Raw genomic sequence first — 230,686 nt, 5'->3', positions numbered from 1 at the left:
AAGGAAGTTGTTTTAATCATCCGAGTGACAAGGTTGATGGCTTGCGGAAGTAATCTTCTCAAGACTTGTGGGATAATGATATGGTAGTAGAGTTGCACTTTAGTTAAACCAAGCGCTTGTCCGCTCTCAAACTGATGTTTTGGGAGAGAAGTAATAGCTCCACGAACCAAGTCACCCATCTCAGCTGTTCCCCAGAGGGTGAAAACGATAATAGCAGAAGTCTCACCTGAGATATTGATATTAAAGTTTCGAGCTAAGCCAAAGTAAACGATGAAAAGGAGTACTAGCTGCGGCATAATCCGGATAAATTCTAGATATAAGCGTGTCAAAAAGCGAATCACTCTAGAATGAGAGGTCATGATAATTCCCATCACTGTTCCGAAAATCATGGATAAGAGGACAGACAGGATAGAAATCCCAATCGTGACGCCCAATCCCTGTAAGATTCTCAGGAGATTATTTCCCTGAAAGAGTACTTGCATTCCCGAATCCTGCATGACGGAGCCTCCTTTCTATCCAACTAAAGACTAGTGAAATAGGTAGAAGCATGATAAGGTAAGCAACCACCAACATAGCTAACGCAATATCTGTCTCATAGTAGAGTCCTATCAAATCCTTAGCAACATACATAAGGTCTGCAAGGGCAACTGCTGAGAAGACAGAAGTTTCCTTGATCAGGAAAATAACATTGGCACTAAAGGATGGTAGAGCAACCGCTGTCGCTTGTGGCAGAACCACGTAGCGAAAAATCTGAAATGGAGTAAGCCCAATGGCTAAACCAATTTCATGCTGGGTTTGACTGACTGCTTCAAGCCCGCTTCGGAAGGATTCTGCCATGTAGGAACCACCTAAAAAGATGAGCCCGACTGTTGCACAGACTTCTGAAGAAAGAACAATCCCTATTCGAGGTAGACCGAAATAGAGAAAGAAAAGTTGTATCAAAAGGGGTGTATTTCGTGAAAGTTCGATATAGGCTGTTGCCAACTGGGAGAAAACAGGAAGGCGGTAATGCCGGATGACGCTGACGATGAGCCCCAGCAAAAAAGAACCTAGAATTCCCCAAACTGCAATATGCAAGGTCAGAAAGAATGCCTTTTGATAGAGTGGTAGATATTGTTCAACAATGGACCAATCCAAAAGTAGAACCTCCTATCTAGGAAAATGATATAGTTATTGTAGCATTAAAAGAGAGCTTTGGATAATATGTATTTTCTATCACAATGATAGACAAAATCTATTGGAAAGATAAATTTTAAAATTTTTAGGAAATTTAGTTGACAAATGTAGATTTTAATAGTATACTGATAATTGTAATTGACAAATGTAGATTTAGGAGGAATAACCATGCAGATTTCGGATGCAGAATGGCAGGTCATGAAGATTATCTGGATGCAGGGAGAACAGACAAGCACTGATCTTATAAAAGTATTAGAAAAAAGATTCAGTTGGTCCAAATCCACGATCCAGACACTCTTGGCTCGTTTGGTGGAGAAAGAATGTTTGACTCGGGAAAAACAGGGCAAGTCCTTTGTCTATTCGGCCATTTTAACGCTAGATGATAGTAGGGGCTTAATGGTTCAGGATATCAAAGACAAGCTTTGTTCTAAAAGAATAAAGCTCTTGCTAGCTGATTTGATTGAAGAATGTGACTTTACCCTAGCTGACTTGGAAGGTTTGGAAGAAGTGATTGCTAAGAAAAAAGCAAGTGCTGTAACAGAAGTAAGATGTAATTGTATGTAAAGGAGACGCTATGTTAAATCTATTTGTATCTATTGTTGTTTTAGGAATGATTGCTTTTATCCTCTTTTGGTTTTTCAAAAAACCGCAAGAAGATGGAAAGAGAGCCCAACAAAAGAATGGCTATCAGGAAATTCGAGTGGAAGTCATGGGGGGCTACACTCCAGGAACCATTATCCTCAAAAAATCGCAACCAGCTCGCATTATTTTTGATCGAAAAGATCCTTCACCTTGCTTGGATCAAATCGTATTTCCAGACTTTGGTGTGCATGCAGACCTACCTATGGGAGACCAATATGTGGTTGAAATCACTCCTGAAGAAGCGGGAGAATATAGTTTCTCTTGTGGCATGAATATGATGCACGGTAAGATGATTGTAGAATAGGAGAATATTATGACTGAAATTGTAAAAGCAAGCCTTGAAAATGGTGTGCAAAAAATTCGTATCACGGCAGACAAAGGCTACCATCCAGCCCACATTCAACTGCAAAAAGGGATTCCTGCTGAGATTACCTTTCACCGTGTGACACCATCAAACTGCTATAAGGAAATTCTCTTCGAAGAAGAAGGGATTCTAGAACCAATCGCTCAAGATGAGGAAAAAGTCATTCGTTTTACTCCTCAAGACTTGGGTGAGCATGAATTTTCATGTGGTATGAAGATGCAAAAGGGAACTTACACTGTTGTTGAAAAAACCAAAAAGTCTCTCAGTCTTTTACAACGTTTTTGGATTACTAGTATCTTTACTGTGCCTCTTGTGATTCTCATGATTGGGATGTCTACAGGAGGAATTAGTCACCAAGTCATGCGTTGGGGCACCTTTTTAGCCACAACCCCCATTATGCTGGTAGCTGGAGTTCCATATATCAGAAGCGCCTGGGCTAGTTTTAAAAAGCACAATTCCAACATGGATACCTTGGTTGCTCTGGGAACCCTAGTGGCCTATTTCTATAGTTTAGTTGCCCTCTTCACTGGTCTGCCCGTTTACTTTGAAAGTGCTGCATTTATCCTCTTCTTCATTCTTTTGGGAGCAGTTTTTGAGGAAAAAATGCGAAAAAATACTTCGCAGGCAGTCGAAAAATTATTAGACCTACAAGCAAAAACAGCTGAAGTTTTACGCGATGATGCTTATGTTCAAATCCCGTTAGAACAAGTCAAAGTTGGGGATCTCATTCGCGTTCGACCAGGTGAAAAAATTGCCGTTGATGGGACTGTAATAGAAGGAGAAACTAGTATTGATGAATCAATGGTAACTGGGGAAAGTATTCCAGTCGATAAATCAGTTGGAGATGCTGTCATTGGTTCAACCATCAATAATAGTGGTACAATCATTTTTAGAGCTGAAAAAGTAGGTTCTGAAACCATGTTGGCTCAGATTGTAGACTTTGTGAAGAAAGCTCAAACCAGTCGTGCTCCTATTCAAGATTTGACAGACAAGATTTCTGGAATTTTCGTACCAGCAGTTGTCATTTTAGGACTCCTTACTTTTTGGATCTGGTTTGTTTTTCTTGGTGAAAGTTTTGTAACGTCGCTTCTCTATGGTGTTGCAGTCTTGATTATTGCCTGCCCTTGTGCTCTTGGACTTGCGACACCAACAGCACTCATGGTTGGAACAGGACGAAGTGCCAAGATGGGGATTCTTCTCAAAAATGGTACAGTTCTACAAGAAATCCAAAAAGTTCAAACGGTTGTTTTTGATAAGACAGGAACCTTGACCGAAGGGAAGCCAGTAGTGACAGATGTTATCGGAGATGAAGGAGAAGTGCTAAGTTTGGCTGCTTCACTGGAAGATGTATCTCAACACCCGCTAGCTCAAGCTATTGTTAATCGTGCAACTGAATTAGGAATCAGTCTTTATCCCGTGGAAAACTTCCAAGCCTTGCATGGAAAAGGTGTGACTGGGATTATTAATGGTAAGCAAGTCTTGCTGGGGAATGCCAAGCTCTTAGCTGACCTTGCTATTCCACATGATTATCAAGAACGATTTGATTTGCTTGAGAAAGAAGCAAAAACAGTTGTCTTCCTATCCGTGGATGGTCAGTTAAAAGGCTTAATTGCCTTGCAGGATGTCCCTAAGGAAAATGCCAAAGAAGCTATTGCCAAATTGAAAAAACGTGGTCTTAAAACGGTCATGCTTACCGGAGATAATGCTGGAGTAGCGCATGCGATTGCAGAGCAAATTGGAATCGAAGAAGTGATCGCAAATGTCTTGCCAGAGGAAAAGGCACATGAAATTCACAAGCTTCAAAAGAATGGCAAATTGGCCTTTGTTGGAGATGGTATCAATGATGCGCCAGCCCTCAGTGTAGCTGATGTCGGAATTGCCATGGGTTCTGGAACAGATATTGCCATCGAATCAGCAGATCTTGTCCTCACAACCAACAATTTACTAGGATTGGCACGTGCTTTTGATATGAGTAAGAAGACCTTTAATCGTATTCTACTCAATCTTTTCTGGGCTTCTATCTATAACCTCATTGGTATTCCGATTGCAGCAGGAGTCTTTTCAAGTCTTGGTTTGGTGCTCAATCCAGAACTTGCAGGATTGGCCATGGCCTTTAGTTCAGTCTCTGTTTTAATCAGTTCTCTCATGCTTAATTTTACTAAAGTCGATTAAAAAGGCGGTTTTAACCGCTTTTTTGCTATTCTAAAACAGATTTTCAAAACGTTTTCAATCTGTACTGTAATAGAGAATGAAGTTTTCTGAGCACATTCTTATGAAACTATAAGTAAATGTGATAAATTAGGAGTGTAAATTTACTGAATCGTTTTCAAAAAACATATAAAAGCGCTTTTATTATTCATCAAATTAACTTTTAAGGAGAGTTATCATTATGACTCAAGGGAAAATTACTGCATCTGCAGCAATGCTTAACGTATTGAAAACATGGGGCGTAGACACTATCTACGGTATCCCATCAGGAACACTTAGCTCACTTATGGACGCTTTGGCTGAAGACAAAGATATCCGTTTCTTGCAAGTTCGCCACGAAGAAACAGGTGCTCTTGCAGCGGTTATGCAGGCTAAATTTGGCGGATCTATTGGTGTTGCAGTTGGTTCAGGTGGTCCAGGTGCGACTCACTTGATCAACGGTGTTTACGATGCAGCTATGGATAACACTCCATTCCTTGCTATCCTTGGATCACGTCCAGTTAACGAATTAAACATGGATGCCTTCCAAGAATTAAACCAAAACCCAATGTACAACGGTATCGCTGTTTACAACAAACGTGTAGCTTACGCAGAGCAATTACCAAAAGTAATCGACGAAGCTTGCCGTGCTGCCGTTTCTAAAAAAGGTCCAGCCGTTGTTGAAATTCCAGTAAACTTTGGTTTCCAAGAAATCGACGAAAACTCATATTACGGTTCAGGTTCATACGAACGTTCATTCATCGCTCCTGCTTTGAACGAAGTTGAAATCGACAAAGCTGTTGAAATCTTGAACAATGCTGAACGTCCAGTTATCTATGCTGGTTACGGTGGTGTTAAAGCAGGTGAAGTGATTACTGAATTGTCACGTAAAATTAAAGCACCAATCATCACAACTGGTAAAAACTTTGAAGCTTTCGAATGGAACTATGAAGGTTTGACAGGTTCTGCTTACCGTGTTGGTTGGAAACCAGCTAACGAAGTGGTCTTTGAAGCAGACACAGTTCTTTTCCTTGGTTCAAACTTCCCATTTGCTGAAGTTTACGAAGCATTCAAGAATACTGAAAAATTCATCCAAGTCGATATCGACCCTTACAAACTTGGTAAACGTCATGCTCTAGACGCTTCAATCCTTGGTGATGCAGGTCAAGCAGCGAAAGCAATCCTTGACAAAGTGAATCCAGTTGAGTCTACTCCATGGTGGCGTGCAAACGTGAAGAACAACCAAAACTGGCGCGGTTACATGAATAAACTCGAAGGTAAAACTGAGGGTGAATTGCAATTGTATCAAGTTTACAATGCAATCAACAAACATGCTGATCAAGACGCTATCTATTCAATCGACGTAGGTGACACTACTCAAACATCTACTCGTCACCTTCACATGACACCTAAGAACATGTGGCGTACATCTCCACTCTTCGCGACAATGGGTATTGCCCTTCCTGGTGGTATCGCTGCTAAGAAAGACAATCCAGATCGCCAAGTATGGAACATCATGGGTGATGGAGCCTTCAACATGTGCTACCCAGACGTTATCACAAACGTTCAATACGACCTTCCAGTTATCAACGTTGTCTTCTCAAATGGTAAATATGCCTTCATCAAGGACAAATACGAAGACACAAACAAACACTTGTTTGGTTGTGACTTCCCTAATGCTGACTATGCGAAAATCGCTGAAGCTCAAGGAGCTATTGGATTTACAGTTGACCGTATCGAAGACATCGACGCAGTTGTAGCAGAAGCTGTTAAATTGAACAAAGAAGGTAAAACTGTTGTCATCGATGCTCATATCACTCCACATCGTCCACTTCCAGTAGAAGTACTTGAGTTGGATCCAAAACAACACTCAGAAGAAGCGATCAAAGCCTTCAAGGAAAAATACGAAGCAGAAGAACTCGTACCATTCCGCCTCTTCTTGGAAGAAGAAGGGTTGCAATCACGCGCAATCAAATAATTCTGCTCGTCGAAAATCAAAAGTAAATATTGTAGATTTTATGCTTTGATTTTCTTAGAGAGTAACTTAAAAGATCGGAGAAATCCGGTCTTTTTATGGAGGATAGTAATGAATCTAAATCAATTAGATATTATCGTTTCAAATGTTCCCCAAGTCTGTGCTGACTTAGAGCATATTTTGGATAAGAAGGCAGACTATGTTGATGATGGTTTTGCTCAGTTCACGATTGGTAACCACTGCCTCATGTTATCACAAAACCATTTGATACCTTTGGAAAATTTTCGGTCAGGAATCATTCTACACATTGAAGTTGAAGATTTGGAACAGAATCAAAAACGTGTGAAAGAATTAGGAATTGAGATTTTACATGGGCCAGTTGTAACTGATTGGGGAACCGAATCCCTGCTAGTAAGTGGCCCTGCTGGTCTAGTGATTGATTTTTATCGTATGAAATAGGACGCTTAGTCATTTGAAGTTAACCATAATGATTCTTAAAAAAGAATGTGCGAATATGAACTATTGAAAGATCGGAGCAATCCGGTCTTTTTCTTTCATTTCTGTTAAAATAAATTCATTAGGATATTTTAAGGAGAAAAATGATGCCAACTACTTTCTTTCTATTATTTGGCTTAATGAGTTTAGGCTTTGCTGCTTTTACCTATTTTATGTTTGATTTTTTTATCTTGAGTAATTATAGAAATGCCAAGAGATGTACGGAAAAAACCGAAGGAGTTATTATTAGATACTCTTATGCTCTTTATAATGGGATTAGTCTCCCAGTTGTTGAATACATTGTTGATGGAAACCAATACAAGGTCGTAGGGCCTAAATTTCTATCTGCTATTTCAAATACAATCAGTACTCCCTTGGGTTCGATCGTATCTGATGTAAAAATGGATAATCTCGAAGATGGTGAGATTCCACAAGTTTTAAGATACAAAGTTAAGGGGAATAGTTTTTTGTCTTTTACAAAATCTCCTCTTAAGGAACGCTTTCCAATTGGTGGAAAAGTTGCTGTTTATTATGATCCTAAAAAACCAAAACATTCCTATGTAGAAAGACCACTAAGACCTGGGCGATATGCATGGTTGGCAAAATATTTTATCTATCTTAATGTTTTTATTATGGTTGCTCTAGCTTTCTTTATCATGTTCATTCTTCCAAATCTTATGAAATAAAGCAGTTTTGTATACATACTTCAACTACCCTATTTGGCTTCTATGTTCATCGTAGAAGCTTTTTTATAAGATAAAGAAAATACTTTTCTTAAAAAAATTTTGGGGGATATTTCAGAATTTTTTAAATGTTTGATAGTATAATAGAACTATCAAATCAAGCGAGGTAAAGTGATGACAGATAAATTGCAATTTCCAGAAGGGTTCCTATGGGGTGGTGCAACCGCAGCTAATCAATGTGAGGGTGCTTATAATTTAGACGGTCGTGGGTTGGCGAATGTTGATGTTGTTCCAATCGGAAAGGACCGTGAAGCCATAATCACAGGTCAGAAAAAGATGTTCTCGTTTGAGGAGGGCTATTTTTACCCAGCAAAAGAAGCCATTGATATGTACCATCATTACAAGGAAGATATTGCGCTTTTTGCAGAAATGGGCTTTAAAACATATCGGCTTTCCATTGCTTGGACTCGGATTTTTCCTAAGGGCGACGAAAGCGTGCCAAATGAAGCTGGTTTAGCTTTTTATGAGGATTTGTTTAAGGAATGTCACAAGTATGGAATCCAACCTCTGGTGACTATCACGCATTTTGACTGCCCCATGCACTTAATTACTGAGTATGGTGGTTGGCGCAATCGTCGTATGTTGGACTTCTATGAGAATCTCTGTCGTACACTCTTTACTCGTTACAAGGGTTTGGTCAAATACTGGCTAACATTTAATGAAATTAATATGATTCTTCATGCACCCTTTATGGGAGCTGGTCTCTGTTTCGAAGAAGGTGAAAATCAAGAACGAGTCAAATACCAAGCAGCTCACCATGAGTTGGTAGCTTCAGCTCTGGCGACTAAGCTTGCCCACGAAATTGACCCAGAAAACAAGGTTGGATGTATGTTGGCAGCAGGGCAATACTATCCCAATACAGCTCATCCGAGAGACTACTGGACAGCCATGGAGGAAGACCGTAAGAGTTACTTCTTCATTGATGTCCAAGCGCGTGGGGAATACCCGAATTACGCCAAGAAGCAGTGGGAACGTGAGGGAATTGAGATTGAAATGACAGCAGAGGATTTGGTCTTGTTGAAGAATCACACTGTTGACTTTGTTTCCTTCTCTTACTATGCAAGTCGAGTGGCCTCAGGTGATCCAGAAGTTAAAGAATTAACAGCTGGAAATGTTTTTGCCTCTCTCAAAAATCCTTATCTTGAATCTTCAGAATGGGGATGGCAGATTGACCCACTTGGGCTTCGAATCACCCTCAATGCCATCTGGGATCGTTACCAAAAGCCCATGTTCATCGTAGAGAATGGCCTCGGTGCTATTGATACACCGGATGAGAATGGTTATGTAGCAGATGACTATAGGATTGCTTATCTAGAGGCCCACATCAAGGCTATGCGAGATGCCATATGCCAAGATGGAGTAGACTTGCTTGGTTATACAACTTGGGGTTGTATCGATCTAGTTTCAGCTGGAACAGGCGAAATGAACAAACGCTATGGTTTTATCTATGTGGATCGTGATAATGAAGGTCATGGAAGTCTCAAACGTAGCAAGAAGAAGTCCTTCTACTGGTACAAGGATGTCATTGCCAGTAATGGTGCAAGCATTGAGTAGAACACATTTATTCACTATTTTTACAAAATCTTCTCCCTACTTTATAAGATATGAAAAAGAGTTCAACTAGAACTCTTTTTTTGCTATAATGAAGGGAGAAAAATCAGACAGGAGATCAACATGTCAGAACCGTTATTTTTAAATTCTGTAATGCAAGAAAAAATCTGGGGTGGGACTAAACTACGTGATGAGTTTGGCTACGACATTCCAAATGAAAAGATTGGTGAGTATTGGGCCATCTCAGCTCATCCAAATGGAGTGTCTAAGGTAGCTAATGGCTGCAATCAAGGAACAGACCTCGCTACTTTGTATGCAGAACACCGTGAGTTGTTTGGCAACCGTCCAGAACCTGTATTTCCGCTCTTGACCAAAATCCTTGATGCCAATGACTGGCTCAGTGTTCAAGTTCACCCAGATGATGCTTATGGCCTAGAGCATGAGGGCGAACTCGGAAAAACAGAATGTTGGTACATTATTGCTGCAGATGAGGGTTCAGAAATTATTTACGGCCACAATGCCAAATCAAAAGAAGAACTCCGTCAGCAAATCGAAGATAAAAACTGGGATGCCTTGTTAACAAAAGTTCCTGTAAAAGCTGGGGATTTCTTCTATGTTCCAAGTGGAACCATGCATGCTATCGGAGCAGGTATCTTGATCCTTGAAACGCAACAGTCTAGTGATACAACCTACCGTGTCTATGACTTTGACCGCAAGGATGATAATGGTAACTTGCGCGAGCTTCATCTTGAAAAATCCATCGATGTTCTAAATATTGGTGAGCCTGCTAACAGCCGTCCTGTAACCGTTAAAGCAGACGATTTGCGTTCAACTCTCCTTGTATCCAATGAATTCTTCGCAGTTTACAAGTGGGAAATCACTGGAAAAGTTGACTTTGAAAAAACAGCTGACTATAGCTTGTTGAGTGTCTTAGCTGGTCAAGGGAAACTAACTGTAGACAGTAAGGAATATCCAATTCAAAAAGGTAGCCACTTTATCCTTCCAAGCGATGTTGAATCTTGGACACTTCAAGGACAAGATTTGGAATTGATTGTTAGTCATCCGTAAAAAGAAAGGACCTGAGTTCATTACTCAAGTCCTTTTTTATAGTTACATAAACTGGGCGATAAAGACCACGATGATAATAATTGGGATGATAAAACGAAGGAGGAAGAGCCAGACTTGGAAAAGTCCTTGTTTCCACGGTGTTTCATCAAGATGGAGTTCCTCCATAGCCAATGCTTTTTTGAAAATATATCCTGTAAAGAGGGACAAGCAGAGGGCACCAAATGGCATGAGAAGATTAGAAACCAAGAAGTCCATGGCATCAAAGAAGGTCTTCCCAAAGATTTGAACGTCTGCCATGACACCGTAGGATAGGGCCGAAGGGATACCAAAGATAAAGGTCAAGATACCTAAAATAAGACTCCACTTAGCACGTTTACGATTGTCCTGATTGGTGATGTTGCCTACATTGATTTCCAGCATCACGACAGAAGAAGTGACTGTCGCAAAGAGGAAAAGCAGGAGGAAGAGGATGTAGAAAATACTTCCAAGAGGCATCTTGTCAAAGAGTTGGGGCAAGACGATAAAGAGGAGACTCGGACCACCTTCAGACTGGATATTAAATGCTGACATAGCTGGGAAAATAGCTAGTCCTGCCATGATCGATACAGAAATGTTCATGGCAACGATAGACACACCTGATTGGACCAGATTGGTTTTCTTATCTAGGTAAGAAGCATAGGTCAACATGGCCGTAACCCCGAGGGACAAAGCAAAGAATGACTGTCCTAGAGCATAGAGGAGTCCGGCGCTTGTCAGTTTTGAAAAGTCAGGTTTGAGGAAGTATACGACACCTTCCATAGCATTTGGCAAGCTGAGAGAACGCCCGATAATAATGACAAAGATGATAAAGAGCAGGGGCATCATGACCTTAGATGCTCTTTCAATCCCTTTTTGAACTCCCTTAGATACAATAAAGATGTTGAGGAAGATAAAAAGAGCTTGAGACCCAAGGGCAATCCAAGGATTTGAAATGATGTTTGTAAAGAGTTGGGCATAATCACTGCTAATCCCAACTTGGAAGGCTTTAACAATAGCGATACCTAGATACACTAAAACCCATCCCCCAATAACACTGTAAAAGGATAAGAGGATGAAAAGTGCAAAGGCACCGATCCAACCGATAAAATTGTAGTTCTTGTTATCACCCAATTTTCCAAAGGTTTTGATTGCTGACACGCCAGCGCACCGACCGAGGGCAAATTCAGCCAAGAGAAGTGGAAATCCAATCAATAGTGTCGAGATGAGAAAGACCAGTAAGAAACCTCCCCCACCATTGGCAGCGGTCATATAAGGGAACTTCCAAACAGCTCCAAGACCAATAGCAGAACCAGCAGATGCAAGGATAAAGCCCAGTTTTGAGCCCCATTGCGATTTTTCAGACATTGTTAAACTCCAATCTAGTTTTATAAATAAGAAAAGGCTACTTGAGTTGTCAAATAGCCTTCTCTCAATGGCTCTTTATGAGCTTTTTATTTGATTGATAGACTTGATTATCCTATCATGATTTTTCAAGTCTGTCAAGAAAGCGATTTTCATGTTTTTATAAAAAAATGATAAAATACTTGACTCTCCTCAAAGGGGAGGGTATATACTATTTATGTGAGGAGGAAATCATGTACCATATCAAAGAAGCTGCGCAACTTTCAGGTGTCTCCGTCAAGACCCTCTACCATTATGACAAGATTGGACTTTTGGTTCCATTAAAGTCAGAAAACGGCTATCGAACCTACAGTCAAGAGGATTTAGAACGACTACAGATTATCCTCTTTTACAAGTATCTAGGTTTTTCTTTAGAAAAAATAGCAGAGCTATTGAAGGAAGAAAAGACGGACTTGTTACCACATTTGACGAGACAGTTGGATTACCTGACTCGAGAAAGACAACATCTGGATACCTTGATTTCAACCTTACAAAAAACCATTCAAGAACAAAAAGGAGAAATAAAAATGACCATTCAAGAAAAATTCACTGGATTTAGCTATCAAGACAATCAAAAATACCACCAAGAGGCGGTAGAAAAATATGGCCAGGAAGTCATGGACCAGGCTCTCGAGCGTCAAAAAGGACGAGAGGATGAAGCTACAACAGCCTTTAATCAAGTCTTTCAAGCCTTGGCACAAAATCTACAATCTGGTCTGCCGATAACAGCATCTGAAAACCAAGAGGAAGCAGCCAAGCTCTTGCAAGCTATTCGTACTTATGGATTTGACTGTTCTATGGAAGTCTTCGGTCATATCGGAAAAGGCTATGTCTATAATCCAGAGTTTAAGGAAAACATTGACAAATTTGGATCTGGAACAGCTCAGTACACATCAGATGTTATTGCCCACTATGTTCGAGCTCAGACAAAATAAAAATCGGCGGAGTGACCTCTGCCGATTTACTGTTATTTGAGTTGGTAAGCCCAGTCTTCTCCATCCTTGTAGTAAAAGAATTCACTGAGGTCCTCTTCGAGAAAAACACGCAACATATCATGCATATCTTCAGTAGCTAATTTTAGATGAGATAGATTTTCAAAATCCTCCCACCAGACTTTTCCTTCGTCTGAAGATTGGAGCTCACCAGTAAAGTGTTCTGTTTTGTAAAAGAGGACAACATAGCGATAATCTGCATCATCATACCAGTCTTTGATACCACAGAGTTGGGGTTTAGAAATGGTCAGACCAGTTTCTTCTTTCACTTCGCGAATGACAGCATCGACAAAGGATTCGCCACGTTCAACATGGCCACCAGGAAAAGTAATGCCAGGCCAGTTAGGACTAACTCGGTCTTGAACTAGGACCTTGTCCCCATTTTTAATCAAGCACATGTTGACAAATTCGACTGATTCTCTTCTGCTCATATTATTTTTCCTATTTTGTTAGTAATTTTTCTACCACGTTTAACTTTCGCATGGTCAGATCAACGCCGAACAGCTTTTCAAGATAGTTGGTATTGAGCTTTTTTCGTTTTGCAGTTCTTGGGAGATAGAGGTAAAGACAATGGTTGCCGATACAAATTTCTTCTTCACCATAGTCACTATCCAATTTTTCTAATGGTAGACTTTGGATATCATTTTGAAAAAGGATCACATGTATTCGGTCAAAAAGATAGTGTTTTCCAAATGGGTTTTCTTGGACAATTTTTGCAAAATCATTTTTGTTCTTGATTACCATTTTTAAATCAGCACCAATTTTTTCCTTTATTAGAGTGTGAACCTGTTCTCGTATTTCTTCCAGAGATAAGTCACTTTCAAGAATGATATTCCCGCTTTGAATATAGGTTCGAACGTGTTGAAAATCAGCCTCTATCAAGATATCTACTAGATAAGACATTTTAGGGATAGCATTTTTTCCATTAGGAGTAACTCCCCTTAGTAAGATAATATGTTCCAAAGTAGTTCCTTTCTTATCTAACATCCTTAGATACTAAATCATTTATAGATTAAGTTTGAGCCTGCCACCCAGCCAGTACAGAGGGCAGAAGTGATGTTAAAGCCACCTGTGTGGGCGTTGATATCTAGGACCTCTCCTGCAAAGTGAAGGCCAGGAACCAGTTTGCTTTCCAGCGTTTTAGGATTGATTTCCTTGAGACTAACACCTCCTTTGGTAACAAAGGATTTAGCCAAGGACATTTTTCCTGTCACAGGGATTTTGAGTGCCTTGATAGACTGGACAAGTTGATCGCGTTCTCTTTCAGTTAGTTGTTTGACTTTTTCAGGATAACCTTGGACAAAAAATTCTGCCAAGCGTTCAGGGAGTATAGCTTTTAAGGCATTTTTCAAGGATTTTTCACGGTTCTCTTCTAAAAAGTCAACTAAGTCACTTTCTGAAAGTTGTGGCAAGACATCTAGAGAGAGAATTTCCCCACCCTTGACAAAGCTAGACATGCGTAGCGCAGCAGGTCCTGACAAACCAAAGTGGGTAAAGAGCAGGTCATGAGTGATGACATGCTTGCCATAGCTTAGGGTTACATCGTCTAGGGAAATCCCCTGCAAGGCCTTATGCGGGAAATCAGTCAACAATGGACTTTCAGCAGCCTCAAGCTCGGTAATGGTGTGTTTGAAATGGCGAGCAATCTCATGACCAAAACCAGTAGAGCCAGTAGAAGGATAGGATTTTCCACCTGTTGTAACAATGAGTTTATCACAAGTGAAGGTTTGATCTGTAGACTTAAGGACAAACTGGTCGTCAATCTTTTTAACCGAAACAATCTCTGTTTGAGTGGCAACTTGCCCACCAAGTTCAATAATTTTCTTTTCCAAAGCTTCAATTATGGTCCGAGATTTGTCACTGGCTGGAAAGACGCGGCCATGGTCTTCGACCTTGAGTTTTACGCCATTTTCAGTAAAAAAGTTGATGATATCATGGTTATCAAACTGGGAAAAGACACTGTATAGAAAGCGGCCATTTCCAGGGATGCCAGCCAATAGGTCGTCTAGAGTTCCATTATTGGTCACGTTGCAGCGCCCACCACCAGTACCAGCTAATTTTTTTCCAAGTTTTCGATTTTTTTCGATGAGAAGTGTTTTCTGCCCATAAAAGCTACTTGAAATCGTAGCCATCATACCAGCTGGGCCTCCCCCGATTACAATAGTGTCAAAATATTTCATAAAAGTATTGTACCATAAAAAAGACGGAGGGACAGAAATCGGTAGATCAAGTTTTGCATGATAGTACCTAGTCCCGTGAATCTTTATCAAACCGGTGGCTTCTTCAAACTTATGTATTGACAAGATGAAATTGTCAGTACAAAAGTCTACTCAGCTACAGTAGAAAAGATAATTGCTGATAAAAATTGAGGTCGGGACATTGAATCCCGACCTCTGTCTTATATAAATTAGTCAATTTCATATCCCATGAGGAGTCCACCTTCTTCAGCATAAAAACTGCAGAGGCCAGAAGTTGGGAGAACCTTAATATCAGCTTGTGGGAATTTTTCACGCAAGAGTTCTGAGAGCTGTTGGCAGAATTTATCATTACTGCGGTGAGCCATGACGATACGTCCACCAGCATAGCCAGCTTTGATCAACTCTTCATAGGCAGCTTGAAGAGATTTTTTAGCACCACGAGCCTTTTGGAGGAGTTCCAAGGTGCCAGTTTCACTTGCTTCCCCAACCATACGAATATTGAGGAGCCCAACAACTGTACCAATCAGTTTACTCAAGCGACCATTCTTAACCAGATTATCAACCTTAGCGAGAACAAACAATAACTTAGTTTTTTCTTGGTAAGCAGTAATAGCATTAACCACTTCTTCAAAAGAAAGCCCTTGGTCAATCAAATCATTGATTTTTTTAACGATTAAGTCAACTTCCCCACCAGCAGATAAGCTGTCGATAACATGAATCTGAGTATCAGGATGTTCTTCAAGATAGAGATTCTTAGCTAATTGAGCACTGTTTTGGCTACCAGAAAGAGTTCCGGTAATGGTCACTACAAAAATATGTTTGGCACCTTCGAATGCTCGCAAGTAATCATCAGGGCTAGGACAAGCTGATTTTGAAGCTTCAGAAGTTGCATACATGGTTTCCATCATTTGATCGATATCAAGATTAGCATCGTCAATAAAGATCTGATCTGCTACTTGAATGGTTAAGGGAACACTGATAAATTCGGTATCAATTGCTGGATTTGCCAGTTGACGATAATCACAACCAGAGTCAGCTACAATCTTCCAAGTCATAGAAATTCTCCATCTTTATCACTTATACATTGACAAAGGTTCTGTCTTTTTTTACAATTATATCATGAAAAATCTTAAAACAAAAGTCTCATTGCTCTGTTGTCACAAGTAGAAAGGAAGTGTTATGGCTGAACGAAGAATTTCTGAAAATTCCCTAGAAAATCTCAGAAAATCAAATCAAGAATCCAATTTACTGACCAGAGAAGCTATCGAAACGGCTCTCTTGCAACTTTTGGAGAAAAAGGACTTGGCAAAGATTAGCATTTCTGAGTTAGTCAAGCGTGCTGGCGTTTCTCGTGCAGCCTTTTATCGAAACTATGACTCCAAAGAAGAGATTTTAGAAAGCGTCTTTAAACGCAGTGTCCATAATATCATGGAGCAACTGAGTCATTACGATGTCAAAACGGATCTTTATCTGGTTTGGGTTCACCTCTTTAGAGAAGCCAAGAAAGAAGCCAAGGTTATTCAGCTTGCCTTGGACTACCACTTGGAAAAAATCTTTGTGCAAGCCATGCAAGATTTTTTAGAAAAATACTATGGAAAATCAAAAGGAGTTAGCTCTTACCTGCATTCTTTTTGGAGTTCTGCCATCGTATCAGTTTTGCTTAAATGGATTAAGGATGGAATGAAGGTTCCTGCTGAAAAAATCGCAGATTTACGCCTGCCATTTTTCAAAAAATAGATCAGGAGGAGAGAAGTTATGACAGAAAAAAGACTGGCTTGGGATGAGTATTTTGCTGCTCAAGCCCTATTGATTGCCAATCGTTCAACCTGTAAACGCGCTAAGGTAGGAGCTGTTTTAGTCAAGGATAATAAGGTTATTTCAACAGGCTATAATGGCTCTGTATCTGGAACAGAACATTGTATTGACCATGACTGTTTGGTGATTGAAGGTCACTGTGTCCGTACCCTTCATGCAGAGGTGAATGCTATTTTACAAGGAGCCGAACGTGGCGTTCCAAAAGGATTTACAGCTTACGTTACTCATTTTCCTTGTCTCAACTGCACCAAGCAATTGCTTCAGGTAGGATGTGAGCGTGTCGTTTATATTAACCAGTACCGTATGGACGACTACGCCCAGTATCTCTATCGTGAAAAAGGGACCGAGTTGACCCATTTACCACTTGAGACAGTACAAGCAGCTCTTCAAGAAGCAGATTTGATTTAGAAATTATAAAAAAATAGATGGTTTAGAAGGATTTTTAAACCATTTTTTGATATAATAAGAAGAATAAATTGAAAGAAGGAATTCAGAAAATGGGAAAACTTGAAGTCATTAATCATCCGCTCATTCAACACAAATTGTCAATCTTGCGTCGCACAGACACTTCTACAAAAGCTTTTCGTGAGTTAGTAGATGAAATTGCTATGTTGATGGGATATGAAGTGCTTCGTGATCTTCCGCTTGAAGACGTTGAAATCGAAACACCTATCACAAAAACAGTCCAAAAACAATTGGCTGGTAAAAAATTGGCAATTGTTCCAATCTTGCGTGCGGGTATCGGGATGGTCGATGGGCTGTTGAGCTTGGTTCCAGCAGCCAAAGTTGGACATATTGGTATGTACCGTGACGAAGAAACTCTTCAACCAGTAGAATACTTGGTTAAATTACCTGAAGATATCGACCAACGTCAAATTTTTGTGGTTGACCCTATGCTTGCAACAGGTGGTTCTGCAATCTTGGCTGTTGATTCCCTCAAAAAACGTGGAGCATCAAACATCAAATTTGTCTGCCTTGTATCTGCTCCAGAAGGTGTAAAAGCTCTTCAAGAAGCTCACCCAGATGTAGAAATCTTTACAGCAGCTTTGGATGAACGCTTGAACGAACATGGCTATATCGTTCCAGGTCTTGGTGACGCTGGAGACCGTTTGTTCGGAACTAAGTAAAATTCTAAGCTTACCCTAAAACTGTTCATTAGTTTTAGTCTAGAAAGGAGGTTGAATTTTTGTGTCTGTTTTTAGGATAGAGCAAAAATTTGACCTTTTTTGACCAAAAAGATATAATAGTCCTGTATCAAGTCGCTTGACTAGGAAATTTAGAAATCAGAAGGAGAAATGAATGATTCCTGTAGTTATTGAACAAACAAGTCGTGGAGAACGTTCATACGACATTTACTCACGTCTTTTAAAAGATCGTATCATTATGTTGACTGGACCAGTCGAAGATAATATGGCAAACTCAGTTATCGCCCAATTGCTTTTCTTGGATGCCCAAGATAGTACAAAAGATATCTACCTTTATGTGAATACTCCAGGTGGTTCTGTATCAGCTGGTTTAGCAATCGTTGATACTATGAACTTTATCAAGGCAGATGTCCAAACCATTGTTATGGGGATGGCTGCTTCAATGGGAACAATCATCGCTTCAAGTGGAGCAAAGGGCAAACGTTTCATGCTTCCAAATGCCGAATACATGATTCACCAACCGATGGGTGGTACAGGCGGTGGTACACAGCAAACAGATATGGCGATTGCTGCTGAACACTTGCTTAAAACTCGTAAGACTTTGGAGCAAATTCTTGCAGATAATTCTGGTAAATCAGTTGAGCAAATCCATGCAGATGCTGAACGTGATTACTGGATGAGCGCTCAAGAAACTCTTGACTACGGTTTTATTGACGAAATTATGGCTAATAATTCTTTGAATTAAACTACTAAAGCAAGCTCGACTGAGCTTGCTTTTTTTGATATAATAGTAAGAAGATTGTTAGAAGGAAGTTGTAATATGTTTCAAAAAGAGAATCGGTCTGGTCTGATTATCTACCTATACTATAATCGTGATGCAAAAAAAATCGATAATTATGGTGATATTTGTTACCACTCAAAAAAACACCGTTATCTGCAACTTTATGTCCCAACAGAAGAAGTGGAAGAACTGGTTAGCCGTTTAGGAAAAGAGAAATTTGTCAAAAAAGTGAGACGATGTCATATCCAAGAATTGGAAACTCCCTTTGTTGGTAGTCTCTACAGAAATAACGAAAACGTTATCATGTAAAAATTCAGATAAATGTGTTGACAATTTTCTGATAATTCGGTATATTCTTAACATGTAATTTAAATTAAGAAATTAAAAGGAGATAAACATGAAGAAAAAATTTGCCTTGTCACTTGTAGCTCTTGCAAGTGTGGCTGTTTTAGCAGCTTGTGGAGAAGTGAAGTCAGGAGCTTCAAACTCAACTGGTAACCCAGTGGATGAGAAAGTCGTTAAAATTGGTTTCAACTTTGAAGAAACTGGTGCTGTAGCATCTTACGGTACATCTGAACAAAAAGGTGCCCAACTTGCAGTTGATGAAATTAACGCAGCAGGTGGTATCGATGGAAAACAAATCGAAGTAGTAGACAAAGATAACAAATCTGAAACTGCTGAAGCTGCTTCAGTTTCAACAAACCTTGTTACTCAATCTAAAGTAGCAGCTATCGTAGGACCTGCAACTTCAGGTGCAACTGCAGCAGCAGTAGCAAATGCTACACAAGCTGGAGTTCCATTGATTTCTCCAAGTGCTACTCAAGATGGTTTGACAAAAGGTCAAGATTTCCTTTTCATCGGAACATTCCAAGATAGCTTCCAAGGGAAAATCATTTCTAACTATGTTACAAACAAGTTGAACGCTAAGAAAGTAGTCTTATATACAGATAACTCAAGTGACTACGCTAAAGGAATTGCAAAATCATTCCGTGATTCATTCTCAGGCGAAATCGTAGCAGATGAAACATTTGTATCAGGTGACACTGACTTCCAAGCAGCTTTGACAAAAATCAAAGATAAAGACTTTGATGCAATCGTATTGCCAGGTTACTATACAGAAGCTGGTAAGATTGTAAACCAAGCTCGTGGTATGGGAATTGATAAACCAATCATCGGTGGTGATGGATTCAACGGTGCAGAATTTGTTCAACAAGCAACTGCTGAACGAGCATCAAATATCTACTTCATCTCAGGTTTCTCAACTACTGTAGAGGTTTCAGATAAGGCAAAAGCCTTCCTTGAAGCTTACCGTGCAAAATACAACGAAGATCCTTCAACATTTGCAGCTCTTGCTTATGACTCAGTTTACCTTGTAGCTAATGCAGCAAAAGGGGCTAAAACTTCAGTTGATATCAAGAACAATCTTGCTAAAACACAAAACTTCGAAGGTGTTACAGGTCAAACAAGCTTTGATGCAGATCACAACACTGTGAAAACAGCCTTCATGATGACCATGAATAATGGTAAAGTAGAAGCGGCAGAAGTCGTAAAACCATAATTATAGATATTGTAAATGGGGAATGAGCTTTTACTCACTCCCTGTTTCGGTGTTTATGAAAGGATTATTTTTTTATAAAAATCCTAAAAATAATAATTAGAAAGAGTGAACCATATGCTTCAACAACTTGTCAATGGTCTAATCTTGGGTAGTGTCTATGCGCTACTAGCCCTAGGTTATACTATGGTTTATGGAATTATCAAGCTCATTAACTTTGCCCATGGTGATATTTACATGATGGGGGCTTTTATGGGTTATTTTTTGATTAATTCCTTGCAATTAAATTTCTTTGTTGCCTTGATCTTATCGATGATCGGTACAGCGATTCTCGGTGTTATCATTGAGTTCCTAGCTTATCGTCCATTACGTCATTCAACTCGAATCTCTGTATTGATTACAGCTATCGGGGTATCCTTCTTACTGGAGTATGGAATGGTCTATCTGGTAGGTGCCAATACACGTGCCTTTCCTCAAGCAATCCAAACAGTGCGTTATGACTTGGGACCAATCAGTCTAACAAATATTCAATTGTTGATTTTGACTGTCTCACTTGTTTTGATGGTTCTTCTACAACTCATCGTACAAAAAACCAAGATGGGGAAAGCCATGCGTGCCGTTTCTGTAGATAGTGATGCTGCTCAGCTGATGGGGATTAACGTGAACCGTACAATCAGTTTCACCTTTGCATTGGGTTCAGCTCTAGCTGGTGCAGCGGGTGTCTTGATTGCGCTTTACTATAACTCTCTTGAACCATTGATGGGAATGACTCCAGGTATAAAATCATTCGTGGCTGCCGTTCTTGGTGGTATCGGAATTATCCCTGGTGCAGCTCTGGGTGGCTTTGTTATTGGTCTTTTGGAGACATTTGCTACCGCCTTCGGAATGTCAGATTTCCGTGATGCCATCGTGTATGGAATCTTGCTCTTAATCTTGATTGTTCGCCCAGCTGGTATCCTCGGTAAGAATGTGAAAGAGAAGGTGTAAACAATGAAAGAAAATTTAAAAGTTAATATTCTATGGTTATTCCTTTTGTTGCTTGGATATGGTTTGATTAGCCTATTGGTTTCTGTAGGAGTCTTGAACCTTTTCCATATTCAGATTATTGAACAAATCGGTATCAACATTATTCTAGCAGTAGGTCTTAACCTTATCGTTGGGTTCTCTGGTCAGTTTTCACTTGGACATGCTGGATTTATGGCTATTGGTGCCTATGCAGCAGCCATTATCGGATCAAAATCTCCAACTTATGGTGCATTCTTTGGAGCTATGTTGCTCGGTGCAATCATTGCTGGTCTGGTTGCCTTGGTCGTTGGAATTCCTACCCTACGCTTGAAAGGGGATTATCTTGCGGTTGCGACACTTGGTGTTGCTGAAATTATTCGTATCTTCATTATTAATGGTGGAAGCCTTACAAACGGTGCTGCTGGTATTTTGGGGATTCCTAACTTTACAACTTGGCAAATGGTATATTTCTTTGCTGTGATTACAACGATTGCTACTCTCAATTTCCTTCGTAGTCCTATCGGTCGTTTAACTTTATCTGTTCGTGAAGATGAGATTGCTGCTGAGTCAGTAGGGGTAAATACTACAAAAATTAAAATCATCGCTTTTGTTTTTGGTGCTGTTACTGCAAGTATCGCTGGTACTCTTCAGTCAGGATTTATCGGATCAGTCGTACCAAAAGATTATACGTTCATCAACTCTATCAATGTATTGATTATCGTTGTATTTGGTGGTTTAGGATCCATTACAGGGGCAATTGTTGCTGCAATCGTGCTTGGAATCTTGAACATGCTCCTTCAAGATGTGGCCAGCGTTCGTATGATTATCTATGCTTTGGCCTTAGTACTCGTTATGATCTTCAGACCAGGTGGTCTTCTTGGGACTTGGGAATTGAGCCTATCACGTCTCTTTAAAAAAGGTAAGAAGGAGGGACAAAACTAATGGCATTGCTTGAAGTAAAAAATTTAACCAAACATTTTGGTGGTCTGACAGCTGTTGGAGATGTAACTCTCGAATTGAACGAAGGTGAACTTGTTGGTTTGATTGGACCGAATGGTGCTGGGAAAACAACCCTCTTCAACTTGTTGACAGGTGTTTATGAACCAAGCGAAGGAACAGTAACCTTGGATGGTCACTTGTTAAATAGCAAGCAACCCTATAAAATCGCATCTCTTGGTTTAGGGCGTACCTTCCAAAATATCCGCCTTTTTAAAGACTTGACAGTTTTGGATAACGTTCTGATTGCATTTAGCAATCATCATAAACAACATGTTTTTGCAAGTTTCTTGCGCTTACCAGCTTTTTATAAGAATGAAAAAGAATTGAAAGCTAAAGCCGTAGAATTACTAAAAATCTTTGATTTGGATGGAGATGCTGAAACTCTAGCTAAAAATTTAGCCTATGGTCAACAACGTCGTTTAGAGATTGTTCGTGCTCTTGCTACAGAACCTAAAATCCTCTTCTTGGATGAGCCTGCAGCGGGTATGAATCCACAAGAAACTGCAGAATTGACTGAGTTGATTCGTCGTATTAAGGATGAATTCAACATTACTATCATGCTGATTGAACATGATATGAACTTGGTTATGGAAGTTACGGAGCGTATCTATGTTCTTGAGTACGGTCGTTTGATTGCTCACGGAACACCAGATGAAATCAAGAGTAATAAACGTGTTATCGAAGCTTATCTTGGAGGTGAAGCCTAATGTCTATGTTAAAAGTTGAAAACCTCTCAGTACACTATGGTATGATTCAAGCTGTACGTGATGTGAGCTTTGAAGTAAATGAAGGAGAAGTTGTTTCCCTTATCGGTGCAAACGGTGCTGGTAAAACAACCATCCTTCGTACCTTATCAGGCCTTGTTCGTCCAAGTTCTGGTCGGATTGAATTTTTAGGACAAGAAATCCAAAAGATGCCTGCACAAAAAATTGTGGCATCAGGACTTTCTCAAGTACCAGAAGGACGTCACGTCTTCCCTGGTTTGACAGTTATGGAAAACTTGGAAATGGGAGCCTTCCTTAAGAAGAATCGTGAAGAAAATCAAGCAAATCTGAAAAAAGTATTTTCACGTTTCCCGCGTTTAGAAGAACGTAAAAACCAAGATGCAGCTACCCTATCAGGTGGTGAACAGCAGATGCTTGCTATGGGACGTGCGCTTATGTCAACGCCTAAACTTCTTCTCTTAGATGAACCATCAATGGGGCTTGCTCCAATTTTTATCCAAGAAATTTTTGATATCATCCAAGATATTCAAAAACAAGGTACGACCGTTCTTTTGATTGAGCAAAATGCCAATAAGGCACTTGCCATCGCAGATCGAGGCTATGTTCTTGAAACAGGAAAGATTGTCCTATCAGGAACAGGAAAAGAACTCGCAGCATCAGATGAAGTCAGAAAAGCATATCTAGGTGGCTAAAACAATCCAGTGGATTGTTTTAGTCGGCGGATAAAAATTGCGGCAGCAATTAACATCTAGTCCGGGGGACCTTTTTAGTCGGCGGATAGAGATTGTTTGACAATTATCAAATCCAGTGGATTGTTTTAGTCGGCAGATAAAGATTGTCTTAGTCTGCGGGAAAGATTGCCAAACAAATTACATAATCATAAGATTGAGGGCCCTAATATAGGGCTCTTTTTATAGTATTTCAGAGTTTTCAGAATCTTGAAAAAGAGATGAAAGCGTTTGATTGATTTTCGTAAAAAGTGTATAATAAAGCTATAAACATAAAGGAGAGTTCCTATGGCAGTTAAAGATTTTATGACACGAAAGATCGTATATATTAGCCCAGATACGACTGTAGCACATGCAGCAGACTTGATGCGCGAACAAGGTTTGCATCGTCTTCCTGTTATTGAAAATGATAAATTAGTTGGTCTAGTAACAGAAGGAACAATTGCTGAAGCCAGTCCATCAAAAGCAACGAGTCTTTCAATCTTTGAGATGAATTACTTGCTTAATAAAACAAAAGTAAAAGACGTCATGATTCGTAATGTTGTAACTGTCTCCGGTTATGCAAGTTTGGAAGATGCAACCTATCTTATGCTGAAAAATAAGATTGGAATCTTACCAGTTATTGATAATGAACAAGTCTATGGTGTCATTACTGACCGTGATGTATTCAGAGCCTTTCTTGAAATTTCTGGTTATGGCGAAGAGGGAATCCGTGTTCGTTTTATCACAGAAAATGAAGTTGGGGTACTTGGTAAGATTGTTTCTTTAATCGTTGAGGAAAATCTTAATATCTCTCATACTGTTAATATTCCACGTAAAGATGGTAAGATTGTTATCGAAGTTCAAATTGAGGGAATGGTTGATCTAGCTACCTTTAAACAGAAATTTGAATCTGAGAATATTCAGGTTGAAGAAATTACACAAACTTCTGCAAAAAAACTGTAAAAAATAAAATAGAAGCAGTTTTTACTTGCGAAAAAAATTTTTTTCTAGTATAATAATTTATTGTGAGCAAACCTCACTTACCCCTTGCAAAGTCTTGGGGTCATTAGACCAAAAGGAGGAACATATCAATGGCTAAATACGAAATTCTTTATATCATTCGTCCAAACATTGAAGAAGAAGCGAAAAACGCTTTGGTAGCACGTTTTGACTCTATCTTGACTGACAACGGTGCAACTGTTGTTGAATCAAAAACATGGGAAAAACGTCGTCTTGCATACGAAATCCAAGATTTCCGCGAAGGACTTTACCACATCGTTAACGTTGAAGCAAATGATGATGCAGCTCTTAAAGAGTTTGACCGTCTTTCAAAAATCAACGCTGACATTCTTCGTCACATGATCGTCAAAACTGACGCGTAAGAAGGTAGATTATGATTAACAATGTTGTACTTGTAGGGCGTATGACTCGTGATGCTGAGTTGCGTTATACCCCATCAAATGTAGCAGTTGCGACTTTTACTCTTGCAGTAAACCGTACATTTAAGAGTCAAAATGGCGAACGTGAGGCTGATTTTATCAATGTCGTTATGTGGCGCCAACAGGCTGAAAATCTTGCTAATTGGGCTAAAAAAGGCTCACTTATCGGGGTGACAGGCCGTATTCAGACTCGTAGTTACGATAACCAGCAAGGACAACGTGTCTACGTGACGGAAGTTGTGGCTGAGAATTTCCAAATGTTGGAAAGTCGTAGTGTGCGTGAAGGACATACTGGTGGAGCTTATTCTGCACCAAGTTCAAACTATTCAGCACCTACTCAATCAGTACCTGACTTTTCACGTGATGAAAATCCATTCGGAACAACAAATCCTTTGGATATTTCAGATGATGATTTACCATTCTAATGGACAATTAATACTATAAAGGAGAAAAAAACATGGCTCAACAACGTCGTGGCGGATTCAAACGCCGTAAAAAAGTTGATTACATCGCAGCAAACAAAATTGAATATGTTGATTACAAAGATACTGAGCTTCTTAGCCGTTTCGTTTCAGAACGTGGGAAAATCCTTCCTCGTCGTGTAACAGGAACTTCAGCTAAAAACCAACGTAAAGTAACAACAGCTATCAAACGCGCTCGCGTAATGGCTTTGATGCCTTTCGTAAACGAAGATTAAAGAAAAGACCCCGACGGGTCTTTTTTTCACGAGCTTGAAAACAAGAGAGCGAGTAAGACCCCGACGGGTCCTTTTTTCACGAGCTTTGAAATGAGAGAGCGAGTTTGGGTCCGAGTGGCCCTCTTTTTCATTAGCTTGAAAACAAGAAAGCGAATTAAAACCCGGGTGGGTCTTTTTTCAAGAGATAGTTTTTTTCTGACCTTGGCGTGCTATAATGTTAGGAGAAAGCTATAAAGGAGAAGCTTATGAAGACGACAAGTTCAATTAGAAAAATGCAAGAATCTGACATAAAAAATCTATCTCGAGGATTTATCAGCCAAGGTTGGCCAAGTAGAGAGGAGATTTTAACTTGATACTTTAAGGAGCAAGAAAGTGGGGAGAGAGAAGTCTTAGTTGCAGAGGTTGAGGGTGCTGTAGCGGGCTACATTACCATTTTGCCCTCTGCTAAACATGGTCCTTTTGCAGAAGTCTATCCAGAATTATCAGATTTTAATGTGTTTGAGCCTTTTCGAAATCAAGGGATTGGGAATCAACTGCTAGAAGAAGCAGAAAAACGAGTCAAGTTTGTTTCGAGTAAGGTCACTCTTGGTGTAGGTTTGCACTTAGGCTATGGCCCTGCCCAGAGATTGTATATCAGACGGAGCTACATTCCAGATGGGACAGGTGTCTGGTATCGAAATCAACCCTTGGAAATGAATGCAACTAGCCAAAATAATGATGATTTGGTTTTGTATCTAGTAAAGGAATTTGGATAAGAGACAAGGATTTTATTGGGGATGTGGGATTTCTCTACTTTATGGTATAATGGAAAGAGTTAGATTGAAAGAGGTAGTGAGATGGATGCGAAATTAAAATACAAGGCAAAGAAGATTAAAATCGTCTTTTTTGATATTGATGATACTTTGCGAAACTCAAAGACTGGTTTTATCCCAACCTCAATTCCAACAGTATTTCAACAATTACGTGAAAAAGATATTTTGACTGGGATTGCGACTGGTCGTGGGATTTTCGGTGTCGTGTCAGAGATTAGCGAACTTAAACCTGACTTTTTTGTTACTCTGAATGGTGCCTATATTGAGGATAAAAAAGGCAATGTTGTTTATAGCAACAAAATCGCTAAAGATAAGGTTGAGGAATATATTGCTTGGACTAAGGAAGTGGGGATTGACTATGGTTTAGTTGGTAGTCATACAGCTAAATTATCCACTCGAACAGATTTGATTAGCCAGGCAATAGATCCCATTTATCCTGACCTAGATGTCGATCCAGATTTCCATGAAAAAGAAGATATCTATCAGATGTGGACTTTTGAGGATCAGGGAGATGTCCTGACTTTGCCTGAAAGTTCAGCCTCTACTTTGCGTATGGTACGATGGCATGAACATTCGTCAGATGTGGTACCAATTTCAGGTTCAAAAGCAGCTGGTGTAGCAAAAGTTGTAGAACATTTAGGTCTTAAGCCTGAGAATGTCATGGTCTTTGGGGACGGACTCAATGATTTGGAGCTTTTTGATTATGCAGGTATCAGCATTGCCATGGGAAATTCTCATGAAAAAATCAAAGAAAAAGCAGATTATATTACAAAAACATTAGAAGAAGATGGCATTTTTGATGCCTTAGAAAGATTTGGTATGGTAGAAAAAGAATTACATTTGCCACAAGTAGACATTGAAACAACAGAAGGTCCGATTGCGACTATTAAAACAAATCATGGAGACTTGCGTATCAAGCTTTTCCCTGAACAGGCTCCCAAAACAGTAGCCAACTTTGTTGCTCTTTCAAAAGACGGTTACTATGATGGTGTGATTTTCCACCGCATTATTAAAGACTTTATGATTCAAGGTGGAGATCCAACTGGTACTGGTATGGGTGGCGAATCAATCTATGGTGAGTCATTTGAAGACGAATTTTCAGAGGAACTTTACAATATCCGCGGAGCCCTTTCTATGGCCAATGCTGGACCAAATACCAACGGTAGCCAGTTCTTTATCGTGCAGAACCAACACTTGCCATACTCTAAGAAAGAAATTGCTCGTGGTGGTTGGCCAGAACCAATTGCTGAGATTTATGCAGAACAAGGTGGAACTCCTCACCTAGATGGTCGTCACACAGTATTCGGTCAAATTGCAGATGAAGAGTCTTACGCTGTATTGGATACTATTGCAGGAGTTGAGACAGGTGCTATGGATAGACCGGTTGAAGATGTCGTCATCGAAACGATTGAAATCGAGGACTAAGATGAAAATAGGTGATAAGCTAACTGGGCGAATTACAGGAATTCAATCCTATGGTGCTTTTGTAGAATTAGAGAATGGTACTACAGGGTTAATTCATATATCTGAAATTCGTACAGGATTTATTGAGAATATCTATGATGTACTGAAAATCGGTGAAGAAGTTCAAGTTCAGGTTGTCGATTTGGACGAATATACAGGGAAGGCTAGTCTTTCCATTCGGACTTTGGAAGAAGAGAAACATCAGTTGCCAAGACGGAGACGTTTTTCAAGTGACCGTGTCAAATATGGCTTTGCTCCTTTGGCTCGCATGATGCCTATCTGGACCAAAGAAGCTATTTCTAATCTAAATAAGAAAAAGTCTTAATTGATTTTTTCTCTCTTGAAATGTTAATATAGTTTGTTATAATAGAAGTATGGTAGAAGAATTATTAAAATCAGGAGAGAGAATCAATCAACTCTTTTCTACAGATATCAAGATTATTCAAAATAGAGAGGTTTTCAGCTATTCGGTGGATAGTGTACTTTTATCACGCTTTCCTCGTTTTCCTAAAAATGGCTTGATAGTGGATTTTTGTGCTGGGAATGGGGCTGTTGGACTTTTTGCTAGTAGTCGTACTAAGGCGAAAATTCTGTCTGTTGAAATCCAGGAACGCCTGGCAGATATGGCTGAACGATCAGTCCGTTTAAATAGCTTGGAAGAGCAGATGCAGGTTATCTGTGATGATTTGAAAAATATGCCTGCTTACATTCAGGGGAGTAAGGTTGATTTGATTTTGTGCAATCCTCCCTATTTTAAGGTGGACCCAAATTCTAATCTGAACGAGAGTGAGCACTACTTGTTGGCTCGGCATGAAATTACGACCAATCTCAAGGAAATCTGCCGTAGTGCCCAAAGTATTCTCAAATCCAATGGGCGTTTAGCCATGGTCCATCGTCCTGATCGATTGTTAGATATTTTAGACACGCTTCAACAACACAATTTGGCTCCAAAGCGTCTGCAATTTGTCTACCCTAAACGGGAGAAGGAAGCCAATATGCTTTTGATCGAGGCTATTAAGGACGGCTCCACTAGTGGTTTTAAGGTTCTGCCACCACTCATTGTTCATAATGATGATGGTTCCTATACTCCAGAGATTCAAGAAATCTATTATGGATCATAAAGCTTATATGTATGTAGTTGAGTGTCGGGATGGTTCCTACTATACTGGTTATACAACGGATGTCAAAAAAAGAATAGCTGTTCACAATAGTGGTAAGGGAGCCAAGTACACACGAGCTCGGTTGCCAGTAAAACTCATCTATGTTCAAGGTTTCGATAGTAAGGAAGAAGCCATGTCTGCTGAAGCCCTTCTCAAACGTAAGAAGAGAGTGCAAAAGGAAAGATTTTTATCTGAAAACCAAGAGGAAAATTTACTCGGTCATTTTGAAGAGTAGAGGGGAGTTCTTTGGCTCCTCTTACTTTTGTCAAAAATTGAAAAAAATGCTACAATAAAGAGAATAAAGAAACGAGGTATTATCATGTCTAAGATTCTAGTATTTGGTCACCAAAATCCAGATTCAGATGCTATCGGTTCATCAGTAGCCTTTGCTTATCTTGCAAAAGAAGCTTATGGTTTGGATACAGAAGCGGTGGCTCTTGGAACTCCAAATGAAGAAACAGCTTTCGTATTGAACTATTTTGGTGTTGAAGCACCACGCGTTATCACATCTGCTAAAGCAGAAGGTGCAGAACAAGTTATCTTGACTGACCACAATGAATTCCAACAATCAGTTTCAGATATCGCTGAAGTAGAAGTTTACGGTGTTGTGGATCACCACCGTGTAGCTAACTTTGAAACTGCAAGTCCACTTTACATGCGCTTGGAGCCAGTTGGATCAGCATCTTCTATCGTATACCGTATGTTCAAAGAACACGGTGTAGCTGTTCCAAAAGAAATTGCAGGTTTGATGCTTTCAGGTTTGATTTCAGATACCCTTCTTTTGAAATCTCCAACAACTCACCCATCTGATAAGGTGATTGCGCCTGAATTGGCAGAATTGGCTGGTGTGAACTTGGAAGAATACGGTCTTGCAATGCTCAAAGCTGGTACTAACTTGGCAAGCAAATCAGCAGAAGAATTGATTGACATTGATGCTAAGACTTTTGAATTGAACGGAAACAACGTTCGTGTGGCTCAAGTCAATACAGTTGATATCGCTGAAGTCTTGGAACGCCAAGCTGAAATTGAAGCAGCTATCCAAGCAGCAAATGCAGCTAACGGATACTCTGACTTTGTTTTGATGATTACAGATATCGTCAACTCAAACTCAGAAATTTTGGCTCTTGGTGCTAATATGGACAAGGTAGAAGCAGCTTTCAATTTCAAACTTGAAAACAACCATGCTTTCCTTCCAGGTGCCGTTTCACGTAAGAAACAAGTAGTACCACAATTGACTGAAAGCTTTAATGCTTAATGATTGATGGGGAAACCCATTGTTAAAAAGGAGTTTCGACTCCTTTTTTGCTAGGAGAGAAGTATGTTAGAAAATGGTGATTTAATCTTTGTGAAAGATGGTTCGGGTATAGGACAAGCCATCCAGGAATCTACTGGTAACTATAGCCATGTGGCCATTTTTTTAGACGGCTTCATCTATCATGCAACTACGGAAGGCGGAGTCATTGCCCAATCTCCTGAAGATTTCTTTGAAGCTGAGAAAGTCTATGACCTTTATAGCTATGCGGAGATTGATTGTACAGAGGTCAAAATGCGGGCAGAGAGCCTTTTGGGGTCACCCTACAATGCTTCCTTTTACCCGGATGGAGATGGTTATTACTGTTCCCAGTTTGTAGCAGAAATTCTCCCTATTTTTGAGACCATTCCCATGAAGTTTGGGGATGATACACAGGAAATCAGTGATTTCTGGAGTGAATATTATAGAGAACTAGGACTCCCTGTACCTCTGAATCAGCCTGGCACTAATCCGAGTCAATTAGCAACATCACCACTTTTAGTTTGTAAAGAAAGGAATCTTTATGATTCAGATTTTTAATCCATCTCGTTTGACACGACAACCATTCTTTAGAGATTTGGTTGATTATCTTGATAAGCATGATGATGTGATCCTCCGTGAAATCAAGGCTCAGTTTCCAGAGGTTGCAGTTGACAAGTACTTGGAGGAATATATTAAAGCTGGTTTCATCCTTCGAGAAAACAAACGCTATTATCTCAATCTTCCTTTTCTAGAATCTACAAATTCTCTTGAACTAGACCAGGAAGTCTTTGTGAGAGATGATAGTCCAATCTATCAAGAAATCATGGAGAAACATTTTCAGACGGAATTGCACAATCAAACCAATGCAGCTATCCTAGAAGAGTATACAGATTTTGCTAGGGAGCAGATGACCTTGTCTAATTACTTTTATAAGGTTAAGCACCAGTATCCGCTGACCGATGATCAGCAGGCACTCTATGCTGTTTTAGGGGATGTCAACCCTGAGTATGCTCTCAAGTATATGACCACTTTTTTGCTTAAATTTCTCAAAAAAGACCAGCTTATGCAGAAGCGTCGAGATATCTTTGTTGATAGTTTAGTCTTATTGGGCTACATCCTTCAAAATGAAGATGGGAAATACGAGTTAGCTGTAGAATTTGATAAGGAACGCTTTATTTTTATAAAAAAATAAAGGCTAGGGATTTTCCTAGCCTTCTTTAAGTTCTTATAGATAACGTTCTGCAACAGCAGCATCACCTGGATAGTCTTCCTTCTTACCTTGGATAATTTGGTAGCAATCCGCTCCTTTACCAGCGATAATCACAGCGTCCAGTTCTTGACTTGTAACAGACATAGCAGCCTTGATAGCTTGCTCGCGATCGACAATCTTTTCAACAGGATAATGGATATATCTACTGATTTCATCTGCAATGGCCATCGGATCTTCATAGTTTGGATCATCAGCTGTTAGAAAGACTTGAATTTCAGGATGTTGATCGAGGAGAAGTCCAAAGTCCTTACGACGGCTTTCTCCTTTGTTTCCAGTTGAACCAAGTACTAAAGCAATTTTTCCAGTTTGATGAGTTTCAACGACAGAAATAAGTTTTTTAAGACTGTCACCATTGTGGGCGTAGTCAATGAAAACTTTAGCACCATTTTTCTGAGTGAGAACCTCCATGCGTCCAGGAACGCGAGTAGTCGCAATCCCTTTTTTGATGGCTTCAAGACTAGCACCTAAACGAAGGCAAGCAAGTCCAGCAGCAACAGCATTCTCTTGGTTGAAATGTCCAATTAGTTGGATGTCATAATCTCCTGCTAATTTACCAGTAGCTGAGAAGTTAAAGGCTTTGGAGTTTTCAATCTGGTTATTTGACTGGCTACCGTAGAAGTCATGCTCTTGGTTCACAACTTGTTCTTTCAGAATAGAGAAGTGGTCCATATCGCTATTAATGACAACTGCTCGGCTATTTTTCATTAAGAGGCGTTTATGATAGAAGTAATCTTCAAAAGTCGGATGTTCAATAGGACCAATATGGTCTGGTGTGATGTTGAGAAAAACTCCCACGTCGAAAGTTAAACCATACACTCGATTTACCAGATATGCTTGGCTGGAAACTTCCATTACCAGATGAGTTCTACCATTTTTAACCGCTTGAGCCATCATATCAAAGAGATCAATATTTTCAGGTGTTGAGAAGGAAGATTTGAAGAAAGTTTTGCCGTCTAAAGTTGTATTCATTGTCGATAAGAGGGCTGTTGGGTAGCGTTGGGACAAGATATGATAGGCAAAGTAAGCCGCTGTTGTTTTTCCTTTAGTGCCAGTGAAAGCAAGGATTTTCAGTTTCTCCTGAGGGTTGCCATAAAATTCCATGGCAATCAAACTCATGGCCTTTTTGATATTGTTAACAACAATAACAGGAATACCAACTTCATAATCCTGTTCAGCCACGTACCAATTAAGCCCTTGTGCGATAGCTGAAAATAGATATTCTTTTTTAAAGGCAGCTCCTTTTGCAAAAAATAGAGTATTTTCTTTGGTTGTTCGGCTATCGTAACTGATGCTGTCAAAAATAACATCGTTGTAGTTGTAGTGGTAATGTCCTTGGTCGATAATCTCACGGAAGAGACCATCTTTCTTTAAAATATCTAATATAGTTTCAATCTTTATCATACTTTCTATTGTAAACCGAAAGTCTGAATTTTACAAGTAACAAGGAAAAGTTTATAATGGAAGATAAGGAACATTTCCTAGTTATTAAAATTGAATGAGGAAGTTATGTCTAACGAAAATAATCATCAGCAGGCCCAGATGTTACGAGGAACTGCCTGGCTAACGGCTAGTAACTTTATCAGTCGCCTGCTCGGAGCTATTTACATCATTCCCTGGTATATCTGGATGGGGACTTATGCAGCTAAGGCCAATGGACTCTTCACTATGGGTTACAATATCTACGCTTGGTTCTTGTTGATTTCGACAGCAGGTATCCCTGTTGCAGTCGCAAAGCAAGTCGCTAAGTATAATACCATGAATGAGGAAGAGCATAGTTTTGCTCTGATTCGGAGTTTCCTGGGCTTTATGACTGGACTAGGTCTTGTCTTTGCTTTGATCTTATACCTCTTTGCGCCTTGGTTGGCAGATCTTTCTGGTGTCGGTAAGGACTTGATTCCCATTATGCAGAGTCTAGCTTGGGCTGTCTTGATTTTCCCGTCTATGAGTGTTATCCGTGGATTTTTCCAAGGGATGAATAATCTCAAGCCTTATGCCATGAGTCAAATCGCTGAGCAAGTTATCCGAGTTATTTGGATGCTCTTAGCAACCTTTATCATCATGAAGCTTGGTTCGGGAGACTATCTAGCAGCAGTCACCCAGTCTACCTTTGCGGCCTTTGTGGGAATGGTAGCTAGCTTTGCTGTCTTGCTTTATTTCCTCTATAAAGAAGGAATGCTTCAAAAAGTCTTTGAAACACGAGATAAGATTGATAGCAAACATCTGTTAATGGATACGATTAAGGAAGCTATTCCTTTTATCATAACAGGTTCAGCTATTCAGCTTTTCCAAATTTTGGACCAAATGACCTTTATCAATAGCATGAAGTGGTTTACCAACTACAATAATGAAGATTTAGTTGTCATGTTTTCTTATTTCTCTGCCAATCCTAATAAAATAACTATGATTTTGATTTCGGTAGGAGTTTCGATTGGTAGCGTTGGGCTACCTCTCTTGACAGAGAATTATGTCAAAGGAGATTTACCAGCAGCTTCTCGTCTCATTCAAGATAGTATCACCATGCTTTTCCTATTCCTCTTACCTGCAACGGTTGGAGTAGTCATGGTAGGTGAACCACTCTATACAGTCTTTTACGGTAAGCCAGATAGTTTGGCTATGGGCTTGTTTGTCTTTGCAGTCTTGCAGTCAACAATCCTAGGTTTGTACATGGTCTTGTCACCAATGCTTCAGGCTATGTTCCGTAATCGCAAGGCAATCCTTTACTTTTTCTATGGTTCCATTGCCAAGCTCGTCTTACAAATACCATCAATAGCGCTTTTTCATAGTTATGGTCCTCTCATTTCAACGACCATCGGTCTTATCATTCCTATTGTTTTAATGTATCGCGAGATCTGTCAGATTACAGGGGTTCATCGAAAGATCATCCTAAAACGAACAATCCTAGTGATCATTTTAACTCTTGTCATGTTTATCTTGGTAGGCTTCTTACAATGGATGATAGGATTTGTCTTCCAACCAACTGGACGTTTTTGGAGCTTCATCTATGTCGCCCTAATCGGAACAATCGGTGGTGGGCTCTACGGATTCATGAGTCTCTATACTCGTCTCTTAGATAAGGTTATTGGACAGGCAAAAGCTGACCAGTTACGAGCACGATTAAAATTATCATAATGCTTTATAAATAAAATGAACAATTTGAACTTTCAACTCTAAAAAGTTTAAAATGTTCATTTTTTATTTAAAAAAGAGAGAAAAAAATAAAAAATGTAGAAAAAAAATAAATTTTTAGAGAATTATTACTTGACTAAAAAAAACAATAGCTGTATAATGATACAAATATTTAAATTTGGAGGTTCTGTTTATGAAAAAGTCTAAGGCAAAATACCTGACGCTAGCAGGCGTCGTCTTAACTGCTGGTTTGCTCTTGGGAGCTTGTAGCAACTCAGCTAGTTCTACTAAAACATATAATTATGTATATTCTAGCGATCCGTCTAGTTTAAACTATCTTGCTGAAAACCGTGCAACTACTAATGATATCGTGACTAATCTAGTAGATGGTCTCATGGAAAATGACCAATACGGTAACTACGTTCCATCCTTAGCAGAGGACTGGAGTGTATCCAAGGACGGTTTGACCTATACTTACAAACTTCGTAAGGACGCTAAATGGTATACCTCTGAAGGTGAAGAATATGCTCCAGTAACTGCCCAAGATTTTGTAACTGGTTTGAAATATGCAGCTGATAAAAAATCCGAAGCTTTGTACCTCGTACAAGATTCTGTTGCTGGTTTGGGTGACTATATCAACGGAAAAACAACTGACTTTTCAACTGTCGGTGTTAAGGCGATTGACGACCAAACAGTTCAGTACACTTTGACACGACCAGAATCTTATTGGAATTCTAAAACAACATCAACCATTCTCTTCCCTGTCAATGCAGACTTCCTGAAATCAAAAGGGGACGACTTTGGTAAGGTAGACCCTTCTAGCATTTTGTACAATGGACCTTTCTTGATGAAATCCTTTGTTTCAAAATCTGTCATCGAGTTCAAGAAAAATCCCAACTACTGGGATGAAAAAAATGTCTTTGTAGATGATGTGAAATTGGCCTATTATGATGGTAGTGACCAAGATGCACTAGCACGTAACTTTGTAGAAGGAGTCTATAGCTACGCGCGTCTCTATCCAAATAGCTCAAGCTTTGAAGGAATTAAAGAGAAGAACAAGGATAACATCATCTATAGTATGCAAAATGCAACTTCTTATTACTTGAACTTCAACTTGGACAGAAAATCTTATAACTTCACGTCTAAGTCCTCAGATATCGAAAAGAAATCAACCCAAGAAGCAGTTCTGAATAAAAACTTCCGTCAAGCCTTCAACTATGCATACAACCGTACAGCCTATGGAGCACAATCTCAAGGGGAGGACGGAGCAACGAAGATTATTCGTAACCTAGTTGTACCTCCAACATTTGTAAGTATCAACGGAAAAGACTTTGGCGATGTTGTTTCAGAAAAGATGGTCAACTATGGCCAAGAATGGCAAGGAATCAACTTTGCAGATGCGCAAGACCCATACTACAATCCTGACAAGGCTAAGGCTAAATTTGCGGAAGCCAAGAAAGAATTGGAAGCTAAGGGTGTGCAATTCCCAATCCACTTGGATGTAACAGTTGACCAATCAGCTAAAAAAGGTGTACTTGAAGCAAGCTCTTTGAAACAATCCATCGAATCTGTTCTAGGAGCTGAGAATGTGGTGATCGATATCCAACAATTATCAACAGACGATTACGATAATTCTGGCTACCTAGCTCAAACTGCAGCTCAAAAAGACTTTGATATCTATAATGGCGGTTGGAGTGCGGACTACTTGGATCCATCAAGTTATCTTGATATCTTAAATGTCAATAACGGTGGTATGTTGCAAAACATTGGTCTAGAACCAGGTGAGGTCAATGACAAGGCTAAGGCAGTTGGTCTGGATACTTACACTCAAATGCTAGAAGAAGCGAACAAGGAGCAAGAACCAGCAAAACGTTATGAAAAATATGCTGAAGTTCAAGCTTGGCTCGTTGATAGCGCCCTTGCTATTCCAAACGTTTCTCAGGGTGGAACACCGACTTTGAGAAAGACAGTTCCATTCTCATCGCCATTCTCACAAGCTGGAAATAAGGGTGTCGAATCATACAAGTACCTCAAGTTGCAAGATAAGACTGTAACGGCTGATGAGTATGAAAAAGCTAGACAAAAATGGCTGAAAGAAAAAGAAGAATCTAATAAAAAAGCCCAAGAAGAATTAGCTAAACACATTAAATAATCAGTCTATTCAACAGGAAAAACGATAGTTTCTTAAGAAGCTATCGTTTTTATATAGTTTGAAACTATAACTAGCTCTTGAAAACAAGAAAACGAAGGATACAAAATAAGTGGTACAATAGTTACTATAGATTTGGAGGTATTGTATGAGTAAATCATTTCACATCAACACAATTTTAGCACAAGCAGGGATCAAGTCTGATGAGGCAACAGGTGCTTTGGTTACACCTATTCACTTTTCAACGACTTATCAGCACCCAGAATTTGGTCAATCAACTGGATTTGACTATACCCGCACAAAAAACCCAACTCGTAGCAAGGCAGAGGAAGTCTTAGCAGCTATTGAATCAGCCCACTATGCTCTAGCAACTAGTTCAGGTATGTCTGCGATTGTGTTGGCCTTTAGCATTTTTCCAGTAGGAAGCAAGGTTTTGGCTGTCCGTGACCTTTACGGTGGTTCTTTCCGTTGGTTCAATCAAGTGGAGCAGGAAGGACGTTTCCACTTTACCTATGCTAACACAGAAGAAGAGCTAATTGCAGAGCTAGAAAAGGATGTGGATGTACTTTATATCGAAACACCAACCAACCCTTTGATGTTGGAATTTGATATTGAAAAATTGTCAACATTAGCTCATGCAAAAGGTGCTAAAGTTGTCGTGGACAATACTTTCTACAGTCCTATCTATCAACGTCCAATTGAAGACGGAGCAGATATCGTCCTTCATTCAGCAACAAAATATCTTGCAGGTCATAATGATGTTCTAGCTGGTGTGGTTGTGACAGATAGTGCGGATTTATACGAAAAACTCTTTTACAATCTCAACACGACAGGGGCTGTTTTGTCACCATTTGATAGTTATCAATTGATTCGTGGTCTTAAAACCTTGTCACTTCGCATGGAGCGTTCAACAGCAAATGCTCAAGAAATCGTAGCCTTTTTGGAACAATCACCTGCTGTCAAAGAAGTCTTGTATACAGGTCGTGGGGGAATGATTTCCTTTAAAGTGGCGAATGAAAAACGAATCCCTCATATCTTGAATACTTTGAAAGTATTCTCTTTCGCTGAAAGTCTGGGTGGTGTTGAAAGTTTGATTACATACCCAACTACTCAAACCCATGCAGACATTCCTGCAGAGGTTCGTCATTCTTATGGACTGACTGATGATCTCTTGCGCTTGTCTATTGGTATTGAGGATGCCAGAGATTTGATTGAAGACTTGCGTCAGGCCTTGGAAGGATAAGACTATGGGAAAATATGATTTTACGACCTTGCCCAATCGTTTTGGACATCATACCTACAAATGGAAAGAAGCAGAGACTGACCGAGAAGTATTGCCGGCCTGGATCGCTGATATGGACTTTGAAGTGTTACCTGAGATTCGTCAGACTGTCCATGACTATGCAGAGCAATTAGTCTATGGTTATACCTATGCTAGTGATGGATTGATTGAAGCGGTTCAAAGCTGGGAGGAAAAACAGCACGGCTATCGCTTTGATAAGGATGCTCTAGTCTTTATCGAAGGGGTAGTACCAGCTATTTCAACAGCCATTCAAGCCTTTACCAAGGAAGGCCAAGCAGTGCTCATTAACACACCAGTATATCCTCCTTTTGCTCGCAGTATTAAGCTCAATAATCGTAGACTAATCACCAACTCTCTAGTAGAAAAAGACGGACTTTTTGAGATTGACTTTGATCAATTAGAGAAAGACTTTGTTGAAGAGGATGTGAAACTTTACGTTCTTTGCAATCCTCATAATCCTGGTGGACGTGTTTGGGAAAAAGAAGTCTTAGAGAAGATTGGACAACTTTGTCAAAAACATGGGGTCTTGCTGGTATCTGATGAAATCCACCAAGATTTGGCCCTGTTTGGAAACAAGCACCAGTCATTCAATACGGTAAATGAAGATTTTAAAGAATTTTCACTGATTTTAAGCAGCGCTACCAAAACATTTAATATTGCGGGAACAAAGAATTCCTACGCCATTATCGAGAATCCAAAGTTGAGACTTGCTTTCCAAAAACGCCAGCTTGCTAATAATCAACATGAAATCTCAGGGTTGGGATATTTGGCAACAGAAACTGCCTATCGATATGGTGAAGATTGGTTGACAGAACTCAAAGAACTGATTGAGAAACACATCAATTATGTAGTTGATTTGCTTGGTAAAGAAACTAAAATCAAGGTCATGAAACCTCAAGGGACCTATCTCATTTGGCTTGATTTTTCAGCCTATGATATTAGAGATGAAGAATTAAAAAGCCTCTTAAGAAATGAAGCCAAGGTTATCCTTAATAGAGGCTTAGACTTTGGTGAAGAAGGAGCTCTACATGCTCGCTTAAATGTAGCCATGCCGACATCTGTCTTGGAAGAAGTTTGTCAGCGAATCATTGCTACTTTCGCTAAATTTTAAGAAGCTAGCCTTTTAGGAGAAAAGTACTCCTAGAAGGCTATTTTCGTAAGAAGAAATGTGGTATAATTAAGAGATAAAGTAAAGGGGAAAATATGGCTAAATTGATTCCAGGGAAGCTTCGAATGGAGGGAGCTCAACTCTACGAAACTAGTCAGATTGAAATTATCAAAGAGAAAGACCATCGCCTCTATGCGCGTGTAGCAGATGAAGAAATTCGCTATAGCTTGGATGATGATTTGGTTTTTTGTGCTTGTGATTTTTTCCAAAAAAGAGGGTTTTGTGTGCATTTGGCAGCACTAGAGCATTACCTGAAAAATGATCACATTGGTCAGGAACTCTTGGGAAATCTGGAAAATGTGCACGAACAGAAAGAAGAAGTCGAAACTCAGGTTACTTTTGGAGGAAAGTTTTTAGAATCCATTCAAATTCCTAGTCTTTCTGAAATCTATCAGTTGTCTGCTCAGGGGCAGATTGAAGCAGGGACTAATCGCATTATTTGGACTTTGAGAGTCGGTCTTATCCAGACGCAGAAATTTTATGTAATCCGAGATATCCCCCTTTTTCTGAAGGTGTTAGAAACTAGTAAACCCTATATGATTGGAAAATTATATGAAACTTCCTTGAATATTCGTCAGTTTGATGAAAGTAGCCAGTTTGTTCTGAATTTCCTTCAAGGAATTGTAGAAGATGAGGTTGAAAATGCCCTCTTTTTCCAAAATCAAGGTCGTCATCTCTATTTCCCGCTGTCTTTTTTTGAGCAGGGTGTTAGTCTGCTGATGGGCTTAGATGCATTCCAATTTGACCATCAGATTTCAAGCTACCCTCATCTTGTATTTCAAGATTTTGATGGTCAAGCAGGCTTATTTACCTTTCAAATTGAAGAAAAATCCAACTATTATGAGATGGAAATTTTTCAACAGGTAGGGCTTAATTCGTTTTATAAGGGACAAGTCTTGTTTACTAAAGGTACATTTTATCTTCTGTCTAAAGAACAAGCTAGACTTATAGAAAAATTAAAAAAAGTATCTATCGATAAAAGTGGTAGAAAGATTTTACAATTTGATACTAGTGATCGAGATTTTCTAGCTTCGACCTTGTCGCAGTTTAAAGACATAGGAGAGGTAAAAGCCCCTGATGCGCTTCAAATTCAGCCTTTCCGTCCTTCTTTCTACATGGAAGGAGAAGAGGACGGTTCTATCCGTTTGGATATGCAGTTTCAGTATGAAACTTGCTTAGTAACGAATCGCAATGAACTAGAGAGTCTTCCTTTTGCTAGTGATATTCAACTGGAGAAGCAAATCTTTCAGTTAGCTCTATCTGCTGGATTTGAAGCAGATTTTCGTTCATGGCGTCAAAGTTTGAAAGCTGATGCAGTTCATGCCTTCTTTCAGGAAGTTTTGCCATCCTTTGAAGCGCTTGGAGAATTAAGGATTTCTGAGAGCTTGCAAGATCTCTATCAGGTTCAGAAGCCTCAAGTTCACATCTCATCCAAGGAAAGCCTATTAGAAATTCAATTTGATTTTCAAAATATAGATCAAGAAGAAATCGATCGAGCGATGAAAGCTCTAGTTGAGAAGCAGGATTATTACATCAGTTCTTCGAATCAGGTTTACTATTTCGATGATCAGACCAAGCGTATCCGTCAGGATTTAGAAGAATTAGGGATAGAGGACCTACAAGATGGAGCTTTTCGAGCTCGTAAATCCCTAGCTTATACCCTATCTCATCTCTTTAAGGATCAGAATCAAATTTCTTTCACCGAAGAATTTCGCAATCTGGCCCATGATTTGACGCATCCAGAAGATTTTCCGATGAAAGAGCTGAATATCCAAGCAGAACTTAGAGACTATCAGAAAAAGGGAATTCAGTGGCTTCAGATGCTTCACCATTATGGCTTTGGTGGGATTTTAGCAGATGATATGGGACTTGGGAAGACCTTGCAAACCATCGCCTTTTTAAGTAGTCAGATTCAAGCTGATACTAGTGTCCTAATCCTTGCTCCGTCTGGCTTAATCTATAACTGGGCTGATGAATTTCAAAAGTTTGCTCCAGATTTGGATGTCGCGGTCGTGCATGGCTTAAAATCTCATCGAGAGTCAATTTTGGCAGAAAATCATCAGATTTATGTGACAAGCTATGCTACTTTCCGTCAAGATAGTGAAATTTATCGAGACCTATCTTTTGATTTTCTTTTTCTAGATGAAGCTCAAGTGATGAAAAATGCACAAACGAAGATTGCTCAAAGTTTACGACGATTTGTGGTTCCATCTGTCTTTGCACTATCAGGAACACCGATTGAAAACCATCTGGGAGAACTCTGGTCGATTTTTCAGATTGTCTTACCAGGCCTCTTACCTGCTAAGAAGGAATTTATGAAACTATCAACCGAGAGAGTGGCTCAATTTATCAAACCCTTTGTCATGAGACGTAAGAAAGAAGAGGTTTTGACAGAGTTACCTGACTTGATTGAAGTTGTCTATAAGAATGAACTGGAGGATCAACAAAAAGCTATCTATCTTGCTCAACTGCAACAGATGCAGGAACGTTTGGGACAGGTAAGCGATTCGGAATTTCAACGAAATCGCGTCGAAATTTTGACTGGACTCATGCGTCTGCGTCAGATTTGTGATACGCCTGCGCTCTTTATGGAGGACTACCAAGGAGAGAGCGGAAAGCTGGATAGTTTACGAGATTTGCTGGTTCAGATTGCTGAAGGTGGACACCGTGTACTTATCTTCTCACAATTTAGAGGTATGTTGGATCGGATTGAGCAAGAGCTACCTGACTTAGGCTTGACTTCCTTTAAAATTACAGGCTCAACTCCTTCTCAAGAACGTCAGGAAATGACTAAGGCTTTTAACCAAGGAGAGCGCGATGTATTCTTGATTTCTCTAAAGGCTGGTGGGGTTGGACTCAATCTCACTGGTGCGGATACGGTCATTCTAGTAGACTTATGGTGGAATCCTGCAGTTGAATCTCAGGCTATCGGTCGAGCCCATCGTATGGGGCAAGAGCAGGCTGTTGAAGTTTATCGCCTTGTGACTCGAGGTACAATTGAAGAAAAGATTCAAGAATTACAAGAGAAAAAGAAAAATCTTGTTTCTGAAATCTTGGATGGAACAGAGTCTCGAGGAAGTCTGAGTCTAGCTGAAATACGAGAAATTTTAGGGATTTCATGAGCCTATACTTGAAAAATCAAGACATTACGCTATAATGGAGTATTGAAAGGAAATAAATATGACACAAAAACGATTTCCAATAGTGGCAGATGATGAAGTCATGTTGACAGAAATGCCAGTTATGAATCTCTACGATGAGTCTGATTTCATCAGTAATATCAAAGGTGATTATCAAGATAAAAACTACTTGGAATGGTCTCCAATCACTAAAGACAAAAAACAAGAGGAAGCAAAACCTCTTGTAAAACCGATTGAGAAAAAAGAAAAATCCTATGCTGAATTAGCGCGTGAAGAAGCTCGCGCGGATTTGAAAAAGAAGCGATCGGCTAGATATTTGACTCAGGATGTAAGTCATACGAGACGTCAACCGAAGACAAGCCATGTGCGTCCAGCAAATCAACCGACAGCACCTTTTCAAAAGGAAAATCCAGGAGAATTTGCGAAATATAGTCAGAAGTTAGGTCAGTCTCACTATATTTTGGCAGAAACAGTTTCTCAAGTGGATCATCCAATTTCAGATGGTGAAACAAGTCATTCCAAGAAAAACAATTATGACTTTTTAAAGAAAAGTCAAATTTATAACAAAAAAAGTAAACAAAAAGAACAAGAACGTCAAGTGGCCCAAGAGCTCAACTTGACTAGAATGAGCGAATAGAGGGGAAGAAAATGGCAAAAACCTATCATTTTATCGGAATCAAAGGATCAGGTATGAGTGCCTTGGCTTTGATGTTGCATCAAATGGGGCATAAAGTTCAAGGTTCTGATGTTGAAAAGTACTACTTTACACAACGTGGACTAGAGCAAGCAGGGATTACAATTTTACCGTTTGATGAAAAAAATCTTCAAGGAGATTTAGAAATTATCGCGGGTAATGCCTTCCGTCCAGATAACAATGTTGAAATTGCTTATGCGGACCAAAATGGTATCAGTTACAAACGTTATCATGAGTTTCTTGGTAGCTTTATGCGTGACTTTATCAGTATGGGAGTTGCTGGTGCACACGGTAAGACGTCAACAACTGGGATGCTTTCTCACGTCTTGTCACACATCACTGATACAAGCTACTTGATCGGAGATGGTACAGGTCGTGGTTCTGAAAATGCCAAGTATTTTGTCTTTGAATCAGACGAGTATGAGCGCCATTTCATGCCATATCACCCAGAGTACTCTATCATCACTAACATCGATTTTGACCACCCTGACTATTTTACAAGCTTAGAGGATGTCTTCAACGCCTTCAATGACTATGCCAAACAAATTACCAAAGGTTTGTTTGTCTATGGTGAAGATGCTGAGTTGCGTAAGATTACGGCTAATGCTCCGATTTACTACTATGGTTTTGAAGCAGAAGGTAATGACTTCGTAGCAAGTGACTTGCTTCGTTCTACTACAGGTTCAACCTTTACCGTTCACTTCCGTGGTCAAGAGTTGGGTCAATTCCACATTCCAACTTTCGGTCGCCACAATATCATGAATGCTACAGCAGTGATTGGTTTGCTTTATACTGCTGGCTTTGACTTGAATTTAGTACGTGAACACTTGAAGACTTTTGGTGGAGTGAAACGTCGCTTTACAGAAAAGGTTGTTAATAATACGGTTATCATCGATGACTTTGCTCACCATCCAACAGAGATCATTGCGACTCTTGATGCTGCACGTCAAAAATACCCAAGCAAGGAAATCGTGGCAATTTTCCAACCACATACCTTTACTCGTACAATTGCCTTGTTGGATGATTTTGCTCAGGCCTTGAATCAGGCTGATGCAGTTTACCTCGCACAAATCTATGGATCTGCTCGTGAGGTGGACCATGGTGATGTCAAGGTAGAAGACCTTGCCAATAAAATCAACAAGAAACATCAAGTTATCACAGTTGAAAATGTTTCTCCACTCCTAGACCATGACAATGCTGTCTATGTCTTCATGGGAGCTGGCGATATTCAAACTTATGAATATTCATTCGAGCGTCTCTTGTCTAATTTGACAAGTAATGTTCAGTAAGGAAAATTATGGAATTTCCAATTAAAATCAGGGAAGCACAGCAATCAGATATAAATCAGATTTGCTTGATACAAGAAAGTATTTCAAACTCCCTAGAAGTATTGAATAGAGAAATAATAGAAGAACGTATCCGCAACCATGCGGGTACGTTTCTCTTAGCTAGCCTGGATGATCAAGGGATTGCTTATATCACTGCGACGACACCTCCTATTCCCTCTTTAAGAAAATGGATGCTTGAGATCGGAGATGAGGAATTCATTAGTGAGAACTCAATCATCCTTGAAGATTTAGCTGTAGATCCCGATTTTCAGGGGCAAGGCTTTGGAACCTTGTTGCTAGCAGCTTTGAAGGAAGTTACCCGTCAGCAAAATAGACCAGGTATTTATCTGCTTTGTGAGGATGAGTTGCTGGCCTACTTTGAAATGAATGGATTTGTGGAACAAGGGATTGTAGATGGAGAAAGGAGCAGTGAATTTGCCTTTCTCATGCGTTGGCATAATCTTTATTATCAGGAGGAACTATGATTATTAGACAAGCTAGATTGACAGATTTAGATCGTATCTTTGAAATTGAACTAGAAAATTTTTCAATTGAAGAAGCCATTCCTCGTCCTGTTTTTGAAGCTCATCTGAAGGAAATTAAGACCAGTTTTTTAGTGGCTGAAAAAGAGGGGGAAATACTAGGCTATATTGAGGGACCAGTAGTCCCTCAGCGATATTTACAAGACCAGTCCTTTACAGAAGACATTAAAGATTATAGCCATCAAAAAGGTGGCTATATCTCTGTGACTTGTCTATCCATTGCTAAGAAAGCTCAAGCTTTAGGTGTCGGACGAAAATTATTGACCGTTTTAAAAGATCTCGCTCTTGAGCATGAGCGTGAGGGAATCAATCTAACCTGCCATGACTATCTCATTGGCTATTATGAGAAACATGGTTTTGTGAATGAAGGAAAATCAAAGTCGACTTTTGCTGGTGAAGAATGGTATGACATGGTCTGGGAAAACACGAATTAGGCATCAGAAAGGCATCTATGGTTGCTTTTCTTTAGTTTTTAAGATATAATATTATGGATTATCAACAAGGAGGTAACACCTTTGAGCGAAAATTCTCGAGAAGAAGAAAAGTTAAGTTTTAAAGAACAAATTTTAAGAGATTTAGAAAGATTAAAAAGAGAAGACGGCATCGCGAATACTAAAAGTAGCAACGATGATTTGTTTTCAAATTTAAGTAATAGTTCAGAAGCGGAAAAAGCAGCGGAAGAACCTTCTGTAGAAGACTTGATGGCCAATTCTGTTTCTTTAGTGGATGAATTGCTTGCTAATGCTCCAGCAGTTCCACCACGTCCAGTTTTACAAGATGATTCAGTTGAAACTTCTGTAGCTTCAGAACCAGTTGTATCTTCAGAGCCAGCTGTAGCTCCAGATCCTCTACCATCAACGGAAGCTGTTGAACCCGTCAAGCCTCTTGAACCTGCTCAACCAGCGGAAGAAGAGAAAGAGTTCAATGCTATTTCGACAAGGATTCCAGTTTCTTATCGTACGAATCAGGCTAAACCAAGTCCTGCTAGAAAGAATATTAAACCTCAACCGAAACCAACAGATCTTGCAAAAGAAACTCCAAGTCAAGAGCCAGTTGCTCCAGTTGAAACTAGAACTGAACTTCCTAGAAGAAGTCGTAAAGAATCAGTGAAACCAATCAAGAAAAAGAAAAAATCACGCTTGAAAGGATTTTTCGTAACAGTATTTGTTTTATTGATTTTACTAGGTGTGGGTGGATTCTTTGGTTACCGTTATGTCGAATCTGCACTCCAACCAGTTGATGCAAATTCAAAACAGTATGTCACGGTTCAGATTCCAGAAGGGGCTAATCTTCAGCAAATTGGTGATACCTTAGAAAAATCTGAATTGGTAAAACATGGTTTTATCTTTAGCCTTTATGCTAAGTATAAAGACTACAATGATTTGAAATCTGGTTACTACAATTTGCAAAAGAGCATGAGTACAGATGATATCATCAAAGAATTGCAAAAGGGTGGAACTCCTCAACCTCAAGAGGTTGCACTTGCAAATCTTACAATCCCTGAAGGTTATACCCTTGACCAAATCGCACAAACGGTTGGTCAGCTTCAAGGAGAGTTTAAAGAACCCTTGACTGCGGATGCCTTCCTGGCAAAAGTTCAAGATGAAACCTTCATCTCTCAATTAGTTGCTAAGTACCCAACCCTTCTCGAAAGTCTACCAACTAAAGAAAGTGGTGTTCGTTACCGTTTAGAAGGTTATCTTTTCCCAGCAACATATAGCATCAAAGAAAGCACAACTGTTGAAAGCTTGATTGATGAAATGGTGGCAGCTATGGACCAAAACTTGTCAGGGCATTATACTGCAATCAAAGAAAAGAATTTGACAGTGAATGAACTCCTCACCATTGCATCACTTGTGGAAAAAGAAGGGTTGAAAACTGATGATCGTAAGCTAATTGCTGGAGTTTTCTATAATCGTTTGAACCTTGGTATGCCACTTCAGAGTAATATTGCTATTCTCTATGCAGAAGGTAAGCTAGGACAAAATATTAGCTTGGCAGATGATGCAGCAATTGATACAACAATCAATTCACCATATAATGTTTATACAAACCTTGGCTTAATGCCTGGTCCAGTAGACAGTCCAAGTCTGGATGCAATTGAAGCAAGTATCAATCAAACTAAGAGTGACAATCTCTACTTTGTAGCCAACGTACAAGATGGCAAGGTTTACTTTGCAACGACACGAGAAGAACATGATCGAAACGTTGCAGAGCATGTCAACAGTAAACTGACACAATCAAGTAGTTCAAACTAACTCTTAGGACAAGATTTGCTATTAAATCCGTGAATGTAGAAGAGAATCTCTTCTTTATACAGGAATATCAAGTCACATCGGTCTTTCCACTATGATCAGAAACGCCTGAAATCTATAAGTTTTAGGCGTTCGGAAATTGCGAAAGTAAAAACTTACCTCTTATTTGAACCTGAGTCTAGAAGCGATAGAATCATTAGGTCTAGGCACAGATTTTAAAAGGTCGATACTGACCAAAATCATTTAAGGAAAGCTTTTAAAAGACTTTGTCTTCATTGTAAAATTATGTGGTTTACCACATAATTTTGCTTTACTACCTAAAGAAATTTAAATTTAATCAAAAGAAAGTTGAGAAAAATGGCAGAAAAAACATATCCAATGACCCTTGAAGAAAAGGAAAAACTCGAAAAAGAATTAGAAGAGTTGAAACTAGTTCGTCGTCCAGAAGTTGTAGAACGCATCAAGATTGCGCGTTCATACGGTGACTTGTCAGAAAATAGTGAGTATGAAGCAGCTAAGGACGAGCAAGCCTTCGTTGAAGGACAAATCTCTAGCTTAGAAACAAAAATCCGTTATGCTGAGATTGTCAATAGCGATGCAGTTGCTCAAGATGAAGTTGCTATCGGGAAAACAGTCACTATCCAAGAAATTGGTGAAGACGACGAAGAAGTATATATCATCGTGGGATCAGCGGGTGCAGATGCCTTTGCAGGTAAAGTATCAAATGAAAGCCCAATTGGGCAAGCCTTGATTGGTAAGAAAACAGGTGATACTGCTACGATTGAAACACCTGTAGGAAGCTATGATGTTAAAATCTTAAAAGTAGAAAAAACAGTTTAATAGGAATGAAAAGAAGGAGTAGATATAGGGAAAGCGCTTCCCGTTACTCCTTTTCTTAATTCTAAAAACTAGAGGAGACTATATGAATTCAGAAAATAAGCACAAAAAGAAAAATAAAATGGAACGTGGGTTAACCAATCGCCATGTTCAGGTTATGGCGATTGCAGGAACAATTGGAACAGGACTTTTTCTAGGAGCTGGACGTTCCATTAGTTTGACGGGTCCGTCAATCGTCTTAGTCTATATGATTACGGGTGGCTTTATGTATCTTATGATGCGCGCTATCGGGGAAATGTTGTACCAAGATCCAGAGCAACATACCTTTATCAACTTTATTACCCGTTATCTTGGTCAGGGCTGGGGTTACTTCTCAGTCTGGTCATACTGGCTCTCAGTAGTCTTTATCGGAATGGCCGAGATTACGGCTATTGCTCACTATGTTCAGTTTTGGTTTCCATCCTGGCCATCTTGGTTGATTCAGGTTGTATTTCTGACAATACTCGGTTTAGTGAACTTGATTGCCGTTAAAATTTTTGGTGAAGTAGAATTTTGGTTTGCTATGATCAAAATCGTGGCCATTCTTGCCATGATTGCGACAGGTGTCTTTCTAGTTTTGACTGGCTTTGAAACGCCTTATGGTTCAGCAAGTCTTGCTAATATCAGTGAACACTTCTCACTTTTCCCAAATGGTGCTATGAACTTTGTCATGGCCTTCCAGATGGTTTTCTTTGCATACTTGATGATTGAATTTATTGGTGTTACCACATCTGAAACCAAGGATCCAAGAAAAGTATTGCCTAAGGCTGTTAAGGAAATTCCTTTGCGAATTATCTTCTTCTACGGTGGAGCTCTCTTAGCTATTATGTCTATTATTCCTTGGCGTGAGCTTTCTGCATCGGATTCACCATTTGTAACGGTATTTGAACTTGTTGGTCTTAAGTGGGCGGCTGCTTTGATTAACTTTGTTGTCTTGACTTCAGCAGCGTCAGCTTTGAATTCAACCCTATACTCAACAGGTCGTCACTTGTACCAGATTGCCCATGATTCACCTAATCGTTTCTTGAAAGCTATTAAGGCAGACACGCTCTCACGTCACAACGTTCCTCAGAATGCAATCATTGCTTCTGCTGTATTGATTGGTTTTGCAGCCTTCATCAATGTACTTCCTGGCGTATCAGATGCCTTTGCTTTGATTACAGCTTCTTCATCAGGTGTTTATATCGCCATCTACATCTTGATCATGGTAGCCCATCTCAAGTATCGCAAGTCTAAAGACTTTATGGCAAATGGCTATCTCATGCCTCAATACCGCTTGCTAAATCCTCTGACCATGCTCTTCTTTATCTTTGTATTTGGAACACTCTTCTTACAAGAATCAACTGTAATGGGAGCTAGAGGTTCAGCTATCTGGATTGTCGCATTTGGTATTTATAGCCAATGGAAATTTAGAAAATAAGTTTTACTCTCATCAACTTAGGTTGGTGAGTTTTTTTAGTTTGACAGTTCTTCAAAATAGGAATATAATCAAGTTATAAGTATCTTCGAGGAGATTTGGATGCAGGTAAGATTGGAAAATACAGAGTCTCAGAAAGCACAGAAAATAGGGGATTTGATTCGCTCCTATAATCGTTCTAAGAGAGAAGCAGCTGAAAGTGAGCCACTTAACCTTTATGTCGAAGATGATAGCGGTCAACTCATGGCTGGTTTAGTAGCAGAGACCTTTGGAAATTGGCTAGAAATCGAGTATTTATTTGTGAAAGAGGACTTGCGAGGACAAGGAATCGGCTCCCAACTATTGCAGCAAGCAGAGAGTGAAGCTAAGAAGAGAAACTGTCGCTTTGCTTTTGTGAATACTTATCAATTTCAAGCGCCAGCCTTTTATCAAAAGCAGGGCTACAAGGAAGTCTTTACCTTAAAAGACTATCCGTATACTGGACAAAGGCACTATTATCACAAAGATTTGTAAACAGAAAATGAATGATCGAAGAAATCGACACATCATAATGGAGTTGGCTTAATGGATATCATACTAGATATGGGTAATGTTTTATTGGAATGGAACAAGGATAAGATTTTGAAAGCTGTAGCTAAAACAGAAAAAGATTATCTAATTTTAGACAAGGCTATTTTCCAGTCGGGGCTCTGGGAAAGATTGGACTTAGGGACTTTGACTCGGGAAGAACTGGTTGATAGAGTTCTTTCCTTATTAGGGGATATCTATGAGAAAAAGGTAGAAGAAGTTATTTGGAATTGGCCTGCTTACATTGATATTTACAAGGAAGTCTTTCCGCTGCTTACAGGGTTAAAGGAAAAAGGTCATCGTATTTTTGTTCTATCTAATACATCGCCAGTTTTTTATGAATTATTAAAAGATCAACTAGCACCTCTAGAAAAGATTTTAGATGGTTTCGTCCTTTCTTGTGATATTAAGGTCATCAAACCTGATCGAAAAATGTTTGAAAAAATTCTCCGTAAATATCAGTTGGATCCAGCAAATTGTGTCTTTCTTGATGATATAGCAGACAACACTAAGATGGCTGAGACATTAGGCATCAAAGCCTACCAAGTCAAACAGAGAAGTGACGTTGTAGATATTTTGAAAAAATTTGAATAAACAGAGAACTCTCTATCATGTAGTGGTAGAGAGGCTTTTTGTTAAAAAAATCTCACAAAATGACAGATATATATTGCATAACGTAAAATATATGATATAATAAAGTTGAAAAAAGAAGCGCGACTTTTAAAATTAAGGAGGAGGTAACAAGTGGCTAAGAATTTAAAATTAAAACTAGCTCGAGTAGAGCTTGATATGACGCAGGGTGATTTGGCAGAAGCTGTGGGTGTCACTAGGCAGACTATCGGTTTGATAGAAGCTGGAAAGTACAATCCTTCGCTTTCACTTTGCCAATCCATTTGCAGATGCCTAGGGAAAACTCTAGATCAATTATTTTGGGAGGAAGAAGATGAAAAATAGATTATTTTATTATCAATTACTGGATGAAAGAGAAGAACAACTGATGAATAAAGCAGGGGCTGAAAGTTTCTATATCTCTATAGCTTTCTTGCTTTTATCTTATATGATTGCAGTATTAGCGCCAAGTCTTTTTAATCCGAGTATGATGCTCATCATTATCATTATTGTGACTTTTTACTTTTTCAACCGTGCTCGAAGTCTAGGTGTGACCTATTATAGTCGTTTTCATTTTACGATTTTGGGTTGTTTTTTCCTGACCTTGGCTATTACGGCTCTTTTAATGTTACAGAATTATCAATTCAACATAGAAATTTACCAGCACAATCCTCTGAACGTTAAATACTTGTCTGCTTGGGTATTTACCTATATCTTTTATCTTCCTTGGGTCTTTATTGGAAACTTAGGTTTGAAAAGTTATGGTGAATGGGCTCAGAAAAAGTTTGAGCAGGATATGGATGAGCTCGAGAGCATAGAATAGCTTGTTAGCTTTTTATCAATATCGATAAAATGTGTTATAATAGTACTAATTTATGAGAAAAGAAGAAACATTTTCATCTTTTACAAATAAGGAAGAAGGACAGTATATGTACCCAGATGATAGTTTAACATTGCACACGGATTTGTATCAAATTAACATGATGCAGGTTTACTTTGACCAAGGCATTCATAACAAGAAAGCAGTTTTTGAAGTTTATTTCCGCCAACAACCTTTCAAAAACGGTTATGCTGTATTTGCAGGTTTGGAACGAATTGTGAACTACTTAGAAAAACTGCGCTTTTCTGAGAGCGATATTGCTTATTTGGAATCACTTGGTTATCATGGCGCCTTCTTGGAATATCTCCGTAATCTCAAGATGGAATTGACTGTACGTTCTGCTCAAGAAGGGGACTTGGTATTTGCTAATGAACCGATTGTTCAAGTGGAGGGACCTTTGGCTCAGTGTCAATTGGTGGAAACAGCCCTCTTGAACATCGTCAACTTTCAAACCTTGATTGCGACTAAGGCGGCTCGTATTCGTTCAGTCATTGATGATGAACCTTTGATGGAATTCGGTACACGTCGTGCGCAAGAAATGGATGCGGCTATCTGGGGGACTCGTGCCGCTGTTATTGGTGGTGCCAATGGAACTAGTAATGTGCGTGCTGGTAAACTTTTTGGTATTCCGGTTTTAGGGACTCATGCCCATGCTTTAGTTCAAGTTTATGGAAATGACTATCAGGCTTTCAAGGCTTATGCCTCAACGCACAAAAACTGTGTCTTTCTAGTAGATACTTATGATACTCTTCGCATCGGTGTTCCAGCAGCGATTCAGGTTGCGCGTGAACTTGGTGATAAGATTAATTTCCTTGGCGTTCGCATTGACTCTGGAGACATTGCCTATATTTCTAAAAAAGTTCGTCAACAACTGGATGAAGCAGGATTTACGGATGCTAAGATTTATGCATCAAATGATCTTGATGAAAATACCATCCTTAACCTCAAGATGCAAAAAGCTAAGATTGACGTCTGGGGTGTAGGTACTAAACTCATCACTGCTTATGACCAACCAGCACTTGGAGCAGTTTACAAGGTTGTTGCCATCGAAGATGAGAATGGTCATATGCGCAATACCATTAAACTTTCAAACAATGCAGAGAAAGTTTCAACACCAGGTAAGAAACAAGTTTGGCGCATCACCAGTCGTGAAAAAGGCAAGTCAGAAGGTGATTATATTACCTATGATGGTGTCGACGTTGCTAGCATGACTGAAATCAAGATGTTCCATCCAACCTATACTTACATCAAGAAAACTGTCCGTAATTTTGATGCTGTTCCTCTCTTGGTTGACATTTTCAAGGAAGGTAAGCTGGTCTATGATTTACCAAGTCTACCTGAAATTCAAGCCTATGCTCGTAAGGAATTTGATAAGCTCTGGGACGAATACAAACGCGTTCTTAACCCACAACATTACCCTGTCGACTTGGCTCGTGATGTATGGCAAGACAAGATGGACTTGATTGATAAAATGCGTAAGGAAGCTCTAGGTGAAGGAGAAGAAGAATGAGTTTGCAAGAGACTATTATCGAAGAACTGGGGGTTAAACCAGTGATTGATGCCCAGGAAGAAATCCGTCGTTCGATTGACTTTTTAAAACGATATTTAAAGAAGCATCCCTTCTTAAAAACGTTTGTGTTAGGCATTTCTGGAGGTCAAGACTCGACCTTAGCAGGACGCTTGGCTCAACTAGCCATGGAAGAAATGCGAGCAGAAACAGGTGATGATAGCTATAAATTTATAGCAGTTCGTTTGCCTTATGGAGTACAAGCTGATGAAGCAGATGCCCAAAAAGCCCTAGCTTTTATCCAGCCAGATGTCAGCTTAGTAGTGAATATCAAGGAATCTGCTGATGCTATGACAGTAGCAGTCGAAGCAACAGGAAGTGTAGTTTCCGATTTTAACAAAGGAAATATCAAGGCTCGTAGTCGTATGATTGCCCAATATGCCCTTGCAGGTGCTCATAGCGGAGCTGTTATCGGGACAGACCATGCTGCGGAAAATATCACAGGTTTCTTTACCAAGTTTGGTGACGGTGGTGCAGATATTCTCCCACTCTATCGCCTCAATAAACGCCAAGGAAAACAACTTTTGAAGGAGCTTGGAGCTGATCCAGCCCTCTATGAAAAAGTTCCAACAGCAGATTTGGAAGAAGAAAAACCAGGTATTGCAGACGAAGTAGCTTTAGGAGTTACTTACAATGAAATTGATGATTACCTCGAAGGAAAGCAAGTCAGCCCAGAAGCCCAAGCAACCATTGAAAAATGGTGGTACAAAGGCCAACACAAACGCCACCTACCAATCACCGTGTTTGATACGTTTTGGGAGTAAAAAAAGAAGGAAAAGTGTTGCTTTTCCTTCTTTTTTAAAAATATTAATTAAAATGTTTGAGATATGAAGTGTGGAAAGGTTACTCATCTTGCATAAAATATGATATTGTAACTAATGAATTACTATCAAAATAAGAATCTTTATCAAAATATTTGCAATTTCCTATTGTAATACTATGTATTTTGTAATTCTTAATAAAATAAGGTAATTTTTCATATTTTTTTTCAAGTAACGTTACATTATGAAATCCAATATTTTCAAAAAGCTCTTTTACTTCGGAAGGTTCTTTTGAAAGTAAAATATCATAATCATCAGGTGGAAGGATATACTGATTCTTTAAAATATCAGTAAGGCGCTCAGAAATCCGTAAACTAATATTTTCAGGGATACTTGAGTCAGTGTTTTCCCTTGAGATTCTAACTTTTCCTGTTAAAATTCCATAATCATTATAATTTAAAGTAAAACACCAAGTTGAAATTCGACTATTTGAATAAACTTCAAAATTAATTAAAGCTTGGTTAATTTCTACTTTTTTAAATCGATTAATTTTATCGGTTTCTTTGTGAATTATTCTATTGAACTCTTCTTGATTTAAGAATTCTGGAAATTGAATGGATAAAGACTGTCTAAGCTCCTCATCTTGTTTCCTTTCAAGACGCTCTTGACTATTCCATGAGTGTATTTCAGCAACAAAATTTACAACTTTACCTGGGATACTAATAACATTAGAAATTCCTGTTATAGTATTATTGGCTATGTTAACAGCTCCATCTACAGTATTACTAGTTATTTTTGAAGTTTCATCAACAACTACTTTTACGGCTTTTGAAGTCTCAGTAGCAATATCATTTACAACCTTTGAGGATTCATTGACGATACCATTTACAACCTTTGAGGATTCATTAGCGATACCATTTACAACTTTAGAAGTTTCATTAGTAACGTTATCTACAAATTTAAAGAAATCATTTAACATAAAAGAATACCATTAATCAAAGTAAAGCAAATCTTTGCTGGTACTTGTAAAGAGGTCAAAGCCATCTTTGGTCACAACACCACAGTCTTCGATGCGTACTCCGACTTTACCAGGGATATAGATACCAGGCTCAACTGAGAAGCACATACCTTCTTCGATAACCATGTCGTTTCCTTCCATGATTGAAGGGAATTCGTGGACATCCATACCGATACCATGACCGAGACGGTGGTTGAAGTATTCACCATAGCCAGCTTTTTCGATAACTTCACGGGCAGCACGGTCTACTTCATGTGCAGTGACACCAGGCTTGATAAAGTCAAGGGCAGCTTGTTGGGCTTCCAGAGTCAAGTTGTAAATGTCTTTCTTGAATTGGTCAGGTTTACCAACAGCGACTGTACGAGTCATATCTGATGCATAACCATTCACCATCACACCGAGGTCAAAGAGGAGAAGGGCATTGTTTTCAACCTTGTTAGCTCCAGGGATACCATGCGGATTTGCAGCATTATCACCTGTTAAAACCATAGTATCAAAACTCATTTCGTAGCCTTCACGTTTCATAGCAAAGTCGATTTGCGCAATGATATCAGTTTCCGTATTATCAAGAGAGATATTATCAAAACCAACTTTAACAGACTTGTCGGCGTAAACACCTGCAACCATCATCTTTTGCACTTCGTCTGCTGATTTGATCAAGCGCATGCGCTGGATTAGTGGAGTCAAGTTTTCAAATTCAGCAGCTTCAAAGACAGATCTTAAACCGTGGTATTTAGTCAAGATGAGATTATCAAACTCAACTGCTACACGTTTGAAATCAAGCTGTGGCAAGGCATTTTGGATTTTTTTCCAAGGATTTTCAGAGTCCACATAACCAACTACTGGGAATGAAACAGTGCTAGTTGCACGCTCAACCTCAAGTGCTGGAACGAAGAGAAGTGGTTCTTGGTTTCCAAGGACAAAGAGGAACATTTGGCGTTCGTGTGGATCACTGTAAAAACCAGTGAGGTAGTTGATAGTGACGGGGTCAGATACGACAGCGCCGTCTAACTTTTCAGATTCGAGATATGTTACAATTTGTTGTAATTTAGACATATGTTACCTTCTTTCTACCCCTCTATTTTTGCAAAAAATAGTAGAAAATGCAAGAGAGAAGGGGAAAAGACTACAAAAAAATTCCAACAGCTAATAGCATGTTGGAATCTAAATATTAATTGAAGTCTGCCTTGCTTTTCACATCGCTGTATTCTTCAGCGACTTCTTGGCTCAGAATATCCTCATAAGCTGGAAGGACGATGTCCTGACCATACTTTTTCTTAAGAGCAGTAGTGACCAAGCGATAGGCTAAGTTTGCATTACGGGATAAAATAGGTCCGTGGAAATAAGAACCAAAGACATTTTTATAGTGAACGCCTTCACCGATTTTCTCTTCATTATTTCCATTTCCGTATACGACCTGCCCGAGTGGTTTTTGGTCATCTGAGAGGAAGGTACGGCCTTGGTGGTTTTCAAAACCATAATAGGTTTCATCGAATTCTTCGTTATGAATTTTAATGTCACCGATAAAGCGGTTGTTAGTTTGATTGAGAGTGTAGTGTCCCATGACACCTAGACCTTCGATACGTCTTCCAGAAGCTTCGATATAGTATTGACCCAATAGTTGGAAACCTCCACAGATAGCAAGGACGACACCATTATTTTGGATGAAGTTGTCAATGCTTTCTTTTTTAGCAGGCAAATCACCAGCAATGATGCTTTGTTCAAAGTCTTGACCACCGCCGAAAAAGGCGATGTCGTAGTGATTTTCATCGAAATCATCGTGGAGAGAAACGATGTCAACTGTTACGTGGGCCCCAAGTTTTTCAGCTACGTACTTGAGCATGAGGATATTCCCATTATCTCCGTATGTGTTCATGAGATTGCCATAGAGGTGGGCGATATTTAGCTGGTAAGGATAGTTACCGTCTTTTGAGGAAAGTGAAGTATAAACCATTAGTTCATCTCCTTTCTAACAAGTTGACGATTGGCTAGTAGTTCTCGGAATTCCAGCATAGCAGTGTAGGTCGCAAGGATGTAAGCATGTTTACAATCTTGGGCTTCAATCGTTTTAAGAACTTGTTCCAGACTACTTGTTTCAGTGATTTTATCAGCTGGGTAGCCAGTCACTCGAAGACGACGAGCGATTTCAGAATGACGAACGCCACCGGCGTTGATTTCTGGGATATCCATGTCAGTTATCTGTTCAAAATCTGCATCCCAGATCCAGCTGGTATCAATACCGTCCGCATAGTTAGCATTGAGGAGGACAGATAGACTAAATGGGTAAGGAGCTAGTTTAATCATTTCAATAGCCTGTGTTGCACCGACAGGATTTTTGATGAGAACCAGTGTGCATTCCTTGTCACCGATATGGAAGGTTTCTTGACGTCCAAAAACTGCACGACTCTTGTCAAAACCTTGTTTGATCAGTTGCGAATCTGCACCGAGGAAACGGGCAATGGCAACCGCAGCCAGAGCATTGTAGATATTGTAGAGTCCGCCGATTTGAATACCGTATTCCTGACCATCGATAACGAAGCGAGAACGATTGTTAGTCAACTCAACCAATTCTGTTAGACGGTAGTCTAAGTCAGGACGTTTACATCCACAGTTTTCACAGATATAAGCTCCCAAGTTGGCATAAGTGTTGAGCTCATATTTCAAAATACTTTGACAGTCTGGACAGAGAATACCTTCAGTATTGTAGTGAGCAAGCTTTGCTGGACCTTTTTCCGTATCAAAGCCAAAATACTGAACAGGATTTGGAATTGTAGGTTTGTAGAAAAGAGGACTGTCACCATTCAGCAGAACAGTAGCAGTAGGAACTTTCCGAATAGCATCCAAAATCATGTTGTAAGTCGTATAGATCTCACCGTAGCGGTCCATTTGGTCACGGAAGATATTGGTGATAACGAAAAGGCTAGGATGGATGTAGTCACAGATACGTGAGAGACTAGCTTCGTCGATTTCAAGGACTGCAATATTTTTTCCAGTTTTTGAAGATTTTGCAGTCAAGAAGGTAGTTGTAATCCCTGTGATCATGTTGGCACCACTTGGATTGGTCAAAACTTGACCATAAATTTCCTTTAGGATACCAACAGTGAGAGCGGTCGTCAAGGTTTTTCCATTGGTACCAGTTACTACAACAATCTCATAGTTCTTTGCTAAATGTTGTAAAATATCTTTATCAAGTTGAAGGGCAAGTTTTCCAGGGAGAGTACTTCCACGTCCAAGATGACTCAAAATAAAATGAGAAGAACGCCCAGCAAGAAGGCCCAAAGTAGTTTTTAATTTCATGTTTCTATTATATCATAAATGCTGAAAAAGACAGATTTGAGATTTTAGAAAAAGAAAAACAGCCCAAGGAGGGCTGTTTGATGCGATGAAATTTCAACTTAAATCGCAAATAAGTCATTCAAGTTCTCAGCCAAGGTTGGGTGAGTGAAGATTTGTTTTGTGAAGTAAGTGTATGGGATTTTGTTGTCCATAGCAACAGTAATGATGTTGATGATTTCTTGTGAACCTTCTGAGAAGATAGTAGCACCGAGAATTTCTTTTGTTTCAGTATTGACAACAGCTTTGAAGGCACCACGAAGGTCACCATTTACATGTCCACGAGGCATAGCTGCAACAGGAATTTCCTTAACAGCATATGGAAGTTTCAAATCAGCTGCTTGACTTTCAGTCAAACCAACTTGTGAAAGTGCAGGTGTGATGAAAAGAGTATTTGGTACATTGAGACGATCTTCGAGTGTGTAGCTGCCATCACCAGCGAGGTAGCTATAAACAACACGGAAGTCATCGAGTGAAATGTAGGTAAACTGAAGGCCACCGTTGACATCTCCAACAGCAAAGACACCAGGAACGTTTGTTTGACAATGTTTGTCTACTTTAATAGCGCCGCGTTCAGTTAGTTCAATATCTGTGTTTTCGAGATGAAGAGGTTCAACATTTGGTTTACGTCCAGTTGCGTAGAGAAGGGCATCGAAACGATAAGTTTCGTTTTCAGTTACGACAAGGACTTGGTCGCCATCATTTTTGATTTCAGTAGTACGGATGTTTTGAAGCAATTCAATGCCATCTTCTTCCAAGTATTGTTTGGCAAGAGCTGCGATGGAAGGTTCTACACGAGGTAGGAATGTATCCAAGGCATCTAGGACTGTAACCTTGCTTCCAAGTTTGTTGTAGAGACCGGCAAATTCAAGGCCGATGTTTCCGCCACCAAGGACACCAAGTTTTTCAGGCAATTTGTCCAAGTTTTGGATACCTGTTGAGTCAAAGACATTCTTGCTTGTAGCAAGGCCTGGGATTGGCAATACGTTTGAAACAGCACCAGTGTTGATGACGATAGTTTCAGCAGTCAGTTCTTGTTTTTCGTCACCAGCTTGGATTTCGATGACTTTATTAGAAACAAAGTGAGCTTCAGCATCAAAGATATCTACGCCTGTACCTGCGACAGTAGCATAGTTTTTACCATTGAGGCGTGTAGTAACAGTATTCTTTGTTGCCATAACCTCATCAAATGACAAGTCTTTTTCAGCAGCAACTAACAAGGTTTTAGTTGGGATACAACCGATATTGATACAAGTACCGCCGTACATCGCCTTACTACGTTCGATAAGGGCAACCTTTTTACCAGCTGAAGCTAGTTTTCCAGCAAGTGTCTTACCTGCCTTACCAAATCCTATTACAATTAAATCGTATGTTAACATTTTTATTCCTCCTGTTCGAACTTCATTCTAGCATAAGAAAAAAACTTTTGCAAAAATCTGCTACGGAAAATCATTTCAGGAACCGAATGCTCTAACAAATACTTTTTGAGTGAAGCAAATCGATAGAAAAATCGTTTACATGACTTAATCAGGAGGTTAGACTATCTTTTGACCCTCTCTTATGTTATACTAGATAAGTTGCAAAAAAGCAGTACTTTTCTTTAGTGGAAAAGAAGCAACACGGTCTTTCATAAAAGATATGAAAGTACGTCATGACAAGAAAAGTATAAACTAAGCGCTATAGGATGGCTTCGCACCATCTTTAGAAAGAAGAATAACGTGAAATTTAATGAATTTAACCTTTCTGCTGATTTATTAGCAGAAATTGAAAAAGCAGGATTTGTAGAAGCAAGTCCTATCCAAGAGCAAACCATTCCTCTGGCTCTTGAAGGAAAAGATGTTATCGGACAAGCTCAAACAGGTACAGGAAAAACTGCTGCCTTTGGTTTGCCAACCCTTGAAAAGATTCGTACAGAAGAAGCAACCATTCAAGCTTTGGTCATTGCACCAACCCGAGAACTAGCTGTGCAAAGTCAGGAAGAACTCTTCCGCTTTGGTCGAAGCAAGGGTGTAAAAGTCCGTTCTGTTTATGGTGGTTCAAGTATCGAAAAACAAATCAAGGCTCTTAAATCAGGTGCTCATATCGTAGTTGGAACACCAGGTCGTCTCCTAGATTTGATCAAACGCAAGGCCTTGAAATTGCAAGATATTGAAACTCTTATTCTTGATGAAGCGGACGAAATGCTTAACATGGGCTTCCTTGAGGATATTGAAGCCATCATCTCTCGTGTCCCAGAAAATCGTCAAACCTTGCTCTTTTCAGCAACTATGCCTGAAGCTATCAAGCGTATCGGGGTTCAGTTTATGAAAGAACCTGAGCATGTGAAGATTGCTGCCAAGGAGTTGACAACTGAACTAGTTGATCAGTACTATATCCGTGTCAAGGAACAAGAAAAATTTGACACCATGACTCGTCTTATGGACGTTGAACAGCCTGAGTTGTCTATTGTCTTCGGTCGTACAAAACGTCGTGTAGATGAGTTGACTCGTGGTCTGAAAATCCGTGGCTTCCGTGCAGAAGGGATTCATGGAGATTTGGACCAAAACAAACGTCTTCGTGTCCTTCGCGATTTTAAAAATGGCAATCTGGATGTCCTCGTAGCAACGGACGTTGCGGCTCGTGGTTTGGATATCTCAGGTGTGACTCATGTCTATAACTACGACATTCCACAAGATCCAGAGAGCTATGTTCACCGTATCGGTCGTACAGGTCGTGCCGGGAAGTCAGGTCAATCGATTACTTTTGTAGCACCAAATGAGATGGGCTACCTCCAAATCATCGAAAACTTGACCAAGAAACGCATGAAGGGCTTGAAACCTGCGACAGCAGAAGAAGCCTTCCAAGCTAAAAAGCATGTTGCGTTGAAGAAAATTGAACGTGACTTTGCCGATGAGACTGTTCGTGGAAACTTTGACAAATTCGCAAAAGATGCCCGTAAACTTGCAGCTGAATTCAGCCCAGAAGAATTGGCAATGTACATCCTAAGTTTGACAGTTCAGGATCCAGATAGTCTTCCAGAAGTTGAAATTGCGCGCGAGAAACCATTGCCATTTAAACCATCAGGTAATGGCTTCGGTGGTAAAGGCAAGGGAGGACGTCGTGGTGAGGATCGTCGAGATCGTGATCGTCGTCGAGACAATCGTCGTGGTGAACGTCGAGATGATTTCAAAAAAGGCAGTCGCAAGAACGACCGCTTTGAGAAGGAAAAACGTTACCGTAAGGATAATAAAAAACCACGTAATACTTCAAGTGAGAAGAAAACTGGTTTTGTAATCCGTAACAAGGGTGATAAATAATAAAAAAAGCGGTTCACTGAGGTGGATCGCTTTTATATATAAGGAGACCGAGAGTTAATAAAAGTTTATACTCTTCGAAAATCAAATTCAAACCTCGTCAACGTCGCCTTGCCGTACTTAAGTACAGCCTGCGGCTAGTTTCCTAGTTTGCTCTTTGATTTTCATTGAGTATTAATACGAGAAAATAGATTTATATATTTGTTATCTTGTAATATTATATTATCAAAAATTTAGGGACCTGTCAATAAAAAAATTTAAAAAACTAGTAAAAATTTTCGAACAGTCATGAATTGCAATTCAATAAACAATTTTCAGATAATTATTGAAATAATGGTCATTTTATGATATAATGGAAGCGATTAAATACGAGGTGAAAAATGGCACATTTATTAGAAAAAACGAGAAAAATTACGTCTATCCTGAAGCGTGCAGAGGAGAAATTACAAGATGATCTTCCATATAATGCCATCACACGCCAATTAGCGGATATTATTGATTGCAACGCTTGTATCCTAAATAGTAAGGGACGTCTTTTAGGATATTTTATGCGCTACAAGACTAATAATGATCGTGTAGAGCAATTTTTCCAATCAAAAATTTTTCCTGAGGACTATATTCAAGGTGCAAATATGATTTACGATACAGAAGCAAATCTGACTGTAGATCACGAATTAAGCATCTTTCCAGTTGAGAGTCGTGCAGATTTCGCAGAAGGTTTGACAACCATTGCTCCAATCCATGTTTCTGGGATTCGTTTGGGATCTTTGATTATCTGGCGTAATGATAAGAAATTCGAAGATGAGGATTTGATTCTTGTTGAGATTGCTAGTACGGTGGTTGGTATTCAGCTTTTGAACTTCCAACGTGAAGAAGACGAGAAAAATATCCGTCGTCGTACAGCCGTAACGATGGCAGTCAACACCCTTTCTTACTCTGAGTTACGAGCAGTATCAGCTATTTTGGGTGAATTGAAAGGCAATGAAGGACAATTAACTGCTTCAGTCATTGCAGACCGTATCGGTATTACGCGTTCAGTGATTGTCAATGCTCTTCGGAAGCTCGAATCAGCAGGGATTATTGAAAGTCGTTCATTGGGTATGAAGGGAACTTATCTAAAAGTTTTAATCCCAGATATTTTTGAAGAAGTGAAAAAGAGGGACTATTAATGGCTAAGGCTTTAATTTCGATTGACTATACAGAAGATTTTGTAGCGGATCATGGAAAATTGACAGCAGGAGCTCCTGCTCAAGCAATATCAGAAGCAATCAATCAGGTAACTAGATTAGCATTTGACCGTGGAGATTATATTTTCTTTACCATTGATGCTCATGAGGAAAATGATGTCTTTCATCCAGAAAGTAAACTATTTCCCCCTCATAATCTGATTGGGACTAGCGGGCGTAATCTATATGGTAAGTTAGCTGAATTTTATCAGGAACAGGCCCAGGATAGTCGTGTTTTCTGGATGGACAAACGTCACTATTCAGCTTTTTCTGGCACAGATTTGGATATCCGTCTGAGAGAGCGTCGCGTGGATACAGTCATCTTAACAGGTGTTCTTACAGATATCTGTGTATTGCATACGGCTATCGATGCCTATAATCTTGGGTATCAGATAGAAGTTGTCAAGCCAGCAGTCGCATCCATTTGGCCTGAAAACCATCAGTTTGCACTTGGACATTTTAAGAATACATTAGGAGCGAAACTCCTTGATGAAAATCTAGTTGAAATCAAAGAATAATGTATTCAAAAAAACTGAAAAAAATCTGAAAAAAGTGTTGACAAAGTTTGTGAAAGTTGATATACTAGTAAAGTAATCGACGCGGGGATGGCGGAATTGGCAGACGCGCAGGACTAAGGATCCTGTGACCGCTTTAGGTCGTGAGGGTTCAAGTCCCTCTCTCCGCATAGGAAAAGAGTTAGCTTCGGCTAGCTCTTTATTTTTTGAAATAGGTATAGTGAAAAACATACAAGATAGTTTTTTGTATGTTTTTTGTTTTCTTTTAAAAAGTGCTACAATATAGATAGAAAAGAAGGAAAAGAAATCAGTATTAAAAAAATATAGAGAGTAGTGTAGAAAAATTTAAATCTATCTTAGTTTATAACGGTTATTATCGGGAAAGCTTTCATAGTTAATGACTTGTATTTCCTGATTTAAAATAGGTATTTCAAAAATGTAAAGGAGGATTACGATGGTTAATGGACTTCAACGAATCATAAGTGCCTTTATTCAAATTCTCTTTATTATTTTACTACCTTCTATCTGGTGGTTTCTGACTGTGAGGGGGAAAGTCCCATTTATAGAATGGATTGGTTTAAAATCTATTAAAAGGGTTAAAGATTCTGATCTGATCTCATGGATAATTGGTGGTTTTCTCTTGTTTACCATTTTTTATATGTTTGTCTTTCCTCTAACACGTAGTATAGAAACAGCTACTTCGGCTTTTTCTGGTATGGGCTATAAGGCTTTACCAAGTATTCTAATTTACAGTATTTTGCAAACATCTTTGCCAGAGGAACTGCTATTTAGAGGATTTCTACTGAAACGAATGGCAAATCACATGCCGTTTGTCTTTGCAAATACGATACAGGCTATCGCTTTTGGATTGCTTCATGGAGTATTATTTGCTTCAGTAGTAAGTTTGGAAGTCACTTTTTTCATTATATTTTTTACTGGAGCAATAGCAGCTTATCTTGGTTTTGTTAATGAAAAGAAAGCTGGAGGGTCCATTTTAACAAGTTGGATCATACATGCACTAGCTAACATCCTGTCTGGTTTAGTTGCTGCATTTTCTCTGTTTTAATCTGGGGGATTTATAAATATAAAGTCAGTAGAAATACTGGCTTATTTTATTTCAAAAATTTTTCTTATTTCATAAACATTTCATATTTGGATATTATAATAGTCTTACAAATATGGAGGTGCTATATGAATCCCACTCAAAGAGCTTGGGCTTACGTCAGCAGAAAACGACTGAGAAGTCTCATTTTATTCTTGATTCTATTTGTCTTATTGGCTGGAATATCGGCTTGTCTGACGCTCATGAAGTCCAACAAAACAGTAGAAAATAATCTCTATCGCTCATTGAATACATCTTTTTCTATTAAAAGAATAGAAGCAGATCAGACCTTTCAACTGTCTCAACTAGATGACCTTAAAAACATAAAGGGGCTTGAGAAGATTTCACCTGAGCTAGAAACAATAGCCAAGTTAACTGACAAAGAAGTCGTTACTGGAGAACAAAGTATCCAAAGGGATGATTTGACAGAGACTGAAAAAAATCTTATCAGTTTGATTGCATTAGAAGACTCTTCCAAGGATGTTTCTTTTACAAGTTCCGCCTTTACCCTTAAAGAAGGAAGACATCTACAAAAAGGAGATAACCAGAAAATAATAGTCCACGAGGAATTGGCTAAGAAGAATAACCTAAAACTTGGGGATAAGATTAGCTTAAATCCTGCTCAAGTCAAAGAAAATAGTGGACAAAGGCTAGACTATGAAATCGTAGGTATTTTCTCAGGTAAGAAGCAAGAGAAATTCACTGGTCTTTCGTCAGATTTTAGTGAAAATACGGTCTATACAGACTTCGAAAGTAGCCAAACTCTTCTTGGAAATAAGGAAGCTAAAGTTACTGCCGCTCGTTTCTATCTAGAAAATCCAAAAGATATGGATAGTATCATTCAAGAGGTTGAAAAGTTATCTCTTGAAACGAAAGGTTACCAAGTCGAAAAGGAAAATAAGGCTTTTGAACAAATCAAGGATTCAGTTTCGACCTTCCAAACCTTCCTACAGATTTTCCTCTATGGCATGATGATTGCTGGTGTAGGAGCGCTGATCTTGGTCTTGTCACTTTGGTTACGAGAGCGAGTCTACGAGGTTGGTATTTTATTGGCACTAGGTAAGGGAAAAGGAGCAATCTTTAGCCAATTCTGCCTAGAAGTCATCTTGGTTTCATTGGCAGCTATTCTGCCTGCATTTGTGGCTGGGAATGCCATTACTTCCTATCTCTTGAAGACTGTACTAGCAAGCGGCGACCAAGCTGCACTACAAGATACTCTGGCAAAAGCAACGAATCTTTCAACAAGTCTTCTATCATTTGGAGAATCTTATATCTTCCTACTTATAATCAGCTGCTTGTCAGTTGCACTTTGCTTTATCTTTTTATTTAGAAAATCACCGAAAGAAATTTTATCATCTATTAGTTAATGAAGGAGAAATCATGACTTTACTACAATTACAAGATCTTACTTATCGTTACAAGAACACTGCAGAAGCAGTATTATATAAAATCAATTACGATTTTGAACCTGGCAAGTTTTATAGTATCATCGGTGAATCAGGAGCTGGGAAGTCAACACTCTTATCTCTATTAGCAGGACTTGATAGTCCAGTCGAAGGTGCTATCTTATTCGAAGGCAAGGATATTCGTGAACAAGGTTATTCTTATCATCGCATGCACCATATCTCGCTAGTTTTCCAAAACTATAACTTGATTGATTATCTTTCTCCATTGGAAAATATCCGCTTGGTTAATAAAAAAGCTAGCAAGGATACTCTTTTTGAACTTGGTTTAGATGAAAGTCAGATCAAGCGAAATGTTCTCCAATTATCAGGTGGACAGCAACAACGGGTGGCCATTGCTCGTAGCCTTGTATCAGAAGCACCAGTGATTTTAGCAGATGAACCAACCGGAAACCTAGATCCTAAGACAGCTGGGGATATCATCGAACTCCTCAAATCTCTTGCTGAGAAAACAGGCAAGTGTGTGATCGTTGTGACCCACAGTAAGGAAGTAGCACAGGCGTCAGATATTACACTGGAATTGAAGGATAAAAAGCTGACTGAAATATAGAATCTAGTTATTAAACTTTAAAATAGTATTAGTTGGTAACTGGATACGTGTAAAGTAATAATAAACGAAGTGAGTCTTTAACAACTATTTCCCGCAGTAGTGATAGCCTAGATAATAACAAAGTTATTATCTAGGCCGGAATTTTTGAGACATATGGCTCAAAAATTAGGGATGAAATTCCTACAGGAAGTTGCTCCCGTCCGCACAATCCAAGGGAAATAGTAAAAAAATAATTTATATAAGTTATAAGACATTGAAATAGAACAAAATCTAGAAAGGAATCTTATGTTACACAACGCATTTGCCTATGTCACAAGAAAATTTTTTAAGTCGCTTGTGATCTTTCTGATCATTCTCTTGATGGCTAGTTTGAGTTTGGTCGGCTTGTCTATCAAGGGGGCGACAGCTAAGGCTTCTCAAGAAACCTTTAAAAATATCACCAATAGTTTTTCCATGCAAATCAATCGTAGAGTCAACCAAGGAACTCCACGTGGTGCAGGGAATATCAAGGGTGAAGATATCAAAAAAATTACCGAAAATAAGGCCATCGAATCCTACATCAAACGGATCAATGCTATCGGTGATTTAACAGGTTATGAACTGATTGAAACGCCTGAAACCAAGAAAAATCTAACGGCAGATCGAGCTCAACGTTTTGGAAGTAGCTTGATGATAACAGGTGTCAATGACTCTTCTAAAGAAGATAAGTTTGTGTCAGGCTCTTACAAACTAGTCGAAGGTGAGCATTTAACAAACGATGACAAATACCAAATTCTCATGCACAAAGACTTGGCTGCTAAACATGGCTGGAAGGTTGGCGACAAGGTCAAACTGAACTCCAATATCTACGATGCCGATAATGAGAAAGGAGCTAAGGAAACAGTAGAAGTAACGATCAAAGGACTCTTTGATGGACATAACAAATCTGCTGTGACCTACTCACAAGAACTTTATGAGAATACAGCTATCACAGATATTCACACAGCTGCCCAGCTCTATGGTTATACTGAAGATACAGCTATTTATGGAGATGCTACCTTCTTTGTAGCTGGAGATAAGAATCTAGATAGTGTCATGCAAGAATTAGGGTCTATCAACGGCATCAACTGGAAGATGTATAGCTTGATTAAGAGTTCATCTAACTATCCTGCCCTCGAACAATCTATCTCAGGCATGTACAAGATGGCTAATCTTCTCTTCTGGGGTAGCTTGAGCTTCTCTGTTCTCCTACTTGGTCTCTTACTCACGCTATGGATTAACGCTCGTCGTAAAGAGGTTGGAATTCTCCTTTCAATTGGTCTTAAACAAGCAAGTATTCTAGGACAATTTATCACAGAAGCAGTTATGATTGCTATTCCAGCCCTTATTTCAGCCTACTTCCTAGCCAACTATACAGCTCGAGCCATTGGAAATACAGTGCTTGCAAATGTCACATCAGATGTGGCTAAGCAGGCTAGTAAGGCAGCCCAAGCCTCTAATCTTGGTGGTGGTGCAGAAGTCGACGGCTTTAGCAAGACACTTTCAAGTCTGGATATATCCATTCAACCTTCGGACTTTGCCATCATCTTTGTACTTGGCTTGGTTTTAGTAGTACTAGTTATGGCGCTTGCTTCAAGTAATCTCCTCTTTAAACAACCAAAAGAACTCTTGTTGGATAGTGAATAAAAAACCTGCTACCTATTCTCACTCAAATGAGATATAATATAGGTAGCATTTTTGATAGAAAAGGATTTATATGAAAATTCTAATTGTAGAAGATGAAGACATGATCCGTGAGGGAATTAGTGATTACTTGACGGATTGTGGCTATGAAACCATTCAGGCAGCAGATGGTCAAGAAGCTCTGGAACAATTTTCAAATCACCAAGTTGCCCTGGTTCTTTTAGATATTCAAATACCTAAACTCAATGGTTTAGAGGTCTTATCAGAAATCCACAAGACCAGTCAAGTTCCTGTTTTGATGTTGACAGCTTTTCAAGACGAGGAGTATAAGATGAGTGCCTTTGCCTCTCTAGCAGATGGGTATCTGGAAAAGCCCTTTTCCCTATCTTTGTTAAAGGTACGAGTAGATGCTATTTTCAAGCGTTATTATGATGCAAGTCGTACCTTTACCTATAAGGATACCAAGGTCGATTTTGACAGTTATAGAGCTAGTGTAGCGGGGAAAGATGTTCCTGTGAATGCAAAAGAGCTAGAAATCTTAGACTATCTGGTTAAAAATGAAGGTCGTGCTTTGACTAGAGCTCAGATTATCGACGCTGTATGGAAATTGACAGATGAGGTACCTTTTGACCGTGTTATCGATGTCTATATCAAGGAATTACGAAAAAAATTGGATCTAGATTGTATTCTTACCGTGCGCAATGTTGGTTATAAATTGGAGAGAAAATGAGACGTTCAGGTTTATTTAAAAAGATTTTTATCTATACCTTCTCGGTATTTTCTACCTTAGTCATTTGTTTGCATTTGGCTATCTATTTCCTCTTTCCTCCGACCTATCTCAGTCACCGTCAGGAAAGCATCGGGCAAAAGGCTACAGAAATTACCCAGTCTCTCCAAGGAAAAGACAGTCAAACTATCCAGGAAGTCCTTGAACTCTATTCTCAAAGTAGTGATATTAAGGGATCTATCAAGGGAGAGATGACCCAAGATAAGTTGGAGGTCAAGGACAATCTTCCCATTGATAAAGAACGACAGACGGCTTCCTTGGTCATTGAGGAAAGAGAAGTCCAATCTAAAGATGGTCAGACCTTGACCTTACAGTTTATTGCTTCTATGGATTTGCAGAAAGAAGCAGAAGATATGAGTCTGCAATTCCTACCCTATACTCTGTTAGCTTCTTTTCTGATTTCACTCCTGATTGCTTATATCTATGCGAGAAGCATTGTAGCTCCGATATTGGAAATCAAGCGAGTAACTCGGCGAATGATGGATTTGGATGCAGAAGTACGACTGCGCGTGGATTCCAAGGATGAGATTGGTGATCTCAAAGACCAGATTAATAGTCTCTATCAGCATCTTTTGACAGTCATTGCGGACTTGCATGAGAAAAATGAAGCCATCCTCCAGTTAGAAAAGATGAAGGTCGAGTTTTTACGAGGTGCTTCCCATGAACTGAAAACACCTCTAGCAAGTCTAAAGATTCTTTTGGAAAATATGCAAGCAAATATTGGACGCTACAAAGATCGAGACCATTACCTTGGAGTTTCTCTAGGAATTGTGGATGATTTAAGTCACCATGTCCAGCAAATCCTATCTCTTTCTTCAGTGCAAGAATTGCGAGATAGGAAAGAAGAAATCAACCTTCTTGAAATGACAGATTTTCTCTTAAAGGATTATGATTTATTAGCCAAAGAGAGAAAAATCACTGTAGAAAATCAACTGACTGACCAACAAACTTATCTAAATTCTTCAGTACTAAAGCTGATTCTTTCCAATCTTATCAGTAATGCTGTGAAACACTCTGTTCAAGGTGGTTATTTAAAAATTGGAGCAAAAGATGATTGGGTCTTTATAGAGAACGCCTGTACACCTGAGGAACAAGATAAATTTGAACAATCCTTCACGTCCTCTAGTCGACAAAGCAAGGGAGCTGGTTTGGGACTCTTCGTCGTCAAAAGTTTATTGGAAAACGAAGAAATTGACTATCGCTTTGAAAGACATGATGATCACTTGGTATTTTATATGAATTTGCCTGAGAATAAGGATTAGACCAAGTGGGAAAAGGTTTACATATCTGAAAATAGAAGAAATTCAATCGAAACTACGGGAAAAACTAGCTTTTTTTGCTAAAAAGTGATAAAATGAACAATGTAAATGGGATGTCCCATAAAAATATACAGGAGGCCTGATAAAATGGCAATCGTTTCAGCAGAAAAATTTGTCCAAGCAGCTCGTGACAACGGTTATGCAGTTGGTGGATTTAACACAAACAACCTTGAGTGGACTCAAGCTATCTTGCGCGCAGCAGAAGCTAAAAAAGCTCCAGTTTTGATCCAAACTTCAATGGGTGCTGCTAAATACATGGGTGGTTACAAAGTTGCTCGCAACTTGATCGCTAACCTTGTTGAATCAATGGGTATCACTGTACCAGTAGCTATCCACCTTGACCACGGTCACTACGAAGATGCACTTGAGTGTATTCAAGTTGGTTATACTTCAGTTATGTTTGATGGTTCACACCTTCCAGTTGAAGAAAACCTTGAAAAAGCTCGTAAAGTTGTAGAATTTGCTCATGCAAATGGTGTATCAGTAGAAGCTGAAGTTGGAACTATCGGTGGTGAAGAAGACGGAATCATCGGTGATGGTGAATTGGCTCCAATCGAAGACGCTAAAGCAATGGTTGCAACTGGTATCGACTTCTTGGCAGCTGGTATCGGTAACATCCACGGTCCTTACCCAGAAAACTGGAAAGGTCTTCACCTTGATCACTTGCAAAAATTGACTGAAGCTGTACCAGGCTTCCCAATCGTATTGCACGGTGGATCAGGTATTCCTGATGATCAAATCCAAGCAGCTATCAAACTTGGTGTTGCTAAAGTTAACGTTAACACTGAATGCCAAATCGCATTCGCTAACGCAACTCGTAAATTTGCTCGTGACTACGAAGCAAACGAAGCAGAATACGACAAGAAGAAACTCTTCGACCCACGTAAATTCTTGGCTGATGGTGTCAAAGCTATCCAAGCATCAGTTGAAGAACGTATCGACGTATTCGGTTCAGAAGGTAAAGCTTAATCTAGCTGAACAATACAGAAAGAACCTGCCCATTGGGTGGGTTTTTTGGTGTTTGGATATATAGCAAATTACTGTAGAAGAACCAATCTTAAGTTGCTAAAAGGACCTATTTTATGTACAATAATGCTATGAAAATACTAAAGAAATCTGCCCTTATCCATCTTAGTTTCCTTATCTTTTTTTTAGCAGCTACATTTTTCTATCACAGAATCAGTTTACAAAGGGAAAATGAATTCTTAACACCTATGGGGAAAACAGTTCTTGTCAATGGGCATCAAATGAATGTTTACGTTGAAGGGGATGGCCCAGAAACCATAGTAGTTTTATCCGGTGCTGGAATTGCTTCCCCAATCTTGGACTTTAAGAATGTTTCAGATTCCTTATCAAAAAAATATAAGGTAGTCATCGTGGAGCGGGCTGGCTATGGTTATAGTGAGGATAGTAATCAATCCAGAGATGTGATGGAAGTTTTGTCTGAGACACGTCAAGCTCTATCACAAGCAAATGTAACAGGACCTTTTATCATTCTGTCTCATTCAATAGCTAGTCTTGAAAGTCTGGCTTGGCAGGAAAAGTATCCTGATGAAGTGAAAGCCTTGGTTGGTCTGGATTGGGCACTGCCAGCTAGTTATGAAGATTTAAAGGATAATCAGGCCTTGCTTACTGTGGCCTATTGGAGCAGTAAGATTGGCTTATTACGCTATTTCCCTGAGTCCTTTTATATAAAAAATCCAACTCTGACTGAAACTGAACGACAACAATATAAATTACTAGCATATAAGCAGTTGATGTCACAAGCCATGCTTCATGAATCCCGTTTGGCAAAGGAAAATGCCAAGAAAGTTCCCTCTAGCATCAATCTGAAAATTCCCACCTTATTACTGGTGTCTAACGGTGAAGGCACTAGTTTTAGCCAATCAGAATGGCAGCATTATGCAGAGACATTTGCTAGTGAACAGTCTAATGTTCAAGTCATCTATATGGATGCACCACATGACCTCTATCATTATCAAAATAATGAACTTGTTTCTCGAATTGAAGAATTTTTAACAGAGTAACTGTGATTTAGAAAGTTATTTTGAACTGATGCCAATAATTGAGAGGTGACATTTTATGAAGAACACTTATATTGTACTTAGACATGCTCATTCAAGATTCTCGAGTGATGTTTTTAATAGAACATTGTCGGAAAAAGGATTTTCTTCTCTTGAACAGTTGGAGTTTTTAAATGCTTGTAAAATAGATTACTTTATTTCAAGCCCTTATAAGCGAGCTTTTGAGACAGTAAATAGTTCTCCCGTTCAATTTGATAAGATAGTACTTGATAATCGTTTACGTGAAAGAACATTATCCTCAAGATTTATTGAAGATACTGAGTTTGAAAAAACAATTCAATATTTATGGCAAAATCCAGATAAATCTCTTATTGGAGGCGAGTCTAATAGAGAAGCATTGAAGAGAATATTAGATTTGTTAGAGGACTTGGAAGAAAGATATTCAGATAAAACCATTTTACTGAGTTCTCATGGAAATTTGCTAGGAATTTTAATCAATCATTTTGATTCAAGTTTTGATTATAAAAAATGGGAACAGATGACCTTTCCAGATTGCTTTCTAGTTGACAAAGATGAGAGTGTGAAAAGAATGATGCCAGATACTTTTAGGTAATCATTTAGCTCAATCTATGTGATTTTTATTTTCTGTTATTGTAAATAGAATAGAAGGAAAAATAGCCATGATTTTCGATCAGTCCTTGCAAGCCTATCTACATGAAGTAGATGATGTTCTTGTAGCTTGGGAAGAAAAACCAAGTGGAAATTTTGAGATGGAAGCTCAGTTGCTTGCAGCTAATTACCATAAAAATAGATCTCGTATTCTTGCTTTTATACTGCCTCATTTACAAGAATTTTACGGGTATTTCACAGGTGAAGAAGCTACTGAAAAATTGGGTAAACCCATCATCGAGCCAGAAAGACAAACCGTTACTTTCTGCAATCAAACTTTTGATGATATTCATATCTTTTCTTTTGACTATCAGGGTCAGGCATTTGAGAGTCTGGAGAATTTTGCCATTGATGGTTAAGGTCTGTTTTCAGTTTTAAAAAGAAGGAGAGAGACTGATGAGTACTGCTGATTTTGTCTTTATTGAGAGTAAAGACCCCATATTCCTAGATTTACAAGACTTTTGTACTGCTTTGAGAGAAAAATTCCCAGGTATTTTGATCAGAGAAAGGACGAATTCTGGAAAAGCTTACTCGCTTTCTTGGGATTATCAAAGTCCTCAGCTTACTTTGGAAAGTTCACTGAGTAGCAAGAAAAATGTTTTTGTGATTGATTACTTTGATTCAACGAACAGGTTACAAGATTATGCCTCCTATATCATTTGGCTTCGTCAGTGGTTCCCGTCCAATCTAAAGGTTTCCTTTTGTGATGAAGGCTATGAGCATGTGTTTGAACTTCCTAGTGATTTATCCCAAAAGGAGTTGGAAAACTACTTACGAACAAGGTTTGATGAGTGAAGAAGAAGTTCGAAAACGAATCTGGTGTGATCTAGAAAAGAAAACAAGGAGAATCAGATGCTTACTAAAGATGATATGTTAGTTGCTTTGCATGATGCAATTACTGAAGACCAAGAATTTGAGTTGGCAGACGAGATTGTAGATGCCATGGAGGCTTACCCTCAACCCTTTGATTTGGTTGACCCCATCTTAGACTTTATTTCCAAGCATCCAGAAATAGATTTTGGGGCTCCAGGTGAGTTGGTTCACTTTGTGGAGCGATTTTATCATCAAGGCTATGAGGAATTATTGATGGAGTCAGTTCTAAAAAGTCCAACTGTGTATAACATCTGGATGCTTCATCGATGCTATAATGACAATGATCCAAATCTAGTCCGGCAGATTCAGACTTTAGTTGGAGAACTGAAGAAGAATAAGACCCTTGATTCACAAGTAAGAAGCATGATTGAAGACTTAACTTGGTAGAGGGAGGTGATGAAGTATCACCTTTTTATCTTTTCTTAGAGATAAAAATTTTCGATATAAATTAACACTTGTTTTCCTTAGACATTTGCACTATAACAGGGTGTTATTAGGGCTTTCTTTCCTTATGTTGAAAAAGAAGGCAGGTTTTTGTGTATCTTAAGGAAACTATTGAACCAGAATTTCTGTTTCAAAAGCATTATTATAAGAGAGAAATCTCTAAATTCATAATCTATAAGCAAACGCTTGCATTCCTTTTTTTATTGGACTATAATAGGTTGGTATAAAGCCTTCTGTAATAATAATGAGAAAGTGTAGAAAGTAAGGATTTAGAATATTTGTAGTCAAAAATACAATGTTGTTTCTTACGATAGGGAGATAGATATGGCAATGATAGAAGTGGAACATCTTCAGAAAAATTTTGTGAAGACTGTTAAGGAACCGGGCTTGAAGGGAGCCTTGCGCTCCTTTATTCATCCTGAAAAGCAGACCTTTGAAGCGGTCAAGGATTTGACTTTTGAAGTTCCAAAAGGGCAGATTTTAGGATTTATCGGGGCAAATGGTGCTGGGAAGTCGACAACGATCAAAATGCTGACAGGGATTTTAAAACCCACATCTGGCTTTTGTCGGATTAACGGCAAGATTCCGCAGGACAATCGCCAAGATTATGTCAAGGATATTGGAGTCGTTTTCGGACAACGCACCCAGCTATGGTGGGATCTGGCCCTGCAAGAGACCTACACGGTTTTAAAAGAGATTTATGATGTGCCAGACTCGCTCTTCCATAAGCGTATGGACTTTTTGAATGAAGTTTTGGATTTGAAGGAATTTATCAAGGATCCTGTGCGGACTCTTTCACTGGGTCAACGGATGCGGGCGGATATTGCGGCTTCCTTGCTTCACAATCCCAAGGTTCTCTTTTTAGATGAGCCGACCATTGGCTTGGACGTTTCGGTCAAGGATAACATTCGTCGAGCCATTACTCAGATCAATCAAGAGGAAGAAACAACCATTCTCTTGACCACTCACGACCTGAGCGATATTGAGCAACTCTGTGATCGGATTTTTATGATTGATAAGGGGAAAGAGATTTTTGATGGAACGGTGAGCCAGCTCAAGGAAACCTTTGGCAAGATGAAGACTCTCTCCTTTGACCTGCTACCAGGTCAAAGTCATCTCGTCTCTCACTATGAAGGCCTGCCTGATATGATTATTGATAGACAGGGGAATAGCCTCAACATTGAATTTGATAGTTCCCGCTACCAGTCAGCTGATATTATCAAGCAAACCCTATCTGATTTTGAAGTCCGTGATTTGAAGATGGTGGATACGGATATTGAAGATATTATCCGTCGCTTCTATCGAAAGGAGCTCTAAGATGGTCAAATTGTGGAGACGTTATAAACCCTTTATCAATGCAGGAGTTCAGGAGTTGATTAGCTATCGAGTCAACTTTATTCTCTATCGGATTGGCGATGTCATGGGTGCTTTTGTGACTTTTTATCTCTGGAAGGCTGTCTTTGATTCTTCGCAAGAGTCTTTGATTCAGGGCTTCAGTATGGCAGATATCACTCTCTACATCATCATGAGTTTTGTGACTAATCTTCTGACTAGGTCGGATTCTTCCTTTATGATTGGTGATGAGGTCAAGGATGGTTCCATTATCATGCGCTTGTTGCGACCAGTGCATTTTACGGCTTCTTACCTCTTTACGGAGCTTGGTTCCAAGTGGTTGATTTTTATCTCTGTTGGACTGCCATTTTTAAGTGTCATTGTTTTGATGAAAATCTTGTCTGGGCAAGGTATTGTAGAAGTGCTGGGATTAACTGTCCTTTATCTCTTTAGCTTAACCCTGGCTTATCTGATTAACTTTTTCTTTAATATCTGCTTTGGATTTTCAGCCTTTGTATTTAAAAATTTATGGGGTTCCAATCTACTCAAGACTTCAATAGTGGCCTTTATGTCTGGCAGTTTAATTCCCTTGGCTTTCTTTCCGAAAATCGTTTCAGATATTCTCTCCTTATTGCCATTTTCATCCTTAATTTACACTCCGGTCATGATTATTGTTGGGAAATACGATGCCAGTCAGATTCTTCAAGCACTTTTGCTTCAGCTTTTCTGGCTTATAGTGATGGTGGGCTTGTCTCAGTTGATTTGGAAACGAGTCCAGTCATTTATCACCATTCAGGGAGGTTAGTATGAAAAAATATCAACGCATGCATCTGATTTTTATCAGACAGTACATCAAACAAATCATGGAATACAAGGTTGATTTTGTGGTTGGTGTCTTGGGAGTCTTTCTCACTCAAGGCCTGAACCTCTTGTTTCTCAATGTCATCTTTCAACACATCCCCTCGCTAGAAGGTTGGACCTTTCAAGAAATTGCCTTTATCTATGGATTTTCCTTAATTCCAAAGGGATTAGATCATCTCTTTTTTGACAATCTCTGGGCTTTAGGTCAACGACTAGTTCGAAAAGGGGAGTTTGACAAGTATCTGACTCGTCCTATCAATCCTCTCTTTCACATCCTCGTTGAGACCTTTCAGATTGATGCCTTGGGCGAACTTTTAGTCGGTGGAATCTTACTAGCGACAACGGCGACTAGCATTGCTTGGACTCTTCCAAAATTCCTGATTTTTCTAGTTTGTATTCCTTTTGCGACCTTGATTTACACTTCTTTAAAAATCGCGACAGCCAGCATCGCTTTTTGGACCAAGCAGTCAGGTGCCATGATTTACATTTTCTATATGTTTAATGATTTTGCCAAGTACCCGATTTCCATTTACAATTCCCTTCTTCGTTGGTTGATTAGCTTTATCGTACCTTTCGCCTTTACAGCCTACTATCCTGCCAGCTATTTCTTGCAGGACAAAGACGGGCTCTTTAACATTGGTGGTTTGATTCTGATTTCCCTTGTCTTCTTTGTCATTTCTTTGAAACTCTGGGACAGGGGCTTGGATGCCTACGAAAGTGCAGGTTCGTAAGAGCTAAAGTAAGAGTAAAATAAAGAAAGGAACTTATGATGCTTGTAATTAAAGAAGTCAAGGATGAAGAGCCCAAAATGGCAGTTGTCGCTGAGGTTTTAAAGGATTTGCCAGAATGGTTTGGAATACCAGAAAGCACGCAAGCCTACATCGAAGGAGCCAAGGACTTGCAAGTGTGGGCCGCCTTTCAGGAGAGTGATTTGCTTGGCTTTGTAAGCTTGTCCTATTCTAGTGAAGATTGCGCTGAGATTGATTGTCTCGGTGTAAAAAAAGCTCATCAAGGTAGAGGGATTGGGAATCAATTGCTTGCTGCTTTAGAAAGTGAAGCACGCAAAAACGTTGATTATTTACAAGTGAAAACAGTAGCAGAAGGCTCTAATAAAGATTATGATTGAACAAATGTCTTTTATCGCAGTCTTGGCTTTAAAAAATTAGAGATTTTTCCACAACTTTGGGGGCCTCAAAATCCTTGTCAGATTTTGATTAAAAAGATGGGTTAAGAATCCCTTGACATCCTTTCTTATAGTGCTATACTATAAGTGGAATCGCCGATTTAGCTCAGTTGGTAGAGCACCGCATTCGTAACGCGAAGGTCACAGGTTCGATCCCTGCAATCGGCATAAGAAAGAGCAATAAAATAAATATTATATTAGTTTATTAGAATCATCAATACTCATCAAAATGAGGAGGAGTATCATGAAAAAGAAAGAACGGATAAAACAAGTAGATAAGACTCACGTTCGAAAAGGAACTTCATCTAGATTGGCAGAAACCCTTTCTACAATTAATAATATAAAAATGTATATCGGTCTTGCCATAACAGCTCTAGTTATAATCATTGTTGCTAGCATCTTTTTAAATTCACCTAATCTCAAGCAAGAAGCAAATCAAACTTCTTCCTCATCTAAGACTGAAGAGACGACAAAAAGTCAGGGGAAAGAGGATGATAAGGATAAGGTAAAGGAAGAGGAAATTCAAAAGCTAAAGGAGCAATTGGCTGATTTGGATACCAAGATCTCAGAAGCGGAGCAGCATGTTAGTCAATTAAAAAAAGAAGCTTCTGTTCTCAAATTAGATATTGAAGCCCTCAGAAATAATGATTTATCAAGTTTAGAGGGTACTTGGCGGACACAGTCTGGTAATGAATATATCATTAATGATTCAGGGGAAGTCCAATCTTCTTGGATATACAATGATCAAAAGCATGAGTCTATTGTTGAATTGAAAGTATCAAAAAGTCAGAATGATCGCAACCCAGAAACAGTAGCCCTTGGTGCTTGGGCAAAAGGTTCTCAGGCGGGAGGGTTTGTGGTAGTCGTTGTACCAAGTGGTGTTGTCATGGAACCTGGTGGTGATGGTAAAATAACAGACAATTCCAATCACACTGAGGATAGACTCTTTGCAGGACAACAATATGAAGGAATGTTGATGCATCCAGAAAATGTTTACTATCGCGTTAAACCAGATACGAGCCAATTAGAATCAGAAGAGAAGAATTTAGCGAAATTGAAAGCTGATCGTGATGCCATCAAATCAGCTTTAGAGTCTAAAGAAAAATGAAAAATGAATGAAAAGAAGCCAGCAATGGCTTCTTTTTTAGAAAAATTCTGACCACATAGTCTATCATATCTGCCACATAGACAAAAGCTATTGTTTGCGATTTTTATTTCTGTTATAGTTGTAATTGTTAAAGGGAGATAAAACTTCCTAACAAAATAGAAAATGAGGTCGTATCATGAAAAAAGTAGTAGGTATCGGATTTTTAGTCGTTGCAGTAGCAGTTTTGTATTTTGGTTTTGTTGGATGGCCAAGTTTGGATGTCAATATCTGGGCCCTCTTTCCAGTAGGTTTATTCCTATTTTTTACCCTTGAGAATTTGGTGAAAAAAGATTACAAGGCCAGTCTCATGAGCTTGATGATTGCCTTTATCATCGCCAATGCCATTCTTGATATCTTGCCACTTTCAAGCGGTTTGGTTATCGGTGCTGGAGTCTTGGCTTGCGTTGGAATTGGATTTCTTTTTCCTGAAGCCAATAAGTAAGAAAAATAATACAAAAAAATCTCGAGATTTTCTCGAGATTTTTTCTTTATTGACCTGCGTAATATTTTTGAATCCCTTTTACAATACCTGCAACCAATCTGTTTTGGTAGGCATCACTGCGGACTTGTTGATTCTCATTGAAATTGTCAATATATCCCAATTCCAATAGAACGGCTGGTTTATTAGTTTCTCGAAGGACAGCAAAACTACTTCGTAGACGACCTGCATCCTTAGCACCAGTTTCAGCTAATAGTGAAGAGTGGATATCTGCCGCGAGGCGATTGCTTTCACTGATTCTGTCAGGGTGGTTATGCCAGTAAGGATTGATCTTAGAAGGATAACCAGCAGCTTCTTCATAAGAATAAGTCTGGATTCCAGCTCTGTTTGAAGCTGGATTACCACTAGCATTGAAGTGAATACTAATAAAGATATCTGAGTCAGTCTTATTAACCATTCTTGAACGTTCGGTGACAAAGTCTACAAAGACATCACTGTCTCTTGAAGAAAGAACAGTATAGCCGAGTCCTTCAAGCTCCTTGCGTAGCTTTTGGTAAACTTGCATGTTCAGTTCTTTTTCGGTGATGTTATAATAAGATGCTCCAGGATCTTTACCACCATGGCCTGGATCTAGGAAGATGATATTGTTATATTTCCCCTTTTCAAACCCGTGGCTTGTAGAAGCTTCTCCAAGCCATTTTCCATCACTTTGAAATTGCTGGTCTTTCCCATTAATTTTATAGGTACCTGTAACATAGACTCCATTTTCATCTACATAGTAGCGAGCTTTATAGTAACCATCGTCAATCCATTCGCTCTTAGCCATGTAGCCACCTGCCTTGAGGTAGTATGAACCAATCCATTGACGCTCTGCATAGGTTCCACCAGATTTCAAGTAGAACCAACTATCATAGTTTTTATCGAAAATCCATTCTTTTTCAGCCATAGCACCGCTACCTTTTAGGTAGTAGCTACCTTGCCATTGGTTGTTTGCCATAGTGGCGTCTTTGTTAAAATAGTACCAGGTACCACTAATTTTGTCCCACTTATTTTTGATTAATTTACCAGAAGCAGGGGCATAGTACCATTGTCCATCTTGTTTTACCCAAGAACTCTCAGCCATGGCACCACTATTAGTAAACAGATAGTCGTCAAAAATCGTGTTGCTGAGCATGACACCGTCTTGATCAAAATAGTACCAGACACCACCGATCTTTTCCCATTTTTGTTGAGAAATTTTTCCATAAGCGTTAGCGTAATACCATTTTTCTTGGAGTTTACTCCAACCGGAATCGATCATGGCCCCGCTACTAGTAAGGATATATCCGTCAAAAATAGTATCGCTCAACATGATGCCATCTTTGTTGAAGTAGTACCATTTTCCGTGGATTTTTTTCCAGTTAAGAACAGGGGCATTATTTTCATAGAAGCGCCAGATATTTTCCTCTAATACCCAACCTTCTTTTTGAACTTCTGGTGCCTTGTCTTCTTCTTTCTTAGTTGGATTTGTCGTTTGATTGGCATTTGCTTCAGTTGAAGGTTCAGCTTCCTTGGCAGGAAGACTATTTTTCTCTACTTTGTCAGTAGAGGTTTCACTATGTGTTGTTTCTACTGGGGTTGACTGTACTTTGTTTTCCTCAGCATAGCTAAGGTTGGTTGTTAGACCAAAAACTGAAAGCGTAATGGCGCTTGCCAAGAGCGTTTTTTTCACTTGATTAATCTCCTATACATTTTTTATAATCTTTTTTAAAATCTCATTAGAAAAGCCCCTCTTAGGAATATCTAGAAAGCAAGATCGAGGTGTTGGTGGGCTATATTGTAATAGTTGACTATTTCATCACGAAAATTTGAACAATCATGATGATATAGATGAGCAGTGTTAGTAAAAATCCAGCTCGCCAAAAGAATTTAATAAATTTTGGATAATAAAAACTACGTTTTTTATTTAAGAAGAAAAAGACTAACACAATTGCTAGTATTGATAAGGCCGTTCCCAATACTGGAAGTTGATTGTGTGTGAACATCTTAGCCGTAATCAAATAGTATTCAAAAATTAGAAAAGGAAAAGCTAAATCAGCAGCATTGATGCCCCTTTTTTTTAACTTAAAGAGTCTGCTTAAAATAATCGCCAGAGCTAAGGTTAGTACCAAAAGCAAGATGGAAGCAAGTTTCATTAAAATCATACCATTATTGTATCATAAAATTTAGAGAATAGAAAAGTAAATTCCTTGATTTATCACTGTTTTAGCAAAAAATCATTGGTAAGAAACAGATTTTATAATTCCTGCTTGATCAGAATAAATCATGTGTTCGATACAATGATAGTTTGAGTCCTCAATATAAATCTTTTTTATGTTCACCATAGAAAATATATATTAGTCAGAAGTGAAGAATCGTAGTAGAATGAGTAGCAAATAAAACAAAGGAGTTTCTTATGAAATTAGTTACTTTATGGTCAAAACTCTCACTAGGTATTCAATTATTGGTGGCTTTGGTCTTGGGTGTTATCGCTGCCCTTATCTGGCCACAATTTGCAGGCTTTTATCAATTTTTAGGTCAAGCCTTTATTAAATTGATCAATATGGTTATCATTCCGCTAATCTTCCCAACCATCGTTGTTGCAGTAGCTGGAGTTATCGGAAAAAAATCTTTCGGAAAAATCTTGACCAAGAGTTTGGTTTACTTTTTTGCCGTAACAACTGCCATTACTCTTTTGTTTGTATTTGCTAGTTACTATTTAGGATTTGGTCAAGGAGTGAATATCGGTCAAACTGGTGGAAACCTTGATGGGATTGCTAACAATGTCAAGTTCAGCGAATTTTTGCTTGGTTTCATTCCATCAAATATCGTTAAATCTCTTTCAGATGGCGCTCTATTGCCAATTATCGTTTTTGCCATCTTTCTTGGTTACGGAATTGGGAATCTTAAGACTGATAAATCTCAGAAGATTATAGAAGGTTTCCAAATCTGGATTGAAGCCATTTACAAGATTGTTGCAGTAATTATCAAACTATCACCGATTGGAATTTTTGGATTTATCGCTAAAGATGTTGCAACTACGGGTGTCGACAAGTTGATTGGGCTTGGTCAGTTTGTAATTGGAACTTATCTGGCTTATGCTGTTTTAGTTCTCCTTATTTTCCCATTGATTGCTTTCTTCTTTAAAGTACCGTATTTATCAGCCTTTCGTGAAAATTGGAGTCTCTTGACTTTGGCTTTTGTTACTGGAAGTTCTAGTGTGGTTTTGCCATCACTACTTAAAGATTTGAAAAAACAGGGGCATGACGAGCATACAATTGATTTAGTTGTTCCTTTAGGATATACTTTTAACTTAGAAGGAGCAGCGGTTTATTTCTCAGTAGCGACAATTTTTATCGCCCACGCCTATGGCATTCAATTTTCTTTATCAAGTCTTTTGTTTACTGTTTTACTCTTGACTTTGATTGGAAAAACTGCAGCAACTGTGCCATCAGGAGCTATCGTAGTTTTATTAGCTGCAGCACCTCAATTGGGCTTGCCAGTTGAAGGAGTGGCCTTGATTTTTGCAGTTGATTTCTTTGTCAATGCAGGCCGTACCATGATCAATGTTTTGGGTCAAATCTTAACAGTCAGCGTTATCGAAAAAACAGAAGGATATATTTTAGAGGAAGAAAAGGAAAGCCAATTATCAGTCAGCTTTTCTTAAGGAGTTTATAAGTAATGAGTGAAGCAAAAGTTTATGTGATACATGAGAATCTAGAATGGACCCAGCATTTGGTCAAATGGTTGGAAGAATTAGAAGTCCCTTATGAACTATGGGATTTGTCTAGTGGGATTTTAGATTTGCAAAGCCCACCGCCACAAGGTATCTTTTACAATCGTATGTCTGCCTCTTCTCACACAAGAGGACATCGTTATGCGCCAGAATTTACAGAGCAAGTGATTACTTGGTTAGAAGCACACGGACGCAAAGTTGTGAATGGTACCGGTGCTATCAACCTTGAAATTAGTAAAGTCAAACAATATTTGAAGTTAAACGAATCTGGTATCGAGACTCCTGCAACAGTTGCAGTTTTAGGACAAGAGAACATTATTGAAGCAGCAAGAAAATTAAACATTTATCCTTTGATTACCAAGCACAATCGAGCAGGTAAAGGATTAGGCGTTCAACTCTTCCAAAATGAAGAGGAACTGGCAGCTTATGTTAATAGTCCCCTCTTTGAACCTTCAGTGGACGGGATTACCTTGTTACAAGCCTACATCAAGCCAAGTGATGGACGAATCCGTCGTTCAGAGTTTATCAATCAGAAGTTTCTCTATACTGTTTCGATTGATTCTTCAGATGGATTCCAACTGTGTCCAGCAGATGGTTGCCAAATCGGCAAGAGACCAGAGCAACTAGAAACGTCTGAAAAATTCCAGATTACAGAACCTCTACCAGATGACCGGAGAGAAGCTTATGAGAATTTCTTGAAAAATGCTCAGATTGAAGTTGCGGCAATTGAATGGGTTCAATCAGAGAGTGGAGATATTTATGTCTATGATGTAAATACCAACACCAACTACAATCCTACCGCAGAAAAAAATGGCAATATTTTTGCTCACCAACACTTGGCACAGTATCTAAAAACAGAATTGCAAGCCCTCACTAGTGGACAATAAAGTAGGAAATTCAAAAATCCCCCAGTATCAAATGACTGGGGGATTGATTTGTTTATACTCTTCGAAAATCTCTTCAAACCACGTCAGCTTCCATCTGCAACCTCAAAATAGTATTTTGAGCTGCCTTCGTCAGTTCTATCCACAACCTCAAAACGGTGTTTTGAGCAACCTGCGGCTCGCTTCCTAGTTTGCTCTTTGATTTTCATTGAGTATTAATCGATAAAAAATTAATGATTTGCTTTAAAGTCCGGGTCTTTTAGGCTTTGAACACTGGCATTGATCACTGCACCGATAATTAATATCTTGGCAATAATTATAAACCAGAACATCATGACAACAACGATGATGGAACTAAAAAATCGAACGTCGACTAGATAGTTAACATAATTGTTGAAATAAGCTGAAAAGATTGTTAATAGAGATATAAGAGTAAGAAGTACGAATAGACTTCCAGGAAGGACGTAACGAATACGACCGACTTTCACATTCGGAAGGAAATAATAGAGCATAATCAAGATCGCAAAAAGAAAGGCATAAATCAGCGGTCCTGTAAAATCCTGTAAATATGCAAATAGAGAACTTTCGGATTTCCAGTAGTTTTTTACCAGATCCAATAACATATGACCAAACATACTTAGGAATAGAGCAAGTGCAAATAGAATCTGTAATCCCAAACTAACCAGGAGACTCATCAGTTGATGGGAAATGAGCCCTCTATTTTTTGCAATTCCATAAGCTTTATTAAAAGATTTTTGGAGGAAATTCATGGATTTTGAGAAGGTCCAAAGGGCTGAGATTACTGCAAAGCTCAAGAGTCCAGCAGATGGTTGAGTCAGTACTTCTCGAGCAATCTTTGCTACTACATCATAGATCGTATCTGGTAAAAATTCCTTTAGTGTGATCAAGAAATCGGAGATTGGAATTTGAAAGTAAGGCAAGATATTGACAGCTATCATAAGTAAGGGGAAGATTGAAATCAACCAATAATAGGCCACAGCTACACTGGTTAATTCAATATCTGAAACACGATAGTAGTGCAAAAAAGCTTTCAATAAAGGCCTATTGGTTAGTTGTTTCCACAACTTTTTCATTGCATAATCCTCCACAATATTAACCTAAATCTTAATTTCTGCGAACTAATTCCATCATATCATAAGGTAGTGTGTTGGCTGCTTCTTTTAGAGAATAGGTTTCTAGATTGTTTACATTTTGTCGTAATTTTTTAGCATACTGGGCTGAGATGAGTTTTTGTTTTTCGTATTCAAAGATAGACTTACGTTCTAGATAGTAGCCTCTCAACATTTCATCGATGTTATTGGGTTTGATACGATTGATAACCCGTTCCACAAAGGCACCACTAGTAATATGACTAGTTTCACGGAGACGTGATTCCTGCATAAAGCTAATCAAAGAACTCTTATAAATCCCTTTCAGGTTTTCCAAACTTTCGATGATGATTTCAGTGTTGGCTAGGTAGAGCTCTGCAATCTGATCATAATCGATGGCTAATAGTCTTTGATTTCCCTTGTCTCTCCAAGAACGGAAGGTTTTTCCAAATGTGAGCAATTCATGAAGGAGAAAACGCACAATCCGGATAGAAACAAGGAAGTAGTAGGTTAGGCGAGAAGCAAAGTTTCGCTTAATATTGTTCTCCATGCTTTTCAAGTACCGTTGATAAACACGATAACCTCTTTCACCGATTTTGCCTTCTTCATAGGCCTGTTCCAAACCATCGTTCTCGATACTGAGAATCAAAAGTTTAAGAGCTTCCCAGTCTTCTTGGATTTCTTTGTTTTCTTGGCTGAGGATGAGATTTTCAATCCGTCCGTGATAATTATCGATAGCAGCATAGAGGGGAACCTTGTTTTTAGTATGTTCCAAATCTTTCTCTAATTCCATGGCAACATCGTTTAGGATAGCGATGTGCATGAGATGATCCTTAGATGGTTCTTGCTCTTCAGAAAGGTGTGGCAAGACCAATAATCCAGTAAGGAAACTGACCAAGGTTACACCGGCTACGAGGAAGAGAAGGAGCGGATATTCCTGCTCCAGATTAGAAGGTATCAAGAGGATGGTAGCAATAGAAACAGTTCCTTTAACTCCAGAAAATGTCAAGAGAAGCATATCTTTGACATATTTATGGAGGCTTTTTTTAAGTTTCTTTATTCGAAACGCGTAAAAGCCGTAAATCATGAGAAAGCGGATGACAAAGAGTAGGAAGGTTAAGAGGAAGATAGTGATGAGAAGGAGCACATTGTTATAAAAAGCACTCTTCAGAATTGGCTCCGCAATCATTTCCAGTTCCATTCCCAAAATAACAAAGACAGAACCATTAAGCATAAAGGTTACTGTGTGCCATACAGTCTCTGTAACAGTATCAACTTGGGCTTCAAGCAGATTTATTTTCTTGAAACGACTAGCTTTTAAAATACCAGCGACAACGACCGCAATAATTCCAGAAACATGAATCTCTTCAGCTATGAAAAAAGTCAAGAGAGGTAAACTAAGTTCCAATAAGAGCTCACTTGCGATATCTGTTGCACGGACACTGAGTAGAAAAGTATGGAGGAAGCGATTGATTAGGGCTGTTATAAAGCCGACTGCAAATCCTCCAACGATGGAAATGGCTAATGAGGTTCCGGCTTGGGTGAGCGAAAATGTTCCTGTTGTCCAAGCGATGAGAGCCATACGAAAGGCTACTAGTCCAGAAGCATCATTCAGAAGACCTTCCCCCTTTAGGATATTAGAAACCCGTTTCGGAAAGGAAAAACGTTGAGAAAGAGATGCGAAGGCGACTAGGTCAGTAGGACCTAAAGCAGCACCAACTGCTACGCAGGCGGCCAATGGAAGGCTAGCCCAAAGGACATGGGCGACTCCTCCCATGCTCAGAGCTGAGATAAAGATAACTGGAAAAATCAAAAAGAGGACAATCCGCCAGTGTTTTAGGATAGAAGTAATGTCTGCTTCTTGAGCCTCTCGGAATAGTAGCGGGCCAATGACTAAAGCTAGGAATAACTCAGTATCTAAATGATATTGGTTGTTGGGTAAACAAAGTCCAATTCCAATCCCTAACAAAATTTGAATCAGGGGCATGGGTAAAAAGGGAAGAAGTTTATTGGTCGTGCTAGAAACAATAAGAACTAGTAAAAATACTAAGAGATAAAAAAGTAAATCCATCTTCTACCTCCTTATTTTTGTTTGCGACAAGCTTCAAAAAGTTCCTTTTGTTCTTGGATTTTTTGATCAATCTTCGAGCAGTCCTTATGCTCGATTTTCTTCTGACAACGCTCCATTTCAAGTGAAATCATTTTTTTCTTGATTTTCAACATCTTCTTACTCATATGAACTTCATCTAACATACCAACTGCCCGTTCATGTTGGGTTGATTCGACAAAGTTGTGGCGGAGAGCTTCTATTTTGTCTCGTAGGTATTGTTTATCCATGTCGATACCTTTCTAATTTTTCAATCATGACTAAAAATGGTGGATTGTTGATCTGGTTGAGAGTGCGATAGATCGTAGCAGTATATTCTTGTTGTGGTAAGTGACTGACAAAATCCATGACTGCATCCCGTTCTATATCTCCGCCTTCATGCCCGTAATAAATCATGATGGCTATTCGTCCACCCTTAACCAGCATATGGCAAAGTTTATCCAGTGCCTCAAGGGTTGTTTGAGGTTGGGTGATAATACTTTTATCAGCTGAAGGAAGATAACCAAGATTAAAGATGACTGCCTTAACTTCCCTTACAAATTGATCTACGGTTTCATGACCTTGCAGGATTAATTCTGCATTGGTCAAACCAGCTTCTTGTAGACGTTGGCTAGTCTTTTCTAGAGCTTGTTCTTGTATATCAAAAGCGTAGACTTGTTTAGCTAACTTAGCTAGAAAAAGGGTATCATGACCATTTCCCATGGTCGCATCAACTACAATATCCTCTTGTGTGATGACTTGGGCAAGAAAATCATGCGCCATTTCAAGTGGTCTTTTCATTCATAAACTCCTGTTTTACAGCCTTGCATCCTTGAACACTACCTCGACGTCTCATTTCAGCCTCAATGCTATTTATAACTTCCCATTTATTGAGACTCCACATAGGACCAATCAGCATATCTCTAGGCGCATCACCCGTAATCCGATGGATAACGATATGTTTGGGAATGATTTCTAGCTGATCACAGATGACCTTGACATATTCATCTTGACTCATGAGCTGCAAACGCCCTTCATGATAATCACGCTGCATTCGAGTATTGGTCATGAGGTGAAGTAGGTGAAGTTTAATCCCTTGAATATCATTATCCGTCACACAGCGACGAACATTTTCCACCATCATGTCATGAGTTTCCCCTGGCAAGCCATTAATCAAATGGGCAACAATTTCAATCTTGGGGTATTTCCTCAAGCGTTTAACTGTCTCCACATAGAGTTCATAGGAGTGAGCACGGTTAATCAATTCAGAAGTGGCTTCATATGTTGTTTGTAAGCCTAACTCTACGGTAACATGCATTCGCTCTGATAATTCTGCCAAGTATTCAATTGTTTCATCAGGAAGGCAATCTGGTCGAGTACCGATATTGATACCGACAACCCCAGGTTCGTTGATAGCTTGTTCATAGCGTTCGCGAATCACTTCCAGCTTTTCATGTGTATTGGTAAAATTTTGGAAGTAAACCAAATATTTTTTAACTTCAGGCCATTTACGATGCATAAAGTCAATTTCTTTATAGAATTGCTCACGGATAGGAGCATCAGGTGCAACGATTGCATCTCCAGAACCAGAAACTGTGCAAAAAGTACAGCCTCCATGTGCCACAGTCCCATCTCGGTTTGGACAGTCAAAGCCAGCATCAATAGGAACTTTAAAAGTTTTTTCTCCAAATAAGTTTCGATAGTAATCATTCAAGGTATTATAGGATTTCATAGCTAATATTATATCAGAAAAGCCCTACAAACTCAAAAAAGGTCAGTAAGAGAGAGCGTGCCTAGAAAGTGAAACGAAAGAAAAAGTCAAAATTTTTTTATAAAAGCCTTTACAAAAAAATAAAAAGTGGTATAATTAAGTCACAAACAAGTGCAAACGTTTTCGTAAAACGTTTGCCGAATAAATATAAAGGAGATTTGAATGATGAAAGATACATTCAAAAATGTCTTGTCTTTCGAATTTTGGCAGAAATTCGGTAAGGCTCTAATGGTGGTTATCGCTGTTATGCCAGCGGCTGGATTGATGATTTCAATCGGTAAGTCGCTTGCAATGATTGACCCAAACCTTGCCCCTCTAGTGATTACAGGAGGAATCCTTGAGCAAATCGGTTGGGGAGTTATCGGTAACCTTCATATTTTGTTTGCCCTAGCTATTGGAGGAAGCTGGGCTAAAGAACGCGCTGGTGGTGCTTTTGCTGCTGGTCTTGCCTTCATCCTAATCAACCGTATCACTGGTACCATCTTTAGTGTAAGCAGTGATATGTTGAAAGATCCTAACGCAATGGTATCAACACTCTTTGGTAACTCTATCAAAGTTTCTGATTACTTCATTAGTGTACTTGAGGCGCCAGCCCTTAACATGGGGGTATTTGTAGGGATTATCTCAGGTTTTGTTGGAGCGACTGCGTTTAACAAATACTATAATTTCCGTAAACTTCCTGATGCACTTTCATTCTTTAACGGGAAACGTTTTGTACCGTTTGTAGTTATTCTTCGTTCAGCAATCGCTGCAATTCTTCTTTCAGCTTTCTGGCCACTTGTTCAAACAGGTATCAACAACTTCGGTATCTGGATTGCTAACTCACAAGAAACAGCACCAGTACTTGCACCATTCTTGTTTGGTACTTTGGAACGCTTGCTCTTGCCATTCGGACTTCACCACATGTTGACTATCCCAATGAACTATACAGCTCTTGGTGGTACTTATGATATTTTAACTGGTGCAGCAAAAGGCACTCAAGTATTTGGACAAGATCCACTTTGGCTTGCATGGGTAACAGACCTTGTTAACCTTAAAGGTACTGATGCTAGCCAATACCAAACATTGCTCGATACAGTTCATCCAGCTCGTTTCAAAGTTGGACAAATGATTGGTTCATTCGGTATCTTGATGGGTGTGGCTGCTGCGATTTACCGTAATGTTGAAGCAGACAAGAAACACCAATACAAAGGAATGATGATTGCGACAGCTCTTGCAACTTTCTTGACTGGTGTTACTGAGCCGATTGAATATATGTTCATGTTCGTTGCAACACCTCTTTACCTTGTCTACGCTGTGGTTCAAGGTGCTGCCTTTGCAATGGCTGATATTGTTCACCTTCGTGTGCACTCATTTGGTTCAATCGAATTCTTGACTCGTACTCCACTAGCTATCAATGCTGGTCTTGGTATGGATATCATCAACTTTATCTGGGTAACAGCACTATTTGCAGTTATCATGTACTTTATCGCCAACTTCATGATTCAAAAATTCAACTATGCTACTCCAGGACGTAACGGAAACTACGAAACTGCTGAAGGTTCATCAGAATCTGCTGCTTCTGGTGAGTCAAAAGTTGCAGAAGCTTCTCAAGCTGTTAACATCATCAACCTTCTTGGGGGACGTGCTAACATCGTTGACGTTGACGCATGTATGACTCGTCTTCGTGTTACTGTTAAAGATGCAGATAAAGTAGGAAATGCAGAGCAATGGAAAGCAGAAGGAGCTATGGGACTTGTCATGAAAGGACAAGGTGTCCAAGCTATCTATGGACCTAAAGCTGATGTTTTGAAATCAGATATTCAAGACCTTCTTGACTCAGGTGAAGTGATTCCTGAAACTCTTCCAAGTCAAATGGCAGCAGCTCAACAAGATACTGTTGTATACAAAGGTGTGACTGAAGAAGTTTACTCAGTTGCTGACGGTCAAGTGATTGAATTGGATCAAGTTAAGGATCCTGTATTCGCACAAAAAATGATGGGTGACGGATTTGCAGTGGAACCAGCAAACGGAAACATTGTATCTCCAGTATCAGGTACTGTATCAAGTATCTTCCCAACTAAACACGCTCTTGGTCTTGTGACTGAGGCAGGACTTGAAGTACTTGTTCACATTGGTTTGGACACAGTAAGTCTTGAAGGAAAACCATTTACAGTTCGTGTTACTGAAGGACAACAGGTTGCTGCTGGTGATCTTCTTGTCACAGCAGACTTGGGTGCTATTCGTGAAGCTGGTCGTGAAACTACAACTGTGGTTGTCTTCACAAATGGTGATGCGATCAAATCAGTTAAGTTAGAACAAACAGGTTCTCTTGCAGCTAAAACAGCAGTTGCAAAAGTAGAATTGTAATATTTAGGAGGTTGGAAACTGTTTCCAACCTCTTGTTTATAGGAGAAAAGAATGAAGTTTTTAACACTCAATACCCATAGTTGGATGGAAAAAGATCCTGAACAAAAGTTCCAACTTTTGCTTCAAGATATAGTAGAAAACAGCTATGATTTGATTTGTTTTCAGGAAATCAACCAAGAAATCACTTCAGCGCAAGTAGAAGCTGGTCCACTTTATCATCCATTACCATCTGCTGAGCCGATTCATCAAGACCACTATGTGCGACTTTTGGTAGAGAAGTTGGCTGAGCATGGTCAAAATTATTATTGGACTTGGGCTTACAACCACATCGGTTATGATCGCTACCATGAGGGTGTTGCAATCCTATCTAAAACACCAATTGAAGCGCGTGAAATTTTGGTTTCAGATGTAGATGATCCAACAGACTATCACACTCGTCGAGTTGCTTTAGCAGAAACAGTAGTTGAAGGCAAAGAGCTTGCAGTTGCCAGTGTCCATCTCTCTTGGTGGGATAAAGGCTTCCAAGAGGAATGGGCGCGCTTTGAAGCGGTTCTGAAAGAATTGAACAAGTCACTCTTACTAGCAGGTGATTTCAATAATCCTGCTGGTCAGGAAGGTTATCAAGCCATTCTAGCTAGTCCACTAGTCTTACAAGATGCATATGAAGTTGCAAAACAAAGAAGTGGAAGCTTTACCGTTCCGCCTGAAATTGATGGTTGGAAGGGGAACAGCGAACCACTTCGAATTGATTATGTCTTTACGACAAAGGATATTCAGGTAGAAAACCTTCACGTCGTCTTTGATGGTAAAAACAGTCCACAGGTGAGCGATCATTATGGTCTCCAAGCAACACTAGATTGGAAAGACTAAATAAGGTATTTTAGTAAAAACAAACCAGTCCCCCTTCTACTAGCAGAAGGGGTTGATTTATTTAAGGAGTTAATATAGTTAAAGTTTTTTATTGAATAACTTGTAAAAAAAGATAAAATCCTTTAAAATAAAAAGTGTTGGAGGAATTTATGATTGTAAATCAAATAAAGCGTATGATCCCGACGCTAAAGGTAAATAATAGAAATTTAAATGAATCATTTTATATTGAGACTTTGGGGATGAAACCCTTGCTTGAAGAGTCTGCATTTCTATCACTTGGAGACCAGTCAGGCATTGAAAAGTTAGTTTTAGAAGAATCACCAAGTATGAGAAGCCGTAAAGTTGAAGGGATAAAAAAATTAGCTAGACTACTTGTAAAGGTAGAAAATGCATCTGAAATTGAAGCCTTACTAGCTAGAATGGAAAAACATCCTCGCCTCTACAAAGGAAACAAGGGCTATGCTTTTGAGGTTCTTTCTCCGGAAGGAGATTGTGTCCTTATCCATGCGGAAGATGATATCAAAGATTTGAATAAAGTTGAGGAAGAAGTCACTTTTTCAAAAGATGAGAAACTGAGATATTTGACAGCCTTTGAAATCTCTGTGGAAATTAACTTGCCAGAAAAGACAGCTAGTCTGCTTGAAAAAGAAGAAATCGAAAACCGACTAGCTTTTAATCAAGCTCAAGGTAGTGATTTGCTGGTTGAAAATAATGTAACTTGGGACTTGTCCATGTTGAAATTTCAAGTAGAGAATCTGGATCTTGCTGTATTGCGTCAGCGTTTCGAAGGAGCTGGTTACTTTATTCCAAAATCTGAGAAGTTTTTCCTAAGTAAGGATACCAACAACATCGAATTGTGGTTTGAAGAAGTATGAAACAAAAAATCATTCAAAAAATAGAGCAACAAATTGAGGCAGGGATTTATCCTGGTGCCTCTTTTGCATATTATCAGGATGGTGCTTGGTCTGATTGCTATTTAGGCGAAGCAAATCCAGAAATTGGTGAGAAGACTCGCGAGGGTTTGGTCTATGATTTGGCCAGTGTGAGTAAGGTTGTTGGAGTAGGAACTGTCTTAATCTTCTTGTGGAAGGAAGGTAAGATTGAGCTAGATAACTCCATAAGAGACTATCTTCCAGAGGTGGATTATCCAGACATTACCCTTCGACAACTCCTAACGCATGCGACGGATTTAGATCCTTTTATCCCAAATAGGGATCAGCTTTCAGCTGACCAGCTAAGAAAAGCTATGTTTCATCTGAATCGACGTGAAAAGAGAGCCTTTCTTTACTCGGATGTGCACTTTCTCTTGCTGGGTTTTCTCTTGGAAAGTTACTTCAAGAAAGATTTAGACCAGATTTTACAGGAGCAAGTTTTGGATCCGTGGAAGTTGAAGGAAACACAGTTTGGTCCAGTTAGCAGTGCTGTTCCAACCGTTCGTGGACAGAAAGCAGGAGTGGTCCATGATCCCAAAGCTCGTTTGCTTGGGAAACATGCAGGTAGTGCAGGTTTGTTTTCAACAGTTCATGATTTAAAAATCTTCCTTGAGCATTATTTGCAGGATGATTTTGCCACATCCTTAAGTCAAAATTTTTCAGATTTGAGTGATAAAGAACGCTCATTGGCCTGGAATCTTGAAGGTGACTGGCTGGACCATACAGGCTATACTGGGACCTTTATCATGTGGAATCGTAAGAAGCAAGAGGCGGCAATTTTTCTATCTAACCGAACCTATGAAAAAGATGAGCGTGCTCAGTGGATATTAGATCGTAATCAGGTCATGGACTTGATTCGAGATAGAGACTAGGGGGAAGTATGTCAAAAGCTTTAAAAGGAACTCTTTTTACAGTGATTGCAGGTATTGCCTGGGGCTTGTCTGGCACCAGTGGTCAGTACTTGATGGCTCATGGGATTTCTGCTCTTGTCCTGACCAATATCCGTTTGATAATTGCTGGATTACTCTTGCTTCTTCTGGCCTATACTAAATCGAGGGATAAATTTATGGCCTTTCTGAAGGATAAATCAAGTCTGTTTTCTCTCTTGTTATTTTCTTTATTTGGTCTTTTTCTGAATCAATTAGCTTATCTATCGGCTATTCAGGAGACAAATGCTGGGACAGCAACAGTCCTCCAGTATGTCTGTCCAGTTGGAATTCTTGCTTACACTTGTATCAAGGATAAGGTGGCTCCGACGCTTTCGGAAATCATCTCTATGTTTTTAGCTATAGGTGGTACCTTTCTCATTGCAACTCATGGACAGTTGGATCAGCTTTCTATGACACCAGCGGGTCTCTTCTGGGGCTTGTTCTCAGCCCTGACCTATGCTCTTTATATCATTTTACCCATAAAATTGATTCAAAAATGGGGGAGTATTTTGGTTATTGGTGTTGGAATGACCATCTCTGGTTTTCTAGCAGTACCTTTTACAGGCCTTATCGGTGCTAGTGTTTCCTTGTCTTTTGATATCTTTCTTGCATTTGCAGGAATCATCCTTATCGGAACGGTCTTTGCCTATACAGCCTTTCTTAAAGGAGCTAGTATGATTAGCCCAGTCAAGTCGAGCCTCTTGGCCTCTATTGAGCCTATTTCAGCAGTTTTTTTCGCCTTCATGATTATGGGAGATATTTTCTATCCGATTGACTTTCTTGGAATGGCTATGATTTTATTAGCTGTAACCATTATTTCATTAAAGGATTTAATGCTAGAAAAGAAACACCACTCAGTGTAATTTACTAGAACAGTCTTTTTACAAGGACTGTTTTTTGTGTTTACATCCATCTAAGTCTTTAAGCCCCTTAAAATGGTTTGATATTTTTTCGTGACTATTTTAATGTTTGGAGAGTTTATCATTCGTTCTACCCAACAATTTATGGCAAGTTTATCACCTTCAACTCTTACTAACTTTGCTGAAACTAGGACAAATGTAGCTAGTGATAGGGCAGCTTATTCTAGTAATTTTATTTTTCAATTAATGATGTTAGGGATTACTTTCCTTTATCTCTTGATTCGAAATTATGATTTTAAACAAGACCTATACGCTGGAGCTGGGCTGTTTTAATTTGGGTCCCCCTTATCTTTGCTGTAGTTGGGATATTTGGTGATATTGTAACAACCCTTAGTGGTGAGTACAATTAATTTAATCCTCAGTTGATCCTTTTTATTGATCCCATGGAAATCATTCGAAAATTTATGGTTTTGACGCCAATGGCCATTGGTTATGCTCTTCTAAATGGTTTTTATGAAGAATTTTTCTTCTTGGGATTGCTGACTTCAGTAAAAGAAAAGCATCAGTGGCTGGTTCTAGTATATTCTGTAATTATACGAATTTCTTTCCATACCTATCAAGGCTTACTCTGGGCCTTGGTTATTGGGCTTATTTATGGTCTCTTTTATTATTTCTTGTACAAGTATGTGGTCAAGAATTTACTCCCATTCTTTATCATGCATGCTCTTGCAGATACGTTTGGTTCAAGTCTCTTGTATCTCTTAATTGTTTGGGGAAATTAGGAATTTAGGACAGGAAATTGAGAAATCAAACTTTTTGACAACAGTCCAATGAGTCACTGTATCAAAGTCTTCTTGTGAATAAAAATAGAGGTCGGGATTTTTGGTCCCGACCTCTTGTTGATTCTATATGGATTAGTCTTTGTTTTCGTACGGCAAGATCAAGTTTAGGATGATACCTGTCATAGCTGATAGGGCAGTACCTGAAAGGGTAACTGGTCCAAGTTTAAGGATAGCACCACCAAGTCCAAGCACCAACATAGCACTTGCGATGATAAGGTTGCGCATCTGACCGAAGTCAACACGTTCTTTGATCAAGACTTTCAAACCGTTACTTGCGATAACCCCGTAAAGAAGGATAGACATACCACCAAGTACGGCATTTGGAATTGTTGAAATCAAGGCAGTGAATTTTCCAAGGAAACTTAGTGAAATGGCGATAAGGGCTGCGTTACGAATAACTGATACAGAAGCGATACGAGTCATACCGATAACCCCTGTGTTTTCACCGTAAGTTGTATTAGCAGGACCACCAAGGAAGGCAGATACAGATGTTGCAATACCGTCACCAAGAAGGGTACGGTGAAGACCTGGTTCTTTCAAGAATTGACGGCCACAGATTTGGCTTAATACTGTATGGTCTCCAATGTGTTCTGAAATTGTTACGATAGCAATTGGTAGGATGGCAATTGTTTCAGGACCGAAGTATAGGTTGTACTCTTTGAAGGCACCACCTGTGCTAAATGGTAGGTAGAAGCCAGGGATTTCAAACCAGTTAGCTTCAAGAACAGGAGTGAAGTCAACCAATCCAAGTGCTAGAGCAAAGAGGTAACCACCGATAATGGCAAATAGGAATGGGATGATTCGTAGGAAGCCTTTTCCTTTTGTATTGATAAAGGCAGCAATCAAGAAAGTAACAACGGCTACAAGGGCGTTTTTCCAGTTTCCATCAGCTACAAGACCAGCGTTGGTAACAGCTGAACTAGCTAGTCCAAGACCGATAACGATGATCATAGGACCGATAATGATTGGAGGTAAGAGTTTGTCGATCCATTTTGTACCTGCAAAGCGCACACTTGCAGCAACAAGGACATAAACAAGACCAGTCAGGATAACCCCTGTCTGAGCAGCAGATACATCACCACCCATTTCTTTCATGGCAAGTGACATAGCTGTTATAAAGGCAAAAGAAGAACCCAGATAAACTGGAACTTTAAAGCCAGTAGAGATCATGTAAATGAGTGTTCCTACACCTGATGCAAAAAGGGCAACCGATACAGGCATTCCCAAGATCAAAGGTACCAAGATGGTTGCACCAAACATGGCGAATACGTGCTGGAAGCTAAGAAGAATTCCCTTTCCAGCTGAAGGACGTTGGTCAACGTCTAAAAGCAAATCAACAGTTGATTCCTGTTTCATATTAACCTCACTTTTGGGCATCAAAAAAGAGCCCATTATTTTATAGCAATAGGCTCCCAGAGTAAGACCTCTCTAAAACAAGACTCCTATATCAAGTTTTAAAGAGTTTTATATAGATCTGCGCCTTCGTCACCTCACGGGATGACATTAAAAACCTTTGCTTAGGATAGTATAGCAGAAAAAAATGATTTTGTAAATCATTTTTTCCCGAGCCTTGAAACGAGAAAGCGAGGTATGATTTTGTAAATCATTTTTTCCCGAGCCTTGAAATGAGAGAGCGAGGTATGAGTTTGCAGATTTTTAATCTTTCTAAAGCGGACGTTTGTTAGGCATGCCAGCCTTTCTTGGGTATTTATTTGGAGTTTCTTTTTTCTTCTCGACAATAGTAATGTAGCGAGGGTCTCCGTTAGGGAGTGTGTAACTGAGATTATCTTCAACCTTACTAAAGAGAAGGTTAAGGGCATTTTTAGCCTCAGTTAATTCCTCTGGGGCATTGCTAGCCTTCAGTGCTAGCAATTTTCCACCGACTTTTAAGTAGGGAATAGTCAACTCGGACAGGACCTGCATACGGGCAACAGCACGAGCTGTAACGATATCAAACTGAGCACGGAAGTTCTTATCTTGGGCGAAGTCTTCGGCACGTCCGTGATAGAAGTGAACATTTTCTAACCCTAGTTCTTGGGCTAATAGATTCAGAAAGTTGATGCGTTTATTGAGGGAATCAATAATGGTCACATCTAGCTGAGGATAGAGAATCTTCATAGGAAGGCTAGGAAAACCTGCTCCAGCACCAATGTCTAAGAGTTTAATGGGCTGGTTTTCAATCAATCCCTGTAAAATAGGAGCGATGGAATCATAGAAGTGTTTAAGATAGACTTCTTCTTTTTCTGTAATAGCAGTCAGGTTGATTTTTTCATTCCATTTAACCAAGAGTTCAAAATAACGCTCAAATTGAACTTTTTGCTGGTCAGAAAGATGGATATTTTGTTCAGCTAGCAAGTTATAAAATGTTTCTGGTTTCATAGTAGTTTCCTTCTTAAGTATCATCTTATTTTACCACAAAAAGATGGAAATTTGATATACTAGTATTAATCTAAAAGCAGAAAGGAATTATATGATGACTTGGATTATTCTTGGAGTTCTTGCTCTTATTGTTATTTTCGTAATTGTTAGTTATAACGGTTTGGTTAAAAATCGCATGCAAACTAAGGAGGCATGGAGTCAGATTGATGTTCAGTTGAAACGTCGTAACGATCTCTTGCCAAACTTGATTGAGACTGTAAAGGGATATGCAAAGTATGAAGGTTCAACGCTTGAAAAAGTTGCAGAACTTCGTAATCAAGTAGCAGCAGCAACTTCACCAGCAGAAGCTATGAAGGCTAGTGATGCTCTTACACGTCAGGTTTCAGGAATCTTTGCGGTTGCAGAAAATTATCCAGACCTAAAAGCAAGTGGCAACTTTGCACAATTGCAAGAGGAGTTGACCAATACTGAAAATAAAATTTCTTACTCTCGGCAACTCTACAATAGTGTTGTTAGCAACTATAATGTTAAATTAGAAACATTCCCAAGCAACCTTGTTGCTGGACTCTTTGGTTTTAAAGTGGCTGATTTCCTTCAAACACCTGAAGAAGAAAAGGCAGTACCAAAGGTTGATTTTAGTGGTTTAGGTGACTAGGATGTTGTATGATCAAATCGCGAGTAATAAGCGAAGAACTTGGATTTTACTACTAGTATTCTTTTTACTTTTGGCTTTGGTTGGATATGCAGTTGGTTATCTCTTTATGCGATCTGGTCTTGGTGGCTTAGTTATCGCTCTGATTATCGGCTTTATCTATGCCTTGTCCATGATTTTTCAATCAACAGAGATAGTCATGAGTATGAATGGTGCGCGTGAGGTGAATGAGCAGACTGCACCAACCCTCTATCATGTTGTGGAAGATATGGCTATGGTGGCGCAAATCCCTATGCCACGTGTCTTCATCATCGATGATGCCAGCTTAAATGCCTTTGCTACGGGTTCAAATCCCCAAAATGCAGCGGTAGCAGCAACTTCAGGACTCCTTGAGATTATGAATCGTGAAGAGTTAGAGGCGGTTATTGGTCATGAAGTCAGTCACATTCGTAACTATGATATTCGGATTTCTACGATCGCGGTTGCCCTTGCCAGTGCTATTACACTTTTATCAAGTATGGCTGGACGCATGATGTGGTGGGGAGGTGCAGGTCGTGGTCGTAGAAGTGATGACCGCGATAGTGGTGGACTTGAAATTATTATGCTAGTCGTTTCTCTCCTTGCAATTGTTTTGGCTCCCCTAGCAGCAACCTTGGTACAACTAGCCATCTCTCGTCAACGAGAATTTTTAGCAGATGCTTCCAGTGTGGAGTTGACTCGTAATCCTCAAGGGATGATCAATGCCCTTCGTAAGCTGGACAATAGTAAACCCATGAGCCGTCATGTGGATGATGCTAGCAGTGCACTTTACATCAACGATCCTCAAAAACGAGGTGGGTTACAAAAACTCTTTTATACTCATCCGCCAATCTCAGAACGGATTGAGCGTTTGCAACATATGTAAAAACATCCAGAGATTTTCCTCTGGATGTTTGCTATTTTCTACAGTTATAAATCTTGTAAATCAACTATTTCCAAACCATTCTCTGTCAAACGATAGATACTCCTACAGACTTCTTTTAAGAAACGTCGATCATGTGAAACAGTGACCAGACCACCAGGATAATTGGCAAAGAGTTTTCTGATTTCGGGTTGAGAAGTTGGAGAAAAGTTTCGTGTGGGTTCATCCAGAAGGAGAAAGTTTGGTTTCCGCAGCACTAAATTCAAAAGAAGGAGTTTACCTTGTTGACCACCAGATAAAGAGTGAATCTTGTGGCGCATTTCTGGATAACTGAAATTGAGACTGGCTAGGAAGGATTGGATTTTCTGTAATTCCTCTTTATGTCCAGTTTGGCTGAGAAATTCTACTGGAGATAGATCCAATTGCAATGTTTCTTGGTAATTTTGTGGCATAAATCCAAGTGAAATCTCACTTTTGCCACTTAGTAGTTGTTGTAACTTGCCTAACAGAGTTGATTTGCCAATTCCATTGGGACCGATGATGCCGATTTTATCTTGCCCCCAAACAGTTAGTTGGAGTTTTTGAGACAAAACACGCTCACCAATGGACAAATTTTCCTTTTCCAGTCGAAGTAAGACTTTAGAAGCTGCTAATGGCTCTATATCTGAGAAGAAGAGTTGGATTTCTTCTTCTTCAAATGGTTTCTGGGTCATGGACTGAGCTGCTTTTTCGTAGCGTTTTTCTTGAGAAAGAACATTTTTCATCTTTTTAGCCAGTAGTCGTCCGGCAGTACTGTCTTTGGTAGCTCGAAGTGCAGTTTCTACCTTTTGCTTGACTCGGCGATGCTTTTCCATGGTTTTATCATAGGATCGTTGGTCGTTGTCAGCTTGCTGGCTTTGTCTGGCAAAGTTAGCCTTTCTCTGTTCACTATAGCAATTATAGTCTAAGTGCTCGACTAGGGTTTCAGCTTCCTTTCGATGCTTGACCAGTCGCAAGTGGATAATGGTGTCTGCAGTTTGAGAGAGGAAGTCTTCATCATGAGAAATGAAAATAACGGTCTGCCCAATCTTCTGAACCTGCTTTTTTAGCCAATCAACTGTCTCAAGGTCCAGGTCATTTGAAGGTTCATCTAAAAATAGAATCTCAAAGGGCTTGGCTAATTCATGGATAAGCTGAATTTTCAAAGCTTCACCTCCCGATAGACTACCAATCTCTTGGTCACTAGCAAAACGACTGCTATCAAAGTGCAATTCCTCAGCTAAACGATAGAGAATACTGTAGTCCAAATCAGCAGATTCTAAAAAGAAGTAGTCCTGTAGAGATTTTTTTTTCAATTTTTCAGGGAGATGTTGGGGAATGTAAGCCAGGGACCTAAGGTCAGACTGGATTTCTCCACTGATTGAGAAATCGGCTAATCTTTCGCCCATTAAAGTTTTAAGTAAGGTTGATTTTCCATTTCCTTCTTCGCCGATAATAGCGACCTTTTCTCCTTCTTGGATAGTAATATTTAAATCGGAAATAAGGTCTCGTAGGTCTTTGTTTTGAGTGATAGTTAGATGGTTAATTTTTATCATATTAATGCCCTTTCTAGAATGTCTATATTGCATAACAAAAGCTCTACTTTACCTAGTAGAGCCCAAAGTCTATGTCAAAAAAACTCTTTTAATACTCTTCGAAAATCAAATTCAAACCACGTCAGCGTCGCCTTACCGTACTCAAGTACAGCTTGCGGCTAGCTTCCTAGTTTGCTCTTTGATTTTCATTGAGTATAAAATGCCAGAAGAAAGAGCATAAAAGAGCACACAAAAAGAGACAAGAACAAGATCTACTAAATAAAGGTTCTTTATTTGATAGACTTAGTTGTTCATGTCTCCCTTACCTCCAAAAATTACTATGTTTATTTTATACCTTTTGGAACACTTTGTCAAAAGAAATGAGAAATTCAAATCTTTCTAGAAACCAAAAACGGGTCCATAGAGAGTCAAAACGTGTTTGACTTGATCGTAGTGGAATTTGTCATAGTTTCGCCAAGCTGTGCGAGCTTCTTCATTGAGTTTAAGGGTGCCAAGTCCAATCAAGAGACTGGTATGTTGGTAAAATTTCTCAAGATCAACTAAGATAGAGTTATCTAGTTTCTTTGTCTTTTTAAGTTGTCTGAGTAGCTCGTCAATATTTTGTTGCAAGCGCAGATCATCAGGCAATCCTTGTTTACAAGTTTGGTAAGCTTTGTTTAACTCGGAAATGAGTTGATAAGCTTCTAAGATTAGTTCTTTGTCTTCCATATGAGCGTCCTCCTTTGCCCATGTATTGATGTCTATAGTATAGCACAAAAAATAAAATTGTCATAATAAATATATCAAAAAATGATAATTCTCTAGATAGCAGAATTAAAGTCTAGAAATATTTTGAAGGAGAGGAAAAAATTCTTAAAAATATTTGACATTTATCCGTTGACAGAGGATAATGAGTTGAAAAATATTGTAATCTTTTATGATTCAACTAATTTTTAGCGACTTTTAATGAAGAAATTTTTGCTAGACTTTTATATAGCAGTACATAATAATGGGTTGTTTACCATTGAGTTTACGAAAGTGAGTAGGAAGTGAGTAAAGATGATTAAGATATCAATTAGTTTGTTGCTAGAGGCAATTGAAGATAATGTCGATTATGAAATCATTCAATCTCTTGAACTTGAAACTGATATTAGAAAAATCACTAGACAATTTCAAGGAGAAAATGGGGAATTCTTAGTTAAAGAGGAAGTATTAGAAGAGTTACCTTTTGATATCAATACAAGGAATGAAATTATTAAACAAATAAAACAAAACAGTCAGAACGTGGATAGAGATGACTTTGATACATTGTTACAGTTATATTATTGAGAACCAAGGGCAATGTAAGTACTTTTTGAGGTCGTAACCCTATAAAGCTTACGCGTTCTATGGTACAATATATCTATACTACATGGTATAATCAAGATAGTAAATCTTTATGGAGGAAGTATGAAATTAAATATTCAAGAAATTCGTAAGTTGCCGGAAGGCTTGCACTTTGAGCAAACTTTAGATTTGGTGGCAGACTTACGTAAACGTAATCAAGAAATTATAGATGTAAAAGATATTGTTGCTGTAGGGAAAGTTCAGTACGAAGACCTTATGTTTTTCCTAGATTATCAGTTATCTTATACAATCGTTCTAGCTTCTAGCCGTAGCATGGAACCGGTAGAATTGAAAGAGTCTTATCCAGTGACAGAAGTCTTTATGGAAGGTGCTACCAATCAACTGGATCAAGAAGTTCTAGATGATGACTTGGTTTTACCGATTGAAAATGGGGAAATCGACCTGGCTGAAAGTGTCTCAGATAATATCTTGCTAAATATTCCAATCAAGGTCTTAACAGCTGAGGAAGAAGCTGGTCAGGGATTTGTTTCTGGAAATGACTGGCAAATCATGTCTGAGGAAGAGTATCGAGCCCAACAGGCAGTCAAAAAAGAAGAAAATAGTCCTTTTGCAGGTTTGCAAGGACTGTTTGACGGAGACGAATAGATGGTTTTATCCAAGAAACGTGCTCGTCATGTCATTGAGGAAATCATTGCTCTTTTTCCAGATGCAAAACCAAGTCTAGATTTTCGCAATCATTTTGAACTTCTGGTTGCTGTTATGTTGTCTGCTCAGACGACAGATGCGACAGTCAACAAGGCTACTCCTGGCCTTTTTGCAGCTTTTCCAACCCCACAAACCATGGCAGATGCAAGTGAGAGTGAGATTGCTTCGTATATTTCTCGCCTAGGCCTTTATCGCAATAAGGCTAAATTCCTCAAAAAATGTGCCCAACAACTACTGGATGATTTTGACGGTCAAGTCCCTCAGACTAGGGAAGAATTAGAGAGTTTGGCAGGAGTTGGCCGAAAAACAGCTAACGTAGTTTTGAGCGTGGGATTCGGTATTCCAGCTTTTGCGGTAGATACTCATGTTGAGCGTATCTGTAAACACCACGATATCGTTAAAAAATCAGCTACACCCCTTGAGGTCGAAAAACGTGTCATGGATGTCTTGCCACCAGAAGAATGGTTGGCAGCCCATCAGGCTATGATTTACTTTGGTCGTGCTATCTGTCATCCCAAAAATCCAGAATGCGATCACTATCCACAGTTATACGATTTTAGTTCATTATAAGGCTTAGCATTGAATGTTTTTACTTGCTTTGAACTAGGCTTTGTGATATAGTAAGGACAATAAAATATTCCTTTAAACCTGTCCCGTGAGGCAGGCAAGGAGCTCGATTAAGTAGAAGGGTAAGTCTATACTGTTTGCAGTATGGCTCGCTTAGTTATACATTCTCAAGTTTCCTTGAAAAAGGAGACTTTTCTTTTTGGAGGTTTGTCATGAAGACAAAAGAAGTTGTAGACGAATTGACCGTCAAACGAGCGATTACTCGGATCACCTACGAGATTATCGAGCGAAATAAAGATTTAAACAAGATTGTATTGGCTGGGATAAAAACACGTGGTGTCTTTATTGCTCACCGTATCCAAGAGCGTTTGGAACAATTGGAAAATATCTCTGTTCCCGTTGTAGAATTAGACACAAAACCTTTCCGCGATGATGTCAAAAGTGGTGAAGATACTTCATTGATTTCTGTCGATGTGACAGACCGCGAAGTCATTTTGGTGGATGATGTACTTTATACAGGTCGTACAATCCGTGCTGCTATCGATAACATTGTCGGGCATGGTCGCCCTGCCCGTGTAAGTCTTGCAGTATTAGTTGACCGTGGACACAGAGAATTGCCAATTCGTCCAGATTACGTTGGGAAAAATATTCCAACTAGTCGTTCTGAAGAAATCATCGTTGAGATGACAGAACTTGATGGCCAAGATAGAGTTTTGATTACTGAAGAAGCTTAAAAGCTAAAGGAGTAGCCATGTCAGAAAATCAACAAGCACTCAAACATGTGGTGTCCATGGAAGATCTCACTGTGGACCAGGTTATGAAATTGATTAAACGAGGAATTGAGTTTAAAAATGGAGCAAAAGCGTCTTATGAGGACCAACACATCGTCTCTAATCTCTTCTTTGAGAGTTCGACTCGTACCCATAAATCTTTTGAAGTAGCAGAGATTAAACTGGGCCTTCAGCTACTGGACTTCGATGTGAAAACAAGTTCAGTCAACAAGGGTGAAACACTCTACGATACAATTTTGACCTTGTCAGCCTTGGGAGTAGATGCCTGTGTCATCAGACATCCCGAGGTAGATTACTACAGAGAGTTGATTGATAGTCCGACGATTACGACTTCGATTATCAATGGTGGGGATGGTTCGGGTCAACATCCTAGCCAGAGCTTGCTTGATTTAATGACGATTTATGAAGAATTTGGACACTTCGAAGGACTCAAGGTAGCCATTGCTGGTGACCTTGACCATTCGCGTGTGGCTAAATCCAATATGCAAATCTTAAAACGCTTAGGGGCAGAACTCTACTTTGCTGGACCTGAGGAATGGAGAAGTCAAGAGTTTGCAGACTATGGACAGTTTGTAAGCATTGATGAAATCATTGACCAAGTTGATGTGATGATGTTTCTCCGTGTTCAACATGAGCGTCATGAAAGTGGAACAGTCTTTTCAAAAGAGGGCTATCATGCACAGCATGGTTTGACTCAAGAACGTTATGAACGCTTGAAAGATAAAGCTATTCTGATGCATCCTGCTCCTGTAAATCGCGATGTTGAAATTGCTGATCACTTGGTCGAAGCACCAAAATCACGTATTGTTCAACAAATGACCAATGGTGTCTTTGTCAGAATGGCAATTTTAGAATCTGTATTGACTTACAGAAACGCAAAATAAGACACAAAACGTTAAAAGATGCCTGAGAGCATCCACGAGAGGTGAATTTATGACTAAACGACTTCTAGTTTTAGAAGATGGAACAATTTTTGAAGGAAAAGCCTTTGGGGCTGATATTGATGTAACTGGTGAAATCGTCTTTAATACTGGGATGACCGGTTATCAAGAATCCATTACGGATCAGTCTTATAATGGGCAAATTCTAACTTTTACCTATCCCTTGGTTGGAAATTATGGGATTAACCGTGATGACTACGAGTCTATCAGTCCAACCTGTAAAGGTGTAGTAGTATTTGAAGAAGCTCGTAGAGCCAGCAACTGGCGAAACCAGATGACACTGGATGAATTTTTGAAGTCTAAGAAGATCCCTGGTATTTCAGGTATTGATACACGTGCTTTGACAAAAATCATTCGCAAACATGGAACTATGAGAGCGACTCTGACACATGTTGGAGATAGTATCGATCACATCACAGATCAGCTTCAAGCAACTGTTCTACCAATTGATAATATCAAACAGGTTTCTACAAAAACTGCTTACCCAGCTCCAGGAGTAGGTTTAAGTGTGGTACTTGTAGACTTTGGTCTCAAGCATTCAATCTTAAGAGAGTTGTCTAAGAGAGAGTGTAATGTAACGGTCGTTCCTTATACTACAACAGCAGAGGAAATCCTTCACTTAAATCCAGACGGAGTTATGTTGTCAAATGGACCGGGAAATCCAGAAGATGTACCAGAAGCACTTGATATGATTCGTGGTATTCTTGGCAAGATTCCAATCTTTGGTATTTGTATGGGGCATCAACTCTTTGCAATGGCAAATGGTGCTAAGACCTACAAGATGAAATTTGGTCACCGTGGCTTTAACCATGCAGTACGTGAAATTGTAACAGGGCGCGTGGATTTCACTAGTCAAAACCATGGATATGCAGTGAGCCGTGAAGATTTTCCAGACCATTTGATGATTACTCATGAAGAAATCAATGACAAGTCAGTTGAAGGTGTACGTCACAGATACCAACCAGGTTTCTCTGTGCAATTCCACCCAGATGCTGCACCAGGTCCGCACGATGCAAGTTATCTATTTGACGAGTTCATCGAGATGATGGAAGCCTTCAAACAAACAAACTAAAGACGAGTGTGAAATCGTCGGAGAATTTATTTAATGGCAACCCGAGAGTTGCCGAATAGAAAGGCAGGTCGTTTCTTTTAGTCGCTATCAGGCGAACTAAAAACTCCCTGCACTAGATTTTTTATCGAAAGATATCGTTTCTCTAAAAAATCGTCGGAGAATTTATTTAATGTCGCTCTGTGAGGCGACGAATAGAAAGGAGAAGGGTGAGCCGTATTTGCTGAACTGAATACGGGTTACGGACGGTGCTAAAAAGATAGTTATTCCTAGAACTGACAGTTCTTCGTCATAACTCCTATTTTAGCTTTGTCCGCTTGACGCCCTTAATATCTTATAAATGCCAAAACGTACTGATATTCAAAAAATTATGGTGATTGGTTCTGGTCCGATTATTATTGGTCAGGCTGCTGAGTTTGACTATGCTGGGACTCAGGCTTGCTTGTCTTTGAAAGAGGAAGGGTATGAGGTTGTCTTAGTAAACTCAAACCCTGCAACTATCATGACTGATAAGGAAATTGCAGACAAGGTTTATATCGAACCGATTACACTTGAGTTTGTGACTCGTATTCTCCGTAAAGAACGTCCAGATGCCTTGCTTCCAACACTTGGTGGGCAAACAGGGCTTAACATGGCTATGGAATTGTCTAAAAATGGCATTCTTGATGAATTGGGAGTAGAACTTCTTGGGACTAAATTGTCTGCCATCGACCAAGCTGAAGACCGCGATCTCTTTAAACAATTGATGGAAGAATTGAATCAACCGATTCCAGAATCTGAAATTGTTAACACTGTGGAAGAAGCCGTTGCCTTTGCAGCGACAATTGGCTACCCAGTGATCGTCCGTCCAGCCTTTACCCTAGGTGGTACTGGTGGTGGTATGTGTGCCAACGAGGAAGAACTGCGTGAAATCGCTGAAAATGGGTTGAAGCTGTCACCTGTTACTCAATGTTTGATTGAGCGTTCGATTGCTGGTTTTAAGGAAATCGAGTATGAGGTTATGCGTGACTCGGCTGACAATGCCCTTGTTGTATGTAACATGGAAAACTTTGACCCAGTCGGGATTCATACAGGGGATTCCATCGTATTTGCCCCAGCGCAAACCATGTCAGACTATGAAAACCAAATGCTTCGTGATGCCAGCTTGAGCATCATTCGTGCCCTCAAGATTGAAGGTGGATGTAATGTTCAGCTAGCACTTGATCCACATAGCTTTAAGTACTATGTTATCGAAGTAAATCCTCGTGTATCTCGTTCGTCAGCTCTTGCCTCTAAGGCAACAGGTTACCCAATCGCCAAATTGGCTGCCAAGATTGCGGTAGGGTTGACCTTGGATGAAGTTATTAACCCAGTTACAGGTTCAACTTATGCCATGTTTGAGCCAGCCCTTGACTACGTGGTTGCCAAAATTCCGCGCTTCCCATTTGACAAGTTTGAAAAGGGTGAACGCCGTCTTGGTACTCAGATGAAGGCGACTGGAGAAGTTATGGCCATCGGTCGAAACATCGAGGAATCTCTCCTTAAAGCTTGTCGCTCTCTAGAAATTGGTGTCCATCATAATGAAATGTCTGAGCTTGCAGATGTTTCAGATGATGCCTTGATTGAAAAGGTTGTTAAGGCTCAAGATGACCGTCTCTTCTACGTATCAGAAGCCATTCGTCGTGGTTATACACCTGAGGAAATTGCTGAGCTTACAAAAATTGATATCTTTTATCTGGATAAACTCTTGCATATCTTTGAAATTGAGCAAGAATTAGGCTCACATCCACAAGATCTTGAAGTTTTGAAAACTGCAAAATTGAATGGTTTTTCAGACCGTAAGATTGCTGAACTCTGGAATACTACAGCTGATCAAGTTCGCCAACTACGTTTGGAAAACAAGATTGTCCCAGTTTACAAGATGGTTGATACTTGTGCGGCAGAATTTGAATCAGAAACTCCTTACTTCTATTCAACCTATGGCTGGGAAAATGAGTCTATCAAGTCTGATAAAGAATCTGTACTGGTTCTAGGTTCTGGTCCAATCCGTATCGGTCAAGGGGTTGAGTTTGACTACGCAACCGTTCACTCTGTTAAGGCTATTCAGGCTGCTGGCTACGAAGCCATCATCATGAACTCAAACCCAGAAACCGTTTCAACCGACTTCTCTGTATCGGATAAACTTTACTTTGAACCATTGACATTTGAAGATGTCATGAATGTTATTGACCTTGAGCAACCAAAAGGCGTTATCGTTCAGTTTGGTGGTCAAACAGCTATTAACCTTGCAGAGCCATTGGCTAAGGCAGGTGTAACTATCCTTGGTACGCAGGTTGCTGACCTAGACCGTGCCGAAGACCGTGACCTCTTCGAACAAGCTCTTAAAGACTTGGATATTCCGCAACCTCCTGGACAGACTGCAACAAACGAAGAAGAAGCAGTGCTTGCAGCTCGCAAGATTGGTTTCCCAGTCCTTGTTCGTCCTTCTTATGTCTTGGGTGGACGTGCCATGGAAATCGTTGAGAATGAAGATGATCTTCGTTCTTACATGCGTACAGCTGTTAAGGCTAGTCCAGACCATCCAGTTCTTGTTGACTCTTATATCGTTGGGCAAGAGTGTGAAGTCGATGCCATCTCAGACGGAAAAAATGTCCTCATCCCAGGTATTATGGAACATATCGAACGTGCTGGTGTCCACTCAGGTGACTCCATGGCTGTTTATCCTCCACAAACCTTGTCTCAAAAGGTGCAAGAAACTATTGCGGACTACACAAAACGTCTAGCAATCGGTCTTAACTGTCTTGGTATGATGAACATCCAGTTTGTCATCAAGGATGAAAAAGTCTACGTCATCGAAGTTAACCCTCGTGCAAGTCGTACCGTACCATTCCTATCAAAAGTAACCAATATCCCGATGGCACAGGTTGCAACTAAGCTGATTCTTGGTCAAAGTCTTGAAGAACTTGGTTACCAAGATGGACTTTACCCAGAAAGCAGTCGTGTTCATATCAAAGCGCCAGTCTTCTCCTTTACCAAGCTCGCGAAAGTAGACAGCTTGCTCGGTCCTGAAATGAAGTCAACAGGGGAAGTTATGGGTTCTGATACGACTCTTGAAAAAGCTCTCTACAAGGCCTTTGAAGCTTCTTATCTTCACTTGCCAACCTTTGGGAATGTTGTCTTTACTATCGCTGACGATGCCAAGGAAGAAGCCTTGGACTTGGCTCGTCGTTTCCAAAATATTGGCTACGGTATCCTTGCGACTCAAGGAACAGCAGCTTTCTTTAAAAATCATGGCTTGGAGGCTCAACCTGTAGGTAAGATAGGTGACGATGAACATGATATCCCAAGCTTTGTCCGTAAAGGGAAAATTCAAGCCATTATCAACACGGTTGGTACCAAGCGAACTGCTGATGAAGATGGTGAACAAATCCGCCGTTCAGCTATCGAACATGGTGTACCACTCTTTACAGCCCTAGATACAGCGGATGCTATGCTTAAGGTACTTGAAAGCCGTAGCTTCGTTACAGAAGCAATTTAGTTTCTTGGTAAATGATCTAAGTAGCTTTTTATCCAGCGTCAGAAGGCGCTGGTTTTTCCTCTTTTATAGAGAAATCGAGTTAGAAAAAATAGTAACAGTTCATCATTAAATGTCAAAGTTTATTAATAGATTTATCATTAACGTTAAGTGAGTAGACTTATTCTGACTTTCCCTAAAATTTTATTGAATTTTATGATATAATAGTGGCAAATTGAGAAAATGAGCAAGTATTTTCATAAGTCCTTTCAAAAAATCTCTTAACTTCTGGATATTAATTTGTGATCTCGGTTTCTCAATATTAGAATAGTAGGAAAAGACAAGATTAGAAAGAGGTAAGTATCTATGTCTTCTCATAAAAAAGTTTCACTCTCTGAGATTAATCAGTCTATTGATACTCCAAATAATAATCATTTCTGGCAAAATTTAAAGGCTTTTTTAGGTCCCGGTGCTCTTGTAGCAGTTGGTTATATGGATCCAGGAAACTGGATTACCAGCGTAGTCGGTGGTGCTTCCTATAAGTATAGTCTTTTGTTTGTTATCTTGATCTCATCTCTCATTGCCATGCAGCTTCAGCAGATGGCAGGAAAACTTGGGATTGTAACCCAGATGGATCTGGCTCAAGCAACGGCTCATCATTCACCTAAATGGCTTCGTTATAGCTTATGGGTGATTTTGGAATTGGCCCTGATGGCGACAGACCTGGCAGAAGTACTAGGCTCAGCCATTGCCCTTAATCTTCTCTTTAAGATTCCGATTATGATAGCCATCCTCTTGACGGTTTTGGATGTTTTTCTCTTACTGCTCTTGATGAAATTTGGCTTTAAGAAAATCGAAGCTATCGTTACAACACTGATTTTAACGATTCTAGCAATCTTTACCTATCTAGTAGCTTTGTCACATCCAAGTTTCCAAGGAATCGTTGAAGGTTATCTGCCAAATGCAACCTTATTTGAGAGTCCTCTGCCTGGACATGAAAGTCAATTAACTTTGGCGCTGGGGATTGTGGGTGCGACCGTTATGCCCCACAACCTCTATTTACATTCGTCCTTGTCTCAGACTCGGAAAGTCAATCATAAGGACAAGAATGATGTTCGAAAAGCCGTGCGCTTTATGACCTGGGATTCTAATCTCCAGTTATCCTTGGCCTTTGTGGTTAACTCCCTTCTTTTGATATTAGGGGCGGCTCTCTTTTTCGGACATGCATCTGAGATTTCTGCCTTCTCTCAAATGTATAATGCCTTGCAGGATTCAACTATTGCGGGAGCTATAGCCAGCTCAACCTTATCAACCTTGTTTGCCTTGGCCCTATTAGCCAGTGGTCAGAATTCAACTATTACAGGTACCTTGACAGGACAAATCGTTATGGAAGGTTTCTTACATATGCGATTGCCCCAGTGGTTTATTCGTTTGGCGACTCGTCTCTTTGCCTTGTTGCCTGTTATGATAGTAGCGGTTCTGTTCGGTCATCAAGAAAAAACCTTGGATCAGTTATTGGTTTATTCACAGGTCTTTCTTTCTATCGCTCTTCCATTTTCAATTTTCCCCTTGATTTATCTAACCTCAAAAAAATCACTGATGGGAGAATTTACCAATGCTAAGTGGAATACCATCCTTGGTTATATTGTTTCCATTATCTTGACCATCCTCAATGTGAAATTGCTGTTTGATATTTTTTAAGACCTTTTAACATGAAGTAGAAAAAAATCACCCGAGAGTTAACTCTTGGGTGATTTTTTGCAATTCAAATCTTTGATAGACGAAAATCCATTTTAAAAAGCTGCATGAAGATGCAGCTACACTATAGCAACGGAAGACATGGGATTCGAACCCACGCACGCTTTCACACGCCTACCGCGTTTCCAACACGGCCTCTTAAGCCTCTTGAGTAATCTTCCAATACTTACTAAAATAGTTTATCATAAAGGGAATTATCTTGCAAATAAAATTCAAACAATTGACAAAATGATAGAAAATGAAAGAAAGTGACAAAAAGTGCTTGACTTTGATTTTTTTTGTGGTAGAATGATTATTGTAATCGTTAACAGGAGGTGAGTAAGTGCTAAAAACCGAGAGAAAAAAATTGATTTTAGAGGAGCTGGGCAAACATAAAGTCGTTTCTCTAGAGAAATTAGTAGGTTTGTTAGACACGTCAGAATCAACGGTTAGACGAGATTTAGATGAATTGGAATCGGAAAATAAACTTCGCCGAGTTCATGGAGGAGCAGAGTTGCCTCACTCCTTGCAAGAAGAAGAAACCATTCAAGAAAAATCTATCAAAAACCTTCAAGAGAAAAAATTGATTGCGCAGAAAGCAGCTTCCCTCATCAAAGAAAAAGATGTTATCTTTGTGGATGCAGGAAGTACGACAGCCTTTCTCATTAAGGAATTGGAGCGAAAAGACATTACTGTTGTAACCAACTCCATTCACCATGCGGTCCAATTAGTGGATAAGCAAATCCCAACAGTTATTATTGGCGGTGGGGTTAAGATGACGACTGATGCCAGCATCGGTGGTGTCGCGCTTAATCAGATTAACCAATTACACTTTGACCGTGCCTTTATCGGAATGAATGGTGTGGACGAAGGTTATTATACAACTCCAGATATGGAGGAGGGAGCTGTCAAGCGTGCTATCTTAGAAAATGCCAAACAAACTTATATTTTGGCGGATTCGTCTAAGGTTGGTCAGTCTTGTTTCGCTAAGGTCGCGCCTATAAAACGAGCAATTGTTATTACAAGCAAGGGTCACGAACTCTTGCCAGCTATCAAAGAAAAAACGGAGGTTATCGAAGTATGATTTATACAGTCACGCTAAATCCATCTATTGACTACATTGTTCGTCTGGATAAAGTGGAAGTTGGTAGTGTTAATCGTATGGATAGTGATGATAAGTTTGCTGGTGGTAAGGGAATCAATGTTAGCCGTGTCTTGAAACGCTTGGATATTCCAAATACAGCGACAGGCTTTATCGGAGGTTTTACTGGTAAATTTATCACAGATACTTTAGCTGAAGAACAAATTGAAACGCGATTTGTTCAAGTAGCAGAAGATACGCGTATTAACGTCAAGATTAAAGCGGATCAAGAAACTGAAATCAACGGAACTGGTCCTACTGTTGAACCAGAACAGCTTGAAGAATTAAAAACTATTCTTTCAAGTCTGACAGCAGAAGATACAGTGGTATTTGCTGGTTCCAGCGCTAAAAACTTAGGCAATGTCATCTATAAGGATTTGATTGCCTTGACTCGTCAAACGGGTGCTCAAGTGGTCTGTGACTTTGAAGGTCAGACCTTGATTGATAGTTTGGATTATCAACCACTTTTGGTCAAACCAAATAATCATGAACTTGGAGCTATCTTTGGAGTCAAGCTCGAAAGTTTAGATGAGATTGAAAAATACGCTCGAGAATTGCTGGCTAAAGGTGCTCAAAACGTTATCATCTCTATGGCTGGTGACGGTGCCCTTCTGGTAACATCAGAGGGAGCCTACTTTGCTAAACCAATCAAGGGAACAGTGAAAAACTCAGTGGGAGCTGGTGACTCTATGGTTGCTGGATTTACTGGTGAGTTTGTCAAATCAAAAGACGCAGTAGAAGCCTTCAAATGGGGTGTGGCTTGTGGAACAGCAACGACATTTTCAGATGACTTGGCGACTGCAGCATTTATTAAAGAAACTTATGAAAAAGTTGAGGTAGAAAAAAGATGAAAATTCAGGATTTATTGAGAAAAGATGTCATGTTGCTTGATTTGCAAGCAACTGAAAAAACAGCAGCTATCGAAGAAATGATTCATAGCTTGGTTGAACACGGATACGTGACAGATTTTGAAACCTTTAAAGAAGGAATCTTGGCGCGTGAAGCTTTGACTTCTACAGGTTTGGGTGATGGTATCGCAATGCCTCACAGCAAGAATGCTGCTGTAAAAGAAGCAACTGTTCTCTTTGCTAAGTCAAACAAGGGTGTTGACTACGAAAGTTTAGATGGACAACCAACTGACCTCTTCTTTATGATTGCTGCTCCAGAAGGTGCCAATGATACTCACTTGGCTGCCTTGGCAGAATTGTCTCAATACTTGATGAAAGACGGATTTGCTGACAAACTTCGTCAAGCGACATCAGCTGATCAAGTCATCGAACTCTTTGATCAAGCATCAGAAAAAGCTGAGGAACCAGCTCAGACTCCTGCAAATGCCTCTGATGACTTTATCGTTGCTGTAACTGCATGTACAACAGGGATTGCCCATACTTACATGGCTCAAGAAGCTCTTCAAAAAGTGGCTGCTGAAATGGGTGTTGGTATCAAGGTTGAAACTAATGGTGCCAGCGGTGTTGGTAACCAATTGACAGCAGAAGATATCCGTAAGGCTAAAGCTGTTATTATCGCAGCAGATAAGGCAGTTGAAATGGATCGTTTCGATGGTAAACCATTGGTAAATCGTCCAGTTGCAGATGGTATTCGTAAGACAGAAGAGTTGATCAACTTGGCTCTTTCTGGAAATGCTGAAGTTTATCATGCTGCTAACGGAGCAAAAGCTTCAACAGCGTCTAACGAAAAACAAAGTCTAGGTGGTGCCTTCTACAAACACTTGATGAGTGGTGTATCACAAATGTTGCCATTCGTTATTGGTGGTGGTATCATGATTGCCCTCGCCTTCTTGATTGATGGTGCTTTGGGGGTTCCAAATGAGAGCCTTGGAAATCTTGGTTCTTACCATGAACTCGCTTCTATGTTCATGAAAATTGGTGGTTCAGCCTTCGGTTTGATGCTTCCAGTATTTGCTGGATATGTTGCTTACTCAATCGCTGAAAAACCAGGTTTGGTAGCCGGTTTCGTAGCTGGAGCTATCGCTAAAGAAGGTTATGCTTTTGGTAAAATCCCATACGCTCAGGGTGGTGAAGCAACTTCAGCTCTTGCAGGAGTATCATCAGGTTTCCTTGGAGCTCTTGTTGGTGGATTTATCGCTGGTGCTTTGGTACTCTTGGTTAAGAAATACGTGAAGGTTCCACGTTCACTTGAAGGTGCTAAATCAATCCTTCTCTTGCCACTTCTTGGAACAGTCTTGACAGGATTTGTCATGCTAGCTGTTAACATCCCAATGGCAGCAATCAACACTGCTATGAACGACTTCCTTGGCGGTCTTGGAGGTGGATCAGCTGTCCTCCTTGGTATCGTTCTTGGAGGTATGATGGCTGTCGATATGGGTGGACCTGTCAATAAAGCAGCTTATGTTTTTGGTACTGGTACTCTTGCAGCAACAGTGTCAACAGGTGGTTCAGTAGCGATGGCAGCGGTTATGGCTGGAGGAATGGTTCCACCACTTGCAATCTTTGTCGCAACTCTTCTTTTCAAAGATAAATTTACTAAAGAAGAACGCAACTCTGGTTTGACTAACATCGTTATGGGCTTGTCATTCATCACTGAAGGAGCGATTCCATTTGGTGCGGCTGACCCAGCTCGTGCTATCCCAAGCTTTATCCTTGGTTCAGCAGTGGCAGGTGGACTTGTTGGTCTTGCAGGTATCAAACTGATGGCACCTCACGGAGGAATCTTCGTTATCGCACTCACAACAAATGCCCTTCTTTACCTTGTCTTTGTCTTGATTGGAGCACTTGTTAGTGGTGTAGTTTATGGTTACCTTCGTAAACCATTAGAAAAATAATTACAAATACATTCAAATGACTGAACACGAAAGTGGACAGTCATTTTTTGATAATGGAGTTAGGGAGACAGGTCTTTAAAGTGATATAATAGAGGTAAATCGTTGAGAATTTAATACTCAATGAAAATCAAAGAGCAAACTAGGAAGCTAGCCGCAAGCTGTACTTGAGTACGGTAAGGCGACGCTGACGTGGTTTGAATTTGATTTTCGAAGAGTATAAATGACAGAATGCTAAAGTTCTACAAATACCTTTGAGGAGATAAGTGTCATGAATGATTCTAGAAAAGAAGAAATCGACAAACGAGAGAAATCTGAGATCTCTTGCCAAAATCTTGCAAAAGAAGAGTTAAAAGAGACCTATGCCAGCTTGGTGGAGGAGAATTTCCCTGATTCTAAACGAATTCATTTTATAGCTGATTTAGGTAGGAGCCCAGAAATTGCCTTTCTTTTTGAGCTCATTTGCAACGATTGGGAGGAAGGAACTGACCTGAATTTTGAAGCGAGTTTTGACCAGCATGGGCAGGCGGGAATCGATTATCTTTTAGAAACTCTCAATCAAGAGGAAGTGGAGAGTCAACGCGTTTTGATTGTATATCTTCTAGCGAAAATCCTCTCCAAAGCAAGACATAGAGATTTTTATGCGTTTTCTTGCGAGCAAGTACTTCCTGTTCTAATCTCTCTTTTACCTAGTTCAGAAGCTTCGAATCGTAGAAAGCTAATCATTGCTCTAGGTTGGATTGGTTCAATAAGTGAGATAGAAATCTTAGGACAACATCTCTTGACTGACCAAGATGCACTTTGTCGTGCCTGGTCTGCCAGTAGTCTAATGCAATTATCTTTTCATCAAGTAAAAAAAGAAATCTTAATGGAAAAAACGAAGGATTTGTTTTGTGAAGCAATTACAGAAGAAAAGGACTTACAGGCTTGCGCTCTGATTGTAGAAGCAGGCCAGGTATTGTTTGGGAAAAAATGGATCCCTACATCTGCTGTAGAGAAGTTGGAAATCGAAAAGATTGAGAAAGCAAGAAAATCAGCAATTAGATTTTTAAAGAAATAGTGAGACAAGGTTGTTGAAAAATCATATAGAAAAGAAAGTGCAGAAATATCAACGAAAAATGATTGTATCTAGTAGATTCAGCCATTTTTTTGATTTTTCTAGATGTTTCTGAAATATGGTATAATAGAAGCATGGCAAACAAGAATACAAGTAAAACAAGACGGAGACCGTCAAAAGCTGAATTAGAAAGAAAGCAAGCTATCCAACGGATGTTAATTTCCTTAGTCATAGCTTTTTGCTTAATGTTCGCTGCTCTTAGATTAGGAGCAGTTGGACTCACCCTCTATAACCTCATTCGTCTATTAGTAGGAAGTCTGGCCTATCTGGTCATCTTTGTCGTTCTAGTCTATCTTTTTTTCTTCAAATGGATTCGGAAGCAAGAAGGTTTAATCTCAGGTTTTCTTTGCATTTTTTCAGGCTTATTGTTGATTTTTGAAGCTTATCTTGTATGGAAATATGGCTTAGAGCAGGCTGTCTTTAAGGGGACTTTAGCCCAAGTTTTGACAGATTTGACAGGCTTTCGTGTGACTAGCTTTGCTGGAGGAGGGCTTCTAGGTGTTGCCCTTTATATTCCAGTCGCCTTTCTCTTTTCAAATATTGGTACTTATTTTATCGGAGCCATCTTAATCTTGATCGGAGCTCTTCTAGTCAGTCCCTGGTCTGTCTATGATGTTGCTGATTTTCTTGGAGCACGTTTTGCACTTTGGATGGAGCGACGCGAGCAGAAGAAACAGGAACGTTTTATCAAACGAGAAGAAGAAAAAGCTCGTAAGGAAGCAGAGGAACAGGAAAGACTAGAAAAGGAACAAGCAGAACAAGCCTTGTTGGATATACCTCCTGTTGATATGGAAACTGGCGAGATTTTAGAAGCTCCCCCTGTTCATTTTGATGATTTACCACCTCTGCCTGAGGAAGAATGGGTAGAACCTGAAATTATTCTCCCCCAAGCAGACTATGAAGTTCCTAGCGAAGTTGACATTCAAGAAGATGATGAGTTCTTAGAGGATGAGGATGTTGAGGTAGATTTTTTTGCTAAAAAAGCTTTGGAATACAAACTTCCAAGCTTGCAACTTTTTGCACCCGATAAGCCAAAAGACCAGTCCAAGGAAAAGAAAATCGTTCGCGAAAATATCAAGATTTTGGAAGAAACCTTTGCAAGTTTCGGTATTAAGGTAACGGTTGAACGTGCTGAGATTGGTCCATCAGTTACTAAGTACGAAGTCAAGCCAGCCGTTGGTGTGCGGGTCAATCGCATTTCCAATCTAGCAGATGACTTGGCTCTGGCCTTGGCTGCAAAAGATGTCCGTATCGAAGCTCCAATTCCTGGGAAATCCTTAGTCGGGATTGAAGTGCCTAACTCAGAGATAGCGACAGTCTCCTTCCGAGAGCTCTGGGAACAATCGCAAACTAAACCTGAAAATCTGCTAGAAATTCCCCTTGGGAAAGCAGTTAACGGAACAGCTCGTAGTTTTGACCTAGCCAAAATGCCTCACTTGCTAGTGGCTGGTTCGACAGGTTCTGGTAAATCTGTTGCAGTCAATGGTATCATTGCAAGTATTCTCATGAAGGCGCGTCCAGACCAAGTCAAGTTTATGATGGTGGATCCGAAGATGGTTGAGTTGTCAGTCTATAATGATATTCCTCACCTCTTGATTCCAGTTGTGACGAATCCTCGTAAGGCCAGCAAGGCCCTTCAAAAAGTCGTGGATGAGATGGAAAATCGCTATGAACTCTTTGCCAAAATTGGCGTTCGTAATATTGCTGGTTTCAATGCTAAGGTAGAGGAATTCAACGCTCAATCTGAGTACAAACAAGTACCTCTTCCTTTGATTGTTGTGATTGTCGATGAGTTGGCGGACCTCATGATGGTGGCCAGCAAGGAAGTAGAAGATGCTATTATCCGTCTTGGACAGAAGGCGCGTGCAGCTGGTATTCATATGATTCTTGCGACGCAGCGTCCGTCGGTTGATGTTATCTCTGGTCTGATTAAGGCTAATGTACCGTCTCGTGTGGCCTTTGCTGTTTCATCAGGAACGGATTCTCGAACTATCTTAGATGAAAATGGTGCTGAGAAACTTCTGGGTCGAGGGGACATGCTCTTTAAACCAATCGATGAAAACCACCCTGTTCGTCTGCAAGGCTCCTTTATCTCGGATGATGATGTTGAGCGTATTGTTAGCTTTATCAAGGCTCAAGCAGATGCTGACTATGATGAAAGCTTTGATCCTGGAGAGGTTTCTGAGACAGAAGGTGAGTCTGTCTCAGGAGATGAAGGTGGAGATCCGCTATTTGAAGAAGCTAAGGCTCTGGTCATTGAAACTCAAAAAGCGAGCGCATCCATGATTCAACGTAGATTATCAGTTGGTTTTAACCGAGCAACTCGCTTGATGGAAGAATTAGAGATGGCTGGAGTTATAGGACCTGCAGAAGGAACGAAGCCACGAAAGGTTTTACAACAATAAAAAACGAAAAAATAGTATAAAAATGCATGGAAACTTTATTGAAAAGTTAGTCAAAAATGGTCTAACTTTTTAGATAGAGTTTCCTTTTTTAAAGCGATTTCTTTAGAAATAAGGCCATCTGAAAATCGATTCAGACTTGCCAACTAATTGGATTTTACTTTTACTAGTTTTACCTATTAAAGTATTGATTTTTTAAACTGTTTTTGATATATTAAGTTGGTATAGAAAAAATTATATGTTTATCTAGTAGTGTTTAAAAATTGAGGAGGATATTTTTTTAAAACAAAATGCAAACGCTTACTTGGTAAACTGAAAGGAACAAAAAAATCGATGGATAAAGGATTATTTGAAAAACGTTGCAAATATAGTATTCGGAAATTTTCATTAGGGGTTGCTTCTGTTATGATTGGTGCAGCTTTCTTTGGAACTAGCACTGTTCTCGCAGATTCTGGACAAACAGGTTCAACAGCGAATATGCCAGCTGATTTGGCGGCAGCTCTTGCCAATGCTAAAGAGGATGATGGGCATGACTTTGAAGCGCCAAAACCTGGTGAAGATCAGGGTTCTCCTGAAGTAACTGAAGGACCAAAGACTGAAGAAGAATTGCTGGCAAAAGAAAAAGAAACTGCAACTGCAACAAGCTCAGCAGCTTCAGATACTCTTCCTGAAGAACTACGTGGAAAACTTGATAAGGCTGAAGAAAATGGCCGCACTGCCTCAAAAGAAGAACTAGAAAAAGAAGATAAAAGCTTAGTTCCAGAAGAAGTAGCTAAAACAAAAAATGGAGAATTAAACTACGGTGCGACTGTCGAAATTAAAAGCTCTGCTGGGCTCGGTAGTGGTATCGTTATCGGGGAAAATCTCGTTTTGTCTGTTTCTCATAACTTTATCAAAGATGTTCCAGATGGCAATAATCGTAAGGTAGCTGATAATGTTGAAAGTGATGACGATGTTTATACAATTTCTTACCAAGGCGCTCCAGACGTTAAATTCAGTAAAAATGATGTAAAACACTGGGACCGTGAAGGATTCCTCAAAGGATATAAAAATGACTTGGCAATCGTTAAGCTTCGTACACCTCTTGCAAATGCACCAGTTGAAGTGACTGACAAGCCTGCTACAACTAAGGTAGGAGATAAGGTTCATGTATTTGGCTATCCAAAAGGCGAACTTGATCCGATTTTGAATACAACTGTTGAGGACATTAATAATCACGGAGAAGGTGTTCGTGGAATTAGCTATCAAGGAAGTGAACCAGGTGCTAGTGGTGGCGGTATTTTCGATGAAAATGGGAAATTGATTGGTATTCACCAAAATGGTGTATCTGGTAAACGTAGTGGAGGTATTCTCTTCTCACCTGCTCAGCTAGAGTGGATTCAAAACTACATCAAGGGTATTGAAACAACGAAACCAGCTGGTCTAGATGCTCTCGATAAACAAGTTGAGGACAAGGAAGAAAAACCAAAAGAGGATAAACCTAAGGAAGATAAGCCAAAAGAAGAAACACCAGCAGAAAATAAACCTGCTGAAAACAAGCCAGCAGAAAATAAACCAGCAGAAAATAAACCTGCTGAATCAAAAGAAGTTTCTCCAGAATGGAAAACAGTTGAAAATAAAGACCAACAGGGAACTGTAACGATCCGTGAAGAAAATGGAGTTCGTTACAACCAACTAGCTTCAACTGCTCAAAATGACAATGGTAAGAAACCAGCCTTGTTTGAAAAAGATGGTTTGACAGTCGATGCTAATGGGAATGCCACAGTTGATTTGACCTTTAAAGAAGAATCTGAAACAGGTAAATCTCGCTTTGGTGTCTTCATGAAATTCAAAGACACTGATAACAACGTTTTTGTAGGTTATGACCAAGGCGGATGGTTCTGGGAATACAAGTCAAATGGCAGTGGACTTTGGTACCAAGGTGGACGTGTTGCAGCACCGGTAAATGGTTCTGTTAACCACTTGACGGTCAGCCTTAAATCAGATGGACAACTCAATGCAACTAACAATGATGTCAAACTCTTTGACACAGTGACCTTGCCATCTGCAGTAAATGACAAACTCAAAGATGAGAAGAAAATTGTTCTTAAAGCTGGAACTTATAACAGTAGCGAACGAACAATTGTCAATGTCAAAACTGATGACCAAGAAGGTGTGAAAAACAATCAAGAAGCCGCTGAAAAAGAAAAGGGAAATACAGTGGATGATAGCAATGTCAAGTACGATACTATCGAATCTACAGTCTTAAAAGCAGTCATCGACCAAGCCTTCCCACGTATTAAAGAATATGTCCTTAATGGCAATAAACTTCCAGGTCAAGTGCAACCAATTAATCAAGTGGTGATTAACAAGCACGCTGTGACTCCTGAAGTTACCTATAAAAAGGTCAACGCAACGACTGCCGAGTATGACATGAAACTCCGTGATGAGAAAAACCTCATCAATGCAGATATGACCGTTCGTTTGCAAGTAGTGGACAACCAACTTCACTTTGATGTGACTAAGATTGTCAACCATAACCAAGTGACACCAGGACAAAAGATTGATGACGAACGTAAATTACTTTCTTCCATCAGCTTCCTAGGAAATGCCTTGGTATCTGTTTCTAGCGAGCAAGCAGGAGCTAAGTTTGATGGGGCAACCATGTCAAACAACACTCACGTCAGTGGTGATGACCATATCGAAGTAACAAACCCAATGAAAGAATTAGCCAAAGGCTACATGTACGGATTTGTTTCAACAGATAAACTCGCTGCTGGTGTATGGAGCAACTCACAAAATAGCTATGGTGGTGGTTCTTACGACTGGACACGTTTGACAGCTTACAAGAATACGATTGGCAATGCTAACTATGTGGAAATTCATAGCTCTGAATGGCAATGGGAAAAAGCCCACAATGGAGTTGTCTTCCCAGCATACACTCAAGAACTTCCAAGTGCAAAAGTTGTCATCACTGAAGATGCTAATGCTGACCATAAGGTTGACTGGCAAGATGGTGCCATCGCTTACCGTAGCATCATGAACAACCCTCAAGGATGGGAAAAAGTTAAAGACATTACAGCTTACCGTATCGCTATGAACTTTGGTTCACAAGCGCAAAACCCATTCCTCATGACCTTGGATGGTATCAAGAAGATCAACCTCCACACCGATGGTCTTGGTCAAGGTGTACTTCTTAAGGGATACGGAAGTGAAGGACATGACTCTGGTCACTTGAACTACGCGGACATCGGTAAACGTATCGGTGGTGTTGAAGACTTTAAGACTCTTATTGAGAAAGCTAAGAAATATGGTGCCCATCTCGGTATCCACGTCAACGCTTCAGAAACCTATCCAGAGTCTAAATACTTTAATGAAGATATTCTTCGTAAAAATGCAGATGGTAGCTATAGCTACGGTTGGAACTGGCTTGACCAAGGTATCAATATTGATGCTGGTTATGACCTCGCTCATGGGCGTTTAGCTCGTTGGGAAGAGTTGAAGAAGGAATTGGGTGAAGGTCTAGACTTCATCTATGTCGACGTATGGGGTAACGGTCAATCAGGTGACAACGGTGCCTGGGCAACTCACGTTATTGCGAAAGAAATTAACAAACAAGGTTGGCGCTTTGCTATTGAGTGGGGCCATGGTGGTGAATATGATTCTACCTTCCAACACTGGGCAGCTGACTTGACCTACGGTGGCTATACAAATAAAGGTATTAACAGTGCCATCACTCGCTTTATCCGTAACCACCAAAAAGATTCTTGGGTTGGTGACTACAGAAGTTATGGTGGTGCAGCTGACTACCCACTTCTAGGCGGTTATAGCATGAAGGACTTTGAAGGATGGCAAGGACGAAGTGACTATAACGGTTATGTAACAAACTTGTTTGCTCATGACGTTATGACTAAGTACTTCCAACACTTCACAGTAAGCAAATGGGAAGATGGCAAACCAGTAACCATGACTGACAATGGTAGTACCTATAAATGGACTCCAGAAATGAAAGTCGAATTGGTTGATGCTGCAAATAACAAGGTTGTGGTAACTCGTAAATCCAATGATGTCAACAGTCCACAATATCGTGAACGAATTGTTACACTTAACGATCGTGTGATTCAAGATGGTTCAGCCTATTTGACACCTTGGAACTGGGATGCAAATGGTAACAAGCTTGAAAGTGACAAGGAAAAAATGTACTACTTCAATACTGAAGCAGGAGCAACAACTTGGACACTTCCTAGCGACTGGGCAAATGGTAAGGTTTACCTTTATAAACTAACTGACCAAGGTAAGACTGAGGAAAAAGAAGTTGCCGTGAAAGACGGTAAGATTACCCTTGATCTCACTGCAAATCAGCCATATGTTCTCTATCGTTCTAAACAAACAAATCCAGAAATGTCATGGAGTGAAGGAATGCACATCTATGACCAAGGATTTAACAGTGAATCTTTGGATCATTGGAAGATTTCGGGAGATGCTTCTAAGGCTGAAATCGTCAAGTCTCAAGGTGCAAACCAAATGCTCCGCATCCAAGGCAATAAAGAAAAAGTTAGTCTCACTCAAAAATTGACTGGCTTGAAACCAAATACTAAATACGCAGTGTATGTCGGTGTCGACAACCGTAGTGATGCTAAAGCAAGTATTACTGTTAATACTGGTGAAAAAGAAGTAACCAACTACACTAACAAGTCACTAGCACTTAACTATGTAAAAGCCTATGCTCACAATACTCGTCGAAGCAATGCAACAGTTGATAACACAAGTTACTTCCAAAATATGTATGCTTTCTTCACAACAGGTTCAGATGTATCAAATGTAACCTTGACCTTGAGTCGTGAAGCAGGCGATGAGGCAACTTACTTCGATGAAATTCGTACCTTTGAAAATGAATCAAATATGTACGGAGACGGTCACGATACTGCAACAGGCGTCTTCAAACAAGACTTTGAAAATGTTGGTCAAGGTATCTTCCCATTTGTCATCGGTGGTATCGAGGGTGTTGAAGATAACCGTACTCACTTGTCTGAAAAACATGCTCCATACACACAGCGTGATTGGAATGGCAAGAAAGTTGATGATGTTATCGAAGGAAATTGGTCACTCAAGACAAATGGACTTGTAAGTCGTCGTAACTTGGTTTACCAAACAATTCCACAAAACTTCCGCTTTGAAGCAGCCAAGACCTATCGTATTACATTTGACTATGAAGCTGGATCTGACAATACTTACGCCTTTGTAGTCGGTAAGGGAGAATTCCAATCTGGACAAGCAAGTAATTTGGAAATGCATGAATTGCCAAATACTTGGACAGATTCTAAGAAAGCGAAACGTGCAACCTTCCTAGTAACAGGTGCAGAAACTGGCGATACATGGGTAGGTATCTACTCTACAGGCAATGCAAGCAACACTCGCGGAGACTCAGGTGGTAATGCTAACTTCCGTGGCTACAATGACTTCATCATGGACAGACTTCAAATCGAAGAAATTGTCTTGACTGGTAAGATGATGACAGAAAATGCTGTCAAAAACTATCTTCCAACTGTTGCTATGACCAACTACACTAAAGAAACAATGGATGCTTTGAAAGAAGCTGTCTTCAACCTCAGCCAAGCAGACGATGATATCAGTGTAGAAGAAGCTAAGTCTGAAATTGCTAAGGTCAATGCTCTTAAAGATGCTTTGGTGATGAAGAAAACAGCTCTTGTAGCAGATGACTTTGCAAGTCTTACAGCTCCTGCTCAGGCTGGTGAAGGTCTTGAAAATGCCTTTGATAGCAACGTGTCAAGTCTATGGCATACATCATGGAGCGGAGGAGATGTTGGTAAACCTGCAACTATGGTCTTGAAGGAACCAACTGAAATTACTGGCTTCCGTTACGTTCCACGTGGTTCAGGATCAAATGGTAACTTGAGAGATGTCACTCTTGTGGTTACTGATGAAACAGGTAAGGAACATACCTTCAATGCAACCAATTGGGCTAACAATAATAAACCAAAAGATATTGACTTTGGTAAGACTATCAAGGCTAAAAAGATTGTTCTAACTGGAACAAGAACCTACGGTGATACTGAAAACCAATATCAATCAGCTGCAGAATTGATCTTCGCTCGTCCACAGGTTGCTGAAACTGGTCTCGATACTACAGCCTATGAAGCAGCCTTGGCTAAAGCTCAAAAATTGACTGATAAGAGTAATCAAGAGGAAGTAGCAAGTGTTGTTGCCAGCATGAAATTTGCAACAGATAATCATCTCTTGACAAATAGAATGCTTGAATTCTTTGCAGATTATCTCGACCAGTTGAAAGACCAAACACCTACCCCAACTCCAGATCCAGAACCAACTCCAGAACCTAAACCTGAAACTCCAACATCAAGCAAGGGAGACGAAGCTGCGCCAGTTGTTGACCTTCCAGAATTTACAGGTGGTGTAAATGGCGCTGAAGCAGCTATCAATGACCTTCCAGAGTTTACTGGAGGAGTGAACGCAGCTGAAGCCGCTGTTCATGAAGTTCCAGAGTATAGTGAAGTTGAAGGAACCGCAGGAAATGAAGTAGCTATCCATGAAGTTCCAGAATTTACTGGAGGTGTGAATGCAGCTGAAGCCGCTGTACACGAAGTTCCAGAGTATACAGGTGCAATCGGAACAGCAGGTGACCAAGCTGCACCTACAGTAGACAAACCAACTGAAGGTGTTCGTGTCTTGTCAGATAAGACTACAGGAGTTGTAGTTGCAGGACTTGCAAGAGATTTGGCTACGGATCTTGATCTTAAAGTTCAAAAAGTAACAGACCAAAGTCTACAAGGTGTGAAATTTGATGCTTATGCTCTTCATTTGGTTGATAAAGATAAGCATGAGGTTCAAGCGAAGGGTGTAGTGCTCGTTCGACTTCCAGTTTCTGGTGAAGTAGCTGGAGTATATTACACTGCATCGGGTGAAGCAGTAAGCTTTACAAATGGTCAAGGTGTAGTTGAGTTTACAACTAGTCAGCTAGGACATTTTGCAGTAGTTTATAAACAAGTTTCTAAACCACAAACGCCATCAGTAGGAGAGCCAGGACATAAACCACAAACTCCATTAACTGAGGAACCTGGAAGTCAAGTACAGACTCCATCAACAGAGAAACTGGATCATAAACCACAGGATGCTGCAGTACAAAAACTTGATCAGAAATCAGTTGATACTGCTAAACCAGAAATGAAGGAAGTAGCAGCTAAACAAGAAGCGAAGGATAAACTTCCAGAAACTGGTACTAGCAAGTCAGAGCATCTCTTCTTCCTTGCCAGCCTCAGTCTAGCAATGTCTGCTCTATTTCTTGCAAAAAGAAAAGAAGATTAAAATACAAAAAAGTTTTCATTAAAAGAGAGCTTAGACTCCACATTCATTGTCGTGGAGAAAAAGAAAACCCAGAGAGGACCCTCTAGGTCCTCTCTTTTTCTAAAGAAGAATGAGAGCGCTTACCACTTGTGAGCGTATGAAAGGAAATAGGAAAAAATGGGAAAACATTTTTTTGAGAAACGGTGTCATTACAGTATACGTAAATTTACAATCGGCGCAGCTTCTGTTATGATTGGTGCCAGTATCTTTGGAGCTGGTATGGTTCAAGCTGCTGAAACAGAAGGAACTGCTGAGACAGAAGGAACAATAACACAGGCTCAGCCTCTGGATAAACTACCAGCAGATATAGCAGCAGCTATTGAAAAAGCAGAAGCAAGTGCTGGAACTGTGGATGAACAACCTGCAGCGTCAGAAACTGAAGCAACTGCAGCTGAAACAACTACTCCAAAACCAACTGAAACTCCTGCTCCTAAGGAAGAAGTGGCTTCAAAACCAGCTACAAATCCAAAAGAGGAAGTAGCTTCTGAGGCGAAACCAGCTGCAAGTCCTGTGACTAAAGATGTAGTAGATACACCAGATGTCAATCATTTAGAAAAGGCGACTGCTACAGCATCAAACCATGAAGCCAACACACAATACACAGCAGAAAAGGCGATTGACGGAAAACCTGATACTCGTTGGGCAACTGACCAAAACGTTGAGAAACCAACAATCGAATTTACTCTTGAAAAGACAACAGTGATTAAGCATGTTGAGATTGATTGGGACCGCCGCGTTCGTGGTGAACAAAATGATCCAAATATCAAATCATGGAACCTCTATTACGCTGGCCAGGATGAGGTGAATGGTTCAGGAGTTAAAGAATGGAAGTTGGCTTATCAAAGAACAGGGAATCCTCTTCTTGATGAAAAAATTGACTTGAAAGAAGCTATCCAAGCTAAATATCTCAAACTTGAAATTACAGACTATCAAGCTGGTACAATGAATTGGAAAAATGTTGGGATTCAAGAAATTCGAGCCTACTCAAACATTCCAGACGCTAGCAAACCAACAGATATTCGCCAAGTTACAGAATTAGCTGTTGCTGAAGATGGGAAATCACTTGTTTTACCTAAATTACCAGGTCAAGTAAGCTTAATTGGTAGCAACAAACAGGGTGTTGTTGACCTAAATAACAAAATCTATAAACCCTTAACAGATCAAACTGTTAAGGTCATGGTCCAACAAGTCAAGGATACTCATACCTTCACAAAAGAATTTGAAGTCCTTATTAAAGGATTACATGCAGACGAAGGCGTTGGCACTAAACCAGCAGTTGCTCCAGCAGTTCAACAATGGTATGGAACTGAAGGCAAAACTTCTATTACAGCTGATACTGTGATTTCAGTTGGCGATTCTGGATTTGGTCAAGAAGCTAAATTCTATCAGACTGACCTTGAAAGTCGTGGGCTAAAAATCGCTACAGGTGATCAAACAGCTCAAAAACGGATTGAATTTAAAAAGGTTGAAGATAAGGGTTATGGTAAAGAAGGCTATGGTATCACTGTAAAAGATGGTGTTATTACTGTAGAAGCTGCAACCAACGCAGGAGCCTTTTACGCAACTCGTACTCTTCTACAAATGGGCGAAAATGATTTGCAAAACGGAGAAATCCGTGACTTCCCAAGCTTTAGCCACCGTGGCTTTATGCTAGACACAGGTCGTAAGTTTATTCCTTATGATACGCTTGTAGACATCATGCTCAACATGGCTTACTACAAGATGAACGATCTTCAGTTGCACTTGAATGATAACTATATCTTCTTAAAAGATCACTTGGCTGGTAAAAATCTTTCTCAAGATGAAGAACTAGACTATGTCCTCAAAAAAGCTAAGACAGGCTTCCGTGTAGAGACTGATGTTGTTGGTAAAAATGGTGAAAAATTAACATCTGACGAGCATTACACTAAGGAAGAAATGCAAGAAATCATCAAGTTGGCCAAAGCTTTACATATCAATCTTGTTCCTGAAATTGACACACCAGGTCACGCCCTTTCATTTGTTAAAGTTCGTCCAGACTTGATGTATAAAGGTCAGCTTAGTGCGAGAAAACATAATGTAGAGCGTGTGGCTATGCTAGATTTGGATAACAAGTACGAAGAAACTCTTGCTTTTGTCAAATCAGTCTATGATAAATTGCTCGATGGTGAAGACGCACCTCTCCATGGCGTATCTACAGTTCATATCGGTACAGATGAATATTATGGAAATCCAGAAAGCTATCGTCGCTATGTCAACGATATGATCCAGTACATCAAAGGCAAAGGTTTGACACCGCGTATTTGGGGTTCCCTCAGTGCCAAACAAGGAACTACACCTGTAGATTGGAAAGATGTAGAAGTTGATATCTGGAGTATTGGTTGGCAACGTCCAGCGGCTGCAATTGCTCAAGGTGCTAAGATTATCAATATCACAGATATTCCAACCTATAGTGTTCCAAGTGGTAGCAATAGTCAAGGTGGATATGGAGATTATGCAAACTATGAAACACAATACAATCGCTGGACACCAAATGACTTCTCAACAGGTGGAGGACCACGCTTAGAAGCCTCTAATCCAAATATCCTTGGTGGTGGTCATGCAGTATGGAATGATAATATTGACCTCCATGAAACTGGACTCACTTCTTATGATATCTTTAAACGCTTCTTCAAGAGTATGCAATCAACTGCAGAACGCACTTGGGGTTCAGACCGTGCAGCCAAGACCTATGCAGAACGTGTTCAACCAGCAAGTGTTTATGCACCTCAATCTAATCCAGATAAGACCGTAGCTGAAGAAGACTTGTTCAAGATTAATCCTGAGACTGTCAAAGATTATCTTGCTAAGAAAGTACAGAAGACTGAAGCAGGTTTGAATTTCGAAAAAGATAGCACTATCGAAGGCCTAGTTGGTGATGCTGGACCAAGTCATGTCTTGAAATTGGATGTGACAGTGACTGGTGATGGCGAGCAAACCTTCTCAACAAGCGGAAACAATCAACTCTATCTTGCGGACAAAGATGGCTACCTTGCCTATACTTTTGAACAATTCCATATTCAATTTAACAAGAAACTTGAAAAGAACAAACGTTATCAAATTTCTGTCGTAACCAAACCTCAAGTGACTGAAGTTTATGTGGACGGTGAAAAGGTTGAACGGATTGCAAATCCAGCTAATCCACGTTTGGCTCATAATAGCTTAGTCTTACCACTTGAAACAATTGGTGGCTTCAAAGGAATCTTGCATAGTGCTGAGTTGTCAAATGAAGCATTTGTAAACCCACGTTTGATTCCAAATGATCATTTTACAGTTTCTGCAACAAGTCAAGAATTACCAGGAACCAATGCAGAAGGTCCAGTCGAAAAAGCCTTTGACAATGATCCAAATACCTTCTGGCATTCAAAATGGTCTGGTCATCAGGCTCCATTTACAGTGGCAATGAACTTGAAAGCAGCTGAAACAGTTAATGGTTTGACTTATCTTCCACGTCCAGGTGGAGGCAACGGTGTTGTGACATCTTATGAAATCTATGCTCAAAAAGATGGTCAAATGGTTAAAGTTGCTTCAGGAAATTGGGAAAACAATGCCAAAGAGAAAACAGTTAACTTTGATGCCATTGAAACCGATAAGGTAGAATTTAAAGTTCTAGCTGGTGCTGCAGGATTTGGTAGTGCTGCAGAAATTCAACTTCTGAAACCAGTTTCTACTAACAAGGTGGAAGAGCCAGTTAGTCCAGAGAAACCTGTGACACCAGAAAAACCTGAAACTCCAGAAAAACCTGTGACACCAGAAAAACCTAAAGTTGAGGAAATGGGCGATGGTACAACTGAACTTGCTGATAGCTTTGTAGCTACGAAACCTACAAGTGACGAAGCAGTTGCCGCAGCAGCCCAAAGTCAGGATTATCTCAAGAAAGAGTACAAGGTCTTCCCAACACCACAAAAAGTAACTTACGATGAAGGTGTTACGAAACTCCATAAACAAGTCAATCTTGTCATGGGTGATCAATTAGATATCTATACTCGTAATCGCTTGAAGAGTGTCCTACAAGATCATCAAATCTCATACACAAGCAGTCAAACAGCAGTGGCAGGTGCTACCAACATTTACCTTGGGGTTCATGGTCAAAATTCACAGGCTGAAAAAGAAGTGTCTGGCATTTCTCAAGGACTCTTTGATAAGATTGATGCCTATGCCTTGTCAATCAAGAACAATACAATCTCTATCGTCGGTAAGGATACAGATGCTGTCTTCTACGGTTTGACAACTCTCAAACACATGCTTAATGAAAGTGAAGCTCCAGTCTTGCGTAATGTAACAGTTGAAGACTTCGCTGAAATTAAGAACCGTGGCTTTATCGAAGGATACTATGGTAACCCTTGGAGCAATGCTGATCGTGCTGAGTTGATGCGTTATGGTGGTGACTTGAAGTTGACTCAATACTTCTTTGCACCAAAAGATGATCCATACCACAACAAGAAATGGCGTGAACTTTATCCAGAAGAAAAATTAGCAGAAATCCGTGAATTGGCGCGTGTCGGAAACCAAAACAAGACTCGTTATGTTTGGACCATTCACCCATTCATGAACAACCGTATCCGTTTTGGCAACGATGCTGACTACCAAAAAGACCTTGAAACAATTAAAGCTAAATTCACTCAATTGATGGATGTCGGTGTTCGTGAGTTCGGTATCCTAGCTGATGACGCTCCAAGTCCAGTTGGTGGCTACAATAGCTACAACCGCTTGATGAAGGACATGACAGACTGGTTGACTGAAAAACAAGCAACTTATGTTGGTCTTCGTAAGGAAATGATCTTCGTTCCAGGTCAATATTGGGGTAATGGACGTGAAGATGAGTTGAAATCTCTAAATGAAAACCTTCCAACTTCAACTTCTATGACCCTTACTGGTGGTAAGATTTGGGGTGAAGTGTCTGAAAGCTTCCTCTCTAACCTTAAGAATAACCTGACTGCAGGAGGTAAGACCTACCGACCAGTTTCTCTATGGGTAAACTGGCCTGTTACAGATAACTCTAAACAACACTTGATTTTGGGTGGCGGTGAGAAATTCCTTCATCCAAATGTAGATCCAAGTCTCCTTTCAGGTATCATGTTGAACCCAATGCAACAATCTGAGCCTTCTAAGATTGCCCTCTTCTCAGCAGCCCAATATGCATGGAAACAATGGAAATCAGAAGAAGAAGCTAAGAGAGTGAATGACATCGCCTTCAACTTTGTTGAAAACGGTAAGTTTACAGATAGTGAAACATCTCTTGCCTTCCGTGAACTTGGTAAACACATGATCAACCAAAACATGGATGGTCGTGTTGTGAAATTGGAAGAGTCTGTTGAACTTGCACCGAAATTAGATGCCTTCATGACTAAGCTAAAAGCTGGTCAAGATGTCGGTGCAGAGCGTGAAGGCTTGCGTGCAGAATTTGCTAAACTAAAAGCAGCAGCTCAACTTTATAAAGCATCTGGTGATGAAAAGATGCGTGCTCAAATCCACTATTGGTTGGATAATACCATCGACCAAATGGACGCCTTGAGTGCTCTTCTTGATGGTACAGAAGCTATCGAAAAGAACGATTCTGCAAAACTTTGGGATAGCTACTATAAGGGCTTGAAACTCTATGAACAGTCTCAAACTTATACCTTCCATTATGTCGATCATGATGAGAGAGCTGAGTTAGGTGTTCAACATATCCGTCCATTCTTGCTCGGACTTCGTGAAATCCTCGCAACAGAAGTTCAAAAAGCCTTGCATCCTGACCAAGTGATTAGTACCTTTATCACAAACCGTACAGGTGTAGAAGGTGGACTTGCTGAAGTGACTGACGGTGATTTGGGAACACATGCTTTGATCAAATCACCAAACAGCATTCAAACTGGTGACTACATTGGTTTGAAATTTAACAAGGCTGTTCCAGTTCAAAACTTGACCTTTGCAATGGGCACTCAAGCAAATCCTCGCGATACCTTCAACAACGCGAAGGTTGAGTATCTCAATGAAAATGATGAGTGGGTAACCCTTTCAGAACCAAGCTACACTGGTAATGAACCTCTGCTTAAGTTTGAAAACCTCAACATTAACGCCAAAGCTGTTCGTATGATTGCGACTTCAGATCGTGATAATACTTGGTTTGCTGTACGAGAAATTGCTGTGAACCGCCCTGTAGAAGTTACTCGTGCTAAACAGTCAGCTACTGTGACTATCAGTCCAAATCTTATGTACAAGTACAACACAACAGTTGGTCAGATTACAGACGGACGTGATAATACTGAAGCCATGCTTGCAAATGCTGATAGAACAGACACAACTCCAGTCAATAGTTGGGTACAACTTGACTTGGGTGAAGTCAAACCTGTGACTAAGGTTCGTTTGGTTCAAGGATCAGGAGATAAATTGGCAGAAGGTGTTCTTGAATATTCTGCAGATGGTAGCTCATGGCAAGAGTTGGATCGCTTGACTGGCGAACAAACAAAAGAAATCGAAACTCCAATTTCAGCTCGCTACGTTCGTGTTCGCAATACTAAGAACATCAACCTATGGTGGCGTATCGCTGACTTCTCAGTTGAAACACGTGCAGGCAATAGCGAATTGACTGATACAAACGTTGAGAGCTTGAAGTCAACTCCAGTTTATGACAGCCTAGGCCGTTATGACCTTCAAATTCCAAGCGGAACTAAGCTTCCAGCTCATAGCTACTTGGGTATGAAACTTGATCGTCTACACCAAGCTGAAAGCATTCAAGCACTTGGTACAGAAAATCCATCTCTCAACTTGGAATACTCTCCAAATGCCCAAGAATGGTATCCAGCTGATCAAGTGACTGATAAGTCCTTGGTACGTTATGTTCGTTTGGTTAATAAGACTGACCAAGAACAAGCAGTGACAGCAACTTCTCTACTTGTTCAGACAAAAGAAGTTCAGCCAACCACACTTGATTCTACATCAATGGGAATCCACCAAACATACGGTAGAAACGACGTTCGTAAGATCAAGAACTTGGATCAGTTGTTTGACGGTGTCTACAATAACTTTGTAGAGTTCTCAGACTATGCTCGTAAAGACGGTCATATTACCTTGAAACTTGGTAGCGAACGTGATATTAAGAAGATTAGAGCTTACATCCAAGACGGCACTCAAAACTATCTCCGTGATGGTAAGATTCAAGTCAGTCAAGATGGCAAGACTTGGACGGATGTTGTGACAGTTGGTGACGGTGTTGCTAATGAAACACGTGATGACTCCTTGACAGATGGCTGGACACATGATTCTAAGATGCCAGGAAATCGCTATATCGAGGGTGAACTTTCAAGCCCAGTTAAAGCTAACTATCTCCGTGTTCTATTTACAGCAGACTATGATGCTCGTTTTGTAGGATTCACTGAGTTGGTGATCAATGATGGCGAATTCGTGAAACCAATCAATGACCCAACTGTAGAAGGAAACAGCGGTGAAAGCCAAGGCAACCTTTACACTAACCTTGTAGATGGCAAAGTATTGACAAGCTACAAGGCTGAGAAAGAACAAGGTGAGCTTGTCTACCACTTGTCAGAACCAACAGACGCAAATCATATCCGACTTGTTTCAAGTATTCCTCAAGGAGTTACTGCACGTGTGCTTGCTCGCACTTTGAAAGCAGATAGAGACGGAGCTTGGACAGAACTAGGTGAAATTACCTCAAGCTTCCAAACATTTGCAGTGAGAGAAAAAGCGCCATTGTTAGATGTCAAAGTTGTTTGGGAAGGTGGCAAACCTGAGTTTTACGAAATGACGACCTTCCACCAAGAGCTTCCAGAAGAACCAGAGAAACCAGCTTTAACTACAAGCAAGGGTGATGAAGCAGCACCAGTAGTAGAAGTCCCAGAATTTACTGGTGGCGTAAATGGTGTTGAAGCAGCTGTTCATGAAGTTCCAGAATACACTGAAGCTATTGGCACAGCAGGTGAAGAAGCAGCACCAGTAGTAGAAGTCCCAGAATTCACAGGCGGCGTGAATGGTGTCGAAGCGGCTATCCATGAAGTTCCAGAGTATACTGAAGCTACGGCAGAAGCAGACAAGCTTCCAGCACCAGTAGTAGAAGTCCCAGAATTCACAGGTGGTGTAAATGGCACTGAAGCAGCTGTCCACGAAGTCCCAGAATATACTGGTGGGGTGAATGGTGTCGAAGCAGCTGTCCATGAAGTCCCAGAGTTCACTGGTCACGTAAATGGATCAGAAGGAACTACTCACGAAGTTCCAGAATTTACTGGAAGTGTGAATGGTTCAGCCCCAACTACACGTGAAACTCCAGCATACACAGATGAGCAGTCTCTTGTAGCTCTTGCTATGTCACAAGATAAGACCTACCAAGCACCTGCAAGTCATCCATACAAGCTCCCAGAAACAGGTACTAAAGAAAATGCTGGCCTTGCAGCCGTTGGTGTTGTAGGTGCACTTCTTGGTATGTTTGCTATGGGAAAGAAAAAAGACGACGAATAAGATGATGTAAAAGCATCTAAGTCATAGAGATTGAATCAAGAGACTAATCTCGATTATAAAAAGCGGACAAAACTAGTTTTCTGATAAACAGAAGCTGGTCTTGTTCGCTTTTTCTTAAAGTGAGGAAGCTGATGGTCATTGAAGTTCTTTGAATAAAACATTCCTAACTCCTGACGAAGTCCTTATACTCAATGAAAATCAAAGAGCAAACTAGGAAACTAGCCGCAGGCTGTACTTGAGTACGGCAAGGCGACGTTGACGCGGTTTGAATTTGATTTTCGAAGAGTATTAGATTGGGTTAAGCCGCAAGCCAATTACTACCATTTAGGATGTTTTGATGACAATTTAAGAAAGAGCAATCTTTTCCTAGAAATAAATGCTAAACTATAATTGTTCCTAAACATGATTTAGTAGATCGGTGGTCTGGTTCAACCCTAAAAGAATAAAACCGATCTTACAAGTTAATCAGAAGAGTATTATTGAATTGGATTTAGAGGTAGCTAGTAGAGAAAAGTAAATCTGAAATTTGATGTTCTCTTGTGAGCAAGACTAAGGAGTTATTCTATTCATTTATTTGTAGAAAGCTTTGGGGAGTATCTATGAAATTTAAGAAATATATCTTTCCTTTAGCACAAGCCTGATTGGGTTTGTATTTATTCGCTAATGGAGGTAGTTTGATCAATTTAGATATTGGGGTTATCCTTGTGTTATTATCTCTGATTAAGGGAGTAGAAATCTATCAAGAGGAAAGAAAACACAGATGAGCTTTCTTAGTAAGTAGAAATGCTGGAGTTAAGGAAAGAAGAGGTATTGATGTGCAAAAGTTGAAAAATATTTTAAAATTTGTAGGAATGATCTTACTGATTATAAATGTAAATACATTTCCCATGAGAATGCTGGCCCTCGAAGATTCTAGTTCTCTATCCTTAAAGTGGACGACTAGTATTGGGTATTTGATAATTGCTACCTTTTTACTAGTTGCTGTTTGGCGACAATACAAAAAGAAAATTTCGAATCAGTAGAAGGCTTTCAAGTTCACATGGAAGGATTTTGGAATAGCCCTTTTATTTTATGTGGCTACTCGAGTCGTAGCGATTGTAGGTACTCTTCTGATCCAAGTGGTTACTGGAAATCCAACATCCGCTAACGATGCGGCCTTGCTGGCTACAAGTGAGCAGGTCACTCGAGTTTTTCCTCTATTTTTCATCGCCTTTCATTTTGCAATTGGTATATTTGCTCCAATCATGGAAGAATTAGTATTTAGAGGATTCTTCAGCCACTATTTTTTTAAAGCTGATCAAAAGTGGTTGAAATTGCTAATAAGTTCTGCTATTTTTGGCTACCTGCATATGTTTTATCCGGTAGAGTTTGTAACTTATTTTTTACTGGGAGTAATATTTTACTTAGCCTATGCTCGTAGAGGAAACATTCTTGATTCTATAGCTGTTCATTTGCTTAATAACGGAGTGCTGGTACTGGTATCTATTCTACACTATCTATTTTTAGTTTTTAGCTAAAATATATTCAAAAAATGATTGGTTGAAAGGCTGATCATTTTTCTGTTGCAAAGATCAACTTTTGCTGATAAATGCTGAAGACAGCAATAAAAAACCAGCGATTCAATCACTGGCTGTCAGATAGTTCTTTTAAGAAGCTCCATTTGTAGTGGAAGTTTTTGTATCTGTTGTTTGAGTACTAGAAGAAGGAACAGTTGGTTGTTCTTGTTTACTGCTAGTCTCTTCTTTCTTGCTTTCTTCACTGCTACTAGATTGACTTGTTGTTTCTTCTTGTGTGTTTTCTTTTGTAGAAGTATTATCCTTGTTGGGAGTAGTGTTCTCTTGAGGGGATTCCTTTTGAATCTCTTTTATGACAGTTGTCTGGGTTGTCGTAGTTTCTTTTTTAGAGTTATTATTGTTGTTGTTATTCATAGCATTCATAATGGTGATGCTTGCAGTAATCAGCCCTAGAATACTACCGATAGTAGCAATCGTTTTTTGAAAAACAGTAAATCCTTTTTTGATGTGTTCCGTTTTAGGTTTTGATGTTCTACGATAATTAGACATAATATCTCTCCTTTACTAAAATTCATTATACCGAAAATCTTTAAAAAAAACTTAAATGAACCTGAATTGCCTTTCTTGTCGCCTGAACTGTTTCGTGATACAATAGAAGGAGTGATTTTAGAAAGCGTGAGAAACCATGATTTACTTTGATAATTCGGCAACGACTAAGCCTTATCCAGAAGCACTTGAAACCTATATGCAAGTGTCTGCAAAAATTATTGGAAATCCTTCAAGTCTCCATCGTTTGGGAGACCAATCTAGCAGAATTTTAGAAGCTTCTCGACAGCAGATTGCAGATTTGATTGGCAAGAAAAGCGAAGAAATCTTCTTTACCTCTGGTGGGACTGAAGGGGATAATTGGGTTATCAAAGGTGTGGCTTTTGAAAAAGCGCAGTTTGGTAAACACATTATTGTGTCTGATATTGAGCACCCAGCAGTCAAGGAGTCGGCTCTCTGGCTCATGACTCAAGGTTTTGAAGTGGATTTTGCACCTGTAAATGAAAAAGGATTTGTAGATGTAACTGCTTTAGAAAACCTACTTCGTCCTGATACAACGCTAGTCTCTGTTATGGCAATCAACAATGAAATCGGCTCAATCCAGCCTATTGAAGCTATATCAGAACTATTAGCTGATAAACCAACGATTTCCCTCCATGTTGATGCGGTTCAAGCTTTAGCTAAGATTCCGACAGAAAAGTATTTGACTGACCGAGTGGATTTTGCGACCTTCTCAAGTCATAAATTCCACGGAGTTCGTGGTGTTGGCTTTGTCTATATCAAGTCTGGCAAGAAAATTACACCGCTTTTAACTGGTGGTGGCCAAGAGCGTGACTATCGTTCAACAACTGAGAATGTAGCAGGAATTGCAGCAACAGCCAAGGCACTGCGTCTAGCTATGGAAAGATTGGAATTGTTTTCTAACAAAACGAGTCAGATGAAGGAAGTCATCCGTCAGGCTCTTCTTGATTATCCAGATATTTTTGTTTTCTCAGGTGAGGAAGACTTTGCGCCTCATATTCTGACCTTCGGAATTAAGGGAGTTCGTGGGGAAGTCATTGTTCATGCATTTGAAGACTATGATATTTTCATTTCTACAACATCAGCTTGCTCGTCCAAAGCTGGGAAACCTGCTGGAACCCTGATTGCCATGGGAATTGAAAAGGATAAAGCCCAGTCAGCAGTACGCCTCAGCCTAGACCTAGAAAATGACATGAGTCAAGTTGAGCAATTTTTGACCAAACTAAAATTAATCTACAATCAAACTAAAAAAGTAAGATAGGAGCATTCATGCAGTATTCAGAAATTATGATTCGCTACGGAGAGCTTTCAACCAAGGGTAAAAACCGGATGCGTTTCATCAATAAACTACGTAATAATATCTCAGACGTTTTATCCATCTATCCTCAAGTTAAAGTGACAGCAGACCGCGATCGTGCCCATGCTTATCTGAATGGGGCAGATTATGAACCGGTGGCAGAGTCACTCAAGCAAGTTTTCGGGATTCAAAACTTTTCTCCAGTATATAAGGTTGAAAAATCTGTAGAAGTTCTGAAATCTGCTGTCCAAGAGATTATGAAGGATATTTACAAGGAAGGTATGACTTTTAAAATCTCTAGTAGACGCAGCGACCACAACTTTGAACTCGATAGTCGTGAACTCAACCAAACTCTTGGTGGAGCAGTATTTGAAGCTATTCCAAATGTGCAAGCTCAAATGAAAAATCCTGATATCAATCTGCAAGTGGAAATTCGTGAGGAAGCAGCTTATCTTTCTTATGAGACCATTCGAGGAGCAGGTGGTTTGCCTGTCGGAACTTCTGGTAAAGGTATGCTTATGTTGTCAGGAGGGATTGACTCTCCTGTAGCAGGCTATCTTGCTCTAAAACGTGGTGTAGATATTGAGGCTGTTCACTTTGCTAGCCCTCCATACACAAGTCCAGGTGCCCTCAAGAAAGCCCAGGACTTAACCCGTAAATTGACTAAGTTCGGAGGAAATATCCAATTTATCGAGGTTCCCTTCACGGAGATTCAAGAAGAAATCAAGGCTAAAGCGCCAGAAGCCTATCTCATGACTCTGACTCGTCGCTTTATGATGCGGATTACAGACCGTATCCGTGAGGTACGAAATGGCTTGGTTATCATCAATGGGGAAAGCCTTGGTCAGGTAGCTAGCCAAACCCTAGAAAGCATGCAGGCTATCAATGCAGTGACCAACACACCAATCATTCGTCCAGTTGTGACTATGGATAAGTTGGAAATCATTGATATTGCTCAGGAAATTGATACCTTTGAAATTTCTATCCAGCCATTTGAAGACTGCTGTACCATTTTTGCACCTGATCGCCCGAAGACAAATCCAAAGATTAAGAATGCAGAGCAGTATGAAGCGCGAATGGATGTCGAAGGTTTGGTTGAACGTGCAGTAGCAGGAATTATGATTACTGAAATTACGCCTCAAGCTGAGAAGGATGCAGTCGATGAGTTGATCGATGACCTCCTTTAATCAGAAAAAACAGAGGAAAAGATAAAATAAGTAAAAAAAGTTAGTTTATTGTCCTAAATTTGGACGGAAACTGACTTTTTTTCTATTTTTATGATATAATTAGATAAAATTTTGAATATAGAGAGTTTTCTGACAATGAATCAATCTTATTTTTACCTGAAAATGCGAGAGCATAAATTAGTGGTACCCTACACAGGTAAGGAGCGCCGGGTTCGTGTTCTCCTCCCAAAAAACTATGAAAAAGACACGGATAGAAGCTATCCAGTGGTGTATTTCCATGATGGACAAAACGTCTTTTATAGTAAGGAATCTTACGTTGGACATTCCTGGAAGATTATTCCTGCAATCAAGCGAAATCCAGATATCAGCCGTATGATTGTTGTGGCTATTGACAATGATGGTCTTGGTCGAATGAATGAGTATGCAGCTTGGAAATTCCAAGAGTCTAATATTCCTGGTCAACAATTTGGTGGTAAGGGAGTCGAGTACGCAGAATTTGTCATGGAAGTGGTTAAGCCTTTTATCGATGAAAACTATCGGACAAAAGCAGACCGTAAACACACTGCTATGGTTGGATCTTCTCTAGGTGGCAATATTACCCAGTTTATCGGCTTGGAGTATCAAGATCAGATTGGGTGCTTGGGAGTTTTCTCATCAGCTAACTGGCTTCACCAAGAAGCCTTTGATCGCTATATCGAGCGTAAAAAACTCTTGCCTGACCAACGAATCTTTATCTATGTTGGAACGGAAGAAGCTGATGATACAGACAAGACCCTCATGGCTGGCAATATTAAGCAGGCCTATATCGACTCTTCCCTTCGCTATTATCATGATTTGATAGCTGGAGGAGTGCAGTTGGAAAATCTCTCACTCAAGGTTCAGGCTGGAGCCATTCACCATGAAGTGCCATGGTCAGAAAATCTTCCAGCTTGTCTACGATTTTTTGCAGAAAATTGGTAAATAGTATAAAGGAGACAGGATATGAATATTGAACATCTTAGCCACTGGAGTGGTCATCTAAATCGTGAAATGTACGTCAATCGTTACGGACACGCAGGTATCCCAGTTGTTGTCTTTGCATCCTCAGGTGGTAGCCACAATGAATATTATGATTTTGGCATGATTGATGCATGTGCATCTTTTATTGAGGAGGGCCGTGTTCAGTTCTTTACACTTTCAAGTGTCGATAGTGAAAGTTGGCTAGCAACATGGAAAAATGGTCATGACCAAGCTGAAATGCACCGTGCTTATGAGCGATACGTTATTGAAGAAGCCATTCCTTTTATCAAGCACAAGACAGGCTGGTTCGACGGCATGATGACGACAGGCTGCTCTATGGGAGCCTATCATGCACTTAACTTTTTCCTTCAGCATCCAGATGTCTTTACCAAGGTTATCGCCCTCAGTGGTGTCTATGATGCGCGTTTCTTTGTAGGTGACTACTACAATGATGATGCAATCTATCAAAATTCACCAGTAGATTATATCTGGAATCAAAATGATGGTTGGTTTATTGACCGTTACCGTCAGGCTGAGATTGTGATTTGTACTGGCTTAGGTGCTTGGGAGCATGATGGCCTGCCTTCTTACTACAAGTTAAAAGAAGCCTTTGACCAAAAACAAATTCCTGCCTGGTTTGCAGAATGGGGACATGATGTTGCCCATGATTGGGATTGGTGGCGCAAACAAATGCCATATTTCCTCGGTCACATGAGTCTATAAAAGGAGTCGCTTATGAATTATCTTGTAATTTCACCCTATTACCCACAAAATTTCCAACAGTTTAGTATTGAGCTAGCCAATAAAGGAATCACCGTTCTAGGGATTGGGCAAGAACCCTATGAACAACTAGATGAGCCATTGCGCAATAGCTTGACTGAGTATTTCCGTGTTGATAATCTTGAAAATATTGATGAAGTTAAACGTGCAGTTGCCTTTCTCTTTTATAAGTATGGTCCAATTGACCGTATCGAATCTCACAATGAATACTGGCTAGAGTTGGATGCTGCTCTTCGTGAACAATTTAATGTCTTTGGTGCCAAACCAGACGACCTCAAAAAGACCAAGTTCAAGTCTGAGATGAAAAAACTCTTCAAAAAAGCTGGAGTACCAGTGGTTCCAGGTGCTGTCATTGAAACAGAAGCAGATGTTGACAAAGCTGTGAAAGAAATTGGTCTTCCGATGATTGCCAAACCTGACAATGGAGTGGGAGCGGCAGCAACCTTCAAGCTTGAAACAGAAGAGGATATCAATCATTTCAAGGCAGAGTGGGATCATTCAACCGTTTATTTCTTTGAAAAATTTGTCACCTCTAGTGAAATCTGTACCTTTGATGGTTTGGTAGATAGAGATGGAAATATCGTCTTTTCTACGACCTTTGACTATGCCCATACACCGCTTGATCTCATGATTTACAAGATGGACAATTCTTATTATGTTCTTAAAGATATGGATCCAAAATTGCGCAAGTATGGTGAGGCAATCGTTAAAGAATTTGGCATGAAAGAACGTTTCTTCCATATCGAGTTCTTCCGTGAAGGTGATGATTATATTGCCATTGAGTACAATAACCGTCCAGCGGGTGGGTTCACCATTGATGTTTATAACTATGCCCATTCTTTTGATTTGTACAAGGGCTATGCAGCGATTGTTGCGGGTGAACCCTTCCCAGAGTCTCCATTTGAAACCCAGTACTGCTTGGCGACATCACGTCGTGCCAACGCCAACTATGTTTATTCAGAAGAAGACTTGCTCGCCAAATACGGTCAGCAATTTAAGGTTAAGAAAATCATGCCTGCAGCCTTTGCTGAATTGCAAGGAGACTTTCTCTATCTGCTAACGACACCAAGTCGTGAGGAAATGGATCAGATGATTAAGGACTTTGGTCAGCGTCAAGAATAATCAAAATTTTGACTTAACAAACTAGGTTTGTTAGGTCTTTTTTTAAGAACTAAAATAAAAGCGTTTTCCCGTAGTATTCTTTTAGAAAATTTGTTGCTAAAAGGCTTAAAAATTGATAGAATAGGGATTGTCTAAAAAATATTAAGGAGAATCTATCAATGGATTTCGCATGGGCAGTCAAATATGCCACTGAATTTTTGGGAACAGCCATCTTGATCATCTTGGGAAATGGTGCAGTTGCCAACGTTGAACTTAAAGGTACGAAAGGTCACCAAAGTGGCTGGCTCGTTATCGCTGTTGGTTACGGTATGGGGGTTATGATCCCTGCCTTGATGTTTGGTAATGTTTCTGGTAACCACATCAACCCAGCCTTCACTCTTGGTCTAGCAGTTAGCGGACTTTTCCCTTGGGCACAAGTAGTACCATACATCGTTGCACAAGTCTTGGGAGCAATCTTCGGACAAGCCTTGGTTGTTGCAACTCACCGTCCTTACTACTTGCAAACTGAAAAAGCAAACAATATCTTGGGAACATTCTCAACAATTTCAAGTATTGACCAAGGTACAAAAGAATCACGCTTTGCAGCAACAGTTAACGGTTTTATCAACGAATTTGTTGGTTCATTCGTTCTCTTCTTTGCAGCACTTGGTATGACAAAGAACTTCTTTGGAGCTGAAGTCCTCCAATACATGAAACAAATGGCAACTCAAGCTGGTCAAAATGTTGACTTCTCTGATTTGGCAATTAAAGCTCAAGTAGCGCCTCATACAGCATCAGGACTTGCTGTTGGTCACTTGGCACTTGGTTTCCTAGTAATGGCTTTGGTTACTTCACTTGGAGGACCTACAGGACCTGGTTTGAACCCAGCTCGTGACTTTGGACCACGTCTCCTTCATGCCTTCCTTCCAAAATCAATCCTTGGTCAACACAAGGGTGATTCAAAATGGTGGTATGCTTGGGTACCAGTAGTTGCACCGATTGCAGCTGGTATTGCAGCAGTAGCACTTTTCAAATTACTTTACCTATAATCACTCAAAACTGGGAAACCCCAGTTTTTTCTTGTATACAAAAGTCGAGTTTTTAGATAGAGATTCTTATACTCAATGAAAATCAAAGAGCAAACTAGGAAGCGAGCCGCAGGCTGCTCAAAGCATTGCTTTGAGGTTGTAGATAAGACTGACGAAGTCAGTCACATATATAATCTAAGACGAAGCTGACGTGGTTTGAAGAGATTTTTGAAGAGTATTAAATCGTCAGATTTTTTTCATTTTAATACTAAAGGTGAAAATGTGGCGAAAATATGGTAGAATAGAGTATTAAGTAATCGTTGAAAAAGGAAGATTATGCGTAAAGAAATTGCACCCGAATTATATAATTACAATAAATTCCCTGGTCCCGAATTTCAACTGACTGGAAACAGAGTGGAAGCTGAAGATTTTGTTTTTACTCTAGTTGAAAATAGCAAGGATGCTTTTGATGCAACAGCTTTTACTCAACGCTTTTCAGAAGTACTAACCAAGTTTGATTATATTGTTGGAGACTGGAGTAATGAGCAGTTACGCTTACGGGGATTTTATAAGAATGAACGAGCTGAAGAGTCTTTAGAAAAAATTAGTCGCTTGCAAGACTACCTACTAGAGTATTGTAGCTATGGTTGTGCCTATTTTGTTCTAGAAAATGAAGCTCCTAAACGAGCACCATTTGACCAAAAGATGCGCAAAAAAGAGGAAGAAAAGGACTCTCGCAAAGGGAAAAAGACTTCTCAAAGTAAGAAAAAAAATCATACGGATAAGAAAAATAGACGCCGTTCAAAAGAACAGAAATCTCAGAAAGAAGACAAGGGGCAGCGTCATTTCGTCATCCGTAAGAAGGACTAGAAAATAAGGAGAAAAGATGAAACCGTCAATTTATAGTTTAACACGCCAAGGCATGCAAGAGTGGGTCTTGGAGCAGGGAGAAAAGAAATTCCGTGCGGATCAAATCTGGGAATGGCTTTACCGTAAACGTGTTCAATCATTTGAAGAAATGACCAACTTGTCTAAGGATTTGATTACCAAACTCAACGACCAGTTTGTAGTCAATCCCTTAAAACAACGTATCGTTCAAGAATCAGCTGATGGAACAGTTAAGTACCTTTTTGAGTTGCCAGATGGTATGCTGATTGAAACGGTACTGATGCGTCAGCACTATGGTTTATCAGTCTGTGTAACCACTCAGGTAGGCTGCAATATTGGTTGTACCTTCTGTGCGTCAGGTTTGATCAAGAAGCAACGTGACCTCAATAACGGTGAAATCGTTGCTCAGATTATGTTGGTTCAAAAGTATTTTGACGAACGTGGACAAGATGAACGTGTTAGTCATATCGTTGTTATGGGGATTGGAGAACCATTTGATAACTACAATAATGTCTTGAACTTCATCCGTACTATCAATGATGATAAGGGAATGGCAATCGGTGCTCGTCATATCACAGTATCAACTTCTGGCTTGGCTCACAAGATTCGTGAGTTTGCCAATGAAGGAGTACAGGTTAACCTTGCTGTTTCTCTTCATGCTCCAAACAATGAACTGCGTTCAAGCATTATGAAGATTAACCGTGCCTTTCCAATTGAAAAACTCTTTGCAGCTATCGAGTATTACATCGAAACAACCAATCGCCGTGTAACTTTTGAGTATATCATGCTCAATGAAGTCAATGACGGAGTAGAACAAGCACTTGAGTTGGCAGAATTGCTTAAGAACATTAAGAAATTGTCATATGTTAACTTGATTCCTTACAACCCAGTTAGTGAGCATGACCAATACAGTCGCAGTCCTAAGGAGCGCGTGATGGCCTTCTACGATACGCTCAAGAAAAAAGGTGTCAACTGTGTTGTTCGTCAGGAACATGGTACTGATATCGATGCGGCTTGTGGACAATTGCGTTCAAATACCATGAAGCGTGATCGCCAAAAAGCAGTAGCAGAAGTAAATCCATAAGATGAAACGAAAAAAAATACTTAGCTTGGGAGTTCTTCTATACAGTTTTTGTATCGTCTGCTTTTGTTTTACTCCCCAGCCTCAACTTCCTACAGGAGTGGAAACTCCAGGTATTCAAACTTTTGGACGCCTGGTTTTTCTTTTGACGCCTTTTAACTCCCTATGGAAACTGGGAGAAGTAACAAGCCTTCTGCAGCTATTTTGGATATTTTTGCAAAATGCCTTAAATATTCTCTTGCTTTTCCCATTGATTTTCCAGCTTCTCTATCTCATCCCTAGTCTAAGAAAAACCAAGAGAGTGATTTTGTTTAGCTTTTTACTAAGCTTGAGCATCGAGTGCACACAGCTAGTGTTAGATTTTTTCTTTGATTTTAATCGGGTATTTGAGATTGATGATTTGTGGACCAACACACTAGGTGGCTACTTAGCCTGGGTCCTTTACAAACTACTACATAAAAACAAGATAAGGAATTAAAATGAGTATCTTAGAAGTAAAAAATTTAAGTCACGGTTTTGGTGACCGTGCGATTTTTGAAGACGTATCCTTCCGTCTCCTCAAGGGTGAACACATCGGACTAGTTGGTGCTAACGGTGAAGGAAAATCAACCTTCATGAGCATCGTAACTGGTAAAATGTTACCTGATGAAGGTAAGGTGGAATGGTCTAAATATGTGACAGCTGGCTACCTAGATCAGCATGCGGTGCTTAAAGAAGGCCAAACTGTTCGTGACGTTCTTCGTACAGCTTTTGATGAGTTATTTAAGGCAGAAGCGCGTATCAATGAACTCTACATGGAAATGGCAGAAGAGGGCGCTGATATTGATGCCCTAATGGAAGAAGTCGGCGAACTTCAGGACCGTTTGGAAAGTCGTGACTTCTATACCTTGGATGCTAAGATTGATGAAGTTGCTCGTGCTCTTGGTGTTATGGATTATGGGATGGATACAGACGTAACAGCCTTGTCAGGTGGACAAAGAACCAAGGTACTTTTAGCTAAACTTCTTCTTGAAAAGCCAGATATCTTGTTGCTTGACGAGCCTACCAACTATTTGGATGCAGAGCATATTGACTGGCTCAAGCGCTATCTCCAAAACTATGAAAATGCCTTTGTTCTTATCTCTCACGATATTCCTTTCCTCAACGATGTGATCAATATCGTCTATCATGTAGAAAATCAACAGTTGACTCGCTACTCTGGAGATTACTACCAGTTCCAAGAAGTCTATGCCATGAAGAAATCGCAACTAGAGGCAGCCTATGAACGTCAACAGAAAGAAATTGCTGACCTCAAGGATTTTGTGGCTCGAAACAAGGCGCGTGTTGCAACACGAAACATGGCCATGTCCCGCCAGAAGAAATTGGATAAGATGGATATCATCGAACTTCAAAGCGAGAAACCAAAACCTTCCTTTGATTTTAAACCAGCACGTACACCAGGTCGCTTTATCTTCCAAGCCAAGGACTTGCAGATTGGTTACGACCGCCCACTTACAAAACCATTAAATCTTACCTTTGAGCGTAATCAAAAGGTTGCCATCATCGGTGCCAATGGTATCGGGAAAACAACCCTCTTGAAGAGTCTTTTAGGAATTATCCCACCAATTGCTGGTGAAGTTGAACGTGGTGATTACCTAGAACTTGGCTACTTTGAACAAGAAGTGGAAGGAGGCAATCGCCAAACACCACTAGAAGCGGTATGGAATGCCTTTCCAGCGCTCAATCAAGCAGAAGTTCGTGCAGCTCTTGCCCGCTGTGGCTTGACGACTAAGCACATCGAAAGCCAGATTCAGGTCTTGTCAGGTGGAGAGCAAGCTAAGGTTCGTTTCTGTCTCTTGATGAACCGAGAGAATAATGTCCTTGTTCTTGACGAACCTACCAACCACTTGGATGTGGATGCCAAGGATGAACTCAAACGTGCTCTGAAAGAATACAAGGGGTCTATCCTCATGGTGTGTCACGAACCAGACTTCTACGAAGGCTGGATGGACCAAATCTGGGACTTCAATGAGTTGACATAAAAAGAGAATCCCGCAAAACTAGAATAGGAAAAAGCCAAGTCTGGGTGACTTGGCTTTTTGGCTAGTAATTCAAATAGGTTTCAAGATCAGATTTTTGGATTTCTTTCCCGTAGTGACAAATCGGGCAAGAAACAAAATAAGTTTTTCCGTAAGGAAAGAGCGGAATCCAGTAGAGGGTAAACTTACGTCCAGTTTCTGAAATTTCCCAAGTGTCGGCATTGTTACAGTGACCACACTCGATAGTGGTTTGAGTATGTCCTAAGACCTTTTGGTAACCTTTAGAACCCCAGAATAAAATCATTTTCACATCTCCTTATTTTGGGATTATCCTATTTTTTACTGAAATCGTAGTCCTTAACAATTTCGATACTGTCGATAGTGATAGCAGTAGTTGGTTTGTCTTTTTCGTCTTTTTCAGCCTTGGCAATCTTGTCAACAACATCCATACCGTCGATGACTTGACCAAAGACAGGATGCTTACCGTCTAGACTAGGATTTCCACCTTCTTTGTAGGCTTCGATAATTTTCTTTGGATAGCTACTTGTAGGGAGTTTGGCAGAAATATCCGTCGTATTTTGGTTGATGAAGAACTGGCTACCGTTTGAATTTGGTTGACCAGTATTGGCCATAGAGAGAGAACCACGAATGTTATAGAGATACGGAGAGATTTCGCTCTTGAAACCAGTTCCCTGGTCTTTAGTCTTATCCTTACCATGCCAGATGGATTCACCACCAGTACCATTTCCTTTTGGATCACCTGTCTGAACCATGAAGCCATCGATCACTCGGTGGAAGGTAACGCCATTATAGTAGCCTTCTTTTGCGTGAGTTAGGAAATTTTCAACCGCAAGTGGAGCTAGCTTTGGAAAGAGTTTGATGCGGATATCTCCTTGACTGGTGTGGAGAATGACTTCAGCTTCGTCTTCAGCAACTTCCTTAGAGAGTTGTGGGAAGTTAGCATTCTCATTTGTCAAGGCGTCTTTGAGATCCTTGGCAGATTGGGCAGCTGCTTTGGAACTTTCTTCAGCAGCCAAGCTAGAATCTACATAGTCATCCCCTCGGAGACTACGTTGGATACTGCTACATCCAGCAAGGGCAAAAGTTGAGATTAATAGAAGTGTTGCTATTTTTTTCATGGTAATCCTTTCAAAAATCATTTCTACCATTGTACCCTAATTGAAAGTGGATTTCAAATATTCAATTGTGATCATTCCGATAGTACATACAATTTTATGGCCTTACTTACCCCATTTTGATCATTAGAATCTGTTACTGTATTTGCACAGACTTTAACATCTGTAGGAGCATTTCCCATTGCAACACCAAGTCCAGCGGTCTCAATCATTGGAATATCGTTATAATTATCTCCAATACTCATAATTTCAGTGAGTGATAGTTGATAATAGTTGGCTAATTCTAACAGAGCTTGTTTTTTGGATACTTGATTATGTGTGACTTCAAGATAGTTATCCTTCGAAAGGTAAAAGTCAGTTTGAGGGAAATCCATGGTTGCTAATGTCTCTTTAAGTTTCTGGATAGTAGCTGCGTTATCTATTAGTAAAAGTTTATGAATAAGATTCTTTTCTTCCTGAAGAAAATCTGCTAGTGAAGTAACTTTTGGGCTCTCTCCAGTAATCTGTGCTTCAATTTCTACCCATTTATCTAAAGTATTTACGTACCAATCTTTTCCAGAATAAACATTAATTGAAACTGTCGGAAATTCTTTTGTTAAAAAATCATGTAGTAAGAGTAATTCCTTTTTATTAATAGTATGCTGACTCAGAATTTTATCTCCTGTACTAATGAGAGCACCATTATAACTTGCAATTGGAAAACTTGTAATCCCCAGTTCTTTCGAAATTGGCGCTATACCGAGAGGAGATCTAGCAGAAGCTAGAACAAAAGGAATTTCACTTTGTTTCAAAAGTGGCATAAGCTCTAGTAAATGAGAGTCTAATTGGTGCTTTTGGTCTAAAATGGTGCCATCGATATCACTTATGATTAACTTTATTACTGACATATGTTTCTCCTTTTTAAAATAGAATAGTTGTTTTACCATCTAAAGATTGTTGAATTTCTATGTCGGGTTCTTTGTCTGTAATCCAATAATCAAAATCAGTAAGTTCGGAAAGAATATAATGAGAGTGTTTGTTTATCTTGCTGGTTTCAGCTAACAAGACGCGAATTTTACTGGTTTTAAATGCTCTTTTTTTCATTAGAACATCTTCTTGATCTTCAAAACTAACTTGTCCGTCTGAAAGACTAGCTGCACCAAAAAATGCTAAGTCAAATTTAATTCTATTCAAAGATTCGGATTCTTCTAATGAGTAATAGAAACGATTCTTTTTATGAAATCGTCCACCGATAATGTGAAAATCGACATTTTCATTTTCTCCTAAGACCAGTGCATTATCCAATGAATGGGTGAAAATAGTAACTTTTTTATCTGTTATTTTTGCTAACTCAAGTACAGTTGTTGAAACATCATAGAAAATTAATTGTGAATCAGAAATGAGTTGGGTAGCTAAATGAGCAATTTTCTCTTTTTCTTTGGAAGACTGTTCTGCTCGACCTTTATAACCAAGAATCCTTTGCTTTTGGATTGGCAATAAACCTCCATGAGTTCTTTTTGCTCGTTTCTCCTTTGCGAGAATAGCAAAATCTCTACGGATGGTATCTTTAGAAACATGGAAATGGTCAACCATTTCTTTTGCTGATAGACTTCCTCTATCCTCTAAAAGTTTAATGATTTCTTCTAATCGTTGTTCTTGGTACATATGAATTCCCTCTTTTAATACTAATATACCTCTTTCGTAAGTGATTGTCAATAAATGTAATGTTTTATAAGTGTTTTAAATGATTTACAAAAAAATCAACCTGACTTAGTTGATTAAAGATTCTTCTTTGGATGGCGGTCAATGATTGCCTGATGGTCCTTGAGAGCCTGTTCTCCTTTTGGAGTTAGTTTATAACCGCGAATCGAAAAGAGACTAGCTAATTCCTCTTCTGAAAAATGGTCATGAAGGGCTTGATTCAAGTCAGAAGCCTTCATCTTGGAAAGTCCAGTAACTCCCTTCTTCTTCAGGATATTCTTTTTCATGGTACTGTTTAGATGGTCAAGCGAGTCAAAAGCAGTTTCGACAAGAGCATAGCCTTTTTCAACAAGCGTTTCTAAATGTTTTGGGGCATCGATGCCATAAGTGTACTCGAAGTATTTCGGAAATCATGTTTCGGTGGTGAATGTTCTAAAGTTGATTCTCCAGAGGAGGATAATATCACCTGCTAGGAGACTGTCTTCTAATAATTCCATATTTCGTTTTGGGACAGGCTTGGGATTTAGTAGCCAAGTCTCGATATCACGATCAGGAGAGATGTAAGGCTTAACCTGATGGTCTTTGTAAATGTTCTCTATAGTAGTATTCATAAAGTTTCTCTTTCTAATTTATCCCTATTAGTCTAAAAAATTTAAAAATTTTAAAGTCTGTCAAGTTTTTTTCTTGACACCTCTTGGAAATCTGCTATAATAGAACATGTGCTAAATAGCTCAGCTATTTCACCGAACTAAAAAATAAAAGAAAAGAGATATTAAAAATGGCAGTTAAAATCCGTTTGACTCGTATGGGTTCTAAGAAAAAACCTTTCTACCGTATTAACGTAGCAGATTCACGTTCACCACGTGACGGGCGTTTCATCGAAACAGTTGGAACTTACAACCCACTTGTTGCTGAAAACCAAGTAACTTTGAAAGAAGACCGCGTTCTTGCATGGTTGGCTGATGGAGCTCAACCTTCAGATACAGTACGTAACATCCTTTCAAAAGAAGGCGTATTGAAGAAATTCCACGATTCTAAATTCTCTAAATAATTCTAAAGTAGGTTGACAGATGGATACGATTGAAAATCTCATTATTGCAATTGTGAAACCTTTGATTTCACAACCAGATGCCTTAACTATCAAGATTGAAGATACACCAGAATTTTTGGAATATCATTTGGATCTTGATCAAAGCGATGTGGGTCGTGTAATCGGTCGTAAGGGTCGCACTATTTCTGCGATAAGAACGATTGTCTACTCTGTCCCAACTGAAGACAAAAAAGTAAGAATCGTTATTGACGAAAAATAAGAAAAGCGGGACGGATGTCTCGCTTTTTTTGCAAGGAGCAGGATATGAAGGATTTAACGTTTAGACAATTACAAGACTACTTACTCGAACATTACCAGCAGTCTCGGACTGAGGAAGGTCTTTTTATCAAGCTAGTGGAGGAAGTCGGAGAAGTAGCTGAGGTTTTGAATGGACGCTCTGGTCGAAAAGAAGGAGTTCAGGATTCTAACGAGGAACTTGCCAAAGAACTTGCTGATATCATTCACTACACCGTCGCAATTGCAGCCATCAACGATATTGATCTAACCAAGACCATTTTTGAAAAAGACAAAAAGGCAGCTATCAAATATCAGCATGAACGAGATTTGGAAGGATATTTAGAAGCCGAAGGTCAGAACTAGCTTTTTTCTCAAACTTGTGAAAATCCCTGGAACGTGATAAAATAAAAGATAAGGGTATATAATAAATCATTGTATAGAATGAGTGGTTTCTTTATGAAGAGGTTTGAAGTATCTACAGAAATTGGCAGTCTCTTTGTTACTTATCAAAAGCAAAAGAAAGTGCTAGTTTGTTTAAGTGGCGCAGGTTTGTTACCAAGTTATGAAAATTTTTCACTTATACTTGAAAAACTTCCTCCTACAATTGGTTATTTGACAATTGATTTTCCGAACACAGGTAGGAGTCCGATTCGTGACCAAGCTGGAAAAAATCTAGATAATCTTGCAGATGCGGTTTATAAAGTACTTGAAGAATTGGCGATTTCTGAATATATACTTTGTGCACATAGTTTGAGTGGAATTTTAGCTTGCAAATTGCTCAACAAACCAATTAAGTGTCAGGCTTTAGTAGCGCTTGAACCGACCACTAAAAAAGTAATGTTTGCTGATTTTTCAGAAAATCCTTATCCAGAAATGGAAGAGCAAATGAGACTGATTGAAGAATTTGGTCCTGAACTTTATTTTAAGAACTTAACTCAATCCACATTTAACCCTGAAACTAACAAAGAAATCTGGAAATTAATGCAAGAAAAAGGCTCAAAGTTGACAAATCAAGATCCAGAATTTCAGATATCTGGAGAAATTACTAAGGAAGATTTTGAGAATTTGTCGATAGACTCTCATATCCCTGTATTTATTTTTTGTCAGGCTTACAGAGAAAAAGAGTATAGAGAATCAGAATATTGGACTTCCAATACTAAACTCATTTTAGGGGGGAATCACCATTATTTACAGTGGTCCGAATCAGAGAAAATTGTAGATATTATTAAAAAAATGTAAGAAGAAAATGGAGATAAGGAAATTACAGGAGATCAAATGAACTATTTTAACGTTGGAAAAATCGTCAATACGCAAGGTTTACAAGGAGAGATGAGAATCTTATCTGTGACGGATTTTTCGGAAGAACGCTTTAAAAAAGGTGCAGAGCTGGCCTTGTTTGATGAGAAGGATCAATTTGTTAGAAAAGTGACTATCGCAAGTCACCGTAAGCATAAAAACTTTGATATCATCAAATTTAAGGATATGTATCACATCAATGATATCGAAAAATACAAGGGCTACAGTCTCAAGGTTGCGGAAGAAAACCTTAATGACCTAGATGAGGGTGAATTTTACTATCACGAGATTATTGGACTAGAGGTCTACGAGGGTGATAACTTGATTGGAACCATCAAGGAAATTCTTCAACCAGGGGCCAATGATGTTTGGGTAGTTAAGCGTAAGGGAAAACGTGATCTGCTTTTACCATATATCCCACCGGTCGTGCTCAATGTTGATATTCCTAATAAGCGCGTGGATGTAGAACTCTTAGAAGGGTTAGACGATGAAGATTGATATTTTAACCCTCTTTCCAGAGATGTTCTCTCCACTAGAACATTCTATCGTTGGAAAGGCCCGTGAAAAGGGACTTCTTGACATCCAGTATCATAATTTTCGTGAATATGCTGAAAAGGCTCGTCATGTCGATGACGAACCCTACGGTGGTGGTCAAGGCATGCTCCTGCGAGCGCAACCAATCTTTGATGCCTTTGATGCTATTCAAAAGAAAAATCCGCGCGTGATCCTTTTGGATCCTGCTGGTAAGCAATTTGACCAGGCTTATGCTGAAGATTTAGCACAAGAAGAGGAACTCATCTTTATCTGTGGTCACTACGAGGGCTATGATGAACGGATCAAAACCTTGGTAACAGATGAGATTTCTCTTGGTGATTATGTTCTAACTGGTGGAGAACTGGCAGCAATGACCATGATTGATGCGACGGTTCGCTTGATACCAGAAGTAATTGGGAAGGAAACCAGTCACCAAGATGATAGCTTTTCATCAGGCCTTCTTGAATACCCTCAGTACACACGTCCTTATGACTATCGTGGCATGGTGGTTCCAGAAGTGCTTATGAGTGGGCATCATGAGAAGATTCGCCAATGGCGTCTCTATGAAAGTCTCAAAAAAACTTATGAACGTAGACCAGATTTGTTGGAACATTACGAATTAACAGCAGAAGAAGCCAAAATGTTAGCAGACATTAAAGAAAATACAAATTAAAAGGAGAAGCCTATGCAAGTCATTAAACGTGATGGACAAGTTGCCGACTTTGATCCAGATAAAATCTATCAAGCCATTCTCAAAGCTGCTCAAACAGTTTATGTTTTGACAGATGATTTACGTCAAAATCTAGCTCAGGTAACTAAAAAGGTTGTCTTGGATCTAGAAGAGGCAAAAGTGGAGCGTGCCACTATCAGCATGATTCAATCAATGGTTGAGCATCGCTTGCTTGGCGCAGGCTACATTACCATCGCTGAACACTATATCTCTTACCGTTTGCAACGTGATTTAGAGAGAAGTGGTTACGGAGAACACATTGCTGTTCACCTTCATTTTGAACAAATTCGTTAATAGAAAAGAGTGAGATGAAGAAAACTCATCTCACTCTTTCTTAAATCTATTTTTTTGGGCTGTTTGGACAGTCGAGGGAACAAAACTCACTTTCTGAATATCTGGTATTCGAATAATGCGGGTCACATTTTTTGCAAAATTTTTAACGATAATTTGCTGGCGGTCCGTATCATATTTGATGATATCCCCTGTAAAACTTGTATCTGAAAAAATAATGTGGACAGCAGTTTTTTTTAGGAGCGCCTCTTTAATGGCACTTGTCAGGGAGTCGGCTTTGGAATGATCTGGTTCTTCTCGTCCGTTGAGAAAGCTTTGGAACTTTTGTTGAATGTGTTTAAATAAATCTTTCATCGGAGCCTCCCTTCTTTTTAACATTATTATATACAATTTTAAGAAAATCTACAAGATTTTACGAATAATCAAGTGAAGACAATCAAAAGGAGAATACAATGGCAGAATTTACATTTGAAATCGAAGAACACCTACTCACACTCTCAGAGAATGAAAAAGGTTGGACCAAGGAAATTAATCGTGTCAGCTTTAATGGAGCACCAGCAAAGTTTGACATTCGTGCTTGGAGTCCAGACCACACTAAGATGGGGAAAGGAATCACCCTCTCAAACGAGGAGTTTCAAGTGATGGTCGATGCTTTTAAAAATCAATAAGCAATCATATAAAAACAGACGAAAGGAGGTTGGGAGAAAATTCCCGACCTCCTTTCTTTATTTATGTGAAAAGTAGGGTTGATTACTAAGACGTTGAAGGAGTGGTCGTCCGATAAAACTAATGGCAATAATTTTTGCAAGATCAGGAATGATAAAGGGAATGACACCGACAGCCAGTGCCTTATCAAAAGACATACCAGCGAGGAAGTGGAGGCTGAGGATACCACCGACAAAAACAAGTGAATCACCCAAGAGATTTGCAAGAAAGATACGAATATAGCCACTTTTCTTATGGATAAGATAGGACGTAAGCCCAGCATAGACAAGGTCAAACCAAAGATAGCCAGCGCTTGGACCTACCAAAACATGAAAACCAGCTCCCCCACTGGCAAAGACAGGAATACCGATAGCACCCAGCAAGAGATAGAGACCAACAGAAAGAACGGCTTCCCTTGGTCTAAAAACAGTAGCAATGAGTCCGATAGCAAAATTTTGTAGAGTAAATGGTACTGGTCCAATTGGGATACTGATTTGGGCTAATACTGCAATCAGAGCAGCTCCAATAGCTGGAATAGCGTAAATGTGTGCTTTTTTCATAATAGTTAACCTCTTTTTTAATTTATAGTAACTATTATACTGCAAGGAAGATGATTGTCAACCTGTTTTGTGAATAAAGGTAACAAATTTGTAACGGCCGATTTAGATAAAAAAGTCGGTTAGGATTTTTTTCAGAACACAGATAGATCCTATCCGTAATAAAAAGAGTAGCCTTATGGAGATTGGTTCCCATATAGTGAAAATTCTTAGGAATCCTGATGGCATGCTATTTTTAAGTGTTTTATAATTTGCTCTAATAAAAGAAAAAGATTGAAGAAAATTGTCCAAAATAGGCTTTTTCTTCAATCTGAGTGACCAAGATGGTCTCTTTTTGTATTAACGCATGGTCACAAATTCTTCTGATCCTGTTGGATGGATAGCGACAGTAGCATCAAAGTCTGCTTTTGTAGCTCCCATCTTGATTGCTACAGCAAAACCTTGAATCATTTCATCAACGCCGTAGCCGATACCATGAAGGCCAACTACCTTTTCGTTCTCACCAGCTGTAACTAGCTTGAAGCGAGCTTCTTGACGGTGGCTAGTTACTGCTGAATACATAGAAGCAAATTTTGAAGTATAGACTTTAATGTTGTCTTGTCCATACTCTTTGATAGCTTCTTCCTCAGTTAGGCCGACAGTTCCGATAGCTGGGTGTGAGAAGACAACAGTTGGAATAGTCGTGTAGTCCATTTTAGCATTGGTTTTACCGTTGAAAAGTCTCTCGGATAGGGTACGACCAGCCTTGATAGCGACAGGAGTTAGTTCCTTTTCGCCTGTGACATCGCCAAGAGCGTAGATACCTTCAATGACAGTATTTTGGTATTCGTCAACCTGGATAAAGCCACGTTCATTGAGGGTAACACCAGCTTTTTCGAGTTGAAGTCCTTCAACATTTGGACGGCGGCCAGTTGCCCAGATAACTTGACTGGCGGTATGGGTACTCCCATCTTCAAAATGAATCCTAATGCCTTCTTCGGTATCTTCAAGTTTGGTAGGAACCTTATGGGTGTGGAGGTTTAATCCAGTATTTTCCATTTCTTGAACCAAGCTCTCAACAATATAGCTATCAAATCCACGAAGTGGACGCTCACGACGGACGAATAAATCAGTCTGTACACCAAGGGTATGGAGCACGCCAGCTAATTCGACAGCAATGTAACCAGCACCTAAAATGGCTACAGATTTAGGTAATTCTTCCCAGGCAAAGACATCATCAGAACTACCACCTAGTTCAGCACCAGGAATGGCAGGGATATGAGGATGGGCCCCAGTTGCAATCACGATATGCTTAGCACGGATCAACTCACCATTGACACTGACTGTATGAGCATCAACGAACTCGGCACGTCCTTCAATCAAATCAACTCCGTTACGCTTAAAGCTTCCACCATAAGAAGAGCGAGCACGGTCAATATAGGCTTCACGATTCTTACGAAGCCTTGCGTAATCAAATTCATTCCCAGTGTTTGTGAAACCATAGTCAGGCCCATATTTGTGGATACTCTCTGCAATTTGCGCTCCATACCACATAATTTTTTTAGGGACACAGCCGAGGTTGATACAAGTTCCACCTAATTTCTTTTCCTCAATAACTGCCGCCTTAGCACCATGTTCACCAGCACGATTCATGGTAGCAATTCCCCCGCTACCTCCTCCAATGGCGATAATATCATATTCTCTCATAGAAAGCTCCTTTAGTTGTTTTCTAGTCATATTCTATCTTTTTTTAGAGGTCAATGCAAAAATCTGCTACGCTTAAAATTTTTAAGAAAATGCTTGCAAAAATAAAAAAGAAAGTGTATTATATAACTAATACAACAATAAAAGATTTTGGCAAATGTTTTTGGATAATGAGAAATCAATTGTCCATTTTTAGGATGTGTGCTATAATCTTAACATATATATTTATAAAAGGGGTATTACTATGAAAAGAAAGTCAAAAGCTAAGAAATGGCCTTTATTTACTGCTATTGGAGTGGCATCAGTACTTGTAGTAGGAGCAGCAGCTGTTCTTCTATTGAGACAACCAAATCAAGCTGCAGCAAAGGATGAAACTGCTAAGATTGTCCTTGCAAAAGAGGGGTCTGTGGCATCTTCAGTTCTTTTATCTGGTACCGTAACAGCTCAGAATGAACAATACATCTATTATGATGCCAGCAAGGGTGACTTGGATGAGGTCTTGGTTTCTGTTGGTGATCAGGTCAGCGAAGGACAGGCTCTCGTTAAGTATAGTAGCACAGAAGCCCAGGCTGCCTATGATGCTGCCAGTCGTGCTGTTGCTAAAGCTGATCGTCATATCAATGAACTGAATGAGTCTCGAAATACCGCTGCAGCAACACCTAGCCTTCCGCAAGCAGGTCTAGAAGGAGCAACTGGACAAGCGCCAGCTCAGTCATCCGGTTCTGCTACAGCTGCTATTGATTCTCAAATCAGCGATGCTCGTGATGTGCGTGCAGATGCAGAAGCGCAACTCGAAAAAGCTCAAGCCCAGTTGAATGCTGCTACGGTATTGAGTAATGTAGAGGGAACAGTTGTTGAAGTGAATCGTAACATTTCAAAATCTCCAACAGGAAATAGTCAAGTATTGGTACATATCGTAAGTAACGATAATTTGCAGGTCAAGGGGGAGCTCTCTGAATACAACCTTGCCAATCTATCTGTAGGTCAAGAAGTAACTTTCACTTCTAAAGTTTATCCAGATAAAACTTGGAATGGTAAGATTAGCTATATTTCAAATTATCCAAAAAATAACAGTGAAGCAAGCAGTAGCTTAGCTGGTTCAAACACAGGTTCTAAATACCCATATACAGTCGATATAACTAGTGAAATCGGTGACTTGAAACAGGGCTTTACAGTCAGTGTCGAAGTGAAAAGCACTAGTAAAACATTGATAGTTCCAATCTCGAGCGTAGTCATGGAAGAAGATAAAAACTATGTCTGGATTCTTGATGAAAATCAAAAGGCCAAAAAAGTTGAAGTTGGATTGGGCAATGCAGATGCAGAAAACCAAGAAATCACATCTGGTCTGACAGATGGAGCAAAAGTCATCAGTAATCTGACAGCTTCCTTGCAAGAAGGAAAAGAGGTGAAGACTGATGAAGCAACTAATTAGCCTCAAAAATATTTGCCGTAGCTATCGTAATGGTGACCAAGAACTACTAGTCCTCAAGAACATTAATCTAGAAGTTCATGAGGGAGAATTTGTGGCAATCATGGGACCATCTGGTTCTGGGAAGTCTACCCTCATGAATACCATTGGTATGTTAGATACCCCTTCAAGTGGGCAGTATTTTCTAGATGGAAAAGAAGTAGCTGGTTTGGGTGAAAAACAATTAGCCAAGGTTCGAAATCAGGAAATCGGCTTCGTCTTTCAACAATTCTTTCTCTTGTCCAAGCTTAATGCTCTACAAAACGTAGAATTGCCCTTGATTTATGCTGGAGTTTCAGCTTCAAAACGTCGCAAATTAGCAGAAGAATATCTGGAAAAGGTTGAACTGACCGATCGTAGCCATCATTTACCTTCGGAGTTGTCAGGTGGTCAGAAGCAAAGGGTTGCCATTGCGCGTGCATTGGTCAACAATCCGTCAATCATCTTGGCAGATGAGCCTACTGGAGCTTTGGATACTAAAACTGGAAATCAGATCATGCAACTCTTAGTTGAATTAAACAAAGAAGGAAAAACCATCATTATGGTTACGCATGAGCCTGAAATCGCTGCATACGCCAAGCGTCAGATTGTCATTCGTGATGGCGTCATTTCATCTGATAGTGGTCTCGTAGAAAAGGAGGAAAACTAAGATGCAGAATCTGAAATTTGCCTTTTCATCCATTATGGCCCACAAGATGCGTTCTTTCCTGACCATGATTGGTATTATCATCGGTGTTTCCTCAGTTGTTGTGATCATGGCTTTGGGAGACTCCATGTCTCGTCAGGTCAATAAAAATATGACCAAGTCTCAGAAGGACATTCATGTCTTTTTCTCACCTACCAAGAGCAAGGACGGTTCCTTCACCCAGAAGCAATCTGCTCTAACCCTGTCTGGTAAAGAGGAAGATGTTTTTGTTGAACCTCCAAAACCACAAGAAGCTTGGGTTAAGGAAGCTGCTAAGCTTAAGGGAGTGGATAGTTACTATGTGACCAACTCAGCCAATGTAACCTTGACCTATAAGGATAAAAAGGTGGAACACGCTAACATGACTGGTGGGAATGTCACTTATATGGATGCGGTCGAAAATGAAATCATTGCAGGTCGAAGTCTTAGAGCACAAGATTATAAGGATTTTGCAAACGTGATCATTTTAGATGAAGAACTAGCCAATAGCCTTTTTGGTTCAGCACAAGAAGCACTCAACCAAATTGTTGAAGTAAATGAAATCAGTTACCGTGTTATTGGTGTTTATGCAAGTAAAGAAGCTAAGGCTGCAAAAGCCTTTGGAGTCGGAGGACTACCAATCACGACCAATATTTCTCTTGCAGCCAATTTTAACACAGACGAGATTTCAAATATTGTCTTCCGTGTCAATGATACTAGCTTGACTCAGACTTTAGGACCAGAGCTGGCTAGGAGAATGACGGAGATTGCTGGTCTCCAACAAGGGGAGTATCAGATAGCAGATGCAACGGAAGCCTTCAACGAAGTGCAACAAATGTTTGGCTTCATAACAACGATTATTAGTGCCATTGCGGGGATTTCCCTCTTTGTCGGTGGTACTGGTGTTATGAACATTATGCTTGTTTCGGTGACAGAGCGTACCCGTGAGATTGGTCTACGTAAAGCACTAGGAGCAACACGGGCTAATATCCTGGTTCAATTTTTGATTGAATCCATGATTTTGACCTTATTAGGTGGGGTCATCGGTCTTCTGCTTGCTGCAGGAGTGACCATGCTTGCAGGTGTTCTTCTTCAAAACTTGATTGCAGGAATAGAAGTTGGAGTATCCATCCCAATCGCTCTCTTTAGTTTAGCGGTCTCAGCTGGCATCGGTATGATATTTGGTGTTCTACCAGCCAATAAAGCTTCTAAGCTAGATCCGATTGAAGCTCTTCGCTATGAATAAGATAATCAACAGGAAAAACAAGATGGACATCAGTCTGTCTTGTTTTTGTATGGATTTCCTTATCGAAAATCATCAAAATATGATATAATGAAGTGTTAGAAAAACAGGTTTCATTTGCCTGGAAAGGAAAAATTATGTCTGAAAAGAATTTTTATATTACAACACCGATTTACTATCCATCTGGTAAACTTCATATCGGTTCTGCCTACACAACCATTGCTTGTGATGTCCTAGCTCGCTACAAACGCCTTATGGGCTACGATGTCTTTTATTTGACTGGTCTTGATGAACATGGTCAAAAAATCCAGCAAAAAGCAGAAGAAGCAGGCATCACACCTCAAGCTTATGTTGATGGTATGGCAGTTGGAGTTAAAGAACTCTGGGAATTACTCGATATCTCATACGATAAATTTATCCGTACAACTGATGACTACCATGAAAAAGTAGTAGCGCAAGTCTTTGAACGCTTGCTTGCTCAAGATGATATTTACTTGGGTGAATATTCAGGTTGGTATTCGGTCTCAGATGAGGAATTCTTTACAGAAAGCCAACTTGCGGAAGTTTTCCGTGACGAAGCTGGAAATGTGACTGGCGGTATCGCTCCATCAGGTCATGAGGTGGAGTGGGTTTCAGAAGAATCTTACTTCCTTCGCCTCAGCAAATACCAAGACCGTTTGGTCGAATTTTTCAAATCACATCCTGACTTCATCACTCCAGATGGTCGCCTTAATGAAATGTTGCGTAACTTCATTGAGCCAGGTTTGGAAGACTTGGCGGTTTCTCGTACAACCTTTACCTGGGGTGTACCAGTTCCATCAAATCCAAAACACGTAGTTTACGTTTGGATTGATGCCCTTCTTAACTATGCGACTGCTCTTGGTTATGGTCAAGACGATCATGCTAACTTTGACAAGTTCTGGAACGGAACGGTCTTCCACATGGTCGGAAAAGATATTCTCCGTTTCCACTCCATCTACTGGCCAATCTTGCTCATGATGCTCAATATCAAGTTGCCAGAACGTTTGATTGCTCATGGTTGGTTTGTCATGAAAGACGGCAAGATGTCCAAGTCTAAAGGGAATGTCGTTTACCCTGAAATGTTGGTAGAACGCTATGGTCTCGATCCGCTTCGCTACTACCTCATGCGTAGCCTTCCTGTTGGTTCAGACGGAACCTTTACTCCAGAAGACTATGTAGGCCGTATCAACTATGAATTGGCAAATGACCTCGGAAACCTCCTCAACCGTACGGTTTCAATGATTAACAAGTACTTTGATGGTCAAATCCCTGCCTATGTAGAAGGTGTGACAGAATTTGACAATGCTCTTGCTGACGTTGCAGAACAATCAATCGCTGACTACCATACACATATGGAAGCAGTTGACTACCCACGTGCGCTTGAAGCCGTCTGGACTCTTATCTCACGTACTAATAAATACATCGATGAGACAGCTCCATGGGTACTGGCTAAGGACGAAGCGCACCGTGACCAATTGGCAAGTGTGATGAGCCACTTGGCAGCTAGCCTTCGTGTCGTAGCTCACTTGATTGAGCCATTTATGATGGAAACCAGTCGTGCAGTCTTGACACAACTTGGTCTAGCAGAAGTTTCTAGCCTTGAAAACTTGAGCCTAGCTGATTTCCCTGCAGGTGTAACAGTAGTTGCTAAAGGAACACCAATCTTCCCACGTCTCGATATGGAAGAAGAAATCGCCTATATCAAGGAACAAATGGAAGGCAACAAGCCAGCAGTTGAAAAAGAGTGGAACCCAGATGAAGTCGAACTCAAACTCAACAAGGAAGAAATCAAGTTTGAAGACTTTGACAAGGTTGAAATTCGTGTTGCTGAAGTCAAAGAAGTTTCTAAAGTGGAAGGTTCTGATAAATTGCTTCAATTCCGCTTGGATGCTGGAGATGGTGAAGACCGTCAAATCCTTTCTGGTATTGCAAAATATTATCCAAACGAACAAGAATTGGTCGGCAAGAAAGTCCAAATCGTTGCCAACCTTAAACCTCGTAAGATGATGAAGAAATATGTCAGCCAAGGTATGATCCTCTCAGCTGAACATGATAGCAAATTAACCCTTCTCACAGTTGATCCAGCTGTACCAAACGGAAGTGTGATTGGATAAGATTAAAGAACCAGTTTGAGCTGGTTCTTTTTCGTTTGATAAAAGTTGATAAAAGTGTCATTCTACTTTATAATGAAGAAAAACGGAGGAAATTGCCATGAAATACATTCCATTTGGTCAAGAGAAAAGAGAATTGTCCGAAATCGTTCTAGGCATGATGCGAATCAGTGACAAGTCGGTCAAAGAAGTGGAGGAGTTGGTTGAAACAGCCCTATCTGTAGGAATCAATGCCTTTGACTTGGCAGATATCTACGGTGGTGGACGTTGCGAAGAATTACTGGGTCAAGTGTTAAAGCATCGTCCTGATCTGCGAGAAAAGATGTGGATCCAGTCCAAGTGTGGCATTCGTATAGAAGAATTTACCTATTTTGATTTTTCAAAAGATTATATTTTAGAATCAGTTGATGGGATTCTACAACGATTGCAGGTTGATTACCTAGATAGCTTGCTTCTCCATCGTCCAGATGCTTTGATGGAAGCTGATCAAGTGGCTCAAGCCTTTGAAATTCTACACAAATCAGGTAAAGTTCGAGACTTCGGTGTGTCCAATCAAAATCCTATGATGATGGAATTACTGAAGAAAGAGGTCAAACAGCCTTTATCTATCAATCAATTACAACTAAGCGCAGCTTTCACGCCAGGATTTGAATCAGGTTTCCATGTCAATATGGAAGGTGACAAGGCAGCTTTGCGTGATGGTAGCGTCTTTGAATACTGCAAATTAAATGACATAGTTATTCAAGCCTGGTCGGTCTTGCAGTTCGGATATTTCAAAGGGAATTTTGTCGGCAATGAGAAGTTTCAACAACTAAACCAAGTCCTAAATCGATTAGCCTTAAAATACGGTGTAAGCCCATCAGCTATTGCTATCGCTTGGGTATTACGCTATCCAGCTAAGATGCAGGCAGTAGTAGGAACAACTAACCCTAAACATTTGATAGAAGCAAGCCAATCATGTAATGTCAACCTGACTCGAAAAGAATGGTATGAGATTTACCTAGCAGCAGGGAATGATTTGCCGTAGAGGTGAATTACATTTAAGAACTCACAGTCAAAAAGCCGTTGAAAAACGGTTTTTTGTTATAATGAAATTAAGATTCATAGATAACAAAGGAGAAAAACATGACATTTGAAGAAATTTTGCCTGGACTAAAGGCTAAGAAAAAATATGTACGAACTGGCTGGGGTGGAGCTGAAAACTATGTCCAACTTTTTGATACTATCGAGCAAAATGGGGTCGCTCTTGAAGTGGCACCCTATTTCCTCATCAACGTATCTGGTGAAGGGGAAGGTTTTTCTATGTGGAGTCCAACTCCTTGTGATGTCTTAGCGACGGATTGGGTGGAAGTCCATGACTAAACATGTACTGATTACAGGTGTTAGCTCAGGGATTGGTCTGGCTCAAGCTCGACTCTTTTTAGAAAAAGGTTATCAGGTTTTTGGAGTGGATCAGGGTGAAAATCCTGATTTACAGGGTGACTTTCACTTTCTACAACGTGATTTAACACTTGACTTAGAACCAATTTTTGACTGGTGCCCTCAGGTGGATATCTTGTGCAATACTGCTGGGGTTTTGGATGACTACAAACCTTTACTAGAACAATCTGCTCAGGAAATCCAAGAGATTTTTGAAATCAACTATGTGACTCCAGTAGAGTTGACCCGCTATTATTTGACAAACATGCTGGAACATAAACATGGGATTATCATCAATATGTGCTCCATTGCTTCAAGTTTGGCAGGCGGAGGTGGACACGCCTATACCTCGTCCAAACATGCCTTAGCAGGATTTACCAAGCAGTTGGCTCTAGACTATGCAGAAGCAGGTATCCAGGTCTTTGGAATCGCACCAGGTGCAGTTAAGACGGGCATGACCGCAGCTGACTTTGAACCAGGCGGTCTAGCAGACTGGGTTGCTAGTGAAACACCCATCAAACGCTGGATTGAGCCAGAAGAAGTGGCTGAAGTTAGTCTCTTTTTGGCCAGTGGAAAGGCAAGCGCCATGCAAGGACAAATCCTGACGATTGATGGTGGTTGGAGCTTGAAGTAGCATAGTTGCTATTCTATAAATATGTGGAGGTGAGCCATGAAGAGAGATGAGTTTGGATTTGTCTTGCCCAATCTCTACTATCAGTTTTTAACAGAGTGGGAAGAGATTGACCCCTATGAAATTGGAGATACTGGTATCTGTTTGTATGCCAAGGAGGATCTAGAGGAGCGTAATGAGACTTATCAGATTGAGGAAGTAGAGCCAGATTATTTTTTGATTGGACAGGAAGGAGATTTGGCCTACTTTATCAAGAAAAATGCTGATGATTGCATTTATGAAAATGACTTGGGTGCTTTAGGCTCCTTAGAAATGCAAAAAATTGCTGCAAACGTCTATGACTTTATTGATAAGAGTTTAGAGGAAGAGTTGTAAAACTGGGAGGGAGAAATCATGTTTAGAGTGCTAGATGCAGATTCACCGATTTCAAAAGAAGATTTTTTACAATTTGAGGAGATTCTTGGGAAGAAATTGCCAAAAACTATGTTGGGCTTTTATCTCAAGCACAACGGTGGTCAGCCCCAAGTAAGGGGTGTTCACGATGACCGTCATCTCTTTCCTTTCAATTCCTTTAATTCACTTGATGAGATGAGGAAGTCTCTTACATGGTTTGACGATGAGGTGGTGCCTGCAGAATTTAAGGGCGCAGATCTTCTCCATTTTGCCTATGATCCTGGATCTGGCAATTATGCTCTTTCACTAAGGGAAGAGGACTTTGGCAAGGTGTATTTCTATGTTCTAGAAGAAACAGCTGAGGTGTATGGTCAATGGCCGTCTTTTGAAGAATTTTTGAATTCTTTTGTTGAAGAACAAGACTAAAAAGGAGAAGAGATGCGGAAATACCAAGAACTTTCACTAGAGCAGATGATCGAGCAGGTGCGCGCGGACGAGTCTTCTTCAGATGATTTTTGCCTCTATGGCAAGGAGGATGGAGAGCTAGCACTAGATAGGCTCTATTGGGTATCAGATTATCCGGATGTCATAGAAGACCGTGATATTTACCCTGCTGATGTAGTGGAGCAAAATCTCCAGCTAGTCTACTATGGAGAGCAGTTGCTTGATGTTCTCACGGTTGCACTTGAGGAAAAGCCAGATGCAAGTCCCCAAGACTTGGTCGAGGCTTTGAAATATTACCATCAGCATGATAGTTTCATGCCCTTTGAAAGCTAGTAAGCATACTAGAATGTTGCAATTCCATTAATAATAAATCAATCTCATAAGGAATTAAGAAATGATAGATTACGAAAATATAAATGAAAAAATTGCCCCTTTTAACTTGCTTGTTTATGATGAGGATCCTCAAAATGTTCGCGGGTCGTTTATTTATTACCCAGATGGAGAATACAGACAGGAAGTGTTTGACACTCGAGAAGAGGAGGGATTTGAAGGAAATGGCTATGATTGGGCATCGCTAGCTTTGGTATTTTTGGAGGAAAAAATGCCTGAATTAAGCGATGCAATAGACTTTGATCCTGAAGGAAGTATGTTTTGTGCCTATTCTTCCAAGGTAGACGCCTTGTCTAGATTTGCTCTTGGCTTTAAAGAGTTTTGCGATGATATCGAAGCCATGAAAGACTTGTTTAGTCGAGCAGAGTTGGATTAATTGACTAAAATCTCTTTAAATTATTTTAAAAAAGAATAGAAAGGATTTCAGATGAAGCTATCAGAAGTAGTTGAGCTAGTGGAAAATCATCCAGATCTACATCTCTATTTAGATAAAATTTTAAAAAAGAATAAGAAGACCCAAGTTAGTTATCTCGAATCACTGAATCATCTGGCCTATTTACTTTATCTGGATGGTCAAGAGGAAATGGCTAAGGAATTATTAGATCGTATCATACAAGTTCCATTTGAAGGGAATTATAACACTTGGACCTTTGTTGATAGCTCTCTGGGTTTATTGGCCTATATGGAAAGAGAAAAAGAAAATCAGGTATTCGTCTATAAAAAACTCCTTTTATCTCCATTAGAACAAGGGGAGGAATCCACTCAAAAAATTAGAAGGAGAGTTCATCAGAGATTTTTGAATGGTGATAGCTTGGAGCAAAAGTTTGCAAAAATCGAGCAAGCTTCAAGTCCTGAATCGAAAATGGAACGCCGTTTGCTATACTTGACAGATTTATTGAAGATTCACCTCTTTATTACTGAGTCAACTTGTGAAGAGACAGATATCCAAGCAAAAATCGAAGAGAATATGGAGATACTAAAGAAGTATATCAAGGAGCATGAAATCTTTAGCCTCTTTCCATTTAAGGGATGATGTAAGTTTTCAATCTTGGATTGTTAGAAAGAGTGGAAAATGAAAATCAAACATCACTTTGGTGTATACGGAGTCTGTTTTCAAGACGGTAAATTGCTTTGCATTGAGAAAACGAGAGGGCCTTATCAGCATCGTTTTGATTTACCTGGTGGTAGTCAGGAACTCGGTGAGGGGTTGACAGAAACCCTCAAGAGAGAACTTCTGGAAGAGACGGGGTATACGCTTATCCGTTATTGCAATCCTAGGATTTATGATGTGCTGGTTCGAGAAGAAGGGCAAGACTTCGCCGTACATCATATCATGGCTTTTTATGATATCGTACTTGATTTAGAACGTTCTCAAAAATCCCTTCCTCATGAAGTTCTTGATGGAAGTAACGATTCAGCAAAGGCAGTTTGGGTCCCTATTGAGCAGATGACCGAAGAAAATGCCTCACCCTTAGTATTGAAGGTGAAGGCAGAGTTACGTGGATTTCCTGAATTGGACAAGACCTCTTACATGAATTGGAAGGTAAAAAATGCAAAATCAACTAGCTCTTAGTGGCGAAAGAATTGTTGAAAAAGTTTATCCTCAACTATTTCACCATATCGGTATGATTCGTGGGGAATACTTGTTGAGAGAAATAAACCAAAACATACTATTACCAAATTGTCGGCAATTTGTAAAAGATTATCTAGACACTATTTGCCATTTATACTCAGATGAAGAAGTCTGGTATCGCTTTTCAGAGTTAACAAATGCAGAAGCAAATAGTCTAGACGGGACTAAAGAGTATTTTGACGAACGCCACCCATTATTTGGATATAGAGGAACTAGGCGTTTACTGGCGTGTCCAGATGAATTTCAGGCTGAGGCACATGTCGTTACAGAAGTTTATCAAACCAATCCTAATCTGTCTCTTATTTTTCCTTTTGTCAATAATGCTGAACAGTTAAGACAAGCGATTACAGTATTGCGCCAGCATGGTTTTACTGGAAAAGTTGGAACAATGATTGAATTACCGTCAGCTTATTTTGACTTGGACAGGGTACTGGAAACTGGTATTTCAAAGATTGTAGTTGGAATGAATGATTTGACTTCATTTATTTTTGCAACTGTGAGAAATAGTCAATGGCATGATATGGAAAGTCCCATTATGTTACAAATGCTGAGACAGATGCAGGATAAAGCAAGGATGAAAAAGATAGATTTCGCTGTAGCAGGTTATCTGAATCCTTCTTTCATACAAAAAATGAATCAAATGGATATCAAATGCATAATCCACTACAGTTCTATTCCAGAGATTTTTGATTTAAAAATTGACCATCCAGACCATCTCAAACGTGTAAAAGAAGAAAGTAAAAAAATACAAAGGAGCAACCTATGACACCTCAAGAAATGTGGAATGCCTATAAGAAAATCAACCCCTCTATCGGTGATGAGATAGATGCCTGGGCTTTTGGAGTAGAAGCCGATCTCTTGGCAGATTTGGTTTTAAAAGGTGAAAAGACTGCAACTACATCAGCCTATGATCTTTATGCAGTTGATAACGGTCCCCTGCCACAAGAAGGGACCTTTGACATCATTTTAGATAGCCAAGATCGGGCTGTCTGCATTATCGAAATTACAAAGGTTTCCGTTCAGCCTTTCCATCAGGTTTCAGCCGACCATGCCTACAAGGAAGGTGAAGGAGACAAATCTTTAGCCTATTGGCGTCAGGTTCATGAGGACTGTTTCGCTGAGTGGATGAGGGAGGCTGGACTGACTTTTACACCTGACAGCAAGGTTGTTTTGGAAGAATTTCGCAAGGTCTACCCTCTGTAGACTACTAGTAAGAAGAAAGTTATGGAAATCACTGTCCAAAGCTTTTTTCTGACTTAAAATATGATAAAATAGGTATGTTTGAACTAGAACAATTGCTCAGAAATATAGAATAGGAGAAAATGATGCAAGCAGTAGAACATTATATTGAAACATTTGTTCCTGAACATTATGATTTATTTTTAGACTTGAGTCGTGAGACTAAGACGTTTTCAGGAAAAGTAACTATTACTGGTCAAGCTAAAAGTGACCGTATTTCCCTCCACCAAAAAGACTTGGAAATTGCTTCTGTTGAAGTAGCAGGTCAAGATCGTCCATTTACAGTTGATAATGAAAACGAAGCTCTTCATATCGAATTGGCTGAGGCTGGTCAAGTTGAATTGGTTCTAGCATTTTCAGGTAAAATTACTGACAACATGACAGGAATCTACCCATCATACTATACAGTTGATGGTGTTAAGAAAGAAGTTTTGTCAACTCAGTTTGAAAGTCACTTTGCTCGTGAAGCCTTCCCATGTGTGGACGAACCAGAAGCCAAAGCAACCTTTGACCTAGCTCTTCGATTTGACCAAGCAGAAGGTGAGTTGGCCTTGTCTAACATGCCGGAAATCGATGTTGAAAACCGCAAAGAAACTGGCATCTGGAAATTTGAGACGACTCCTCGTATGTCTTCTTACTTGCTAGCTTTCGTAGCTGGTGATTTACAAGGGGTAACTGCTAAAACGAAAAATGGTACTTTGGTAGGTGTTTACTCAACCAAGGCACATCCACTTTCAAATCTTGATTTCTCACTAGATATTGCTGTTCGTTCTATCGAATTTTACGAAGACTACTACGGAGTCAAGTACCCAATCCCTCAATCTCTCCACATCGCCCTTCCTGACTTCTCAGCAGGTGCTATGGAAAACTGGGGTCTTGTAACTTATCGTGAAGTTTACTTGGTTGTGGACGAAAACTCTACCTTTGCCAGCCGTCAACAGGTAGCCCTCGTTATTGCCCATGAGCTTGCTCACCAATGGTTTGGTAACCTTGTAACTATGAAGTGGTGGGATGACCTCTGGCTCAACGAGAGCTTCGCGAACATGATGGAATACGTCTGTGTGGATGCCATCGAACCAAGCTGGAATATTTTTGAGGACTTCCAAACAGGTGGAGTACCAGCCGCACTTAAACGTGATGCAACTGATGGTGTTCAGTCTGTTCACGTCGAAGTCAAACACCCAGATGAAATCAATACGCTCTTTGATGGAGCTATCGTCTATGCCAAAGGAAGTCGCCTCATGCACATGCTTCGTCGTTGGTTAGGGGATGCTGATTTTGCTAAAGGCTTGCACGCTTACTTTGAAAAACACCAATACGGAAATACCATTGGTCGTGACCTTTGGAACGCCCTCGGACAAGCATCAGGTCGTGATGTAGCAGCCTTCATGGATTCTTGGTTGGAACAACCTGGTTATCCAGTCCTTACTGCCACTGTTGAAAATGATGTTTTGAAGATTTCGCAAAAACAATTCTTCATCGGTGAACACGAAGACAAGAACCGTCTCTGGGTAGTGCCACTTAACAGCAACTGGAAAGGCTTGCCAGATACTCTCGGAACTGAAAGTATCGAAATTCCTGGTTATGCTGCGCTTCTTGCTGAAAACAAAACAGCCCTTCGTCTTAACACTGAAAATACAGCCCACTATATTACTGACTATCAAGGTGAATTACTGGATGCTATTCTTTCAGAATTAGTAGAACTTGATAATACAAGCAAACTTCAAATCGTCCAAGAACGTCGTTTGCTTGCTGAAGCAGGACACATTGCATATGCAGACTTGCTTCCAGTAGTGGATCAATTGGCTAAAGAAGAATCTTATCTCGTTGTTTCAGCAGTTTCTCAAGTTATTACAGCCCTTGAACGCTTCATTGATGAAGGAACAGAGGCAGAAAAAGCCTTTAAAGCCCTTATTGCTAAACTGGCTCGTTACAACTATGATCGTCTTGGTTTTGAAGCTAAAGAAGGTGAATCTGATGAGGATGAATTGGTTCGTCAATTGACAATTTCCATGATGATTCGTTCAAATGACGAGGAAGCCAGTCAAGTTGCTAGCCAAATTTTCGAAGCCCACAAGGATAATCTTTCAGGACTTCCAGCAGCTATTCGTTCACAAGTTCTTATCAATGAAATGAAACACCATGAGACTAAGGAATTGGTCGCAACTTATCTCGATCTTTATACTCATGCCACAGATGCCGCCTTTAAACGCCAATTGGCAGCTGCTCTTGCCTACAGTACAGATGCGGATAATATCCAAACCTTGATTGCTTCTTGGAAGGACAAATTTGTCGTGAAACCACAAGATTTGTCTGCATGGTATTATCAGTTCTTAGGTCATCAAGCAACCCAGGAAACAGCGTGGTCTTGGGCGCGTGAAAACTGGGATTGGATTAAGGCAGCTCTTGGTGGAGATATGAGCTTTGATAGCTTTGTTATTCTGCCTGCCCATGTATTTAAGACAGAGCAACGCTTGACAGAATACAAGGCCTTCTTTGAGCCACAACTTTCTGACCTTGCCCTTAGCCGTAACATCGGTATGGGAATCAAGGAAATCGCAGCACGCGTTGAATTGATTAAGCGTGAAAAAGCAGCAGTTGAAGCGGTTGTTGCTCAATATGGAAATGCTTAAAATTCAAAGGTTATAAAAACTATAAAAACTCAACTTTCTCTTGGAAAAACAAGGGAAGTTGAGTTTTTTTTAAGATAATTTTGCTATAATAGGTATAATGAGGAGGAATTTTTGATGATCAAGATTCTATTAGTGGAAGATGACCTAGGCCTGTCAAATTCAGTCTTTGATTTTTTGGATGATTTTGCGGATGTCATGCAGGTTTTTGATGGAGAAGAAGGTCTTTATGAGGCCGAAAGTGGTGTTTATGACTTGATTTTATTGGACTTGATGTTACCTGAGAAAAATGGGTTCCAAGTTTTAAAAGAATTGCGTGAAAAAGGGATTTCGACTCCTGTTCTGATCATGACAGCCAAGGAAAGTCTTGATGATAAGGGACATGGATTTGAGCTTGGGGCAGATGATTATCTAACAAAACCATTTTATCTAGAAGAGCTCAAGATGCGTATCCAAGCACTGCTCAAACGTTCTGGTAAGTTCAATGAAAATACCCTCTCTTATGGTGATTTGACAGTTAATCTATCTACAAATGAAGTTAAAGTCAATGATACTGTTGTGGAACTATTAGGTAAAGAATTTGATCTCTTGGTTTATTTCCTCCAAAATCAAAATGTTATCTTACCCAAAACCCAGATTTTTGACCGTTTATGGGGATTCGATAGTGATACCACTATCTCTGTCGTAGAGGTTTACGTATCAAAAGTTCGTAAGAAATTAAAGGGATCAGTATTTGCTGAAAACCTCCAGACCTTGCGTAGTGTTGGGTATATTTTAAAACATGTTTAATAAATTTAAAAAAAATTGGTATGCGGAGGATTTCAGTTATTTTATCCGTAACTTTGGAGTATTTACTCTGATTTTCTCTGCTATGACCTTGATTATCTTGCAGGTTATGCACTCCAGTCTCTACACATCGGTTGATGAGAAGCTTCTGTCTCTCAGTGGCAATCCTCAAGATGTCATCCAGTTGGCTGTCAATCGAGCAACAGATGAAGTCAAAGATCTCAATAGTCAATCCGTGACTCCATCAACGGATAAAAAACCAACGGTCAGTTCCAATACAGAAGTGATTTTATTGGACTCTAATTTAAATCAACTAGTAGCTGGGAATCGCTTTTTAGGTCTTGATAGGGTTACATTTAATAAAAAGGATTTGAATCACATTAGACAGCTTCATGTTCAGAATAGCTATGGGCAGGATGAGATTTATCGAGTGATTCTGACTGAGATGAATATTGAATCTGTCTCGACCAATATTAAGTATGCAGCTGTTTTAATTAATACCAGTCAGCTAGAGCAAATCAGTCAAAATCATGAGCAGTTAATCGTAGTAGTCATGGCCAGCTTCTGGATTTTATCCATTATTGCCAGCCTTTATCTTGCGCGTGTCAGTGTTAAACCCTTACTTGAAAGTATGCAAAAGCAGAAAAGCTTTGTGGAAAATGCCAGTCATGAGCTACGAACTCCATTAGCTGTTCTGCAAAATCGCCTAGAAACTCTTTTCAGAAAACCTGAGGCAACTATTATGGAGTCAAGTGAGAGTATTGCTTCCAGTTTAGAAGAAGTTCGTAATATGCGCTTTTTAACGACTAATCTCCTAAATTTAGCCCGTCGTGATGATGGTATCAATCCTGAACTAGGAGAGGTACAGCCAGACTTCTTTAACACAACCTTTACCAACTATGAGATGATCGCATCTGAAAATAACCGCGTTTTTCATTTTGAAAATCGTATTCATCGGACCATCATAACAGACAAGCTTCTTCTTAAGCAACTGATGACTATCTTGTTTGACAATGCTGTCAAGTATACTGAAGAAGAAGGAGTTATTCATTTTGTAATCGCTGCTACAGAGCGTAATCTCTATTTGTCAGTGGCTGATGATGGAATTGGTATTTCTGCAGCAGATAAAAAGAAAATTTTTGATCGCTTTTATCGAGTTGACAAAGCTCGTACTCGCCAAAAAGGTGGCTTTGGGCTAGGTTTATCCTTAGCAAAGCAGATTGTCGATGCCTTAAAAGGAACCATTAGTGTTAAGGATAACAAACCACATGGTACGATTTTTGAAGTAAAAATCGCCATCCAAACACCATCCAAGCGTAAAAATAAATAAAAAAAGCTGTGACTTAGAAAGCGGTAGAGCAAGTATCGCTTTTCTAGTCGCAGCTCTTTAGCTATCGTATAAAAAATAGGTCGGGACAAAAATCCCGACCTTTTGAATCTAATATAATTTCTTCTTAATCATTGAACGTTGAAAGTTTGATGCCGCTAAACTCAAGGCAATTGCTAGGCTAAAAGCCAGAACTGTATTAAACTTGAGGGCTAAAAAGATGAAGCTAAATAAGGCTAAAAAGACGCAAAAACAAGCAATGTTTACAAAGAAAAGAACTTCCTTCAAACTAGCAACGGAAGTTGTTTCTGGAACATAGTCTTGGTATAGCGTTGTTTGAGTTTCCTCTTCTTCAAACTCATACGATTGATATTTTCTTACGGGCATGATTCTCTCCTTAACAGTACTCTTTCATTTTACCATTTTTCAAGAAAAAAATTATTACAGTAAGGTTACAAAAAGAATAAAGTCTGTTTTCAAATGATGAAACAAATTTCTTGACACTCTTACCCAAAGATGATAGGATGGGTAAACAACTCAAAACATCTTGCCTGTTCAAGTTTTTGTAATGAGGAAGCGAAACAAATATAAATAGCAATTGCTGGTTGTTTCCGTAAATTTAGAACCACTTTGTAGGATGAATGAAAAGATTTGCATGAAAGACAGATTTTTCTGTCTTTTATTTTTGATGCTGAGTGAGCTTTTTCCACTCTTAGAAAAGTAAAAGGAGATTTGCGGTGTATCTTGCAATCAAAGAAATTTTAAAAAATAAACTTCGTTATAGTTTGATTTTAACGACGATCTTTCTTATAGCGTTTATGGTCTTTTTTATGACAAGTTTAGCTCTGGGGCTTGTTAGAAATAATAGAGCAGCCGTGGATAATTGGCAAGCGACAGGAATTGTTTTATCAGATTATGCAAATGATAATCTGACAGCTTCCTTTATTCCAGAAAAGAATTATAAGGATCAGGTTTCTGAAGATGTAGCACCTTTGGGGTATATGTTTGCAGTGACCTATCTCGTCAATGATAGTGAGAAGGTAAACATCTCTATTTTTGCACAGGATTGGGATAGTTTTATCTCTCCTTCCTTGATTGAGGGCCATTATCCAGAAAGTGACAATGAGGTTGTCGTGGATCAGTCTTTAGAAAACTATGGAATTAAACTAGGCGATGTCATTCAACTGAATGGAAGTGAAAATTCTTATACAATCGTTGGACTTACGAAAGGGAATAAATTTTTTACAGAACCTGTAGTATTTACAAATTTGACCAGCTATTGGACCTTGCAAGGTAGTCTGAATGCAGGTCGCTCGATTTCTGCTTTGGTCTTAAAAAATGATGCTCAGTTATCTGCAGAGGGTTTAAGTCAACTAACCATTCAAAACATGATTACCCATATTCCGGGCTACACACCTCAAGTAAATGTATTTTCAGGCATGATTTTAGCGATGATTATCATATCTGGCCTCATTATTGGTATTTTTATTTATATTATTACTATTCAAAAACTAGGCCTCTATGGGATTATGAGAGCCCAAGGAATTCAGGTTAAAACTATTGTTTGGTCGATTTTTTGTCAAATTATATTGCTGGCAGGTTTTGGGATTGGTCTAGCATTATTGGCAATTGTAGCTGTCATCCTTGTTTTACCTGCAACCTTCGTTTTCTATCCAAGTTGGTTAGCATATTTAGGATTGAGCTTGGGAATTTGTTTGATGGCATTACTTGGAGGAGTGATTTCTCTCCCTCGTTTGCTCAAAGTTGATCCAATAACGGCTATTGCAGAATGATAAGGAGACTTATATGACACCATTGATAGAAATGAAGCAAGTGACGAAAAGTTACGGAGAAGGAAATATGAAAGTCGTTGCACTACACGAGACGAACTTTCAACTAAATGCAGGTGAATTTGTTGCCATAGTTGGTCCTTCTGGATCTGGTAAAACAACCTTTTTGACCACCTTAGGGCAGTTGCAGGAACCTTCAGGTGGGAAGATTTTAGTAAAGGGAACAGAAACGGGTAATTTGACTGAAAAAGAGAAAACAGATCTTCGGTTTAAGGAATTTGGTTTTATTTTACAGGCTTCAAATTTGATTCCTTTTTTAACCGTTAAGGAACAATTAGACCTAATTGATCGACTAGATAAAGACAAATCTTCGAAAAGTGACCGTCAAGAGTTATTTGATTTGTTGGACCTGAACAAAGTTCAAAATCATTATCCAAAGGCTTTATCTGGGGGAGAACGTCAACGAGCAGCAATTGCCAGAGCACTCTATAACAATCCTAGCATCGTTCTTGCTGACGAACCAACAGCCAGTCTTGATACCCAAAGAGCTTACCAAGTAACGGATATGCTTGCTTCAATTGCACATGAGCAGGGAAGAGGAGTAGTGATGATTACGCATGACACCAGACTTCTCGATAAGGTCGATCGTGTCTTTATCATGAATGATGGTCACCTTGTTGAAGAAATACAAGCATAAAAGAATATAAAGTGAACTCTAGTAAAGGTGGTTCACTTTTCTTTTTCTAAAAGTGAAGGGGATAAAACTAATACTCAATGAAAATCAAAGAGCAAACTAGGAAGCTAGCCGCAGGTTGCTCAAAACAGTGTTTTGAGGTTGTGGATAGAACTGACGAAGTCAGTAACCATACCTACGGCAAGGTGAAGCTGACGTGGTTTGAATTTGATTTTCGAAGAGTATAACTTTTCTTAAAAAATAGATTGCCCATAGCTGATTTTTCAGAAATGTGGTATAATTTTTCTTATGGAAAAGATTATTATTACAGCAACTGCTGAAAGCATTGAACAAGTAAAAGAATTACTAGAGGCGGGAGTTGACCGCATCTATGTTGGTGAGAAAGATTTTGGGCTTCGCCTACCAAAGACTTTTTCTTATGATGAACTGAGAACCATCGCTGGTCTGGTTCATGACGTAGGTAAGGAATTGATCGTAGCGGTCAATGCTCTTATGCATCAGGATATGATGGATCGTATCAAACCCTTTCTTGATTTCTTGGAAGAAATTAAAACAGACTATATTACTGTTGGGGATGCGGGTGTCTTTTATGTTGTCAATCGCGATGGTTATTCTTTTAAAACCATCTATGATGCCTCAACGATGGTAACTAGCAGCCGTCAGATTAATTTCTGGGGACAAAAGGCTGGCGCTTCTGAGGCAGTATTGGCTCGTGAAATTCCATCAGCTGAACTCTTTAAAATGCCTGAAATTTTGGAAATTCCTGCTGAAATTTTGGTCTATGGAGCAAGTGTTATCCACCACTCTAAGCGTCCACTCTTGCAGAATTACTATAATTTTACTCAGATTGATGATGAAAAAACACGTCAACGCGACCTCTTCTTAGCAGAGCCTAGTGATCCAGATAGCCATTACTCAATTTTTGAAGACAATCATGGAACTCACATTTTTGCCAACAACGACCTCGATTTGATGACCAAATTGCCAGAGTTGGTAGAACATGGTTTCACTCATTGGAAACTAGAGGGACTTTATACTCCAGGGCAAGATTTTGTTGAGATTGCAAAACTCTTCATCCAAGCCCGTAGTTTGATTCAAGAGGGAAGCTTTACGCATGACCAAGCCTTCTTGTTGGATGAGCAAGTCCGTAAACTCCATCCAAAAAATCGTTTCCTTGACACAGGATTTTATGACTACGATCCTGACATGGTTAAATAAGAATCAAAAACCCGAAATAAAATGTTCGGGTTTTTCTAGTGCAAGGATGAATTTAAAGCGTATTCATGTTATAATAAAAGTAGCTTTTTGTTTGGAGGTGTTTAAGTGGAAAATCTGAAAAAAATAGCAGGCATCAAGGCTGCTGAGTTCGTAACCGACGGAATGGTTGTAGGACTTGGAACAGGCTCGACTGCCTATTATTTCGTAGAGGAGATCGGACGTAGAATTAAAGAAGAAGGACTTCAAATTACAGCCGTAACGACCTCGAGTGTAACAACAAAACAGGCACAAGGATTAAATATCCCACTTAAGTCAATTGACGAGGTGGATGAGGTTGATGTGACTGTTGATGGAGCTGATGAGGTAGATCGCCAGTTTAATGGTATCAAAGGAGGCGGTGGGGCGCTTCTAATGGAAAAAGTAGTTGCGACACCAACCAAACAGTATATCTGGGTGGTAGATGAGAGCAAAATGGTTGAGAAACTGGGCGCTTTCAAACTACCTGTCGAAGTTGTCCAATACGGAGCAGAACAGGTTTTCCGTCGTTTTGAAAAAGCTGGTTATAAGCCAAGTTTTCGTGAAAAAGATGGCCAACGCTTTGTGACGGATATGAAAAATTTCATCATTGATCTTGATTTAGGTGTTATTGAAGATCCGATTGCTTTTGGTCATCAACTGGATCTTCAGGTCGGTATTGTTGAGCACGGTTTATTTAATCAAATGGTTGATAAAGTGATTGTTGCAGGGCAAGCTGGCGTTCAGGTTTTAACTTCAACAAAAGGGAAATAAAGGAGGCAAACGATGTCAAAATTTAAACGTATTCACTTGGTGGTACTTGATTCTGTAGGAATCGGTGCAGCACCAGATGCTAATAACTTTGTCAATGCAGGGGTTCCAGATGGAGCATCTGATACACTTGGCCATATTTCAAAATCAGTTGGTTTGAATGTTCCTAACATGGCTAAGATTGGTCTTGGGAACATCGAGCGTGAGACAGCACTAAAAACTGTTCCCGCAGAAGCAAATCCTAGCGGTTACTACACTAAACTTGAGGAAGTGTCATTAGGTAAAGACACCATGACAGGTCACTGGGAAATCATGGGCCTCAATATCACTGAACCTTTCGATACTTTCTGGAATGGATTCCCAGAAGAAATCCTTACAAAGATTGAAGAATTTTCAGGTCGTAAAGTAATCCGTGAAGCAAACAAACCTTACTCAGGAACTGCTGTCATCGATGATTTTGGACCACGCCAAATGGAAACAGGTGAGTTGATTATCTATACATCAGCTGACCCAGTTCTTCAAATTGCGGCCCACGAAGACATCATTCCTTTGGATGAATTGTACCGTATCTGTGAATACGCTCGTTCGATTACATTGGAACGTCCGGCTCTTCTAGGACGTATCATTGCCCGTCCATACGTTGGGGAGCCAGGAAACTTTACACGTACTGCAAATCGTCGTGACTTGGCTGTATCACCATTTGCTCCAACAGTTTTGGACAAACTCAACGAAGCAGGCATTGATACTTACTCAGTAGGTAAGATTAGCGATATCTTTAATGGTGCTGGGGTGAACCATGATATGGGACACAATAAGTCAAATAGCCATGGAATTGACACACTTTTGACAACAATGGGCCTTACTGAGTTTGAAAAAGGATTTTCATTCACTAACTTAGTCGACTTTGATGCCCTTTACGGTCACCGCCGTGATCCGCATGGTTACCGTGATTGCTTGCATGAGTTTGATGAACGTTTGCCAGAGCTTATCGCTGCTATGAGAGAAGATGATCTACTCATGATTACTGCTGACCATGGTAATGATCCTACTTATGCAGGTACAGACCATACTCGTGAATATATTCCACTTTTGGTCTATAGCCCATCACTAAAAGGAAATGGACACTTACCAATCGGTCATTTTGCTGATATTTCGGCAACAATCGCTGATAACTTTGGCGTAGATAAGGCTATGATTGGTGAAAGCTTCTTAGATAAATTGGTTTAAGATGACTCGCTTGGCATTACTGGTTAGAGGGATCAATGTCGGTGGGAAACATAAGGTGGTCATGGCCCAGCTTCGTCAAGAATTGACAGAGTTGGGATTGGAAAATGTTGAAACCTACATCAATAGTGGCAATATTTTCTTTGACACAAGTATCTCGAAGACTCAACTAGTGGAGATCTTACAGGCTTTCTTTGACAAGCATTATCCATTTATCCAACATTTTTCCTTGTTAAGTCAAGAAGATTACGAAGAGGAGCTTAGAACTCTTCCGGAATGGTGGTTCCAAGAAATGGCTCGAAAGGATATCCTCTTTTACACGGAGGACTTGGATAGGGAATCCGTAGAAGAGAAGTTGCTTACTTTGAAGCTAGGAGATGAACTGCTTCATTTCGGGAAACTGGGAATCTTCTGGGGCAAATTCTCAGAAGAAACCTATAGCAAAACAGCCTATCACAAGTTCCTGCTTAAGATGCCTTTCTATCGTAATATTACTATTCGCAATGCAAAAACCTTTGACAAAATCGGTCAATTTTTAAAAGATTATAAAGGAGATAGAAAATGACATTATTAGCAAAAATCAATGAAACAGCTGCTTTCTTAAAAGAAAAGGGAGTAGAAGCACCAGAGTTCGGCTTGATTCTTGGATCAGGACTTGGCGAACTTGCTGAAGAAATCGAAAATCCAGTTGTGGTAGACTATGCTGAGATTCCAAACTGGGGACGTTCTACTGTTGTTGGACACGCTGGAAAATTGGTGTACGGTGAGCTTGCAGGACGTAAAGTTTTAGCCCTTCAAGGACGTTTTCATTTCTATGAAGGAAATCCGCTGGAAGTTGTTACTTTCCCAGTTCGTGTTATGAAAGTTTTGGGCTGTGAAGGTGTGATTGTTACCAATGCTGCTGGTGGTATCGGCTTTGGTCCTGGTACTTTGATGGCTATCACTGACCACATCAATATGACAGGCCAAAACCCTCTAATCGGTGAAAACTTAGATGACTTCGGTCCACGTTTCCCAGACATGTCAAAAGCCTACACTCCAGAATACCGTGCTACAGCTCATGCAGTTGCTGAAAAGCTTGGTGTTAAACTTGATGACGGTGTTTATATCGGTGTAACTGGTCCAACTTATGAAACTCCAGCTGAAATCCGTGCGTATAAGACACTTGGTGCAGATGCGGTTGGTATGTCCACTGTTCCTGAAGTTATCGTGGCAGCTCACTCTGGCTTGAAAGTTCTTGGTATTTCATATATTACCAACTTTGCGGCTGGTTTCCAAGAAGAACTCAACCACGAAGAAGTGGTAGAAGTGACCGAACGTGTAAAAGGCGACTTTAAAGGCTTGCTGAAAGCGATTCTTGCAGAATTGTAATGTTATGAGAGTACGACTCCAAAGTATTCCCTATGGACTGAGAGTGCTTCTAGCCACTTTATCATTAGGAATAGGGACGGGTCTGGTCGGAATTGCCTGTCATTATCTACTAGAAGGGGTGCAAGGGCTGGCTTTTGGCCAAGATGAGTCGGATTTACTCCAGCAATTTCAAGAAGCTGGAGGTCTCCGTAGATTTTTGGTCTTATGTGTGACTGGGTGCTTGGCAGCTGGCTTCTGGTATTTCCTGCAAAAGCGTTATAAGATTCTGTCTATTCGCCAGCAAATTGACTTAGCTGGAGACAGGGAACCAGCGCCCTTAGCCCACCTCCTTCATGCAGGTATGCAGGTTGCGATTGTCGGAGCAGGTGCATCGGTCGGAAAAGAAGGAGCACCACGTGAGGTCGGGGCTCTTCTAGCTGGTCGCTTGGCGAAAGGTTTTTCTCTAGCCCTCAAAGAGCGAAAAGTCTTGATCGCCTGCGGTGCTGGAGCTGGTTTAGCTGCGGTATATCAGGTTCCCTTTGCCAGTAGCTTGTTTGTCTTTGAGACCTTAGGGCTCGCCTTCAGTTGGCAGAACTTTCTACTGGTTTTGACCAGTACTTATCTGGCCACCTGGGTCGCTCAGTCCATCGTTGGTCAGGAGGCCGTTTATCACCTGTCCGCAGTCTCATGGTCGGCTAGCGGCTTCTTACAGGCTATTGTGATTGCTTTCTTGGTCACTCCCTTGGCTCTGGTCTTTGCTTTCCTAGCCAAGCGGGCTAGTCACAAACGGCGGAAGGATGGGACGATTCTTTGGGCTCTTCCTCTAGCCTTTCTAGTGCTGGGGAGCCTAGTAGCCTTTTTCCCTATCTTTATGGGAAATGGCCAGGTACTAGCGCAAGTCCTCTTGTCTAGTCAGTCGATTCCTTATCTTCCACTGGCTCTTGCAGTGAAGGGGCTTCTGGTTTATCTCCTCTTGCGCAATGGTGCGTATGGGGGAACTTTGACACCATCATTTGCCTTAGGTATTGGATCTGGCTATCTAGTGACCTTGCTTTTGACAGCAGTTGGGATTCATCTAGATCCTGCTCTAGGGATGTTACTAGGAGCGACCGTCTTTTTAGGGACGACCTTAAAAGCTCCTCTGACAGCCATTGCCCTGAGCCTTGGATTTACAGGCCAAACTTGGAGTTTGACAATTCCGCTTGTACTTGCGGCTGGTCTGTCTTACGTGATTCGAAAGAGATGGGAGAAGAAACGATGAAGGTACATTTTGTACTGCATGAAACCTTTGAAGTGCCGGGCGCTTATCTAAAATGGGCGCAGGAGCGTGGCCATCAAGTGACTACGACTAAGGTCTACGAAAAAGAGTCTCTTCCGGAAACTGTTGACGGAATTGATTTTCTGATTGTTATGGGTGGTCCTCAATCTCCTGATGAGGATAGAGAAAAATTCCCATATTATGATCCAAAGGCAGAGATTGAGCTGATTCAAAAGGCTATGAAGGAAGATCGTTATATTGTTGGGGTTTGTCTTGGTGCTCAGCTCTTGTCTGTTGCTTATGGAGCAGAGTATGAACATAGTCCAGAGCGTGAGATTGGTGTTTATCCAATAACGCTTACTGAAGCTGGTTTAAAAGATGAACATGTCAAAGTTCTTGGACAAACTTTAAATACCGGCCATTGGCATGGCGATATGCCAGGATTGACAGAAGATGCTGTCGTCCTTGCGACCAGTCAAGGGTGTCCACGTCAGATTATTCGCTTTAGTCCTAAACACTATGCCTTCCAAGCTCATTTGGAATTTGATCCAGAAGCAGTAGAGCTCTTAATTGCTGCGGATGGTGAAGAAGTTTTGGAAGAACAAAGCAAGAATTTGACTTATGTTCAAAAGCCTGAAGCTATTCGTGCATATGATTATCAAGAAATGAATGCAAAACTCTATGCATTTTTGGATTCATTAACAAATTAAATATAAAAATGAAAGAAAAGGAAAGGGAGTTCGGGTTTGAAATTGAACCCGTAATCGCCTCAACTTTCAAAACTAACTTACAATTGAACCCGCCCTAAAAGCTGTGTGAAAAAGATTGATTGCCTTGCAAGTCCAGTACTTGCTGCGTCAATCCCCTATTTTCACTGTGCTTTTTACGGGCTTGGTATCTTATAGAAAGGTAGAGCGTGTGTTCTAATTTGAACACGAGCGGAAAGCTTTTCTAATTACTCAATTAAAAAAGAAAGGATGGGTTAACCGTATTAGCTGAACTGAATACGGGAGGAGAACTGTGTAAAAAAGATAAACTGTCTAGCATTTACAATGCGTCGCCAGTTTCCTATTTTTACTTTGTTCTCTGTCGCCTGTCTTGTTTATAAAAAATGAAAGGAAGGGTAGTTCGGGTTTGAAACTGAACCCGGGCTAGAGGCTGTGTAAAAAAGATAAATCCTCCTAGATGCGAGGCATCTTTGTCGGATTTCCTATTTTTACTTTGCCTCTTTTACGCCCTTGGTATCTTATATTATGTCTATCCATATTGCTGCTAAGCAGGGTGAAATTGCTGATAAAATTCTCCTTCCTGGAGATCCTCTTCGTGCGAAATTTATCGCTGAGAATTTCCTTGAAGATGCTGTTTGCTTTAACGAAGTTCGTAACATGTTTGGTTATACAGGTACTTACAAAGGTCACCGTATATCTGTTATGGGAACAGGAATGGGTATGCCCTCAATCTCTATCTATGCTCGTGAATTGATTGTCGACTACGGAGTGAAGAAATTGATCCGTGTCGGTACAGCCGGTTCTTTGAATGAGGATGTTCACGTTCGTGAGTTGGTCTTGGCACAAGCAGCTGCTACCAATTCAAATATCATTCGTAATGACTGGCCTCAATACGATTTTCCTCAAATTGCTAGCTTTGATTTGCTAGATAAAGCCTACCATATTGCCAAAGACCTCGGTATGACTACTCACGTCGGAAATGTCTTGTCATCAGACGTTTTCTATTCTAATTATGGTGATAAGAACATCGAGCTTGGTAAATGGGGTGTGAAAGCTGTCGAAATGGAAGCGGCGGCTCTTTACTATCTTGCTGCCCAACACCATGTCGATGCTTTAGCTATTATGACGATTTCTGACAGCTTGGTTAACCCAGAAGAAGACACTACAGCTGAAGAACGCCAAAACACCTTCACTGATATGATGAAGGTTGGTTTGGAAACATTGATTGCTGACTATAGGTAGATTCCATTCATGTGATTTCTCTTGTTCTCAAAATGATAACCGCCAACAATGAATCAATCCTGAAATAGGTAAGAATAAGGAAATTTAAGGAAGCCTAATTGTGTCAAAGGACCGAGACTAGTCAGTTTAATATCTAAATCATAATCAAAAGAAGTTGGAAGCCAAGTTGTCAAGCAGTCAAGGCTTTCAACTTTTTAACTTGAAAATTCCTAGGAGTACAAAATGGATAAAATTGAACAACTACAAGGTATTATTGATCAAAGTCAGAGAATTGTCTTTTTCGGTGGTGCAGGGGTTTCTACAGAGTCTAATATTCCAGATTTTCGTAGTTCAGATGGTATCTATAGTCTGAAACTAGGTCGCCATTTTACTGCCGAGCAACTGGTTTCACGCACTATGTTTGAGCGCTATCCAGAGGATTTTTTTGACTTCTACAAAAAGTATCTGGTCTATCCAGATGCTAAGCCGAATTTAGCACATGATTATCTAGCGTCTTTGGAAAAAACAGGCAAATTAAAGGCGATTGTGACGCAAAATATCGATAGCCTCCATGAAATGGCAGGATCTCAGAAAGTTTTGAAACTGCATGGCAGTGCAGATCGTAATTACTGTTTGGGCTGTCATCGCTTTTATGATTTGAATGCATTTTTGGCACTTGAAGGTCCAGTTCCTTACTGCTTAGATTGTGGTAAGGTGGTCAAACCTGACGTAACCCTTTATGAAGAACCTCTGGATATGGATGTTTTTAGTCGAGCAGCCCAAGTCATTCAGCAAGCCTAATCAATTATTTTTCAGGGGCAAATCTTGTCGTTATCAACAAGTCCAGCACTCCTCAAGACAGCCAAGCTGATTTGGTTATCGAAGGTAAGATTGGAGAAGTTTTTTCTAAATTGAGACAATAAAAAACTGAAAGAAGTAGGACTTTACTTCCTTCAGTTTTTTTTGTATCATGAACTCAGAAACTATGAACAAGATTCTCTCCATTTATCGGGGAATCTCAAATTTGATTTATAAATTGCTCGAGTTATTTTTAATTGTTGAATAAATGGAAAAAAGGAAGATTTTCTGGATGAAAATCTTCCTTTTTTAGTCAATCAGTACATACTGATTTTAATGAAATGCTACTATATTGTTTACTTTTTTAAAAATCGCAAAAAACAATCAATCTCTGCTTGAGAATGGAGAATACGCATCTTTTCTGGGTAAGTATTGTTTAAGTATTGGTATCTATCCTTAGCATTTTTTGTTCGTCCATCCCAGAGAATCCAACGAATAAATTCCCAGTTGAACTGCTCGGGGCATCCTTTAGCCATACTTTCTCTCACTTTTCCTCTGTATTTTAAATAGCGTTTAAAGGCTCTTAGCAAACAAGTCCAAGCAGAGAAGTTTAAAAAGATGATCTGGTCAGCTTGCTCCATTCTTTCCTCATAGCAACACCAAGAGTAGTTGCCATCAATGACCCAGTTTTCGTTTTTGACTAGAAAAGTTTTCATTTCGTTCAGCATCCAGTCGCGGTCACTATCTTGCCACCCTGGCTGAAATTGGAGAGTATCCATATGAAGTTTGGGGATAGAGTAGTGCTTAGCTAGTTTTTCTGCCAGAGTAGATTTGCCTGATCCAGAATATCCAATGATAGCTATTTTCATAATAACCTCCAGAAAATGTGCACAAAAAAAGCTCCGAGGAGCTCATTTTGTATGCAGTTAATGATTAACCAAGTTTAGCTGCAAGACGTGCTTTATCACGGCTAGCTTTATTTTTGTGGATCAAACCTTTAGTTTCTGCTTTATCGATAGCTGAGCTGGCAGCACGGTAAAGTTCTTCAGATGGGTTTGCTTCAAAAGCTTTGATAGCAGTACGCATAGCTGATTTTTGAGCTGAGTTTTTTTCGTTTTGTTTAACGTTCAATTCAGCGCGTTTGATAGCTGATTTAATGTTTGCCAATGTTCTTACCTCCATTTTTACTAACTATACCATTATATCTGAAAACTGACGTTTTGACAAGGGAAAATTATTTTTTTAAGTAAATTTCATCAATTTCGTGATTTTTAGATTTATGGAGAATGACCTCTGCACGATTTCGTGTTGGTTCAATGTAATTCTGGAGATTGGTTAGGTTGATACTGGTCCAAACTTGGTGGGCAAAATCCTTGACTTCACTAAGAGGAAGTTGAGTGAAACGGTAGTAATAGTTTCCTGGATCATCTTGAGCAAAGCTAAGAAGTTTTAAGAAACGATCCAAATACCAGCTTTCAATGTCTTCGACTGCGGCGTCGACATAGATTGAAAAGTCAAAGAAATCAGTAATATAGAGACGGTCATTATGGGGATTTTGGAATACGTTGATTCCCTCAACAATGACAAAATCAGCGGCTTCTACTCGTTGTTTTTGACCAGGGACAATATCATAGATTTCATGGGAATAAACAGGTATATCAACATCCTGCCCATTTTTGAGTTGGTCTAGGAAATTGAGCAAAGCTTCCATGTCGTAGCTCTCAGGAAAACCCTTGCGGTTGAGAATGTCTTGCTCAATTAAGACACTATTTGAGTATAAAAAACCATCTGTAGTAACTAGTTCAACACTTGCTCCAGGAACGATACGAGACAGCAAAATTTGCAAGAGCCGACTAGTAGTTGATTTACCGACAGCGACACTTCCTGAAACTCCAATAATAAAGGGCTGTTTTTTGCTCTCTCTTTGAAGAAAAATGCCTTTTGAGAAGGCAAGGTCTTCTTTGGAACGTTTGTAAATCTGAATCAGATGTGCCAGTGGCAGATAGATATCCGTAACGTCTTGAAGGCTAATCTGGTCATTGAAACTCTTAATAGAATCTAACTCTTCCTCGGTCAGGGGAGGGGTTGTTTTGCGATGCAAGGATTGCCAAGTTTCGCGGTTTATCTTTTCAAAATGTAAAAATTCGTTGGTCATACTATATCCTCGTTTGATATCTTAGTATACCATATTTTAGAAAGAATAACCATCTGACCAATTGAGAAAAAGCGCTTTCTTTGTTAAAATATAAGGAGGAAAACCTATAAAGGAGGTGTTAAGATGAAAGCTAGATTAAGAGAAAAGGCGCTGGGTTTGTTCAGCCTATTTGTTATTTTTTTATGGTTATCACCAAACTGGGTGAATTTCTCCTTTACGATAGGAACTCAGAGCCATAACTGGACCACTTTTGTTCTGTTTATCTTATTGCCCCTCATAGGTCTTGGCTACCTTGTGCTAGCTTTCTTTAAACGAAGGTGTTGGCTCTTCTTTTTTGGTCTTGCTTGCATTTTTGCTTTTCCGATTACCATGGCAGTTGGGAGCTTTTTACTAGGTCCCTAATGTTAATCCGAATTTATATTATTTTTGAGAAAATACAATGTGATGTAAGGGCTTGATACCTTTGTAAACGATTTACAATTTAAGTCAAATTATGGTAAAATAGTATCATGAGTAAAATGTATTATGCAGAAAATCCAGATGCAGCCCATGATATTCATGAGCTTAGAGTTGAGCTACTTGGGCAAAAGATGGCCTTTTTGACAGATGCTGGTGTCTTTAGTAAAAAAATGATTGACTTTGGAAGTCAGTTGTTGTTAAGATGCCTTGATGTTGAAAAAGGTGAAAAAATTCTTGATGTTGGTTGTGGCTATGGTCCAATAGGCTTGTCTTTGGTTAAGGCTTATGATGTCCAGGCGACTATGGTGGATATCAATAATCGTGCCCTGGATTTAGCCCAGCAAAATGCAGTAAAAAACAAGGTTCAAGCGACTATCTTCCAGTCTAATATTTATGAGCAGGTAGAGGGACAATTTAACCATGTCATTTCGAATCCGCCCATACGTGCAGGCAAACAAGTAGTTCACGAAATCATCGAAAAAAGTATAGACTTTTTAGTAGACGGTGGAGATTTGACTATTGTCATCCAAAAGAAACAAGGAGCTCCTAGTGCCAAAAGTAAGATGGAAGACGTATTTGGCAATTGCGAGGTTGTAAAAAAAGATAAGGGATATTATATCCTTAGAAGTGTGAAAGAATGAGAGCAGTAGATCTAATCCAGAAAAAAAGAGACGGGCAAGAACTCAGTTCGAACGAAATCCAATGGTTGATCGAAGGCTATGTAGCAGGAACTGTTCCTGATTACCAGATGTCAGCATTTGCCATGGCAGTTTATTTCCAAGGAATGACTACGAGAGAAATTTCTGACTTAACCATGAATATGGTAAAGACAGGTCAGGAGTTTGATTTGTCAGCTATAGATGGTGTGAAGGTTGATAAACACTCTACGGGTGGTGTTGGTGACAAGGTAACTTTAATTCTAGCACCCTTGGTAGCCAGTTTTGATGTCCCAGTGGCCAAGATGAGTGGTAGAGGTTTGGGGCATACCGGTGGTACTATCGATAAATTAGAATCCATCAAAGGTTTTCAGATTGAACAAAGTCAGGATGAATTTATCAAACAAGTTCAAGATATTGGGGTTTCAGTTATTGGTCAGTCGGATCAACTAGTTAAGGCGGATAAGCTTCTCTATGCCCTTCGTGATGTGACAGCAACAGTGGATACTATTCCCTTGATTGCTAGTTCGGTCATGAGTAAAAAAATTGCAGCTGGAGCTGATGCTATCTTACTTGATGTAACAGTGGGTGAAGGTGCCTTTATGAAGACAGTTGATGAGGCACGCCAACTGGCTCAAACCATGGTAAACCTTGGTAAGGCTGTAGGTCGTAAGACAGTAGCAGTTATTACTGATATGAGTCAACCTTTGGGACGTGCCATTGGTAATCGTTTAGAAATCCTAGAAGCTCTGGAAATTCTTCAAGGTAAAGGCCGTCAAGATATTAGCCACTTTATCTGTGAGTTGGCCCAGATTATGTTATCATTAGCAAATGTTGAAAAAACTATTGAGGAAGTAAGGCAACATCTTGAAAATGGTAAGGCTCTCAAGAAATTTGAAGAGATGGTTCTAGCTCAGGGTGGAGACCTAGAAGCCCTCTATCGTCCAGTAAAAGTTGACCATGTAGTTGATATTCCTGCTCAAGAAGACGGACTTATCGCAGAACTTCCAGCCATGGAGTTTGGTCTTTTTGCTATGAGATTGGGTGCTGGTCGTGCCGTTAAAACAGATGCTCTTGACTATGAGACAGGTATCGTTTTTGAGAAGAAAGTTGGAGAATCAGTCAAAAAGGGTGAAATTGTCGCAAAAGTATATACAAATGGGAAAATTTCTCCGGAACTAGTTACAGATTTCCAAAATTATGTTAAAATTAAGATAAGTGATGAAGCGATCAAAACGCGTGAAATCATTGAAATCATCTCCTAATTTAAGGAAAAACCGAAATGAAATTAAATAAATACATTGATCATACGCTTTTAAAGCAAGATGCTACCGAACAGCAAATCGATCGTTTGCTATCTGAAGCAAGAGAGTACGATTTTGCCAGTGTTTGTGTCAATCCTTGCTGGGTTTCGCATGCAAGAACTGCACTCGTAGATACTGATGTCAAGGTTTGTACAGTAGTAGGATTCCCGCTTGGAGCTACAACTTCAGCTGTCAAAGCTTATGAAACCAAAGAAGCCATCCAAAATGGTGCTGATGAAATTGATATGGTTATCAATGTTGGTGCACTCAAGTCTGGGAATGCTGCATTAGTTGAGTCAGATATTCGAGCTGTTGTTGAAGCAAGCGGAGACAAACTTGTTAAGGTTATTATCGAGGCTTGTTTGTTAACTGATGAAGAAAAAGTTCTAGCTTGTCAGCTAGCTCAGAAGGCAGGGGCAGACTTTGTCAAGACTTCTACTGGTTTCTCAACAGGTGGAGCGACTTTGCCAGATGTTCAATTAATGCGTCAGACAGTTGGTCCTGATATGGGGGTTAAGGCTGCTGGTGGAGCTCGTTCTTATGTAGATGCAGTAGCCTTTGTTGAAGCTGGAACTACTCGTATCGGAACATCTTCTGGTGTAGCAATCTTAAAAGGAGAGTTAGCAGATGGCGACTACTGAGTTGATTGACTTAGCGATTGAGACTAGTAAAAACGCCTATGTACCCTATTCACACTTTCCAATTGGTGCCGTTCTGGTTGCCAAGGACGGAAGTGTTTATACAGGATGCAATATTGAAAATGCTAGCTACCCCTTGACCAACTGTGGTGAGAGAACAGCTATTTTTAAAGCTGTCTCTGAAGGACAACGTGAGTTTTCAGAATTGATTGTCTATGGTCAAACTGAGAAACCTATTTCTCCTTGCGGTGCTTGCCGACAGGTTATGGTCGAATTTTTTAAACCAGATCTAAAGGTGACTCTAGTCGCCAAAGATAAAACGACGGTCGAGATGACGGTCGGGGAATTACTTCCATATTCTTTTACAGACTTGCAATAGTCTGTGTCACTCACTGAGTGGCAAGGGTCCTTGTGGCCAATCAATCCATACTTGCAACTTTGTTGCGCATCTTATTTAGGAGGTTCAGTAATGAACAAAAAACAATGGCTAGGCCTTGGTCTAGTTGCAGTAGCAGCATTTGGACTTGCTGCATGTGGTAATCGCTCTTCTCGTAACGCAGCTTCATCTTCTTCTGATGTGAAGACTAAAGCAGCTATCGTTACAGATACTGGTGGTGTTGATGATAAATCCTTTAACCAATCAGCTTGGGAAGGTCTTCAAGCTTGGGGTAAAGAACACAACCTTGAAAAAGATAAAGGTTACACTTACTTCCAATCAACAAGTGAAGCTGACTACGCAAACAACTTGCAACAAGCAGCTGGAAACTACAACTTGATCTATGGAATTGGTTTTGCACTTAAAAATGCAGTTGCTGATGCTGCCAAAGAACACACAGATAAAAACTATGTTTTGATTGACGATGTGATTAAAGACCAAAAAAATGTTGTAAGTGCTACTTTTGCTGATAATGAAGCAGCTTACCTTGCAGGTGTAGCAGCAGCTAAAACTACTAAGACAAAACAAGTTGGTTTTGTAGGTGGTATGGAATCTGAAGTTATTTCTCGTTTCGCAGCTGGTTTCAAAGCTGGTGTTGAGTCAGTTGACCCATCTATCAAAGTTCAAGTAGACTACGCTGGTTCATTTGGTGATGCCGCTAAAGGGAAAACAATCGCTGCAGCTCAATACGCTGCAGGTGCAGACGTAATCTACCAAGCAGCTGGTGGTACTGGTGCAGGTGTCTTCTCAGAAGCTAAATCTTTGAATGAAAGCAAAAACGAAAGCGAAAAAGTTTGGGTTATCGGTGTAGACCGCGACCAAGTTGAAGAAGGTAAATATACTTCTAAAGACGGTAAAGAAGCTAACTTCGTACTTGCTTCTACTTTGAAACAAGTTGGTACAGCTGTAAAAGACCTTGCCAACAAAGCTGAAAAAGGTGAATTCCCTGGTGGTCAAGTTATCGTTTACTCATTGAAGGATAAAGGTGTTGACTTGGCAGTGACAAACCTTTCTGAAGAAGGTAAAAAAGCTGTTGAAGATGCAAAAGCTAAAATCCTTGATGGTAGCGTAAAAGTTCCTGAAAAATAATTAAAGGAAGTCATTTCTTAGGGGAGCGGCCTGTGGCCGCTTCTTTAAGAATTGAGACAAATTGTTTTGTCTCAATAGAGCTTGCTAAATCTCTTTAGCAGGTTTTATTGAAATAAAATAAAACTCTGAAAGGAAGAGCACATGGCACACGAAAATGTCATTGAGATGCGTGAAATTACCAAAGTTTTCGGTGAATTTGTCGCTAACGACAAGATTAACCTTGAACTTCGTAAAGGTGAAATTCATGCACTTTTAGGAGAAAATGGAGCTGGGAAGTCCACTCTTATGAACATGCTAGCAGGGCTTCTAGAACCAACTAGTGGTGAAATTGTGGTCAACGGTCAAGTTGTAAAATTAGACTCGCCATCAAAAGCAGCTAGCTTAGGAATTGGGATGGTTCACCAGCACTTTATGTTGGTTGAAGCTTTCACAGTTGCTGAAAATATCATTTTGGGAAGTGAATTAACCAAAAATGGTGTCCTAGATATTGCTCGAGCAACTCGAGAAATTAACGAACTATCGGAGCGTTATGGTCTTGCTGTGGATCCTTCAGCCAAAGTAGCAGATATCTCTGTTGGTGCTCAACAACGTGTTGAAATCCTAAAGACACTTTATCGTGGTGCCGATATTCTCATCTTTGATGAACCAACTGCCGTTTTGACGCCATCAGAAATCGATGAGTTGATGGCCATCATGAAGAACCTAGTCAAAGAAGGCAAATCAATTATCTTGATTACCCACAAGTTGGATGAGATTCGCGCAGTATCTGATCGTGTTACAGTTATCCGTCGTGGGAAATCTATCGAAACAGTGGAGATTGCTGGTGCGACTAACGCTGACTTGGCAGAAATGATGGTAGGGCGTTCAGTTTCCTTCAAAACTGTGAAGCAGGCACCTCAACCAAAAGAAGTTGTACTGTCCATTAAAGACTTGGTTGTTCATGAAAACCGTGGCGTTCCTGCTGTTAAAAATCTCTCACTCGATGTTCGAGCTGGTGAGATTGTCGGAATTGCCGGTATTGATGGAAATGGTCAGTCTGAATTGATCCAAGCTATCACAGGACTTCGTAAGATTGAATCTGGTAGCGTAGAATTGAAAGGCCAATCTATCGTAGGTTTGCATCCTCGCCAAATCACTGAGCTAAGCGTAGGTCACGTTCCTGAAGACCGTCACCGTGATGGTCTGGTTTTGGAAATGATGATTTCTGAAAATATCGCTCTTCAAACCTACTATAAGGAACCTCTTAGCAAAAAGGGAATTTTAAATTATACGAATATCATTGACTATGCAAAAAAATTGATGCAAGAGTTTGATGTTCGCGCTGCTAACGAGATTGTTCCAGCTTCAGCCCTTTCTGGAGGAAATCAACAAAAAGCAATCATCGCTCGGGAGATTGATCGAAATCCTGATCTCCTCATCGTCAGCCAACCAACTCGTGGTTTGGACGTCGGTGCCATTGAGTACATTCACAAACGCTTGATTCAAGAACGTGATAATGGAAAAGCTGTCCTTGTAGTCAGCTTTGAACTAGACGAGATTCTAAATGTCTCAGATAGAATCGCTGTTATTCATGATGGTAAGATTCAAGGGATCGTAACACCAGAAACAACCAACAAGCAAGAACTTGGTGTCTTGATGGCTGGTGGTGAATTGGAAAAAGGAGAAGAGTGATGTCTAAAAAATTACAACAAATTTCGGTTCCCTTGATTTCTGTTATCCTTGGAATCTTGCTTGGAGCCATCGTCATGTGGATTTTTGGCTACGATGCTATTTGGGGTTATGAAGAGTTGTTCTACACAGCCTTCGGTAGTGTTCGTGGGATCGGTGAAATTTTCCGTGCCATGGGACCATTAGTCTTGATTGCTCTTGGATTTGCAGTTGCGAGTCGTGCTGGCTTCTTTAACGTTGGTCTTCCAGGACAAGCACTCGCTGGTTGGGTTATGAGTGGCTGGTTCGCTCTTTCAAATCCAGATTTACCACGTCCATTGTTGATTCTTGCGACAGTTGTCATTGCGCTGGTTGCTGGAGGAATTGTTGGAGCCATTCCTGGTATTTTAAGAGCCTATCTTGGAACATCTGAAGTTATCGTAACCATCATGATGAATTACATTGTTCTCTATACAAGTAATGCCTTTATCCACTCTTTCCCCAAAGATATCATGCAAAGTACAGACTCATCAATCCGAGTAAGTGCAAACGCAACTTATCAAACACCTTGGCTTGCTGAGTTAACAGGAAACTCTCGTATGAATATTGGGATTTTCTTTGCCATCATTGCAGTTGCAGTTATTTGGTTCTTGCTTAAGAAGACAACTCTCGGTTTTGAAATCCGTGCAGTTGGTCTCAATCCAAATGCTTCTGAATACGCAGGTATTTCAGCGAAACGTACCATTATTCTATCAATGATTATCTCGGGTGCTCTTGCAGGTCTAGGTGGAGCTGTAGAAGGACTCGGTACCTTCCAAAACGTTTATGTTCAAGGTTCATCATTGGCAATCGGATTTAATGGTATGGCGGTAAGTCTACTTGCTGCAAACTCACCAATTGGAATTCTCTTTGCAGCCTTCTTGTTCGGAGTGCTTCAAGTTGGAGCTCCGGGTATGAATGCTGCACAAGTGCCATCTGAGCTTGTAAGTATCGTTACAGCCTCAATTATCTTCTTTGTCAGCGTTCATTACATCATCGAACGCTATGTCAAACCAAGAAAACAACTTAAAGGAGGTAAATAAGGATGTCGATTACAACAATGCTAACCCTTATGGTTTCTTCAATGTTGATTTACTCAGCACCACTTATTTTCACAAGTATCGGAGGCGTTTTCTCTGAACGTGGTGGAGTTGTTAACGTTGGACTTGAAGGAATCATGGTCATGGGTGCCTTCTCTGGAGTTGTTTTTAACCTTGAATTTGCACAAGATTTGGGAGCATTAACTCCTTGGTTGGCTCTTCTAGTCGGTGGATTAGTCGGAGCTATCTTTTCACTGATTCACGCAGTAGCTACAGTTCATTTTCGTGCTGACCATGTTGTCAGTGGTACCGTACTTAACTTGATGGCGCCAGCCTTGGCAGTCTTCTTGGTGAAGGTGCTTTATAACAAGGGGCAAACGGATAACTTAACGCAAACTTTTGGACGTTTTGATTTTCCTCTTTTGGCTAATATCCCAGTTATCGGAGATATCTTCTTCAAGTCAACAAGTTTACTTGGTTACCTAGCAATTGCCTTCTCATTCTTAGCATGGTTTGTCCTCTTTAAAACTCGCTTTGGACTTCGCCTCCGTTCAGTAGGTGAACATCCACAAGCAGCAGATACTTTGGGGATTAATGTCTACAAGATGAGATATCTTGGAGTTGTGATTTCAGGTTTCCTTGGAGGAATCGGTGGAGCTATATACGCTCAGTCAATTTCCGTTAACTTCTCAGTTACAACCATCGTTGGACCTGGATTTATCGCACTTGCTGCTATGATTTTCGGTAAGTGGAATCCTGTTGGTGCTATGCTTTCAAGTCTCTTCTTCGGACTATCACAAAGTTTGGCAGTTATCGGTTCTCAACTTCCTTTCTTGCAAGGAGTTCCAGCCGTTTACTTGCAAATTGCACCATATCTCTTGACCATTGTCGTACTAGCAGCCTTCTTTGGTAAAGCTGTTGCACCGAAAGCAGATGGTATCAACTATATCAAATCTAAATAAACAAAAAAGCGTCGGTTTGAAACTGACGTTTTATTGTTTAGGTTTTTGATGGGTAAGATTTAGTCCCCAAGGAACTAGGTTCTCAGTTTTGTTTTGAATACGATTGATGTTATCCTTATGGCGGATGATAATTAAGCTTGCGAGGGCTAGGATAATCACTACAAATAATAAATCGTAACTTGGCAGTAGGAAACCGATAAGTGGAAAGAGGATCACCCCAAGTACAGCAGCGAGAGCAGCAGTAACACTAGAGAGAGAAATCATGCTTCCTAGATATAGAGTTCCAAAGAAGACAACTGCTAGGTAGAGGCAAAATAGAGGAGCAAATCCGAAAATGACTCCAGCACTAGTTGCGACAGCCTTTCCTCCTTTAAATCCTGCAAATACTGGGAAGGTATGCCCAATCACAGCTAAAAGGCCAAAGACTAGAGGTGAAACACCTTGAACATGAAAGATAAGTGGAAGCAAGGTTGCGATGGTTCCTTTGAAAAAGTCAATCACGAAGGTTGCCATACCCGCTTTCTTACCTAAAATACGAAAGGTATTGGTCGTTCCAGTATTACCTGAACCATGTTCTCTTAGATTGATCTTAAAGAAGATTTGCCCAATCCACAGTCCTGAAGGGATAGAACCCAATAAATAAGCTAAAATTAATAATACTATTGTCATCATGCTTCTATTATACCATGAAATAGGAGAGAAACGGAAAGGAATCTTTTCTCAAATTGTGACATCTGATACTTTATGTAAGTATAAAAATTTTCTCATGAACACTATTGTTCGGAAATTAAGGCTAAAGTTTTAAAAATTCATGGAAATTTCTGAAAATCTTTGATTTTATGTTTATTTATGCTATAATAGGAACAATTATTTTTAGGAGGTGGAATATGTCTTATTTATTCGAGATATTACCAAGTTTATTGAGCGGTGCTATAATGACTTTACAAGTTTTTGCACTGGTCTTGCTCTTTTCAATCCCTTTAGGTATTTTGGTTGCCTTTTGCTTACAGGTCCATTGGAAACCCCTCCATTACATAATTGATGTTTATATCTGGGTGATGCGTGGAACACCCTTACTTTTGCAACTAATTTTTATTTATTATGTCCTACCAAGTATCGGAATTCGATTGGACCGGGTGCCAGCTGCGATTATTGCCTTCACGCTTAATTATGCAGCCTACTTTGCTGAAATTTTCCGTGGAGGAATTGCAACGATTCCTCAGGGGCAATACGAAGCAGCTAAGGTTTTGAAATTTAATCCTATCGATACCGTCCGCTGTATCATCTTGCCACAGGTGACCAAGATTGTCTTACCAAGTGTATTTAATGAGGTTATGAGTTTGGTTAAGGATACTTCTCTGGTCTATGCACTCGGTATTTCAGATTTAATCCTAGCCAGTCGTACTGCAGCCAATCGTGATGCTAGCTTGATTCCAATGTTTCTAGCAGGAGCTATTTATCTGCTTATGATTGGTATCGTTACAATCCTAGCTAAGAAACTTGAGAAGAAGTTCAGCTACTATAGATAGGAGGTTAACCATGTTAGAGTTAAGAAATATCAGCAAAAAATTTGGAAAAAAAGAAATTTTATCCAATTTCAGTTTAACAATTCCTGAAAAGCAAATTTTGGCCATTGTTGGCCCTTCTGGTGGTGGGAAGACTACCTTGCTTAGAATGTTAGCTGGACTTGAGACCATTGATTCAGGAGAGATTTTTTATAATGGAGAATCCCTACCTTTGGATGAACTTGAAAAGCGCCACTTGTTAGGTTTTGTTTTTCAAGACTTTCAACTTTTTCCTCACTTATCCGTTATGGAGAACTTGATTTTGTCACCTATCAAGACTATGGGGATGTCTGAAGCAGATGCAAAGAAGAAGGCGGTCGACTTATTAACTCGTCTGGGACTCGAAGCTCATGCAGATGCCTATCCTTATTCCTTATCTGGTGGTCAAAAGCAACGGGTTGCCTTAGCACGTGCTATGATGATAGATCCTGAAGTGATTGGTTATGACGAACCAACTTCAGCCCTTGACCCAGAGTTGCGTCTCGAAGTTGAAAAACTGATCCTACAAAATCGAGAATTAGGCATGACTCAAATTGTCGTGACTCATGATCTCCAGTTTGCAGAGAATATTGCTGATCAGATTCTCAAAGTAGAGCCCAAGTAGGAGGTGTCTATGAATCTAAAGAAAATCAGTCTTGTTTTGGTATTCTTTCTGGCTTTTTTCCTAGTAGGATGTACGCAAAAAGCTAGTGATCCCAAAGTCGATAATTGGGACAAATACCAACAACAAGGAAGCATTACTATTGGATTTGACAATACCTTTGTTCCTATGGGGTTTGAAGAAAAGAATGGCCAATATGTCGGATTTGATATTGACTTAGCCCAGGCTGTTTCTGAGAAAATGGGGTTCAAGGTACAGTTTCAACCCATTGATTGGGATATGAAGGAAACAGAACTTCAAAACGGCACTATTGATGCTATCTGGAATGGATATTCCGCAACAGATGAACGCCGTGAGAAGGTTGCTTTTACCATTCCTTATATGGAGAATCAGCAGGTTCTCGTCTCAAAAAAATCGCAAAATATCCAGTCGGTTTCGGATATGAAAAATAAGATTTTGGGAGCCCAAGCAGGTTCTTCTGGTTATCTAGATTTTGAAGCTCAGCCTGAACTTCTAAAGAATATTGTTAAGGACCAAAAGGCTAATCAGTATCAAAGTTTTAATGAAGCCTTGATTGACTTGCAAAATGATCGGATTGATGCCCTTTTGATTGACCGTGTTTACGCTAATTATTATCTTAAAACGGAAGGGATTATAGACCAGTATGAGATTTTCCCAGCTGGTTTTGAGAGTGAGTCTTTTGCAGTTGGAGTAAGACCAGCAGATAAGACCTTGTTAGCAAATTTGAATCAAGCTTTTGTGGAACTCTATCAAGAAGGTAAATTCCAAGAAATTAGCCAAAAATGGTTTGGTGAAGATATAGCAACAAGCCAAGTTAAAGGAAAAGAAAACTGAGACTCGCGTCTTGGTTTCTTTTTTTAGGGTGGAAATGAGTGCTTTTTTTACTAAAAAGGACTTGTGAATAGGCTTTTTAACTTGAAAATTTTGCAAAATCCCTAGAAAACCTGTAAAATAGTAAAGATGAACAAATAGGAGGTTCCTTGTGTCAAAAAAGGAAATCAATATTAACAATTATAATGATGACGCCATTCAGGTGCTAGAAGGGTTGGATGCGGTTCGAAAACGTCCGGGGATGTATATCGGATCGACCGATGGTGCTGGACTACATCACCTTGTTTGGGAAATTGTCGATAATGCGGTCGATGAAGCCCTATCTGGGTTTGGAGATCGTATTGATGTGACCATTAATAAAGACGGAAGTTTAACGGTTCAAGACCACGGACGTGGAATGCCGACTGGGATGCACGCTATGGGGATTCCAACGGTTGAGGTCATCTTTACCATTCTTCACGCTGGAGGAAAATTCGGTCAAGGTGGTTACAAGACTTCTGGCGGTCTCCACGGGGTTGGTTCTTCTGTTGTCAATGCCCTTTCTAGTTGGCTTGAAGTAGAAATCACTCGTGATGGTGCAGTCTACAAGCAACGCTTTGAAAATGGTGGAAAACCAGTAACAACTCTTGAAAAGGTTGGAACTGCACCTAAATCTAAAACAGGTACCAAAGTGACCTTTATGCCGGATGCTAGTATCTTTTCTACGACAGACTTTAAATACAATACCATTTCAGAGCGTCTCAATGAGTCTGCCTTTCTCTTGAAAAATGTAACCTTGTCATTAACGGACAAGCGAACAGATGAAGCAATTGAATTCCATTATGAGAATGGGGTACAAGACTTTGTTTCTTACCTCAATGAAGACAAGGAAACCTTGACGCCAGTCCTTTACTTTGAAGGCGAAGATAATGGTTTTCAAGTAGAAGTAGCCCTTCAATATAATGATGGATTTTCAGATAACATCTTGTCCTTTGTTAACAACGTTCGTACCAAGGACGGTGGAACGCATGAGACAGGACTTAAGTCAGCTATTACCAAGGTTATGAATGACTATGCCCGTAAGACAGGTCTTCTCAAAGAAAAAGATAAAAATCTTGAAGGTTCTGATTATCGTGAAGGATTAGCAGCAGTTCTATCAATTCTCGTTCCTGAAGAACACCTTCAGTTTGAAGGACAGACCAAGGATAAACTAGGAAGTCCCCTTGCTCGTCCAGTTGTGGATGGGATTGTGGCTGATAAGTTGACCTTCTTCCTCATGGAAAATGGAGAACTAGCTTCTAACCTGATTCGCAAAGCTATCAAGGCGCGTGATGCTCGTGAAGCAGCACGTAAGGCGCGTGATGAGAGCCGAAATGGTAAGAAAAATAAGAAAGACAAGGGATTACTTTCTGGGAAATTAACCCCAGCCCAGTCTAAAAATCCAGCAAAGAACGAGCTCTATTTGGTCGAAGGAGATTCTGCCGGTGGTTCTGCTAAGCAAGGTCGTGACCGTAAGTTCCAAGCTATCTTGCCTCTTCGTGGTAAGGTTATCAATACAGCCAAGGCTAAGATGGCGGATATCCTTAAAAATGAAGAAATCAACACCATGATTTATACCATCGGTGCTGGTGTGGGGGCAGACTTTTCTCTTGAAGATGCCAACTATGACAAGATCATTATCATGACCGATGCGGATACCGACGGTGCCCACATTCAAACTCTTCTCTTAACCTTCTTTTATCGTTATATGCGTCCACTAGTCGAAGCTGGACATGTCTATATCGCCCTTCCACCTCTTTACAAGATGTCAAAAGGCAAAGGCAAGAAAGAAGAAGTGGCCTACGCATGGACGGATGGTGAGCTAGAAGAACTACGTAAGCAGTTTGGTAAAGGTGCTACCCTCCAACGTTATAAAGGTCTTGGTGAGATGAATGCGGACCAACTCTGGGAAACAACCATGAACCCAGAAACGCGTACCCTCATCCGTGTTACAATCGAAGACCTAGCACGCGCAGAACGTCGTGTCAATGTCCTCATGGGAGACAAGGTTGAACCACGCCGTAAATGGATTGAAGATAATGTCAAATTTACGCTGGAAGAGAGTGGGGAGATGGTGTTTTGAACATAATAGGAAATAAAAAATTGGTGCTAGGAATTGTTGTTTTTTTAACTGTAGTATCAATTTGTTTAGCATTTATCTCTGATAATGGGATGGTGTTTGATGTTGAAAGAACCATATCGTTTATTGGAATCTTATCTGGATTATTTGGTATATTTTCTATCTTTATTAATTTTCAAGTACTAACTGAAGTAAAAAATATTGAAGAACAAAGATCAAAAACAATATCTAAGATAAAAGAGGAGATATTCTTTAGAGATGAAATTGTGAGAGCTAAAGAAGCTATTAATAAATTATCAACAAAGACAACAAAACAGGATTTTTTACAAGATACAACAACAATCGAACTAGCTGTAGTTAGAAGTATATGTGAAAATCCATTGATAAAAGATAAGACGCAAACTAGGCCAGAATCTAAATCTATATTTTCAAGAGTACAAAATATGGATGAGGAAATTACAAAGTATAGAAATAATATTACTAATACTGAACAAGATTGTTGGAATATTTCTCCAAGTTTGATTACAAATTTTAGAAAAGCTTTGGATGAATTGAAACATATTCTTGATGAAAATGTTGCAATTACTGCAAGTTATTCTATGATTCCAGATAAAAGATAAGTGAATTCTAATGATAAGGTTAATACAGACTAGACATAGTGGTTTAAAAAATCAAAAACTAGTTTTAAAATTACATTTGAAGAAGCGACAGTGTTTTAAAGTTTGATATAAATACAAATGGAGGACAAGTTATGTCTGAAAATCTAAGTGAAGAGCAAGTAAAAGAAGCTCTTGAAAGTGGTTATGCACAATCTGAAGCATTATTAAATGATAAAGATGAATTAGATGACTTTTTGTACCGTTTGGAGCAAAAAATTAACAATATGCCATTTGTTGGAAAGAAATTTTCGATGATCCCAGTCATGATTTCTTTGGTGAAAAATTATGTTCAAGGAAAATATACCACGGTTCCTTATGGGACTATTTTAGCTGTTTTAAGCGCACTTATTTATTTCCTTGCTCCTATTGATATTGTTCCTGACTTCATTCCGCTAGCAGGTTACTTGGACGATATGGCGGTTCTAGGACTTTGTATGAATATGGTCAAAACAGACATTGAAACCTATGATAGATGGCGTCAGTCTCAAGGATTGATCTGAAAAATCGTCTATATTTCTTAATCTTAGCTCTTTAAAAGAGGTATAAATCATGATAAGTTTATTGTTTGATAGTCCATTTCTTATCATAGTCTTAGCTTTAGGTGCAATTATGTATATAATTGCCAAACAAGGTAAACCTGAGCAAAGCCGCTATCTTGAATTTTTACTATTAACCATAATAACTACCTGTGTCTTTTTATTTGATAATCCTTTAAGATCCAATCCTTATGCAGGTTTGCTCTTTTATGTTTTTGACTTTTATATTTTCACATCAGCTAGCTTAGCATTCAGTTTTACAGCTATTTATAAAAGTACCAAACATCTCAGATATTATCCTAGTAGTTACTCAAAACTTCTTAAGATAAATGCCTGGTTTTTAGCAATCTTATCAGGTATGAACCTACTATTTATAATGTTGGCGCAAGAAATGGGAATAATTTTGCTATTACCAATTTTTGGTATTAGTTTTATCATTCAATTCTTGGCCGGAGAGCTTGAAAGTAAAAGAGTTCAGAAACTTCTTAAGCAAAGAAATGAAGATTCTTTTATTCTGAACCCAGAGGCAACTGAGGATGAACCACATGAGAACTGACCAGGAAATGCTTGATCTGATTATACAAATAGCTAAAAAGTTACAGGTTGATGCTGTGGCTCTGCCTGGCTCAAGAACAGAGGTTCAAGCTCCAAAAGATGAATTTCAAGACTATGATATTGTCTATATTGTAGAGAATCTGGACGAGTTGATTTCAGATTTATCTTGGATAGACCAGTTTGGTACACGTAACATTGAGCAACATAATATCCTAGATAACCGTCGTCTCTACCTCATGCTCTTTGAAGATGGTAACCGTATTGATTTGACTCTATGTCCTAAAGTGCATATCAAGGAGTGGGTAGAAAGCGAAGCGGATTTCACGGTGCTAGAGGACACTAAGGGCTTGTTTGCGCCATATTCTTCAAATCCTCAGCGTTACTGGACAAGTCCAGCTACTGAGAAGGATTTTAAAAAAGCCTGCAATGAATTTTGGTGGGTTTCTGCCTATGTAGTCAAGGGCATTTGTCGCAATCAAGTCATCAATGCGACTGACCACCTCAAAACCATCCGCAGCCGCTACAAAAAACGCAAACCTGCTATGAAGGTAACGGAAGCAGTGGGGAGTGTTAATTAAGTCTGACAGATTTGGAGGAATAGAAGATGATTATCAGACCTGCAAGCAGAAAAGATTGTCAAGCTATTTATAGCCTTTATCAAAGTGAAAAATGGCTTTCTTTTACAGAGGAAAAAGTGACATCTCTATTTTCAACAAATCTGTCTCATTACTTGGTGCTTGAAGAGGACCAGAAAATCCTTGGCTTTGCCCGTTATCTGACGGATGAAGTGATGACGACCTTTTTAGCTGAAATAATTATTGATAAATCCCACCGCAGAAAAGGACTGGGACAGCAGCTGATTGAGGAGATCCACAAAAAATATCCTTTGACACGGATTGAATTAATATCTGAAGCAGATGGATTTTATCGGTCAATAAGTTTTAAGCCTGTTGGTACAGGATTTAGAAAATCTGAATGAAAGGAGACAGCCAATGACGCTTGACAACAAACTGGGTCTGACAGATTCGCTTGAACTAGCCAAGATGGTTATGCGACGGAGGCTGCCCAAGCCTGTCTAGACTTTGCTTTTCAGCAGGCTGGCTTGTCAGAAGTTTACTCTTTTACATCCTTACTCAATCAACTTTCGCAAAAAGTTATGCAAAAACTGAGCATGGAATTTGTCAAAGAATTTGATAATTAAAAAGTTCCAGCAGACAGTCTGCTTTATAGACATGTCCTATACAGAATCAAGAGTTTCTACTAAAAAGGCAGGTATTCCAATGAGAACTGAAACCGAGATGTTTGATGTGATTTTGCAAACCGCAAAAGTGCTACAAATCGATGCAGTCGCCATGTCCGGCTCGCGGACAAATCCAAAAGCACCAAAAGATGAGTTTCAGGATTACGATGTGGTCTATGTCGTGGACGACTTAGATAATCTGACGAGTGACCTTTCTTGGTTAGACCAGTTTGGCACTCGTATCATTGAGCAGCATAATGTTCTAGGCAACCGTCGCCTCTATCTCATGCTATTTGAAGATGGCAATCGGATTGATTTGACCCTCTGTCCTACGGAGTATATTCAAGAGTGGGTGGATAGTGAGGCAGGATTCACAGTTTTAGTAGATGAGAAAGGTTTGTTTGAGTCCTATTCTTCCGGTCCAGAGCGTTTCTGGATACATCCAGCTAGTGAGACGGATTTTGAAAAATCTTGTAATGAATTTTGGTGGGTGTCAGCCTACGTGGTCAAAGGAATTTGTCGAAAGCAAGTCATCTATGCGACGGATCATCTCTACGGTATTTGCCAGCAAGAACTCTTGAAAATCTTAGCTTGGCAGGTGGCAAGTGATAGAGAAGCAGTCGACATCGGTAAGAACTACAAGTACCTCTTTAACTACTTGCCTGCTGAGAAGGAGAAAGAATTCTCAAATTTGCTTGATTTATCAAGCTTAGAAAAAACCACTCAGTCTTTATTGGCTACGATGCAACTTTTTCACCAAGAAGCTCAAAGGCTTGCCCAAAAGATGGGCTTTGACTACGATAGGGAAGTAACTGAGAAGATGATTGAGTATGCTGAGGAAAAACTTCAAAACACTAATTAAATAAAGAACATAATTCATAACTTTAAACTACAGAAAGGATAATTTGGTTACTAGAGGTAACTGAACACGGGACTAATTTCCTAGGAAAAAAGATAAATCGATTCGGGTTCATCGAACCCTGCATCGATTTCCTATTTTTCTACAGAAATTTTCGGCAAGCCGAAACGTCCCTATGTATCTTATATGAGTAATATCCAAAACATGTCCCTGGAGGACATCATGGGAGAGCGCTTTGGGCGCTACTCCAAATACATCATTCAAGACCGGGCTTTGCCAGACATTCGTGATGGATTGAAGCCGGTTCAACGCCGTATTCTTTATTCGATGAATAAGGATGGCAATACTTTTGATAAGAGCTATCGTAAGTCGGCTAAGTCTGTCGGGAACATCATGGGTAATTTCCACCCACACGGAGATTCTTCTATCTATGATGCCATGGTTCGTATGTCTCAGGACTGGAAAAATCGTGAGATTCTGGTCGAAATGCACGGTAACAACGGTTCGATGGACGGGGATCCGCCTGCGGCTATGCGTTATACCGAGGCCCGTTTGTCTGAGATTGCAGGCTACCTTCTTCAGGATATCGAGAAAAAGACAGTTCCTTTTGCTTGGAACTTTGACGATACGGAGAAAGAGCCAACTGTCTTACCAGCAGCTTTTCCAAACCTCTTAGTCAATGGTTCAACAGGTATTTCAGCTGGGTATGCCACAGATATTCCACCGCATAATTTGGCTGAAGTTATTGATGCGACAGTCTACATGATTGATCACCCGACTGCTAAGGTTGAAAAGCTCATGGAATTCTTGCCTGGGCCAGATTTCCCGACTGGAGGGATTATCCAAGGTCGTGATGAAATCAAAAAGGCCTATGAAACTGGTAAGGGGCGCGTGGTCGTTCGTTCCAAGACTGAAATTGAGAAGCTAAAAGGTGGTAAGGAACAAATCGTTATCACTGAGATTCCTTATGAGATCAATAAGGCTAACTTGGTCAAGAAAATCGATGAAGTCCGTGTCAATAACAAGGTGGCAGGTATCGCTGAGGTTCGAGATGAGTCTGACCGTGACGGTCTTCGCATCGCTATTGAACTTAAGAAAGATGCGAATACCGAGCTTGTTCTCAACTATCTTTTCAAGTACACTGACTTGCAAGTCAATTACAACTTCAACATGGTGGCGATTGACAATTTCACCCCTCGTCAGGTTGGGATTGTGCCAATCTTATCTAGTTATATTGCCCACCGTCGTGAAGTTATCTTGGCACGTTCTCGCTTTGACAAGGAAAAGGCTGAAAAACGTCTCCATATCGTGGAAGGTTTGATTCGTGTCATCTCTATCTTGGATGAAGTTATTGCTCTTATCCGTGCTTCTGAGAACAAGGCTGATGCAAAGGAAAACCTCAAGGTCAGCTATGATTTTACAGAAGAACAGGCTGAGGCCATTGTTACCTTGCAATTGTATCGTTTGACCAATACAGACGTTGTTGTCTTGCAAGAAGAAGAAGCAGAACTTCGTGAAAAGATTGCTATGCTTGCAGCTATCATCGGTGACGAACGAACATTGTATAATCTCATGAAGAAAGAACTCCGTGAGGTCAAGAAGAAATTTGCGACACCTCGATTTAGTACTTTAGAAGATACAGCAAAAGTCATTGAGATTGATACAGCTAGTCTGATCGCCGAGGAAGATACCTACGTCAGCGTGACTAAGGCAGGTTATATCAAGCGTACTAGCCCTCGTTCCTTTGCAGCTTCAACCTTAGAAGAAATTGGTAAACGGGATGATGACCGATTGCTATTCGTTCAAAATGTGAAAACTACCCAGCATCTTTTAATTTTTACAACGCTTGGGAACGTCATTTATCGACCAGTCCATGAGTTGGCAGATATTCGTTGGAAGGATATCGGGGAGCATTTGAGCCAGTCTATTACAAACTTTGAAACCAATGAAGAAGTGCTCTATGCAGAAGTTGTGGATCAATTTGATGATGCGACAACTTATTTTGCAGCAACACGACTTGGACAAATCAAACGGGTAGAACGCAAAGAATTCTCTCCATGGAGAACCTACCGTTCTAAATCTGTCAAGTACGCTAAGTTGAAAGACGATACTGACCAGATTGTAGCAGTAGCTCCGATTAAATTGGATGATGTTCTGTTGATCAGTCGAAATGGTTATGCCCTCCGCTTTAACATCGAAGAAGTGCCAGTTATCGGTGCCAAAGCTGCAGGTGTCAAAGCCATGAACTTGAAAGCAGATGATGTGATACAAGCAGCCTTTATCTGCAATACTTCATCTTTCTATCTTTTGACGCAACGTGGAAGCTTGAAACGTGTTTCAACAGAGGAAATTCCAGCAACCAGTCGTGCCAATCGTGGCCTTCAAGTCTTGAGAGAATTAAAGAGTAAACCCCATCGCGTATTCTTGGCTGGAGCGGTCTCAGAACAAGGATTTGTTGGAGATCTCTTTAGTACAGAAGTAGAAGATGGAGAACAAACACTTGTGATTCAATCAAATAATGGAACGATTTACGAATCAATCCTACAAGATTTGAATCTATCAGAACGTACAAGCAATGGAAGTTTCATTTCAGATAGTATTTCTGATGAAGAAGTTTTTGATGCTTATCTCAAAGAAATCTTTAAAGAAATCAAAGAAAATTAAAAATCGGTCCTAGTGACTGATTTTTTATAAGTAAAATTTTCAGAAAATTACAAATAATACTTGAATTTTTAGGAGAATAGTGTAGAATAGAACACAAAGCTTGATTAGAATAAAGGAGATTATCATGACAGTTATGATCGATTGGGAAAATCTCGGTTTTTCCTATATGAAACTACCTTATCGTTATATCGCTTATTTTAAAGATGGACAATGGGCTCAAGGAGAATTAACAGAAGATGCAACCTTGCATATCTCAGAATCATCTCCAAGTCTTCACTATGGACAACAAGCATTTGAAGGATTGAAAGCCTATCGTACAAAGGATGGTAGCGTACAACTCTTCCGTCCAGATGAAAATGCTAAGCGTCTGCAACGCACCTGTGATCGTCTTTTGATGCCTCAAGTTCCAACAGAAATGTTTGTAGAGGCTTGTAAAGCCGTTGTTCGTGCTAATGAGGAATACGTACCCCCTTATGGAACTGGTGGAACCCTCTACCTTCGTCCACTCTTGATTGGTGTTGGAGATATCATTGGGGTAAAACCAGCTGAGGAGTATATTTTTACCATCTTTGCCATGCCAGTTGGAAATTACTTTAAAGGTGGCTTGGTGCCAACAAATTTCTTGATTCAAGATGAGTATGACCGTGCTGCACCAAATGGAACAGGGGCTGCCAAGGTCGGTGGGAACTATGCAGCCAGTCTTTTGCCAGGAAAAATGGCTAAATCCCGTCATTTCTCTGATGTTATTTATCTTGACCCATCAACACACACTAAGATTGAAGAAGTTGGTTCAGCAAACTTCTTTGGAATTACAGCTGATAATGAGTTTGTAACCCCATTGAGTCCATCAATCTTGCCATCCATTACCAAGTACTCATTGCTTTACTTGGCAGAGCATCGTTTGGGCTTGAAACCTGTTGAGGGGGATGTACCAATTGATAGTTTGGATCGATTTGTAGAAGCAGGTGCCTGCGGTACTGCAGCAGTAATTTCACCTATTGGGGGAATCCAACACGGTGACGACTTCCACGTTTTCTACAGTGAGACAGAGGTTGGTCCAGTGACTCGTAAACTATACGATGAATTGACAGGTATCCAATTTGGTGATATTGAAGCGCCAGAAGGTTGGATTGTAAAAGTAGATTAAAAATTATTAAAGGAGTTCTTTATGAAAACGAAAAAGTGGATGTTAACAGCAGGAGTGGTCCTGAGTACAGCAGTTCTTCTTGTAGCTTGTGGGAAAGCTGACAAGGAAGCAGATGCGCCTACAACTTTCTCTTATGTCTATGGAGTAGACCCATCATCTTTGGACTACAGTATCGCAACTCGTACTTCAACAACGGATATCATCGGTAACGTCGTTGATGGTTTGTTGGAAAACGATGAATATGGGAATTTGATTCCTTCCCTCGCTGAGGATTGGAGTGTCTCACAAGACGGTTTGACTTATACTTATAAACTTCGTAAAGGGGTTAAATGGTATACTTCAGAGGGTGAAGAATACGCTGAAGTAACTGCGCATGACTTTGTTACAGGATTGAAACACGTAGCAGATGGCAAATCAGACGGTGTCACTCTTATTCAAAACTCAATCAAGGGCTTGAATGAATATATGACTGGTGAGACTAACGACTTCTCAACAGTTGGGGTTAAGGCAGTGGATGACTATACTGTTGAGTACACTCTAAACGCACCTGAAACTTTCTGGAATTCAAAAGTAACTTCAGCAACTATGTTGCCTGTAAATGAAGAATTCCTCAAAGCATCAGGTAAGAATTATGGAACGGTCAGCCCAGCTGGTATTCTTTATAATGGTCCATATATCCTGAAGACATTGACTTCAAAATCTTTAATCGAATATGAAAAGAATCCAAATTATTGGGATAAAGAGAAGGTTAAAATCGAGAAAGTTAAATTAACTTACTATGATGGTTCAGACCAAGAATCCTTGATTCGTAGCTTCTCTTCAGGTGTTTACACAACAGCCCGTCTCTTCCCAAGTAGCTCAAACTTTGCCTCAACTTTGGAACAATACGGAGATAAAATTACTTACAGCCCACAGGATTCAACTAGTTACTACTTTACCTTTAACGTAAACCGTCAATCTTTCAATAAGACAGCGAAAACAAGTGAAGAACAGAAAACTTCTACAAAAGAAGCAATGTTGAACAAGGACTTCCGTCAAGCCATCAACTTTGCCTTCAATCGTCATTCTTATGCTGCCCAGCTCAATGGTGAAGATGGTGCGGATAAGATTATTCGTAATAGCTTAGTACCAGACAATTTCGTTCAATCTGGTGGTAAAAACTTTGGTGATATCGCTCAAAAAGAATTGGTCAACTATGGAGACCAATGGAAAGGTGTTGAACTTGTAGACGGAAAAGATACCATCTACAATCCTGACAAAGCCAAAGCTTCATTTGAAAAAGCTAAGAAAGAATTGGAAGCAAAAGGTGTAACCTTCCCAATTCACTTGGATGTTCCAGTTGAGCAAACAGATACAATTGCTGTTCAACAAAGTAATTCCTTTAAACAATCAATCGAGTCAACACTTGGTTCTGAAAATGTCGTGATCGATGTTCTTCAAATGACTGATAACGAGAAGGAAAGCATTACATCTCAAGCTCGTGTTCCTGCTCAAAAAGACTATGACTTGAACAGTACTGGATGGGCTCCAAGCTACCAAGATCCAGCAAGTTATCTCAATATCATGGATCCTAAGACCGGTTCTGCTATGAAACACCTTGGTATCACTAAAGGAAAAGACAAGGAAGTAGTAGCTCAACTAGGTTTGGACGAATATAAGAAACTCTTGGATGATGCAGTTTCTGAGACAAACGACTTGGATAAGAGATATGAAAAATATGCTAAAGCTCAAGCGTGGCTCACTGATAGTTCTCTCCTGATGCCAACAGCTTCATCAGGTGGTTCACCAGTTGTCAGCAACATTGTTCCTTTCTCTAAACCATACTCACAAGTTGGTATTAAGGGTGATCCATACATCTTCAAGGGAATGAAATTGCAAAAAGAGATTGTATCTGCTAAAGAATACCAAGCAGCTCTTGAAAAATGGCAAAAAGAAAAATTGGAATCAAACAATAAATATCAAAAAGAATTAGAAAGTCATGTCAAATAAAACAGACTAGTACTTTTGGAATAAAGGGGCCTATATGGAATGGATTAAACTAATAGGGATACTTATCATTGTGGTTGGTTTTATCTATAAGTTAGATACCATTGCAACGGTAGTCTTAGCTAGTTTAGTTACCGCTCTAGTTTCTGGAGTTTCTCTTGTTGAGTTCTTGGAAATTTTGGGAAAAGAATTTAGTAATCAACGAGTTCTGACGATTTTTATGGTAACCTTGCCACTGGTAGGTTTATCTGAAACTTTTGGCCTCAAGCAACGTTCGATTGACTTGATTCAAAAGATAAAGGGACTAACAGTTGGAAGTTTTTATACAGTGTATTTCTTTTTTCGGGAACTCGATGGTTTCTTTGCCATTCGTCTTGGAGGACATCCGCAGTTTGTAAGGCCTTTGGTTCAACCCATGGGACAAGCAGCAGCAGAGTCTCAATTAGGTAGAAAATTAACGGAGCAGGAGAGCGAAGCGCTAAAAGCGCGTGCAGCAGCAAATGATAATTTCGCAAATTTCTTTGCTCAAAACACTTTCGTTGGTGCAGGTGGTGTCCTCTTGATAGGGGGCACACTGGACCAATTTGGTTACGAAAGTAATTATGCAGGAATTGCTTCAGCTTCGCTTATAGTTGCAGGAATTTCCCTATTTATAGTTGGGATTTACAATTACCTGTTTGATAGAAAACTGCTAGCAAATAAGGTTAGTAAAGGAAAAGATGAATGACCAATCTAGCAAGACAGTTATTAGAGTTGACCTATATTGTGATTGGTTGTCAATTCCTTCATACAGCTTATTGTAGCTATAAAGATAAAACAAACCCAGTTCGCTTTGGAACGGCTGGGTTTTGGGCTTTATTGGGCATCAGTTTTATCGGTGGTTCCTATCTACCTTCTGTCTGTATTGGAGTTATCGTAGTGCTATTAGCCCTGCTAACTCTCTTTAAACAGGTTCGTATCGGCACCTTACTGTCTCTGGATGAAGTCAAGGCAAATATTGAAGCTAAACGACTAAAGAATAAAATTTTTATTCCAGTCATGTTAATGGCTTTGATTGCTTTGGTATTAGCAAAAATGATCCCTGACTTTAGTAAGATTGCTATCAGTCTTGCTGCATTTTTCGCAACCATCTCTCTTTTATTGATTACTAAGAGTTCTCCTAGAAGTTTGTTAGCAGAAAACAATCGCATGGTGCAACAAGTTTCAACCAGTGGGATTGTGCCTCAACTTTTAGGGGCTTTAGGGGCAATATTTACCGTAGCAGGAGTTGGAGATCTGATCGCTCACTTGATAAGTGGTTTAGTTCCATCGGGCAGTCGTTTTATGGGTGTGGTAGCTTATGTCCTTGGGATGGTTCTATTCTCCATGATAATGGGAAATGCCTTTGCTGCCTTCACGGTTATTACGGCTGGAATTGGTGTTCCCTTTGTATTTGCCTTGGGAGCTGATCCAATCGTAGCCGCTGCTCTAGCAATGACAGCAGGTTGCTGTGGAACCTTATTGACTCCAATGGCTGCTAACTTTAATGCTTTACCAGCAGCTCTCCTGGATATGAAAGATCCAAATGGGGTTATCAAAGCTCAAGTAGGAGTAGCTGTTATCATGATTATCCTACATGTATTTTTGATGTACTTTTTGGCATTTTAGCAAAGGAAATAAAATGAAAATATTAGTAACAGGTTTTGATCCTTTCGGTGGTGAAAAGATCAATCCAGCTCTGGAAGCTGTTAAATCATTACCATCTGAGATTCATGGAGCTGAAATTCATTGGGTAGAAATCCCAACGGTCTTTTATCAATCAGCAGAGGTTTTAGAAGCAGAAATAGTTCGATATCAACCAGATGTTGTGCTTTGCATCGGTCAAGCAGGAGGAAGAGCTAGTCTAACTCCTGAGCGAGTTGCCATCAACCAAGATGATGCTAGAATTCCTGATAACCAAGGGAATCAGCCGATTGACACTCCTATACGCCTGGACGGTCAAGCAGCCTATTTTAGCACACTCCCTATCAAAGCAATGGTACAAGCCATAAAAGAGGAAGGGTTACCAGCTACAGTGTCCAATACAGCAGGAACCTTTGTTTGTAATCATTTGATGTACCAGGCTCTCTATTTAGCGGATAAAAAGTTTTCACATATGAGAGCAGGCTTTATGCATATTCCCTATATGACAGAACAGGTGATCAATAAACCTAATACAGCATCTATGAATTTAACTGATATCGTCAGAGGTATCGAAGCTGCGATTGGTGCTATCGTAGATTATAAAGATAAGGACATAAAATTAGTGGGTGGGACAACCCACTAACAATAAGTCTTCACTAGATTAAAAAATTAGATTTTGTCACAAAAACTCTTTATCAAGGTTGTCTTGATAAAGAGTTTTTTCTTGCCAGTTTTTTAAATTTCTTGTACAATAGGAAGAGTGAAAAGAGGTATCGTATGAGTAAAAAAGATAAAAAAATTGAAATTCAATTAACAGACGCGACTGTTTTAGTCGGTAAGGAAAAGTATGAAGGATATACTTTAACGATTGGTAAAAAGGTTATTGGTGAAATTGCTGAACTAGATAATCAATTTGCGATCATAAAGAATGGAAATGTCGATAGTTTTTATAAAAAACTTGAAAAAGCTGTGGAAATTTTGATTGAAAACTATAATTTAGCAAAATAAAGCTTGTTTTTTGTAAATTTTCATGATATAATAGTTTTCGTTGAACATTGGAGAGATAGCGAAGAGGCTAAACGCGGCGGACTGTAAATCCGCTCCTTCGGGTTCGGGGGTTCGAATCCCTCTCTCTCCATTTCACTTTTGGGGTATAGCCAAGCGGTAAGGCAAGGGACTTTGACTCCCTCATGCGTTGGTTCGAATCCAGCTACCCCAGTTCTTAGGTAATATATTCAAGATAAAAAGAAAAATATCTTAGGGTATTTTATTTTTATAATTGAAGGACGTGAACGATATAACATGTCTTTGCGGGTGCTTAGGAAAAAATTATAAGTATGTCAAGTTTAAGAAAAACTTGATTGTTGGAGGATTTTTTAGATGAACGAATTTGAAGATTTGCTAAATAGCGTTAGCCAAGTTGAGCCAGGTGATGTTGTTAGTGCTGAAGTATTGACAGTTGATGCTACTCAAGCTAATGTTGCAATCTCTGGAACTGGTGTTGAAGGTGTCTTGACTCTTCGCGAATTGACAAACGATCGCGATGCAGATATCAATGACTTTGTAAAAGTAGGTGAAGTATTGGATGTTCTTGTACTTCGTCAAGTAGTTGGTAAAGATACTGATACAGTAACATACCTTGTATCTAAAAAACGCCTTGAAGCTCGCAAAGCATGGGACAAACTTGTAGGACGTGAAGAAGAAGTTGTTACAGTTAAAGGAACTCGCGCTGTTAAGGGTGGACTTTCAGTAGAATTTGAAGGTGTACGTGGATTTATCCCAGCTTCAATGTTGGATACTCGTTTTGTACGTAACACTGAGCGTTTTGTAGGTCAAGAGTTTGATGCTAAAATCAAAGAAGTTGATCCTAAAGAAAACCGCTTCATCCTTTCACGTCGTGAAGTTGTAGAAGCAGCTACAGCAGCAGCTCGTGCTGAAGTATTTGGTAAATTGGCTGTTGGTGATGTTGTAACTGGTAAAGTTGCACGTATCACAAGCTTTGGTGCTTTCATCGACCTTGGTGGTGTTGACGGATTGGTTCACTTGACTGAATTGTCACACGAACGTAACGTTTCACCAAAATCAGTTGTAACTGTTGGTGAAGAAGTTGAAGTGAAAATCCTTGATCTTAACGAAGAAGAAGGACGTGTATCACTTTCACTTAAAGCTACAACACCTGGACCATGGGATGGCGTTGAGCAAAAATTGGCTAAAGGTGATGTTGTAGAAGGTACAGTTAAACGTTTGACTGACTTCGGTGCATTTGTTGAAGTATTGCCAGGTATCGATGGACTTGTTCACGTATCACAAATTTCACACAAACGTATTGAAAATCCAAAAGAAGCTCTTAAAGTTGGTCAAGAAGTTACTGTTAAAGTTCTTGAAGTTAATGCTGATGCAGAACGCGTATCACTTTCTATCAAAGCTCTTGAAGAACGTCCAGCTCAAGAAGAAGGACAAAAAGAAGAAAAACGCGCTCCACGTCCACGTCGTCCAAAACGTCAAGAAAAACGTGATTTTGAACTTCCTGAAACTCAAACAGGATTCTCAATGGCTGACTTGTTCGGAGACATCGAACTTTAATCCATTCGAATTTGAATAAAATCCTTTGTTTTTAAAACAAGGGATTTTTCTTTTTTCTACTAGCATTTTTTGATATAATGGTTTTATGTTATATTCAGAAAAAGAATCACTTTATCAAATAATAAATGAACAGCTCTCTTATCTTTTAGAAGGAGAGCCCAATGTGTTGGCTAATCTTTCTAATGCTAGTGCTTTGCTAAAAACAAGCTTTCCCAATACTGTTTTTGCAGGTTTCTATCTATTTGATGGGAATGAACTGATCTTGGGACCCTTTCAAGGTGGAGTTTCATGTGTACGAATCGCTCTTGGAAAAGGTGTTTGTGGCGAATCGGCAGCTAGTCGTCAAACAGTTATTGTTGGTGATGTAAAAACCTATCCAAACTATATTTCTTGCGATAGTAGTGCTCGTAGTGAAATTGTTGTGCCAATGGTTAAAGAGGGACGTCTTTTGGGCGTTCTAGATTTAGATTCATCTCTTGTTGATGATTATGATGAGTTGGATCAGAAATATCTAGAAGAGTATGTTGCTATTTTGTTAGAGAAAACCGAATGGAATTTTTCAATGTTTGAGGAGAAAGCGTAATGTATCAGGCCCTTTATCGAAAATATAGAAGTCAAACATTTTCACAGTTAGTAGGCCAAGAAATTGTTGCAAAAACTCTTAAACAAGCTGTAGAGCAGGAAAAGATCAGCCATGCTTATCTTTTTTCAGGGCCTCGTGGAACTGGAAAAACCAGTGTAGCCAAAATTTTTGCCAAGGCTATGAACTGCCCTAATCAAGAGGGAGGAGAACCTTGCAATAACTGTTATATCTGTCAAGCTGTAACAGACGGTAGCTTGGAAGACGTTATCGAAATGGATGCGGCCTCGAACAATGGAGTGGATGAAATTCGTGATATTCGTGATAAATCAACCTATGCTCCAAGTGTAGCTCAGTATAAGGTCTATATCATTGATGAGGTTCATATGCTTTCAACTGGAGCCTTCAATGCCCTTTTGAAAACTCTCGAAGAACCCACTCCTAATGTTGTTTTTATCCTAGCAACGACAGAGCTTCATAAGATTCCTGCAACCATTTTGTCTCGTGTTCAACGCTTCGAGTTCAAATCTATTAGAACTCAGGATATTCGAGATCATATCTTCCATATTTTAGAGAAGGAAGGGATTGCTTATGAAACTGAAGCTGTTGAGATTATCGCTCGTAGAGCAGAAGGTGGTATGCGGGATGCTTTGTCCATTTTAGACCAAGCATTGAGCTTGACTCAAGATGCTAGATTAACAACAGCTGTTTCTGAGGAAATTACGGGGACTATTAGTCTAAGTGCTTTGGATAATTATGTGGCTGCCTTGGCGCAAAAAGATGTGACTCGTGCTTTGGAAAATCTTAATTTGATTTTTGATAACGGAAAAAGCATGACACGATTTGTAACGGATTTGTTGCAGTATCTAAGGGATATTTTGATTGTCCAAACTGGTGGGGAGAATACTCACCATAGTGATCTCTTTAAGGATAACCTAGGTCTTTCACAGGCTGTTTTGTTTGAAATGATTGGAATTGCGACAAGTAGTTTAGCTGATATCAAGGCTAGCTTACAGCCTAAGATTTATGCTGAAATGATGACCATTCGTTTGGCAGAGATAGATTCAAAACCAACATTATCAGATGATACAAGTGGAGAATTAGCCTCACTTAGAGAAGAAGTTGCACGATTGAAACAGGCCCTAGCAAATGTTAACACGAGTCCTAAGCAGACTACACCAACACCGAGTCGTCCAGTTAACAGCAAGTCAATTTATCGTGTAGATCGTAATAAGGTTCAGTCTATTCTTCAAGAAGCTGTTGAAAATCCTGATTTAGCCCGTCAAAATCTAATACGTCTTCAAAATGCTTGGGGTGAAGTTATTGAAAGTTTGTCAGGTCCTGATAAGGCACTTTTAGTTGGTTCTCAACCTGTTGCGGCTAATGAGCACCATGCGATTCTTTCATTTGAATCTAACTTCAATGCTGGCCAGACCATGAAACGTGATAATCTCAACACCATGTTTGGCAATATCCTTAGTCAAGCAGCGGGATTTTCACCAGAGATTCTTGCTATATCTATGGACGAGTGGAAAGAAGTCAGAGCAGACTTCTCAGCTAAAGCTAAATCGTCTCAAGGTCAACCCGTTAAGGAAGAAGTTGAGGAATCTGTCCTCCCTAAAGGATTTGAGTTTCTAGCGGATAAAGTAACCATTGCAGAAGATTAAAAGGATTTTGTGACATAATACGATGAACAGACAACAATTTATAATTATGGCCTTATTTACTGCTGCCGAGACTTATTTCTTTAATGAATCCATCATGGAGCAACGGTATATCGTGGCCTTGCTTTGGGCTATTTTAATCCTAAGAAATTTTAGAGTCAGCTATATTATGGGTAAAATTGTCAACGCTATAGATGACCATTTTCGTGGAAAGAAGTAACCCTCAGCTTCTAGACAAAATTAAAGCCTTTTAGGCTTTTTTTTGTTATACTATTAAAGTATATTTATTGATATTTTATCGTCTTTTACTAGAAAACTAAGGACAATTTTCTAGCGAAAATGATAAAACGGATTGAAAAGAAAGGAATTATCATGTCAGTATTAGAGATCAAAGATCTTCACGTTGAAATCGAAGGAAAAGAAATTTTAAAAGGGGTTAATCTGACTCTTAAAACAGGAGAAATTGCCGCTATCATGGGACCAAATGGTACTGGTAAATCAACTCTCTCAGCTGCTATTATGGGAAACCCAAACTATGAAGTCACTAAAGGTGAAGTCTTGTTTGACGGTGTAAATATCCTTGAGTTGGAAGTGGATGAGCGTGCGCGTATGGGACTTTTCCTAGCTATGCAATACCCATCAGAAATTCCAGGAATTACCAATGCAGAATTCCTTCGTGCAGCTATGAATGCTGGTAAAGAAGATGATGAGAAGATTTCGGTGCGTGAGTTTATCACTAAGTTAGACGAAAAAATGGAATTGCTCAACATGAAAGAAGAAATGGCAGAGCGTTACCTCAACGAAGGATTCTCTGGTGGTGAGAAAAAACGCAATGAAATTCTTCAACTCTTGATGTTGGAACCAACTTTTGCACTTCTTGATGAGATTGACTCAGGTCTTGATATTGATGCCCTTAAAGTTGTCTCTAAAGGGGTTAATGCTATGCGTGGTGAAGGCTTTGGTGCTATGATTATTACTCACTACCAACGTCTCTTGAACTATATCACTCCAGATGTAGTACACGTTATGATGGAAGGTCGTGTTGTACTTTCTGGTGGTCCAGAATTGGCTGCACGTTTGGAACGTGAAGGATACGCAAAATTAGCTGAAGAACTTGGCTATGACTACAAGGAAGAATTGTAATTCCCTCGTATCTTTTAGGAGAAGTAAATGACTAAAGAAACTATTAAACTTTTTTCAGAAATGCACGCTGAACCAAGCTGGTTGGCTGACCTCCGTCAAAAAGCTTTTGATAAGATTGAGAGCCTAGAATTACCAGTCATTGAGCGTGTCAAATTTCACCGTTGGAATCTTGGTGATGGAACTATTACAGAAAGTGAACCATCAGCAAATGTTCCTGACTTCACAGCTCTAGATAATCACTTGAAGTTGGTGCAAGTAGGAACTCAAACTGTTTTTGAACAAACTCCAGCTGAGTTGGCTGAACAAGGAGTGGTCTTTACAGACTTCCACTCAGCTTTAGAAGAAATTCCAGAGCTTATTGAGGAATTCTTCATGTCATCTGTTAAATACGATGATGATAAATTAGCAGCCTACCATACAGCCTACTTTAACAGTGGTGCGGTTCTCTATATCCCTGATAACGTAGAAATCACAGAACCAATTGAAGGTATTTTCTACCAAGACAGCGATAGCGATGTGCCATTTAACAAACATATCCTCATCATCGCTGGTAAGAATAGTAAGATTAGCTACCTTGAACGTCTGGAGTCACGTGGTGAGGGTAGTGTTAAAGCAACTGCCAACATCACAGTAGAAGTCATTGCACGTTCAGGCGCACAAGTGAAATTTGCTGCGATTGACCGTCTAGGTGAGAACGTCACTGCCTATATTAGCCGCCGTGGTAAATTGGGCAACGATGCAAATATTGACTGGGCGATTGGTGTCATGAATGAAGGAAACGTCGTTGCAGATTTTGATAGTGACTTGATTGGTAATGGTAGCCATGCAGATCTTAAGGTCGTTGCCCTATCAAGTGGTCGTCAGGTACAAGGGATTGATACACGAGTGACTAACTATGGTTGCAACTCTATCGGTAATATTCTTCAACATGGGGTTATCCTTGAAAAAGCAACTTTAACTTTCAACGGTATCGGCCACATTATCAAGGGTGCCAAGGGAGCAGATGCCCAACAAGAGAGCCGTGTTCTCATGCTTTCTGACCAAGCGCGTTCAGATGCCAACCCAATTCTCTTGATTGATGAAAATGATGTCACTGCAGGTCATGCGGCTTCTATTGGACAAGTAGACCCTGAAGACATGTACTACCTCATGAGTCGTGGCTTGGATAAGGCAACTGCAGAACGCTTGGTTGTTCGTGGTTTCCTTGGATCTGTAATCGTGGAAATTCCAGTCAAGGAAGTTCGTGATGAAATGATTGTAACGATCGAAGAAAAATTGTCAAAACGCTAAGGGGAAGCCTATGTTAGATGTAGAAGTGATTCGCAAGGATTTTCCAATTTTAGATCAGATTGTCAACGACGAGCCTTTGGTCTATCTGGACAATGCTGCGACGACACAAAAACCACTAGCAGTTCTGGAAGCCATTAATCACTACTATGAGCAGGACAATGCCAATGTCCATCGCGGGGTTCATACTTTGGCAGAGCGTGCGACAGCTTCCTACGAAGCTGCTCGTGAAACCATTCGTAAGTTCATCAATGCAGGCTCGACAAAGGAAGTCCTCTTTACTAGAGGAACGACAACCAGTCTCAACTGGGTGGCACGTTTCGCTGAGGAATTCTTGACTGAGGGGGATCAAGTTTTGATTTCTGTCATGGAACACCATTCCAACATCATTCCTTGGCAGGAAGCTTGTCGAAAGACCGGAGCTGAGCTTGTTTATGTCTATCTCAAGGACGGAGCTCTGGATATGGATGACCTGCGGGCTAAATTGACGGACAAGGTTAAGTTTGTCTCGTTAGCTCATGCTTCCAATGTTCTTGGAGTGGTTAATCCTATCAAGGAAATCACTCAAATGGCTCATGAAGTTGGAGCTATTATGGTGGTGGATGGTGCTCAGTCTACGCCCCATATGAAGATTGATGTTCAGGACTTGGATGTAGACTTCTTTGCCTTCTCAGGTCACAAGATGGCTGGTCCGACAGGCCTCGGTGTTCTTTATGGCAAAGAAAAGTATCTGGAACAAATGTCACCGGTGGAGTTTGGTGGCGAGATGATTGATTTCGTTTATGAACAATCTGCAAGCTGGAAGGAATTGCCTTGGAAATTCGAGGCTGGAACTCCTAACATGGCAGGTGCAATTGGACTTGCTGCTGCAGTAGATTATCTTGAAAATCTTGGTATGGCAGCCATTGAAGCTCATGAACAGGAATTGATTGCCTATGTCTTTCCCAAATTGCAGGCAATTGAGGGATTGACCATATACGGTTCGCAAGATTTGGCTCAACGTTCAGGTGTTATTGCCTTTAACCTAGGTGATCTTCACCCTCACGACCTCGCTACTGCTCTGGATTATGAAGGAGTAGCAGTTCGTGCCGGACACCATTGCGCTCAACCTTTGCTCCAGTATTTGGACGTTCCAGCAACAGCTCGTGCAAGTTTTTATATCTATAATACCAAGGCAGATTGCGACAAGTTAGTCGATGCTTTACAAAAGACAAAGGAGTTTTTCAATGGCACTTTCTAAACTAGATAGCCTTTATATGGCAGTGGTAGCGGACCATTCGAAAAATCCCCATCACCAAGGGAAGCTAGAAGATGCTGAACAAATCAGTCTTAACAATCCAACTTGTGGTGATGTGATTAATCTCTCTGTTAAGTTTGATGCAGATGATCGTTTGGAAGATATCGCTTTTCTAAACTCTGGTTGTACCATTTCAACTGCCTCTGCTAGTATGATGACAGATGCAGTCTTAGGAAAGACCAAGCAAGAAATCCTAGAGCTTGCAACCATCTTTTCTGAAATGGTTCAAGGGCAAAAAGATGACAGACAAGATAGTCTTGGAGACGCAGCTTTCTTATCAGGAGTTGCCAAGTTTCCTCAACGAATCAAGTGTGCAACCCTAGCTTGGAACGCCCTGAAGAAAACAATTGAAAATCAAGATAATAAATAAGACAAGCTTTCTTTGTCTTATAAATCATAGAAATAAAGAATGAAAGAAAGGATATTATGGCTGAAGAAAGAGTAGAACCAAAACCAATTGACCTTGGTGAATATAAATTTGGTTTCCATGACGATGTAGAGCCTGTCCTATCGACAGGAAAAGGATTGAATGAAGATGTCATTCGTGAACTATCAGCTGCTAAGGGAGAGCCTGAGTGGATGTTAGAATTCCGTTTGAAGTCTTATGAAACCTTCAAAAAAATGCCAATGCAAACCTGGGGAGCAGACTTGTCAGAGATTGATTTTGATGACTTGATTTACTACCAAAAACCATCTGATAAACCAGCCCGTTCTTGGGATGAAGTTCCTGAAAAAATCAAAGAAACCTTTGAACGTATTGGGATTCCAGAAGCTGAACGTGCCTATCTTGCTGGAGCTTCTGCCCAGTATGAGTCAGAAGTGGTTTACCATAACATGAAGGAAGAATTTGAGAAGTTAGGTATCATCTTTACAGATACAGATTCTGCCCTCAAGGAATACCCAGACTTGTTTAAACAATACTTTGCGAAGTTGGTACCACCGACTGATAACAAGTTGGCAGCCCTCAACTCAGCAGTATGGTCAGGTGGAACATTTATCTACGTACCAAAAGGTGTCAAGGTAGATATTCCACTTCAAACTTACTTCCGTATCAACAACGAAAATACTGGTCAGTTTGAACGTACCTTGATTATCGTTGATGAAGGAGCAAGCGTCCACTACGTAGAAGGATGTACAGCACCAACTTATTCAAGCAACAGCTTGCACGCCGCCATTGTAGAAATCTTTGCTTTGGATGGAGCTTATATGCGTTATACGACTATTCAAAACTGGTCTGACAACGTTTATAACTTGGTAACCAAACGTGCTAAAGCTTTGAAAGATGCGACAGTTGAGTGGATTGATGGAAACTTAGGTGCCAAAACAACTATGAAATATCCATCTGTTTACCTTGATGGAGAAGGTGCGCGTGGGACTATGCTTTCAATTGCCTTTGCCAATGCGGGGCAACACCAAGATACTGGTGCTAAGATGATCCACAATGCTCCACATACAAGTTCGTCTATCGTTTCTAAATCCATTGCCAAAGGTGGAGGGAAGGTTGACTATCGTGGACAAGTAACCTTTAATAAGAACTCTAAGAAATCTGTTTCTCACATCGAGTGTGATACCATTATCATGGATGACTTGTCAGCATCAGATACTATTCCGTTTAATGAAATCCACAACTCACAAGTAGCTTTGGAACACGAAGCCAAAGTATCTAAGATTTCAGAAGAACAACTCTATTATCTCATGAGTCGTGGTTTGTCAGAATCTGAAGCAACTGAAATGATTGTCATGGGATTTGTCGAACCCTTCACTAAAGAACTTCCAATGGAATACGCAGTTGAGCTCAACCGCTTGATTAGCTATGAAATGGAAGGATCTGTCGGATAAACTTTATGAACAGAAACTGAGGCTGGGACAAAAGTCCTAGCCTCTCAATTGTCTTTGGATTGTCGAGCAAGACGCAGTGGTTGAGTGGGCTCTACTACGCTGATTTCATCAGCTTTTACAGCCCTACTCAACTGTGCGGAGGTGGGACGACGAAATCGTATTCTAACGAATTACCGATTTCTGTCCCACTCTCAGTTTTTTTGATGAAAGATGCTAATAAATATTCACAAAAATCCTTATATATGATAAAATAATACAATCTTATAAATTGGGAGATGAATGATGAATATTTTTAGAACCAAAGACGTTAGTCTAGGTAAGACAGAAATGCATCGCCATTTAAAACTATGGGATTTAATTCTCTTGGGAATTGGTGCTATGGTGGGAACAGGTATCTTTACCATTACAGGGACTGCTGCAGCAACATTAGCAGGACCTGCCCTTGTGGTATCGATTGTAATTTCTGCTATCTGCGTATCCTTATCTGCACTCTTTTTTGCAGAATTTGCTTCTCGTGTTCCTGCAACGGGTGGAGCATATAGTTATTTATATGCAATTTTGGGTGAATTTCCAGCCTGGATAGCTGGTTGGTTAACCATTATGGAATTTATGACAGCTGTTTCTGGTGTCGCTTCAGGTTGGGCGGCCTATTTTAAGGGTTTGCTTAGCCATTATGGAATTTCCTTGCCACAAGCCTTAAATGGAACTTTTAATCCTGAACATGGTACTTATATTGATTTTTTACCAATTTTAGTAATCCTACTTGTTACAGGTGTTGTACTTTTAAATTCGAAAGCAGCTCTTCGTTTTAATTCTATTCTTGTTGTTTTAAAATTTTCTGCTCTTGCCTTATTTATCCTAGTTGGTATTTGGTACATTAAACCTGAAAATTGGTCAGATTTTGCACCATTTGGTTTTGGTCAAATTTATGGTGGAAGCACTGGAATTATGGCAGGTGCTTCACTCATGTTCTTTGGATTCTTAGGTTTTGAGTCTATTTCTATGGCAGTTGATGAAATTCAAAGTCCACAAAAGAATATTCCACGTGGGATTGTTTTATCCTTAACCATTGTAACTATTCTGTATGCCTTGGTTACCTTGATATTGACAGGTATCGTTCATTATAGCAAACTCAATGTTGATGATGCAGTGGCTTTTGCTCTTAGAAGTATTGGTATTGGTTGGGCAGCTAATTATGTTTCACTTGTTGCAATTTTTACCTTGATTACGGTATGTATTTCAATGACCTATGCCTTGTCACGAATGATTTATAGCTTGGCCCGCGATGGACTATTGCCTCAAAGCTTCAAACAAGTAACCAAGACTAGTCGCGTTCCAAAGAATGCAACCATTTTAACAGGTGGAGTATCAGCGATTGCAGCGGGTATCTTCCCTCTGGCAAGTATCGCAGCCTTTCTCAATATCTGTACTTTAGCCTATCTTATTCTCTTAGCCTATGGAATTATCAAATTGAGAAAAGATAAGGGTATGCCCAAAGAGGGAGAATTTAAAACTCCCCTGGTACCTTTTTTACCAATCTTGTCTATTCTGATTTGCCTCTCATTCATGCTTCAGTATACCCTAGAAACATGGATGGCATTTGGACTAGCTTTATTAATAGGAGTTATTATTTACTTTGTTTATGGATATAACCATTCGACTGTAGCTGAAAATGAATAAAGAAAAAAATCGCGAAATTCGCGATTTTTCGATTTTTTATAACTTCTCGTTAACAAAACGAACGAAGCGATTCCACCAAACTTTTAAGAAGAAGGCTTTTTCGACATTTTTTTCTGCGACCATCTCAAAACTCGGTTTGTCAGTTGTAATGTATCCTTGACCAACTAGATCCTTGTCTTCATAAGTCAAATGTCCAACGACAGTTCCTGCCTCTAGTGGAGCAGTGTGTTCAGTCGTGTCCGCTGTGTAAGTAACAGTTGATTGTGTACGACTACCAAGACGTTGAACGATTTTGATATCTTCTTTTGCAACAGCCGTAACAGTATCTTCCTTCCCATCTAATACAGGTGATTTACTATCTTCATAACTTTCTCCTTGCTTGACGATTGTCTGTAGAGAAAAGTTTGATGAGATGTAATCTAAAATAGAAGAAGTAGCTGTGAAGCGTGCATATGGATTAGTATCTTGGTTGTCAGCGTTTAAGACAACAGTGATAATACGCATTCCTTTTTCTACAGTCGTACCTACAAAGGATGCTCCAGCTTTATCAGTCGTACCAGTTTTAAGTCCATCAACACCACCACGATAGGCAGGCATTCCTTCCAACATATAGTTGGTAGAATGAATTGTCATCCCTGCAAAAGTAGAAGAAGGTTTCTTGGTGATTTCTAAAACTTGAGGATACTTGAGGATGAGGTTGCGAGCTACGACAGCAACATCATAAGCGCTCAATTTGTTTTCATCATCTTTCTTTGAACCAGGATAGATATTAGTGCCAAGAGTTTCATTATTGAGCCCAGTTGTGTTGACGAGTGTAGCATCTTGAATTCCCCATTCTTGTAGTTTGGCCTTCATCATATCTACAAAGTCCTTCTCAGAACCGGCAATTTTTTCAGCTAAAGCGATAGCGGCACTGTTCGCACTAGATACTAAAGTAGCTTCTAATAACTCTTCAACAGTGTAATTTCTAGCTTCCATGGGCACATTACTAGCCGCAGAATTAGTTGTCAACTGGTAGGGGTAATCAGAAATTTCTACAGGAGTGGAAAGAGAGATTTTCCCCTGTTCCAAGGCTTCGTAAACGAGATATACGGTAAGCAATTTGCTAATAGAAGCAATTTCAACAGGTTGAGTAGCATCCTTTTCGTATAAAATCTTACCGCTATTAGCTTCAACAGCAATGGCATGTTTTGCTGCTACATCAAAATCTTGGGCAGCAACAGTTGTTGCTGAAGCAAATGAAAAGAGGGTTAATAAGGTTAAAAATAATTTCTTCATAGTAACTTTATTCTATCACAAAGACAAAAGATATTCTTGTTTTTGTGATGAAAGTTATCAATCTTTTTTGAAATATGGTAAAATAGGGAAAAGAGGAGGTGGCCTATGTTTCGGAGAAACAAACTATTCTTCTGGACAACTGAAATTCTACTAATAACCTTAATTTTCTATCTATGGAAAGAAATGGGTGCTATTATTACACCCTTTGTCAGTGTTGCAAACACAATCATGATTCCTTTTTTACTGGGAGGATTTTTGTATTATCTAACCAACCCAATTGTTATCTTTTTAGAGAAGGAATGCAAAATCAATCGCATCATTGGGATTTTGTTAACCCTTTGTGCCTTAATTTGTGCAATCGTACTTAGTTTTGTCTATCTGCTACCGATTTTGATTAATCAGTTGAGTAGCCTGATCTACTCGAGTCAAAACATTTATGGTCGTCTTCAAGATTTAGTCATTGAGTTATCAAAACATCCAGCCCTGCAAAATCTAGATATTCAACAAACTATTCAACAACTAAATCTCTCATATGTTGATATTTTGCAAAATATCTTGAACAGTGTGACAAATAGTGTTGGAAGTGTTCTATCTGCACTCGTAAGTACTGTATTGATTATCATCATGACACCAGTCTTCTTGATTTACTTCCTACTTGATGGGCATAAATTTTTACCCATGCTAGAAAGAACTATATTAAAACGAGATAAATTGAACATATCTGGTTTATTGACAAACCTAAATACAACTATTTCTCGTTACATTAGTGGAGTGTCTATAGATGCAGTTATTATTGGATGTTTAGCTTTTATCGGTTATAGTGTGATTGGTCTAAGATATGCCTTGGTCTTCGCCATTTTTTCTGGATTGGCCAATCTGATTCCGTATGTGGGACCAAGCATTGGATTGATTCCAATGATTATTTCAAATCTCTTCACCGATCCTCATAAAATGATTATTGCTGTCATTTATATGTTGATTATTCAGCAAGTTGATGGAAATATTTTATATCCACGTATCGTGGGTGGAGTTATGAAGGTTCACCCAATTACTATTTTAGTCTTGCTTTTATTATCAAGTAATATTTACGGTGTGATTGGGATGATTGTTGCTGTTCCTACCTATTCCATTTTAAAAGAGATTGCTAAATTCTTAGCGCGACTGTATGAAAATCATAAGGAAGCACAAGAAGTTAAGAAACATCTATCAGAATAAAGATGTCGGGATAAAAAATCCCGACCTTTTTTTGATCATAGTATCTTTGGCGCTGTAGTTGATCAAACTTTTTATTGGCTTTCAACTCTCTAATCTCTTATGATGGAACTTTAATTTTTCTATACATAATTTTTACAAACAACTGAATGATTGAAGTCTTTCGGGGCTGGAAATAGGAAATTAAGACTTGGGTTATCGATTTATGGTCTATCGCCTTTTGCTAAAATAAGCCTAGTTATAGATATTTTAAATAAATTGGTAGAGTAAGTTGAGCAAGAATAAGAATAATTCACAAAAACTTTGTAAAACACTTGCAATTTAGCTGAAATTTGATAAAATAGTAAGGAAAGTTAGACTGTATTGCCTACTGTCTATCTATAAAATATATTTTATTGGAGGCTTTTACTCAAATGGCAAAAGAAAAATACGATCGTAGTAAACCACACGTTAACATTGGTACTATCGGACACGTTGACCACGGTAAAACTACCCTAACTGCAGCTATCACAACTGTTTTGGCACGTCGCTTGCCTTCAGCAGTTAACCAACCTAAAGACTATGCGTCTATCGATGCTGCTCCAGAAGAACGCGAACGCGGTATCACAATCAACACTGCGCACGTTGAGTACGAAACTGAAAAACGTCACTACGCTCACATCGACGCTCCAGGACACGCGGACTACGTTAAAAACATGATCACTGGTGCCGCTCAAATGGACGGAGCTATCCTTGTAGTAGCTTCAACTGACGGACCAATGCCACAAACTCGTGAGCACATCCTTCTTTCACGTCAGGTTGGTGTTAAACACCTTATCGTCTTCATGAACAAGATCGACTTGGTTGACGACGAAGAATTGCTTGAATTGGTTGAAATGGAAATCCGTGACCTTCTTTCAGAATACGACTTCCCAGGTGACGATCTTCCAGTTATCCAAGGTTCAGCTCTTAAAGCTCTTGAAGGTGACTCTAAATACGAAGACATCATCATGGAATTGATGAACACTGTTGATGAGTACATTCCAGAACCAGAACGTGACACTGACAAACCATTGCTTCTTCCAGTCGAAGACGTATTCTCAATCACTGGACGTGGTACAGTTGCTTCAGGACGTATCGACCGTGGTACTGTTCGTGTCAACGACGAAATCGAAATCGTTGGTATCAAAGAAGAAACTAAAAAAGCAGTTGTTACTGGTGTTGAAATGTTCCGTAAACAACTTGACGAAGGTCTTGCAGGAGATAACGTAGGTGTCCTTCTTCGTGGTGTTCAACGTGACGAAATCGAACGTGGACAAGTTATCGCTAAACCAGGTTCAATCAACCCACACACTAAATTCAAAGGTGAAGTTTACATCCTTACTAAAGAAGAAGGTGGACGTCACACTCCATTCTTCAACAACTACCGTCCACAATTCTACTTCCGTACTACTGACGTTACAGGTTCAATCGAACTTCCAGCAGGTACTGAAATGGTAATGCCAGGTGATAACGTGACAATCGACGTTGAGTTGATCCACCCAATCGCCGTAGAACAAGGTACTACATTCTCTATCCGTGAGGGTGGACGTACTGTTGGTTCAGGTATGGTTACAGAAATCGAAGCTTAATTCGATTTAGTTCCCAGAAGAACAATTATTTAAGTCAGACACTAAAAGAATCTTGCTATGCAAGGTTCTTTTTTGCGATCAAAAGTGAGAGAGTTCCTTTTTTACAATTTCATAAAATCATGGTAAAATGGTTAAATATTAAATTTGGAGAAAAATATGAAGTACAAGCGTATCGTATTTAAAGTGGGAACTTCATCGCTGACACATAAAGATGGAAGTTTATCTCGCAGTAAAGTAAAAGCTATCACGCAACAGCTTGCAATGCTGCATGAAGCAGGTCATGAGCTTGTTTTGGTGTCTTCTGGGGCTGTTGCAGCAGGTTTCGGAGCCTTAGGATTTAAAAAACGACCAACAAAGATTGCGGATAAGCAAGCTTCAGCAGCGGTTGGTCAAGGATTGCTTCTGGAAGAATATACAACCAATTTGCTCTTAAGACAGATTGTTTCAGCTCAAATCTTGCTAACTCAGGATGATTTTGTCGATAAGCGACGTTATAAAAATGCCCATCAAGCTTTATCTGTCCTTCTCAATCGTGGCGCGATTCCTATTATCAATGAAAATGACAGTGTCGTTATTGATGAGCTCAAGGTCGGGGATAATGATACGCTCAGTGCTCAGGTAGCTGCAATGGTGCAGGCAGATCTTTTGGTTCTCTTAACAGATGTAGATGGACTCTATACGGGGAATCCTAACTCGGATCCAAGAGCTAAACGTCTGGAGAGAATTGAGACCATCAATCGTGAAATTATCGATATGGCTGGCGGAGCAGGTTCATCGAATGGAACAGGTGGTATGTTGACGAAAATAAAAGCTGCTACCATTGCGACAGAGTCAGGAGTACCGGTTTATATCTGTTCTTCCTTGAAAGCTGATGCTATGATAGAGGCGGCAGAGAAGACCAAGGATGGTTCTTTCTTTGTTGCACAAGAAAAGGGACTTCGTACCCAGAAACAATGGCTAGCCTTTTATGCCAAAAGTCAGGGAGCAATTTGGGTTGATAAAGGGGCGGCAGAAGCCCTCTCTCAACATGGAAAGAGTCTCCTTTTATCAGGGGTTGTAGATGTTGAGAGCAATTTTACTTATGGTGATATTGTAACGGTATTTGATAAGGAAACTGGAAAATCACTTGGAAAAGGTAGAGTGCAACTAGGTGCATCGGGGCTCAAAGATGTCCTTCGTTCTCAAAAAGCCAAGGGAGTCCTGATTCATCGTGATGACTGGATTTCTATCACTCCTGAAATCCAACTACTCTTTACAGAATTTTAGAGGTAAACTATGGTAAGTACACAAGAACAATTTGAAAAAGTACAGGCTGTTAAAAAATCAATTAACACAGCTAGTGAAGAGGTGAAAAATCAAGCCTTGCTAGCTATGGCCGATCACTTATTGGCAGCTACTGAAGAGATTTTATCAGCTAATGTTCGTGATATGGAAGCGGCCAAGGGGAAAATCTCAGATGTTATGTTGGATCGTCTTTATTTGGATGCAGGGCGTATAGAAGCAATGGCAACTGGGATTCGTGAAGTGGTTGCTTTACCAGATCCAATCGGTGAAGTCCTAGAAAGAAGTCAGCTTGAAAATGGTTTGGTTATTACTAAGAAGCGTGTGGCTATGGGTGTTATTGGCATTATCTATGAAAGTCGTCCTAATGTGACTTCTGATGCAGCTGCCCTTGCTCTCAAGAGTGGAAATGCGGTTGTCCTTCGGAGCGGTAAGGATGCCTACCAAACAGCTCATGCCATTGTCGCAGCCTTGAAGAAGGGCTTGGAGACTACTACCATTCATCCAGACGTCATTCAATTAGTAGAAGATACTAGCCGTGAAAGTAGTTATGCCATGATGAAGGCTAAGGGTTATCTAGACCTTCTTATTCCTCGCGGAGGTGCCGGGTTAATCAATGCTGTCGTTGAGAATGCTATTGTGCCAGTTATCGAAACAGGTACAGGGATTGTTCATGTCTACGTTGACAAGGACGCGGATGAAGACAAGGCACTGTCTATTATCAATAACGCTAAAACTAGTCGTCCTTCAGTCTGCAATGCCATGGAAGTGCTGCTTGTTCATCAAGACAAGGCGGCAAGATTCCTTCCTCGTTTAGAACAAGTTCTAGTTGCTGAGCGAAAAGAAGCTGGTCTTGAACCGATTCAATTGCGTCTAGATGAGAAAGCTAGTCAATATATTTCTGGACAAGCAGCAGTGGCTCAAGACTTTGACACTGAGTTTTTAGACTATGTCTTAGCTGTTAAAGTAGTTTCTAGTCTTAGGGAAGCTGTAGAGCATATAGAAGTCCATAGCACCCATCATTCGGATGCGATTGTGACTGAAAATGCTGATGCTATAGCTTACTTTACAGATCAAGTGGACTCGGCAGCGGTTTATGTCAATGCTTCGACTCGTTTCACAGATGGTGGCCAATTTGGTCTTGGTTGTGAAATGGGGATTTCTACTCAGAAATTGCATGCGCGTGGTCCAATGGGCTTGAAGGAATTGACTAGCTACAAATATGTGGTTACTGGTGATGGACAGATAAGGGAGTAAAGAGATGAAGATTGGATTTATCGGCTTGGGGAATATGGGAGCTAGTTTGGCTAAGGCTGTCTTGCAGGCAAAAATGAGTCATCAGATTCTCCTTGCTAATCGTAGTCAAGCTAAGGTGGATGCTTTTATTGCTAATTATGGTGGTCAGGCTTCTAGCAATGACGAAA

At 39.8% G+C, this 230,686-nt stretch carries 219 protein-coding genes, 5 tRNA genes and 6 pseudogenes (2 of these 230 only partly in view); 189 read left to right on the top strand and 41 right to left on the bottom strand.

All coding sequences use genetic code 11. The annotated features are described in order from the left end of the window. Together ACESOD_RS02990 and ACESOD_RS02985 are read right to left on the bottom strand one after the other, a co-directional pair. A protein-coding gene (locus tag ACESOD_RS02990; RefSeq protein WP_070459050.1) for an amino acid ABC transporter permease crosses the window boundary here: on the bottom strand, positions 1 to 497 show its 5' portion. It extends 181 nt beyond the left edge of the window; 497 of the gene's 678 nt are visible here — the first part of the coding sequence; its start codon is at positions 495 to 497; its stop codon lies beyond the left edge, outside the window. Further along, positions 457 to 1,137, bottom strand: coding sequence for an amino acid ABC transporter permease (locus ACESOD_RS02985; RefSeq protein WP_373093909.1), 681 nt, complete (start codon positions 1,135 to 1,137; stop codon positions 457 to 459). The genes ACESOD_RS02990 and ACESOD_RS02985 overlap by 41 nt, the downstream gene beginning before the upstream one ends. A 207-nt stretch (positions 1,138 to 1,344) precedes the next feature. Between ACESOD_RS02985 and ACESOD_RS02980 the strand changes: the two genes are divergently transcribed. The 8 genes from ACESOD_RS02980 to manA all read left to right on the top strand — a co-directional run bounded on the left by ACESOD_RS02980 (position 1,345) and on the right by manA (position 10,201). Beyond that, positions 1,345 to 1,740 carry a CopY/TcrY family copper transport repressor gene (locus ACESOD_RS02980; protein ID WP_373093908.1) on the top strand — a complete coding sequence of 132 codons (396 nt, stop codon included), beginning with the start codon at positions 1,345 to 1,347 and terminating at the stop codon, positions 1,738 to 1,740. Positions 1,741 to 1,750: 10 nt separating this feature from the next. Beyond that, positions 1,751 to 2,122, top strand: a complete 372-nt coding sequence (locus ACESOD_RS02975; RefSeq protein ID WP_373093906.1) for a cupredoxin domain-containing protein — start codon at positions 1,751 to 1,753, stop codon at positions 2,120 to 2,122. 9 nt (positions 2,123 to 2,131) lie between these two features. Beyond that, positions 2,132 to 4,354: a heavy metal translocating P-type ATPase gene (locus tag ACESOD_RS02970; protein WP_373093904.1), complete on the top strand. Its 2,223-nt coding sequence runs from the start codon at positions 2,132 to 2,134 to the stop codon at positions 4,352 to 4,354. A gap of 217 nt (positions 4,355 to 4,571) precedes the next feature. Further along, positions 4,572 to 6,347, top strand: coding sequence for a pyruvate oxidase (gene spxB / locus ACESOD_RS02965; protein WP_373093902.1), 1,776 nt, complete (start codon positions 4,572 to 4,574; stop codon positions 6,345 to 6,347). 108 nt (positions 6,348 to 6,455) lie between these two features. Further along, a complete protein-coding gene (locus tag ACESOD_RS02960) occupies positions 6,456 to 6,803 on the top strand; it encodes a VOC family protein (protein WP_373093900.1) in 348 nt (115 codons plus the stop codon). Between the two features lie 143 nt (positions 6,804 to 6,946). Then, a complete protein-coding gene (locus tag ACESOD_RS02955; protein WP_373093899.1) occupies positions 6,947 to 7,525 on the top strand; it encodes a DUF3592 domain-containing protein in 579 nt (192 codons plus the stop codon). Between the two features lie 171 nt (positions 7,526 to 7,696). Beyond that, positions 7,697 to 9,136: a 6-phospho-beta-glucosidase gene (locus ACESOD_RS02950; protein ID WP_373093897.1), complete on the top strand. Its 1,440-nt coding sequence runs from the start codon at positions 7,697 to 7,699 to the stop codon at positions 9,134 to 9,136. Between the two features lie 120 nt (positions 9,137 to 9,256). Next, entirely contained in the window at positions 9,257 to 10,201 is a 945-nt protein-coding gene (manA, locus tag ACESOD_RS02945; protein ID WP_373093896.1) for a mannose-6-phosphate isomerase, class I, read from the top strand. Positions 10,202 to 10,243: 42 nt separating this feature from the next. Here manA and ACESOD_RS02940 read toward each other — a convergent pair whose 3' ends face one another. Beyond that, the gene (locus ACESOD_RS02940; RefSeq protein WP_373093894.1) at positions 10,244 to 11,584 is read right to left on the bottom strand and encodes a sodium-dependent transporter; all 1,341 of its coding nucleotides are present in this window, start codon (positions 11,582 to 11,584) and stop codon (positions 10,244 to 10,246) included. A gap of 230 nt (positions 11,585 to 11,814) precedes the next feature. On the opposite strand from ACESOD_RS02940, the gene ACESOD_RS02935 reads away from it, so the two are divergent. After that, positions 11,815 to 12,555 (top strand): MerR family transcriptional regulator, encoded by a 741-nt coding sequence (locus ACESOD_RS02935; protein WP_373093892.1) that lies wholly within the window; start codon positions 11,815 to 11,817, stop codon positions 12,553 to 12,555. 32 nt (positions 12,556 to 12,587) lie between these two features. On the opposite strand, the gene ACESOD_RS02930 is transcribed toward ACESOD_RS02935, so the two are convergent. From ACESOD_RS02930 to ACESOD_RS02915, 4 genes are all read right to left on the bottom strand, one after another. After that, positions 12,588 to 13,043: an 8-oxo-dGTP diphosphatase gene (locus ACESOD_RS02930; protein WP_373093891.1), complete on the bottom strand. Its 456-nt coding sequence runs from the start codon at positions 13,041 to 13,043 to the stop codon at positions 12,588 to 12,590. Between the two features lie 10 nt (positions 13,044 to 13,053). After that, a complete protein-coding gene (locus ACESOD_RS02925) occupies positions 13,054 to 13,575 on the bottom strand; it encodes a DUF1697 domain-containing protein (RefSeq protein WP_049508826.1) in 522 nt (173 codons plus the stop codon). A 38-nt stretch (positions 13,576 to 13,613) separates the two neighbouring features. Beyond that, positions 13,614 to 14,792, bottom strand: a complete 1,179-nt coding sequence (locus ACESOD_RS02920; protein WP_373093889.1) for an NAD(P)/FAD-dependent oxidoreductase — start codon at positions 14,790 to 14,792, stop codon at positions 13,614 to 13,616. Positions 14,793 to 15,019: 227 nt separating this feature from the next. Further along, positions 15,020 to 15,865, bottom strand: coding sequence for a DegV family protein (locus tag ACESOD_RS02915; protein WP_373093887.1), 846 nt, complete (start codon positions 15,863 to 15,865; stop codon positions 15,020 to 15,022). Positions 15,866 to 15,989: 124 nt separating this feature from the next. Here ACESOD_RS02915 and ACESOD_RS02910 point away from each other — a divergent pair, with 124 nt between their 5' ends. The 22 genes and pseudogenes from ACESOD_RS02910 to ACESOD_RS02805 all read left to right on the top strand — a co-directional run bounded on the left by ACESOD_RS02910 (position 15,990) and on the right by ACESOD_RS02805 (position 31,582). After that, on the top strand, positions 15,990 to 16,547 hold the full coding sequence (locus ACESOD_RS02910; protein ID WP_373093885.1) for a TetR/AcrR family transcriptional regulator: 558 nt from the start codon (positions 15,990 to 15,992) through the stop codon (positions 16,545 to 16,547). Positions 16,548 to 16,565: 18 nt separating this feature from the next. Next, complete coding sequence (locus ACESOD_RS02905) at positions 16,566 to 17,033, top strand: deoxycytidylate deaminase (RefSeq protein ID WP_070459083.1); 468 nt, start codon at positions 16,566 to 16,568, stop codon at positions 17,031 to 17,033. 89 nt (positions 17,034 to 17,122) lie between these two features. Further along, positions 17,123 to 17,752, top strand: a complete 630-nt coding sequence (gene upp / locus ACESOD_RS02900) for a uracil phosphoribosyltransferase (RefSeq protein WP_000517029.1) — start codon at positions 17,123 to 17,125, stop codon at positions 17,750 to 17,752. Positions 17,753 to 17,924: 172 nt separating this feature from the next. Then, positions 17,925 to 18,515, top strand: a complete 591-nt coding sequence (gene clpP, locus ACESOD_RS02895; protein WP_060956027.1) for an ATP-dependent Clp protease proteolytic subunit ClpP — start codon at positions 17,925 to 17,927, stop codon at positions 18,513 to 18,515. Between the two features lie 75 nt (positions 18,516 to 18,590). Then, positions 18,591 to 18,860 carry a YlbG family protein gene (locus ACESOD_RS02890; RefSeq protein ID WP_060956026.1) on the top strand — a complete coding sequence of 90 codons (270 nt, stop codon included), beginning with the start codon at positions 18,591 to 18,593 and terminating at the stop codon, positions 18,858 to 18,860. An 88-nt stretch (positions 18,861 to 18,948) separates the two neighbouring features. Next, positions 18,949 to 20,109 carry an ABC transporter substrate-binding protein gene (locus tag ACESOD_RS02885; protein ID WP_049503118.1) on the top strand — a complete coding sequence of 387 codons (1,161 nt, stop codon included), beginning with the start codon at positions 18,949 to 18,951 and terminating at the stop codon, positions 20,107 to 20,109. A gap of 114 nt (positions 20,110 to 20,223) precedes the next feature. Continuing rightward, the gene (locus tag ACESOD_RS02880; protein WP_000941435.1) at positions 20,224 to 21,093 is read left to right on the top strand and encodes a branched-chain amino acid ABC transporter permease; all 870 of its coding nucleotides are present in this window, start codon (positions 20,224 to 20,226) and stop codon (positions 21,091 to 21,093) included. A 3-nt stretch (positions 21,094 to 21,096) separates the two neighbouring features. After that, a complete protein-coding gene (locus ACESOD_RS02875) occupies positions 21,097 to 22,053 on the top strand; it encodes a branched-chain amino acid ABC transporter permease (RefSeq protein ID WP_000662278.1) in 957 nt (318 codons plus the stop codon). Then, on the top strand, positions 22,053 to 22,817 hold the full coding sequence (locus ACESOD_RS02870; protein WP_373093881.1) for an ABC transporter ATP-binding protein: 765 nt from the start codon (positions 22,053 to 22,055) through the stop codon (positions 22,815 to 22,817). The genes ACESOD_RS02875 and ACESOD_RS02870 overlap by 1 nt, the downstream gene beginning before the upstream one ends. Next, complete coding sequence (locus tag ACESOD_RS02865; RefSeq protein ID WP_000062228.1) at positions 22,817 to 23,527, top strand: ABC transporter ATP-binding protein; 711 nt, start codon at positions 22,817 to 22,819, stop codon at positions 23,525 to 23,527. Before ACESOD_RS02870 ends, ACESOD_RS02865 begins: the two co-directional genes overlap by 1 nt. Positions 23,528 to 23,851: 324 nt before the next feature. Beyond that, positions 23,852 to 24,508 (top strand): CBS domain-containing protein, encoded by a 657-nt coding sequence (locus tag ACESOD_RS02860; protein ID WP_373093879.1) that lies wholly within the window; start codon positions 23,852 to 23,854, stop codon positions 24,506 to 24,508. A gap of 128 nt (positions 24,509 to 24,636) precedes the next feature. Further along, positions 24,637 to 24,927, top strand: coding sequence for a 30S ribosomal protein S6 (gene rpsF / locus ACESOD_RS02855; RefSeq protein ID WP_001151786.1), 291 nt, complete (start codon positions 24,637 to 24,639; stop codon positions 24,925 to 24,927). An 11-nt stretch (positions 24,928 to 24,938) separates the two neighbouring features. Further along, a complete protein-coding gene (gene ssbA / locus ACESOD_RS02850) occupies positions 24,939 to 25,409 on the top strand; it encodes a single-stranded DNA-binding protein SsbA (protein WP_000609604.1) in 471 nt (156 codons plus the stop codon). A 32-nt stretch (positions 25,410 to 25,441) separates the two neighbouring features. Continuing rightward, on the top strand, positions 25,442 to 25,681 hold the full coding sequence (gene rpsR, locus ACESOD_RS02845) for a 30S ribosomal protein S18 (protein ID WP_000068664.1): 240 nt from the start codon (positions 25,442 to 25,444) through the stop codon (positions 25,679 to 25,681). A gap of 245 nt (positions 25,682 to 25,926) precedes the next feature. Next, positions 25,927 to 26,436, top strand: a pseudogene (locus ACESOD_RS02840) (GNAT family N-acetyltransferase). 81 nt (positions 26,437 to 26,517) lie between these two features. Continuing rightward, positions 26,518 to 27,918, top strand: coding sequence for a bifunctional Cof-type HAD-IIB family hydrolase/peptidylprolyl isomerase (locus ACESOD_RS02835; RefSeq protein WP_373093878.1), 1,401 nt, complete (start codon positions 26,518 to 26,520; stop codon positions 27,916 to 27,918). Between the two features lies 1 nt (position 27,919). Continuing rightward, on the top strand, positions 27,920 to 28,282 hold the full coding sequence (locus tag ACESOD_RS02830; protein WP_373093876.1) for a S1 RNA-binding domain-containing protein: 363 nt from the start codon (positions 27,920 to 27,922) through the stop codon (positions 28,280 to 28,282). A gap of 49 nt (positions 28,283 to 28,331) precedes the next feature. Then, positions 28,332 to 29,078, top strand: a complete 747-nt coding sequence (locus ACESOD_RS02825) for a tRNA1(Val) (adenine(37)-N6)-methyltransferase (RefSeq protein WP_223139988.1) — start codon at positions 28,332 to 28,334, stop codon at positions 29,076 to 29,078. Further along, positions 29,068 to 29,352, top strand: a complete 285-nt coding sequence (locus ACESOD_RS02820; RefSeq protein ID WP_000349621.1) for a GIY-YIG nuclease family protein — start codon at positions 29,068 to 29,070, stop codon at positions 29,350 to 29,352. The genes ACESOD_RS02825 and ACESOD_RS02820 overlap by 11 nt, the downstream gene beginning before the upstream one ends. An 84-nt stretch (positions 29,353 to 29,436) precedes the next feature. Next, a complete protein-coding gene (locus tag ACESOD_RS02815) occupies positions 29,437 to 30,372 on the top strand; it encodes a manganese-dependent inorganic pyrophosphatase (protein ID WP_009731484.1) in 936 nt (311 codons plus the stop codon). Positions 30,373 to 30,435: 63 nt separating this feature from the next. Further along, positions 30,436 to 30,948 carry a YiiX/YebB-like N1pC/P60 family cysteine hydrolase gene (locus ACESOD_RS02810; protein WP_373093874.1) on the top strand — a complete coding sequence of 171 codons (513 nt, stop codon included), beginning with the start codon at positions 30,436 to 30,438 and terminating at the stop codon, positions 30,946 to 30,948. Then, a complete protein-coding gene (locus ACESOD_RS02805) occupies positions 30,932 to 31,582 on the top strand; it encodes a DUF1803 domain-containing protein (RefSeq protein ID WP_373093872.1) in 651 nt (216 codons plus the stop codon). The genes ACESOD_RS02810 and ACESOD_RS02805 overlap by 17 nt, the downstream gene beginning before the upstream one ends. A 33-nt stretch (positions 31,583 to 31,615) precedes the next feature. Here ACESOD_RS02805 and ACESOD_RS02800 read toward each other — a convergent pair whose 3' ends face one another. Continuing rightward, positions 31,616 to 33,061 carry a UDP-N-acetylmuramoyl-L-alanyl-D-glutamate--L-lysine ligase gene (locus ACESOD_RS02800; protein WP_373093870.1) on the bottom strand — a complete coding sequence of 482 codons (1,446 nt, stop codon included), beginning with the start codon at positions 33,059 to 33,061 and terminating at the stop codon, positions 31,616 to 31,618. Positions 33,062 to 33,166: 105 nt separating this feature from the next. Here ACESOD_RS02800 and ACESOD_RS02795 point away from each other — a divergent pair, with 105 nt between their 5' ends. From ACESOD_RS02795 to nadE, 18 genes are all read left to right on the top strand, one after another. Continuing rightward, positions 33,167 to 34,789: a putative polysaccharide biosynthesis protein gene (locus tag ACESOD_RS02795; RefSeq protein WP_373093868.1), complete on the top strand. Its 1,623-nt coding sequence runs from the start codon at positions 33,167 to 33,169 to the stop codon at positions 34,787 to 34,789. Between the two features lie 190 nt (positions 34,790 to 34,979). Next, on the top strand, positions 34,980 to 36,938 hold the full coding sequence (locus tag ACESOD_RS02790; protein WP_373093866.1) for a peptide ABC transporter substrate-binding protein: 1,959 nt from the start codon (positions 34,980 to 34,982) through the stop codon (positions 36,936 to 36,938). 145 nt (positions 36,939 to 37,083) lie between these two features. Then, the gene (locus ACESOD_RS02785; RefSeq protein ID WP_373093864.1) at positions 37,084 to 38,178 is read left to right on the top strand and encodes a cystathionine gamma-synthase; all 1,095 of its coding nucleotides are present in this window, start codon (positions 37,084 to 37,086) and stop codon (positions 38,176 to 38,178) included. Between the two features lie 4 nt (positions 38,179 to 38,182). After that, on the top strand, positions 38,183 to 39,349 hold the full coding sequence (locus ACESOD_RS02780; RefSeq protein WP_373093862.1) for a MalY/PatB family protein: 1,167 nt from the start codon (positions 38,183 to 38,185) through the stop codon (positions 39,347 to 39,349). Positions 39,350 to 39,441: 92 nt separating this feature from the next. After that, positions 39,442 to 42,528 carry a DEAD/DEAH box helicase gene (locus tag ACESOD_RS02775; RefSeq protein WP_373093860.1) on the top strand — a complete coding sequence of 1,029 codons (3,087 nt, stop codon included), beginning with the start codon at positions 39,442 to 39,444 and terminating at the stop codon, positions 42,526 to 42,528. Positions 42,529 to 42,586: 58 nt separating this feature from the next. Beyond that, positions 42,587 to 43,183 carry a cystathionine gamma-synthase gene (locus ACESOD_RS02770; protein WP_373093858.1) on the top strand — a complete coding sequence of 199 codons (597 nt, stop codon included), beginning with the start codon at positions 42,587 to 42,589 and terminating at the stop codon, positions 43,181 to 43,183. 11 nt (positions 43,184 to 43,194) lie between these two features. Further along, positions 43,195 to 44,529: a UDP-N-acetylmuramate--L-alanine ligase gene (gene murC / locus ACESOD_RS02765; RefSeq protein WP_049528576.1), complete on the top strand. Its 1,335-nt coding sequence runs from the start codon at positions 43,195 to 43,197 to the stop codon at positions 44,527 to 44,529. An 8-nt stretch (positions 44,530 to 44,537) separates the two neighbouring features. Continuing rightward, a complete protein-coding gene (locus ACESOD_RS02760) occupies positions 44,538 to 45,053 on the top strand; it encodes a GNAT family N-acetyltransferase (protein WP_373093856.1) in 516 nt (171 codons plus the stop codon). Then, positions 45,050 to 45,544: a GNAT family N-acetyltransferase gene (locus ACESOD_RS02755; RefSeq protein ID WP_373093854.1), complete on the top strand. Its 495-nt coding sequence runs from the start codon at positions 45,050 to 45,052 to the stop codon at positions 45,542 to 45,544. The genes ACESOD_RS02760 and ACESOD_RS02755 overlap by 4 nt, the downstream gene beginning before the upstream one ends. A gap of 81 nt (positions 45,545 to 45,625) precedes the next feature. Continuing rightward, entirely contained in the window at positions 45,626 to 47,368 is a 1,743-nt protein-coding gene (mltG, locus tag ACESOD_RS02750; RefSeq protein ID WP_373093852.1) for an endolytic transglycosylase MltG, read from the top strand. A gap of 354 nt (positions 47,369 to 47,722) precedes the next feature. Beyond that, a complete protein-coding gene (greA, locus tag ACESOD_RS02745; RefSeq protein WP_000818756.1) occupies positions 47,723 to 48,205 on the top strand; it encodes a transcription elongation factor GreA in 483 nt (160 codons plus the stop codon). An 82-nt stretch (positions 48,206 to 48,287) separates the two neighbouring features. Next, positions 48,288 to 49,661: an amino acid permease gene (locus ACESOD_RS02740; protein ID WP_373093851.1), complete on the top strand. Its 1,374-nt coding sequence runs from the start codon at positions 48,288 to 48,290 to the stop codon at positions 49,659 to 49,661. A gap of 99 nt (positions 49,662 to 49,760) precedes the next feature. After that, positions 49,761 to 50,171 (top strand): GNAT family N-acetyltransferase, encoded by a 411-nt coding sequence (locus tag ACESOD_RS02735; protein ID WP_373093850.1) that lies wholly within the window; start codon positions 49,761 to 49,763, stop codon positions 50,169 to 50,171. A 51-nt stretch (positions 50,172 to 50,222) separates the two neighbouring features. Beyond that, positions 50,223 to 50,819 carry an HAD family hydrolase gene (locus ACESOD_RS02730; RefSeq protein WP_373093849.1) on the top strand — a complete coding sequence of 199 codons (597 nt, stop codon included), beginning with the start codon at positions 50,223 to 50,225 and terminating at the stop codon, positions 50,817 to 50,819. A 150-nt stretch (positions 50,820 to 50,969) separates the two neighbouring features. Further along, positions 50,970 to 51,179: a helix-turn-helix transcriptional regulator gene (locus ACESOD_RS02725; RefSeq protein WP_001107501.1), complete on the top strand. Its 210-nt coding sequence runs from the start codon at positions 50,970 to 50,972 to the stop codon at positions 51,177 to 51,179. Further along, positions 51,169 to 51,657, top strand: a complete 489-nt coding sequence (locus ACESOD_RS02720; protein ID WP_373093848.1) for a DUF6773 family protein — start codon at positions 51,169 to 51,171, stop codon at positions 51,655 to 51,657. Before ACESOD_RS02725 ends, ACESOD_RS02720 begins: the two co-directional genes overlap by 11 nt. 106 nt (positions 51,658 to 51,763) lie before the next feature. After that, complete coding sequence (locus tag ACESOD_RS02715) at positions 51,764 to 53,224, top strand: nicotinate phosphoribosyltransferase (protein ID WP_373094068.1); 1,461 nt, start codon at positions 51,764 to 51,766, stop codon at positions 53,222 to 53,224. After that, positions 53,221 to 54,045 (top strand): ammonia-dependent NAD(+) synthetase, encoded by an 825-nt coding sequence (gene nadE, locus ACESOD_RS02710; RefSeq protein WP_373093847.1) that lies wholly within the window; start codon positions 53,221 to 53,223, stop codon positions 54,043 to 54,045. The genes ACESOD_RS02715 and nadE overlap by 4 nt, the downstream gene beginning before the upstream one ends. A gap of 79 nt (positions 54,046 to 54,124) precedes the next feature. Here the strand turns inward: nadE and ACESOD_RS02705 are convergent, their stop codons facing one another. The 5 genes from ACESOD_RS02705 to ACESOD_RS02685 form a co-directional block, all read right to left on the bottom strand. Continuing rightward, entirely contained in the window at positions 54,125 to 55,021 is an 897-nt protein-coding gene (locus ACESOD_RS02705; RefSeq protein WP_373093846.1) for a hypothetical protein, read from the bottom strand. Positions 55,022 to 55,033: 12 nt separating this feature from the next. Next, positions 55,034 to 56,116 (bottom strand): M24 family metallopeptidase, encoded by a 1,083-nt coding sequence (locus tag ACESOD_RS02700; RefSeq protein ID WP_373093845.1) that lies wholly within the window; start codon positions 56,114 to 56,116, stop codon positions 55,034 to 55,036. A gap of 115 nt (positions 56,117 to 56,231) precedes the next feature. Beyond that, a complete protein-coding gene (gene gatD / locus ACESOD_RS02695) occupies positions 56,232 to 57,014 on the bottom strand; it encodes a lipid II isoglutaminyl synthase subunit GatD (protein ID WP_373093844.1) in 783 nt (260 codons plus the stop codon). Next, the gene (gene murT / locus ACESOD_RS02690; protein ID WP_373093843.1) at positions 57,014 to 58,357 is read right to left on the bottom strand and encodes a lipid II isoglutaminyl synthase subunit MurT; all 1,344 of its coding nucleotides are present in this window, start codon (positions 58,355 to 58,357) and stop codon (positions 57,014 to 57,016) included. Before murT ends, gatD begins: the two co-directional genes overlap by 1 nt. Before the next feature lie 98 nt (positions 58,358 to 58,455). After that, the gene (locus ACESOD_RS02685) at positions 58,456 to 59,772 is read right to left on the bottom strand and encodes an FAD-containing oxidoreductase (RefSeq protein ID WP_373093841.1); all 1,317 of its coding nucleotides are present in this window, start codon (positions 59,770 to 59,772) and stop codon (positions 58,456 to 58,458) included. Between the two features lie 339 nt (positions 59,773 to 60,111). On the opposite strand from ACESOD_RS02685, the gene ACESOD_RS02680 reads away from it, so the two are divergent. The 23 genes and pseudogenes from ACESOD_RS02680 to ACESOD_RS02570 all read left to right on the top strand — a co-directional run bounded on the left by ACESOD_RS02680 (position 60,112) and on the right by ACESOD_RS02570 (position 79,285). After that, positions 60,112 to 61,689 carry a DEAD/DEAH box helicase gene (locus ACESOD_RS02680; protein ID WP_373093839.1) on the top strand — a complete coding sequence of 526 codons (1,578 nt, stop codon included), beginning with the start codon at positions 60,112 to 60,114 and terminating at the stop codon, positions 61,687 to 61,689. Between the two features lie 377 nt (positions 61,690 to 62,066). Then, positions 62,067 to 62,855, top strand: a complete 789-nt coding sequence (gene codY / locus ACESOD_RS02675; protein WP_000940719.1) for a GTP-sensing pleiotropic transcriptional regulator CodY — start codon at positions 62,067 to 62,069, stop codon at positions 62,853 to 62,855. Further along, entirely contained in the window at positions 62,855 to 63,430 is a 576-nt protein-coding gene (locus tag ACESOD_RS02670; RefSeq protein WP_070459159.1) for a cysteine hydrolase family protein, read from the top strand. Before codY ends, ACESOD_RS02670 begins: the two co-directional genes overlap by 1 nt. 81 nt (positions 63,431 to 63,511) lie before the next feature. Further along, positions 63,512 to 63,597 (top strand) — tRNA-Leu (locus ACESOD_RS02665). A 284-nt stretch (positions 63,598 to 63,881) separates the two neighbouring features. Further along, complete coding sequence (locus ACESOD_RS02660) at positions 63,882 to 64,493, top strand: CPBP family intramembrane glutamic endopeptidase (RefSeq protein ID WP_373093837.1); 612 nt, start codon at positions 63,882 to 63,884, stop codon at positions 64,491 to 64,493. A 125-nt stretch (positions 64,494 to 64,618) separates the two neighbouring features. Next, positions 64,619 to 65,896 (top strand): ABC transporter permease, encoded by a 1,278-nt coding sequence (locus ACESOD_RS02655; protein ID WP_373093835.1) that lies wholly within the window; start codon positions 64,619 to 64,621, stop codon positions 65,894 to 65,896. A gap of 13 nt (positions 65,897 to 65,909) precedes the next feature. Then, positions 65,910 to 66,542 (top strand): ABC transporter ATP-binding subunit Vex2, encoded by a 633-nt coding sequence (gene vex2, locus ACESOD_RS02650; protein WP_373093834.1) that lies wholly within the window; start codon positions 65,910 to 65,912, stop codon positions 66,540 to 66,542. A gap of 285 nt (positions 66,543 to 66,827) precedes the next feature. After that, the gene (gene vex3 / locus ACESOD_RS02645) at positions 66,828 to 68,207 is read left to right on the top strand and encodes an ABC transporter permease subunit Vex3 (RefSeq protein ID WP_373093832.1); all 1,380 of its coding nucleotides are present in this window, start codon (positions 66,828 to 66,830) and stop codon (positions 68,205 to 68,207) included. Between the two features lie 70 nt (positions 68,208 to 68,277). After that, on the top strand, positions 68,278 to 68,934 hold the full coding sequence (vncR, locus tag ACESOD_RS02640; RefSeq protein WP_373093830.1) for a response regulator transcription factor VncR: 657 nt from the start codon (positions 68,278 to 68,280) through the stop codon (positions 68,932 to 68,934). Beyond that, positions 68,931 to 70,253, top strand: a complete 1,323-nt coding sequence (vncS, locus tag ACESOD_RS02635; RefSeq protein WP_373093828.1) for a sensor histidine kinase VncS — start codon at positions 68,931 to 68,933, stop codon at positions 70,251 to 70,253. The genes vncR and vncS overlap by 4 nt, the downstream gene beginning before the upstream one ends. Before the next feature lie 144 nt (positions 70,254 to 70,397). Then, positions 70,398 to 71,279 carry a class II fructose-bisphosphate aldolase gene (locus tag ACESOD_RS02630; RefSeq protein ID WP_060955987.1) on the top strand — a complete coding sequence of 294 codons (882 nt, stop codon included), beginning with the start codon at positions 70,398 to 70,400 and terminating at the stop codon, positions 71,277 to 71,279. 113 nt (positions 71,280 to 71,392) lie between these two features. Beyond that, positions 71,393 to 72,337, top strand: coding sequence for an alpha/beta fold hydrolase (locus ACESOD_RS02625; RefSeq protein WP_373093826.1), 945 nt, complete (start codon positions 71,393 to 71,395; stop codon positions 72,335 to 72,337). Positions 72,338 to 72,392: 55 nt separating this feature from the next. Further along, positions 72,393 to 72,947 carry a histidine phosphatase family protein gene (locus ACESOD_RS02620; RefSeq protein WP_373093824.1) on the top strand — a complete coding sequence of 185 codons (555 nt, stop codon included), beginning with the start codon at positions 72,393 to 72,395 and terminating at the stop codon, positions 72,945 to 72,947. 67 nt (positions 72,948 to 73,014) lie between these two features. Then, positions 73,015 to 73,362 carry a hypothetical protein gene (locus tag ACESOD_RS02615; protein ID WP_373093822.1) on the top strand — a complete coding sequence of 116 codons (348 nt, stop codon included), beginning with the start codon at positions 73,015 to 73,017 and terminating at the stop codon, positions 73,360 to 73,362. 37 nt (positions 73,363 to 73,399) lie between these two features. Further along, positions 73,400 to 73,798, top strand: coding sequence for a hypothetical protein (locus tag ACESOD_RS02610; protein ID WP_373093820.1), 399 nt, complete (start codon positions 73,400 to 73,402; stop codon positions 73,796 to 73,798). A 57-nt stretch (positions 73,799 to 73,855) separates the two neighbouring features. Continuing rightward, entirely contained in the window at positions 73,856 to 74,263 is a 408-nt protein-coding gene (locus ACESOD_RS02605; RefSeq protein ID WP_373093818.1) for a hypothetical protein, read from the top strand. A gap of 381 nt (positions 74,264 to 74,644) precedes the next feature. Further along, on the top strand, positions 74,645 to 75,637 hold the full coding sequence (locus tag ACESOD_RS02600) for an ABC transporter ATP-binding protein (RefSeq protein ID WP_049509907.1): 993 nt from the start codon (positions 74,645 to 74,647) through the stop codon (positions 75,635 to 75,637). Between the two features lies 1 nt (position 75,638). Beyond that, positions 75,639 to 76,457, top strand: coding sequence for an ABC transporter permease (locus ACESOD_RS02595; RefSeq protein ID WP_049509909.1), 819 nt, complete (start codon positions 75,639 to 75,641; stop codon positions 76,455 to 76,457). A 1-nt stretch (position 76,458) separates the two neighbouring features. Continuing rightward, positions 76,459 to 77,244: an ABC transporter permease gene (locus ACESOD_RS02590; protein WP_003017328.1), complete on the top strand. Its 786-nt coding sequence runs from the start codon at positions 76,459 to 76,461 to the stop codon at positions 77,242 to 77,244. 38 nt (positions 77,245 to 77,282) lie between these two features. Beyond that, a pseudogene (locus ACESOD_RS02585) lies at positions 77,283 to 77,744 on the top strand (GNAT family N-acetyltransferase). A gap of 47 nt (positions 77,745 to 77,791) precedes the next feature. Beyond that, a tRNA-Thr gene (locus ACESOD_RS02580) sits at positions 77,792 to 77,864 on the top strand. A 76-nt stretch (positions 77,865 to 77,940) separates the two neighbouring features. Next, positions 77,941 to 78,804 carry a DUF6287 domain-containing protein gene (locus ACESOD_RS02575; RefSeq protein WP_223339271.1) on the top strand — a complete coding sequence of 288 codons (864 nt, stop codon included), beginning with the start codon at positions 77,941 to 77,943 and terminating at the stop codon, positions 78,802 to 78,804. Between the two features lie 175 nt (positions 78,805 to 78,979). Continuing rightward, positions 78,980 to 79,285, top strand: coding sequence for a hypothetical protein (locus ACESOD_RS02570; protein WP_045763829.1), 306 nt, complete (start codon positions 78,980 to 78,982; stop codon positions 79,283 to 79,285). Positions 79,286 to 79,331: 46 nt separating this feature from the next. On the opposite strand, the gene ACESOD_RS02565 is transcribed toward ACESOD_RS02570, so the two are convergent. Continuing rightward, positions 79,332 to 80,993 (bottom strand): N-acetylmuramoyl-L-alanine amidase, encoded by a 1,662-nt coding sequence (locus ACESOD_RS02565; protein WP_049528630.1) that lies wholly within the window; start codon positions 80,991 to 80,993, stop codon positions 79,332 to 79,334. Positions 80,994 to 81,111: 118 nt separating this feature from the next. After that, a complete protein-coding gene (locus ACESOD_RS02560) occupies positions 81,112 to 81,465 on the bottom strand; it encodes a DUF3397 domain-containing protein (protein WP_060955976.1) in 354 nt (117 codons plus the stop codon). A 251-nt stretch (positions 81,466 to 81,716) separates the two neighbouring features. Here ACESOD_RS02560 and ACESOD_RS02555 point away from each other — a divergent pair, with 251 nt between their 5' ends. Beyond that, a complete protein-coding gene (locus ACESOD_RS02555; protein ID WP_254724353.1) occupies positions 81,717 to 82,967 on the top strand; it encodes a dicarboxylate/amino acid:cation symporter in 1,251 nt (416 codons plus the stop codon). Between the two features lie 14 nt (positions 82,968 to 82,981). Next, positions 82,982 to 83,923 carry an ATP-grasp domain-containing protein gene (locus ACESOD_RS02550; RefSeq protein ID WP_254724352.1) on the top strand — a complete coding sequence of 314 codons (942 nt, stop codon included), beginning with the start codon at positions 82,982 to 82,984 and terminating at the stop codon, positions 83,921 to 83,923. A 227-nt stretch (positions 83,924 to 84,150) separates the two neighbouring features. Here ACESOD_RS02550 and ACESOD_RS02545 read toward each other — a convergent pair whose 3' ends face one another. From ACESOD_RS02545 to ACESOD_RS02525, 5 genes are read right to left on the bottom strand one after another with little or no spacing between them, the layout of a single operon-like run. After that, the gene (locus tag ACESOD_RS02545; RefSeq protein WP_373093813.1) at positions 84,151 to 85,014 is read right to left on the bottom strand and encodes a YihY/virulence factor BrkB family protein; all 864 of its coding nucleotides are present in this window, start codon (positions 85,012 to 85,014) and stop codon (positions 84,151 to 84,153) included. 31 nt (positions 85,015 to 85,045) lie between these two features. Continuing rightward, positions 85,046 to 87,100, bottom strand: coding sequence for a cation:proton antiporter (locus ACESOD_RS02540; RefSeq protein ID WP_000364842.1), 2,055 nt, complete (start codon positions 87,098 to 87,100; stop codon positions 85,046 to 85,048). Positions 87,101 to 87,111: 11 nt separating this feature from the next. Then, positions 87,112 to 87,366, bottom strand: a complete 255-nt coding sequence (locus ACESOD_RS02535) for a hypothetical protein (protein ID WP_045763822.1) — start codon at positions 87,364 to 87,366, stop codon at positions 87,112 to 87,114. After that, positions 87,359 to 87,916, bottom strand: a complete 558-nt coding sequence (locus tag ACESOD_RS02530; protein ID WP_373093811.1) for a tRNA (mnm(5)s(2)U34)-methyltransferase — start codon at positions 87,914 to 87,916, stop codon at positions 87,359 to 87,361. Before ACESOD_RS02530 ends, ACESOD_RS02535 begins: the two co-directional genes overlap by 8 nt. After that, the gene (locus ACESOD_RS02525) at positions 87,900 to 88,847 is read right to left on the bottom strand and encodes a TIGR01212 family radical SAM protein (protein WP_373093809.1); all 948 of its coding nucleotides are present in this window, start codon (positions 88,845 to 88,847) and stop codon (positions 87,900 to 87,902) included. Before ACESOD_RS02525 ends, ACESOD_RS02530 begins: the two co-directional genes overlap by 17 nt. A 201-nt stretch (positions 88,848 to 89,048) precedes the next feature. On the opposite strand from ACESOD_RS02525, the gene ACESOD_RS02520 reads away from it, so the two are divergent. The 6 genes and pseudogenes from ACESOD_RS02520 to ACESOD_RS02495 all read left to right on the top strand — a co-directional run bounded on the left by ACESOD_RS02520 (position 89,049) and on the right by ACESOD_RS02495 (position 95,608). Next, the gene (locus tag ACESOD_RS02520; RefSeq protein ID WP_373093807.1) at positions 89,049 to 91,235 is read left to right on the top strand and encodes a PTS transporter subunit IIBC; all 2,187 of its coding nucleotides are present in this window, start codon (positions 89,049 to 89,051) and stop codon (positions 91,233 to 91,235) included. Between the two features lie 51 nt (positions 91,236 to 91,286). Next, complete coding sequence (locus ACESOD_RS02515) at positions 91,287 to 92,105, top strand: endonuclease/exonuclease/phosphatase family protein (protein ID WP_373093805.1); 819 nt, start codon at positions 91,287 to 91,289, stop codon at positions 92,103 to 92,105. A gap of 149 nt (positions 92,106 to 92,254) precedes the next feature. After that, positions 92,255 to 92,980 (top strand): CppA N-terminal domain-containing protein, encoded by a 726-nt coding sequence (locus tag ACESOD_RS02510; RefSeq protein ID WP_373093804.1) that lies wholly within the window; start codon positions 92,255 to 92,257, stop codon positions 92,978 to 92,980. Beyond that, positions 92,977 to 93,909: a serine hydrolase domain-containing protein gene (locus tag ACESOD_RS02505; protein WP_373093802.1), complete on the top strand. Its 933-nt coding sequence runs from the start codon at positions 92,977 to 92,979 to the stop codon at positions 93,907 to 93,909. Before ACESOD_RS02510 ends, ACESOD_RS02505 begins: the two co-directional genes overlap by 4 nt. A gap of 8 nt (positions 93,910 to 93,917) precedes the next feature. After that, the gene (locus tag ACESOD_RS02500; RefSeq protein ID WP_373093801.1) at positions 93,918 to 94,829 is read left to right on the top strand and encodes a DMT family transporter; all 912 of its coding nucleotides are present in this window, start codon (positions 93,918 to 93,920) and stop codon (positions 94,827 to 94,829) included. A 34-nt stretch (positions 94,830 to 94,863) separates the two neighbouring features. Then, positions 94,864 to 95,608: pseudogene (locus tag ACESOD_RS02495) on the top strand (CPBP family intramembrane glutamic endopeptidase). A 132-nt stretch (positions 95,609 to 95,740) separates the two neighbouring features. Here ACESOD_RS02495 and ACESOD_RS02490 read toward each other — a convergent pair. Together ACESOD_RS02490 and rsmG are read right to left on the bottom strand one after the other, a co-directional pair. Further along, positions 95,741 to 97,024, bottom strand: coding sequence for a uracil-xanthine permease family protein (locus ACESOD_RS02490; RefSeq protein WP_373093800.1), 1,284 nt, complete (start codon positions 97,022 to 97,024; stop codon positions 95,741 to 95,743). A 309-nt stretch (positions 97,025 to 97,333) separates the two neighbouring features. Next, complete coding sequence (gene rsmG, locus ACESOD_RS02485; protein ID WP_373093798.1) at positions 97,334 to 98,047, bottom strand: 16S rRNA (guanine(527)-N(7))-methyltransferase RsmG; 714 nt, start codon at positions 98,045 to 98,047, stop codon at positions 97,334 to 97,336. A 94-nt stretch (positions 98,048 to 98,141) separates the two neighbouring features. Here rsmG and ACESOD_RS02480 point away from each other — a divergent pair, with 94 nt between their 5' ends. Both ACESOD_RS02480 and htpX read left to right on the top strand, forming a co-directional pair. Next, positions 98,142 to 98,702, top strand: a complete 561-nt coding sequence (locus ACESOD_RS02480) for a LemA family protein (RefSeq protein WP_000219831.1) — start codon at positions 98,142 to 98,144, stop codon at positions 98,700 to 98,702. Position 98,703: 1 nt separating this feature from the next. Then, positions 98,704 to 99,603 carry a zinc metalloprotease HtpX gene (htpX, locus tag ACESOD_RS02475; protein WP_373093797.1) on the top strand — a complete coding sequence of 300 codons (900 nt, stop codon included), beginning with the start codon at positions 98,704 to 98,706 and terminating at the stop codon, positions 99,601 to 99,603. Between the two features lie 44 nt (positions 99,604 to 99,647). Here htpX and ACESOD_RS02470 read toward each other — a convergent pair whose 3' ends face one another. Together ACESOD_RS02470 and ACESOD_RS02465 are read right to left on the bottom strand one after the other, a co-directional pair. Continuing rightward, the gene (locus ACESOD_RS02470; protein WP_373093795.1) at positions 99,648 to 101,207 is read right to left on the bottom strand and encodes an ATP-binding cassette domain-containing protein; all 1,560 of its coding nucleotides are present in this window, start codon (positions 101,205 to 101,207) and stop codon (positions 99,648 to 99,650) included. A 345-nt stretch (positions 101,208 to 101,552) separates the two neighbouring features. Then, positions 101,553 to 101,882 carry a helicase BlpT gene (locus ACESOD_RS02465; RefSeq protein ID WP_373093794.1) on the bottom strand — a complete coding sequence of 110 codons (330 nt, stop codon included), beginning with the start codon at positions 101,880 to 101,882 and terminating at the stop codon, positions 101,553 to 101,555. A gap of 330 nt (positions 101,883 to 102,212) precedes the next feature. On the opposite strand from ACESOD_RS02465, the gene ACESOD_RS02460 reads away from it, so the two are divergent. The 8 genes from ACESOD_RS02460 to ACESOD_RS02425 all read left to right on the top strand — a co-directional run bounded on the left by ACESOD_RS02460 (position 102,213) and on the right by ACESOD_RS02425 (position 111,767). Beyond that, on the top strand, positions 102,213 to 102,482 hold the full coding sequence (locus tag ACESOD_RS02460) for a hypothetical protein (RefSeq protein WP_373093792.1): 270 nt from the start codon (positions 102,213 to 102,215) through the stop codon (positions 102,480 to 102,482). A 120-nt stretch (positions 102,483 to 102,602) separates the two neighbouring features. After that, on the top strand, positions 102,603 to 103,145 hold the full coding sequence (locus ACESOD_RS02455; RefSeq protein WP_373093791.1) for a YceD family protein: 543 nt from the start codon (positions 102,603 to 102,605) through the stop codon (positions 103,143 to 103,145). Further along, positions 103,146 to 103,775, top strand: a complete 630-nt coding sequence (gene nth / locus ACESOD_RS02450) for an endonuclease III (RefSeq protein WP_373093789.1) — start codon at positions 103,146 to 103,148, stop codon at positions 103,773 to 103,775. Between the two features lie 209 nt (positions 103,776 to 103,984). Further along, entirely contained in the window at positions 103,985 to 104,506 is a 522-nt protein-coding gene (pyrR, locus tag ACESOD_RS02445) for a bifunctional pyr operon transcriptional regulator/uracil phosphoribosyltransferase PyrR (RefSeq protein ID WP_000850020.1), read from the top strand. A gap of 17 nt (positions 104,507 to 104,523) precedes the next feature. Beyond that, on the top strand, positions 104,524 to 105,447 hold the full coding sequence (locus ACESOD_RS02440) for an aspartate carbamoyltransferase catalytic subunit (protein WP_373093788.1): 924 nt from the start codon (positions 104,524 to 104,526) through the stop codon (positions 105,445 to 105,447). A 49-nt stretch (positions 105,448 to 105,496) separates the two neighbouring features. After that, on the top strand, positions 105,497 to 106,576 hold the full coding sequence (locus tag ACESOD_RS02435) for a carbamoyl phosphate synthase small subunit (protein ID WP_373093787.1): 1,080 nt from the start codon (positions 105,497 to 105,499) through the stop codon (positions 106,574 to 106,576). 337 nt (positions 106,577 to 106,913) lie between these two features. Beyond that, a complete protein-coding gene (gene carB, locus ACESOD_RS02430) occupies positions 106,914 to 110,090 on the top strand; it encodes a carbamoyl-phosphate synthase large subunit (RefSeq protein WP_373093786.1) in 3,177 nt (1,058 codons plus the stop codon). Between the two features lie 342 nt (positions 110,091 to 110,432). Further along, complete coding sequence (locus tag ACESOD_RS02425) at positions 110,433 to 111,767, top strand: Nramp family divalent metal transporter (protein ID WP_373093784.1); 1,335 nt, start codon at positions 110,433 to 110,435, stop codon at positions 111,765 to 111,767. Positions 111,768 to 111,897: 130 nt separating this feature from the next. Here ACESOD_RS02425 and ACESOD_RS02420 read toward each other — a convergent pair. Beyond that, a tRNA-Ser gene (locus tag ACESOD_RS02420) sits at positions 111,898 to 111,985 on the bottom strand. Positions 111,986 to 112,146: 161 nt separating this feature from the next. Between ACESOD_RS02420 and ACESOD_RS02415 the strand changes: the two genes are divergently transcribed. The 8 genes from ACESOD_RS02415 to ACESOD_RS02380 all read left to right on the top strand — a co-directional run bounded on the left by ACESOD_RS02415 (position 112,147) and on the right by ACESOD_RS02380 (position 136,611). Then, positions 112,147 to 112,887 carry a DeoR/GlpR family DNA-binding transcription regulator gene (locus ACESOD_RS02415; protein WP_373093782.1) on the top strand — a complete coding sequence of 247 codons (741 nt, stop codon included), beginning with the start codon at positions 112,147 to 112,149 and terminating at the stop codon, positions 112,885 to 112,887. Then, entirely contained in the window at positions 112,884 to 113,795 is a 912-nt protein-coding gene (gene pfkB, locus ACESOD_RS02410; RefSeq protein WP_373093780.1) for a 1-phosphofructokinase, read from the top strand. The genes ACESOD_RS02415 and pfkB overlap by 4 nt, the downstream gene beginning before the upstream one ends. Beyond that, entirely contained in the window at positions 113,792 to 115,747 is a 1,956-nt protein-coding gene (locus ACESOD_RS02405) for a PTS fructose transporter subunit IIABC (RefSeq protein WP_373093778.1), read from the top strand. The genes pfkB and ACESOD_RS02405 overlap by 4 nt, the downstream gene beginning before the upstream one ends. Positions 115,748 to 116,015: 268 nt before the next feature. After that, the gene (locus ACESOD_RS02400; RefSeq protein ID WP_373093776.1) at positions 116,016 to 116,804 is read left to right on the top strand and encodes a HEAT repeat domain-containing protein; all 789 of its coding nucleotides are present in this window, start codon (positions 116,016 to 116,018) and stop codon (positions 116,802 to 116,804) included. Between the two features lie 131 nt (positions 116,805 to 116,935). Next, a complete protein-coding gene (locus tag ACESOD_RS02395) occupies positions 116,936 to 119,266 on the top strand; it encodes a DNA translocase FtsK (RefSeq protein ID WP_373093774.1) in 2,331 nt (776 codons plus the stop codon). A 330-nt stretch (positions 119,267 to 119,596) separates the two neighbouring features. Further along, positions 119,597 to 126,583 (top strand): SpGH101 family endo-alpha-N-acetylgalactosaminidase, encoded by a 6,987-nt coding sequence (locus ACESOD_RS02390; protein ID WP_373093773.1) that lies wholly within the window; start codon positions 119,597 to 119,599, stop codon positions 126,581 to 126,583. Between the two features lie 156 nt (positions 126,584 to 126,739). After that, complete coding sequence (locus ACESOD_RS02385) at positions 126,740 to 135,094, top strand: SIALI-17 repeat-containing surface protein (RefSeq protein ID WP_373093772.1); 8,355 nt, start codon at positions 126,740 to 126,742, stop codon at positions 135,092 to 135,094. Between the two features lie 1,073 nt (positions 135,095 to 136,167). Continuing rightward, positions 136,168 to 136,611, top strand: coding sequence for a CPBP family intramembrane glutamic endopeptidase (locus tag ACESOD_RS02380; RefSeq protein ID WP_373093770.1), 444 nt, complete (start codon positions 136,168 to 136,170; stop codon positions 136,609 to 136,611). A 129-nt stretch (positions 136,612 to 136,740) separates the two neighbouring features. Here the strand turns inward: ACESOD_RS02380 and ACESOD_RS02375 are convergent, their stop codons facing one another. After that, complete coding sequence (locus ACESOD_RS02375; protein ID WP_075227214.1) at positions 136,741 to 137,157, bottom strand: DUF6556 family protein; 417 nt, start codon at positions 137,155 to 137,157, stop codon at positions 136,741 to 136,743. Between the two features lie 136 nt (positions 137,158 to 137,293). Here ACESOD_RS02375 and ACESOD_RS02370 point away from each other — a divergent pair, with 136 nt between their 5' ends. From ACESOD_RS02370 to abc-f, 10 genes are all read left to right on the top strand, one after another. Continuing rightward, complete coding sequence (locus ACESOD_RS02370; RefSeq protein WP_049503009.1) at positions 137,294 to 138,436, top strand: cysteine desulfurase family protein; 1,143 nt, start codon at positions 137,294 to 137,296, stop codon at positions 138,434 to 138,436. 8 nt (positions 138,437 to 138,444) lie between these two features. Beyond that, positions 138,445 to 139,659, top strand: coding sequence for a tRNA uracil 4-sulfurtransferase ThiI (gene thiI / locus ACESOD_RS02365; protein ID WP_373093767.1), 1,215 nt, complete (start codon positions 138,445 to 138,447; stop codon positions 139,657 to 139,659). 135 nt (positions 139,660 to 139,794) lie between these two features. Further along, complete coding sequence (locus ACESOD_RS02360; RefSeq protein WP_373093765.1) at positions 139,795 to 140,619, top strand: alpha/beta hydrolase; 825 nt, start codon at positions 139,795 to 139,797, stop codon at positions 140,617 to 140,619. A gap of 21 nt (positions 140,620 to 140,640) precedes the next feature. Beyond that, entirely contained in the window at positions 140,641 to 141,381 is a 741-nt protein-coding gene (locus tag ACESOD_RS02355) for an esterase family protein (protein WP_371559253.1), read from the top strand. Positions 141,382 to 141,393: 12 nt separating this feature from the next. Next, on the top strand, positions 141,394 to 142,560 hold the full coding sequence (locus ACESOD_RS02350; RefSeq protein WP_373093762.1) for an ATP-grasp domain-containing protein: 1,167 nt from the start codon (positions 141,394 to 141,396) through the stop codon (positions 142,558 to 142,560). Between the two features lie 158 nt (positions 142,561 to 142,718). Continuing rightward, positions 142,719 to 143,588 carry an aquaglyceroporin Gla gene (gla, locus tag ACESOD_RS02345; RefSeq protein WP_049503004.1) on the top strand — a complete coding sequence of 290 codons (870 nt, stop codon included), beginning with the start codon at positions 142,719 to 142,721 and terminating at the stop codon, positions 143,586 to 143,588. 315 nt (positions 143,589 to 143,903) lie between these two features. Next, positions 143,904 to 144,437, top strand: a complete 534-nt coding sequence (locus ACESOD_RS02340) for a YutD family protein (protein WP_045763789.1) — start codon at positions 143,904 to 143,906, stop codon at positions 144,435 to 144,437. A 16-nt stretch (positions 144,438 to 144,453) separates the two neighbouring features. After that, complete coding sequence (rlmN, locus tag ACESOD_RS02335; protein WP_070460889.1) at positions 144,454 to 145,539, top strand: 23S rRNA (adenine(2503)-C(2))-methyltransferase RlmN; 1,086 nt, start codon at positions 144,454 to 144,456, stop codon at positions 145,537 to 145,539. A 1-nt stretch (position 145,540) separates the two neighbouring features. Further along, positions 145,541 to 146,014: a VanZ family protein gene (locus ACESOD_RS02330; RefSeq protein WP_070460891.1), complete on the top strand. Its 474-nt coding sequence runs from the start codon at positions 145,541 to 145,543 to the stop codon at positions 146,012 to 146,014. Position 146,015: 1 nt separating this feature from the next. Next, positions 146,016 to 147,557: a ribosomal protection-like ABC-F family protein gene (abc-f, locus tag ACESOD_RS02325; RefSeq protein ID WP_049509151.1), complete on the top strand. Its 1,542-nt coding sequence runs from the start codon at positions 146,016 to 146,018 to the stop codon at positions 147,555 to 147,557. Between the two features lie 61 nt (positions 147,558 to 147,618). Here abc-f and ACESOD_RS02320 read toward each other — a convergent pair whose 3' ends face one another. The 6 genes from ACESOD_RS02320 to ACESOD_RS02295 form a co-directional block, all read right to left on the bottom strand. Continuing rightward, the gene (locus ACESOD_RS02320; RefSeq protein ID WP_373093760.1) at positions 147,619 to 147,858 is read right to left on the bottom strand and encodes a zinc-ribbon domain-containing protein; all 240 of its coding nucleotides are present in this window, start codon (positions 147,856 to 147,858) and stop codon (positions 147,619 to 147,621) included. Between the two features lie 28 nt (positions 147,859 to 147,886). Beyond that, positions 147,887 to 148,693 carry a peptidylprolyl isomerase gene (locus tag ACESOD_RS02315; protein WP_373094066.1) on the bottom strand — a complete coding sequence of 269 codons (807 nt, stop codon included), beginning with the start codon at positions 148,691 to 148,693 and terminating at the stop codon, positions 147,887 to 147,889. 71 nt (positions 148,694 to 148,764) lie between these two features. Beyond that, complete coding sequence (locus ACESOD_RS02310) at positions 148,765 to 149,577, bottom strand: HAD family hydrolase (RefSeq protein ID WP_373093758.1); 813 nt, start codon at positions 149,575 to 149,577, stop codon at positions 148,765 to 148,767. Positions 149,578 to 149,590: 13 nt separating this feature from the next. Beyond that, positions 149,591 to 150,334 (bottom strand): DeoR/GlpR family DNA-binding transcription regulator, encoded by a 744-nt coding sequence (locus ACESOD_RS02305; RefSeq protein WP_373093756.1) that lies wholly within the window; start codon positions 150,332 to 150,334, stop codon positions 149,591 to 149,593. A 113-nt stretch (positions 150,335 to 150,447) separates the two neighbouring features. Beyond that, a complete protein-coding gene (locus ACESOD_RS02300; RefSeq protein WP_373093754.1) occupies positions 150,448 to 150,657 on the bottom strand; it encodes a hypothetical protein in 210 nt (69 codons plus the stop codon). Between the two features lie 123 nt (positions 150,658 to 150,780). Further along, the gene (locus ACESOD_RS02295; RefSeq protein WP_070460900.1) at positions 150,781 to 150,981 is read right to left on the bottom strand and encodes a hypothetical protein; all 201 of its coding nucleotides are present in this window, start codon (positions 150,979 to 150,981) and stop codon (positions 150,781 to 150,783) included. 167 nt (positions 150,982 to 151,148) lie between these two features. Between ACESOD_RS02295 and rpsP the strand changes: the two genes are divergently transcribed. From rpsP to ACESOD_RS02260, 7 genes are all read left to right on the top strand, one after another. Then, positions 151,149 to 151,421: a 30S ribosomal protein S16 gene (rpsP, locus tag ACESOD_RS02290; protein ID WP_000268760.1), complete on the top strand. Its 273-nt coding sequence runs from the start codon at positions 151,149 to 151,151 to the stop codon at positions 151,419 to 151,421. Positions 151,422 to 151,440: 19 nt separating this feature from the next. Continuing rightward, positions 151,441 to 151,680 carry an RNA-binding protein KphA gene (gene kphA / locus ACESOD_RS02285; protein WP_000379617.1) on the top strand — a complete coding sequence of 80 codons (240 nt, stop codon included), beginning with the start codon at positions 151,441 to 151,443 and terminating at the stop codon, positions 151,678 to 151,680. Between the two features lie 44 nt (positions 151,681 to 151,724). Further along, the gene (locus ACESOD_RS02280; protein WP_049502993.1) at positions 151,725 to 152,060 is read left to right on the top strand and encodes a MazG nucleotide pyrophosphohydrolase domain-containing protein; all 336 of its coding nucleotides are present in this window, start codon (positions 151,725 to 151,727) and stop codon (positions 152,058 to 152,060) included. A 93-nt stretch (positions 152,061 to 152,153) separates the two neighbouring features. Next, positions 152,154 to 152,936, top strand: a complete 783-nt coding sequence (locus ACESOD_RS02275) for an alpha/beta fold hydrolase (protein ID WP_373093751.1) — start codon at positions 152,154 to 152,156, stop codon at positions 152,934 to 152,936. A 36-nt stretch (positions 152,937 to 152,972) separates the two neighbouring features. Continuing rightward, a complete protein-coding gene (gene rimM / locus ACESOD_RS02270; protein ID WP_373093750.1) occupies positions 152,973 to 153,491 on the top strand; it encodes a ribosome maturation factor RimM in 519 nt (172 codons plus the stop codon). After that, the gene (trmD, locus tag ACESOD_RS02265) at positions 153,481 to 154,200 is read left to right on the top strand and encodes a tRNA (guanosine(37)-N1)-methyltransferase TrmD (RefSeq protein ID WP_000686938.1); all 720 of its coding nucleotides are present in this window, start codon (positions 153,481 to 153,483) and stop codon (positions 154,198 to 154,200) included. The genes rimM and trmD overlap by 11 nt, the downstream gene beginning before the upstream one ends. 12 nt (positions 154,201 to 154,212) lie before the next feature. Next, the gene (locus ACESOD_RS02260; RefSeq protein WP_001196044.1) at positions 154,213 to 154,551 is read left to right on the top strand and encodes an ATP cone domain-containing protein; all 339 of its coding nucleotides are present in this window, start codon (positions 154,213 to 154,215) and stop codon (positions 154,549 to 154,551) included. 30 nt (positions 154,552 to 154,581) lie between these two features. On the opposite strand, the gene ACESOD_RS02255 is transcribed toward ACESOD_RS02260, so the two are convergent. Then, positions 154,582 to 154,902: a hypothetical protein gene (locus ACESOD_RS02255; protein WP_373093747.1), complete on the bottom strand. Its 321-nt coding sequence runs from the start codon at positions 154,900 to 154,902 to the stop codon at positions 154,582 to 154,584. Positions 154,903 to 155,000: 98 nt separating this feature from the next. Between ACESOD_RS02255 and ACESOD_RS02250 the strand changes: the two genes are divergently transcribed. Continuing rightward, a complete protein-coding gene (locus ACESOD_RS02250; RefSeq protein ID WP_000807425.1) occupies positions 155,001 to 155,216 on the top strand; it encodes a YdbC family protein in 216 nt (71 codons plus the stop codon). 57 nt (positions 155,217 to 155,273) lie between these two features. Here the strand turns inward: ACESOD_RS02250 and ACESOD_RS02245 are convergent, their stop codons facing one another. After that, positions 155,274 to 155,813, bottom strand: a complete 540-nt coding sequence (locus ACESOD_RS02245; protein WP_373093745.1) for a biotin transporter BioY — start codon at positions 155,811 to 155,813, stop codon at positions 155,274 to 155,276. Positions 155,814 to 156,149: 336 nt separating this feature from the next. After that, a complete protein-coding gene (gene gor / locus ACESOD_RS02240) occupies positions 156,150 to 157,496 on the bottom strand; it encodes a glutathione-disulfide reductase (RefSeq protein ID WP_373093744.1) in 1,347 nt (448 codons plus the stop codon). A 241-nt stretch (positions 157,497 to 157,737) separates the two neighbouring features. On the opposite strand from gor, the gene ACESOD_RS02235 reads away from it, so the two are divergent. The 18 genes from ACESOD_RS02235 (at position 157,738) to ACESOD_RS02150 (ending at position 173,895) form a co-directional block, all read left to right on the top strand. Continuing rightward, positions 157,738 to 158,925, top strand: a complete 1,188-nt coding sequence (locus ACESOD_RS02235) for an efflux RND transporter periplasmic adaptor subunit (RefSeq protein WP_373093742.1) — start codon at positions 157,738 to 157,740, stop codon at positions 158,923 to 158,925. Then, complete coding sequence (locus ACESOD_RS02230) at positions 158,909 to 159,610, top strand: ABC transporter ATP-binding protein (RefSeq protein WP_373093741.1); 702 nt, start codon at positions 158,909 to 158,911, stop codon at positions 159,608 to 159,610. Before ACESOD_RS02235 ends, ACESOD_RS02230 begins: the two co-directional genes overlap by 17 nt. Before the next feature lies 1 nt (position 159,611). Further along, positions 159,612 to 160,871: an ABC transporter permease gene (locus ACESOD_RS02225; protein ID WP_373093740.1), complete on the top strand. Its 1,260-nt coding sequence runs from the start codon at positions 159,612 to 159,614 to the stop codon at positions 160,869 to 160,871. A 134-nt stretch (positions 160,872 to 161,005) separates the two neighbouring features. Beyond that, entirely contained in the window at positions 161,006 to 163,003 is a 1,998-nt protein-coding gene (gene metG, locus ACESOD_RS02220; RefSeq protein ID WP_373093738.1) for a methionine--tRNA ligase, read from the top strand. Between the two features lie 97 nt (positions 163,004 to 163,100). Further along, the gene (locus ACESOD_RS02215; RefSeq protein WP_373093736.1) at positions 163,101 to 164,027 is read left to right on the top strand and encodes an aldo/keto reductase; all 927 of its coding nucleotides are present in this window, start codon (positions 163,101 to 163,103) and stop codon (positions 164,025 to 164,027) included. A gap of 98 nt (positions 164,028 to 164,125) precedes the next feature. Beyond that, the gene (locus ACESOD_RS02210; RefSeq protein ID WP_373093735.1) at positions 164,126 to 164,362 is read left to right on the top strand and encodes a DUF2829 domain-containing protein; all 237 of its coding nucleotides are present in this window, start codon (positions 164,126 to 164,128) and stop codon (positions 164,360 to 164,362) included. Beyond that, on the top strand, positions 164,355 to 165,053 hold the full coding sequence (locus ACESOD_RS02205; protein ID WP_373093733.1) for a 3-oxoacyl-ACP reductase: 699 nt from the start codon (positions 164,355 to 164,357) through the stop codon (positions 165,051 to 165,053). Before ACESOD_RS02210 ends, ACESOD_RS02205 begins: the two co-directional genes overlap by 8 nt. 36 nt (positions 165,054 to 165,089) lie before the next feature. After that, positions 165,090 to 165,425 (top strand): hypothetical protein, encoded by a 336-nt coding sequence (locus ACESOD_RS02200; protein WP_373093731.1) that lies wholly within the window; start codon positions 165,090 to 165,092, stop codon positions 165,423 to 165,425. Positions 165,426 to 165,443: 18 nt separating this feature from the next. Beyond that, positions 165,444 to 165,869 carry an SMI1/KNR4 family protein gene (locus tag ACESOD_RS02195; RefSeq protein WP_373093729.1) on the top strand — a complete coding sequence of 142 codons (426 nt, stop codon included), beginning with the start codon at positions 165,444 to 165,446 and terminating at the stop codon, positions 165,867 to 165,869. 12 nt (positions 165,870 to 165,881) lie between these two features. Further along, complete coding sequence (locus ACESOD_RS02190) at positions 165,882 to 166,220, top strand: DUF7716 domain-containing protein (protein WP_373093728.1); 339 nt, start codon at positions 165,882 to 165,884, stop codon at positions 166,218 to 166,220. A gap of 61 nt (positions 166,221 to 166,281) precedes the next feature. Beyond that, on the top strand, positions 166,282 to 166,653 hold the full coding sequence (locus ACESOD_RS02185; protein WP_373093727.1) for an Imm51 family immunity protein: 372 nt from the start codon (positions 166,282 to 166,284) through the stop codon (positions 166,651 to 166,653). A gap of 51 nt (positions 166,654 to 166,704) precedes the next feature. Further along, on the top strand, positions 166,705 to 167,310 hold the full coding sequence (locus ACESOD_RS02180) for a DUF6707 family protein (RefSeq protein WP_373093726.1): 606 nt from the start codon (positions 166,705 to 166,707) through the stop codon (positions 167,308 to 167,310). A 39-nt stretch (positions 167,311 to 167,349) separates the two neighbouring features. Then, complete coding sequence (locus ACESOD_RS02175) at positions 167,350 to 167,850, top strand: NUDIX hydrolase (protein WP_373093724.1); 501 nt, start codon at positions 167,350 to 167,352, stop codon at positions 167,848 to 167,850. Further along, positions 167,828 to 168,676: a putative PEP-binding protein gene (locus ACESOD_RS02170; RefSeq protein WP_373093722.1), complete on the top strand. Its 849-nt coding sequence runs from the start codon at positions 167,828 to 167,830 to the stop codon at positions 168,674 to 168,676. Before ACESOD_RS02175 ends, ACESOD_RS02170 begins: the two co-directional genes overlap by 23 nt. Continuing rightward, positions 168,673 to 169,113 (top strand): ASCH domain-containing protein, encoded by a 441-nt coding sequence (locus ACESOD_RS02165; RefSeq protein ID WP_373093720.1) that lies wholly within the window; start codon positions 168,673 to 168,675, stop codon positions 169,111 to 169,113. Before ACESOD_RS02170 ends, ACESOD_RS02165 begins: the two co-directional genes overlap by 4 nt. A gap of 122 nt (positions 169,114 to 169,235) precedes the next feature. After that, on the top strand, positions 169,236 to 171,782 hold the full coding sequence (locus ACESOD_RS02160; protein ID WP_373093719.1) for a M1 family metallopeptidase: 2,547 nt from the start codon (positions 169,236 to 169,238) through the stop codon (positions 171,780 to 171,782). Positions 171,783 to 171,896: 114 nt separating this feature from the next. Next, on the top strand, positions 171,897 to 172,568 hold the full coding sequence (gene ciaR / locus ACESOD_RS02155; RefSeq protein WP_075231911.1) for a two-component system response regulator CiaR: 672 nt from the start codon (positions 171,897 to 171,899) through the stop codon (positions 172,566 to 172,568). Then, positions 172,561 to 173,895, top strand: a complete 1,335-nt coding sequence (locus tag ACESOD_RS02150) for a sensor histidine kinase (protein WP_373093717.1) — start codon at positions 172,561 to 172,563, stop codon at positions 173,893 to 173,895. Before ciaR ends, ACESOD_RS02150 begins: the two co-directional genes overlap by 8 nt. Before the next feature lie 108 nt (positions 173,896 to 174,003). On the opposite strand, the gene ACESOD_RS02145 is transcribed toward ACESOD_RS02150, so the two are convergent. Further along, the gene (locus ACESOD_RS02145) at positions 174,004 to 174,279 is read right to left on the bottom strand and encodes a DUF3270 family protein (RefSeq protein ID WP_001145235.1); all 276 of its coding nucleotides are present in this window, start codon (positions 174,277 to 174,279) and stop codon (positions 174,004 to 174,006) included. Positions 174,280 to 174,629: 350 nt separating this feature from the next. Between ACESOD_RS02145 and ACESOD_RS02140 the strand changes: the two genes are divergently transcribed. The 11 genes and pseudogenes from ACESOD_RS02140 (at position 174,630) to ACESOD_RS02090 (ending at position 185,084) form a co-directional block, all read left to right on the top strand. After that, positions 174,630 to 175,685: an ABC transporter permease gene (locus ACESOD_RS02140; protein ID WP_373093715.1), complete on the top strand. Its 1,056-nt coding sequence runs from the start codon at positions 174,630 to 174,632 to the stop codon at positions 175,683 to 175,685. A 13-nt stretch (positions 175,686 to 175,698) separates the two neighbouring features. Beyond that, complete coding sequence (locus ACESOD_RS02135; RefSeq protein WP_373093713.1) at positions 175,699 to 176,379, top strand: ABC transporter ATP-binding protein; 681 nt, start codon at positions 175,699 to 175,701, stop codon at positions 176,377 to 176,379. A 285-nt stretch (positions 176,380 to 176,664) separates the two neighbouring features. Beyond that, entirely contained in the window at positions 176,665 to 177,594 is a 930-nt protein-coding gene (locus ACESOD_RS02130; RefSeq protein WP_373093712.1) for a peptidase U32 family protein, read from the top strand. Between the two features lie 105 nt (positions 177,595 to 177,699). Continuing rightward, positions 177,700 to 178,383: a ribose-5-phosphate isomerase RpiA gene (gene rpiA, locus ACESOD_RS02125; RefSeq protein ID WP_045763755.1), complete on the top strand. Its 684-nt coding sequence runs from the start codon at positions 177,700 to 177,702 to the stop codon at positions 178,381 to 178,383. Between the two features lie 12 nt (positions 178,384 to 178,395). Beyond that, complete coding sequence (locus tag ACESOD_RS02120; protein WP_373093710.1) at positions 178,396 to 179,607, top strand: phosphopentomutase; 1,212 nt, start codon at positions 178,396 to 178,398, stop codon at positions 179,605 to 179,607. A gap of 1 nt (position 179,608) precedes the next feature. Beyond that, positions 179,609 to 180,169 carry a DUF1697 domain-containing protein gene (locus ACESOD_RS02115; RefSeq protein ID WP_373093708.1) on the top strand — a complete coding sequence of 187 codons (561 nt, stop codon included), beginning with the start codon at positions 179,609 to 179,611 and terminating at the stop codon, positions 180,167 to 180,169. Next, positions 180,166 to 180,975: a purine-nucleoside phosphorylase gene (locus tag ACESOD_RS02110; RefSeq protein WP_373093706.1), complete on the top strand. Its 810-nt coding sequence runs from the start codon at positions 180,166 to 180,168 to the stop codon at positions 180,973 to 180,975. The genes ACESOD_RS02115 and ACESOD_RS02110 overlap by 4 nt, the downstream gene beginning before the upstream one ends. A 4-nt stretch (positions 180,976 to 180,979) precedes the next feature. Then, on the top strand, positions 180,980 to 182,215 hold the full coding sequence (locus ACESOD_RS02105; RefSeq protein WP_373093704.1) for a chloride channel protein: 1,236 nt from the start codon (positions 180,980 to 180,982) through the stop codon (positions 182,213 to 182,215). Next, complete coding sequence (locus ACESOD_RS02100) at positions 182,212 to 182,922, top strand: type 1 glutamine amidotransferase (protein WP_373093702.1); 711 nt, start codon at positions 182,212 to 182,214, stop codon at positions 182,920 to 182,922. The genes ACESOD_RS02105 and ACESOD_RS02100 overlap by 4 nt, the downstream gene beginning before the upstream one ends. A gap of 543 nt (positions 182,923 to 183,465) precedes the next feature. Continuing rightward, a complete protein-coding gene (gene deoD, locus ACESOD_RS02095) occupies positions 183,466 to 184,182 on the top strand; it encodes a purine-nucleoside phosphorylase (RefSeq protein ID WP_373093700.1) in 717 nt (238 codons plus the stop codon). Positions 184,183 to 184,404: 222 nt separating this feature from the next. Continuing rightward, positions 184,405 to 185,084: pseudogene (locus ACESOD_RS02090) on the top strand (NAD-dependent protein deacylase). 231 nt (positions 185,085 to 185,315) lie between these two features. Here ACESOD_RS02090 and ACESOD_RS02085 read toward each other — a convergent pair. The 3 genes from ACESOD_RS02085 to coaA form a co-directional block, all read right to left on the bottom strand. Continuing rightward, complete coding sequence (locus ACESOD_RS02085; RefSeq protein WP_373093698.1) at positions 185,316 to 185,828, bottom strand: DNA topology modulation protein; 513 nt, start codon at positions 185,826 to 185,828, stop codon at positions 185,316 to 185,318. Positions 185,829 to 185,892: 64 nt separating this feature from the next. Next, positions 185,893 to 186,141, bottom strand: a complete 249-nt coding sequence (gene rpsT / locus ACESOD_RS02080) for a 30S ribosomal protein S20 (protein ID WP_029689628.1) — start codon at positions 186,139 to 186,141, stop codon at positions 185,893 to 185,895. Positions 186,142 to 186,193: 52 nt separating this feature from the next. Continuing rightward, complete coding sequence (gene coaA, locus ACESOD_RS02075) at positions 186,194 to 187,114, bottom strand: type I pantothenate kinase (RefSeq protein WP_373093696.1); 921 nt, start codon at positions 187,112 to 187,114, stop codon at positions 186,194 to 186,196. 123 nt (positions 187,115 to 187,237) lie between these two features. On the opposite strand from coaA, the gene ACESOD_RS02070 reads away from it, so the two are divergent. The 9 genes from ACESOD_RS02070 to ACESOD_RS02030 all read left to right on the top strand — a co-directional run bounded on the left by ACESOD_RS02070 (position 187,238) and on the right by ACESOD_RS02030 (position 195,384). Continuing rightward, positions 187,238 to 187,516 carry a 1,4-dihydroxy-2-naphthoate prenyltransferase gene (locus ACESOD_RS02070; RefSeq protein WP_373093694.1) on the top strand — a complete coding sequence of 93 codons (279 nt, stop codon included), beginning with the start codon at positions 187,238 to 187,240 and terminating at the stop codon, positions 187,514 to 187,516. Positions 187,517 to 187,623: 107 nt separating this feature from the next. Then, complete coding sequence (locus ACESOD_RS02065; protein ID WP_373093693.1) at positions 187,624 to 188,214, top strand: class I SAM-dependent methyltransferase; 591 nt, start codon at positions 187,624 to 187,626, stop codon at positions 188,212 to 188,214. Continuing rightward, positions 188,211 to 189,494, top strand: coding sequence for a pyrimidine-nucleoside phosphorylase (locus tag ACESOD_RS02060; protein ID WP_373093692.1), 1,284 nt, complete (start codon positions 188,211 to 188,213; stop codon positions 189,492 to 189,494). Before ACESOD_RS02065 ends, ACESOD_RS02060 begins: the two co-directional genes overlap by 4 nt. A 17-nt stretch (positions 189,495 to 189,511) precedes the next feature. Then, positions 189,512 to 190,174, top strand: a complete 663-nt coding sequence (gene deoC, locus ACESOD_RS02055; protein WP_373093691.1) for a deoxyribose-phosphate aldolase — start codon at positions 189,512 to 189,514, stop codon at positions 190,172 to 190,174. Next, the gene (locus ACESOD_RS02050; RefSeq protein WP_373093690.1) at positions 190,161 to 190,550 is read left to right on the top strand and encodes a cytidine deaminase; all 390 of its coding nucleotides are present in this window, start codon (positions 190,161 to 190,163) and stop codon (positions 190,548 to 190,550) included. The genes deoC and ACESOD_RS02050 overlap by 14 nt, the downstream gene beginning before the upstream one ends. 90 nt (positions 190,551 to 190,640) lie before the next feature. Beyond that, a complete protein-coding gene (locus ACESOD_RS02045) occupies positions 190,641 to 191,696 on the top strand; it encodes a BMP family lipoprotein (RefSeq protein WP_373093688.1) in 1,056 nt (351 codons plus the stop codon). Positions 191,697 to 191,837: 141 nt separating this feature from the next. Further along, a complete protein-coding gene (locus ACESOD_RS02040) occupies positions 191,838 to 193,367 on the top strand; it encodes an ABC transporter ATP-binding protein (RefSeq protein WP_373093687.1) in 1,530 nt (509 codons plus the stop codon). Then, the gene (locus ACESOD_RS02035) at positions 193,367 to 194,425 is read left to right on the top strand and encodes an ABC transporter permease (RefSeq protein ID WP_373093686.1); all 1,059 of its coding nucleotides are present in this window, start codon (positions 193,367 to 193,369) and stop codon (positions 194,423 to 194,425) included. Before ACESOD_RS02040 ends, ACESOD_RS02035 begins: the two co-directional genes overlap by 1 nt. 2 nt (positions 194,426 to 194,427) lie before the next feature. Beyond that, positions 194,428 to 195,384, top strand: a complete 957-nt coding sequence (locus ACESOD_RS02030) for an ABC transporter permease (protein ID WP_049509105.1) — start codon at positions 194,428 to 194,430, stop codon at positions 195,382 to 195,384. Between the two features lie 30 nt (positions 195,385 to 195,414). On the opposite strand, the gene plsY is transcribed toward ACESOD_RS02030, so the two are convergent. Further along, positions 195,415 to 196,056: a glycerol-3-phosphate 1-O-acyltransferase PlsY gene (gene plsY / locus ACESOD_RS02025; protein ID WP_373093683.1), complete on the bottom strand. Its 642-nt coding sequence runs from the start codon at positions 196,054 to 196,056 to the stop codon at positions 195,415 to 195,417. A gap of 215 nt (positions 196,057 to 196,271) precedes the next feature. On the opposite strand from plsY, the gene ACESOD_RS02020 reads away from it, so the two are divergent. The 30 genes and pseudogenes from ACESOD_RS02020 to ACESOD_RS01875 all read left to right on the top strand — a co-directional run bounded on the left by ACESOD_RS02020 (position 196,272) and on the right by ACESOD_RS01875 (position 223,881). Next, the gene (locus tag ACESOD_RS02020) at positions 196,272 to 196,913 is read left to right on the top strand and encodes an amino acid ABC transporter permease (RefSeq protein ID WP_373093682.1); all 642 of its coding nucleotides are present in this window, start codon (positions 196,272 to 196,274) and stop codon (positions 196,911 to 196,913) included. Positions 196,914 to 196,923: 10 nt separating this feature from the next. Continuing rightward, positions 196,924 to 197,553, top strand: coding sequence for an amino acid ABC transporter ATP-binding protein (locus tag ACESOD_RS02015; RefSeq protein WP_049504388.1), 630 nt, complete (start codon positions 196,924 to 196,926; stop codon positions 197,551 to 197,553). 9 nt (positions 197,554 to 197,562) lie between these two features. Further along, positions 197,563 to 198,405 carry an amino acid ABC transporter substrate-binding protein gene (locus ACESOD_RS02010; RefSeq protein ID WP_373093680.1) on the top strand — a complete coding sequence of 281 codons (843 nt, stop codon included), beginning with the start codon at positions 197,563 to 197,565 and terminating at the stop codon, positions 198,403 to 198,405. Between the two features lie 148 nt (positions 198,406 to 198,553). Next, complete coding sequence (parE, locus tag ACESOD_RS02005; protein WP_322741469.1) at positions 198,554 to 200,503, top strand: DNA topoisomerase IV subunit B; 1,950 nt, start codon at positions 198,554 to 198,556, stop codon at positions 200,501 to 200,503. Further along, entirely contained in the window at positions 200,500 to 201,120 is a 621-nt protein-coding gene (locus tag ACESOD_RS02000; RefSeq protein WP_001021287.1) for a hypothetical protein, read from the top strand. Before parE ends, ACESOD_RS02000 begins: the two co-directional genes overlap by 4 nt. A gap of 131 nt (positions 201,121 to 201,251) precedes the next feature. Further along, on the top strand, positions 201,252 to 201,659 hold the full coding sequence (locus ACESOD_RS01995; protein WP_373093677.1) for a YkvA family protein: 408 nt from the start codon (positions 201,252 to 201,254) through the stop codon (positions 201,657 to 201,659). 49 nt (positions 201,660 to 201,708) lie between these two features. Then, positions 201,709 to 202,251 carry a hypothetical protein gene (locus ACESOD_RS01990; RefSeq protein WP_373093676.1) on the top strand — a complete coding sequence of 181 codons (543 nt, stop codon included), beginning with the start codon at positions 201,709 to 201,711 and terminating at the stop codon, positions 202,249 to 202,251. Beyond that, positions 202,241 to 202,763: pseudogene (locus tag ACESOD_RS01985) on the top strand (aminoglycoside 6-adenylyltransferase); the annotation flags it as partial. The gene ACESOD_RS01990 and the pseudogene ACESOD_RS01985, both read left to right, overlap by 11 nt. A 91-nt stretch (positions 202,764 to 202,854) precedes the next feature. Continuing rightward, the gene (locus tag ACESOD_RS01980; protein ID WP_000586877.1) at positions 202,855 to 203,229 is read left to right on the top strand and encodes a GNAT family N-acetyltransferase; all 375 of its coding nucleotides are present in this window, start codon (positions 202,855 to 202,857) and stop codon (positions 203,227 to 203,229) included. A gap of 66 nt (positions 203,230 to 203,295) precedes the next feature. Further along, positions 203,296 to 203,514 (top strand): annotated as a pseudogene (locus ACESOD_RS01975) (GNAT family N-acetyltransferase); the annotation flags it as partial. 16 nt (positions 203,515 to 203,530) lie between these two features. Then, entirely contained in the window at positions 203,531 to 204,352 is an 822-nt protein-coding gene (locus ACESOD_RS01970) for an aminoglycoside 6-adenylyltransferase (RefSeq protein ID WP_373094064.1), read from the top strand. Positions 204,353 to 204,535: 183 nt separating this feature from the next. Then, complete coding sequence (parC, locus tag ACESOD_RS01965) at positions 204,536 to 207,013, top strand: DNA topoisomerase IV subunit A (RefSeq protein WP_373093675.1); 2,478 nt, start codon at positions 204,536 to 204,538, stop codon at positions 207,011 to 207,013. Between the two features lie 124 nt (positions 207,014 to 207,137). After that, a complete protein-coding gene (locus tag ACESOD_RS01960; RefSeq protein WP_373093673.1) occupies positions 207,138 to 208,160 on the top strand; it encodes a branched-chain amino acid aminotransferase in 1,023 nt (340 codons plus the stop codon). 21 nt (positions 208,161 to 208,181) lie between these two features. Further along, the gene (locus ACESOD_RS01955; protein WP_075231267.1) at positions 208,182 to 210,149 is read left to right on the top strand and encodes a peptide ABC transporter substrate-binding protein; all 1,968 of its coding nucleotides are present in this window, start codon (positions 208,182 to 208,184) and stop codon (positions 210,147 to 210,149) included. Between the two features lie 34 nt (positions 210,150 to 210,183). Then, positions 210,184 to 210,873 carry a DUF969 domain-containing protein gene (locus ACESOD_RS01950; protein ID WP_320692154.1) on the top strand — a complete coding sequence of 230 codons (690 nt, stop codon included), beginning with the start codon at positions 210,184 to 210,186 and terminating at the stop codon, positions 210,871 to 210,873. Next, the gene (locus ACESOD_RS01945; RefSeq protein ID WP_373093671.1) at positions 210,870 to 211,793 is read left to right on the top strand and encodes a DUF979 domain-containing protein; all 924 of its coding nucleotides are present in this window, start codon (positions 210,870 to 210,872) and stop codon (positions 211,791 to 211,793) included. Before ACESOD_RS01950 ends, ACESOD_RS01945 begins: the two co-directional genes overlap by 4 nt. 13 nt (positions 211,794 to 211,806) lie before the next feature. Continuing rightward, the gene (pcp, locus tag ACESOD_RS01940; protein WP_373093669.1) at positions 211,807 to 212,451 is read left to right on the top strand and encodes a pyroglutamyl-peptidase I; all 645 of its coding nucleotides are present in this window, start codon (positions 211,807 to 211,809) and stop codon (positions 212,449 to 212,451) included. Positions 212,452 to 212,585: 134 nt separating this feature from the next. Then, positions 212,586 to 212,816: a DUF2969 domain-containing protein gene (locus ACESOD_RS01935; RefSeq protein ID WP_000037108.1), complete on the top strand. Its 231-nt coding sequence runs from the start codon at positions 212,586 to 212,588 to the stop codon at positions 212,814 to 212,816. 49 nt (positions 212,817 to 212,865) lie between these two features. Further along, positions 212,866 to 212,946, top strand: a tRNA-Tyr gene (locus ACESOD_RS01930). A gap of 9 nt (positions 212,947 to 212,955) precedes the next feature. Next, a tRNA-Gln gene (locus tag ACESOD_RS01925) sits at positions 212,956 to 213,027 on the top strand. A gap of 161 nt (positions 213,028 to 213,188) precedes the next feature. Beyond that, positions 213,189 to 214,391: a 30S ribosomal protein S1 gene (rpsA, locus tag ACESOD_RS01920; protein ID WP_001001618.1), complete on the top strand. Its 1,203-nt coding sequence runs from the start codon at positions 213,189 to 213,191 to the stop codon at positions 214,389 to 214,391. A gap of 85 nt (positions 214,392 to 214,476) precedes the next feature. Then, on the top strand, positions 214,477 to 214,974 hold the full coding sequence (locus ACESOD_RS01915) for a GAF domain-containing protein (RefSeq protein ID WP_373093667.1): 498 nt from the start codon (positions 214,477 to 214,479) through the stop codon (positions 214,972 to 214,974). Then, positions 214,974 to 216,638 (top strand): DNA polymerase III subunit gamma/tau, encoded by a 1,665-nt coding sequence (gene dnaX / locus ACESOD_RS01910; RefSeq protein ID WP_373093665.1) that lies wholly within the window; start codon positions 214,974 to 214,976, stop codon positions 216,636 to 216,638. Before ACESOD_RS01915 ends, dnaX begins: the two co-directional genes overlap by 1 nt. Positions 216,639 to 216,660: 22 nt before the next feature. After that, positions 216,661 to 216,855 carry a DUF3272 family protein gene (locus ACESOD_RS01905; RefSeq protein WP_001081607.1) on the top strand — a complete coding sequence of 65 codons (195 nt, stop codon included), beginning with the start codon at positions 216,661 to 216,663 and terminating at the stop codon, positions 216,853 to 216,855. Between the two features lie 152 nt (positions 216,856 to 217,007). Next, a complete protein-coding gene (gene sufC, locus ACESOD_RS01900; protein WP_000114489.1) occupies positions 217,008 to 217,778 on the top strand; it encodes a Fe-S cluster assembly ATPase SufC in 771 nt (256 codons plus the stop codon). A gap of 27 nt (positions 217,779 to 217,805) precedes the next feature. Then, positions 217,806 to 219,068: a Fe-S cluster assembly protein SufD gene (gene sufD, locus ACESOD_RS01895; RefSeq protein ID WP_373093660.1), complete on the top strand. Its 1,263-nt coding sequence runs from the start codon at positions 217,806 to 217,808 to the stop codon at positions 219,066 to 219,068. A gap of 10 nt (positions 219,069 to 219,078) precedes the next feature. Then, complete coding sequence (locus ACESOD_RS01890) at positions 219,079 to 220,305, top strand: cysteine desulfurase (protein WP_373093658.1); 1,227 nt, start codon at positions 219,079 to 219,081, stop codon at positions 220,303 to 220,305. Next, entirely contained in the window at positions 220,292 to 220,732 is a 441-nt protein-coding gene (sufU, locus tag ACESOD_RS01885; RefSeq protein ID WP_371621044.1) for a Fe-S cluster assembly sulfur transfer protein SufU, read from the top strand. Before ACESOD_RS01890 ends, sufU begins: the two co-directional genes overlap by 14 nt. Positions 220,733 to 220,788: 56 nt before the next feature. Further along, entirely contained in the window at positions 220,789 to 222,201 is a 1,413-nt protein-coding gene (sufB, locus tag ACESOD_RS01880; protein ID WP_006151262.1) for a Fe-S cluster assembly protein SufB, read from the top strand. Positions 222,202 to 222,483: 282 nt separating this feature from the next. After that, positions 222,484 to 223,881 carry an APC family permease gene (locus ACESOD_RS01875; RefSeq protein ID WP_373093656.1) on the top strand — a complete coding sequence of 466 codons (1,398 nt, stop codon included), beginning with the start codon at positions 222,484 to 222,486 and terminating at the stop codon, positions 223,879 to 223,881. 36 nt (positions 223,882 to 223,917) lie between these two features. Here ACESOD_RS01875 and pbp3 read toward each other — a convergent pair whose 3' ends face one another. Continuing rightward, a complete protein-coding gene (gene pbp3, locus ACESOD_RS01870; protein WP_373093654.1) occupies positions 223,918 to 225,159 on the bottom strand; it encodes a D-alanyl-D-alanine carboxypeptidase PBP3 in 1,242 nt (413 codons plus the stop codon). A gap of 105 nt (positions 225,160 to 225,264) precedes the next feature. On the opposite strand from pbp3, the gene ACESOD_RS01865 reads away from it, so the two are divergent. From ACESOD_RS01865 to proC, 5 genes are all read left to right on the top strand, one after another. Continuing rightward, complete coding sequence (locus ACESOD_RS01865) at positions 225,265 to 226,374, top strand: AI-2E family transporter (protein WP_373093652.1); 1,110 nt, start codon at positions 225,265 to 225,267, stop codon at positions 226,372 to 226,374. A 410-nt stretch (positions 226,375 to 226,784) separates the two neighbouring features. After that, positions 226,785 to 227,981, top strand: coding sequence for an elongation factor Tu (gene tuf / locus ACESOD_RS01860; protein ID WP_001040718.1), 1,197 nt, complete (start codon positions 226,785 to 226,787; stop codon positions 227,979 to 227,981). A gap of 156 nt (positions 227,982 to 228,137) precedes the next feature. Further along, complete coding sequence (proB, locus tag ACESOD_RS01855) at positions 228,138 to 229,247, top strand: glutamate 5-kinase (RefSeq protein WP_373093651.1); 1,110 nt, start codon at positions 228,138 to 228,140, stop codon at positions 229,245 to 229,247. Positions 229,248 to 229,256: 9 nt separating this feature from the next. Then, entirely contained in the window at positions 229,257 to 230,519 is a 1,263-nt protein-coding gene (locus ACESOD_RS01850; RefSeq protein WP_373093650.1) for a glutamate-5-semialdehyde dehydrogenase, read from the top strand. A 4-nt stretch (positions 230,520 to 230,523) separates the two neighbouring features. Continuing rightward, on the top strand, positions 230,524 to 230,686 hold the beginning of the coding sequence (gene proC / locus ACESOD_RS01845; RefSeq protein WP_373093648.1) for a pyrroline-5-carboxylate reductase. 635 nt of this gene lie beyond the right edge of the window; only the first 163 of its 798 coding nucleotides appear in the window; it begins with the start codon at positions 230,524 to 230,526; the stop codon falls past the right edge of the window.

The sequence above is a fragment of the Streptococcus oralis genome (genome assembly GCF_964238205.1).
In the GTDB taxonomy this organism is placed as follows: domain Bacteria; phylum Bacillota; class Bacilli; order Lactobacillales; family Streptococcaceae; genus Streptococcus; species Streptococcus oralis_CZ.
This window is presented reverse-complemented; position numbering and strand designations above follow the sequence as displayed.

What these genes read in the sequence shown, in the direction of transcription:
- ciaR (WP_075231911.1), top strand. Translation starts at nt 171,897, where the DNA reads ATGATCAAGATTCTATTAGTGGAAGATGACCTAGGCCTGTCAAATTCA.
- ACESOD_RS02525 (WP_373093809.1), bottom strand. Translation starts at nt 88,847, where the DNA reads ATGAAATCCTATAATACCTTGAATGATTACTATCGAAACTTATTTGGA.
- pfkB (WP_373093780.1), top strand. Translation starts at nt 112,884, where the DNA reads ATGATTTATACAGTCACGCTAAATCCATCTATTGACTACATTGTTCGT.
- ACESOD_RS02405 (WP_373093778.1), top strand. Translation starts at nt 113,792, where the DNA reads ATGAAAATTCAGGATTTATTGAGAAAAGATGTCATGTTGCTTGATTTG.
- ACESOD_RS02625 (WP_373093826.1), top strand. Translation starts at nt 71,393, where the DNA reads ATGTACAATAATGCTATGAAAATACTAAAGAAATCTGCCCTTATCCAT.
- deoC (WP_373093691.1), top strand. Translation starts at nt 189,512, where the DNA reads ATGAAATTAAATAAATACATTGATCATACGCTTTTAAAGCAAGATGCT.
- ACESOD_RS01995 (WP_373093677.1), top strand. Translation starts at nt 201,252, where the DNA reads ATGTCTGAAAATCTAAGTGAAGAGCAAGTAAAAGAAGCTCTTGAAAGT.
- ACESOD_RS02395 (WP_373093774.1), top strand. Translation starts at nt 116,936, where the DNA reads ATGGCAAACAAGAATACAAGTAAAACAAGACGGAGACCGTCAAAAGCT.
- ACESOD_RS02085 (WP_373093698.1), bottom strand. Translation starts at nt 185,828, where the DNA reads ATGAAAATAGCTATCATTGGATATTCTGGATCAGGCAAATCTACTCTG.
- codY (WP_000940719.1), top strand. Translation starts at nt 62,067, where the DNA reads ATGGCACATTTATTAGAAAAAACGAGAAAAATTACGTCTATCCTGAAG.
- tuf (WP_001040718.1), top strand. Translation starts at nt 226,785, where the DNA reads ATGGCAAAAGAAAAATACGATCGTAGTAAACCACACGTTAACATTGGT.
- ACESOD_RS02805 (WP_373093872.1), top strand. Translation starts at nt 30,932, where the DNA reads ATGATTCAGATTTTTAATCCATCTCGTTTGACACGACAACCATTCTTT.
- ACESOD_RS02340 (WP_045763789.1), top strand. Translation starts at nt 143,904, where the DNA reads ATGCGTAAAGAAATTGCACCCGAATTATATAATTACAATAAATTCCCT.
- ACESOD_RS02230 (WP_373093741.1), top strand. Translation starts at nt 158,909, where the DNA reads ATGAAGCAACTAATTAGCCTCAAAAATATTTGCCGTAGCTATCGTAAT.
- upp (WP_000517029.1), top strand. Translation starts at nt 17,123, where the DNA reads ATGGGAAAACTTGAAGTCATTAATCATCCGCTCATTCAACACAAATTG.
- ACESOD_RS02815 (WP_009731484.1), top strand. Translation starts at nt 29,437, where the DNA reads ATGTCTAAGATTCTAGTATTTGGTCACCAAAATCCAGATTCAGATGCT.
- ACESOD_RS02825 (WP_223139988.1), top strand. Translation starts at nt 28,332, where the DNA reads ATGGTAGAAGAATTATTAAAATCAGGAGAGAGAATCAATCAACTCTTT.
- ACESOD_RS02860 (WP_373093879.1), top strand. Translation starts at nt 23,852, where the DNA reads ATGGCAGTTAAAGATTTTATGACACGAAAGATCGTATATATTAGCCCA.
- plsY (WP_373093683.1), bottom strand. Translation starts at nt 196,056, where the DNA reads ATGATGACAATAGTATTATTAATTTTAGCTTATTTATTGGGTTCTATC.
- deoD (WP_373093700.1), top strand. Translation starts at nt 183,466, where the DNA reads ATGTCTATCCATATTGCTGCTAAGCAGGGTGAAATTGCTGATAAAATT.
- ACESOD_RS02370 (WP_049503009.1), top strand. Translation starts at nt 137,294, where the DNA reads ATGATTTACTTTGATAATTCGGCAACGACTAAGCCTTATCCAGAAGCA.
- rlmN (WP_070460889.1), top strand. Translation starts at nt 144,454, where the DNA reads ATGAAACCGTCAATTTATAGTTTAACACGCCAAGGCATGCAAGAGTGG.
- ACESOD_RS02510 (WP_373093804.1), top strand. Translation starts at nt 92,255, where the DNA reads ATGATTGTAAATCAAATAAAGCGTATGATCCCGACGCTAAAGGTAAAT.
- nadE (WP_373093847.1), top strand. Translation starts at nt 53,221, where the DNA reads ATGAGTTTGCAAGAGACTATTATCGAAGAACTGGGGGTTAAACCAGTG.
- ACESOD_RS01905 (WP_001081607.1), top strand. Translation starts at nt 216,661, where the DNA reads ATGAACAGACAACAATTTATAATTATGGCCTTATTTACTGCTGCCGAG.
- ACESOD_RS02615 (WP_373093822.1), top strand. Translation starts at nt 73,015, where the DNA reads ATGATTTTCGATCAGTCCTTGCAAGCCTATCTACATGAAGTAGATGAT.
- ACESOD_RS02295 (WP_070460900.1), bottom strand. Translation starts at nt 150,981, where the DNA reads ATGAATACTACTATAGAGAACATTTACAAAGACCATCAGGTTAAGCCT.
- ACESOD_RS02165 (WP_373093720.1), top strand. Translation starts at nt 168,673, where the DNA reads ATGACACCTCAAGAAATGTGGAATGCCTATAAGAAAATCAACCCCTCT.
- trmD (WP_000686938.1), top strand. Translation starts at nt 153,481, where the DNA reads ATGAAGATTGATATTTTAACCCTCTTTCCAGAGATGTTCTCTCCACTA.
- ACESOD_RS02255 (WP_373093747.1), bottom strand. Translation starts at nt 154,902, where the DNA reads ATGAAAGATTTATTTAAACACATTCAACAAAAGTTCCAAAGCTTTCTC.
- ACESOD_RS02890 (WP_060956026.1), top strand. Translation starts at nt 18,591, where the DNA reads ATGTTTCAAAAAGAGAATCGGTCTGGTCTGATTATCTACCTATACTAT.
- ACESOD_RS02060 (WP_373093692.1), top strand. Translation starts at nt 188,211, where the DNA reads ATGAGAGCAGTAGATCTAATCCAGAAAAAAAGAGACGGGCAAGAACTC.
- ACESOD_RS02540 (WP_000364842.1), bottom strand. Translation starts at nt 87,100, where the DNA reads ATGGATTTACTTTTTTATCTCTTAGTATTTTTACTAGTTCTTATTGTT.
- rpsT (WP_029689628.1), bottom strand. Translation starts at nt 186,141, where the DNA reads ATGGAGGTAAGAACATTGGCAAACATTAAATCAGCTATCAAACGCGCT.
- ACESOD_RS01960 (WP_373093673.1), top strand. Translation starts at nt 207,138, where the DNA reads ATGACAGTTATGATCGATTGGGAAAATCTCGGTTTTTCCTATATGAAA.
- ACESOD_RS02865 (WP_000062228.1), top strand. Translation starts at nt 22,817, where the DNA reads ATGTCTATGTTAAAAGTTGAAAACCTCTCAGTACACTATGGTATGATT.
- ACESOD_RS02950 (WP_373093897.1), top strand. Translation starts at nt 7,697, where the DNA reads ATGACAGATAAATTGCAATTTCCAGAAGGGTTCCTATGGGGTGGTGCA.
- rsmG (WP_373093798.1), bottom strand. Translation starts at nt 98,047, where the DNA reads ATGAAACCAGAAACATTTTATAACTTGCTAGCTGAACAAAATATCCAT.
- ACESOD_RS02215 (WP_373093736.1), top strand. Translation starts at nt 163,101, where the DNA reads ATGAAATACATTCCATTTGGTCAAGAGAAAAGAGAATTGTCCGAAATC.
- ACESOD_RS02235 (WP_373093742.1), top strand. Translation starts at nt 157,738, where the DNA reads ATGAAAAGAAAGTCAAAAGCTAAGAAATGGCCTTTATTTACTGCTATT.
- ACESOD_RS02470 (WP_373093795.1), bottom strand. Translation starts at nt 101,207, where the DNA reads ATGCAATATAGACATTCTAGAAAGGGCATTAATATGATAAAAATTAAC.
- nth (WP_373093789.1), top strand. Translation starts at nt 103,146, where the DNA reads ATGGTTTTATCCAAGAAACGTGCTCGTCATGTCATTGAGGAAATCATT.
- ACESOD_RS02460 (WP_373093792.1), top strand. Translation starts at nt 102,213, where the DNA reads ATGATTAAGATATCAATTAGTTTGTTGCTAGAGGCAATTGAAGATAAT.
- ACESOD_RS02835 (WP_373093878.1), top strand. Translation starts at nt 26,518, where the DNA reads ATGGATGCGAAATTAAAATACAAGGCAAAGAAGATTAAAATCGTCTTT.
- rpsR (WP_000068664.1), top strand. Translation starts at nt 25,442, where the DNA reads ATGGCTCAACAACGTCGTGGCGGATTCAAACGCCGTAAAAAAGTTGAT.
- ACESOD_RS02975 (WP_373093906.1), top strand. Translation starts at nt 1,751, where the DNA reads ATGTTAAATCTATTTGTATCTATTGTTGTTTTAGGAATGATTGCTTTT.
- ACESOD_RS02040 (WP_373093687.1), top strand. Translation starts at nt 191,838, where the DNA reads ATGGCACACGAAAATGTCATTGAGATGCGTGAAATTACCAAAGTTTTC.
- ACESOD_RS02930 (WP_373093891.1), bottom strand. Translation starts at nt 13,043, where the DNA reads ATGAGCAGAAGAGAATCAGTCGAATTTGTCAACATGTGCTTGATTAAA.
- ACESOD_RS02685 (WP_373093841.1), bottom strand. Translation starts at nt 59,772, where the DNA reads ATGTTAACATACGATTTAATTGTAATAGGATTTGGTAAGGCAGGTAAG.
- kphA (WP_000379617.1), top strand. Translation starts at nt 151,441, where the DNA reads ATGGATACGATTGAAAATCTCATTATTGCAATTGTGAAACCTTTGATT.
- ACESOD_RS02375 (WP_075227214.1), bottom strand. Translation starts at nt 137,157, where the DNA reads ATGTCTAATTATCGTAGAACATCAAAACCTAAAACGGAACACATCAAA.
- ACESOD_RS02130 (WP_373093712.1), top strand. Translation starts at nt 176,665, where the DNA reads ATGGAAAAGATTATTATTACAGCAACTGCTGAAAGCATTGAACAAGTA.
- ACESOD_RS02905 (WP_070459083.1), top strand. Translation starts at nt 16,566, where the DNA reads ATGACAGAAAAAAGACTGGCTTGGGATGAGTATTTTGCTGCTCAAGCC.
- ACESOD_RS02660 (WP_373093837.1), top strand. Translation starts at nt 63,882, where the DNA reads ATGGTTAATGGACTTCAACGAATCATAAGTGCCTTTATTCAAATTCTC.
- ACESOD_RS02035 (WP_373093686.1), top strand. Translation starts at nt 193,367, where the DNA reads ATGTCTAAAAAATTACAACAAATTTCGGTTCCCTTGATTTCTGTTATC.
- ACESOD_RS02610 (WP_373093820.1), top strand. Translation starts at nt 73,400, where the DNA reads ATGAGTACTGCTGATTTTGTCTTTATTGAGAGTAAAGACCCCATATTC.
- ACESOD_RS02755 (WP_373093854.1), top strand. Translation starts at nt 45,050, where the DNA reads ATGATTATTAGACAAGCTAGATTGACAGATTTAGATCGTATCTTTGAA.
- ACESOD_RS02330 (WP_070460891.1), top strand. Translation starts at nt 145,541, where the DNA reads ATGAAACGAAAAAAAATACTTAGCTTGGGAGTTCTTCTATACAGTTTT.
- vncR (WP_373093830.1), top strand. Translation starts at nt 68,278, where the DNA reads ATGAAAATTCTAATTGTAGAAGATGAAGACATGATCCGTGAGGGAATT.
- ACESOD_RS02225 (WP_373093740.1), top strand. Translation starts at nt 159,612, where the DNA reads ATGCAGAATCTGAAATTTGCCTTTTCATCCATTATGGCCCACAAGATG.
- ACESOD_RS02115 (WP_373093708.1), top strand. Translation starts at nt 179,609, where the DNA reads ATGACTCGCTTGGCATTACTGGTTAGAGGGATCAATGTCGGTGGGAAA.
- ACESOD_RS02600 (WP_049509907.1), top strand. Translation starts at nt 74,645, where the DNA reads ATGGCAATGATAGAAGTGGAACATCTTCAGAAAAATTTTGTGAAGACT.
- murC (WP_049528576.1), top strand. Translation starts at nt 43,195, where the DNA reads ATGGCAAAAACCTATCATTTTATCGGAATCAAAGGATCAGGTATGAGT.
- ACESOD_RS02135 (WP_373093713.1), top strand. Translation starts at nt 175,699, where the DNA reads ATGACACCATTGATAGAAATGAAGCAAGTGACGAAAAGTTACGGAGAA.
- ACESOD_RS02100 (WP_373093702.1), top strand. Translation starts at nt 182,212, where the DNA reads ATGAAGGTACATTTTGTACTGCATGAAACCTTTGAAGTGCCGGGCGCT.
- ACESOD_RS01980 (WP_000586877.1), top strand. Translation starts at nt 202,855, where the DNA reads ATGATTATCAGACCTGCAAGCAGAAAAGATTGTCAAGCTATTTATAGC.
- sufC (WP_000114489.1), top strand. Translation starts at nt 217,008, where the DNA reads ATGTCAGTATTAGAGATCAAAGATCTTCACGTTGAAATCGAAGGAAAA.
- ACESOD_RS02630 (WP_060955987.1), top strand. Translation starts at nt 70,398, where the DNA reads ATGGCAATCGTTTCAGCAGAAAAATTTGTCCAAGCAGCTCGTGACAAC.
- ACESOD_RS01850 (WP_373093650.1), top strand. Translation starts at nt 229,257, where the DNA reads ATGGTAAGTACACAAGAACAATTTGAAAAAGTACAGGCTGTTAAAAAA.
- ACESOD_RS02530 (WP_373093811.1), bottom strand. Translation starts at nt 87,916, where the DNA reads ATGAAAAGACCACTTGAAATGGCGCATGATTTTCTTGCCCAAGTCATC.
- ACESOD_RS02790 (WP_373093866.1), top strand. Translation starts at nt 34,980, where the DNA reads ATGAAAAAGTCTAAGGCAAAATACCTGACGCTAGCAGGCGTCGTCTTA.
- htpX (WP_373093797.1), top strand. Translation starts at nt 98,704, where the DNA reads ATGTTGTATGATCAAATCGCGAGTAATAAGCGAAGAACTTGGATTTTA.
- ACESOD_RS02490 (WP_373093800.1), bottom strand. Translation starts at nt 97,024, where the DNA reads ATGAAACAGGAATCAACTGTTGATTTGCTTTTAGACGTTGACCAACGT.
- ACESOD_RS02190 (WP_373093728.1), top strand. Translation starts at nt 165,882, where the DNA reads ATGCGGAAATACCAAGAACTTTCACTAGAGCAGATGATCGAGCAGGTG.
- ACESOD_RS01955 (WP_075231267.1), top strand. Translation starts at nt 208,182, where the DNA reads ATGAAAACGAAAAAGTGGATGTTAACAGCAGGAGTGGTCCTGAGTACA.
- ACESOD_RS02570 (WP_045763829.1), top strand. Translation starts at nt 78,980, where the DNA reads ATGAAAAAAGTAGTAGGTATCGGATTTTTAGTCGTTGCAGTAGCAGTT.
- ACESOD_RS02820 (WP_000349621.1), top strand. Translation starts at nt 29,068, where the DNA reads ATGGATCATAAAGCTTATATGTATGTAGTTGAGTGTCGGGATGGTTCC.
- ACESOD_RS02360 (WP_373093765.1), top strand. Translation starts at nt 139,795, where the DNA reads ATGAATCAATCTTATTTTTACCTGAAAATGCGAGAGCATAAATTAGTG.
- sufD (WP_373093660.1), top strand. Translation starts at nt 217,806, where the DNA reads ATGACTAAAGAAACTATTAAACTTTTTTCAGAAATGCACGCTGAACCA.
- ACESOD_RS02810 (WP_373093874.1), top strand. Translation starts at nt 30,436, where the DNA reads ATGTTAGAAAATGGTGATTTAATCTTTGTGAAAGATGGTTCGGGTATA.
- ACESOD_RS02500 (WP_373093801.1), top strand. Translation starts at nt 93,918, where the DNA reads ATGTCAAAAGCTTTAAAAGGAACTCTTTTTACAGTGATTGCAGGTATT.
- ACESOD_RS01945 (WP_373093671.1), top strand. Translation starts at nt 210,870, where the DNA reads ATGACCAATCTAGCAAGACAGTTATTAGAGTTGACCTATATTGTGATT.
- ACESOD_RS02350 (WP_373093762.1), top strand. Translation starts at nt 141,394, where the DNA reads ATGAATTATCTTGTAATTTCACCCTATTACCCACAAAATTTCCAACAG.
- coaA (WP_373093696.1), bottom strand. Translation starts at nt 187,114, where the DNA reads ATGACCAACGAATTTTTACATTTTGAAAAGATAAACCGCGAAACTTGG.
- ACESOD_RS02440 (WP_373093788.1), top strand. Translation starts at nt 104,524, where the DNA reads ATGTCAGAAAATCAACAAGCACTCAAACATGTGGTGTCCATGGAAGAT.
- ACESOD_RS02980 (WP_373093908.1), top strand. Translation starts at nt 1,345, where the DNA reads ATGCAGATTTCGGATGCAGAATGGCAGGTCATGAAGATTATCTGGATG.
- ACESOD_RS02730 (WP_373093849.1), top strand. Translation starts at nt 50,223, where the DNA reads ATGGATATCATACTAGATATGGGTAATGTTTTATTGGAATGGAACAAG.
- ACESOD_RS01865 (WP_373093652.1), top strand. Translation starts at nt 225,265, where the DNA reads ATGTTTCGGAGAAACAAACTATTCTTCTGGACAACTGAAATTCTACTA.
- ACESOD_RS02760 (WP_373093856.1), top strand. Translation starts at nt 44,538, where the DNA reads ATGGAATTTCCAATTAAAATCAGGGAAGCACAGCAATCAGATATAAAT.
- dnaX (WP_373093665.1), top strand. Translation starts at nt 214,974, where the DNA reads ATGTATCAGGCCCTTTATCGAAAATATAGAAGTCAAACATTTTCACAG.
- ACESOD_RS02670 (WP_070459159.1), top strand. Translation starts at nt 62,855, where the DNA reads ATGGCTAAGGCTTTAATTTCGATTGACTATACAGAAGATTTTGTAGCG.
- ACESOD_RS02735 (WP_373093850.1), top strand. Translation starts at nt 49,761, where the DNA reads ATGCAGGTAAGATTGGAAAATACAGAGTCTCAGAAAGCACAGAAAATA.
- pyrR (WP_000850020.1), top strand. Translation starts at nt 103,985, where the DNA reads ATGAAGACAAAAGAAGTTGTAGACGAATTGACCGTCAAACGAGCGATT.
- proB (WP_373093651.1), top strand. Translation starts at nt 228,138, where the DNA reads ATGAAGTACAAGCGTATCGTATTTAAAGTGGGAACTTCATCGCTGACA.
- rpsF (WP_001151786.1), top strand. Translation starts at nt 24,637, where the DNA reads ATGGCTAAATACGAAATTCTTTATATCATTCGTCCAAACATTGAAGAA.
- ACESOD_RS02175 (WP_373093724.1), top strand. Translation starts at nt 167,350, where the DNA reads ATGAAAATCAAACATCACTTTGGTGTATACGGAGTCTGTTTTCAAGAC.
- ACESOD_RS01935 (WP_000037108.1), top strand. Translation starts at nt 212,586, where the DNA reads ATGAGTAAAAAAGATAAAAAAATTGAAATTCAATTAACAGACGCGACT.
- vex2 (WP_373093834.1), top strand. Translation starts at nt 65,910, where the DNA reads ATGACTTTACTACAATTACAAGATCTTACTTATCGTTACAAGAACACT.
- ACESOD_RS02020 (WP_373093682.1), top strand. Translation starts at nt 196,272, where the DNA reads ATGTCTTATTTATTCGAGATATTACCAAGTTTATTGAGCGGTGCTATA.
- carB (WP_373093786.1), top strand. Translation starts at nt 106,914, where the DNA reads ATGCCAAAACGTACTGATATTCAAAAAATTATGGTGATTGGTTCTGGT.
- ACESOD_RS02620 (WP_373093824.1), top strand. Translation starts at nt 72,393, where the DNA reads ATGAAGAACACTTATATTGTACTTAGACATGCTCATTCAAGATTCTCG.
- ACESOD_RS02705 (WP_373093846.1), bottom strand. Translation starts at nt 55,021, where the DNA reads ATGTTAAATGATTTCTTTAAATTTGTAGATAACGTTACTAATGAAACT.
- ACESOD_RS02355 (WP_371559253.1), top strand. Translation starts at nt 140,641, where the DNA reads ATGAATATTGAACATCTTAGCCACTGGAGTGGTCATCTAAATCGTGAA.
- ACESOD_RS02315 (WP_373094066.1), bottom strand. Translation starts at nt 148,693, where the DNA reads ATGAAAAAAATAGCAACACTTCTATTAATCTCAACTTTTGCCCTTGCT.
- ACESOD_RS02070 (WP_373093694.1), top strand. Translation starts at nt 187,238, where the DNA reads ATGAAAGCTAGATTAAGAGAAAAGGCGCTGGGTTTGTTCAGCCTATTT.
- ACESOD_RS02390 (WP_373093773.1), top strand. Translation starts at nt 119,597, where the DNA reads ATGGATAAAGGATTATTTGAAAAACGTTGCAAATATAGTATTCGGAAA.
- ACESOD_RS02520 (WP_373093807.1), top strand. Translation starts at nt 89,049, where the DNA reads ATGATGAAAGATACATTCAAAAATGTCTTGTCTTTCGAATTTTGGCAG.
- pbp3 (WP_373093654.1), bottom strand. Translation starts at nt 225,159, where the DNA reads ATGAAGAAATTATTTTTAACCTTATTAACCCTCTTTTCATTTGCTTCA.
- ACESOD_RS02200 (WP_373093731.1), top strand. Translation starts at nt 165,090, where the DNA reads ATGAAGAGAGATGAGTTTGGATTTGTCTTGCCCAATCTCTACTATCAG.
- ACESOD_RS02655 (WP_373093835.1), top strand. Translation starts at nt 64,619, where the DNA reads ATGAATCCCACTCAAAGAGCTTGGGCTTACGTCAGCAGAAAACGACTG.
- rpsA (WP_001001618.1), top strand. Translation starts at nt 213,189, where the DNA reads ATGAACGAATTTGAAGATTTGCTAAATAGCGTTAGCCAAGTTGAGCCA.
- metG (WP_373093738.1), top strand. Translation starts at nt 161,006, where the DNA reads ATGTCTGAAAAGAATTTTTATATTACAACACCGATTTACTATCCATCT.
- ACESOD_RS02210 (WP_373093735.1), top strand. Translation starts at nt 164,126, where the DNA reads ATGACATTTGAAGAAATTTTGCCTGGACTAAAGGCTAAGAAAAAATAT.
- ACESOD_RS02770 (WP_373093858.1), top strand. Translation starts at nt 42,587, where the DNA reads ATGACACAAAAACGATTTCCAATAGTGGCAGATGATGAAGTCATGTTG.
- ACESOD_RS01990 (WP_373093676.1), top strand. Translation starts at nt 201,709, where the DNA reads ATGATAAGTTTATTGTTTGATAGTCCATTTCTTATCATAGTCTTAGCT.
- ACESOD_RS02555 (WP_254724353.1), top strand. Translation starts at nt 81,717, where the DNA reads ATGAAATTAGTTACTTTATGGTCAAAACTCTCACTAGGTATTCAATTA.
- pcp (WP_373093669.1), top strand. Translation starts at nt 211,807, where the DNA reads ATGAAAATATTAGTAACAGGTTTTGATCCTTTCGGTGGTGAAAAGATC.
- ACESOD_RS02515 (WP_373093805.1), top strand. Translation starts at nt 91,287, where the DNA reads ATGAAGTTTTTAACACTCAATACCCATAGTTGGATGGAAAAAGATCCT.
- ACESOD_RS01890 (WP_373093658.1), top strand. Translation starts at nt 219,079, where the DNA reads ATGTTAGATGTAGAAGTGATTCGCAAGGATTTTCCAATTTTAGATCAG.
- ACESOD_RS02970 (WP_373093904.1), top strand. Translation starts at nt 2,132, where the DNA reads ATGACTGAAATTGTAAAAGCAAGCCTTGAAAATGGTGTGCAAAAAATT.
- ACESOD_RS02535 (WP_045763822.1), bottom strand. Translation starts at nt 87,366, where the DNA reads ATGGATAAACAATACCTACGAGACAAAATAGAAGCTCTCCGCCACAAC.
- murT (WP_373093843.1), bottom strand. Translation starts at nt 58,357, where the DNA reads ATGAAATTAAAAACTACTTTGGGCCTTCTTGCTGGGCGTTCTTCTCAT.
- ACESOD_RS02880 (WP_000941435.1), top strand. Translation starts at nt 20,224, where the DNA reads ATGCTTCAACAACTTGTCAATGGTCTAATCTTGGGTAGTGTCTATGCG.
- ACESOD_RS02050 (WP_373093690.1), top strand. Translation starts at nt 190,161, where the DNA reads ATGGCGACTACTGAGTTGATTGACTTAGCGATTGAGACTAGTAAAAAC.
- manA (WP_373093896.1), top strand. Translation starts at nt 9,257, where the DNA reads ATGTCAGAACCGTTATTTTTAAATTCTGTAATGCAAGAAAAAATCTGG.
- rpsP (WP_000268760.1), top strand. Translation starts at nt 151,149, where the DNA reads ATGGCAGTTAAAATCCGTTTGACTCGTATGGGTTCTAAGAAAAAACCT.
- ACESOD_RS01875 (WP_373093656.1), top strand. Translation starts at nt 222,484, where the DNA reads ATGAATATTTTTAGAACCAAAGACGTTAGTCTAGGTAAGACAGAAATG.
- ACESOD_RS02185 (WP_373093727.1), top strand. Translation starts at nt 166,282, where the DNA reads ATGATAGATTACGAAAATATAAATGAAAAAATTGCCCCTTTTAACTTG.
- ACESOD_RS02575 (WP_223339271.1), top strand. Translation starts at nt 77,941, where the DNA reads ATGAAAAAGAAAGAACGGATAAAACAAGTAGATAAGACTCACGTTCGA.
- ACESOD_RS02465 (WP_373093794.1), bottom strand. Translation starts at nt 101,882, where the DNA reads ATGGAAGACAAAGAACTAATCTTAGAAGCTTATCAACTCATTTCCGAG.
- ACESOD_RS02955 (WP_373093899.1), top strand. Translation starts at nt 6,947, where the DNA reads ATGCCAACTACTTTCTTTCTATTATTTGGCTTAATGAGTTTAGGCTTT.
- ACESOD_RS01970 (WP_373094064.1), top strand. Translation starts at nt 203,531, where the DNA reads ATGAGAACTGAAACCGAGATGTTTGATGTGATTTTGCAAACCGCAAAA.
- ACESOD_RS02920 (WP_373093889.1), bottom strand. Translation starts at nt 14,792, where the DNA reads ATGAAATATTTTGACACTATTGTAATCGGGGGAGGCCCAGCTGGTATG.
- ACESOD_RS02110 (WP_373093706.1), top strand. Translation starts at nt 180,166, where the DNA reads ATGACATTATTAGCAAAAATCAATGAAACAGCTGCTTTCTTAAAAGAA.
- ssbA (WP_000609604.1), top strand. Translation starts at nt 24,939, where the DNA reads ATGATTAACAATGTTGTACTTGTAGGGCGTATGACTCGTGATGCTGAG.
- ACESOD_RS02150 (WP_373093717.1), top strand. Translation starts at nt 172,561, where the DNA reads ATGTTTAATAAATTTAAAAAAAATTGGTATGCGGAGGATTTCAGTTAT.
- rimM (WP_373093750.1), top strand. Translation starts at nt 152,973, where the DNA reads ATGAACTATTTTAACGTTGGAAAAATCGTCAATACGCAAGGTTTACAA.
- abc-f (WP_049509151.1), top strand. Translation starts at nt 146,016, where the DNA reads ATGAGTATCTTAGAAGTAAAAAATTTAAGTCACGGTTTTGGTGACCGT.
- ACESOD_RS02550 (WP_254724352.1), top strand. Translation starts at nt 82,982, where the DNA reads ATGAGTGAAGCAAAAGTTTATGTGATACATGAGAATCTAGAATGGACC.
- vex3 (WP_373093832.1), top strand. Translation starts at nt 66,828, where the DNA reads ATGTTACACAACGCATTTGCCTATGTCACAAGAAAATTTTTTAAGTCG.
- ACESOD_RS02180 (WP_373093726.1), top strand. Translation starts at nt 166,705, where the DNA reads ATGAAGCTATCAGAAGTAGTTGAGCTAGTGGAAAATCATCCAGATCTA.
- ACESOD_RS02910 (WP_373093885.1), top strand. Translation starts at nt 15,990, where the DNA reads ATGGCTGAACGAAGAATTTCTGAAAATTCCCTAGAAAATCTCAGAAAA.
- ACESOD_RS02720 (WP_373093848.1), top strand. Translation starts at nt 51,169, where the DNA reads ATGAAAAATAGATTATTTTATTATCAATTACTGGATGAAAGAGAAGAA.
- ACESOD_RS02780 (WP_373093862.1), top strand. Translation starts at nt 38,183, where the DNA reads ATGGGAAAATATGATTTTACGACCTTGCCCAATCGTTTTGGACATCAT.
- sufB (WP_006151262.1), top strand. Translation starts at nt 220,789, where the DNA reads ATGGCTGAAGAAAGAGTAGAACCAAAACCAATTGACCTTGGTGAATAT.
- ACESOD_RS02480 (WP_000219831.1), top strand. Translation starts at nt 98,142, where the DNA reads ATGACTTGGATTATTCTTGGAGTTCTTGCTCTTATTGTTATTTTCGTA.
- ACESOD_RS01950 (WP_320692154.1), top strand. Translation starts at nt 210,184, where the DNA reads ATGGAATGGATTAAACTAATAGGGATACTTATCATTGTGGTTGGTTTT.
- ACESOD_RS02700 (WP_373093845.1), bottom strand. Translation starts at nt 56,116, where the DNA reads ATGTCTAAATTACAACAAATTGTAACATATCTCGAATCTGAAAAGTTA.
- gor (WP_373093744.1), bottom strand. Translation starts at nt 157,496, where the DNA reads ATGAGAGAATATGATATTATCGCCATTGGAGGAGGTAGCGGGGGAATT.
- ACESOD_RS02260 (WP_001196044.1), top strand. Translation starts at nt 154,213, where the DNA reads ATGCAAGTCATTAAACGTGATGGACAAGTTGCCGACTTTGATCCAGAT.
- vncS (WP_373093828.1), top strand. Translation starts at nt 68,931, where the DNA reads ATGAGACGTTCAGGTTTATTTAAAAAGATTTTTATCTATACCTTCTCG.
- ACESOD_RS02935 (WP_373093892.1), top strand. Translation starts at nt 11,815, where the DNA reads ATGTACCATATCAAAGAAGCTGCGCAACTTTCAGGTGTCTCCGTCAAG.
- ACESOD_RS02205 (WP_373093733.1), top strand. Translation starts at nt 164,355, where the DNA reads ATGACTAAACATGTACTGATTACAGGTGTTAGCTCAGGGATTGGTCTG.
- ACESOD_RS02250 (WP_000807425.1), top strand. Translation starts at nt 155,001, where the DNA reads ATGGCAGAATTTACATTTGAAATCGAAGAACACCTACTCACACTCTCA.
- ACESOD_RS02300 (WP_373093754.1), bottom strand. Translation starts at nt 150,657, where the DNA reads ATGAAAAAGAATATCCTGAAGAAGAAGGGAGTTACTGGACTTTCCAAG.
- ACESOD_RS02560 (WP_060955976.1), bottom strand. Translation starts at nt 81,465, where the DNA reads ATGATTTTAATGAAACTTGCTTCCATCTTGCTTTTGGTACTAACCTTA.
- ACESOD_RS02715 (WP_373094068.1), top strand. Translation starts at nt 51,764, where the DNA reads ATGTACCCAGATGATAGTTTAACATTGCACACGGATTTGTATCAAATT.
- ACESOD_RS02830 (WP_373093876.1), top strand. Translation starts at nt 27,920, where the DNA reads ATGAAAATAGGTGATAAGCTAACTGGGCGAATTACAGGAATTCAATCC.
- ACESOD_RS01915 (WP_373093667.1), top strand. Translation starts at nt 214,477, where the DNA reads ATGTTATATTCAGAAAAAGAATCACTTTATCAAATAATAAATGAACAG.
- ACESOD_RS02385 (WP_373093772.1), top strand. Translation starts at nt 126,740, where the DNA reads ATGGGAAAACATTTTTTTGAGAAACGGTGTCATTACAGTATACGTAAA.
- ACESOD_RS02120 (WP_373093710.1), top strand. Translation starts at nt 178,396, where the DNA reads ATGTCAAAATTTAAACGTATTCACTTGGTGGTACTTGATTCTGTAGGA.
- ACESOD_RS02245 (WP_373093745.1), bottom strand. Translation starts at nt 155,813, where the DNA reads ATGAAAAAAGCACACATTTACGCTATTCCAGCTATTGGAGCTGCTCTG.
- ACESOD_RS02590 (WP_003017328.1), top strand. Translation starts at nt 76,459, where the DNA reads ATGAAAAAATATCAACGCATGCATCTGATTTTTATCAGACAGTACATC.
- ACESOD_RS02045 (WP_373093688.1), top strand. Translation starts at nt 190,641, where the DNA reads ATGAACAAAAAACAATGGCTAGGCCTTGGTCTAGTTGCAGTAGCAGCA.
- ACESOD_RS02030 (WP_049509105.1), top strand. Translation starts at nt 194,428, where the DNA reads ATGTCGATTACAACAATGCTAACCCTTATGGTTTCTTCAATGTTGATT.
- ACESOD_RS02065 (WP_373093693.1), top strand. Translation starts at nt 187,624, where the DNA reads ATGAGTAAAATGTATTATGCAGAAAATCCAGATGCAGCCCATGATATT.
- ACESOD_RS02160 (WP_373093719.1), top strand. Translation starts at nt 169,236, where the DNA reads ATGCAAGCAGTAGAACATTATATTGAAACATTTGTTCCTGAACATTAT.
- ACESOD_RS02400 (WP_373093776.1), top strand. Translation starts at nt 116,016, where the DNA reads ATGAATGATTCTAGAAAAGAAGAAATCGACAAACGAGAGAAATCTGAG.
- ACESOD_RS02795 (WP_373093868.1), top strand. Translation starts at nt 33,167, where the DNA reads ATGTCTAACGAAAATAATCATCAGCAGGCCCAGATGTTACGAGGAACT.
- ACESOD_RS02145 (WP_001145235.1), bottom strand. Translation starts at nt 174,279, where the DNA reads ATGCCCGTAAGAAAATATCAATCGTATGAGTTTGAAGAAGAGGAAACT.
- ACESOD_RS02280 (WP_049502993.1), top strand. Translation starts at nt 151,725, where the DNA reads ATGAAGGATTTAACGTTTAGACAATTACAAGACTACTTACTCGAACAT.
- clpP (WP_060956027.1), top strand. Translation starts at nt 17,925, where the DNA reads ATGATTCCTGTAGTTATTGAACAAACAAGTCGTGGAGAACGTTCATAC.
- ACESOD_RS02545 (WP_373093813.1), bottom strand. Translation starts at nt 85,014, where the DNA reads ATGAAAAAGTTGTGGAAACAACTAACCAATAGGCCTTTATTGAAAGCT.
- ACESOD_RS02800 (WP_373093870.1), bottom strand. Translation starts at nt 33,061, where the DNA reads ATGATAAAGATTGAAACTATATTAGATATTTTAAAGAAAGATGGTCTC.
- ACESOD_RS02010 (WP_373093680.1), top strand. Translation starts at nt 197,563, where the DNA reads ATGAATCTAAAGAAAATCAGTCTTGTTTTGGTATTCTTTCTGGCTTTT.
- ACESOD_RS02775 (WP_373093860.1), top strand. Translation starts at nt 39,442, where the DNA reads ATGGCTAAATTGATTCCAGGGAAGCTTCGAATGGAGGGAGCTCAACTC.
- ACESOD_RS02425 (WP_373093784.1), top strand. Translation starts at nt 110,433, where the DNA reads ATGTCTTCTCATAAAAAAGTTTCACTCTCTGAGATTAATCAGTCTATT.
- ACESOD_RS02455 (WP_373093791.1), top strand. Translation starts at nt 102,603, where the DNA reads ATGAAATTAAATATTCAAGAAATTCGTAAGTTGCCGGAAGGCTTGCAC.
- ACESOD_RS02320 (WP_373093760.1), bottom strand. Translation starts at nt 147,858, where the DNA reads ATGATTTTATTCTGGGGTTCTAAAGGTTACCAAAAGGTCTTAGGACAT.
- ACESOD_RS02785 (WP_373093864.1), top strand. Translation starts at nt 37,084, where the DNA reads ATGAGTAAATCATTTCACATCAACACAATTTTAGCACAAGCAGGGATC.
- ACESOD_RS02605 (WP_373093818.1), top strand. Translation starts at nt 73,856, where the DNA reads ATGCTTACTAAAGATGATATGTTAGTTGCTTTGCATGATGCAATTACT.
- ACESOD_RS02310 (WP_373093758.1), bottom strand. Translation starts at nt 149,577, where the DNA reads ATGTCAGTAATAAAGTTAATCATAAGTGATATCGATGGCACCATTTTA.
- ACESOD_RS02195 (WP_373093729.1), top strand. Translation starts at nt 165,444, where the DNA reads ATGTTTAGAGTGCTAGATGCAGATTCACCGATTTCAAAAGAAGATTTT.
- ACESOD_RS02015 (WP_049504388.1), top strand. Translation starts at nt 196,924, where the DNA reads ATGTTAGAGTTAAGAAATATCAGCAAAAAATTTGGAAAAAAAGAAATT.
- ACESOD_RS02915 (WP_373093887.1), bottom strand. Translation starts at nt 15,865, where the DNA reads ATGACTTGGAAGATTGTAGCTGACTCTGGTTGTGATTATCGTCAACTG.
- gla (WP_049503004.1), top strand. Translation starts at nt 142,719, where the DNA reads ATGGATTTCGCATGGGCAGTCAAATATGCCACTGAATTTTTGGGAACA.
- ACESOD_RS02305 (WP_373093756.1), bottom strand. Translation starts at nt 150,334, where the DNA reads ATGTACCAAGAACAACGATTAGAAGAAATCATTAAACTTTTAGAGGAT.
- thiI (WP_373093767.1), top strand. Translation starts at nt 138,445, where the DNA reads ATGCAGTATTCAGAAATTATGATTCGCTACGGAGAGCTTTCAACCAAG.
- ACESOD_RS02940 (WP_373093894.1), bottom strand. Translation starts at nt 11,584, where the DNA reads ATGTCTGAAAAATCGCAATGGGGCTCAAAACTGGGCTTTATCCTTGCA.
- ACESOD_RS02885 (WP_049503118.1), top strand. Translation starts at nt 18,949, where the DNA reads ATGAAGAAAAAATTTGCCTTGTCACTTGTAGCTCTTGCAAGTGTGGCT.
- ACESOD_RS02170 (WP_373093722.1), top strand. Translation starts at nt 167,828, where the DNA reads ATGCAAAATCAACTAGCTCTTAGTGGCGAAAGAATTGTTGAAAAAGTT.
- spxB (WP_373093902.1), top strand. Translation starts at nt 4,572, where the DNA reads ATGACTCAAGGGAAAATTACTGCATCTGCAGCAATGCTTAACGTATTG.
- ACESOD_RS02595 (WP_049509909.1), top strand. Translation starts at nt 75,639, where the DNA reads ATGGTCAAATTGTGGAGACGTTATAAACCCTTTATCAATGCAGGAGTT.
- greA (WP_000818756.1), top strand. Translation starts at nt 47,723, where the DNA reads ATGGCAGAAAAAACATATCCAATGACCCTTGAAGAAAAGGAAAAACTC.
- ACESOD_RS02870 (WP_373093881.1), top strand. Translation starts at nt 22,053, where the DNA reads ATGGCATTGCTTGAAGTAAAAAATTTAACCAAACATTTTGGTGGTCTG.
- ACESOD_RS02435 (WP_373093787.1), top strand. Translation starts at nt 105,497, where the DNA reads ATGACTAAACGACTTCTAGTTTTAGAAGATGGAACAATTTTTGAAGGA.
- ACESOD_RS02505 (WP_373093802.1), top strand. Translation starts at nt 92,977, where the DNA reads ATGAAACAAAAAATCATTCAAAAAATAGAGCAACAAATTGAGGCAGGG.
- sufU (WP_371621044.1), top strand. Translation starts at nt 220,292, where the DNA reads ATGGCACTTTCTAAACTAGATAGCCTTTATATGGCAGTGGTAGCGGAC.
- ACESOD_RS02275 (WP_373093751.1), top strand. Translation starts at nt 152,154, where the DNA reads ATGAAGAGGTTTGAAGTATCTACAGAAATTGGCAGTCTCTTTGTTACT.
- ACESOD_RS02105 (WP_373093704.1), top strand. Translation starts at nt 180,980, where the DNA reads ATGAGAGTACGACTCCAAAGTATTCCCTATGGACTGAGAGTGCTTCTA.
- parC (WP_373093675.1), top strand. Translation starts at nt 204,536, where the DNA reads ATGAGTAATATCCAAAACATGTCCCTGGAGGACATCATGGGAGAGCGC.
- ACESOD_RS02875 (WP_000662278.1), top strand. Translation starts at nt 21,097, where the DNA reads ATGAAAGAAAATTTAAAAGTTAATATTCTATGGTTATTCCTTTTGTTG.
- gatD (WP_373093844.1), bottom strand. Translation starts at nt 57,014, where the DNA reads ATGGTTTATACTTCACTTTCCTCAAAAGACGGTAACTATCCTTACCAG.
- ACESOD_RS02960 (WP_373093900.1), top strand. Translation starts at nt 6,456, where the DNA reads ATGAATCTAAATCAATTAGATATTATCGTTTCAAATGTTCCCCAAGTC.
- ACESOD_RS02740 (WP_373093851.1), top strand. Translation starts at nt 48,288, where the DNA reads ATGAATTCAGAAAATAAGCACAAAAAGAAAAATAAAATGGAACGTGGG.